The 230,686-nt window shown below is 43.7% G+C and carries 192 protein-coding genes and 1 riboswitch (2 of these 193 cut by a window edge); of the genes, 110 read left to right on the forward strand and 82 right to left on the reverse strand.

Annotated features, from left to right (window positions below; genetic code table 11):
• The 7 genes from R7P72_RS06375 to R7P72_RS06405 all read left to right on the forward strand — a co-directional run.
• On the forward strand, nt 1-188 hold the 3' end of the coding sequence (locus R7P72_RS06375; RefSeq protein ID WP_213907229.1) for an aldehyde dehydrogenase. The gene continues 1,297 nt to the left of window position 1, outside the view; 188 of the gene's 1,485 nt are visible here — the last part of the coding sequence; its start codon lies beyond the left edge, outside the window; the stop codon is at nt 186-188.
• 37 nt (nt 189-225) lie between these two features.
• On the forward strand, nt 226-1,503 hold the full coding sequence (locus tag R7P72_RS06380; RefSeq protein ID WP_182016193.1) for an NAD(P)/FAD-dependent oxidoreductase: 1,278 nt from the start codon (nt 226-228) through the stop codon (nt 1,501-1,503).
• Nucleotides 1,504-1,520: 17 nt separating this feature from the next.
• The gene (gene aguB / locus R7P72_RS06385; protein ID WP_025526999.1) at nt 1,521-2,387 is read left to right on the forward strand and encodes an N-carbamoylputrescine amidase; all 867 of its coding nucleotides are present in this window, start codon (nt 1,521-1,523) and stop codon (nt 2,385-2,387) included.
• Nucleotides 2,388-2,399: 12 nt separating this feature from the next.
• Entirely contained in the window at nt 2,400-3,482 is a 1,083-nt protein-coding gene (gene aguA / locus R7P72_RS06390; RefSeq protein WP_213866572.1) for an agmatine deiminase, read from the forward strand.
• Between the two features lie 54 nt (nt 3,483-3,536).
• Nucleotides 3,537-4,964 (forward strand): NAD-dependent succinate-semialdehyde dehydrogenase, encoded by a 1,428-nt coding sequence (locus R7P72_RS06395; RefSeq protein ID WP_213907230.1) that lies wholly within the window; start codon nt 3,537-3,539, stop codon nt 4,962-4,964.
• A gap of 14 nt (nt 4,965-4,978) precedes the next feature.
• A complete protein-coding gene (gene gabT, locus R7P72_RS06400) occupies nt 4,979-6,250 on the forward strand; it encodes a 4-aminobutyrate--2-oxoglutarate transaminase (RefSeq protein ID WP_206957281.1) in 1,272 nt (423 codons plus the stop codon).
• 519 nt (nt 6,251-6,769) lie between these two features.
• Nucleotides 6,770-8,092, forward strand: coding sequence for an EAL domain-containing protein (locus R7P72_RS06405; protein WP_195723099.1), 1,323 nt, complete (start codon nt 6,770-6,772; stop codon nt 8,090-8,092).
• A gap of 132 nt (nt 8,093-8,224) precedes the next feature.
• Here the strand turns inward: R7P72_RS06405 and R7P72_RS06410 are convergent, their stop codons facing one another.
• Complete coding sequence (locus tag R7P72_RS06410) at nt 8,225-9,112, reverse strand: DMT family transporter (RefSeq protein ID WP_064353868.1); 888 nt, start codon at nt 9,110-9,112, stop codon at nt 8,225-8,227.
• 110 nt (nt 9,113-9,222) lie between these two features.
• On the opposite strand from R7P72_RS06410, the gene R7P72_RS06415 reads away from it, so the two are divergent.
• The 4 genes from R7P72_RS06415 to R7P72_RS06430 all read left to right on the forward strand — a co-directional run bounded on the left by R7P72_RS06415 (nt 9,223) and on the right by R7P72_RS06430 (nt 11,150).
• Nucleotides 9,223-9,705 (forward strand): MarR family winged helix-turn-helix transcriptional regulator, encoded by a 483-nt coding sequence (locus R7P72_RS06415; protein ID WP_053350391.1) that lies wholly within the window; start codon nt 9,223-9,225, stop codon nt 9,703-9,705.
• A gap of 23 nt (nt 9,706-9,728) precedes the next feature.
• Nucleotides 9,729-10,082: an MmcQ/YjbR family DNA-binding protein gene (locus R7P72_RS06420; RefSeq protein WP_017633985.1), complete on the forward strand. Its 354-nt coding sequence runs from the start codon at nt 9,729-9,731 to the stop codon at nt 10,080-10,082.
• A gap of 119 nt (nt 10,083-10,201) precedes the next feature.
• Nucleotides 10,202-10,636: a DUF962 domain-containing protein gene (locus tag R7P72_RS06425; protein WP_005377800.1), complete on the forward strand. Its 435-nt coding sequence runs from the start codon at nt 10,202-10,204 to the stop codon at nt 10,634-10,636.
• Between the two features lie 202 nt (nt 10,637-10,838).
• Nucleotides 10,839-11,150 (forward strand): hypothetical protein, encoded by a 312-nt coding sequence (locus tag R7P72_RS06430; RefSeq protein ID WP_005377799.1) that lies wholly within the window; start codon nt 10,839-10,841, stop codon nt 11,148-11,150.
• 146 nt (nt 11,151-11,296) lie between these two features.
• Here R7P72_RS06430 and R7P72_RS06435 read toward each other — a convergent pair whose 3' ends face one another.
• The 7 genes from R7P72_RS06435 to metA form a co-directional block, all read right to left on the reverse strand.
• Entirely contained in the window at nt 11,297-12,388 is a 1,092-nt protein-coding gene (locus R7P72_RS06435; protein ID WP_005377798.1) for a hypothetical protein, read from the reverse strand.
• Nucleotide 12,389: 1 nt separating this feature from the next.
• Nucleotides 12,390-12,866 (reverse strand): hypothetical protein, encoded by a 477-nt coding sequence (locus R7P72_RS06440; RefSeq protein WP_005377797.1) that lies wholly within the window; start codon nt 12,864-12,866, stop codon nt 12,390-12,392.
• A gap of 9 nt (nt 12,867-12,875) precedes the next feature.
• Nucleotides 12,876-16,052, reverse strand: coding sequence for a response regulator (locus R7P72_RS06445; RefSeq protein ID WP_213907231.1), 3,177 nt, complete (start codon nt 16,050-16,052; stop codon nt 12,876-12,878).
• 156 nt (nt 16,053-16,208) lie between these two features.
• Nucleotides 16,209-18,365 carry a GGDEF domain-containing phosphodiesterase gene (locus tag R7P72_RS06450; RefSeq protein WP_005377795.1) on the reverse strand — a complete coding sequence of 719 codons (2,157 nt, stop codon included), beginning with the start codon at nt 18,363-18,365 and terminating at the stop codon, nt 16,209-16,211.
• Nucleotides 18,365-19,294, reverse strand: a complete 930-nt coding sequence (locus tag R7P72_RS06455; RefSeq protein WP_005377794.1) for a phosphate/phosphite/phosphonate ABC transporter substrate-binding protein — start codon at nt 19,292-19,294, stop codon at nt 18,365-18,367. The genes R7P72_RS06450 and R7P72_RS06455 overlap by 1 nt, the downstream gene beginning before the upstream one ends.
• A gap of 267 nt (nt 19,295-19,561) precedes the next feature.
• Entirely contained in the window at nt 19,562-20,287 is a 726-nt protein-coding gene (pilW, locus tag R7P72_RS06460; RefSeq protein WP_005377793.1) for a type IV pilus biogenesis/stability protein PilW, read from the reverse strand.
• A 179-nt stretch (nt 20,288-20,466) separates the two neighbouring features.
• Nucleotides 20,467-21,408, reverse strand: a complete 942-nt coding sequence (gene metA, locus R7P72_RS06465) for a homoserine O-acetyltransferase MetA (protein WP_005377792.1) — start codon at nt 21,406-21,408, stop codon at nt 20,467-20,469.
• Between the two features lie 340 nt (nt 21,409-21,748).
• Between metA and R7P72_RS06470 the strand changes: the two genes are divergently transcribed.
• The 3 genes from R7P72_RS06470 (at nt 21,749) to R7P72_RS06480 (ending at nt 23,965) form a co-directional block, all read left to right on the forward strand.
• Entirely contained in the window at nt 21,749-22,135 is a 387-nt protein-coding gene (locus R7P72_RS06470) for a DUF6559 family protein (protein WP_005377791.1), read from the forward strand.
• A 123-nt stretch (nt 22,136-22,258) separates the two neighbouring features.
• The gene (locus tag R7P72_RS06475; RefSeq protein ID WP_069593657.1) at nt 22,259-22,594 is read left to right on the forward strand and encodes a DMT family transporter; all 336 of its coding nucleotides are present in this window, start codon (nt 22,259-22,261) and stop codon (nt 22,592-22,594) included.
• A 420-nt stretch (nt 22,595-23,014) separates the two neighbouring features.
• Complete coding sequence (locus tag R7P72_RS06480) at nt 23,015-23,965, forward strand: LpxL/LpxP family Kdo(2)-lipid IV(A) lauroyl/palmitoleoyl acyltransferase (protein WP_031778977.1); 951 nt, start codon at nt 23,015-23,017, stop codon at nt 23,963-23,965.
• Nucleotides 23,966-24,035: 70 nt separating this feature from the next.
• On the opposite strand, the gene R7P72_RS06485 is transcribed toward R7P72_RS06480, so the two are convergent.
• The gene (locus R7P72_RS06485) at nt 24,036-25,508 is read right to left on the reverse strand and encodes a carboxypeptidase M32 (protein ID WP_005377788.1); all 1,473 of its coding nucleotides are present in this window, start codon (nt 25,506-25,508) and stop codon (nt 24,036-24,038) included.
• 223 nt (nt 25,509-25,731) lie between these two features.
• On the opposite strand from R7P72_RS06485, the gene R7P72_RS06490 reads away from it, so the two are divergent.
• Both R7P72_RS06490 and R7P72_RS06495 read left to right on the forward strand, forming a co-directional pair.
• The gene (locus R7P72_RS06490) at nt 25,732-26,367 is read left to right on the forward strand and encodes a LysE family translocator (RefSeq protein ID WP_017820932.1); all 636 of its coding nucleotides are present in this window, start codon (nt 25,732-25,734) and stop codon (nt 26,365-26,367) included.
• On the forward strand, nt 26,367-26,933 hold the full coding sequence (locus R7P72_RS06495) for a hypothetical protein (protein ID WP_005377786.1): 567 nt from the start codon (nt 26,367-26,369) through the stop codon (nt 26,931-26,933). Before R7P72_RS06490 ends, R7P72_RS06495 begins: the two co-directional genes overlap by 1 nt.
• 118 nt (nt 26,934-27,051) lie before the next feature.
• On the opposite strand, the gene R7P72_RS06500 is transcribed toward R7P72_RS06495, so the two are convergent.
• Nucleotides 27,052-28,428: an alanine/glycine:cation symporter family protein gene (locus R7P72_RS06500; RefSeq protein ID WP_005377785.1), complete on the reverse strand. Its 1,377-nt coding sequence runs from the start codon at nt 28,426-28,428 to the stop codon at nt 27,052-27,054.
• Between the two features lie 123 nt (nt 28,429-28,551).
• A riboswitch (glycine riboswitch) is annotated at nt 28,552-28,651 on the reverse strand.
• 526 nt (nt 28,652-29,177) lie between these two features.
• On the opposite strand from R7P72_RS06500, the gene R7P72_RS06505 reads away from it, so the two are divergent.
• Together R7P72_RS06505 and R7P72_RS06510 are read left to right on the forward strand one after the other, a co-directional pair.
• Nucleotides 29,178-29,336, forward strand: a complete 159-nt coding sequence (locus R7P72_RS06505) for a hypothetical protein (RefSeq protein WP_005377784.1) — start codon at nt 29,178-29,180, stop codon at nt 29,334-29,336.
• A gap of 31 nt (nt 29,337-29,367) precedes the next feature.
• Complete coding sequence (locus tag R7P72_RS06510; protein WP_025998562.1) at nt 29,368-30,102, forward strand: chromosome partitioning protein ParA; 735 nt, start codon at nt 29,368-29,370, stop codon at nt 30,100-30,102.
• Nucleotides 30,103-30,191: 89 nt separating this feature from the next.
• Here R7P72_RS06510 and R7P72_RS06515 read toward each other — a convergent pair whose 3' ends face one another.
• The 6 genes from R7P72_RS06515 to proV all read right to left on the reverse strand — a co-directional run bounded on the left by R7P72_RS06515 (nt 30,192) and on the right by proV (nt 36,608).
• The gene (locus tag R7P72_RS06515; protein ID WP_005377782.1) at nt 30,192-30,575 is read right to left on the reverse strand and encodes a hypothetical protein; all 384 of its coding nucleotides are present in this window, start codon (nt 30,573-30,575) and stop codon (nt 30,192-30,194) included.
• Nucleotides 30,576-30,674: 99 nt separating this feature from the next.
• Entirely contained in the window at nt 30,675-31,040 is a 366-nt protein-coding gene (locus tag R7P72_RS06520; protein WP_005377781.1) for a VOC family protein, read from the reverse strand.
• Nucleotides 31,041-31,186: 146 nt separating this feature from the next.
• The gene (locus R7P72_RS06525) at nt 31,187-33,136 is read right to left on the reverse strand and encodes an LTA synthase family protein (RefSeq protein WP_005377780.1); all 1,950 of its coding nucleotides are present in this window, start codon (nt 33,134-33,136) and stop codon (nt 31,187-31,189) included.
• A gap of 194 nt (nt 33,137-33,330) precedes the next feature.
• Nucleotides 33,331-34,338, reverse strand: a complete 1,008-nt coding sequence (gene proX, locus R7P72_RS06530; RefSeq protein ID WP_213907232.1) for a glycine betaine/L-proline ABC transporter substrate-binding protein ProX — start codon at nt 34,336-34,338, stop codon at nt 33,331-33,333.
• Nucleotides 34,331-35,416, reverse strand: a complete 1,086-nt coding sequence (gene proW / locus R7P72_RS06535) for a glycine betaine/L-proline ABC transporter permease ProW (RefSeq protein ID WP_005377778.1) — start codon at nt 35,414-35,416, stop codon at nt 34,331-34,333. Before proW ends, proX begins: the two co-directional genes overlap by 8 nt.
• 4 nt (nt 35,417-35,420) lie before the next feature.
• Entirely contained in the window at nt 35,421-36,608 is a 1,188-nt protein-coding gene (gene proV / locus R7P72_RS06540) for a glycine betaine/L-proline ABC transporter ATP-binding protein ProV (RefSeq protein ID WP_005377777.1), read from the reverse strand.
• Between the two features lie 438 nt (nt 36,609-37,046).
• Here proV and R7P72_RS06545 point away from each other — a divergent pair, with 438 nt between their 5' ends.
• The 7 genes from R7P72_RS06545 to R7P72_RS06575 all read left to right on the forward strand — a co-directional run bounded on the left by R7P72_RS06545 (nt 37,047) and on the right by R7P72_RS06575 (nt 45,581).
• Nucleotides 37,047-38,927, forward strand: coding sequence for a DUF294 nucleotidyltransferase-like domain-containing protein (locus R7P72_RS06545; protein ID WP_005377775.1), 1,881 nt, complete (start codon nt 37,047-37,049; stop codon nt 38,925-38,927).
• The gene (locus tag R7P72_RS06550) at nt 38,927-39,673 is read left to right on the forward strand and encodes a 3'-5' exonuclease (protein ID WP_005377774.1); all 747 of its coding nucleotides are present in this window, start codon (nt 38,927-38,929) and stop codon (nt 39,671-39,673) included. The genes R7P72_RS06545 and R7P72_RS06550 overlap by 1 nt, the downstream gene beginning before the upstream one ends.
• 192 nt (nt 39,674-39,865) lie before the next feature.
• The gene (locus R7P72_RS06555; RefSeq protein WP_005377772.1) at nt 39,866-41,524 is read left to right on the forward strand and encodes a BCCT family transporter; all 1,659 of its coding nucleotides are present in this window, start codon (nt 39,866-39,868) and stop codon (nt 41,522-41,524) included.
• 314 nt (nt 41,525-41,838) lie between these two features.
• A complete protein-coding gene (gene ectA / locus R7P72_RS06560; protein ID WP_005393379.1) occupies nt 41,839-42,372 on the forward strand; it encodes a diaminobutyrate acetyltransferase in 534 nt (177 codons plus the stop codon).
• A 34-nt stretch (nt 42,373-42,406) separates the two neighbouring features.
• The gene (ectB, locus tag R7P72_RS06565; RefSeq protein ID WP_017820939.1) at nt 42,407-43,672 is read left to right on the forward strand and encodes a diaminobutyrate--2-oxoglutarate transaminase; all 1,266 of its coding nucleotides are present in this window, start codon (nt 42,407-42,409) and stop codon (nt 43,670-43,672) included.
• Nucleotides 43,673-43,686: 14 nt separating this feature from the next.
• Complete coding sequence (locus R7P72_RS06570; RefSeq protein WP_005377769.1) at nt 43,687-44,073, forward strand: ectoine synthase; 387 nt, start codon at nt 43,687-43,689, stop codon at nt 44,071-44,073.
• A gap of 86 nt (nt 44,074-44,159) precedes the next feature.
• On the forward strand, nt 44,160-45,581 hold the full coding sequence (locus R7P72_RS06575; protein WP_005377768.1) for an aspartate kinase: 1,422 nt from the start codon (nt 44,160-44,162) through the stop codon (nt 45,579-45,581).
• 188 nt (nt 45,582-45,769) lie between these two features.
• On the opposite strand, the gene R7P72_RS06580 is transcribed toward R7P72_RS06575, so the two are convergent.
• Nucleotides 45,770-47,335 (reverse strand): arylsulfatase, encoded by a 1,566-nt coding sequence (locus tag R7P72_RS06580; RefSeq protein WP_005377767.1) that lies wholly within the window; start codon nt 47,333-47,335, stop codon nt 45,770-45,772.
• Between the two features lie 388 nt (nt 47,336-47,723).
• On the opposite strand from R7P72_RS06580, the gene R7P72_RS06585 reads away from it, so the two are divergent.
• Nucleotides 47,724-50,054, forward strand: a complete 2,331-nt coding sequence (locus R7P72_RS06585; RefSeq protein ID WP_005377766.1) for a tetratricopeptide repeat protein — start codon at nt 47,724-47,726, stop codon at nt 50,052-50,054.
• Between the two features lie 46 nt (nt 50,055-50,100).
• On the opposite strand, the gene R7P72_RS06590 is transcribed toward R7P72_RS06585, so the two are convergent.
• Nucleotides 50,101-50,829, reverse strand: coding sequence for a formylglycine-generating enzyme family protein (locus R7P72_RS06590; RefSeq protein WP_372434443.1), 729 nt, complete (start codon nt 50,827-50,829; stop codon nt 50,101-50,103).
• Nucleotides 50,830-51,067: 238 nt separating this feature from the next.
• On the opposite strand from R7P72_RS06590, the gene R7P72_RS06595 reads away from it, so the two are divergent.
• From R7P72_RS06595 to R7P72_RS06605, 3 genes are all read left to right on the forward strand, one after another.
• A complete protein-coding gene (locus R7P72_RS06595) occupies nt 51,068-52,393 on the forward strand; it encodes an anaerobic sulfatase maturase (protein ID WP_005377764.1) in 1,326 nt (441 codons plus the stop codon).
• 53 nt (nt 52,394-52,446) lie between these two features.
• A complete protein-coding gene (locus R7P72_RS06600; protein WP_005377763.1) occupies nt 52,447-53,544 on the forward strand; it encodes a hypothetical protein in 1,098 nt (365 codons plus the stop codon).
• Nucleotides 53,545-53,706: 162 nt separating this feature from the next.
• Nucleotides 53,707-54,705: an HAD family hydrolase gene (locus R7P72_RS06605; protein WP_005377762.1), complete on the forward strand. Its 999-nt coding sequence runs from the start codon at nt 53,707-53,709 to the stop codon at nt 54,703-54,705.
• A gap of 107 nt (nt 54,706-54,812) precedes the next feature.
• On the opposite strand, the gene R7P72_RS06610 is transcribed toward R7P72_RS06605, so the two are convergent.
• Complete coding sequence (locus tag R7P72_RS06610; RefSeq protein ID WP_005377761.1) at nt 54,813-56,330, reverse strand: arylsulfatase; 1,518 nt, start codon at nt 56,328-56,330, stop codon at nt 54,813-54,815.
• Between the two features lie 247 nt (nt 56,331-56,577).
• Here R7P72_RS06610 and R7P72_RS06615 point away from each other — a divergent pair, with 247 nt between their 5' ends.
• The 11 genes from R7P72_RS06615 to R7P72_RS06665 all read left to right on the forward strand — a co-directional run bounded on the left by R7P72_RS06615 (nt 56,578) and on the right by R7P72_RS06665 (nt 80,793).
• Nucleotides 56,578-58,014: an arylsulfatase gene (locus tag R7P72_RS06615; protein ID WP_225455402.1), complete on the forward strand. Its 1,437-nt coding sequence runs from the start codon at nt 56,578-56,580 to the stop codon at nt 58,012-58,014.
• A gap of 152 nt (nt 58,015-58,166) precedes the next feature.
• Nucleotides 58,167-70,307: an Ig-like domain-containing protein gene (locus R7P72_RS06620; protein WP_318110391.1), complete on the forward strand. Its 12,141-nt coding sequence runs from the start codon at nt 58,167-58,169 to the stop codon at nt 70,305-70,307.
• Nucleotides 70,304-72,475 carry a type I secretion system permease/ATPase gene (locus R7P72_RS06625; RefSeq protein WP_170893815.1) on the forward strand — a complete coding sequence of 724 codons (2,172 nt, stop codon included), beginning with the start codon at nt 70,304-70,306 and terminating at the stop codon, nt 72,473-72,475. The genes R7P72_RS06620 and R7P72_RS06625 overlap by 4 nt, the downstream gene beginning before the upstream one ends.
• Nucleotides 72,472-73,785, forward strand: a complete 1,314-nt coding sequence (locus R7P72_RS06630) for an HlyD family type I secretion periplasmic adaptor subunit (RefSeq protein ID WP_021033865.1) — start codon at nt 72,472-72,474, stop codon at nt 73,783-73,785. The genes R7P72_RS06625 and R7P72_RS06630 overlap by 4 nt, the downstream gene beginning before the upstream one ends.
• A gap of 15 nt (nt 73,786-73,800) precedes the next feature.
• Nucleotides 73,801-75,114, forward strand: a complete 1,314-nt coding sequence (locus tag R7P72_RS06635) for a TolC family outer membrane protein (protein ID WP_203346048.1) — start codon at nt 73,801-73,803, stop codon at nt 75,112-75,114.
• Entirely contained in the window at nt 75,107-75,727 is a 621-nt protein-coding gene (locus tag R7P72_RS06640) for an OmpA family protein (protein ID WP_054574113.1), read from the forward strand. Before R7P72_RS06635 ends, R7P72_RS06640 begins: the two co-directional genes overlap by 8 nt.
• Entirely contained in the window at nt 75,717-76,559 is an 843-nt protein-coding gene (locus R7P72_RS06645) for a phosphate ABC transporter substrate-binding protein (RefSeq protein WP_213907234.1), read from the forward strand. Before R7P72_RS06640 ends, R7P72_RS06645 begins: the two co-directional genes overlap by 11 nt.
• 178 nt (nt 76,560-76,737) lie before the next feature.
• A complete protein-coding gene (locus R7P72_RS06650; RefSeq protein WP_213907235.1) occupies nt 76,738-77,511 on the forward strand; it encodes a DeoR/GlpR family DNA-binding transcription regulator in 774 nt (257 codons plus the stop codon).
• An 11-nt stretch (nt 77,512-77,522) separates the two neighbouring features.
• The gene (locus tag R7P72_RS06655) at nt 77,523-78,563 is read left to right on the forward strand and encodes an oxidoreductase (RefSeq protein WP_213907236.1); all 1,041 of its coding nucleotides are present in this window, start codon (nt 77,523-77,525) and stop codon (nt 78,561-78,563) included.
• Nucleotides 78,560-79,030, forward strand: coding sequence for a heme-degrading domain-containing protein (locus R7P72_RS06660; protein ID WP_213907237.1), 471 nt, complete (start codon nt 78,560-78,562; stop codon nt 79,028-79,030). Before R7P72_RS06655 ends, R7P72_RS06660 begins: the two co-directional genes overlap by 4 nt.
• 185 nt (nt 79,031-79,215) lie before the next feature.
• Nucleotides 79,216-80,793: a sensor domain-containing diguanylate cyclase gene (locus R7P72_RS06665; protein WP_005389121.1), complete on the forward strand. Its 1,578-nt coding sequence runs from the start codon at nt 79,216-79,218 to the stop codon at nt 80,791-80,793.
• A 51-nt stretch (nt 80,794-80,844) separates the two neighbouring features.
• Here R7P72_RS06665 and R7P72_RS06670 read toward each other — a convergent pair whose 3' ends face one another.
• Nucleotides 80,845-81,402, reverse strand: a complete 558-nt coding sequence (locus R7P72_RS06670) for a DUF3750 domain-containing protein (protein ID WP_054574115.1) — start codon at nt 81,400-81,402, stop codon at nt 80,845-80,847.
• 479 nt (nt 81,403-81,881) lie between these two features.
• Between R7P72_RS06670 and R7P72_RS06675 the strand changes: the two genes are divergently transcribed.
• The 5 genes from R7P72_RS06675 to R7P72_RS06695 all read left to right on the forward strand — a co-directional run bounded on the left by R7P72_RS06675 (nt 81,882) and on the right by R7P72_RS06695 (nt 86,215).
• Nucleotides 81,882-82,244 carry a hypothetical protein gene (locus R7P72_RS06675; protein ID WP_017634013.1) on the forward strand — a complete coding sequence of 121 codons (363 nt, stop codon included), beginning with the start codon at nt 81,882-81,884 and terminating at the stop codon, nt 82,242-82,244.
• 35 nt (nt 82,245-82,279) lie between these two features.
• Entirely contained in the window at nt 82,280-82,744 is a 465-nt protein-coding gene (locus R7P72_RS06680; protein ID WP_017820619.1) for a GNAT family N-acetyltransferase, read from the forward strand.
• 248 nt (nt 82,745-82,992) lie between these two features.
• Nucleotides 82,993-84,411: an SLC13 family permease gene (locus tag R7P72_RS06685; RefSeq protein WP_213907238.1), complete on the forward strand. Its 1,419-nt coding sequence runs from the start codon at nt 82,993-82,995 to the stop codon at nt 84,409-84,411.
• A gap of 6 nt (nt 84,412-84,417) precedes the next feature.
• Complete coding sequence (locus R7P72_RS06690; RefSeq protein WP_005389108.1) at nt 84,418-85,755, forward strand: ATP-binding protein; 1,338 nt, start codon at nt 84,418-84,420, stop codon at nt 85,753-85,755.
• On the forward strand, nt 85,742-86,215 hold the full coding sequence (locus tag R7P72_RS06695; protein ID WP_053303110.1) for a response regulator: 474 nt from the start codon (nt 85,742-85,744) through the stop codon (nt 86,213-86,215). Before R7P72_RS06690 ends, R7P72_RS06695 begins: the two co-directional genes overlap by 14 nt.
• A gap of 108 nt (nt 86,216-86,323) precedes the next feature.
• Here R7P72_RS06695 and R7P72_RS06700 read toward each other — a convergent pair whose 3' ends face one another.
• Complete coding sequence (locus R7P72_RS06700; protein ID WP_005377743.1) at nt 86,324-88,027, reverse strand: putative bifunctional diguanylate cyclase/phosphodiesterase; 1,704 nt, start codon at nt 88,025-88,027, stop codon at nt 86,324-86,326.
• A gap of 487 nt (nt 88,028-88,514) precedes the next feature.
• Here R7P72_RS06700 and R7P72_RS06705 point away from each other — a divergent pair, with 487 nt between their 5' ends.
• From R7P72_RS06705 to R7P72_RS06720, 4 genes are all read left to right on the forward strand, one after another.
• Nucleotides 88,515-89,732, forward strand: coding sequence for an HD-GYP domain-containing protein (locus tag R7P72_RS06705; RefSeq protein WP_213907239.1), 1,218 nt, complete (start codon nt 88,515-88,517; stop codon nt 89,730-89,732).
• 202 nt (nt 89,733-89,934) lie between these two features.
• A complete protein-coding gene (locus R7P72_RS06710) occupies nt 89,935-90,558 on the forward strand; it encodes a LysE family translocator (protein ID WP_005377741.1) in 624 nt (207 codons plus the stop codon).
• Between the two features lie 212 nt (nt 90,559-90,770).
• Complete coding sequence (locus tag R7P72_RS06715) at nt 90,771-92,312, forward strand: YjjI family glycine radical enzyme (protein ID WP_005377740.1); 1,542 nt, start codon at nt 90,771-90,773, stop codon at nt 92,310-92,312.
• 22 nt (nt 92,313-92,334) lie between these two features.
• Nucleotides 92,335-93,216: a YjjW family glycine radical enzyme activase gene (locus tag R7P72_RS06720; protein ID WP_054574118.1), complete on the forward strand. Its 882-nt coding sequence runs from the start codon at nt 92,335-92,337 to the stop codon at nt 93,214-93,216.
• 19 nt (nt 93,217-93,235) lie between these two features.
• Here the strand turns inward: R7P72_RS06720 and R7P72_RS06725 are convergent, their stop codons facing one another.
• Nucleotides 93,236-94,174 carry a LysR family transcriptional regulator gene (locus tag R7P72_RS06725; protein WP_005377737.1) on the reverse strand — a complete coding sequence of 313 codons (939 nt, stop codon included), beginning with the start codon at nt 94,172-94,174 and terminating at the stop codon, nt 93,236-93,238.
• A gap of 411 nt (nt 94,175-94,585) precedes the next feature.
• Between R7P72_RS06725 and R7P72_RS06730 the strand changes: the two genes are divergently transcribed.
• The gene (locus tag R7P72_RS06730; RefSeq protein WP_318110392.1) at nt 94,586-95,356 is read left to right on the forward strand and encodes a TerC family protein; all 771 of its coding nucleotides are present in this window, start codon (nt 94,586-94,588) and stop codon (nt 95,354-95,356) included.
• A 160-nt stretch (nt 95,357-95,516) separates the two neighbouring features.
• Nucleotides 95,517-96,119 (forward strand): 2OG-Fe(II) oxygenase, encoded by a 603-nt coding sequence (locus tag R7P72_RS06735; RefSeq protein ID WP_005377733.1) that lies wholly within the window; start codon nt 95,517-95,519, stop codon nt 96,117-96,119.
• Between the two features lie 54 nt (nt 96,120-96,173).
• Here R7P72_RS06735 and R7P72_RS06740 read toward each other — a convergent pair whose 3' ends face one another.
• Nucleotides 96,174-97,439 carry an HD domain-containing phosphohydrolase gene (locus R7P72_RS06740; RefSeq protein ID WP_025766702.1) on the reverse strand — a complete coding sequence of 422 codons (1,266 nt, stop codon included), beginning with the start codon at nt 97,437-97,439 and terminating at the stop codon, nt 96,174-96,176.
• Between the two features lie 629 nt (nt 97,440-98,068).
• Here R7P72_RS06740 and R7P72_RS06745 point away from each other — a divergent pair.
• The 8 genes from R7P72_RS06745 (at nt 98,069) to R7P72_RS06780 (ending at nt 108,715) form a co-directional block, all read left to right on the forward strand.
• On the forward strand, nt 98,069-99,262 hold the full coding sequence (locus R7P72_RS06745) for an iron-containing alcohol dehydrogenase (protein ID WP_005377729.1): 1,194 nt from the start codon (nt 98,069-98,071) through the stop codon (nt 99,260-99,262).
• A gap of 161 nt (nt 99,263-99,423) precedes the next feature.
• Complete coding sequence (locus tag R7P72_RS06750; protein WP_005377727.1) at nt 99,424-100,629, forward strand: aromatic amino acid transport family protein; 1,206 nt, start codon at nt 99,424-99,426, stop codon at nt 100,627-100,629.
• A 274-nt stretch (nt 100,630-100,903) separates the two neighbouring features.
• Nucleotides 100,904-102,028, forward strand: coding sequence for an HD-GYP domain-containing protein (locus R7P72_RS06755; protein ID WP_005377724.1), 1,125 nt, complete (start codon nt 100,904-100,906; stop codon nt 102,026-102,028).
• Between the two features lie 87 nt (nt 102,029-102,115).
• Complete coding sequence (locus tag R7P72_RS06760; RefSeq protein WP_005377723.1) at nt 102,116-102,334, forward strand: hypothetical protein; 219 nt, start codon at nt 102,116-102,118, stop codon at nt 102,332-102,334.
• 324 nt (nt 102,335-102,658) lie between these two features.
• Nucleotides 102,659-103,423, forward strand: a complete 765-nt coding sequence (locus R7P72_RS06765; RefSeq protein ID WP_005377721.1) for an ABC transporter ATP-binding protein — start codon at nt 102,659-102,661, stop codon at nt 103,421-103,423.
• A gap of 11 nt (nt 103,424-103,434) precedes the next feature.
• A complete protein-coding gene (locus R7P72_RS06770) occupies nt 103,435-104,319 on the forward strand; it encodes an iron-siderophore ABC transporter substrate-binding protein (RefSeq protein WP_005377718.1) in 885 nt (294 codons plus the stop codon).
• Nucleotides 104,316-106,292, forward strand: coding sequence for a Fe(3+)-hydroxamate ABC transporter permease FhuB (fhuB, locus tag R7P72_RS06775; RefSeq protein ID WP_318110393.1), 1,977 nt, complete (start codon nt 104,316-104,318; stop codon nt 106,290-106,292). The genes R7P72_RS06770 and fhuB overlap by 4 nt, the downstream gene beginning before the upstream one ends.
• Nucleotides 106,293-106,492: 200 nt before the next feature.
• Nucleotides 106,493-108,715 (forward strand): TonB-dependent siderophore receptor, encoded by a 2,223-nt coding sequence (locus tag R7P72_RS06780; protein ID WP_005377714.1) that lies wholly within the window; start codon nt 106,493-106,495, stop codon nt 108,713-108,715.
• A 42-nt stretch (nt 108,716-108,757) separates the two neighbouring features.
• Here the strand turns inward: R7P72_RS06780 and R7P72_RS06785 are convergent, their stop codons facing one another.
• The 6 genes from R7P72_RS06785 to R7P72_RS06810 form a co-directional block, all read right to left on the reverse strand.
• Nucleotides 108,758-109,306, reverse strand: coding sequence for a hypothetical protein (locus tag R7P72_RS06785; RefSeq protein WP_005377712.1), 549 nt, complete (start codon nt 109,304-109,306; stop codon nt 108,758-108,760).
• A gap of 250 nt (nt 109,307-109,556) precedes the next feature.
• Nucleotides 109,557-111,332, reverse strand: a complete 1,776-nt coding sequence (locus R7P72_RS06790) for an ABC transporter transmembrane domain-containing protein (RefSeq protein WP_005377709.1) — start codon at nt 111,330-111,332, stop codon at nt 109,557-109,559.
• Nucleotides 111,333-111,335: 3 nt separating this feature from the next.
• On the reverse strand, nt 111,336-113,075 hold the full coding sequence (locus R7P72_RS06795; RefSeq protein WP_031778970.1) for an ABC transporter transmembrane domain-containing protein: 1,740 nt from the start codon (nt 113,073-113,075) through the stop codon (nt 111,336-111,338).
• Nucleotides 113,076-113,346: 271 nt separating this feature from the next.
• Complete coding sequence (locus R7P72_RS06800; protein ID WP_005377704.1) at nt 113,347-113,838, reverse strand: type II secretion system protein; 492 nt, start codon at nt 113,836-113,838, stop codon at nt 113,347-113,349.
• Between the two features lie 204 nt (nt 113,839-114,042).
• Nucleotides 114,043-115,386, reverse strand: a complete 1,344-nt coding sequence (locus R7P72_RS06805; RefSeq protein WP_005377703.1) for a sodium/glutamate symporter — start codon at nt 115,384-115,386, stop codon at nt 114,043-114,045.
• Nucleotides 115,387-115,812: 426 nt separating this feature from the next.
• A complete protein-coding gene (locus tag R7P72_RS06810) occupies nt 115,813-116,691 on the reverse strand; it encodes a LysR family transcriptional regulator (protein ID WP_005377700.1) in 879 nt (292 codons plus the stop codon).
• Nucleotides 116,692-116,794: 103 nt separating this feature from the next.
• Here R7P72_RS06810 and R7P72_RS06815 point away from each other — a divergent pair, with 103 nt between their 5' ends.
• Nucleotides 116,795-117,082 (forward strand): putative quinol monooxygenase, encoded by a 288-nt coding sequence (locus R7P72_RS06815; protein ID WP_005377698.1) that lies wholly within the window; start codon nt 116,795-116,797, stop codon nt 117,080-117,082.
• 11 nt (nt 117,083-117,093) lie between these two features.
• Nucleotides 117,094-118,071: a Gfo/Idh/MocA family protein gene (locus R7P72_RS06820; RefSeq protein ID WP_005377696.1), complete on the forward strand. Its 978-nt coding sequence runs from the start codon at nt 117,094-117,096 to the stop codon at nt 118,069-118,071.
• Nucleotides 118,072-118,154: 83 nt separating this feature from the next.
• Here the strand turns inward: R7P72_RS06820 and R7P72_RS06825 are convergent, their stop codons facing one another.
• On the reverse strand, nt 118,155-118,841 hold the full coding sequence (locus R7P72_RS06825; RefSeq protein ID WP_005377694.1) for a DNA-3-methyladenine glycosylase I: 687 nt from the start codon (nt 118,839-118,841) through the stop codon (nt 118,155-118,157).
• A gap of 86 nt (nt 118,842-118,927) precedes the next feature.
• Here R7P72_RS06825 and R7P72_RS06830 point away from each other — a divergent pair, with 86 nt between their 5' ends.
• Complete coding sequence (locus tag R7P72_RS06830; RefSeq protein ID WP_005377692.1) at nt 118,928-119,122, forward strand: hypothetical protein; 195 nt, start codon at nt 118,928-118,930, stop codon at nt 119,120-119,122.
• A gap of 85 nt (nt 119,123-119,207) precedes the next feature.
• Here R7P72_RS06830 and R7P72_RS06835 read toward each other — a convergent pair whose 3' ends face one another.
• From R7P72_RS06835 to R7P72_RS06845, 3 genes are all read right to left on the reverse strand, one after another.
• Nucleotides 119,208-122,018 carry an Hsp70 family protein gene (locus R7P72_RS06835; protein ID WP_005377690.1) on the reverse strand — a complete coding sequence of 937 codons (2,811 nt, stop codon included), beginning with the start codon at nt 122,016-122,018 and terminating at the stop codon, nt 119,208-119,210.
• Nucleotides 122,019-122,079: 61 nt separating this feature from the next.
• Entirely contained in the window at nt 122,080-124,041 is a 1,962-nt protein-coding gene (locus R7P72_RS06840) for an Hsp70 family protein (protein WP_005377689.1), read from the reverse strand.
• Nucleotides 124,041-124,673, reverse strand: coding sequence for a DUF2760 domain-containing protein (locus R7P72_RS06845; RefSeq protein ID WP_017634945.1), 633 nt, complete (start codon nt 124,671-124,673; stop codon nt 124,041-124,043). Before R7P72_RS06845 ends, R7P72_RS06840 begins: the two co-directional genes overlap by 1 nt.
• 291 nt (nt 124,674-124,964) lie before the next feature.
• Here R7P72_RS06845 and R7P72_RS06850 point away from each other — a divergent pair, with 291 nt between their 5' ends.
• Nucleotides 124,965-126,506: a sensor domain-containing diguanylate cyclase gene (locus R7P72_RS06850; RefSeq protein ID WP_213907240.1), complete on the forward strand. Its 1,542-nt coding sequence runs from the start codon at nt 124,965-124,967 to the stop codon at nt 126,504-126,506.
• Between the two features lie 83 nt (nt 126,507-126,589).
• Nucleotides 126,590-127,120 (forward strand): 3'-5' exonuclease, encoded by a 531-nt coding sequence (locus tag R7P72_RS06855; protein WP_005377684.1) that lies wholly within the window; start codon nt 126,590-126,592, stop codon nt 127,118-127,120.
• A 242-nt stretch (nt 127,121-127,362) separates the two neighbouring features.
• On the opposite strand, the gene R7P72_RS06860 is transcribed toward R7P72_RS06855, so the two are convergent.
• The 3 genes from R7P72_RS06860 to R7P72_RS06870 all read right to left on the reverse strand — a co-directional run bounded on the left by R7P72_RS06860 (nt 127,363) and on the right by R7P72_RS06870 (nt 130,293).
• Nucleotides 127,363-127,803: a TerB family tellurite resistance protein gene (locus tag R7P72_RS06860; protein ID WP_017820644.1), complete on the reverse strand. Its 441-nt coding sequence runs from the start codon at nt 127,801-127,803 to the stop codon at nt 127,363-127,365.
• Nucleotides 127,804-127,992: 189 nt separating this feature from the next.
• Nucleotides 127,993-129,933: an alkaline phosphatase D family protein gene (locus R7P72_RS06865; protein ID WP_171344683.1), complete on the reverse strand. Its 1,941-nt coding sequence runs from the start codon at nt 129,931-129,933 to the stop codon at nt 127,993-127,995.
• A gap of 9 nt (nt 129,934-129,942) precedes the next feature.
• Nucleotides 129,943-130,293: a hypothetical protein gene (locus tag R7P72_RS06870; protein ID WP_005377676.1), complete on the reverse strand. Its 351-nt coding sequence runs from the start codon at nt 130,291-130,293 to the stop codon at nt 129,943-129,945.
• Nucleotides 130,294-130,528: 235 nt separating this feature from the next.
• Between R7P72_RS06870 and R7P72_RS06875 the strand changes: the two genes are divergently transcribed.
• Complete coding sequence (locus tag R7P72_RS06875) at nt 130,529-131,833, forward strand: MipA/OmpV family protein (RefSeq protein ID WP_213907241.1); 1,305 nt, start codon at nt 130,529-130,531, stop codon at nt 131,831-131,833.
• Between the two features lie 65 nt (nt 131,834-131,898).
• Complete coding sequence (locus R7P72_RS06880) at nt 131,899-132,285, forward strand: hypothetical protein (RefSeq protein ID WP_017820647.1); 387 nt, start codon at nt 131,899-131,901, stop codon at nt 132,283-132,285.
• Nucleotides 132,286-132,379: 94 nt separating this feature from the next.
• Here R7P72_RS06880 and R7P72_RS06885 read toward each other — a convergent pair whose 3' ends face one another.
• On the reverse strand, nt 132,380-132,964 hold the full coding sequence (locus R7P72_RS06885) for an FMN-dependent NADH-azoreductase (protein WP_017820648.1): 585 nt from the start codon (nt 132,962-132,964) through the stop codon (nt 132,380-132,382).
• A gap of 185 nt (nt 132,965-133,149) precedes the next feature.
• Here R7P72_RS06885 and hrpA point away from each other — a divergent pair, with 185 nt between their 5' ends.
• The 5 genes from hrpA (at nt 133,150) to R7P72_RS06910 (ending at nt 140,972) form a co-directional block, all read left to right on the forward strand.
• Nucleotides 133,150-137,136: an ATP-dependent RNA helicase HrpA gene (gene hrpA / locus R7P72_RS06890; protein WP_318110394.1), complete on the forward strand. Its 3,987-nt coding sequence runs from the start codon at nt 133,150-133,152 to the stop codon at nt 137,134-137,136.
• Between the two features lie 182 nt (nt 137,137-137,318).
• Nucleotides 137,319-137,798, forward strand: a complete 480-nt coding sequence (locus R7P72_RS06895; protein WP_021033871.1) for an outer membrane beta-barrel protein — start codon at nt 137,319-137,321, stop codon at nt 137,796-137,798.
• A 199-nt stretch (nt 137,799-137,997) separates the two neighbouring features.
• Entirely contained in the window at nt 137,998-138,513 is a 516-nt protein-coding gene (locus R7P72_RS06900) for an outer membrane beta-barrel protein (protein ID WP_005377661.1), read from the forward strand.
• Nucleotides 138,514-138,875: 362 nt separating this feature from the next.
• A complete protein-coding gene (locus tag R7P72_RS06905) occupies nt 138,876-140,456 on the forward strand; it encodes a BCCT family transporter (RefSeq protein WP_005377659.1) in 1,581 nt (526 codons plus the stop codon).
• Nucleotides 140,457-140,582: 126 nt separating this feature from the next.
• Entirely contained in the window at nt 140,583-140,972 is a 390-nt protein-coding gene (locus R7P72_RS06910; protein WP_005377656.1) for an ATP-binding protein, read from the forward strand.
• 19 nt (nt 140,973-140,991) lie between these two features.
• Here the strand turns inward: R7P72_RS06910 and R7P72_RS06915 are convergent, their stop codons facing one another.
• From R7P72_RS06915 to R7P72_RS06990, 16 genes are all read right to left on the reverse strand, one after another.
• Nucleotides 140,992-141,630, reverse strand: a complete 639-nt coding sequence (locus R7P72_RS06915) for a sugar transferase (protein ID WP_005377654.1) — start codon at nt 141,628-141,630, stop codon at nt 140,992-140,994.
• Nucleotides 141,631-141,640: 10 nt separating this feature from the next.
• Nucleotides 141,641-142,831 (reverse strand): glycosyltransferase family 2 protein, encoded by a 1,191-nt coding sequence (locus tag R7P72_RS06920; protein ID WP_033905250.1) that lies wholly within the window; start codon nt 142,829-142,831, stop codon nt 141,641-141,643.
• Nucleotides 142,824-143,942, reverse strand: coding sequence for a glycosyltransferase (locus R7P72_RS06925; protein WP_042522926.1), 1,119 nt, complete (start codon nt 143,940-143,942; stop codon nt 142,824-142,826). Before R7P72_RS06925 ends, R7P72_RS06920 begins: the two co-directional genes overlap by 8 nt.
• Nucleotides 143,943-144,163: 221 nt before the next feature.
• Nucleotides 144,164-145,597 carry a GumC family protein gene (locus R7P72_RS06930; RefSeq protein WP_213907242.1) on the reverse strand — a complete coding sequence of 478 codons (1,434 nt, stop codon included), beginning with the start codon at nt 145,595-145,597 and terminating at the stop codon, nt 144,164-144,166.
• Entirely contained in the window at nt 145,594-146,718 is a 1,125-nt protein-coding gene (locus tag R7P72_RS06935) for a glycosyltransferase (RefSeq protein ID WP_042522928.1), read from the reverse strand. Before R7P72_RS06935 ends, R7P72_RS06930 begins: the two co-directional genes overlap by 4 nt.
• A 115-nt stretch (nt 146,719-146,833) precedes the next feature.
• On the reverse strand, nt 146,834-148,198 hold the full coding sequence (locus R7P72_RS06940; protein WP_005377645.1) for an O-antigen ligase family protein: 1,365 nt from the start codon (nt 148,196-148,198) through the stop codon (nt 146,834-146,836).
• The gene (locus R7P72_RS06945) at nt 148,195-149,625 is read right to left on the reverse strand and encodes a lipopolysaccharide biosynthesis protein (protein ID WP_191116133.1); all 1,431 of its coding nucleotides are present in this window, start codon (nt 149,623-149,625) and stop codon (nt 148,195-148,197) included. The genes R7P72_RS06940 and R7P72_RS06945 overlap by 4 nt, the downstream gene beginning before the upstream one ends.
• Nucleotides 149,618-150,790 (reverse strand): glycosyltransferase, encoded by a 1,173-nt coding sequence (locus R7P72_RS06950; protein ID WP_138939127.1) that lies wholly within the window; start codon nt 150,788-150,790, stop codon nt 149,618-149,620. Before R7P72_RS06950 ends, R7P72_RS06945 begins: the two co-directional genes overlap by 8 nt.
• 11 nt (nt 150,791-150,801) lie before the next feature.
• Entirely contained in the window at nt 150,802-151,986 is a 1,185-nt protein-coding gene (locus R7P72_RS06955; protein ID WP_138939126.1) for a glycosyltransferase, read from the reverse strand.
• Nucleotides 151,987-152,130: 144 nt separating this feature from the next.
• On the reverse strand, nt 152,131-153,201 hold the full coding sequence (locus R7P72_RS06960; RefSeq protein WP_191116134.1) for a glycosyltransferase family 4 protein: 1,071 nt from the start codon (nt 153,199-153,201) through the stop codon (nt 152,131-152,133).
• Complete coding sequence (locus R7P72_RS06965) at nt 153,176-154,702, reverse strand: sigma-54-dependent transcriptional regulator (protein WP_031778967.1); 1,527 nt, start codon at nt 154,700-154,702, stop codon at nt 153,176-153,178. The genes R7P72_RS06960 and R7P72_RS06965 overlap by 26 nt, the downstream gene beginning before the upstream one ends.
• 308 nt (nt 154,703-155,010) lie before the next feature.
• Nucleotides 155,011-155,391: an Hpt domain-containing protein gene (locus R7P72_RS06970; protein ID WP_005377636.1), complete on the reverse strand. Its 381-nt coding sequence runs from the start codon at nt 155,389-155,391 to the stop codon at nt 155,011-155,013.
• An 11-nt stretch (nt 155,392-155,402) separates the two neighbouring features.
• On the reverse strand, nt 155,403-156,089 hold the full coding sequence (locus R7P72_RS06975; protein WP_005377635.1) for an AAA family ATPase: 687 nt from the start codon (nt 156,087-156,089) through the stop codon (nt 155,403-155,405).
• Nucleotides 156,089-158,191, reverse strand: a complete 2,103-nt coding sequence (locus R7P72_RS06980) for an SLBB domain-containing protein (RefSeq protein ID WP_005377634.1) — start codon at nt 158,189-158,191, stop codon at nt 156,089-156,091. Before R7P72_RS06980 ends, R7P72_RS06975 begins: the two co-directional genes overlap by 1 nt.
• A complete protein-coding gene (locus tag R7P72_RS06985; protein ID WP_005377631.1) occupies nt 158,188-159,054 on the reverse strand; it encodes an OmpA family protein in 867 nt (288 codons plus the stop codon). Before R7P72_RS06985 ends, R7P72_RS06980 begins: the two co-directional genes overlap by 4 nt.
• Before the next feature lie 26 nt (nt 159,055-159,080).
• Nucleotides 159,081-159,401 carry an STAS domain-containing protein gene (locus R7P72_RS06990; protein ID WP_005377630.1) on the reverse strand — a complete coding sequence of 107 codons (321 nt, stop codon included), beginning with the start codon at nt 159,399-159,401 and terminating at the stop codon, nt 159,081-159,083.
• A gap of 422 nt (nt 159,402-159,823) precedes the next feature.
• Here R7P72_RS06990 and R7P72_RS06995 point away from each other — a divergent pair, with 422 nt between their 5' ends.
• Nucleotides 159,824-160,669 carry a DNA ligase gene (locus R7P72_RS06995; RefSeq protein WP_005377629.1) on the forward strand — a complete coding sequence of 282 codons (846 nt, stop codon included), beginning with the start codon at nt 159,824-159,826 and terminating at the stop codon, nt 160,667-160,669.
• Nucleotides 160,670-160,684: 15 nt separating this feature from the next.
• Here R7P72_RS06995 and R7P72_RS07000 read toward each other — a convergent pair whose 3' ends face one another.
• Nucleotides 160,685-161,683: a DUF3080 domain-containing protein gene (locus tag R7P72_RS07000; RefSeq protein ID WP_031778966.1), complete on the reverse strand. Its 999-nt coding sequence runs from the start codon at nt 161,681-161,683 to the stop codon at nt 160,685-160,687.
• A gap of 134 nt (nt 161,684-161,817) precedes the next feature.
• Nucleotides 161,818-163,188: an MATE family efflux transporter gene (locus R7P72_RS07005; RefSeq protein ID WP_005377626.1), complete on the reverse strand. Its 1,371-nt coding sequence runs from the start codon at nt 163,186-163,188 to the stop codon at nt 161,818-161,820.
• Between the two features lie 392 nt (nt 163,189-163,580).
• Here R7P72_RS07005 and R7P72_RS07010 point away from each other — a divergent pair, with 392 nt between their 5' ends.
• On the forward strand, nt 163,581-164,192 hold the full coding sequence (locus R7P72_RS07010; RefSeq protein ID WP_005377625.1) for a riboflavin synthase: 612 nt from the start codon (nt 163,581-163,583) through the stop codon (nt 164,190-164,192).
• Between the two features lie 75 nt (nt 164,193-164,267).
• Here R7P72_RS07010 and R7P72_RS07015 read toward each other — a convergent pair whose 3' ends face one another.
• Nucleotides 164,268-164,462, reverse strand: coding sequence for a CPXCG motif-containing cysteine-rich protein (locus R7P72_RS07015; protein ID WP_005377624.1), 195 nt, complete (start codon nt 164,460-164,462; stop codon nt 164,268-164,270).
• 253 nt (nt 164,463-164,715) lie between these two features.
• Nucleotides 164,716-165,582 (reverse strand): fructosamine kinase family protein, encoded by an 867-nt coding sequence (locus tag R7P72_RS07020; RefSeq protein WP_005377623.1) that lies wholly within the window; start codon nt 165,580-165,582, stop codon nt 164,716-164,718.
• A 224-nt stretch (nt 165,583-165,806) separates the two neighbouring features.
• On the opposite strand from R7P72_RS07020, the gene R7P72_RS07025 reads away from it, so the two are divergent.
• The 3 genes from R7P72_RS07025 (at nt 165,807) to R7P72_RS07035 (ending at nt 168,278) form a co-directional block, all read left to right on the forward strand.
• Nucleotides 165,807-166,781: a response regulator gene (locus R7P72_RS07025; RefSeq protein WP_213907243.1), complete on the forward strand. Its 975-nt coding sequence runs from the start codon at nt 165,807-165,809 to the stop codon at nt 166,779-166,781.
• Nucleotides 166,781-167,743, forward strand: coding sequence for a GGDEF domain-containing protein (locus R7P72_RS07030; protein ID WP_005377621.1), 963 nt, complete (start codon nt 166,781-166,783; stop codon nt 167,741-167,743). The genes R7P72_RS07025 and R7P72_RS07030 overlap by 1 nt, the downstream gene beginning before the upstream one ends.
• Nucleotides 167,744-167,933: 190 nt before the next feature.
• Nucleotides 167,934-168,278 carry a DUF3802 family protein gene (locus R7P72_RS07035; RefSeq protein WP_005377620.1) on the forward strand — a complete coding sequence of 115 codons (345 nt, stop codon included), beginning with the start codon at nt 167,934-167,936 and terminating at the stop codon, nt 168,276-168,278.
• Nucleotides 168,279-168,322: 44 nt separating this feature from the next.
• Here the strand turns inward: R7P72_RS07035 and R7P72_RS07040 are convergent, their stop codons facing one another.
• Entirely contained in the window at nt 168,323-168,817 is a 495-nt protein-coding gene (locus tag R7P72_RS07040; RefSeq protein ID WP_005377619.1) for an NlpC/P60 family protein, read from the reverse strand.
• Nucleotides 168,818-168,951: 134 nt separating this feature from the next.
• On the opposite strand from R7P72_RS07040, the gene R7P72_RS07045 reads away from it, so the two are divergent.
• The 4 genes from R7P72_RS07045 to R7P72_RS07060 all read left to right on the forward strand — a co-directional run bounded on the left by R7P72_RS07045 (nt 168,952) and on the right by R7P72_RS07060 (nt 172,510).
• On the forward strand, nt 168,952-170,970 hold the full coding sequence (locus R7P72_RS07045) for a methyl-accepting chemotaxis protein (RefSeq protein WP_005377618.1): 2,019 nt from the start codon (nt 168,952-168,954) through the stop codon (nt 170,968-170,970).
• A gap of 280 nt (nt 170,971-171,250) precedes the next feature.
• Nucleotides 171,251-171,664: an NUDIX hydrolase gene (locus R7P72_RS07050; RefSeq protein WP_005377615.1), complete on the forward strand. Its 414-nt coding sequence runs from the start codon at nt 171,251-171,253 to the stop codon at nt 171,662-171,664.
• A gap of 198 nt (nt 171,665-171,862) precedes the next feature.
• Nucleotides 171,863-172,243 carry a hypothetical protein gene (locus tag R7P72_RS07055; protein WP_005377611.1) on the forward strand — a complete coding sequence of 127 codons (381 nt, stop codon included), beginning with the start codon at nt 171,863-171,865 and terminating at the stop codon, nt 172,241-172,243.
• A gap of 48 nt (nt 172,244-172,291) precedes the next feature.
• Complete coding sequence (locus R7P72_RS07060; protein ID WP_005377610.1) at nt 172,292-172,510, forward strand: hypothetical protein; 219 nt, start codon at nt 172,292-172,294, stop codon at nt 172,508-172,510.
• Between the two features lie 103 nt (nt 172,511-172,613).
• Here the strand turns inward: R7P72_RS07060 and R7P72_RS07065 are convergent, their stop codons facing one another.
• Entirely contained in the window at nt 172,614-173,429 is an 816-nt protein-coding gene (locus R7P72_RS07065; protein WP_031778965.1) for a sterol desaturase family protein, read from the reverse strand.
• A 140-nt stretch (nt 173,430-173,569) separates the two neighbouring features.
• On the opposite strand from R7P72_RS07065, the gene R7P72_RS07070 reads away from it, so the two are divergent.
• Nucleotides 173,570-174,319: a tRNA-uridine aminocarboxypropyltransferase gene (locus R7P72_RS07070; RefSeq protein WP_005389532.1), complete on the forward strand. Its 750-nt coding sequence runs from the start codon at nt 173,570-173,572 to the stop codon at nt 174,317-174,319.
• A gap of 175 nt (nt 174,320-174,494) precedes the next feature.
• Complete coding sequence (nagK, locus tag R7P72_RS07075; protein WP_005377586.1) at nt 174,495-175,403, forward strand: N-acetylglucosamine kinase; 909 nt, start codon at nt 174,495-174,497, stop codon at nt 175,401-175,403.
• 219 nt (nt 175,404-175,622) lie between these two features.
• Here the strand turns inward: nagK and R7P72_RS07080 are convergent, their stop codons facing one another.
• The 6 genes from R7P72_RS07080 to R7P72_RS07105 all read right to left on the reverse strand — a co-directional run bounded on the left by R7P72_RS07080 (nt 175,623) and on the right by R7P72_RS07105 (nt 180,597).
• Nucleotides 175,623-175,889 carry a DUF2960 domain-containing protein gene (locus tag R7P72_RS07080; protein WP_005377584.1) on the reverse strand — a complete coding sequence of 89 codons (267 nt, stop codon included), beginning with the start codon at nt 175,887-175,889 and terminating at the stop codon, nt 175,623-175,625.
• A 74-nt stretch (nt 175,890-175,963) separates the two neighbouring features.
• A complete protein-coding gene (locus R7P72_RS07085; protein WP_005377573.1) occupies nt 175,964-177,742 on the reverse strand; it encodes a bifunctional molybdopterin-guanine dinucleotide biosynthesis adaptor protein MobB/molybdopterin molybdotransferase MoeA in 1,779 nt (592 codons plus the stop codon).
• Entirely contained in the window at nt 177,739-178,326 is a 588-nt protein-coding gene (mobA, locus tag R7P72_RS07090) for a molybdenum cofactor guanylyltransferase MobA (RefSeq protein WP_005377572.1), read from the reverse strand. The genes R7P72_RS07085 and mobA overlap by 4 nt, the downstream gene beginning before the upstream one ends.
• On the reverse strand, nt 178,304-179,023 hold the full coding sequence (locus tag R7P72_RS07095; protein WP_005377570.1) for an energy-coupling factor ABC transporter ATP-binding protein: 720 nt from the start codon (nt 179,021-179,023) through the stop codon (nt 178,304-178,306). Before R7P72_RS07095 ends, mobA begins: the two co-directional genes overlap by 23 nt.
• A gap of 50 nt (nt 179,024-179,073) precedes the next feature.
• Nucleotides 179,074-179,772 carry an ABC transporter permease gene (locus R7P72_RS07100; RefSeq protein WP_005377569.1) on the reverse strand — a complete coding sequence of 233 codons (699 nt, stop codon included), beginning with the start codon at nt 179,770-179,772 and terminating at the stop codon, nt 179,074-179,076.
• A gap of 6 nt (nt 179,773-179,778) precedes the next feature.
• On the reverse strand, nt 179,779-180,597 hold the full coding sequence (locus R7P72_RS07105) for a substrate-binding domain-containing protein (protein WP_005389522.1): 819 nt from the start codon (nt 180,595-180,597) through the stop codon (nt 179,779-179,781).
• 334 nt (nt 180,598-180,931) lie between these two features.
• Here R7P72_RS07105 and R7P72_RS07110 point away from each other — a divergent pair, with 334 nt between their 5' ends.
• The 3 genes from R7P72_RS07110 to R7P72_RS07120 all read left to right on the forward strand — a co-directional run bounded on the left by R7P72_RS07110 (nt 180,932) and on the right by R7P72_RS07120 (nt 186,220).
• Nucleotides 180,932-182,383: a sigma-54-dependent transcriptional regulator gene (locus tag R7P72_RS07110; RefSeq protein WP_031778964.1), complete on the forward strand. Its 1,452-nt coding sequence runs from the start codon at nt 180,932-180,934 to the stop codon at nt 182,381-182,383.
• Complete coding sequence (locus tag R7P72_RS07115) at nt 182,373-184,412, forward strand: cache domain-containing protein (RefSeq protein ID WP_005377562.1); 2,040 nt, start codon at nt 182,373-182,375, stop codon at nt 184,410-184,412. Before R7P72_RS07110 ends, R7P72_RS07115 begins: the two co-directional genes overlap by 11 nt.
• Nucleotides 184,413-184,627: 215 nt before the next feature.
• The gene (locus tag R7P72_RS07120; protein WP_017634911.1) at nt 184,628-186,220 is read left to right on the forward strand and encodes an ABC-F family ATPase; all 1,593 of its coding nucleotides are present in this window, start codon (nt 184,628-184,630) and stop codon (nt 186,218-186,220) included.
• Between the two features lie 240 nt (nt 186,221-186,460).
• Here the strand turns inward: R7P72_RS07120 and R7P72_RS07125 are convergent, their stop codons facing one another.
• On the reverse strand, nt 186,461-187,285 hold the full coding sequence (locus R7P72_RS07125) for a formate dehydrogenase accessory sulfurtransferase FdhD (RefSeq protein ID WP_054730068.1): 825 nt from the start codon (nt 187,283-187,285) through the stop codon (nt 186,461-186,463).
• A gap of 323 nt (nt 187,286-187,608) precedes the next feature.
• On the opposite strand from R7P72_RS07125, the gene R7P72_RS07130 reads away from it, so the two are divergent.
• The 12 genes from R7P72_RS07130 (at nt 187,609) to R7P72_RS07185 (ending at nt 203,769) form a co-directional block, all read left to right on the forward strand.
• Nucleotides 187,609-188,073: a DUF3305 domain-containing protein gene (locus tag R7P72_RS07130; RefSeq protein ID WP_005389514.1), complete on the forward strand. Its 465-nt coding sequence runs from the start codon at nt 187,609-187,611 to the stop codon at nt 188,071-188,073.
• A complete protein-coding gene (locus tag R7P72_RS07135) occupies nt 188,063-188,692 on the forward strand; it encodes a DUF3306 domain-containing protein (protein ID WP_054730070.1) in 630 nt (209 codons plus the stop codon). Before R7P72_RS07130 ends, R7P72_RS07135 begins: the two co-directional genes overlap by 11 nt.
• A 308-nt stretch (nt 188,693-189,000) precedes the next feature.
• The gene (locus R7P72_RS07140) at nt 189,001-190,662 is read left to right on the forward strand and encodes a 4Fe-4S dicluster domain-containing protein (protein WP_170893784.1); all 1,662 of its coding nucleotides are present in this window, start codon (nt 189,001-189,003) and stop codon (nt 190,660-190,662) included.
• Nucleotides 190,663-190,671: 9 nt separating this feature from the next.
• A complete protein-coding gene (locus R7P72_RS07145; protein WP_005377544.1) occupies nt 190,672-191,298 on the forward strand; it encodes a molecular chaperone in 627 nt (208 codons plus the stop codon).
• 73 nt (nt 191,299-191,371) lie between these two features.
• On the forward strand, nt 191,372-191,572 hold the full coding sequence (locus R7P72_RS07150) for a twin-arginine translocation signal domain-containing protein (protein WP_005377542.1): 201 nt from the start codon (nt 191,372-191,374) through the stop codon (nt 191,570-191,572).
• 10 nt (nt 191,573-191,582) lie between these two features.
• Entirely contained in the window at nt 191,583-194,438 is a 2,856-nt protein-coding gene (locus R7P72_RS07155; RefSeq protein ID WP_005377539.1) for a formate dehydrogenase subunit alpha, read from the forward strand.
• An 11-nt stretch (nt 194,439-194,449) separates the two neighbouring features.
• Entirely contained in the window at nt 194,450-195,058 is a 609-nt protein-coding gene (gene fdh3B / locus R7P72_RS07160) for a formate dehydrogenase FDH3 subunit beta (RefSeq protein ID WP_005377536.1), read from the forward strand.
• 14 nt (nt 195,059-195,072) lie between these two features.
• Entirely contained in the window at nt 195,073-196,125 is a 1,053-nt protein-coding gene (locus R7P72_RS07165; protein ID WP_005377534.1) for a formate dehydrogenase subunit gamma, read from the forward strand.
• The gene (locus R7P72_RS07170; protein WP_005377532.1) at nt 196,109-196,525 is read left to right on the forward strand and encodes a membrane protein; all 417 of its coding nucleotides are present in this window, start codon (nt 196,109-196,111) and stop codon (nt 196,523-196,525) included. The genes R7P72_RS07165 and R7P72_RS07170 overlap by 17 nt, the downstream gene beginning before the upstream one ends.
• 423 nt (nt 196,526-196,948) lie before the next feature.
• Nucleotides 196,949-201,334, forward strand: coding sequence for an RHS repeat-associated core domain-containing protein (locus R7P72_RS07175; RefSeq protein ID WP_213907244.1), 4,386 nt, complete (start codon nt 196,949-196,951; stop codon nt 201,332-201,334).
• Nucleotides 201,327-202,226 (forward strand): immunity 49 family protein, encoded by a 900-nt coding sequence (locus R7P72_RS07180; protein ID WP_213907245.1) that lies wholly within the window; start codon nt 201,327-201,329, stop codon nt 202,224-202,226. The genes R7P72_RS07175 and R7P72_RS07180 overlap by 8 nt, the downstream gene beginning before the upstream one ends.
• Before the next feature lie 322 nt (nt 202,227-202,548).
• Nucleotides 202,549-203,769, forward strand: coding sequence for an ammonium transporter (locus R7P72_RS07185; protein WP_053307100.1), 1,221 nt, complete (start codon nt 202,549-202,551; stop codon nt 203,767-203,769).
• 32 nt (nt 203,770-203,801) lie between these two features.
• On the opposite strand, the gene R7P72_RS07190 is transcribed toward R7P72_RS07185, so the two are convergent.
• On the reverse strand, nt 203,802-203,975 hold the full coding sequence (locus R7P72_RS07190; RefSeq protein ID WP_169695108.1) for a hypothetical protein: 174 nt from the start codon (nt 203,973-203,975) through the stop codon (nt 203,802-203,804).
• Nucleotides 203,976-204,093: 118 nt separating this feature from the next.
• On the opposite strand from R7P72_RS07190, the gene cobB reads away from it, so the two are divergent.
• Complete coding sequence (gene cobB / locus R7P72_RS07195) at nt 204,094-204,825, forward strand: Sir2 family NAD+-dependent deacetylase (RefSeq protein ID WP_213907246.1); 732 nt, start codon at nt 204,094-204,096, stop codon at nt 204,823-204,825.
• Between the two features lie 88 nt (nt 204,826-204,913).
• Here cobB and R7P72_RS07200 read toward each other — a convergent pair whose 3' ends face one another.
• The 5 genes from R7P72_RS07200 to potA all read right to left on the reverse strand — a co-directional run bounded on the left by R7P72_RS07200 (nt 204,914) and on the right by potA (nt 210,061).
• Nucleotides 204,914-205,951 (reverse strand): extracellular solute-binding protein, encoded by a 1,038-nt coding sequence (locus R7P72_RS07200; protein ID WP_033905298.1) that lies wholly within the window; start codon nt 205,949-205,951, stop codon nt 204,914-204,916.
• Between the two features lie 249 nt (nt 205,952-206,200).
• The gene (locus tag R7P72_RS07205; RefSeq protein WP_042522970.1) at nt 206,201-207,232 is read right to left on the reverse strand and encodes an extracellular solute-binding protein; all 1,032 of its coding nucleotides are present in this window, start codon (nt 207,230-207,232) and stop codon (nt 206,201-206,203) included.
• A gap of 102 nt (nt 207,233-207,334) precedes the next feature.
• On the reverse strand, nt 207,335-208,105 hold the full coding sequence (gene potC / locus R7P72_RS07210) for a spermidine/putrescine ABC transporter permease PotC (RefSeq protein WP_005389180.1): 771 nt from the start codon (nt 208,103-208,105) through the stop codon (nt 207,335-207,337).
• The gene (gene potB / locus R7P72_RS07215; RefSeq protein WP_005377512.1) at nt 208,105-208,965 is read right to left on the reverse strand and encodes a spermidine/putrescine ABC transporter permease PotB; all 861 of its coding nucleotides are present in this window, start codon (nt 208,963-208,965) and stop codon (nt 208,105-208,107) included. The genes potC and potB overlap by 1 nt, the downstream gene beginning before the upstream one ends.
• Nucleotides 208,946-210,061, reverse strand: a complete 1,116-nt coding sequence (gene potA, locus R7P72_RS07220; RefSeq protein WP_047102297.1) for a spermidine/putrescine ABC transporter ATP-binding protein PotA — start codon at nt 210,059-210,061, stop codon at nt 208,946-208,948. Before potA ends, potB begins: the two co-directional genes overlap by 20 nt.
• Before the next feature lie 400 nt (nt 210,062-210,461).
• Here potA and R7P72_RS07225 point away from each other — a divergent pair, with 400 nt between their 5' ends.
• The 4 genes from R7P72_RS07225 to ttcA all read left to right on the forward strand — a co-directional run bounded on the left by R7P72_RS07225 (nt 210,462) and on the right by ttcA (nt 213,857).
• Complete coding sequence (locus R7P72_RS07225) at nt 210,462-211,259, forward strand: hypothetical protein (RefSeq protein ID WP_005389175.1); 798 nt, start codon at nt 210,462-210,464, stop codon at nt 211,257-211,259.
• Nucleotides 211,252-212,088, forward strand: a complete 837-nt coding sequence (locus R7P72_RS07230) for a glucosaminidase domain-containing protein (protein WP_017634900.1) — start codon at nt 211,252-211,254, stop codon at nt 212,086-212,088. The genes R7P72_RS07225 and R7P72_RS07230 overlap by 8 nt, the downstream gene beginning before the upstream one ends.
• 13 nt (nt 212,089-212,101) lie before the next feature.
• Nucleotides 212,102-212,764: a DUF2987 domain-containing protein gene (locus R7P72_RS07235; protein ID WP_025766641.1), complete on the forward strand. Its 663-nt coding sequence runs from the start codon at nt 212,102-212,104 to the stop codon at nt 212,762-212,764.
• A 199-nt stretch (nt 212,765-212,963) separates the two neighbouring features.
• Nucleotides 212,964-213,857 (forward strand): tRNA 2-thiocytidine(32) synthetase TtcA, encoded by an 894-nt coding sequence (ttcA, locus tag R7P72_RS07240; protein WP_005377502.1) that lies wholly within the window; start codon nt 212,964-212,966, stop codon nt 213,855-213,857.
• 140 nt (nt 213,858-213,997) lie between these two features.
• On the opposite strand, the gene uspE is transcribed toward ttcA, so the two are convergent.
• The 10 genes from uspE to ccoN all read right to left on the reverse strand — a co-directional run bounded on the left by uspE (nt 213,998) and on the right by ccoN (nt 222,999).
• The gene (uspE, locus tag R7P72_RS07245) at nt 213,998-214,945 is read right to left on the reverse strand and encodes a universal stress protein UspE (RefSeq protein ID WP_005377500.1); all 948 of its coding nucleotides are present in this window, start codon (nt 214,943-214,945) and stop codon (nt 213,998-214,000) included.
• Nucleotides 214,946-215,125: 180 nt separating this feature from the next.
• Nucleotides 215,126-215,872, reverse strand: a complete 747-nt coding sequence (locus R7P72_RS07250) for an FNR family transcription factor (protein WP_005377497.1) — start codon at nt 215,870-215,872, stop codon at nt 215,126-215,128.
• 90 nt (nt 215,873-215,962) lie between these two features.
• The gene (locus tag R7P72_RS07255) at nt 215,963-216,643 is read right to left on the reverse strand and encodes a sulfite exporter TauE/SafE family protein (protein ID WP_213885302.1); all 681 of its coding nucleotides are present in this window, start codon (nt 216,641-216,643) and stop codon (nt 215,963-215,965) included.
• An 8-nt stretch (nt 216,644-216,651) separates the two neighbouring features.
• A complete protein-coding gene (ccoS, locus tag R7P72_RS07260) occupies nt 216,652-216,816 on the reverse strand; it encodes a cbb3-type cytochrome oxidase assembly protein CcoS (protein ID WP_005377493.1) in 165 nt (54 codons plus the stop codon).
• Nucleotides 216,817-216,831: 15 nt separating this feature from the next.
• Nucleotides 216,832-219,195 (reverse strand): heavy metal translocating P-type ATPase, encoded by a 2,364-nt coding sequence (locus R7P72_RS07265; protein ID WP_213907247.1) that lies wholly within the window; start codon nt 219,193-219,195, stop codon nt 216,832-216,834.
• 4 nt (nt 219,196-219,199) lie between these two features.
• Nucleotides 219,200-219,676, reverse strand: a complete 477-nt coding sequence (locus tag R7P72_RS07270; protein WP_005377489.1) for a FixH family protein — start codon at nt 219,674-219,676, stop codon at nt 219,200-219,202.
• A gap of 105 nt (nt 219,677-219,781) precedes the next feature.
• A complete protein-coding gene (ccoP, locus tag R7P72_RS07275; protein ID WP_005377487.1) occupies nt 219,782-220,756 on the reverse strand; it encodes a cytochrome-c oxidase, cbb3-type subunit III in 975 nt (324 codons plus the stop codon).
• Nucleotides 220,756-220,929 (reverse strand): cbb3-type cytochrome oxidase subunit 3, encoded by a 174-nt coding sequence (locus R7P72_RS07280; RefSeq protein ID WP_005377485.1) that lies wholly within the window; start codon nt 220,927-220,929, stop codon nt 220,756-220,758. The genes ccoP and R7P72_RS07280 overlap by 1 nt, the downstream gene beginning before the upstream one ends.
• 9 nt (nt 220,930-220,938) lie before the next feature.
• Nucleotides 220,939-221,559, reverse strand: a complete 621-nt coding sequence (gene ccoO / locus R7P72_RS07285) for a cytochrome-c oxidase, cbb3-type subunit II (protein WP_005377475.1) — start codon at nt 221,557-221,559, stop codon at nt 220,939-220,941.
• Nucleotides 221,560-221,571: 12 nt separating this feature from the next.
• Nucleotides 221,572-222,999: a cytochrome-c oxidase, cbb3-type subunit I gene (gene ccoN / locus R7P72_RS07290; protein ID WP_005396488.1), complete on the reverse strand. Its 1,428-nt coding sequence runs from the start codon at nt 222,997-222,999 to the stop codon at nt 221,572-221,574.
• A 257-nt stretch (nt 223,000-223,256) separates the two neighbouring features.
• Here ccoN and R7P72_RS07295 point away from each other — a divergent pair, with 257 nt between their 5' ends.
• The 8 genes from R7P72_RS07295 to R7P72_RS07330 all read left to right on the forward strand — a co-directional run.
• Nucleotides 223,257-223,613 carry a hypothetical protein gene (locus R7P72_RS07295; RefSeq protein WP_213907248.1) on the forward strand — a complete coding sequence of 119 codons (357 nt, stop codon included), beginning with the start codon at nt 223,257-223,259 and terminating at the stop codon, nt 223,611-223,613.
• A gap of 113 nt (nt 223,614-223,726) precedes the next feature.
• Complete coding sequence (locus R7P72_RS07300; RefSeq protein WP_005377472.1) at nt 223,727-224,908, forward strand: FIST signal transduction protein; 1,182 nt, start codon at nt 223,727-223,729, stop codon at nt 224,906-224,908.
• Entirely contained in the window at nt 224,898-226,619 is a 1,722-nt protein-coding gene (locus R7P72_RS07305) for an ATP-binding protein (RefSeq protein ID WP_005377471.1), read from the forward strand. The genes R7P72_RS07300 and R7P72_RS07305 overlap by 11 nt, the downstream gene beginning before the upstream one ends.
• 491 nt (nt 226,620-227,110) lie before the next feature.
• Nucleotides 227,111-227,479 carry a hypothetical protein gene (locus R7P72_RS07310; RefSeq protein ID WP_318110395.1) on the forward strand — a complete coding sequence of 123 codons (369 nt, stop codon included), beginning with the start codon at nt 227,111-227,113 and terminating at the stop codon, nt 227,477-227,479.
• Nucleotides 227,480-227,858: 379 nt separating this feature from the next.
• On the forward strand, nt 227,859-228,785 hold the full coding sequence (locus tag R7P72_RS07315; protein WP_318110396.1) for a ComEC/Rec2 family competence protein: 927 nt from the start codon (nt 227,859-227,861) through the stop codon (nt 228,783-228,785).
• The gene (locus tag R7P72_RS07320) at nt 228,773-229,933 is read left to right on the forward strand and encodes a hypothetical protein (protein ID WP_318110397.1); all 1,161 of its coding nucleotides are present in this window, start codon (nt 228,773-228,775) and stop codon (nt 229,931-229,933) included. Before R7P72_RS07315 ends, R7P72_RS07320 begins: the two co-directional genes overlap by 13 nt.
• Entirely contained in the window at nt 229,934-230,380 is a 447-nt protein-coding gene (locus R7P72_RS07325) for a hypothetical protein (protein WP_078607048.1), read from the forward strand.
• Nucleotides 230,381-230,686, forward strand: the 5' portion of a protein-coding gene (locus R7P72_RS07330; protein WP_318110398.1) for a hypothetical protein. It continues 1,740 nt past the right edge of the window; 306 of the gene's 2,046 nt are visible here — the first part of the coding sequence; its start codon is at nt 230,381-230,383; the stop codon falls past the right edge of the window. It begins immediately after the preceding gene.

Here is a 230,686-nt window from a genome sequence, read left to right on the forward strand (position 1 = left end):
TCAACCGCGTTCATCGCGTAGCAAAACGACTGCAAGCTGGCTCGGTTTGGGTCAACAACTACAACGAAGGTGATATGACGGTCCCATTTGGCGGATTCAAAATGAGCGGAAATGGTCGAGACAAGTCTCTCCACGCGATTGCAAAATTCACCGAAACCAAAACCACTTGGATTCGCCTCCATCCTTAAGCCTGCTGACGATTACGATAAATAAAGGAATAGTTCTATGAACAAGCATACGGATTCGTTCTACGCGCACTCTGTGCCAAACATGCCGGAATACCCACAGTTGCAAAACGACATCGAGTGCGATGTGTGTGTAGTCGGTGCGGGATTTTCTGGTCTTTCTTCTGCACTACACCTAGCGGAAAAAGGTTTTAAAGTTGTTGTGTTAGAGAGCGCAAAAGTGGGCTTTGGAGCAACTGGTCGTAACGGTGGCCAAATCGTTAACAGCTACAGCCGAGATGTTGACGTGATTGAAAGCCGTTACGGCCAAAGCCAAGCCAAAGCTCTGTGCGATATGATTTTTGAAGGCGGCGATATCATCCGTGGCCTGATTGACAAATACGACATCAACTGTGATTACAAGCAAGGTGGCTTGTTCACGGCACTGAACAGTAAACAACTCAAAGGGCTAGAAGAACATAAGAAGAACTGGGAGCGTTACGGCAACGACCAACTGACTCTGCTTGATGCAGGAGAGGTAGAACAAGCGGTAGGTACGAAAGTGTACACTGGCGGTTTGCTGGATATGCGCGGTGGTCACATTCACCCGCTTAAACTGGCATTAGGTGAAGCCGCCGCGTTCGTATCTCTAGGTGGTCAAATCTTTGAGCAGTCGGCGGTCGTGTCGATTGACAAAGGGATTAACCCAGTAGTGAAAACGGCGCAAGGCAGCGTGAAGAGCAAGTACGTGGTTTTGGCAGGTAACGCCTACCTTGGTGGTTTGGCACCAAACATCAGCAACAAAGCGATTCCGTGTGGCACGCAAGTGGTGGCGACTCAGCCTTTGAGTGATGAGCAGCTAAAACAAGTGCTGACCAGCGACTACTGCGTTGAAGACTGTAACTACTTGCTTGACTACTTCCGCTTAACTGCCGATAAGCGTTTGTTGTTCGGAGGTGGTGTGGTTTACGGCGCACGTGACCCAGAAAACATCGAAGCACTGATCCGTCCGAAGATGGAAAAAGTCTTCCCACAATTGAAAGGCATTAAGATCGATTACACCTGGACGGGTAACTTCTTGCTGACTTACTCACGCATGCCGCAATTTGGCTCGTTTGCAGACAACATTTACTACCTCCAAGGCTACAGCGGTCACGGTGTAACGTGTACTCATCTAGCAGGCAAGTTGTTGGCAGAAGCATTGACCGGACACGCTGAACGTTTCGATGCGTTTGCTGCACTGAAACATTACTCCTTCCCAGGTGGCCGCCATTTCCAAATTCCGTTTACGGCAATGGGCGCGGCTTACTACAACCTACGTGACAAACTGGCGATTTAAGAGATAAGGAATATCCAATGAGCAAAGTAGTGAAATTTGCAGCCCTTCAACTGACGAAAAGCTGGGATCTGGAAGAAAATCTAGCTAAAGCCAAAAAGGCGATTCGTGAAGCAGCACAAAACGGTGCGAACGTGATTCTTCCTCAAGAGCTGTTCGCTGCACCTTACTTCTGCAAAAAACAAGAAGCGAAGTATTTCGAGCTCGCAGAAGAGACGGCAAATAGCCACCTTATTCAGGAAATGAGCGCACTGGCGAAAGAACTCGGCGTGGTTATTCCTGTTAGCTACTTTGAAAAAGCGGGCAACACGTTTTTTAACTCGCTAGTGATGATAGATGCCGATGGCACGGTACTAGATAACTACCGCAAGTCACACATTCCTGACGGTCCGGGCTACAGCGAGAAATACTACTTTAGCCCTGGCGATACCGGTTTCAAAGTGTGGCAAACCAAGTTCGGTAAGTTCGGTGCTGGCATTTGCTGGGACCAATGGTTTCCAGAGCTTGCGCGCAGCTTGGCTCTGCACGGCGCGGAAGCGATTTTTTACCCAACTGCAATCGGTTCTGAGCCTCAAGATCCAACGTTGGACTCGCGTGATCACTGGCAACGTACAATGCAAGGTCACTCGGCAGCAAACCTCGTTCCAGTGATTGCGTCAAACCGAGTGGGCACTGAGATCGATGATGGTATCGAGACCACGTTCTACGGTTCTTCTTTTATCACTGACCACACTGGTGCAAAAATTGCCGAAGCACCACGTGAAGGTGAAACCATTATTTACGCAGAAATCGATCTCGCTGCGACAGCGAAAGCGCGTCACGCGTGGGGCTTGTTCCGCGACCGTCGTCCAGACCTTTACACCAGCGTTGGCAAACTAGCCGTTTAAAGAGGCGTTAAAATGAAGTTATCGACAACACCAGCGCAGGATGGCTTCTATTTTCCGGCTGAGTTTCAGCCGGTTAGTGAAGTTTGGCTAGCGTGGCCAGAAAGGAAAGACAATTGGCGTGATGACGCATTACCCGCGCAAGAAACCTTCGCCAGAATCGCGAACTTAATCGCGGAAGTGACCAAAGTGTGTGTGGCGGTGTGCTCGCACAACTTTGACCGAGCGCGTCAAATGCTTCACTCAGATGTACGTTTGGTGGAAATCCCATTTAACGATGCGTGGATGCGAGACATCGGGCCGACCGTGCTTGTTAACCAAGCGGGCGAGCGCCGCGGGATTAGTTGGCAATTCAACGCGTGGGGCGGCGAATACAACGGGCTTTACGATAACTGGCAGCAGGACGATCTTGTCGCTGGCTCGGTGTGCGACATCATCGGTATAGATTATTACCGCGCACCGTTTGTACTTGAAGGTGGGGCGATTCACACCGATGGTGAAGGCACCCTTTACACCACAGAAGAGTGCTTGCTTAGTCCGGGGCGAAATCCGCAATTGAGCAAAGCGCAAATCGAAGAGCAGTTAAAGGCGTATCTCGGCATCGAAAAAATCATTTGGTTGCCAAATGGTTTATTCAATGACGAAACAGACGGCCATGTTGACAACCTGATGCACGTTATCGCACCGGGTAAGGTGGTACTAAGTTGGAGCGATGACCCAAGCGATCCGCAATACGCGTTGTCTCGTCAAGCGGAACAAGTACTGAAATCTCAGCACGATGCGAAAGGGCGCGAGATTGAAATTGTCCGTTTGCCATTACCGGGTCCGTTGCATTACAGCGAGCGCGAAGCCAATGGCATTGACGCCAGTTCAGGAATGAGTCGACAAGCTGGCGAACGCCTAAGTGCCTCTTATGCGAACTTTCTTATCGTCAACGAGCATGTGTTCTTGCCGATGCTGGACGAAGAGACCGACGCTATGGCGATCGATATTTTGCAAAACGCGATGCCGGAATACCAAATCATCGCGATACCGTCGAGAGAGGTTCTACTCGGCGGAGGGAACATTCACTGTATTACGCAGCAGATCCCTGCTTAAACATTAGCTCGCCGTAGAATCTGCGGCGATGATGAGTTGTCAAAAGGAATGACCATGCAACAGATACAAAACCAAAGCCTTGTTTCGTTTATGGTAGCGAATCCACAACAGGGCATTGCAGTTACAAACCCGGCGACCGGAGAACTCCTCGGGTACGCACCAGTCTCAACCGAAAACGACATTTTAAATGGCATTGAACGCGCCAATGTGGCGCAGAAAGAATGGGCGGCACTGCCAGCAAAAACGCGCGCTGGCATGCTCAATCGTTGGTTCCAACTTCTGTTAGAAAACAAAGCCGACCTTGGCCGCTTAATGACGTTAGAGCAAGGTAAGCCGCTGGTTGAAGCTCAAGGTGAAGTGCTTTACGGCGCGAGCTTTATCGAATGGTTTGCTGAAGAAGCGAAACGTACCTACGGCGAGACGATTCCAGCACCAAGTGCAGACAAGCGTTTGGTTACCATCAAACAGCCAATTGGTGTTGCCTGTGCGATTACGCCTTGGAACTTCCCAATCGCGATGATCACGCGCAAAGCAGGCCCAGCTTTAGCAGCAGGCTGTAGTTTTGTCGTAAAACCATCTGAATCCACGCCGTTGTCTGCATTTGCGGTGGCAGAACTTGCTTACCAAGCTGGTATCCCTCGCGATGTGCTGCAAGTGGTTCTGGGTGAAAATTCACGTCAGGTAGGCGCTATCTTCACTTCGCATCCGTTGATTCGTAAGTTGTCTTTCACTGGCTCTACCCACGTTGGTAGTGTGTTGATGCAGCAAAGCGCGGCGGACATTAAACGTACCTCAATGGAGCTCGGTGGCAACGCGCCGTTTATCGTATTCGATGATGCGGATATTGATGCAGCCGTGGCGGGTGCGATGGCGTCGAAGTTCCGTAACGCAGGCCAAACGTGTGTTTGTGCGAACCGTTTCTATGTACACAGCAAAGTGTATGACGAATTCGTTGCTAAGTTTGACGCTGCGGTTCAGCAGCTCAAAGTTGGTAACGGATTGGAAGAGGGGGTCAACATTGGTCCAGTGATCAGCGAGTCAGCGAAGCAAGGCATTCAGACGCTTATTGATGGTGCTATCGAGCAAGGCGCGAAGCCGGTTTCAGAGCTTAAAAAGCTCGATGGTCTATTTATGCAGCCAGTGGTTCTCAAAGACGTTACTCACGACATGAAGATTGTTTCCGAGGAAATCTTTGGCCCTGTCGCGCCAGTGATTCGTTTTGACAGCGACGAACAGCTAGTCGAAATGGCGAACGACACCATCTACGGTCTCGCGTCGTACTTCTACAGCCAAAACATTCACCGTGTTTGGAAAATCGCAGAAGCGCTCGAATACGGCATGGTCGGCATTAACGAAGGTATGATCTCTACTGAAGTGGCTCCTTTCGGTGGTGTTAAGCAGTCCGGTATCGGACGTGAAGGAGCAAAACAAGGTATCGATGAATACATGGACGTGAAATATCTCTGCTTTGGCGGCAACTAATTAAGGACAAAACAATGACAAACCAACAACTACACGAAAGAAGAAGCCAAGTTATCGCTCAAGGCATGGGCGCACTGTACCCGCTTTACGTCGAGAAAGCAGAAAACGCTTATGTATGGGATATCGAAGGCAATAAATACATCGACTTTGCAGCAGGCATTGCAGTGACCAATACAGGGCACTCTCATAAGCGCATCAGTGAAGCGGTCAAAGCTCAGTTGGATAACTTTTCGCACACCTGTGCGATGGTTACGCCGTACGCGTCATTCGTTGAGCTGGCTGAAAAGCTGACAGAACTTGCACCAGGTGAGACTAAGAAGAAAGCGATCTTTCTTACTACTGGCGCCGAGGCGGTCGAAAATGCCGTAAAAGTGGCACGCGCTCATACAGGTCGTAGCGGCGTGATAGCGTTTAAAGGCGGCTTTCACGGTCGCACAAACATGACTATGGGGTTAACTGGTAAAGTTGCGCCGTACAAAGCGGGCTTTGGTCCTTTCCCGAACGAAATCTACCACGCGCCTTACCCAAATGCGTTTCACGGCATCAGCGTTGAGCAAAGCTTACAAGCGATCGACGATCTATTTGCTTGCGATATCGAACCTTCACGCGTTGCGGCGATCATCTTCGAGCCAGTGCAAGGTGAGGGCGGCTTCTACAAAGCACCTGAAGCGTTTGCACAAGGCTTGCGTCAGCTGTGTGATAAGCACGGTATTATGCTGATTGCCGATGAAATCCAAACGGGTTTTGCTCGTACCGGTAAAATGTTTGCAACAGAGTACCTAGGCATTGAACCAGACCTAATGACAATGGCGAAAGGCATTGCTGGTGGTTTCCCAATCTCAGCGGTAGTTGGTAAAGCGGATGTAATGGACTCCGCACTGCCTGGTGGTTTAGGTGGCACTTATGCGGGCTCGCCACTTGGTTGTGTTGCTGGTCTTGAAGTGCTGAAAATCATCGAAGAAGAAGATTTGTGTGCTAAAGCGATGGGCATCGGTGAAGTGGTCAATGCACGTATGACCAAACTGCAACAATCTGTGCCTGCTATTGGTGAAATCCGTACTACGGGTGCGATGATGGCGATTGAATTTACTGACCCAGAATCAGGTAAGCCGCTACAAGAGATGACCAAATCGGTGATTTCTAAAGCGCAAGAAAATGGTCTTATCCTGCTTTCTTGTGGGGTAAAAGCGAACGTGATTCGTCTGTTGCCTCCACTGACCATCGAATCTGACGTACTGAACGAAGGCTTAGATAAGTTGGAAAAAGTGATTCTTGAAGTGGCGTAATTCACGCGCTTTTAAATAACAATAACAAATCAAGGAAGCGGTTGGCATCAATCGTTTCCTTTTTGTTTTTTAGCGTATCTGCTGCCTATCTAAAAAGTATTGCTCAAGCTCCAAGTCGTCACTTTTATTACGGATGACTTAACAATTGGGCTCGTTCTTACTTTCCACTTATTCGCTACTCTGTTCCCCTCGAATGTGGTTTGGTGCTCACATTCTAAATCCCGACATCTGAAAGCCACTTGAGCCTATCATTTTATTGAGCGTCATTCCTCACTTTTTGGACTATAAAAATGAGATAGTATTCATATCCCACTTAGGTTGCTTGACAGATTAGCAGGACGAACTTTGATAACAAAGAATACAAGGTATGCCACTTTACTCGGCTTAGTTCCCATCGCCATATTTGTAGTGGCCTTTCATTCGATAACCAACTTTTACGTCAACTCGGTAAAAGCGTCGAAAATAGATGCTTACGTAGATTATTTAAATCAAAGGTCTGCCTATTTGGACGGAGCAATAGTGAAGCAGATTGCTCAGTTAGATTTTACTTGTAGTGATAGTGATGTAAGAACTTTACGCGACCCACGTTTTTATAACCGTTACATTCGTTTTATTGCGATGACCACAGAAGGCGGTAAAAAGTGTTCCACGGTTGGTAGTGAAGTGTCTCGCCCATCTAGTAGTGAACGATTTCAGATGGATGAAAACTTTTTCGCATCACTTATTTTGCCGCAACAGAATGACCAAATAGAGTGGATGGTCATTTATGATAATGAACACGTTGAAGTCTTCTGGGTGCTTGATAACAGTTGGGTTAACGAGGTAATAAAAACGCCTTGCAAAGACTGCCTATTTGTAGAGTTTAAGTATGATGAACCAATATTTGGTGATTTAACGATAAGCCGTGGCAAAGCGAATATTGCAGGAGAAGAAAACGCACTCTCAAAAGAGTTTTTCTTTTCAGGAGAGTCTCAAGCCAACATGCTCATAAAGATATACAGCGGTGAAAAACTTAAAAATTATGCTCAGGAAAGAGTACTTTTGTGGGGCGGTCTTGTAAGTGTGCTTGCTGGTCTTGCGACTGCCTTTGCATACATATCTGGTAAAAGCTTGAGAAAATCCATTACTGGTCTAATTGAAAATGGGATTAGTAATGCAGAATTTATTCCTTACTACCAGGCGATTGTCGATAGTCGCGATGGTAAGACAGTAGGATACGAAGCACTGATTCGATGGTCGCGGCGTGATGGAATGGTGCCACCAAATATGTTTATTGGTGCTGCAGAAGAAAGTGGCCTGATTATCCCGATGACCAATCAGCTTATTCGTAAAATCATACAAGACTTAAGTGACTTACCCGAGCATACGTGGGTCAGCATCAATATTGTTTCCTCCCATTTAGAGTCAGGCGTATTAACGAAGTTGCTGTCGGAGTTAAATTGGCCAATCTCGAATAGAATTCATTTTGAGTTGACCGAGAGAATACCAGTAAAAGACACTGAGGCCGCGAAAAAAGAGATTTTGTATTTAACGAATAAAGGCTACAAGTTCAAAATTGACGATTTTGGTACCGGATATGGTGGCTTTTCTTACCTACAAGATTTGGGCATCCGATGTTTAAAAGTGGATAAGATGTTTATTGATCCAATAGGATCTGACGACCAAAAATTGAAAGTGCTGGACTCAATTGTGTCTGCAGCGAACAAAGCGGAATGTGAGATGATTGCAGAAGGTGTAGAGAGCCAGGCTCAAGTCGAATATCTGGCTCAGCATGCGATTTACCTTATTCAAGGTTATGTTTACGCTAAACCAGAGCCCCTGACTAACCTTGCAAGCGCTTAATAGCCATAACGTCATAACATCCCGCTTTAAAGGTGCCAGTTTCCTAGGTTAGCGCTGATTTCTGCTGGTAGGCTCACACTTGAGGATTCCTAACACTCTCATTACTCCTAGAGTGTTAGGAATTAACGTTACTTAGGAGGAGAGTGCGGCTCTTTTCGTTTTGATTGACGTAATGAGCTGAGGTAGTAATGACATTACGATCATTCCCAGCATTAAGCTGTATTGCAGAGGAGTGAACGTTTCCCCCAATAGCAGTAGGCCCGAAACAATGCCTGCGACTGGGTTTGCAATACCACCAAAGGTAAAATCTACGACCGACATCCGCTGTAATAACCATACATACATGCCATACCCTAATGCGGTGTTCAGAATAATTACCCACAGTAACCCTAGAATATTCGTCATGGATACGTCCTGAACGACTGTAACATATGGCTCTGGATTGTTTATCGCCAGCACACTTGTTGCGATAGACATAATCACGCCACCCAAAATGAGCTGCCATGTTAGCACTGTCCACCAGTGCATTTTTGTACCTAGTGACTTTGTTACGCTACTTCCTATCACGATGCACATAATGGCGGAGATCATCGCAAGTAAGCCCACGGGTTCGAGAGAAATAGAGCTAGGATCAAATAAGAACCAAGCTAAAGCAATCAAAGTTGCGCCGCTTATCGCTTGAATGCCACTAGGCTGACGTTTGTAGACCGCCCAACCAAACAGCATCGCAAAAACGGGGACCGAAACCATACCAACACCAGAGATGGCAGAAGGAAGCGTCAACGCCATGACAAAAATGAGACCAAAGAAGCAAGCGATGTTGATGGTTCCTAAAACAAGCAGCACCTTCCACTCACTTCTTTTTGGAAACGAGGGCTTTATTGCCAGCAACAAAAGACCCGCAGGCAGTGCCCTTAGAGCGCCAAGTAAAACGGGAGGCCAGTCCGGTAGAGTAAACTGAGTAACAGCGTAAGTCGTCCCCCAAAAAAAGGCAGGAATCATCGCAAGTAAAATGTTCATGTTAAATATCTTTATGTAGAGATAATTAAATGTAACGATATCGGCAAGGTGGCTTTTTGTAAAGTATCTTTATGTTAAAATAAAAAACATATGATGTTTGGAGAGAAATAATGGATGCAATTGATAGAGTGGTAGAGCAGTGGGCTAGGGAGAAGCCAGACCTCGACACTGAACCGATGGCAATAATGGGTCGACTAATGCGAATTGCAAAACACATGGAATCTAGGGTCGCCGAGCTACATAAGAAGTACGATCTGAAAATGGGTGAATTTGATGTGTTAGCGACACTGCGTCGAGCTGGTTCACCATATTGTCTTACTCCCTCAGCGTTAATAGAGTCGATGATGCTCACTTCGGGTGCGATGACTAATCGCTTAGATAAACTAGAGAAGAAAGGGTTTATTACCAGAACCCATAGTAAAGAAGACCGACGTAGCGTCACCGTTGAACTAACAGAGCAAGGCTTAACCTTAATTGACAAGCTAATTTTGGAGCATGTAGACGTTCAGCAATCGTTATTGCATGGTTTAGAAGGCAATGAAAAAGCGCAGGTTAACCAGGCGTTAAAATTGCTATTGCCACAATTTGAATGAGAACGCAGAAGGAGGTAGGGGATATGAAAAGCAAAGAACTAGAACAATACTTAAGTACCTTCATGTGTGCAGAAAGCGATTTCCCATTTGGGCCTGAAGCGCTTGTATACAAAATCAAAGGCAAGATGTTTGCCATCATTGCAGAGAGAAACGGTCGGGAGTATGTCAGCGTAAAAGTAAAACCAGAAGATGGAGAAGTCTTAACGTCGCAGTTTACGGATATTATCCCGGGTTATCACTTAAATAAGCGTCATTGGATAACGGTTTATTTTAACGGTGATGTCGAGGATGGGTTGATTCAAGACTTGTGTGAACGCTCTTATGCTCTTGTCGTTGCCAAGCTGCCGAAAGCACAACGAGCGTTGCTTGGTGAGTAATCGGCAACGCACTGGCCTCTGTTGTTTTGTCGCTCGTTGCTCGTAGCCTTTACGGAAAAATTCGCACCTTTTTCATCCTCGGGCTATATAAGAATAAGAAGGTGGAAAAGGGGAATGATATGCGAGCATTATCTGAATGGCTAAAAGAATACGGGGAGAGTCACCAAAACCCTATCAACCAAAAGATTCACACAATCGCAGTTCCAGGTATTTACCTTTCTGTGGTTGGACTTATTTGGTCGATTCCCCAGATTTCATTATTAGGCTTCGAACTTAATTGGGTTTGGGTAGCGGTGATCCCCACTTGGGTTTTCTATTTTCGTTTGTCTCTGAGCGTATTCATGATGATGATCGGCTACACATTAGCGTGCATTGGCCTTATTTGGTCTCTAGAGGTATTGATGTTGCCCGTTCTGCATATTTCTATGCTCTTGTTTGGTGTATTGTGGATATTGCAATTTATCGGTCACAAGATTGAAGGTAAAAAACCGTCGTTTTTTGAGGATTTACAGTTTCTACTCATCGGCCCGATTTGGGTGTTCAGAAAACACTAGCGATAAGCAAAATCAGGCATCATCCGAATGACACAAGACATATAACGTTCAGAGATTATGTAGCTCTTACTACAGAATACCTATCCTTCTTATTGCCACGACAAGCATTCACTTTAGATACGCACTATGATTAAAGAGGTGCCAACGCACTTTACGCTATCGAGATACTTAAACTTACGGCAAGTTTACTTTAGGGGGATGAATGTACGACCGACAATATAAATATGCCTATTGGAGAGAAGAGCGTAAAAAAGGCAAATGGCACTATATATTAAAGTCCTTCTTTATGATTTGTTGTGCATTACTGCTTGGTAAAGTCATCGGTTTGTTCATTTTTGGAGAGCTGCATTCTTTAAGCGACATTTGGGAACAACTCCCTGCGGATGTTTTTATTATGATGCTCGTGGGCTTTCCAATTAGTGTCCTTGGTTGGTACCACGAAGAGTCAAAGTTTTTCCGGGCACTGCGACGCAAAGAAAAGCGGTTAAAAGGCAATCAAAACAAACCGAAATAGAGTAACCTTTGTCTCTGTTTGGATTGCCACTTACCTATCTGAACGATTCTATCCCTTCCAGTCGTTTAGCGTTTAGTTACGTGTTGCAAAAAGCCTTCTTAATACAGCAGCCCCCAGTGTTGTGGAAATTGGTACTGTAAGAAACATTAAAAAACGAAGTTGAGCATTAGCGTATAAAGGCTCGCACTGTCATCCTTTGGGGCTGATGAAAACGCGCCAGAGCTATTATTGTAGGCGTTGAACCTTTGCCATTCTGCGTTCAGGGAAACGTTGTAATCTAGGTCATATCTCAACCCGAGTAAGAAACTGTCTCCACTTTTTTTATCCCGACTATTAAACTGCTGACCGTAAACAATATAAGGAGTTAGCTTGTTTACATTATAACTTGTTGTCGCGTACCAAGATGAGGAAAGATTGCTGGTCTGTCCTTCTGCCATAATCACAATGTTATCGAGCTCGTATCTTAACCCTAGAGAAAACAGATCGATCGTGTTGTTTTTTTCTGCTTCAACTAGACGGTCAATGATTGTGGTTCCGCCACCGGGAGTGGATTGCTCAATGTTAGAGAGCGTCGTTGTTTGATCATAATCGCCGTGGAGGTAGGAAAAATTCCAACGATAACTCTCTCCGCTTAGCGTTAAGTTGATCCCTGCAGTGTTGTTTGACTCAATTTCCAATTCAGTACGTTCATTGATGGTTACGTCACTATTGTCTTTAAACCCGACAAACGGCATGGCGGTAAGTACGACTTGCTCATTGAGGTCATGAATCCAGCGTGCAGATAGGCCGTTATAAGCCGTGATACCTAGAATGCTGTCATATACCTCATTCGGTGGGCGGGCTTGGGTAAAAGCGTGGCCGACATAGTTGTACTCAGACATCAAAAACAGTGGCAGTCTTAAGCGTCCTCCTCGTATTTCTATGTTTTGATAGGTATAAGCCAAATACGCCCACTCGAGCTGAGGCGAGCTCCAATGGTCTTGCGGGCGCTTTACGACTTGTGCGGATGCCCGAAATGCCTTGTGAAAATAATCGAGCTGCATGCCGAAAGTGGTATCGCAATCGAAACAAGATTCATCGCCAATAAAGCGGTTAACTAGTAACGTAGTTGGGTTATCGGATTTTGCCCACGACGTAGAGCCAAAACCACTTAAAGAAAGTTGTTCTGTTAGTTCAATCGTGGCTGAGCTCGGAAAGGTCGCGATACTCAGCGATAACATGGTTAAATATTTTTTCATATCAATTCTCCGAGCTAACCACACATAAAACATGAGCATTACTTGGGACGCTCGATGTTGGGGCATAACCAATTCTATTCGGCTTCTCTTGCATCCATGCTATGAGGTCATCAATGCTGGAGCGTGCAATCACTTTTGGCGGTCTAGCTTTACCTGAAAAAGACAAGCTTGCCCAATGCGCGTTCATTTGCGCTAAATTTTTGTTGAGAAGATAACGATAGAACTCAGCTCTTTCTGTTGATGTCGCAGGCCAGTCAGAGAGTTCAATTCGCTGGCCTTGTAAAAGTTGCGTCTTCCCTCTATACAACTTTCGCACTTTATTGACAGTGAGCGGAGAGAATTCGTCATTAAATGAGAAAACGGCGTAGCTCTCTGCAGCGAGAGCTTGGCAATTTAATGAAAGAAGGGCAATCAGAATAAACAGATAGCGTTTTATGTAACGCAAAGGAAAAGCAACGCGAGAATGATTTCTACTCATAGAATCCACCTACATTGCTTGTTCAATTTGATACAACAGTTTTTCTTTGCGCACAGGCTTTGGTACGTAGGCATCCATTCCTGAATCAAAGCAGCGTTGAATGTCATCATCTACGACGCTTGCTGTTAATGCGATAATGGGCGTCTTAGCTAATCCTTTACTCGCTTCATAAGCTCTAATTTGCCTAGAAGCTTCAAACCCATCCATTATGGGCATCATGCAATCCATCAAAATAACATCAAACTTTCCATCTTTTTGGAACATTTCGACTGCAATTTGTCCGTTTTCTGCGACTTCGAATTGATAGCCTGCTTTAGATAGCAATAGAGAAGCCACTTTCTGGTTCACTCTATTATCTTCGACAAGCAAGATGCGTTCGGAGCGAATAGGCGTTACCGTTGCTTCTGGTTGCTCAGAACTTGCAGGTAGTTCATGAGTTTTATCGGGGGGGGTGTTCTCTTGGTGTGGTTCAGCAGGCTTCGTGTTGGAAACACGTAACCCAATTGCCTTATCTAACTTCTCTTTAAGCAACCCTGCTTTAAACGGTTTGGGCACATAGTCATCCATTCCAACGTCAAAGCATTTTTGTATATCGTCATCGACCACACTTGCCGTTAGAGCAATAATCGGAATTCTGAAAGCGCGTTTTTCTTTTACTTCTATTTGACGAATTATTTGGGTGGCTTCAAATCCATCCATTACGGGCATCATGCAGTCCATTAAAATTAGGCTGTATTGATTCTGTTGAAATTGCTCAACCGCTTCTTGTCCGTTTACAGCGACATCAAAGTCGAAGCCAGCTTTTGTGACGTGTAGCCCCGCGATTTTTTGATTGACCGTATTGTCATCAACGACCAAAATTTTCGGCAAAGATTTAACATGTTGCGCTGAAATGCTCTCTTGTTGTGCGTGCGAGAAATTTGCCGCACAACTTTCAAGTGCTTTAATTAAGCGCTGCCCTAGTAGTGGCTGAGTGACCAAGGCGCTGATACTGCTTCTAAAGTCGAATTGTGGGCTATGAAGGTGCTTGATGAGGCAGACACGAATGTTTCGTTTACAAAGGCTTTCTATCTCATCGATATGCATCGCCGCTGCATTTGGTGATGCTTCTACATGAATAACGATAACGCGCTCGTTATCAATCCACGTTGGCAACGCACTTAAGGTATCTACTGACTGCGTTATATTGATGTTGAAAAAACTTAACTCGTTACGCAGTTTTTGTTCTAGTTGAGTACTGCTGCATACAATCCATATGTCGTTGTGATTCAGAGCGTGATAAGCGTTAAACTCTTGCGTCACAACAGGAGCAGTTAGTTCAAAGAAGAAGCGACTGCCTTTACCTTTCTCGGATTCAAGTTGAATTTCTCCACCCATTAGCTCAACTAATTGCGTGCTAATGGCAAGCCCAAGTCCAGTTCCCCCAAATTGTCGGGTAGTAGAGTTATCCTCTTGGGCAAATGGAGCAAATATTTTCTTTTGCTGCTGGGCATCAATACCAATCCCTGAATCTTTAACAGAGAACTCGATGACCGCTTCACCATTTTTTATTTCGCGGGTGATGACCGATAGCTCTACACTGCCTTGTTCGGTAAATTTTACCGCGTTAGACATGAAGTTCATGACAACTTGGCGTATACGATGGTCATCCAACATTACGTGGTAAGGCGTGTTACGGCTAATGTTGACTTGCACATCGATGCCTTTTTCCTTTGCTTTCGGTGAAATGATAGAAGCAATGTCATAGATAGACTCTCGAACACAAGTTGAATGTGGGCTAATGAGCAACATCCCAGATTCAATTTTTGAGAAGTCTAGAACGTCATTAATTAAACTCAAAAGCAGTTGGGAGGAGGTTTCAATCGTGTCGACGTAATCGCGTTGTGTGGCAGTCAGGGAAGTATCGGATAACACTTCAGAGATGCCAATAACGCCATTTAGCGGCGTGCGGATCTCGTGGGACATGTTGGCCAAAAAGCTACTTTTGGCTTTACTCGCCTTAATTGCATCATCTTTTGCTTGTTCTGCATCTTCTTTAGCTTGTGTGAGCTTTAGTCTGGACAACATCCGCTCATCACTAAGCTTTTTTACCTCTCGAGCAAACTTACTCAGCTCGTCTTTACCCTTTATTAGTTGAGCAAGAGGTGAATTTTCAGTGTTACTTTGTTCATTGCTTTCGTTACTGAGAAATTTGAGGACTAGATTCAAGTTTCCAGTAACTTTTCGCACCAATCTTAGCGTTAAACTTACGACCAACAGCGTTAAAAGGCTCATCATTGCGATAAAGGTAAAGCGGTGCTGTGTCGTCGTGTTGATTGTCTTTGATATATCATCACTCAGCTGTTGTTCCATTTTGTCGTCAACACTTTGTAATAACGATAAGCGTTTGTTGAGTGCAGATAACCCCGCATCAATCTCATCCGGGGTTAATGATTTGAGTTGAGCTGGTTGCAATAAATAAGCACGAAACTCTTGGCTTTTGATAAAGACTTCACCCGTAAACGTCTCAATGAGCAGATCTACTTGTTGTTGATTGGCATTTAGCGTCACAAAACGCTCTAGAAATAGTTGTTGGTTCTGGATTAAAGATTGGATAGAAGCCTGTGTTGTGAGGTCATACTCGTTATTTTCCTCTGAAGATCGAATCAAATATTCGCTTAATCTATGCTCTTCAGTGGACCAAAACATCAACCATTCAAGTTGCATCAAAGAAGAAAGGTGAGTGTTTGTTTCATAACTCACATTTCTAAAATAGACTTTGTCTAAGCTCATGAGGATTTCTTTGAACGTATCAGCTCGCCACTCTGCCGCATCTAACTTTTCTTCTTGATTTTGCGAAGAGAGCATCGAGAGGGTTGCTTCCTCAAAGCTTATCAACTGGTTTAGTATCTCAGCGTTTTCACCGAATACTGGCGCAGCGGTGTCGCGTAACAATTGAGATATCTGCTGAGTTTTTAGTTGCTTATCTATTACATCAGGGTTATTCGGTAGGTGATAAAGCGAAGATACGCGGTCTATGTAGACAGAGAATAACTGTGCTTTTTGTAGTTCCTGAGTTTGGATAGAAAGGCTTTGTACATGTTTACCCGCGAGGACAAGCAACAATAAAATTGGCAGCAAAACCAACCCAAATAGCTTTTGTTTTACCGACAGGTTGTTCCAAGAAAAGATTCCTACCACGCGCATTTCCATATCCAAGAAGTTGATATGAAAAGTGTAGTTTATTTATCTCAGATGTTAGATTTTAAGAGAAAATTCATATTAATGAGGTGGGGGAAGTGTGACCGATATTGCATTACGAGTACTAACGCGCTAAGCGGCAATAGTTAACAAAACGGCGTTCTAAGCAAAGTGATTGACGTTTTGAGCGCCACTCCCTCGTTGGTATTCAAATGCAATCAATTCCTCGGCAGGTACAGGTCTACCTAAGAAAAAACCTTGTACGATGTCACAGTGGAGAGACTCCATTCGTGTGAGTTGAGTTTGAGTTTCTACGCCTTCGGCTACTACTTTCATTCTTAGGTTGTGAGCCATGGATACAATCGCGCGAACTAATGAATCGTCTTGATCGCTTTTTCGGATTTGAGCGATAAATGAACGATCAATCTTGAGCCCGTCAAAAGCCATATGTTGTAGGTAGGCAAGGGCTGAATACCCCGTACCAAAGTCATCTAGCCAAACTTCCACTCCGATACTTTGTAGTTTTTTAAGCACATATTGAGCTTTCTCTGTATCATCAATAAAAAGTGACTCTGTCACTTCAACATGAATGGTTTGAGGGGCGACATCATGTCGTCGTAAATACTTAGAAAATAATTGACTTAAATCTTGGCGATAGATTTGTCTTGGGGACAAGTTTAGTGCGATGTGAAAATCAGTACCGAAATGTTCTGCCCACATTGCCCGCTGAGCAACTGCCGTCTCAATGATATGTTCTCCAAGCTCCAATATTAAATCACTTTGTTCTGCGATCGGGATAAACGATTCTGGACTGATATAACCTTTCTCGGGATGATTCCACCTAACCAATGCTTCGACCCCAATTAGGCGATAGGTTTTTAGATCAAATTGTGGTTGATACCACAGCTCGAATTGAGACAAGTCACGTACTGAACGACGCAGTTCTCGTTCTATGTATAAACGTTGTTTAATCGTTTCATCAAACGTGGAATCGTATATCGTCATAATGTCTTTACCGCGTCTTTTAGATTCCTGCGCCGCAAGAGAGGAAAGCTGTAAAAGAGACTCAGCGTTTGAACCAAATTCTGGATACACGGCAATTCCGAGGCTTGCCGTAATTTGAATATCGTTCTCTTCCAAACTAAAGGGAGAGAGTAGTTGGCGATGAATATCGTTCGCTTTTTCTCTAGCTTCATGATTGTCCGAGCACGGAAAGGCCAGTACAAATTCATCCGCACCTACTCGACTTACGATGGTAGAAAGGCGGTAAAGCGGCTTAAAATAACTCGGCAAACGGCCTTGAAGCTCTGAGGCAAGATGGCCTAGCAATTTATCCCCAATGTTATGTCCATAGTTATCGTTAATGTGCTTAAAGTCATCCAAGTCAATAAACACAACCGCGAGTGAGGGGGATTTGTGGTCAGTTATTTGCGTTTGAATATCAATGAGTAACTTTTCTCGGTTTGGCAGGGAAGTCAGAATATCGTGGTACGCCATGAACTCAACTCGGCTGGTGTATCGGTTCACTTTGTTTGACATTTTGTTGTACGCCGAAATAAGTTCTCCCACTTCATCTTTGCTTTGTATGTCGGTGACTGGCAGCGCTTGGGTATTTGACTCTGAAAATTGATCTTTTAGTTGCTTGAGTGGCTTAGTTAACGACCGCCCCAAAGCATAAGCGATGATGCTACCGAATAGAACGGATATCCCACTGATCGTTAGCAGCAAGTTAAACATCTTCTGTTTATCGTTTGAGGTAATCGCTTGGACTTGTTCAATGTTCTGTTCTTTCTCTTCCAGTAGATGTATCAAGTTAAGCTCAAGATATACCGCCCCAAGAGTAATGTTTGATTGCTGAATCGGCGCTGCGATCTCCAACTGATGCTTGGAAAAGGAAACGAGAGTTCTGGATTCTTCTATTGCTTTCAAAATAAAAGGAGAGCGGTCATGAGGTTGGGCAAACATCCTTAGCTGAGTAGTGCCGTCGTGAAAGATTAGCCCTTCATTGTCAACAACATGTATTTTCGAGACATCTGGCTGGCTCAATGTTGCCTTAATTTGCTCATACGCTTGACTGATATTGTCTGTATAGAGTGGATCAAAAAGCTGTTTTGATAATAGCTCTGCATAAACCAACCCTTTTTGCTTAACGTAAGATTCTGTTTTTTCTTGAGAGTTGTTCGTGATTTGTTGAGTTAAGCTATTTGAATACGCATCGTAACCGTGCATGTATAACGCAAGGTTTATCACCACAACAAACAAGACAACGAACATTGTCGAGCAAATGTATTTGGTTTCGAGTGAGAGCTTTTTAAACATCAATCCACCTTCGGTAACAAGTGAACTGACTTGCGCACTGTACTTAAGGAGGCTCGCATTTCTGGAGTAAGCGCGCTGAATTTTTTGGTGTTCTGAAACTTTTTAAGTGCGAGAGAGCCTTCGTGAGTTGTATCCATATCAAGCAGTATTGACGTGATTTTACGCTGTTGCTCTAGGCTCATGCTTGGAGAAGCGAGAATTAAATCCCTGGGTATTTCAACAGAACGAGAAAAAATCGCTAGTTTGTCTTTCATGTTCTCTGGCAAATCTTTGGGATTGTTCCAGTTGAAGTTACTGAATGCTCCTGCTGCAACTCTCTGTTTATATACCCATACAGATAGGTTGATTTCATTTGACTGAGCGAGTTGCTCATCAAGGAATAAATAACCAATGCTGTCTTTGGCCGGTTTGTCATCAGGAGAGGGAAGGTATTGCAGTTTTTCTCCGTGATTCAGCAATGTAATCGCAGGTAGGTAATAGCTGCTGGTAGACGTGCGCTTTTCGAAAACAAGCGTTTTTCCGCGCAGGTCAGAAAATGACTCAATGCCACTCTCTTTATTAGTAAAGAACACCGTATGATATTTTTGCAGGCCTTTTTTCCATCGTATAGCAAGGATTTGGCTATTAGACTCCTTTTCTAAGGTCATCGCATTAAAGGGGGTCGCCGTTGCAATTTGAACGGTGCCATTTTCAAGCGCAACCGCGAGCTGACGATAATTTTTAAATACCTTTACCGCCCCTTTTGCGTAACCATATTCAGCCATATTTTCAGTTACATACTGAGTAAGGGGCGTCGCTTTTTTGATTTTGCTTTGGGCTTTATTGGACACAATGCCAAACGTGAATGTTTTCTCAATATTTTCTTGTGCACTGACGACAAAAGGTGAACTCAGCAAAGTGAGTAATAACAGAGTGCAGGCAGGTTTCATCCGGCTTCAACTTCCTTCTGGTGCATGTCAGTAATATTTAGCATTTATCAATATGCCGAAATCAATCTTAAAAACAGTATGATGTACAAATTTCGTTGTGTGCGCACTTTTTATAATGTGACTTGGTCACTTATTCCGTTCAAATAGTACCGAATTTGACGTTTATGTACAGGATGAATGTATCACCGTGAGTCTGAATTCACCGGATTCTTGGTCAAGCGCTGTATTGGCTGTGAGCTAATGCGCCTTATGTATCGCTATTTTGTACTAAGAAAATTTTTCCAATTGTTTTTGATACTTTTTCTCGAGAGCTTCATTGCCTGCTGCACGTTCAAGTTGAATCATGAGTTGCAAAGAGGGCTTCTTCACGCCATACATTTGATTGAATCTCATTAATCGAATTCTAGCTTCAGTATAATCACCGCTATCAATTTCTATTTTAGCGAGTTGCAAAATCGATTTTGGTCTATGAGGGTCATGATCGATAGCTCTAGTAAAGTAGTATCTCGCTTTGTCTTTATCTTGTGATTTTAGCGCACAAAAAGCTGCATTCTCATAGCTCGCTGGAATAAGGTAGTAATAAGGCTGCTCAATGGCTCGATTAAACATCTGATCGGCTTTTTCGAAGTCACCTCGCTTGCAAAGAAAAGTACCGTAGTTATTGAGCACATTTCCGTTTTTAGTATGTTGGCGTAGAGAGCGTTTATACATCTGTTCGGCTTTAATATCTTCACCAACCGTTTCGTAGTAGTGAGCCATAGATAATTGCGCGCGATAGTATTGAGGTGCGTGGTTTAAGGCTTGTTGTAAGTTATCATGCGCGCGAATCATGTTACCGCCGTTTAAATAACCTAAGCCAAGTGCGATACGTGATTCTGCCATTGCCACAGGATCGGCTTTAACGACAGGGCTTCCATCTTCTTTCACCGTCACGCAACCCACGAGTGCAAACTGAGACAATAATATTAGTGTACCGAGCTTTGCTGTTTTCATTCTTTATCCCTACATCCTTGAATCTTTTTGCATGATATGAATTACTTAGCAAAAGCCTATTGAGGAAAAAACACTATGCGATCAGGTTTGCAAACTGTTATGAAAAAGCCGCCATATGGCGGCTTGGTTCACATATTACATTTCGGTAATGATGAGTGCTTTGTTTGCTTATTTTGAAGCTAATCGTCTTTAGTGAAAGCATCTTCACTGAAGTGATCGAGGTCGTACGGTGTTTGCTGATAAACACAGTAGTTCAGCCAGTTTAAAAAGAGGAGGTGTCCATGGCTTCTCCAGCTTGCAATTGGTGGGTTATCTGGGTTGTTGTTTGGGTAATAGTTGACAGGAATAGCGGGCTCCATACCTTCGCTTAAATCTCGGATATATTCATTATGTAAGGTGTGAGAATCATACTCAGGGTGTCCTGTGACAAAGACATTGCGTTTGTCTTTTGTGGTGGCCAAGTACACACCTGCGACATCCGATGTCGCTAAAATGTCTAAGTCAGTATGCTCTTCTAGAAAGTGAGGCGAAAAATCTGCGTAACGCGAGTGAGGAGCCAAAAACGTGTCATCAAATCCGCGTAAGATAGGGTGAAACTGATGATGGATTTGATGATGATAAACACCTGAAAGTTTTTCTTTACGCGTTTTTTTAGGTAGATCGTAGAGTAGCTTTAACCCTGCTTGCGCAGCCCAGCAAACATAAAGAGTAGATGTCACATGATCTTTTGCCCACTCCATGATGGTTTTGAGATGATCCCAATAAATGACATCTTCAAATTGCACCAAACCTAATGGAGCTCCAGTAATGATCATGCCATCGAAGTTTTTATCTCTCACCATTTCAAATTGGCGATAAAACGTGTCTAAATGTTCAGTTGGCGTATTTTTACTCGGGCGGTTATCAATGCGCAGTAATTCGACGTTAACCTGTAGTGGGCTGTTTGAGAGTAGACGCAGAAACTGAGTTTCAGTCTCTATTTTTTTTGGCATCAGATTAAGGATCAGCACTCTTAAAGGACGTATTTCCTGACTCGCTGCACGCGTTTCACTCATCACGAAGATGTTTTCTGTCCTTAATACATCGGTAGCTGGTAATTGATCTGGAATTCTAATTGGCACGACTTTCTCTCCCTAAGTATAGTCAATCTAGACGTCTATACTTCTAAAGCTAACTTAATTAAGTTTAGATGTCGATACGAAATCCGACTTTTCAATCTACTCTTTACATTATGGTAAACCGTACTCGGGGTTGTCACACAATTGTGACTAAAGCAGAGTTTCTGATGAGATAGGTTTGAAACGCAGTGTGTACTATTTGCTGGTAATTATGCGATCACGTTAATATGTGAAGGTGACTTCGTAGTAAGGAAGTCTCAAATTAATGAGCCATACTAAAAACAATCAGCTCACCATTTTGCATTAATGTGCATATTTGGAAACATCGTCAGTGGAGGACATTATGTTCGGTATTTTCAAGAGAAAGACAAAGATTCAGAGCATAGCTCAAGAAGTTCCTTGCGTGCTACTGCATTCGTTTGGTGATAAAGACATTTATACGCCGGAAGAGATTGATCAAGCTCTTCAAAAGCTGGGTTATGATAAGAGCAAGGATATCAGTCATTATCAGTATGCGTATGGAATGTTTGCCGATGAAGCCTCTTACGAGCTCCTAGAACTAACGGATGAGCTAGGTAATTATGGTCATTTCCAACGTGAAGTAGGTAAGATGCTACTCAATACACCTGAGCCGATTGATATGCATATCTACTTTGAAATTTCTCGTCAGCACCAAAACGTCAGCCTTTCACCTGGTCATCAAAAAGTAAGCGAAAGTGATGGTGTGTAAACATCGTTAGTGGTATTCCATCGTGAGATGAGTTGGGTATAATGCGCGGCCTAATTATCCGGACATGTTGTCGGTTACATTTCTGTTGAGCGTTAATGCCTTATGTTCAAAATGCTTGTCTCTATGCCACCAATGTTGGCGCTGTCGATAGCGATTGTATGTGAAGTGATTGCCACTTCTTATATTCCCAAAACAGAGCAATTTACGAAAGTAATGCCGAGCACAGTCGTTTTGATTGGTTACGGCATCGCTTTCTTCTTGCTTTCCGTCACAGTGCAAACAATGCCTGTCGGGGTTGTTTATGCCATATGGAGTGGTGCTGGGATCGTTTTGGTTGCGACGGTTGGTTACTTTGTTTACGGACAGCGTCTAGACTTACCAGCCCTAGTTGGTATTGGGTTTATCATCGCTGGTGTGTTGATCGTAAATTTATTATCCAAAACAGTAGGGCACGAATAACGCCACTCTACTTGTTAAGTGAATAAGAAGCCGCAGCGAGAAATTGCTGCGGCTTTTTAGTACAAATTCAATCGCTAATGGCGAGTATTGATATGACGTCTTATTGTTGTATTCATCACGGTCGCATTATGTGATTGAAAAACAGGCATTATTTAGCGCATTGAAAATACAAAGTTATGTTTCTTCAAACTTTAGGAAAGGGCAGTAGATAAATCACTCCGATAGATGTTAACGTGGCGACTCATCTTTACTGCTTTTTCATTCCCTACATATTTCTGCAAAGTTCTTATTGTGTAGTGTGTCGAAGAACCATAGAATCCGCGCGCTTTAATTTATGTTATTAGCGTTATCAATGATAAAAGTGCAGTCCATTATCATTGTTTTTATCACTTATAGATGGGCACATCTGACAATACTTACATGAACAAATACAAAAAGCCTGCATTCAAGGCCGAATTTCTTTTGCCTCGTTACTGGGGAACGTTAATTATCATTAGCGTGATGTACTTACTTAGCCTCCTTCCTTTTAAAGTTCAACTAGCTTTGGGACGCAACATTGGTCGTTTAGCTATGCGAATCATGAGAAAACGTCAAGTTACTATCAGACGCAATCTTGAGCTTTGCTTCCCTCATATGGAAGAATGCCAACGCGAAGCAATTCTAAAAGACAACATCGACAATACTGGCATCGCACTTTTTGAGACCGCAATGGCATGGTTTTGGTCAGATAAACGGGTAAACAAACACGTCACGATAAAAGGCATGGAGCATCTAGAGGCTTTAGAGAAGTCAGGCAAAGGTGCATTAATGTTGGCCGTACACTCAATGAATCTAGAGTTAGGTGCTCGAGCTTTTGGCATTAAAAAGTCTGGAACCGGTGTTTATCGCCCAAACAATAATCCGTGCTTTGATTATTTTCAGTATAAGGGACGCTCTCGCTCTAATCGTACACTGATTGATCGTAAAAACGTCAAAGCCATGCTTGAATCACTTAAAACGGGTGAGCGGGTTTGGTATGCACCGGACCACGATTATGGTAACCGACGCTCGACATTTGCACCGTTATTTGCCGTTAAAAATGCTTGTACTACGACAGGTACAAGTTTGTTGGTTGATTCTACAGATTGCGCCATTGTGCCTTTTACGATGGTAAGAGGAAAAGACGGACACTATACCCTAACCATTAGTGCGCCCGTCGACGGTTTCCCGAAAGAGGATCATCAACGCGCCGCCGCATTCGTGAATCAAATAGTTGAAACATCAATCATGGCAAGTCCGAGCCAGTATATGTGGCTTCATCGTCGGTTTAAAACTAGACCAGAGGGTGAGGACTGTTTGTACAAGCCTAGGCTCATCCCTAGCTTGGCATAACACATAGATAGCCTACAAAAAGCCCAAGGAACATACGAACCTTGGGCTTTTACTTTCTATTCTTTTCGCTTTATAAGTAGCGATCTTTTAGGTGAGCTTGAAAGTGTTTAGCATTCAGTGTTTCACCCGTGGCTTGTTTTACCAACTCATCAGTGGTGAATAAGCTACCTTTACTCCAGATGTTTTCCGAGAGCCAATTGAATATCGGAGCTAAGTCGCCAGAACGAATAACCGCATCTACATCGACGGTTTGTTTCATTGCTGCCATAAATTGTGCAGCGTACATCGCACCGAGCGTGTAGGACGGGAAATAGCCAAAACTTCCGTCTGTCCAATGGATATCTTGCATACAGCCATTTTTGAAGTTTCCTTCGGTTGATAGCCCCAAGTACGCTTTCATCTTTTCGTTCCAGAGTTCTGGTACATCTGTATGTTTGATGACGCCGTTCATGAGATCTCGCTCAATTTCATATCGAAGAATAACGTGAGCAGGATATGTAAGTTCGTCAGCATCTACGCGAATAAAGCCTTTTTCTACGCGAGTGTAAATTTTGGCTAAATTGTCTTTTTCGAATTCACTACCAGAAAAATGGTTAGAAGCCAGTCGAGCGAGGTGATCGATAAACGCGCTGCTTCGTCCTATTTGCATTTCAAAGAAGAGTGATTGTGATTCATGAATACCCATAGAGCGAGCTTCTCCCGCGGGTGTTCCTGATAAATCTTTTGGTAGCCCTTGCTCGTATCGAGCATGGCCAGTTTCGTGGACAATCCCCATCAATGATTGGACAAACTCGTTTTCATTATAACGTGTCGTAATACGTACATCTGTCGGTACACCGCCACAAAATGGGTGGGTACTCTCATCAAGTCGACCGTGTTCAAAATCGAATTGAAGTAGCTTCATGACTTCCAAACCGAGCGCTTTTTGCTTTTCCGCAGGGTAGTGTGCAGTTGGCAATAAGATGTTGTCTGATTGTTGTTTTTCAAGCGCTTCATCGATCAAAGTAGGAAGCCAGGTTTTCACGTCAGCAAAAAGAATGTCTAACGACGCAGACGTTGTGCCAGGTTCATAAACATCGAGCATGGCATCATAAGGAGTCGTGCCATTTGCTTCGGCTCTAATTTGCGCTTCTTCCTGCGATAGCTTTACTACTTCAGCCCAGTTCTTTTCAAAACCAGCCCAGTCATTTTCTCCACGTTGTGTACGCCATGCATGTTCACATTTGGAGCCAGCAAGAGATTGAGCTTGAACTAATGATTCTGGTAGTAAGTTAGCTTGCTGCCACCCACGCTTCATTTCTCTTAGGATAGATTTTTCTTTTGTAGACAGCGTCTCTTCTTCTGCCTGAGCGAAAAGCTCTCCCAAGTGCGGTTGAGTCATTAAAGAATGGATATGTACATCAAGCTCTGCCGTGGCATTCGAGCGTGCTTCAGCGCCACCAGGTGGCATGACCGCTGCTTGATCCCAATCTATGATGGCAGATAGATGCTCAAAATTTGCCACTTTTTTGGAATGTTCAACGAGTTTTGTAAATGCGTTCATGTGACTACTCTTATTCTTTTGTTCTTTCCCTAAACACCCGATAACGGGTCCTTCATATGGTGTTGCACTAAGCAACCTGCGTTAATTTACTAATAATTAACAATTAACTCCAACCCATTGTCCATAAACTCACCCAGTTGTATAGCTCTCTTAAAAAAGAAGCTTGCGAATCTTGTGGATTGGCGGTATTGATGAAGGATTGACAATTAATTATCACGATAATATGGATATTTTGAATTTCGAGGCATTTATTATTGCCATTACGATTTTAACGTTAACGCCAGGTTTAGATACTGCACTTGTTATCCGTAACACTAGCCGCTCGGGCCTAAAAGATGGATGTACAACCAGTCTAGGGATTTGCTTTGGCTTATTCGTACATGCTTTTTTTTCTGCGGTTGGTATCTCGGCGATTCTTGCGCAATCAGCAGAGTTGTTCCAAATCGTAAAAATGATTGGCGCAGCTTATCTTATCTGGCTTGGTTTGAGCAGTTTAAAAGCGCTAATGTCGTCGAAAGATGGATTGACCGTGACCGAGCAGATTCACGAAGTGTTTAATGGTAAGCGCTCTTTTAGAGAGGGCTTTCTTTCTAACGTCTTGAACCCGAAAACGGCGGTCTTCTATTTGGCTTTCTTGCCACAGTTTGTGAATCCAGAAGGTTCACCCTTGCTTCAATCAATGATGATGGCATCTGTACACTTTGCTATTGCGATGGTTTGGCAGTGTGGTTTAGCTGGCGCGCTTAACTCGGCTAAAAATCTACTAAAGAATGCAAGCTTTATGAAGTGGATGGAAGGCGCGACGGGCGCAGTATTAGTCGCACTTGGTGTGAAGTTATTAATTGAAAAACCCGTTTAATGCGTAATATTTATCGATTGTTGATACTACTCGCTGTATTTATTGTGGGGATAGGTGCCGCTGTTGCTTGGCATACGTGGCCACAAGTACAGTTTGCGCAACGCGGCATGATCTGGTCTTGGCACTGGGGCTACTTCGAGCCTTTTGCTAATGGAATACAACAAACGCGAACTCAAGACACTAAACAGTTATTGCTCAGGCGTGTGTATTTGCATGACGCTATTGTCGTTTTTGTTTCGACAACTATGGACAATAAATTTGAGGTCGACGTTGTAAAAGAGCAAACCTGTGAACCTAAAACGACGACTTGGGCTTCGGTCTCTGTCAATCATCAACGTGTCAGGCATGTACCTATGGTGTGCGATGCGTTTGGGCAAGGCTACTTTTATCGCTACATCGGGAAACATCTGGAATCGATTGAGGTTGGTGTCGGCGACTCGTTTGTAACAGAAGCATTTTTAGACTGGCCGCTATCAGAGTTGAAAGCGGATCAATTCAAGAAAAAAAATGCGAAGTTTTTTGAAGAACGTGGAGAAAACGTTGAGCATCAATGGTTGAGAGATTAACCATTTAACCGAAGATAAATAAAGCCCGCTAAATAATAGCGGGCTTTATGTTTTTACCATTTCTAATGTGCTTTGCTCTCCGTTACTGGTAGTTTGTGACCGAACAGCTGTCGTTTCACTAAGCTTTCACTGCTTCAACTTCACCTGATTGCGATGTTGAGCTAAAGAACAGTTTGGTTTCTGCCAGTACGACGTGACGCAGTGCGATCAAACCAATCAGGTTAGGAATTGCCATCAGACCGTTTACGATATCAGCCAGTAGCCAAATCATATCGAGGTGAAGGAATGCACCAGATGCCACCAAGCCAACGAAAATCAGTTTGTATGGAAGCACAGCTTTAGTTCCGAACAGGAACACAACGCAACGCTCACCGTAGTAGTTCCAACCAAGAATGGTGGTAAAAGCGAAGAACATCAAACCGATTGAGACGAGCATAGGGCCAAATGTATCTGCATTTAAACCCACCGCAAAAGCATGAGTCGTCATCGCGGCGCCTGCTAGGTCACTTTGCCATGCACCGGTCAGGATTAGAGCAAGGCCTGTCATGGTACAAATAATGATGGTATCGAAAAAGGTACCCGTCATTGAAATTAGGCCTTGTTTAACACAAGAGTCTGTCTTCGCTGCTGCTGCTGCCATAGGCGCGCTACCCAAACCTGATTCATTTGAGAACACACCGCGAGCGATACCTGATTGGATTGCCAGCATGATGCTTGCACCTAAAAAACCACCAGTCGCTGCTGTTGATGTAAAGGCTGAAACCAGCACTAATTCAACGGCATTGAACAATTGGTCTGCATTCATGATGATCACGCTTAAACACGCCAACACATAAAATACAGCCATGGTAGGAACCACTTTTCCTGCAACGTTAGCAATGGATTTGATGCCACCCAAAGTTACGAAAGCAACCAAAAGAGTTAGTACAAAGGCAGATAGCTCACGGTTAACACCAAGAGATATCTCACTTGCATCCAGAATCGCGTTTACTTGTGGAAACGTACCGATACCAAAACAAGCAACACCCAAAGCAAACACTGCAAACATGATCGCGAGAGCTTTTGAGCCAACACCGTATTGCAAGTAATACATTGGGCCACCAATCATTTGGCCTTTATCATCGACTCTTCGGTACTTAACCGCCAACAAACATTCGGCGTATTTAGTCGCCATTCCGAAAAGGGCAGCGAGCCACATCCAGAATAGAGCGCCTGGTCCACCGAGTTTGATTGCTGTGGCAACACCAACAATGTTACCAGTACCAATTGTTGCTGAGAGCGCAGTACAAAGAGCTGCAAAGCTAGAAACGTCACCTTGAGTATTAGATGACTTATCTTTACTGAATACCATCGCTAGCGCTGTTGGGAGGTGTTTAAACTGGATCAAGCCAAGGCTAAAAGTGAAGTAAACACCTGTACCTACTAGCAAAATAAGCAGCGGTGGACCCCAGACAAAATTATCGATGGTTTGTAGTAAAGATTGTAGGTTGTTCATGATTTCCCCTTAATAAAACAACTAATAAGGAGAAGAGGGAAAGGACGAGATCAACGATCTCTAAAAGAACTAAGCTATTGGTTGTAGGCGGGAAGGCCAAGCCAAAATAGTTAGGTTGTAACTTTCCACTCCTCTGTCCTTTTGCCTGAGAGTTTCACCTTGCGTGAGTGCAAGACTTGCTCCTTCGGCGACCGATTTAACGGTTCTCTCCAGAGGTTCCTCCAACTACAGTCCCCGCTACCTAGGTAGCACCTGAAATAGTTAATTCTTCGGCGAGTTATGCTAATCAAATGTTAAAATTTGATTAATAACCACTCTCCTGCAGTCTTCATCGGAACAATTACTCAATTAAATGAGTAAAGGTTAGTTAATGATGCTGGTCATCATTAACGTGTGAACTCTATCATGTTTTTGGTCCATTTCAACACCCTATGTCAATTTATTTTCAATGAAATAACCTCATCAATTTTCATGAAGGTATGTTTGCCAATCTTTTTGTGCGAGTCACGGCATAAATAAAATTTATTGGGTTAGGGAATGGAACCCAAAACACTTCAGAACGATAAATGTGTTTCGATCGTTACGACATAAGTTATTCAATTAAGGACACAAAATTGATTAAAATCGGAGCACTTATTTTAAAATCTACGCTAAGTTGACCTTATGGTACGTATAAATGGGTTACAATGAATCTTTGTGAAACAGTCTACGGACCTAGGCAGTTTTTCATGAGTGGACAAGGAGGCGGTATGACCAGGTTATTAGCCATTGCGGTGTTGATTGCAGTAGCATTTGTGTTGTTTCGTTATCGAACCAATGAAAAAGTCCAAAAAGCGACCGTTATAACATTAATTGGCGCATTTCTGATTTATACAGCATCAATTATGTTTGCGGAATTGATCCGCTAGCAAAGTAAAAGAGTCCTTGGAGTAGTATACGGTGAGTTCTCAGAACAAAATGGAAGAGCAAGACGACGTAGTTGTCATTGAAGAGCGTGACAAACGTACGCATATCTATATCGCAATCGCTGCGGTGTTAGGCTTGGCATTTGGTGGCCTTGTTGGATCGGTTGTCACTGCGAACAAGTGGGAATCGACTTACCACGTATTAGAAGAAAAGTATCAAGCACTAACGCAAGATAAAACCCAGTTGGCATCTCAAGTAAAAGTGCGTGAAGAGGCGATCGACCAAGAAATACAAAACCAAGTTAGTGAGTTACTCGCCGCGAAAGATGAAGCTCATCAGAAAGCACTTAAGAAGTTGCAAAAGCAGTTGACTGAGGTCGAGAAGGTCAACTTGTCACTAGAGTCTCAATTGAAGCAGCAGGCAGATAAGATCAACACGACGAAGTCAGAAAATGAGAAGTTGAGTCGTCAAGCGGATATGCAAGCGACTATGTTTGAGCGGTCCCGCGAAGTATTCCAGAAAGAGCTAAAAATTTCGCAAGAATTAGAGTCTCTCGAGAAAGAACGGTCGAAATTATTACCTAAGATTGAGAAACTCAAGAAAGAGTGTGACGTATTTTTAGAAGGCAAATCTTGGGACGTGAAGTCGGACGCGTGTGATAAACATGATGAAGCTAATTCACGACTAAGTCAGGTCGATCAAATGATTGAAGTCTATAAAATGGACCTCAAACAAATCAAAGCAATAACGGAAGATATCGGCCTTTAAGTCTTTTGTATCCGGTTTTGAAAAGCAAAAGGAGCTCTTTAAGAGCTCCTTTTTCGTTGTTAGCTATGACTTTTAGCCTGTCGCGTATATTAGATTCGTGAGGCGTCATAGCCTGAGGCGAGCAGGAGCTCTCGTTCGTGTTTAATCAGCTGAGCTCGATCTTCAATTAGTTCATTGAGTGCTTGAGATGGCTTACCTGCTAATGCTTTGAACGAAGCAAAAGATTCCGCGGTGTCGATTTTATCAATCATCTGACTGATGACATTACGAGCCTCACACGGGTTACTCGTCGTTGTAAAGTATTCTACTTGCTTTGCTGCCGATTTCATCTCAGTTAATAGCTCAAGCGGGCTACTTTCTTTGGCTACTGCCATGTAGTTATCCAGCACGCGCTTTGCATAAAGCAGTTCTTTGAGGGGGATATCTCTTCCGCTCTCGATTAGGGATTCGCTAAGGATCATACTTGAGCTCATGGGCATTCCTTCTTATTACTACGCCGCTTTTGATGTTTCCTTGAGTCTAATTTATTGAAGTCACATTGGGAATGGGTAAAAAGCATTTTTAACGCATTTTTATTCATTTATGAAAACACGAATGCGATGCTTATCTGGATCGATAGCCATAAAATTTAACCCATACACTGATGTCGCTGGTGGTTGAACAAACTCAACACCTAGGTCTTTCCAGCGCTTGTAAATGCGCTCTAGCATATGACTATTGGGCACCGATAAAGACAACTCGGTGCCACCACCTCTAATTCCGCTGTAGGGTGAAAGATTATCTCTTTGCTTGAGTGTCAACGTTAAGCCTTCGGTCAGTGGAATAGCGGCGAAGGTTGGAGACAACTGCGTGACTTTGCGTTCGAACAGTTTCGAATAAAAAACTTGGCTTATGTGGATGTCCTCAACGTAGAGAACGAATGAATTGATAGTCAGCATGGTTTGTTCCTTAATCAATTAGAAATAGTAGGGGCAATCTAACGGAAAGGAACGACAGGAGTTGTCAGTAGAACATTCTCGAAGGTAAGTGACAGAATAAGAAAAAGGAGCCGTTTAGCTCCTTTTTATCAGCGGAATCATTGGTATTAATGAGTGTGTTTGGAAGAATACCAGTTGTTTTGATACGCTTTAGATGCAAATAATGCGTTTGCTTTTGCACGCTCGATAATAGACTCGTCCACCTCTAGCGGCTTCATGGTTTGGTCTTTAAAGTCGTACGCCAGGGTCGATATCTTTTCACCAGGGGAAAGCACAACGAGATTGTCGCGCGTTAAATAACCAAAGTTTTTGTCGTATTGCATCATTGCGCGTTCATCTTCGCGAGCCAGTGGCTTCGTTAAATCACGACCAATCATCGGTGTTTTAGCATCTACCCCAATCAGAGATAACAGTGTAGGCGGCATGTCTATGTTGTTTGCTATGCGGTCATCTTTACGTGGTTGAATGCCTTTACCAAGGATCAATGCTGGAATGTGAAAGTGCTTAACTGGAACAAGGTTAGCGCCAGAAACACGTGCATCATGATCTGCAATTACAATGAAAATGGTATCATCCCAATAAGATGACTTTTTCGCCTTTTCAAAGAAAGTACCCAAAGCGTAATCGGAATATTTAACGGCGTTCTTACGCGTCATATATTCTGAATCGTATGGCTCAATTTTGCCTTTTGGATACTCATAAGGGCTATGATTACTTGACGTAAAAACTAAGCTAAAAAAAGGTTTGTCGCTTTTTGAAAGGCGTTCAAACTCTTCGTTTGCTTTGTTATATAGATCTTCATCACTAACACCCCAAGAGCCAACAAAGCTTGGGTTGTTATAATCGTCTTCTTCTACTATTTGATCAAAACCGTTACCAAAGAAGAAAGTTTTCATGTTGTCAAAGTTGGCTTCACCGCCGTAAATAAATTGCGTGTGATAGCCTTGAGCTTTCAGTAAGTCCGCGATGGTAAAGAAACCCGTTTGGCTTTTACTCAGCTTCACTACCGCGCGAGACGGAGATGGAGGAAAGCCCGTGGTTACGGCTTCAATTCCACGAACAGAACGAGTACCAGTGGCGTACATTTGTGTGAACTGCCAACCTTCCTTCATGAGTTCATCAAGGTTTGGTGTTAGAGGTAAACCACCCAAAGCACCGACAAATTGGGCGCCTAAGCTTTCTTGTAGCAAAATCACTAAGTTTTTATGTTTACCCTGGTAAGTCGCGGGGTTACTGTTCATGGTTGGGAGTAATGAAGGGGTGAAGTCGGACTTTGTTGATGAAGTGCGAACTAATTCCAACATCTTTTGAGTGTCCATTTTTCCGTAGAACTGCTCAGCACTCTTTTCTGACTTCATGCTATTAACCGCAAACAACAATGAGTAAGATGAGTTCAGTGCTAAGTCGTTAAGCAGTGGATCGTTAGAAAAGGCGACCATAGCAGGATTTAGCGGGCGGTGCCCTAAAGATGAGCGAGCACCTGCAACCCCAAAAAGAACAACGAAAAGTGCCAATAGTGGTCGCCATTTCCAGTTGACCTGCTGCGCCTTATCGGTCAGTTTCTTACTCCACTTCCAACCTAAAGTGATGGTTAAAACTGTACCTAACGCACCAATAAACAGTTCTAATTTGTAGCCAGTCCAGAGCATACTCAAGACTTCTTTTGGGTAGATTAAGTATTCCACAAACAGGCGGTTTGGACGTAGGTCGTATTCCTGAATGAATGGCGCTGTTGCTAGCTCCATGTATACAAGCACCCAAAGCCCTAAAACCATCCATATGCGTAATATTCGCTTCCAACACTCTCCCATCTTACCGGTTAATGGCATGAAGGTTGAAAACAGTGCTGGAAGAATAAATAACCAGCAAAGCGTTGCAATATCTACGCGCAAACCTTGACCTAGGATGTAAATTAAGTCGTTTAGAGAGTCAATACGGTCAATCTGCCAAAAAGCTAGCAAAACTCTTGAGATAGACAGAAATAGAAGCGAAAACAAAGAAAAGGCAGCAATTGGCTGCAAAGGCCCCCACACAGAGCTCTTTGATAAGTTTTTCATATTTATTCGAATAGTTTAATTGTTATGTTGTGTTGTTTTTAGCAAAGCAAGCGTGAAATAAACGTGAATTATAATGTGGGTTTATGGTCGAGTAGTGTAAGTGTTGGTATGTCTATGTAAGGGGGAGGGGCGTTTGTGTAAAAAAAGAGCCAGTTGATAACACCAACTGGCTCTAGAGGTTGATAAAGGCATGATTACATTGCGGCTTTCTTCGCTTCTTCGACCCATGCGTCGAACTTTTTCTGGTTCGCTTTGATCCAACCATTTACATGAGACTCGATGTCCGCTGAGCTGTTCTTACCTTGGCTCATCATCATATTCTGAGCACTAACATCATTGATATTTAGTTTGATGATTTCAAATAGCTTCGCAGCAGCAGGGTTTTTTTCCGTAAACTCTTTATTGGCAACGATGCGCATAGAGTTCATCTCGAAGCCGTAGTTCTTACCGTTCTCTAGTGTCGTATCAATGTCCTTACGCTCACCAGGAAGTGAAGAGAATGGCACTTCTAACCACACAACATCTTTCCCTGGAACTAAAACGCCACTTACCCAGTACGGTGTCCAAGTGTAGTAAAGAATCGGATCGCCTTTTTTGTAACGTGAGATCGTATCAGCGATAATCGCCGCGTAGTTACCTTGGTTGTGTGTTACTGTGCCACGAAGTTTGAAAGCATCCAACTGATGCTCAACAACCATTTCACACCCCCAACCTGGGTTACAACCAGTTAAGTCCGCTTTGCCATCGCCGTTTGCATCGAATAGCTTCGCCAATTTTGGATCTTTTAACTGACCAATGTTAGTGATGTTATATTTTTCCGCGGTTTTCTTATCGATCAAATAACCTTGCGCAGCACCACTTATGTATTGGCCTTTACGGAAGAACTTATCATCACCGCCCGACATCGTGTACTTATCGGCGTGAAGAGGGAACCAACCAACCGCTAAGAAAGTAGCATCACCTTTAGCAATAGAGGTGTAGCCTACGTTGTAGTCCACTTCTTTGGTCGGTTTAACATCGTAACCAAGCTCTTCAAGTGCGCGGTTTACGATCAACGTTTGAAATGTTTCTTCTGCAACGGTTGATTGAACAGGCTGAACAGTGACACCTTCACCCGGTAGTTCACTTGCAACACCATAAGTTGAAAATGCGATAGTACTTAGAGCTCCAACAGAGAGCGCTTTCTTCCATGAATTATTCATTGATGTTTCTCCTAAGTTTTAGATCGTCTTGGTTCGTCTTTGTTTTCAGTTTTAATAGGTATGAAACAGGACCTGTGTGATACCAGCGAAGTTTAGTGTTGCCCGCATTAACCCCTAACACCTGGGTGATACGGTCTAACAAAATCGCAAGAATAACGATGCCTAAGCCACCAACGGCAGCAAGACCCATATCAAGTCGGCCAATACCACGAAGTACCATTTGGCCTAAGCCGCCAACAGCAATCATTGAAGCAATCACTACCATAGAAAGTGACAGCATTAAGGTTTGGTTTACACCTGCCATGATAGTTGGTAACGCCAACGGTAACTGGATGCGATAAAGCATCTGTTTTTTGTTTGCCCCGAAAGAGTGGCCAGCTTCGATAAGCTCTTCAGGTACTTGCTGAATACCTAAAATAGTCAGGCGCACAACGGGAGGCAGGGCGAAAATGATCGTTACTACTACGCCAGGAACGTTACCAATACCAAACAACATAACAATTGGCACAAGGTAAACGAACGCGGGAGTCGTTTGCATTGCATCTAATATTGGCCTAACAAATTTGGCAGCGGTTTGGCTCCTTGCCAACCATATCCCCATTGGTAGCCCTATAAGCAAACAGAAGAAAACGGCGGTTAACACCAGTGCTAGCGTTGTCATCGCTTGTGACCACGCACCAATTAGGCCGATGAAAACAAGGGATACAAGAGTAGAAAAACCAAGTTTTACATTGGAAAACTGCCACGCTAGCAAAAATAAAATGAGTACCATTATAGGCGCAGGTGTAGACACCAAAGCAGTTTCAAACGACGTTAGAATAAAGTCGATTGGAACTCGTATTGCTTGGAAAACAGGTCGACCATGTTCCACCAGCCAGTTCAAACCGGATTCTACCCAGCTATCGAGGGGTAAAACCGCATCTTGGAATGGGTTCATAATATCGAATGGCGCTTGCTCTACAGTTTCTGAGTTGAGCCAATCATTACTTGGCGCGGCCTCTGTACCTTGCGACCAAGGATCATCTTGCGCAGGAGCAGTATTTGACCAGGGATCATTGTTAGTTTGCTCTGAAGACATCGTGTTAATCCTTATCTAGTGTTTGTAGAAGACGTGATTTAGTCACGACACCAAAGTAAGTTCCTTTCTCATCTACGACAGGCACGGCATAAGGAACACCAGCAACCAGACCCAAAATGTCATTAATTGACTGATCAGGCTGAAGAGTAACTTCATCCGGTAATTGAGCACTGGCTAACGAACGGTTTTCTTTATGAGCCAAACGTAGTGAATCAAGAGATACGATGCCGGAATATCGGCTAGATTTATCGACGACAATGCCGTAATCACGGTCGTGATCCATCAGAATCTGCATCGCAGAGCCTGGACCGTCATTTTCCGATTTCTTAAAAACAGCCGCTGGCTTCTTGCGCGCGATATCTTTTGCTGTCAAGACACTTGCGATGTTTACGCCGCGGAAAAACGCTTCGACATAATCATTTGCTGGACTGTGTAATATTTCATCAGGTGTACCAACCTGAACAACTTCACCGTTTTGCATGATGGCGATGCGGTCGCCAATGCGCATTGCTTCATCCAAATCATGAGAAATGAAGACAATTGTGCGTTTGTCATCGTTCTGTAGACGAATAAGCTCATCTTGCATCTCAGAACGGATCAATGGGTCTAAAGCGGAAAACGCCTCGTCCATTAATAGGATGTCAGGATCACAGGCTAACGCTCTCGCTAAACCAACGCGCTGTTTCATACCACCGGATAATTCGTCAGGGAAAGATTCTGCATAAGGGTCTAAACCCACTCTTTCTAAGGCGGAAAGGGCACTTTTCTGACGCTCATTAACATCGATGCCGGCAAGTTCTAAACCAAAGGCGGCATTTTCAATCACCGTCATGTGTGGCATGAGTGCGAAACTTTGAAACACCATTGAGATATTATTACGACGAACTTCTCGAAGTTCATTCTCGGAGATGTGGGCGATATCTCTTCCTTTGAGATAAACACTACCTTTAGTCGGCTCAATGAGCCGGTTAAGAAGTCGAACAAGGGTGGATTTCCCGGAGCCAGAAAGGCCCATGATTACGAAAATTTCCCCTTCATTTATGGTGAGAGATACATCGTTTACGCCGACTGTTAAACCTGTCTGTTCAAAAATACCGTCTTTATCGACGCCTTTGTCGATAAGCGAGAAGGCTCTCTCTGGGTCTTCTCCAAACACTTTATACAGTCCCTTAACTTCCAGTATGGGATCCATGTTATCTGTCCTTTTTCGTGTGTTTATAACTGTTTAACGATTTGTACTCTAATTAATTTTAGTTCAACTTTCAACGAAAGGGGGGTGGTTAACTAGTTCTGCCGTGCATAGAGAATTCGTTGAGCAAGGTATGTTCAATTCTTATTTTTTATATTTAAAACAATTGCTTGTGATGTGTTTTTATCCGCCATAACGTTGCCCTGACGTAGGGTTGAATTTATTTTGAATTTTTTTGTACATTTCAACTCAACTCGCTTGCATAGATATAAGCTGTGATAGCTTAGAACTCTACATATAAAAAGGTTAGAGCTCTAATTTTTGGTTAAGGCTTGGTCCTGTGAAATCGGTTAGGTACTGTTATCCTTAGATTTATTTATTGCTTGATTTCACTCAGGGTGATATTTATCGCTGTAGTTTAGGCAACGTATGGAATAAAAAATGGAAGCCGAACAGTTAGAAGTGCTCAATTTCATTAGCCAGTACCCACCTTTTGATGACCTACCTGAAGAGCAGCTTAGAAAAATTGCTCTCAATGCCGAGGTTGCATACTTTCGGCAAGGAACAAAAATCCTTAACTTCGGAGATACGATCCGCGACTTGTATATGGTGAGAAGTGGGGCGGTAGAGATTTATCGACGTAAAGGTGAACTTTACAACAGGATTGATGCTGGTGGACTGTTTGGTCAGATGGGGTTGTTGATGAACAACCGCGTACGTATGCCAGCCAAAGCGATAGAAGACACTCTCGTTTACTGTATTCCGGAAAACATCTTCAATGAACTTTGTGATGAGTTTGAAAACTTTGCGGACTACATGGAACTGGAAGATAGCGCGCGTTTGCGAAGCGCAATATCTAGCCGCTCCGAAAGCAATGACTTTACCACCGCTAAGGCACGTAAAATCTTAGCAAGAGATCCAGTAACTCTGGAGGCAACGGCTTCAATTCAGGAAGCTGCGATACTAATGGCAGAGGAAAATGTCACCTCTCTGCTCATTATTCGCCCGACAGAGGAGCTCACAGAAGAAGATGATGAACAGCTGCTTGGAATATTGACTGATCGCGATCTTTGCATTCGCGTACTAGCTCAAGGTATTGATACCAATATTCCAGTGAGTGAGGTCATGAGTTATGACGTGGTTTCATTGGATTATAACGCCTATGTGTTTGAGGCCATGTTAACCATGTTGCGTTACAACGTGCATCATTTACCAATTTTAAAAGATAAAAAGCCGATAGGAATTATTGGCATGACGGACATCGTTCGTTACGAATCTCAGAACAGCCTATTGCTAGTGAGCTCTATTTTTCAGCAAACCAGTGTCGAGGATCTCAAGCAGGTTTCTGAACAAGTAAAAGACTGTTTCGTAAGGATGGTCAATGAAGATGCCAACGCGCACATGATTGGTCGAGCCATGTCGGTTATAGGCAGTAGTTTCAAACAACGCCTCGCTGAATTAGCTGAGCAAGAGTTCGGCCCAGCGCCCATTCCTTATTGTTTAGTCGCAATGGGTTCAATGGCGAGGGATGAGCAGCTAATTGTAACGGATCAAGATAACGCCCTTATTCTCGATAACAGTTATGACGTTGAGATTCACGGAGAGTACTTTGAAAAGTTTGCTAAATTTGTTTGTGATGGTTTAGCGGCATGCGGCTATGCTTATTGTACTGGAGACATTATGGCTACCAACCCAGAATGGCGAAAAACTCGTGCAGAATGGGAAGAATGCTTTGGAAACTGGATAGACAATCCAACTCCTGAGAGATTGTTAAATAGTAATATCTTTTTTGATCTCCTCGGTGTGCATGGGCGAGTGAAATGGGCGGAGCAATTAAGCAGCTTTATTGTGAGACGAGCGAAAAGAAATAACCGCTTTCTTGCTTGTATGGCGTATAACGCAATACGTAGGACGCCTCCACTGGGCTTTTTCAAAGACTTTGTGATGGAGAAAGATGGTCGTCATCGCAACTCGATTAACTTGAAGCGAAGGGGGACGGCTCCGTTGGCCGATTTAATACGGGTGCATTCTCTGGCAATCGGTTCGCGATCGCAAAACTCTTTCGACCGTTTAGATGACATTAATGATGCTGGCATTTTACCGAAAGGTCGAGGTTTGGATTTAAGGGATGCGATGGAGCTAATCTACATGGTTCGAATTCGTCACCAAGCCCTTGATATAGAAAATGGAGAAGAGCCAGACAACAATATTGAGCCGGAGAACATGTCTGAATTTGAACGTCGAAACTTAAAAGCAGCATTTCAAATTCTAAGTAACGCTCAGAACTTCATTAAGTTTCGATACCAGAGAAGTAGCAAATAATGTGGTTCTCAAAAAAAGTAGAAAAAGAACAGCCGTTGTTGGATACATCCCAGACGCCAGAGTGGTCAATGTTGTTCAAACAACTCGCTAAAGAAGCGAAAGACCAGAGGCTCAAACGCTATTATTCGACACCAATGGTTAATGGGGAAACACCAATTGAACAAGTGCCATTTGTCTCGGTAGACTTTGAGACAACAGGATTGAACTCGGAAGAGGATGTCATTCTCACGATCGGACTTGTGCCGTTTACTATTGATCGTGTTCAATGTAATGGCTCTGCTCATTGGGTCGTTAACCCAAACAGAGAGTTAAACCACGAGTCTGTCATTATTCACGGTATCACTGACTCTGAGGTTAAAAACGCGCCGCAGCTGTCTCAGATCTTGGGTGAAATATTGGATGCGTTGTCAGGCAAAGTGGTACTTGTTCACTACAAGAACATTGAAAGGCAGTTCTTTAATAACGCCTTGCTAAATAGCATCGGAGAGGGGATACAGTTTCCTGTTGTTGATACGTTAGATATTGAGTATGCGATACAACGCCGTGAATGCAGAGGTTTTATCAATAAGTTGAAAGGCAAGAAACCCGGTTCTGTACGATTAGGGCACGCTCGTGAAAGATATGGCCTCCCTGCTTATCAACCTCACCATGCCCTGACGGATGCGTTAGCAACTGCGGAGCTGTTTCAAGCACAACTGCAGTATCACTTTAATCGAAACATGCCAATATCTTCGGTTTGGCAATAGGCGTTATTTATGGTGAAAACAATAAAATGCAATGAGAGATAGGGGGCTTTAAGATTATGATGGCGGATTGAGTAACCGCTTATAAGAACAATGTTTTATGAACATGTGCTTGGTAGTGATGAAGACGTTTCATTACTCGAACTCCGACGAAAGTAATTTAAACTTGGTCACGTATTTTTAAGGAGATTATCCGTGAGCACCGATAATAACGGTGGCATTCAACGCCCCGATGGAAAAGTAAACGCAATAGATACTGACTATCAAATTGGTCAGGATAACGTTGCGCTAAAGGTAGGCCCATTTGGCCTTGATATTCACAACCGTGTTTTTGCAATTTCTGGCTTAGCAATCGTCATGTTTGTTGTGATAACACTATTATTCCGAGAACAGGTAGAGCCGTTTTTTGCAGACCTACGAGCGGGTTTGTTACACAATTTAGACTGGTTTTTTCTCGCTTCAGGTAATATTTTTGTCATTGTCTGTGTCGGATTGATCTTCACACCATTGGGCCGTGTGCGAATCGGTGGTACTGAAGCAACACCGGATTACTCCTATGCCGGATGGTTGGCAATGCTATTTGCTGCAGGTATGGGCATTGGTCTCGTATTCTTCGGTGTATCAGAACCGATGTCCCATTTTAGTTCTGCGATTGGTGGCGTGAGCGTTGAGAATGGTGTACGTACTGACTGGGCACCGCTAGGTGGTGCAGAGGGCGATGCAACTGCAGCTTCGGCATTAGGGATGGCTGCGACGATTTACCACTGGGCACTTCATCCGTGGTCAATATACGCGCTCTTGGCTCTTGGACTGGCTATCTTTTCATTTAACAAAGGTTTGCCACTCACCATGCGCTCAATTTTTTACCCTTTGTTTGGTGAGCGTGTATGGGGTTGGACTGGTCATATTATCGATATTCTTGCAGTGGTAGCGACGGTTTTTGGTTTAGCAACATCGCTAGGCTACGGTGCGTCTCAAGCCGCAACGGGTTTGAACTTCCTGTTTGATGTCCCAATGACCAATACCACGCAGGTTATATTGATTATTGGTATTACTGCGCTCGCTTTAATCTCTGTTGTGGCTGGACTCGATAAGGGCGTGAAAATCTTATCTGAAATCAACATGGGTCTTGCAGCGCTGCTATTGCTATTTGTTATTGTTGTTGGCCCGACGATTGCGATTTTAACTGGTTTCTTCGAGAACATCGTTTCCTATGTGGCTAATATCCCTGCCTTATCTATGCCATTTGGACGAGAGGATGTGAATTACTCTCAAGGCTGGACGGCGTTTTACTGGGCGTGGTGGATTTCTTGGTCACCATTTGTGGGTATGTTCATCGCACGTGTGTCTCGCGGTCGTTCAGTTCGTGAGTTTATTATTTGCGTTATTCTTATCCCATCTTCAGTTTGTGTGTTATGGATGACGGCTTTTGGCGGTAACGCAATTAGCCAATACGTTAATGATGGCTACGAGGCGGTGTTTAACGCAGAACTACCTTTAAAACTTTTTGCCATGTTAGATGTTATGCCATTGGCTGAGATAACATCTTTTGTCGGCATTATCTTAGTCGTGGTGTTCTTCATTACCTCTTCTGACTCAGGATCACTGGTTATTGATACTATTGCTGCGGGCGGTAAGGTCGATGCACCAACGCCACAACGCGTGTTCTGGTGTACGTTTGAAGGTTTGGTTGCGATTGCATTGATGTTGGGTGGTGGTCTAGCTGCTGCTCAAGCAATGGCGGTGACGACTGGTTTACCGTTTACTATTGTTTTACTTGTTGCAACGGTATCTTTGATAAAAGGTTTGATGGATGAACCTCGTCCAAAGGCGGTTTCTAAGAAATCAAAATAACTAGTATCAGCAGTTAAATTATTGATAAAAGCGGTATGCGAAAGCATGCCGCTTTTTTTTGGATTTCTATTTTTCTCTGAGAAATGAACAGCATGGAAAATGGTCTTATTCTGGTTGTTTTTTGTACTGTGCATTTAGGTGACTATTTAATAAATTAGACCTCGAACTATTTTAACTTTTGGTTAATAGGTTTATTTTTGTGATCGATATCACAAAAATACCGATAAAAAGGCGGATTATTTGATTTTTAGTCGCGAGGGATGCCCATAATAAAAAGGAAATTTAATTAGACCTCAAAGGATATGTATTTTCACATGATCACATCAGCACCTTGGGTCCTTTATCCAGAGATTGGAGAAGACTCAAGTAAAAAATGGATTTTTCGTGAGCCTAAAATCTCTGATGGTGACGACATTTACAGCTTGATTGCAGACTGTCCTCCATTGGACATGAACTCATCTTATTGCAATTTCCTACAGTCTACGCATTTCAGCAAAACCAGTATTTTGGTTGAGCAAAAAGGCGAAATCGCAGGTTTCATTTCCGGTTATCAGAAACCAGACGAGCAAGACGTTTTATTTGTCTGGCAAGTTGCAGTCTCACCTCGCTTTAGAGGTCATGGTTTAGCATTCCGCATGTTGAAAGAACTTCTCACCCGAGAGGAATTAGGCGGTGTTAAATCGGTAGAAACTACCATCACGGAAGATAATAAAGCCTCTTGGGCACTGTTCAAAAAGTTAGATGCGATGAACGGCAATTCTGGCCAAGTAAGCACATTTTTGGATGAAGAAGCCCACTTTAAAGGCAAACACGATACAGAATATTTGTATCGCATTCCTCTCAAATAATCCTCAAACAATAGGAATTAAAAACGGTCTCATCATGGATATTTTCAAAAAGCAGGAATCCAACGTACGCTCATATTCAAACAATTTCCCGGTCGTTTTTCGTAAAGCGAAAGGCTGCTGGCTAGAAACAGAACAAGGTGAACGATACTTAGACTTCCTTGCTGGAGCGGGATCTCTAAATTACGGCCATAACAATCCAGTACTAAAACAAGCGTTGCTTGAGTACATTGAAATGGACGGTATTACTCACGGTTTGGATATGCACTCAGAAGCGAAAGCATCGTTTCTGGAAGCGTTGGATACTTACATCCTTAAACCAAGAAACTTGGATTACAAGGTTCAGTTTACGGGCCCAACAGGTACTAACGCTGTTGAGGCGGCATTGAAGCTGGCTAAAAAAGTAAAAGGCCGCGACAGCGTCGTTGCGTTTACTAACGGTTTCCATGGTTGTACTGCTGGCGCACTGGCTGCAACGGGTAACCAGCATCACAGACAAGGTAACGGTTCTAGTCTAAGTAACGTCACTCGTATTCCATTTGAAGGTTACGCTGGCGTAGATGGTCTCGCGCTGTTCGAAACCATGCTAAATGATAACTCTGCAGGTATGGATAAACCAGCCGCTGTACTTCTTGAAACTGTGCAGGGTGAAGGTGGTTTAAATGCTGCTTCAAACGAGTGGTTACAACGTTTGAGCAAAATCTGTAAAGCCAATGACATTCTTGTGATTGTCGATGACATTCAAGCAGGTTGCGGACGTACTGGTACTTTCTTTAGTTTCGAGCCGTCTGGTATCCAACCGGATATCGTGACGCTATCGAAGTCGATCGGTGGTTACGGTTTGCCGATGGCTGTCGTATTACTTAAGCCTGAGCTTGACCAGTGGAAGCCAGGCGAGCATAACGGTACGTTCCGTGGCAATAATCACGCCTTTATTACTGCTGCAAAAGCACTAGAAATTTACTGGGCAAACGATGATTTTGAAACACACATCAAGCAGTGTTCAGACAAGGTAAGTGCAGTGATTGACCGTTGTGTTCGTCGCTTTCCTCAAATGTTTGTGCAGAAAAAAGGCCGCGGCATGATGGTTGGTATTGAATGTATCAATGGTGATATGGCATCTGAAATTGCGAAAAACTGTTTCGAGAATGGAATGGTGATAGAGACAGCGGGTCCAGACGATGAAGTTGTGAAGTTCTTCTGTCCACTAACCATCAGCGAATCAGAGCTAGATCAAGGACTAAGCATCTTTGAAAATGCAGTAGAGACTATCGCTGCGAAACATTTCAAACAAGCATCTTAATAAGGATTTTAATTATGATCGTCAGAACTCTAGATGAATGCCGCAACAGCGAACGACGTGTTGTTTCAGATAACTGGGAAAGTGTCCGCATGTTGTTGAAAGACGACAACATGGGTTTCTCTTTCCACATCACAACGATTTATGAAGATACAGAAACTCATATTCACTATCAAAACCACCTTGAATCGGTGTTTTGTATGAGTGGTGAAGGTGAGATTGAAGTTGTAGGTGGAGAAACGTACCCAATCAAACCAGGTACATTATACATCCTTGATAAACACGATGAGCACTACTTGAGAGCTTATAAGAATAAAGAAATGGTAATGGCGTGTGTGTTTAACCCACCGATTACTGGCGCTGAAGTGCACGATGAAAACGGTGTTTATCCTCTCGTTGACTAAAAGATGATGGTGGGGTGCTTTGCCACCCCACACTTTACTATCTCTTCTTTTTTCTTTTTAAAGTTACCAATCAAAAAAGGCTTATCATGACATTTACCGTAGAAAAAATCGGCGGTACATCAATGACAGCATTTGATGCTGTTCTCGACAATATTATTCTTCGTCCCAAAACGCCATACAATCGTATTTTTGTCGTATCTGCATACGGTGGTATGACCGATGCGCTGCTCGAGTGTAAAAAAACCAGTAAACCAGGCGTTTATCAGCTTATCGCGAAACGTGACGACAAATGGGAAGAAGCGTTAGCGTACGTTGAAAGCCGTATGTTGCTGACCAATGAAAATATTTTTGCGGACCCAATGAATCGTATCCGTGCGGATAAATTCATTCGCTCCCGCATTGCTGAAGCGAAAAACTGTATCGCGAATATTTTAGAAACCTGTCAGTACGGTCAATTTTCGTTGCGCCAGTACTTGCCTCAAATTCGAGAGTTTCTCTCGTCTATCGGTGAGGCACATAGTGCTTACAACACAGCACTAAAACTAAAAAATATGGGTATTAACGCTAAGTTCGTTGACCTGTCTGGTTGGGATAATCAAGCGCCAAGAAGCCTTGATGAGTCGATCAGTGACGCGTTTGCTGATATCGATGTATCAAAAGAACTGCCAATCGTGACAGGTTATGCTTACTGTAAAGAGGGCCTAATGCACACTTATGACCGAGGTTATAGTGAGATGACATTTAGCCGAATTGCAGCAATAACAAAAGCGGATTTAGCAGTAATTCACAAAGAGTACCACTTGAGCTCAGCGGACCCACGCGTTGTTGGCCCTGAAAAAGTATTACCAATTGGTAGTACAAACTATGACGTAGCAGACCAACTTGCCAACCTTGGCATGGAAGCGATTCACCCAAATGCCGCTGCGGGTTTGCGTGAAAGTGGTATTGAGCTACAGATTAAAAATACATTCGAACCTGAACACGAAGGTACTTTGATCTCTTCAAGCTACCGCCCAGAAGAAGACAAAGTCGAGATCATCGCAGGTAAAGAGAAAGTATTTGCACTGCATTTGTTTGACCAAGCAATGGTAGGAAAAGCCGATAACGTTAGTTACGAATTGATGGAAATCATCTCCGATGCTCGTGTAAGTTTGGTTGGTAAAGAGATGAACGCTAACTCTATTACTTACTATCTAGGTGGCAGTACAGATAGCTTAAACAAAGTATTGTATAAAGCCGAGAAACGTTATCCGAATGCCTCGATTAAAGGTCGTATGGTCGCGCTTATCTCAGCCATCGGTTCTCAAATTGATACCAACAAGACGTTGGCGAAAGGTGTGCTTGCATTGATGAATAATGGCGTTACGCCAGTTGCACTGCACTCATCATTGAGAAATGTAAATGTTCAATTTGTTGTCGGTGATAAGGAATACCAGCACGCGATTTGCGCATTGCATGATGAGTTTTTCCAAAGTAGCAGTTTAGCTAAATCGGTTAATGTGGCTTAGTTTATCCACGGTTAAAATACAAAGGAGAGCAGGTTAGCTCTCCTTTTTTGTTTTTCAGTTTGTACTCACAATGCCCGCTTTGTATAGGCTAAACAGGCGATTTAAGTAAGTTCCTATGTGGCGATACACATAAGCCAGCAGAATGGTCTGCTGGCTTAATGTTACTGATTAACTAACGTTAACTTAGTTTACTTAAACTTGCTGATTTCTTGTTCAACTTTGTCTAGTTGCTGCAGCTTCTCTTGCATTTTTAGAGAGTCGTAGTTTAGTGAAGCAGGGTTCATCGCTGTGCCACGTTGCATTGGGTATTCTGGAAGTGTTTTAAAGAACTCTCCCACAACGTCTTGAACAGGTACAAATAGCCACATGTTGTCAGCCATCCAACGCAAGTACATTTGTGATTCGCTTGGGCCTTTTTCGAATGGGTCAGCGCGTAGGTGGATGATTTTAGGCCAGTTCGGAGCAAAACGAACTGCGTTACTTAGGTTCCCTTCAAGCGTTGCAAAGTGAAGTTTCCAGTCATTCCAGCGGACAGCGTTTAATTCACCATTAGACGTAAAGTAAAGCAGCGACTCACGAGGGCCTTTTTCTTCCTTACCTTCAAAGTATGGCATGAAGTTATAACCATCTAAATGTACACGCCACTCTTTGCCATTTGCTTTGTAGCCTTCTGCCAGTTTTTCTTTTACATCAGGTACGCCAGCAGCTGCCAATAATGTAGGCAACCAGTCTTGGTGTGCCATCATTTCATTGATCTTGGTTCCTGGCTTAATGACGCCTGGCCAACGAACCAGTTGAGGAACACGCATACCGCCTTCCCAAGTTGTACCTTTTTCACCATGGAATGGTGTTGCGCCACCATCTGGCCAAGTCATGGTTTCTGCGCCGTTGTCCGTTGAGTAGATAACGATAGTGTTGTCTGCAACACCTAGCTCATCCAGCTTGTCGAGTAAAACACCTACATGATCATCATGTTCCAGCATACCATCGGCATAAATGCTTACACCTGATTTACCTTGGTATTTTTCCTGCAAGCGAGTCCAAACGTGCATACGAGTGGCGTTATGCCAAATAAAGAAGGGTTTATCCGCCTTAACTGCTTTTTCCATAAATGCCAAAGAGCTCTCTAGGAACTCTTCATCTGCGTGCTCCATACGTTTTCGTGTCATCGGGCCAGTGTCTTCAATCTTACCGTCGGCATAAGACTTAATGACACCACGAGGGCCATAGTTTTTACGAAACTCTGGGTCTTTAGGGTAGTAATAAGTTTCAGGCTCTTCTTCTGCGTTTAGGTGATATAAGTTACCGAAGAATTCGTCAAAGCCGTGTTTGGTCGGTAAGTGCTTATCTTGGTCACCTAAGTGGTTTTTACCAAATTGACCCGTCATGTAACCTTGTTCTTTTAACAGATCTGCAATGGTTGGCGCCCAATCAGGTATACCGTGGTCAGAGCCTGGCATACCAATTGTTAACAAACCCGTACGAAATGGCTCTTCACCTGTAATAAAGGCCGCGCGACCAGCAGTACAAGACTGTTGTCCGTAGTGATCTGTGAACAACGCGCCTTCATTCGCTATACGGTCGATGTTTGGCGTTTTGTAACTCATCATACCTTGGTTGTATGCGCTGATATTCCAGTAGCCGATATCGTCACCAAAAATTGCCAGAATATTCGGTTTGTCGGCTGCCATAGCGGCACTGGACGCCGCTAACAGTCCTGCGCCTACAGCGATTTTGCTCAATTGATTTGCCATAAAAACTCCAGATTGTTGAGAGTAAAGATAAGCACAAGTGAGCCTTATGCTTAGTTGCTGCATAAGTTAATGATGTATATAGAAAAATCCTCTTATACTCGATATAACCATAAGTTATTGCTAGGTTGTAACCATTTGTTAATTAAAAAGAAATAGGATTGTTCTGTTAGTTTGTAGAGATTCGTAAAGTAGATTTAGATCACTTAAGAGCCTTATTTTTATTGCGTAGTAGAAGAGGGGATGGAAATGAAAAACAATAGGATGCTCGCTTGTTTTACGGTCCTAAAGCAATACTAAAGTCGTTATGTATTGCTTGTAATTATTTGTATAACCAGTGATTTAGTGTCTATATTGATTTAGGTTGTACATTATAAATATAAGGATATCTATGAGTCAGTGGGCAGGCCGGTTTCGCATTTTATTGCTGGTCAACGTTGTTGTCAGTTTTATGGCTTTTTCTCAAGAGTTATTAACAGAGAAACCAAATATTCCTTCAGGCTTAAATCCAGAATATGCTGGCACACAAGCTTGTATAGATTGCCACCAAAACGAGGTGGAGGCCTGGAAAGGGTCACATCACGATATGGCCATGAAGCATGCAAGTACAACCTCTGTGCGTGGTGATTTTGATAACCATGTTGTAACGCACAAAGGAATGCCTAATCGTTTTTTTAAAAAAGGCGACGAATTTTGGGTCAATATTCAAGGTGCTGACGGGCAATGGCGTGACTATAAGATCAGCTATACATTTGGCTGGGAGCCATTACAGCAGTACATGGTCGAGTTTGAAGATGGCCGCGTGCAGCTTATTCCTTTTGCTTGGGACACAAGAGCTAAAGTTGAAGGGGGACAGCGTTGGTTTCATCTTTATCCAGAAACGACAACAACGGATGAATTCTATTGGACCAATACCGGGCAAAATTGGAACTTCATGTGTGCTGATTGCCATTCAACGAACCTAAAGAAGAATTACGACGCTGACAAAAACACTTACAACAGCTCATGGTCAGAGATTAATGTGGGATGCGAAGCATGCCATGGTCCCGCTAGTCAGCACATAGAACTGGCCAAGAAATACAAAAATGCTGGCACTTCTTTTGAGCATGACAGCCATTATGGCTTTGATCGAAATTTGTCTAAAGCAGTGTCGGATTGGGTGTTTGAGGAAGGCCATAGTACGTTACAGCCGAAATCAATTGAAGCAACCAATCAAGTGCAAACATGCGCTCAATGCCATAGTCGCCGAACCCAGTTAAATGAAACAGGTGATCATGTTAAAGGTTCTTTTTTTGATAAATATCGCTTAAGTCTTATAACACCTGAACTCTACTATCATGATGGACAGATTTACGACGAAGATTATGTTTATGGTTCGTTTCTTCAATCTGAAATGGCAGAGAAGGGGGTCACGTGCACTAATTGCCATGATCCACACACGGCAGAGTTAACGATCCCAGAAGAGGCAGTATGTTCGCAATGCCATATTGCATCGGAATATACACCTGAAAAGCATACCTTTCATAAGGCTGGATCTGAAGCATCGCAATGTACGACTTGTCACATGCCAGAAACGACTTACATGCAAGTCGATCCTCGTAGAGACCACAGTTGGCATATTCCACGACCGGATTTGAGCAAACACATTGGAACGCCCAATGTTTGCATGTCATGCCATGAAGATAAAAGCAATCAATGGGCCGATGAACAGATAGCAGAATGGTACCCGAATTCGAAGTATCGTAATCAACAACATTTTGCTGTCGCATTTTATGCGGATTCAATTGGTCATCAAGGAGCAGCAAATGCGTTGGCATACTCTGCTCAGGATTCGTCTTTAAAAGACATTATTCGCGCCTCAGCCCTGGAGAGAATGGGGGGCAACACTGACCAAAATACAACAGTATCTTTGGCTAGGGCCGTTAAGAATGAGAATGAAATGGTTCGATTAGGGGCAATTTCAGGCTCGTCTGGTTATGAATTTCATGATCGGTGGCGGATTCTAGAGCCATTGCTTGGTGACCCGGTGCTTTCAGTGAGAGCGGAAGCTGCCTCGGTGCTGGTAGCGAACTACGCACAAATGACCCCTTTACAAAAAGATATCATTAAATCACCTTTAGAAGAGTACATGGAAATTCAAGAGTTTAATGCCGATCGTGGTTTCGGAAGAACCAATTTGGCGAATGTGTACCGCAGCTTAGGTGAAATCGACAAAGCGGCCGAGCTGTATAAACAAGCGATCAGCATCGAACCCTATTTCGAAAATAGCTACGTTAACCTAGCAGATTTGTATCGTCACCTAGGTAAAGAAGAAGCTGCGCTCACGGTGCTACAACAAGGGATGAAAGCTCAACCTAAATCCAGCACGTTACCATACAGCGCAGGTCTTTCTTTGTTGCGTCAAGGCAAAGCTGATGATGCGAAAAAGCTACTTAGACGCGCCGCAGAAATTGGTGAAACTAATGCTCATTATTGGTACGTGTACGGTCTAGCCCTAGAAAAAAGCGATGTTCTAGAAGCCAGTAAAGCGTTGCAAACAGCATTTGAAGTCGGTGGCAATCCACAGCACTTGTATGCTCAATGCGAGGTTCTAGCGAGAAATCATAAAAAAGGTGCTGTCGCTTTTGCTTTCGATAGGTGCATACAAGAGCTTAGTCACTATGCACCTAAACAAGCTATTGATCAGCTTAAAGCCTCTATTGTCGGGGTCAATAGGAGCTAATTACCAAAAGTGGAGCTTTTATCGCTCCACTTTTTTCTTGCTTAGTTTAATCAGCGTCTTTCGCTAATCTCAGCCCCATGTCGGACATGATGACTGACTGGCTAGCAAAATCGCGACGATAGTTTTCGGATTCGTCAGCATCATAGGCAAAGCTACCACCTCGTACAGACTTGTGTGCAAGGCTTTCTTTTTCATCTTTTGCGTTTACCGGATTATCACTTGGTGCTGATTTGTAATAACCTTCATCAAACGCATCAATAACAAACTCACCAACATTACCCGTCATATCGTATAAGCCAAGCTCATTCGGTTTTTTCTGACCTACCTTGTGTGCCTTATTGTTTGAGTTACTGGCATACCAGGCAACGTCGTTAATATCATCAGCTCCCGCGTAAGTGAATCCTTGACTTAGATTCCCCCCTTTCGCTGCAAACTCCCATTCTGCTTCTGTGGGTAAACGATAGTGCTCTCCCGTTTTTTCATTCAATTTCTTTATAAAATAATTGGCTTGTTGCCAGCTAATGTTATTCACGGGCGTATTTGGATTTCTAAAATAACTCAGAGAAGAGCCTGTAACCGATTCGAATAACTCTTGGGTTACCTCAAATTTTGCCAAATAGAAATCTTCCACGCGAACGGTGCGAGCCGGGCGCTCGGATTTATTTGCTGACGGATTATCCGAGCCCATCGTAAATTGTCCACCTTCAATAAGAACCATATCTTGATCGATTTTTTGGGCAAGAGGGCTAGGTTGTGTTGTTGCACATCCAGTCATAATTAGCGAAATCGAAATAGCGGCACCAAGGTAAAGAGTATTACTTTTGGAATGCTTCATAGGGGAGCTCCATCAACATTTATGATCAAAGAATTTTATCAGGCAAGTCTATGAAAAACAGTTATACACACTATAACAAGCGCCACGAATAATTGAACATTATCATCACACTAGGCGATTAACTTAATGATTAGTCTTAGCGCCGTTGGGCACAGGCTAGCAACTAAGAAGGTGATGAATGCACATAACTCAAGGTCCGCAGTTCAATGGAAAAGCATCCAAGCGATTACATGTCATGGCGAAACCTATCGGTGCAGTGTGCAATATCGATTGCACCTATTGTTACTACCTAAGCAAACAAGATTTACTTGAGTACAAGCCAGGCTGCTCACCAGTCATGGATGAGGAAACGCTCGAGACCTATATCCGTCAATATATAGCGGGACAAAATAGACCTGAAATTATTTTCTCTTGGCAGGGTGGTGAGCCGACAATGCTAGGTTTGGATTATTTCAAGACAATTGTTGAGCTACAGAATAAATACCGTCCCGATGGCATTACGATCTCCAATGACCTCCAGACTAATGGCACACTGCTTAACGATGAATGGTGTGAGTTTTTAAAGGCGAACAACTTTCTCGTCGGTTTAAGCATTGATGGCCCAGAAATGATGCACAACGCTTACCGAACAAACCGAGCTGGTAGAGGCACATTCCGGCAAGTTATGAATGCGGTTGAATTATTACATAAGCACGAAGTAAAGTTTGCTACGCTCACTTGTGTTAACAACTTGACCGGCCGTAACCCACTTGAAGTGTACCGATTCTTGCGAGATGAAGTACGCTCCCCTCAAATGCAGTTTATTCCAATAGTTGAGCAGAAAACATTCAGAACAACCGCCCCTCAAACTTGGGAGCCAAACGAGCAACTAAAGCAAGGAGATAAACGGTTGATCCCAGGTCATAAAGATGCCGTTGTTGAGCCTTTTTGCGTTGCGGATGAAGCATGGGGAAATTTTCTGATCGCGATTTTCAATGAATGGGTTTTACACGATATCGGCAACGTGTTTGTGCAGTACTTTGAAGCCAGTATCGAAACCTGGATGGGCAGAAAAAACCCACTGTGTACGTTAGGTGAAATCTGCGGGAAGGGCTTAGCAATGGAGCCTAATGGTGATGTGTTTGCGTGTGATCATTACGTGTACCCAGAATATAAGGTTGGAAACTTTCATCACGAAAAGCTCGATACGCTCGCTTATAGCTCTGAACAGCAGAAATTTGGGTTTGCTAAAAGTCGTACGCTGCCCCAACAGTGCCTTCAATGTGATTATCAATTTGCATGTTTTGGAGAATGTCCCAAAAACCGTTTTATCCGTACTAGGCAAGGTGAGCCTGGTCTTAATTATCTCTGCGCGGGTTGGAAGAAGTTTTTTACCCATGTTGATCAGTCGATGGCGTACATCTTACGAGCGACAGGTAACCCAGTGGTTCACGGTAAATACAGTGACCAGATTCTACGCCAGCAAGCTACTCAAACACAGACTGTGTTTGAAACGAAGTTTTAAGATAGTCACTACGCCTGCTACAGGCCCGGAAATGAAAGAATATAGGTTATTGAATGCAAAAAATTAAGCTGCTCTCTAAATCATTACTCGTGATCTCGATCGGCATTGCTGCGAGTCAAACAGCAGTGGCACAAGAAACAACATTGCTAGACCCAGACCAGGTATCGCCGACAACGGTTGTCACTCCACAAGAAGCTCAAATGACACCGGCGCAACGAGTCGAAAAGCTGTCTTATGATGCGCAAAATAAAAAGTTGTCTTCAGAAAAACGTATTGATGCTTTACGTGAGTTAGCCAACTATCCAAGCCAAAATGCATTGGTTGCAGTTGCGCGTGGGTTGCAGGATGAAGATGCAGGTATTCGCGAAGCTGCGATCGTGGGAGCACAGCCATATATGATTGAGCACCGTTGGCGTTTGATTTCACCATTATTGAGTGATGACGCCGCCATGGTGCGAATTACAGCAGCGATTAACCTCGTTCGAGATTACGCCAATTTGAGTTCGGAGCAACAGCAGTCACTTGAGGGGCCTGTTTCAGAGCTGACAGCACACTTGTCCAGTAAGAACGATAATGTTTCCAAGTTATTACTTGCAGACGTTTACCGTTGGCATCGTGATTGGGATAAAGCGGCGCTGATATACCCAGAGTTAACTAAGCTTGAGCCAAACAACCCTCAAGTTTGGTTAAGCTATGCAGACAACTTCCGAGCGCAACAGCTAGACCAAAAAGCTATCAACGTGCTTGACGAGGGTATCAAGCTAAATTCAGAAGATGCCTCGCTGCATTATTCTAAATCTCTCGCTTTGGTTAGATTAGACAAAAAGAAAGAAGCGGCGTTTGAAATAGACAAAGCTGCGACGATGGCAAAGACGAACAGTTACTTTTGGTATTTAAATGGTGTTCTGCAAGAAGAGTTAGACTTGAAGAAGTCTGTCAACGCTTTTGAGCAAGCGTATTTGATATCCGGTGCTCCAGAACAATTGTATGCCGTGTGTGACATCTATGTCAGATACGGCAACCCTAAAACGGATGACTGTTTAACAGAGCTAACGAAGGTCGCTCCCGACTATGTTATTGAAGAGCTCAATCAGAAAAAGGGACGTAAAAGTGCCTCTACATCAGTTGAAGCCAATGAATTTAAACTCTAATCGGTAAATTCCATGTTCCTATTTCAATAAAATAGTGAACCAATTTAGTGACGGCGTCACTCTTTGGTGGCCGTTGGATATGTCAGTTCAATATGCGCCTGTTTCAATTGAACTATACTTTTGATTGGATTCGCACCTAGCACCTCAATATAAGGAATTAAGATGGCTATAAAGTTAAAGACGATTGTCTTAGCAACAGGTTTTGCTCTGTCTAGTTATGCTGTTGCTGCTGATATGCAAGATCCACTTCCGTCATGGAACAACACTGACGCTAAGCAAGCTATTGTGGCGTTTGTTACGAAAACAACGACCCAAGGTTCGGATTCCTATGTGCCTGAAAGCCAACGAATCGCGACGTTTGATAATGATGGAACACTTTGGGCAGAAAAGCCTGTTTATCTACAGTTGTTTTTTGCGATCGATAGAGTAAAAGAAATGGCCTCTGAGCATCCTGATTGGAAGACAACCGAACCCTTTGCTTCCGCATTAAAAGGTGACATGGAGGGGATTGGTAAACAAGGACTCGAAGGTGTAATGAAGCTTGTTATGGCAACCCATTCTGGAATGTCTACTGAACAGTTTCATCAAGAAGTTAAGGAATGGTTGAAAACGGCTGTCCATCCAACAACGGGTAGACCATACACTGAAATGGTCTATCAACCTATGCTCGAACTGCTCGACTATTTAAGAGCGAACGACTATCAGACCTACATCGTTTCTGGAGGCGGAATTGAATTTATGCGCGTTTGGGCGCCGGAAGTATACGGCATTCCAACGCAAAACATCGTGGGAACGACGTTAAAGGCGGAATATCAAAGTGTTGATGGAAAACCTACCATCCAACGCATGCCGGAAATAGACTTTGTCAATGACAAAGCAGTAAAGCCTGTGACGATTCAAAACTTCATTGGCAAACGTCCGGTAATGGCGTTTGGTAATTCTGATGGTGATTTACAGATGTTAGAGTGGACGAAAGCAGGTTCAGGTCCAAGATTTTCTGCGATTATCCATCACACGGATGACAAGCGTGAATGGGCGTATGATAAAGATTCTCATGTTGGTAAGTTAGATAAATCGTTTAAAGTAGGTGAAGAGCAAGGTTGGCTATTTGTCGATATGAAACAAGATTGGAATCAAGTGTTTAAAGAGAGCACTAAATGATAATCTTTGTTTGACCATAACTTGCTGCAACCAAACAATTGCAACGAAATAAAAGGCCTCACAATTGAGGCCTTAGTTAATTCCACAATAGCTTCGATACCTAGGGTCTAGTTTCTAGGTTGCTGTGTCATTGTTTCTACCACTTTTTCAATACTTAACGAGCTACCTTTCGTTGCAGGGAACTCCTTAAATGTCTCTAGGAACTTACGCACGATAGCTTGAGCAGGAACGAACATCCACATTTGATCAGCGTAAAAATGTCTGACGTAAAGTGCTGCATCTGGACCGACCTCAAATGGATCCATACGAAGGTTTACAATCAAAGGCCAACTAGGTGTTTTGCGGTATGCCTCATTAATGGCACCCTCCATAATACTGAAGTGGATCTTCCAGTCTTTATAACGAACGGCGTTTAAATTACCACCAGCATCGAAGTAAAAGATTTCTTTGCGTGCGCCTTCATCAGCTTTACCAGTCAGCAGATCAAGTTGGTTGTAGCCATCTAAATGTGCTTTAAAGGTTTTGCCCGCTGCTTTATGACCCTTCAATAGTTTTTCTTTCACATCAGGTTCGCCCACAGCTGCGAGTAGAGTTGGCATCCAGTCTTCTTGTGAAAAGATATCGTTGATAACCGTTCCTGGTTTAATGTTTCCAGGCCAGCGTACCATCATCGGAACGCGGAATCCGCCTTCCCAAGTCGTACCTTTTTCGCCCTTGAACGGTGTAGTACCACCATCTGGCCAGGTAAATTTCTCAGCGCCATTATCGGTACTAAAAACAACAATGGTGTTATCTGCTACGCCTAGCTCTTCAAGTTTATCAAGCATGACACCTACTTGATCATCTAGGTCCATCATGCCATCGGCGTATAAGCCGTAACCTGACTTCCCTTGATATTCTTCACTCAAATGTGTCCAGACGTGCATACGGGTTGAGTTATGCCAAATAAAGAATGGTTTGTCTTCTTTTACTGCTTTTTCCATAAAGGCCAAGCTAGCATCCATGAACTCTCGGTCTACGTTTTCCATACGCTTACGAGTAAGGGGACCTGTGTCCTCGATTTTGCCATCCGCAGTCGCCTTCAACACGCCTCGAGGTCCGAATTTTTTACGAAACTCTGGATCTTTTGGATAAAACTCAGACTCAGGCTCTTCTTCCGCGTTTAAATGGTATAGGTTACCAAAGAACTCATCAAACCCATGGTTAGTTGGTAGGTGCTCATCTTGATCACCAAGGTGGTTTTTACCAAACTGACCAGACACATAGCCGTGATTTTTAAGTAACTCTGCGATAGTAGGATCTTTCGATTGAATACCCTCTTTTGCGCCGGGCATACCAATAGTCAATAGACCGGTACGAAACGGATGTTGACCCAGAATAAATGAGGCTCGTCCGGCAGTACAACTCTGTTGTGCGTAAGCGTCTGTGAAAATGGCACCTTCATTGGCGATTTTATCAATGTTAGGAGTCTTCCCTCCCATCATACCATTGTGATACGCACTAATGTTGTATACACCTACATCGTCACCCCAGAACACAAGGATGTTGGGCTTATCGGCAGCAAAGGCTGTGGACGCAGCTAATGTACCGACCAATGCCATTACCTTTTTAATCGAGTTTCGCATGAAAATCCTCCGCGATAAATGAATCCATTATCGTTATATAACGTTACTAATTGTGTTCATCATGGCGAAGTCGAGTGAGATGACACCAAATGAGACAATGTAGTCAGTTGAATATAGTAGAGGTTTTTTGTTGCTTCCAAGTAATCCCTGTTTTTCAAAAATGTTAACTAACATGGACTAGACTTTAGTGTGTTTTAAGTGTGATAAGACGCACTTACAGGATTGAATTTCAATGAAAGGCGACACTATGAAAAATAAACTAGCAACTATCCTGTTTCTATGTATCCCGTTAGAAGTGGTTGCGGAAGAGACACCAAATGTCGTGGTAATGTTGGTTGATAACCTTGGGTGGGGGGAACTAAGTTCCTATGGGAGTACCAGAGGTGTTGAAACTAAAAACTTAGATCAACTTGCTAGAGAAGGTGTACGCCTTACTAATTTTAATGTGGAACCGCAATGCACGCCAACTCGCTCCTCATTCATGACGGGGAGGCGAGCGCTTAGATCTGGGACAGATAAGGTTGTTTGGGGAGTGCCTTACGGTATGGTGAACTGGGAGATAACCATTGCAGAGAAGTTTAAGGAACAAGGATATAACACGAGCCTTTACGGGAAATGGCATTTGGGAGACCAAAAAGGGCGCTTTCCAACGGATCAAGGCTTTGATGAATGGTATGGCATTGCAAATACGACGGATGAGTCCGAATATAGCTCTCAACCCGGTTATAAAGCTATATTACCTAAACCTCAAATCCTTTCAGCTAGAGCAGGGCAGGATCCTAAAGGGGTCAAAGAATATAATTTGGACTCACGTAGAACGATTGACAGTGAGCTAGTTGAACATGCCACAGATTTTATAAATCGAAATGTGAAAGAGAATAAGCCATTTTTCTCTGTAATTACTTTTACTCAACCACATTTACCGACGCTACCTCATCCTGATTTTATTGGTAAAACAGGCAAAGGAAATTACTCAGATGTGTTAGCTGAGATAGATTTTCGAGCTGGGCAAGTTATTGGTGCAATAGAAAAAGCAGGAATTAAAGACAATACACTAGTGATTTGGTTTTCTGACAACGGTCCAGAGTGGCATATGCCATACCAAGGCTCTAGCGGACCATGGCGTGGTGCGTACTTTACGGCTCTTGAAGGCTCTCTCCGAACACCATTTATTGCCTCTTGGCCTAACCACATCAAACCGGGCAGAGTGAGTGATGAAATTATCCATGTTGTGGATCTATTTGCCTCACTTTCTCATGTCGGTGGATACAAATTACCAAGCGATAGAACAATAGATAGTATTGATCAGTGGGCCTTTTTAAAGGGAGATAGTGAAAAGTCTAATCGAGATGGTTTTATCGTTAACAATGGCTCTGAAACCTACGCTTATAAGTGGGAAAATTACAAGATGCACTTTATTGATCAAGATATCATGCCGGAGAAAGGGCGCCCATTACAGATCCCTGAAATATACAATTTGATTGATGACCCTAAAGAGGAGTTTGATTTAAGAAATAATGCCACATGGTTATTTCCTATCATGATAGGAAAGAGAGTAAAGTTTGAATCTTCCGTTGCAACAAGCTGCGATACGATTCCTTTCCCTGCTCCATTTGGATATAAGCCCGATTGTAGCAAGGGGAATTTCAATCAATTTCCAGTGGATGGGTTACGCCAGAAGTAGTTTACCCCAATGGCTCTTTCTCGCATACATGAGGTATGTTTTTGGTTCAATATCTCATTAGAGCCATTTAGGGCCATGTTTTTTCTAGTTTCATTTGAACAGTCACATTCGTCGACCATACTTAAAGTTCGTTGTTTCATATGGGGCGAATTATGCAGCCAATACTCTACATTCAAGTCGGTAATGTTCTTTGGGCGGTTTTAAGTGACGGTTCTTGGATCCAAATGTTGCCTAACGAACAATTAGTTCCAGAAGTAGAGGTGGTTGTTCTTAATACTGACATTCTCGATATTGCATTTAATGAAGATATAACAAGTGAGGATGAATCGAGTTCGAATGATCTTTTAATTGCTTCTCAAAACGGTATTGAATCCACTTTTAATCAGAGCGTTCGAGATTTTAGTGAGTCTTCTGGTGGGTTAAGTTTTGTTGCCTATATTCGCGCTGTTTTACCTGAGCAACTCGTTTCTAATGGCTATGTTACTAGGCCAGCAGTGCAAGAAAGAGAAAACCCAACTTCTGAGACTCAGGCTCCTGAGCGGTTGAATCCCGATGCTATATTAACGGTGGATATTCTTGATGGCGGCGATGGATACGAAAACCAGTTTGAAGTTCCTAGTGTCACGATTCAAGGTGACGCACTCAAGATAAGCGATGAGTGGCTTGTTACTATCACCATTACCGACAGCCTCAATAATTCCATTACTGTTACAACGACCGTAGAGAATGAGGCTTATACCCTATCAGGCGTTGATCTGTCTTCTCTTGCTGAAGGGCCGCTTACGGTGACTTCTGTGGTTTCTGACATTTATGGCAATAACCTGAACGCCGTCGATACGACCATTAAAGATACGCTTGCAACGGTGAACGTCAATTTTGATGGTGGAGGGGATGAGTATTTAAATCAGTACGAAATCGCGACTACTCGCCTCGAAGGGACGATTGAAAACATTGAAGATGGCCAGCGTATCCAAGTTACGGTAACCGACTCGTTAGGAGCGGTCATAAACTTAGAAACGGTGGTGACTGGTGGAAGTTGGTCTCTGGACGACGTTGACCTTTCTGGATTGTCTGAAGGTACGCTCACAGTTGTTGCTGAGAGTATAGATATAGCGGGCAACCCTGCAACCAGTGAAAACACCATCATCAAAGATACGCTTGCAAGTGTGACGGTGGACGTTGACGATGGCGGAGACGGCTATTTAAACATTGAAGAGCGCCAATCTGTCACTTTGTCAGGGCAAGTCAGTGATGTTGAAAATGGTCAGACGGTTTCTGTCACGGTTCAAGACAGCTCAGGGGTGATGCTCTCGTTCAATGCCGTTGTCGTTGATGGTATGTGGCAAGTCGAAGGGGCGAACTTATCCACGTTAGCCGATGGGGCGTTAACCGTATCTGCCTCCGTGAATGATGTAGCGGGCAACCAAGCGAAAGCAATGGATGAGGCTACGACCATAGATGCCACAGCTCCCACCATTGATATAGATACGGATTTTTATATTAGCGGTGGTCTTGCCATTGATGATTTCCGTGAGGGTATAGTCACGGAAATGAGAGGGACAACCAATGGTGTAGAGCAAGGTCTGGCAGTGACGATTCGGGTAAGTGACGGAGACAGCACGCTGAATTTTACTGGCCTTGTTGATGCATCAGGTTCGTGGACAGTAACCGGAATTGACGTAAACACTCTCAATCTAAACAACACGTGGACCATTGAAGCAGAAGTGTTGGATGCCGCCGGCAACCACGCGGTAGATACCATGCCGACAATAGTGCTACCCGGTTCAACGGTATTTTCTGAAAATATCGTTGGATTTTTTGGTGAGCAAAGCAGCTCGGCAGCCATCAACATAGAAAATGGTGTGCCAGCACTGCATGCAGAGCAGCCAAGTTTGAGCGCGCTTACATCGGTCGGTCAATCTATTAACGTTGTTGTTGCAGAAGATGGGTTGAGCTTACAAGGAACATCGACTGACGACCGATTAGTTTTCTCAGCAGAAGTCAATGATGATGGTACGGTTCAAATTACTTTTTATGAAGCGATTGATCATGGTGTAGGTCAAGATGAGCTGGTGACTAACTTATTGGTTGAGAGCATTCAAAGTGATGCTGACGGTACACAAGAGACGGTTGTGGCCCCCCTAGAAATCGTCATCAGTGATGCCGACCCAGTGATCGCAAATGAGTCATATAGTGTAACCGAAGGCCAAGTCATTTCTGGCAATGTACTGGAGAATGACATTGATATTGATGGTGACTTGTACATTCGATATGTCAGAGCCGGAGGAGAGATCCAGTCTGTCCCTGATGGTGGCTCAGTAAGTTTTAGTCTAGAGAAGGGTGAATTAACCGTATTTTCAGATGGCTCTTGGCAGTTGAATGCCAGTCGCAACTTAGATCACACGGTTGAGCAAAGTCTCGTTTTTGATTATCTCGCAGCCGATGATTCAAAAGATTACGGTGTAGCAACCGCAACTATCGACATTATAGATGGCCAAGCGGGTTATGTAGGCAGTGCTACTATAAACGCAGCAGAAGTACCTCTGGGAGAGGCATTATTAACCACCGAAGGCAGTGTTAATGTGATTGCTGGCTCTGATAACCCTGATCCGACTAGTTTGTATTTTGGTGGGGCATCCATTACTAAGTTAGAGGCATTAGGGCTTACAAGCTCAGTCTCTGATAATGAGCTTAGCTACACGTTTAGTCCCAGTGGAAAGCAAATCACAGCATTTGCGAATGGTGTCACTGTATTTACGTTAACATTGAGTGGCATTGAGTCGGGTAACGATGTACTAGCTTCAATCTCGCTTACTCTTGCTCATCCTATCGATCAATTCAATAGTAGTGATACGGTCACTTTCCCGCTGACCATTGGAGGGACAGATCTAGACTCCACACCGCTTGTAGAGAATGAAATTGATTTCGTGTTGAAAGATGGTGTTGATCCTACGTTGAGCAACTTGACTGTTGTTGCAATGGAGGAGATTAATCTAGAAAGTGGGACAATCTTTAAGACTGGGAGCCTTCAACTCGATATCGGGAGTGATTATGTTGACTCTCTTCGATTTAGCGAATTAAACCAGCCCACATTAGTGAGTAGTGAAAGTGAGTTGCTTTACCGTCTGTCTGATGACGGTACGACAATTACTGGCTATATCTTAGAAGGTGGGGTGGAAGTAAATATTTTTCAATCGAAACTATTATCCACATTACCTTTAGAGTCGACTAGTGAAATAGAGTATTCCTTTGAATTATATCGCTCTTTCGATCTGTCAAAAGATCAAATCCTGGATATACCATTGTTAGTTAATGCAACAGATTCAGACGGTGACACCACCTCCGTAACATTGGATATTACCTTAGAGGCAATTGAAGGTTTGAACGATGATGCCTCTTTAACAGTAGATATTCTTGATGGCGGTGATGGATACGAAAACCAGTTTGAAGTTCCTAGTGTCACGATTCAAGGTGACGCACTCAAGATAAGCGATGAGTGGCTTGTTACTATCACCATTACCGACAGCCTCAATAATTCCATTACTGTTACAACGACCGTAGAGAATGAGGCTTATACCCTATCAGGCGTTGATCTGTCTTCTCTTGCTGAAGGGCCGCTTACGGTGACTTCTGTGGTTTCTGACATTTATGGCAATAACCTGAACGCCGTCGATACGACCATTAAAGATACGCTTGCAACGGTGAACGTCAATTTTGATGGTGGAGGGGATGAGTATTTAAATCAGTACGAAATCGCGACTACTCGCCTCGAAGGGACGATTGAAAACATTGAAGATGGCCAGCGTATCCAAGTTACGGTAACCGACTCGTTAGGAGCGGTCATAAACTTAGAAACGGTGGTGACTGGTGGAAGTTGGTCTCTGGACGACGTTGACCTTTCTGGATTGTCTGAAGGTACGCTCACAGTTGTTGCTGAGAGTATAGATATAGCGGGCAACCCTGCAACCAGTGAAAACACCATCATCAAAGATACGCTTGCAAGTGTGACGGTGGACGTTGACGATGGCGGAGACGGCTATTTAAACATTGAAGAGCGCCAATCTGTCACTTTGTCAGGGCAAGTCAGTGATGTTGAAAATGGTCAGACGGTTTCTGTCACGGTTCAAGACAGCTCAGGGGTGATGCTCTCGTTCAATGCCGTTGTCGTTGATGGTATGTGGCAAGTCGAAGGGGCGAACTTATCCACGTTAGCCGATGGGGCGTTAACCGTATCTGCCTCCGTGAATGATGTAGCGGGCAACCAAGCGAAAGCAATGGATGAGGCTACGACCATAGATGCCACAGCTCCCACCATTGATATAGATACGGATTTTTATATTAGCGGTGGTCTTGCCATTGATGATTTCCGTGAGGGTATAGTCACGGAAATGAGAGGGACAACCAATGGTGTAGAGCAAGGTCTGGCAGTGACGATTCGGGTAAGTGACGGAGACAGCACGCTGAATTTTACTGGCCTTGTTGATGCATCAGGTTCGTGGACAGTAACCGGAATTGACGTAAACACTCTCAATCTAAACAACACGTGGACCATTGAAGCAGAAGTGTTGGATGCCGCCGGCAACCACGCGGTAGATACCATGCCGACAATAGTGCTACCCGGTTCAACGGTATTTTCTGAAAATATCGTTGGATTTTTTGGTGAGCAAAGCAGCTCGGCAGCCATCAACATAGAAAATGGTGTGCCAGCACTGCATGCAGAGCAGCCAAGTTTGAGCGCGCTTACATCGGTCGGTCAATCTATTAACGTTGTTGTTGCAGAAGATGGGTTGAGCTTACAAGGAACATCGACTGACGACCGATTAGTTTTCTCAGCAGAAGTCAATGATGATGGTACGGTTCAAATTACTTTTTATGAAGCGATTGATCATGGTGTAGGTCAAGATGAGCTGGTGACTAACGTATTGGTTGAAAGCATTCAAAGTGATGCTGACGGTACACAAGAGACGGTTGTGGCACCGTTAACGATTACTATTTATGACTCTGATCCGGTGATTAGAGATGACACATACTCAGTCTTAGAAGATCAAACAATTACGGGCAATCTACTTGAAAATGATATTGATCTTGATGGAACACTTTATGTGAAATTTGTAGAGGCTGGCGGGGAGCAGAAGTCAATTCTAGAGGGGGGATCCGTAAGTTTTAGTTTAGAAAAAGGCGAATTAACCGTATTTTCTGATGGCTCTTGGCAGTTTGATGCAGGTCGAAACCTAGATCATTCGGTCGAGCAAAGTGTTTCTTTCAGCTATTTAGCTGCAGATGACTCCCAAGACTATGGCTTGGCTAACGCGACGATTGATATTAGTGATGGACAAGCAGGTTACGTAGGCAATGCGACTATAGACGTAACAGAAGTCCCTTTGGATGGCCCGATATTGAACTCTGAAGGAACTGTCAATATTGTCGCGGGATCTGACAACCCGGATCCGAGTAGTTTGTATTTTGGTGGGTCATCTATTACTAAGTTAGAAACATTAGGGCTTACAAGCTCAGTCTCTGATAATGAGCTTAGCTACACGTTAAGTTCCAGTGGAAAGCAAATTACAGCATTTGCGAATGGTGTCACTGTATTTACGTTAACATTGAGTGGCGTTGAATCGGGTAACGATGTATTAGCTTCAATTTCGCTTACTGTTGAGCACCCTATCGATCAATTCAATAGCAGTGATACGGTCACTTTCCCGTTGACCATTGGTGGCGTAGATTTAGATGCCACACCGCTTGTAGAGAATGAAATTGACTATGTTCTAAAGGATGGCGCAGACCCAACTTTAAATAATTTGAATGGGGTAGAAGTAAAAGAATCTGATCTCTCAAATGGAAGTGTGTTGAGCTCAGGGAATTTTCAAGTTGAGGTTGGCAGTGATTACCTCGAATCTTTGTCGTTCATCGTCTCTGAACAACCCTTGTTGACGAGTGGTGAACAAGTTGTGCTTTATCAAGTCTCTGCGGATGGCAAAACACTTGATGGTTATATTCTTGACGAAGATAGGCAAACTCAGATTCCCATCTTTCAAGCTACCCTCAATGCTTCATTACCTATTGATGCAAATAGCGACATTACCTACTCCTTTGAGCTTTTTCAGGCTCTCGACCAACAAGAAAATACTGATCCAAACGTACCTCTCGTTGTTACTGCAATGGACTCAGACCAAGATAACACGTCGGTCGTTTTAGACATTAATGTGATAGATAACGACAATGGACAAGCGCTAATCAATAGTGGCAATGTCGAGTTAACCGAAACACCTGTCGATACAAACATTGCTCCTGATGGGGTTTCAGCCATAGCGAATACGGATGTGATAGTTACGTCATCATTCGATCCGATTGTGTATCTGGGTGTTGACATACATGATGGAGATACTGTCAAAACTACGCTTGGTGATGCTGTTACTTATAACGGAGAGGCTGTCACTTGGTACGATAACAATGATGGAAGCTTTGACGCAATTTCAGACACTGGAGACGTTGTATTTAGGGTCACGTTACCTAGTGACTTCTCTTTGCCATCAAATGATACGTCTACTGTTAATGTAACTGTAGAGCTTTATCACTCGCTTGACCATGTTTTAGGTGATGGGACGCAATTGTCGATCTCTATGCCCATCGTGGCGAGAGATTCTGATGGAAGCGAGATCTCTACGGAGTCCAACATACTGGTCTATGATGGCTTGTTTCCGGAACTAGTAATTACAGAGGGAATCACAGTCAATGAAAGCGGGTTGAATGATGATTCGCTTGATTCTGGCATCGAGGGCTCGTCACCATCCATTACGCTATTACAAGGTTCAGACTCTATCGCCAGTGTGAGCGTGAATATCGATATGTTCAATGCGCTCGGCTATAAAACAAGTAGTGGTAGCCTGGTTTCGCTTGATTCACCGGACTCGAATGGTTGGTTATATGCAAGAGATGAAAGCGAGCAAGACGTCTTTAGAATTAGATTTAATACCGATGGGACTGTCGAGTTTGATCTATACCGTGCACTTGAACACGATGAACCTGACGGTGTTCCAGCGGACGAGAACACATTAGAACTCAGTTTTTCAATTTATGCCGTTGATAAGGATGGCGACCAGTCTGAAGCTGAGACATATACCGTTAGTGTAGTGGATGATATCCCTGAAGACACAAGCTCACCAATAGAAATTGAACTTACCGAGGGGGATGAGTTTTCGGGAAACTGGTTTAGCAATAATGCCGACTTAATCAGTTCAGATGGCACGTTGATTTCAAGTTTGACCTATGCAGGTGAAACATACGATACGGCGAGTTCGGTATTTAGCAATGATGCTTGGACCATCGATTTAATCAATAGTAGTGATGGTAACTTAAAATATGGAACGCTGACTATTGCTCAAGATGGGACATTTACGCTAACTACCGAGCTTATTGTTAATACGCCTGTAGGTGGTTTGCTTGATGATCTAACGATAACTGTGACGGATGCAGACGGTGACCAAGCAAGCAGTGAAGCTCAATTAATTCTTGATGATGCCAGGGGCTTTATTCGAACCGTTAATGTAGATACGTTAGAAGATAATGGCGCGAATAACAGTGGAGACCCTACGCCAGTCGCGTTACCGATTAGAGTTTCTCCTGGGGATACGGAGAATAATGAGCGTGTTGAAGCGATAAGGATCTCTGTTGAATCTCTACAAGGAGAGGCTCTGTTTTTAGACGGAGCGCGCCTTGAAGATGATGATAATGACGGATTTATTAGTCTTTCTGGTACAGAGCTAATGGGGGTGGGTATATTCACTGTTCCAAATGGTGATCTCACTTATCAACCAGCACTAAACCTGTCGGGCAACACTATCAAAGTTTCGTTAGCAGTGTCTGCATTAATCGTATCTGATGTCGAACCGGATGGTTTTGTATTACAAGGCAATAATACGTTAAATGTTAACGTTTTACCGGTTGCAGATTTGCCAGAGTGGTCTAATGATTCGGACTTTTCTTATCAAAGTGTTGAAGATTCCGCTGAATCACTTTCACTCAATATTGTCGCTGAAAAGTTTGACCAAGACGGTTCTGAAACGCTCCACTACCAAATTTCGAATATTCCAGATGGACTTATATTAACACTTAACGGAAGTGCTATTGAGGAAGGGAAAGCGTATAGCCAATCCGAGTTAGATCAAATTGAAATCACATCTAACGAAAACTTAGCCGGAAGATTTACTTTTGATGTAACGGCAGTAACGACTGAGTCGGGTAGTGTGTTTGCCGATGAGCAAGATAAAACAGCGGAGATTACTGAGCAAGTTGTTATCGATATATCTCCAGATGCCGATGTGCCTACGCTGACCGTTAAAAACATTCAGGGGCTTGAAGACCAAGCGATTGACTTAAAAGAGTACATCTTAGGGCGGCTCACTGACACAGATGGCTCGGAGTCTCTGTCTTATCGCATAGAAGTTCAAGATGGTTGGACATTGCCTGTCGGAGCTGGGATTACGCTTATCGGTATTAATACCTACCTAGTGACCTCCAATGCTCTAGCCAATTCGGAGGCGTTACTTCAACCAAAATCGGATATCAGCTCATTTACTGAATCTCTATCCCTTCAAGTAACCGCCATTTCAACAGAGTCGACTATTGATGGCTTAGCACCTCTTAATGAAACCGCCGAGAGCCAATCTGCAACCATTGACATTAAGCTAAAAGGCGTGGTCGATGAACCAATTGTCCTAGATGGTGGACAGGGGAATTGGCAATATGATCAAGCGACTAAAGTAATTAGTAATCTCTCTACGTTAGACGAAGATAACCTGATACAACTGGATTTTATCATCCAGACATCAGACGACGATCTATCAGAAGAAATTAATATCTTGCTTCAGAACATCCCTTTGGGAACACAACTGACAGATGTAAATGGTGACCCTATTGTTCTTCCAGTTGCTTACGTGGACCCAATAACGGGGCCAGTTTATCAGGTCTCAAACGCTGTTCTTGAAAACACTTACCTCAAAACAGAGCAAGATTTTAGTGGAACACTGAGCATGGATGTTATCGTCGTTTCAACAGAGCCGGATGGTGATTCTGCTGAAACCCCTCTTAAAGTGGAAATGGAAATCTCACCTATTGTTGATCAAACTGACGGTCAAGAATTACAAAGCAATGGTATTGAGGACAATTTCATCACACTAAATCTTGAGCCTGTCGTTAATCAAGATATAGATTCTAGTGAGTCCTTGACAGGATACACCATTGTATCCATTCCAGATGGCTTAACGCTTTACTTTGATGGTAATGCAGTAGAGGAAAGTAACTTACCGTTAGAACTCAATGAACTACTTGATGGTAGCTCGGCAACATTATCTGAGTTGTTAAACAGTGGACGAATCACTGTAAAAGCTAATGAAGACCTAAGTGGGACATTTAGCCTGGAAGTTCAGTACGAAGTGACAGACACGTCTCCGACGATGGAGACTGATGTAAAGGCAATCAATGGCTCTTTGAGCGTCGTGGTTTCTGGCAAAGTGGATATTGGTAATGAAGATATTGACAAAACACGTTTAGAAGGCGCGACTGAAGTATTCACAAGTACGGATGGGTCTGCTGTCGACGTGAGTGGAGGCATTACATTTACAGAAGCGGATATTGATGGTTCAGAGTATCTCGATTACATCGTTTTACAGATACCGCAGGGTCAAGACCTCATTGTTACTCATCCGAATGGTGCTTCTCAAGATGCCGATGGGAACTGGCTGATTCCAATGGAAGGAATCACAAGTGATAGCGTGTTGGAAACCGCTCAAGATTTGCTTGCTAGCGCATCGATTTATAGCCCATCTAATACAGAGATACTTGATGTGAATGTGTTAGCGTATGTTCGAGATGGAACGGATGCTCAATACATCACAGGTCAGTTCCAAATTCAAATTACTGGCCATGAAGGAGATGGAGACCAGTGTGCTGATCCTGGTGAACCAGGAAGCGTTCAAAGTGGGGATATTGTAGGTAAAGAAGGTGAAGATGTCTCAATTGGGGCGTTTTTAAACCCTGATGTAGCGAGTAGTGATGGTAACTTAGTTTCCTTCTTTGTCGCCGCAGATTCTTTACCTGAAGGAGTCGAGCTTACTGGCGAAGGTGTGATACCTGCTTATGATAATGCGGGCAATCTGTTGGGTTATTCAATTTCTAGCGCTGGATTGTCTTCCTTGACGCTTACTGGCGTGGATGAGGACTTTGCTGGTTGCATTACTTTCAATTTAGAAGTGACAGAAACGGCCCCATGCGATGGTGACTCGAAAACAACCTCTCAGACCATTACGGTACAAATCTCTCCTGTTGTCGATGATATCGCGATAGCACCAAGCCAAGTTACGGTTCAAGAAGATACTATAACCAACCTGAATCTTGCTCTTGTATTGGGCGATAGTGAAGGGCCAATGCAGTCCATTACTGGAGAAGGTGACGCAGCGACTGGCCTTGAAAGTGTCAATTGGGTTTCTTTATCGGTGTCTGACGAGAATGCGCGGTTTACTGCCGTGGACCCGAGCCTACTCATTGACAACGGTGATGGAACATGGGTAGTGACAGATGTTACGCGTCTAAACGAAATTCAGCTAATCCCACCTGAAAACTACAGTGGAGAGCTTGTTATTTCCGTTGACGCAAACATTACTGATGAAGTCACGGGAAGTTGTTTAAGTACTGACAGTGCGAAAGATACTCAAACTAAATCAACAGAAGTTACCGTTACCGTTGCCCCAGTGGTTGATAAAGCGGTTCTGGAAACAGAAGACGTAGTTGGTGATGAAGATAATTATATTTATTTAGGAAACTTATCTGCATCATTAATCGATCAAGATGGTTCTGAGTCGATGTCTTTGGTCATGACAGGAGTGCCAGACGGAGCCGTGTTGGTTTGGGACAATAATGGGACGTTCGAATTACTCCCTGATAACGGTTCAACGGATGGTGAGAGCAAGGAGTGGCAGCTAACTCAAGCACAACTTGATAAGGTTTACTTTCTACCGCTACTAGATTTTAGTGGGGATATTTCACTAACACTGCAAGCTATTACCCAAGAGTCTGGATCAAACGACTATAACTATACCACTTCTCAGTTCAACGTCGGCGTAAAACCGATTGGCGATGATGTATCGTTGAATACAACCTCTAACACGTTCACTGGAGATGAAGGTGATTCCATTTCGATTGACTTTTTAGCGAGCGGTTTTGAAACAAATAGCAACGAATATATAGAAGTGTCGATGTTGATCAAAGCAAGCTCTGAACCCTCTGCATTGGAAGGCTTAGGTAGGATTCGTATTGGAACTCAATTCTCATCCTTTACCTTCGATGACGCGGGCAATGCCGTGGCGACGGTATTAGTGCGAGCAAATGAAGTGTCAGGTTTGGAGTTCGTTCCGAAGGATGCATTTGGAACGATGGATGTTGCTCTCAATGTTAGAACGTTTGATCAAGCGATAGTGTCAGGGACACTCGAAACCGATTTTGGAGATGTGCAAACCACCGATCTAACCATTGTTGTTACCCCTGAAGCTGATGAGCCAACACTAACGGCCGATTATCAGTCTATTGTGTCTGAAGCGTCTGGGAGTATTCCTTTAGGGTTGAGCATGAATTTAGTCAACCCTGCACCCGAAGAGTTTGGAAGTGTGGAGATTCGCGGATTACCAACAGATCTAGAGTTGAGTCATGGTGAAAGATTGAACGGCATTTATGCTGTTGATCAAGAGGATGTCGCTGATCTTTCCATCGTTGGCGGGTTTAGCGGTGCAAGTGATTTTACGTTGTCGATAAAACCGATTGCAACACTGGGCGCCACTGTCGCAGAAGGTTCTGCTCAGGTAGTCAATGTTGCCTTAGTGGAAGAGGGGGGCCAAACATTACTTGCGACAGATGCTAATGATTTGCTTATTGGAGGAAGTGGCAGCGATGTATTCCAGTTTGACAGTTCAGGGCTCGGTAACGAGTTAAAGCCCTCGTACGATGTGATCAACGATTTCCAAATATCCGTTATTGGTGATGATAATGACACAATTGACATCGCCTCGATAATCACCGCTACCTCGATAACAGAAGTCGATAATAAGCTCGATTTAACAGAGAATGATGATGGCGTAACGCTTCACATAAAACCAGAAGAGACGGGGACAAAACAACAGATTCTTATGCAGGGCGTCACTCTCGATCAGCTTTACAAAGGTGACTCGACTGGCGTAGCCGAAGAAAATGTCTTACAGAAGATGATTGATGACAACAACTTGCTAGTAGGTGGTATGTCATGAAGCATCACTCATCCTCATTAAGTGAGCTAACTAACGATCCTTGGGGGCAATCGTTAACTTGGTTGATGCGTTATTTTGAGGTTAGACACCATACAAAAAAGGTGCTTTCTGGATTACCTCTTGTTGAGGGTAGATTGGATAGTGACTTATTCATCAGAGCCGCTGAGCGAGCCGATCTTGAACTCACATTAATCGATTTAAAATCCACCGCAATGTTGAGCTTTCCATTGGTGGTAATCAATAGGAAGACGTTACAACCCGCTATTATATCTGAGCGACATAACAGCGATTATCAAGTCACGTTATTTAGTGAAGATCAAGGTGAAACGCAATACGTCACGAGCGAGGAACTGCATAATCAATTCCAGCCTCAAGCATGGCAAGTTTCTATGCGTCCAGAGCTGGACAAACGGATAAGTTCTATTCAAGCGGATTATAATGAACATTGGCTTTTCGCCGTAGTGAAAGAAATGTCTCCGTGGTATCGAGATCTTTTGATTGCCTCTTTCCTTATCAATACGCTAGCGCTAGTTATTCCGCTTTTCACTATGAACGTTTACGATCGTGTAGTGCCTAATCAAGCTTTCAGTACATTATGGGTTTTGGTCGCTGGTGTCTCCGTCATCATTATTTTTGATTGGCTATTGCGTAAAGCAAGGGGAGTTGTCACTGATACCGCGGGTAAGTACATCGATAACAAGCTTTCTTCGATACTTTTTTCTAAAGTTATGGGGATGAAACTTGAACACCGTCCTGCATCAGTCGGTGCATTCGCTCGACAACTACAAGATTTTGATAGTGTTCGCGATTTTTTTACTTCTGCATCTCTTGTGACCTTAGTTGATCTCCCATTTACGTTGTTATTTTTAGTCTTAATTGGTTGGCTAGGTGGGGCAATGATGTTCATACCTATTGCCGTCATGTTTACCCTGCTGATCCTTGGCTTTGCGGTAAAAGCAAAAATAGAACAATCACATACGGAAAGTGCTGCACTATCCATGAAGCGACAAGCTCACTTGTTTGATTCATTGTCCTCTTTAAAAGAGATTAAGCAAAATAACGCTACGGGAGAAGCACAAAAGCGTTGGGAGCAAACGGTATCCATGCTTTCTGATTGGCAAAATCAATCGCGAAACTATTCGAATATCGTTGCTTACTCCATTCAATCTAGCCAGCAGATAATTACCGTAATGTTACTTGTAACAGGCGTGTACAGAATTTCTGAGGGATTGCTCAGCATGGGGGGGCTCATTGCTATTGTCATGCTTAGCGGTCGTGCTGCAGGGGCGATTAACCAGTTAGCTATGCTGTTACTTCGCTATCAACAGACAAAAACAGCGGTTGAAGGCTTAAATTCTATCATGTCTTTACCTCAGGAGGCGCAACGCAGTCAGGTCATTACGTCTGCCGAATTTACAGGGAATATACGTTTAGAAAACGTGAGCTTCCAATACCCAGATGTTGATATGCCATGTTTGAGAGATATTAATCTTACTATCAAGCAAGGCGAACGCGTTGGCGTTATTGGTAGTGCAGGAGCAGGAAAGTCTACACTCCTTTCTATTATTACCAATCAACTCAGTGCCTTACAGGGTAGCGTTTATTTTGATGACATTGACAGTCAGCTTTGGCCCGCCGAATTGATAAGAGAGAAAACGGGTTGGGTTAGCCAAGATTCGCATCTTATATACGGCAGCATTATGGAAAACATAGTATTAGGACATCATGTTATTGATCAAGAACGATTACGCCGTGCGATAGAATTATCGGGTTTGAACCAGTACATGAGTCGCCTTCCTCATGGTCTAGAAACGCAAGTCGGAGAAGGAGGGCGTTATTTGTCGGGGGGGCAAAGGCAAGCTGTAGCGATTTCAAGAGCTTTTTATCGAAACCCAGCAGCATTAATTTTAGACGAGCCAACCAGTTCCTTAGACCAGCCAGCTGAGAATGCGTTGTTTAATGCTCTTAAATCGTTGCCGCACTCGACGACGATGATTATTAGCTCTCATAAACATTCCTTATTATCGCTTTGTGATCGAATTGTTGTGCTTGATAAAGGCGCAATTTTGAGGGAAGGAGCGCCCCAAGAAATTTTTGCTAAACAACAGTCTAACGCGAAGACGAACAGAGTACGCGCAGTATCAATTGTACGCGAAGGAGGTCAATGATGAGCACAGTTCGTTGGAGTAATGCTCATTTAGCAAACCGTTCGAGAACGTTGATTTGGTTGTCTGCCGCGTTAGTGCTGAGTGTGATTATTTGGGCCTCGTGGGCGAGGTTAGACGAAGTGGTTGTCGGCGAAGGAAAAGTTGTTCCTACTTTGTCTGTTCAGACGATTCAGAGCTTAGAGGGCGGCATTCTAAAGGAGTTACTTGTCATGCCTGGTGAAAGCGTCACTAAGGGGCAAACCATCGCCATTCTGGATGATACAAGGTTTAAGTCGACCTATTCGGAGACCTCTGAACAAGTTGAATCTTTGCTCGCCAGAAAGCAGAGGCTTCAAATTGAATTAGAAACGGTAAAAGTGAATAGCCTCCAACTGGATTGGAAACAACAAGTGAGTATCGAGCCTCAGCCATTTGATATTTCGATGACCGGCCACTCTGCCTATCTGAATGCCAAAGCAAACTATCTTGAGCGGTTGAGCCAACTGGAGTCTGAGCTGGAGGAGGCTAAATTGCGAATTGAGCAACAATCGCAAGCTTATCTAGATACCTTGAATACCATTCAAACACTAAAAAGCAGTCTGGTTATTGTCTCGAAAGAGCGAGATATGTTGAGAGAGGTGGTTTCTAGTGGCGCGGTGGCTGAAGTGGAATTATTAAAACTGAATAGAGACGTTATAAAGCTCAAAGGAGACATCGCGAGTTCACAAGCTGCTGCCCAAAAGCAAAGGGCTGTGTATTCTGAATCCATCGCAGATTATCGTGGTACTGCGCTTGCTTTTAGGGCAGAGGCACAAGGGCAGCTCAATGAAGTTGTGACGCAACTAGCGCAGCTCAATGAAAGTCGTCAGGCGATTGCGGATCAGTTGAATCGAACGCAGTTACTTTCTCCGGTCGATGGAACCATCAAAGATGTTTTTGTCAGAACCATCGGAGGTGTGGTTAAGCCGGGTGAGCCTATTTTAGAAATAGTCCCTCGTAATAGCACGTTAATCGTTGAAGCGAGAATTTCTCCTCAGAATATCGCCTTCATAAGGCCTGGCCTGCCGGCAACGGTAAAGTTGTCTGCCTATGACTTTGTCATTTACGGAGGCCTAGAAGGAGAAGTGACCTACGTAAGCGCCGATGCACTTCAAAATGAAGAGGGCAATGCCTACTACCGTGCCAACGTTACTTTCAAGGTTGATGATAAGTTTACGATCATCCCGGGAATGCAGGTTGTGGTAGACATTCTTACAGGAGAAAAAACAGTACTGAATTATTGGTTAAAACCTATATTACGTGCGAAAGAGAATTCGCTCAGAGAAAGATAGACATAAGGATATAAGATGCGGCTTAAATCAACGTTATTGGTCTTGTTTGCAGTATCATCGTCGCCAAACGCTTTGACTTTAGAAGAGTCAGTTACGTTATCTCTCGATAGCTCCCCCAGTTTGCTTGCTCGCTATTCTCGCTATGAGTCGATGGTACGAGACCGAAATGCCATAAATGGTTCATTTCTTCCTCAGGTTAATTTGTATGCAGCAGCAGGGTACGAAGGTACTCGATATAACAACGGAAACTACATCGACAGTGAAGATAGAACATTAGAAAGAACGGAGATGGGCGTAAGAATCTCCCAACTGTTATTTGATGGATTTAAAACAAGTGCTGATGTTGATCGCCTATCTTACGAGGCTGAAGCTGAACGCTTGGACTTATTGGCATCTGCGGAAAATGTTGCATTAGATACTGTCAGAGCGTATGTGGATGTTTTACATGCCCGAGAGTTGATGAAACTGACAGAAAGAAACCTAAATGAACACCAAGAGATCTACCGTTTCATTCTAGATAAAAAAGAAAAAGGTTTAACCAGCAACTCCGACTTAGCGCAGGTTTCTTCGCGTGTCGCGACAACACAGTCCTCATTGATTGCCGCCCAAAACAATCTTTCCGATGCTAGAACAAGATTTGTACGTTTAGTTGGTCGAGTGCCGCAAAACTTAGTTGAGCCTGTTTACCCGCAGGAATTGCTTCCGAATAAGCTTGACGAAGCACTCAAACAAGCGGTTAGGTTGCACCCATCCATACAGTCGGCGATGAAAGATTTAGAGGCGGCTCGACATGAAGTAAAAAGAGAAAAGGGGGATTACTACCCAGAGCTCAAGCTTGAGCTGTCAGCCAACAAAACAGACAACGTGGATAATATTGAAGGCATTAACGAAGATGCAAAGGTTATGCTGACGGTCAACTACGATCTTTTTAACGGCTTTTCTACAGACTCCCGAGTGGAGTCATCTGCCTGGCGAGTAGAGGAGGCGAGGGCTATTCGAGCAAATGCAGAACTAGATGCGAATGAAGGTGTAAGGCTGGCATGGGACGCACATACATTGCTTCAACAGCAAATGGAGTTTTTAAAAGTCAACGTTGATGCGGCGAAAGTAACTGAATTAGGGTACATCCAGCAGTTCAATGTAGGGCGACGCAGTTTGTTAGATGTATTAGATGCCAAAGTTGAAACGTTTGTTGCGAGACGGAACTATACCCGAACAAAGTACGATCATTTGGTTGCCACTTACCGTTTATTCAACTCGATGGGGATTCTGACTTATGCGTTGCGAGTTGAGTATCCAGAGAACTGGAAGGAGAACAATAATGGATAAATTCGCAGTGACGAGTCTTCTAGTTTTTATGTTAGCAGGCTGTGCTGAATCACCGAATACGACGTTGACCACTTACCAGTACAACGACCTTAAAGACAATGATAGTGATGGCGTGATAAACCAACGAGATAACTGCGCAGATACGCCAAAAGGTGTCGTTGTTGACAGTGAAGGCTGTGCGAATTGGGTCAACGACTCGCAGACACACCTGATCAGTTTTTTCTTTGCGATGGATGAGCATCAGGTAACGTCATCTCATGATATGCCGCTAAGCGAGTTGAAAGCATTGCTTCAGAGTAACCCAAATGCGCAAGTCATACTGATAGGAGACACAAGCCCTGAAGCGTCACTCGAATACAACAAAGCGTTGGCAAAGAAAAGAACGGCAGCTATACGAGAATTGCTAGTGAGAAACGGCATTCAAGACAATCGAATTGAAGAGCAAGAGTTTTATCAGAATACGGCATTGACGGTACAACTAAAAAAACGGGAAAGGCGCACAATTGCTGTTGTAAACACGAAAGCTGAAAGTACTGAACAAGCGTGGACTATATTTAGTTCGGACAGCGAGTTGACACCTAATTCGAAGTTGGAGCTGAATTATGAAAATTAAAGTCTTGCCTTTCCTTGCTCTAACTTCATGTTTGATTTCACCGCTGGCATTTGCTGACTCTGAGGCTCGAACATCGATTTTTGTCGAACCAGAGATACTAGAAACGATAGAAACATTGATAGATGAGCCAAGTGTAAATGTAGCGCTTGCATCTCAGTCTGGTGGTTTTAACGACATGCTAAATGACGGAGCCTCTATTGCGATCACATCTAAGAAATGGTCAGATGAAAACATCTCCCGATTTCAACGAGAAAGAGGCCACAGGCCTACACGTTTGTTTTTAATGGCAAACGCTATTGTCGTAATCAATAGTCAAAAGAGTACGGTAGATAGTGTTTCCGTTAGTGAATTGAAACGCTGTGATGCAAATACGTATGCTTTCGGGGAGATGCGTTTAAGTAACCCAGATGTGAGCTCTAATGGTTGTCAATCATCGATTCAAATGCTTGATGAAGACCGATTGAAACGCGCTTTAAGTGACGACTTTTCAGCCAAAGCTTATATGCAATACTCCGATTTTAAATACTCAGAACAGTGGTCGAGCTACAAGGCTCTCTCTGTTCATCATAACGATGACTCATGCTCTTTGAGCACAGATTGCATCTATTCTCTTCGCTATCCATTTTCCGTGGTCTATTACGTTTATATAAATAAACAATTCGACACCAATCAGAAAATCACAAAATCAAAACTATTTGAACTCCTTACAACCGACAACAATACACAACAGGTACGAAATGCTGGGTTTATTCCACTACCAAAAGCGTTTATTAAAAGAAATAGAGTGAAGTTAGGGCTAGATGAGCCAGTTGTTTTAAACGGGTATAAATAAACTTCATAAGCCTAACTATGTGGGCTTGAGTGAACGTACCGTCCTAGGAAGTTTTGCCTTGCTGCTCATTTATCTTTGGTTAACTTTTGGTCAATTGAGTTGGTTATAAGTGGTTTTGTTGGTAATTTTTCTATCATTGTGGCAAGTTTGCTTAAAATCGCTTAAGTGAATTTAAGTTATGACACAAGAAGAAAGACTCGTAGCGCTCAGAGCGAAGCTGGATCAGCAAAATAAAGTAACGTTGTCTGAAGTTTGTGAGTACTTTGGTATCTCGCGAGATTCAGCTCGCCGAGACTTAGTTAAGTTGAGTCAGCAGCCTGGGTTACAAAGAATACGAGGTGGTGTCATGCTTGCGCCGATCTCTTCCCATACCGAGGCATACGCGAGTCGACCCGTGAGTGACGTTAAACATCGACTGGCTCAAGCTGCCGCAGCGTTGTTGGATGAGCGCGACCATCTTGTTATTGATACCAGCACCATTTTGTCTCTGCTCCCACTCTATGCAGGAAAAGCGCATTGTGGAGAAAACAAGCTCAACGTCGTTACTAACAGCATTGATGTGCTGACCGCTGCTGAGACAAACGACACAATGGACGTTTATTTCTTAGGCGGACACTTTGACCCTTATGCCAGAGCAGTTTTAGGGGCGCAAGCAGAGCAGCAAATGCAGCATTATCACGTGAACAAAGCGTTCATTGGCGTGTGTGCATTGTCATCCCGAGGGCTGACAACAAATAGTTTGTTAGAAGCAACATTGAAACAAGCGATGATTGCTCAAGCTCAGCAGGTCATCGTCGTTTGTGAATCCCGAAAAATTGGTAGCGACAATTTCCACCACGTATGTGATTTGTCAAAGATCGACATCATTATTACCGATCATCCCCCTCAATCAGATTTTCAACAACTCCTCGATCACAATGATATTGAATGTATTGTTGTGTCACCGAAATAAGGAATCTTAGAATGGCTTACGATCCCGTAAAAACCGCTGTGATTGGTTACGGATATTCAGCAAAAACGTTTCATTTACCCTTCATTAAAGCGCTACCAAATTTAACGCTGAGCGCGATAAGCTCGCGTCAACAGGAGGCGGTTCAAAATGATTGGCCAGATGCTAAGTGGTTTTCTGATGCGAATACTTTACTCGATGATAGTGATGTAGAGCTCGTAATCATTACTGCGCCAAATGACGTACATTACGAACTTGCAAAGCGTGCGTTGAACAATGGGAAACACGTCATCGTCGAGAAACCGTTTGTTACTCGTATAGAAGACGGTAATGAACTTATCGCCTTGGCGGAAGAGAAAGGTCTGGTGCTGAGCGTTTTTCACAATAGACGTTGGGATGGAGATTTTCTCACGGTTAAATCTCTTATCGAACAAGGTAAGTTAGGTGATATAAAGCTATTCGAGTCACACTTTGACCGTTACCGCCCTGAAGTTCGTCAACGCTGGCGAGAGCTAGCCCAAGATGGTGGTGGTATTCTATTCGACCTTGCTCCTCATCTTCTCGATCAAGCATTGGTGTTGTTTGGCTTGCCAGATGCGATAGACGCACAATGTCGAATGATGCGCCCGGGTGCGACAACGATTGATTATTACAACTTGATACTTTATTACCCTGAGCATATTGTGCACTTGCATTCAAACTTGTATAGCCCAGAGCCGAATCTCCGCTACAAAGTATTGGGCACGGAAGCTAAATATGAAAAGTTTGGATTAGATCCTCAAGAGGGCTACTTAAAAGAAGGCCGTTTGCCGGAAAACGATGCTTGGTCGGAAGAAGATGAGGCGTTATACGGCGTCCGTTACGACGAAGACGGTGCGCAAACTATCAAAACGGAGAGAGGCGCGTACCAAGCTTACTTTGTTGGTGTGGCAGACGCCATTCGTTTGGGCACTGATAACCCGGTTCCTGCCGCTCAAGCAGTACAGAATATCGCTCTGATTGAGATGGCATTGGAAAGCAGTAAAACGGGTAAAACGATTCAGGTGAAACCATGAGTTTGACGCTTGAACTCGTGGCCCAGCAAGAGCATGAACTTCAGTTGGCGGAATTTAATCACCATATTGCGTGGTCTATCGGCCTTGCTCTAAAAGAAGAGGCTGAAGCTCGCGGCGCGGCTGTTGCTATTGAGGTTTACGGCTTTGGACAAACGCTATTTCAATACGCGATGGCAGGAACCTGTGCTGATCATGTAGATTGGGTCCGTAGGAAGCGAAACTCAGTATTAAGGTATGGCCACAGCTCTTATTATCTTTCTCTGTACAACAAGCAAAAGCAACGTGATTTCGAAAATCAGCCTCATCTCGATGCTCGTGAGTACTGTGCTCATGGTGGCGCGTTCCCAATTCGGCTTTCTGGGTCTGGTTTGGTTGGGGTTGTGACGGTATCGGGTTTACCGCAGTTAGATGATCATCAGCTAGTTGTGGAGATATTAAAAACGATGACAGAGACAAAACCCTCTTAAACGCCAAATATGAAAGTAGCACGGTTTCTTTATCGTGCTACTGAATTCTCTTTTTAGCTCATAAAGTGTTCTTTAATGTGAGCAAATATTAACATTGATCCCAACTTACTACCTGAAAATCAAATCAATTTCATATAACCTATACGCTCATTCATATAGAAAGCCTTCAAAGTTGGCCATTGGCAATGTCTTTTAGAAGAAAAGAAAAACTCAATCTTAGAAATCTTATTGTCACCCTATGTGTGTTCAGTGTGCTTGTCACTTTGATCAACGCATTCTACTCGATTTATCGTGTTCAAAGGGATCTCATCATCAATAACACGTTAGAATCAAACCGTGTTTACGCCCAAAAAATGTCTGAAATGACAGACTCTTTCATAGAAAGCTCAATGTCGCAGCTAAAATACAGTGCGAACGTGCTAAAAGACAAGATGCATGACGCTCAACTTCTTGATAAAGAGGCTGAGAGATTAAGAACGCAAACCAAATCATTTAACTCTGTGGTTGTCGTTAATGCAAAAGGGGTTATTATTTCTGTATCCCCTGAAACACTTCAGGTTAAAGGTGTAAGGTTAGTGGGTGAAAGAAAACGCCAGTCTTTAAACGCTCAAGCACCGGTTGTTACTGAACCATTTATATCGCCAGCTGGAAATTACTTGTTAACCATCTCATACCCTATATTTTCTCAATCTAATGAATATTTAGGTTATATCGGCGGCACTATTTATCTAGAAAAAGAAAATATTCTCGCAGAGTTACTCAGCCAGCACGCATACAAAGATGGTTCTTTCCTTTACGTTGTCGATGAGAGTAACACTCTGATTTATCACCCAGATCAATCGAGGGTTGGTGAAGTAATCGACGATAATGAAGCAATCAAAGCGGTGACGATGGGGCAGAGCGGCAACAAAGAAATTGTTAACTCTCGCGGCGTCGAAATGCTTGCTGGTTATGCGCCAGTAAAGTCATCAGGATGGGGAATTGTTGCTCAGCGCCCGAAATCGATGACGTTATCTGTGCTAGATGAACAGATGTGGAATGTTTTCCTTAAGTCGATTCCAATTGGTTTATTAACTTTGTTGCTAATTTGGTTCTTGTCCCTTCTTATTTCTAGACCACTTTGGCAGTTAGCGGGTGCTGTGCGAGGTGTCGAAGAACATTCATCCTCTATCGATGATCTCAAACTGGTTAAGTCTTGGTATTTTGAGGTCTCACATTTGAAGCTTAGCTTTCTTAAAGCATTTGGTATCGTGTCAAAAACCATTGATAAGCTGCAACTGGATACATTAACAGATTCGATGACTGGATTATTGAATCGACGTGGATTAGATAAAGTTCTTGGTTTGTTTAAGCAGGAAAATACCGCGTTCTCTGTTTTGGCGCTAGATATTGACCACTTTAAGAGCGTAAACGATAACTATGGCCATGACGTGGGTGACAACTTACTTAGAGAGTTTGCGCAGTTAATGAAAGACCAAGCTCGCTCTAATGATCACCTGTGTCGTTCTGGCGGTGAAGAGTTTATGATGTTTTTGGAAAAAACAGACGTAAACCACGCTATGGATGTTGCAGAGCGTATTAGACACAACGTGGAACAACATGACTTTCAGGTGGTTGGTAAGGTCACGGTTTCGTTGGGCGTTTCTCACTGGAAAGGCAATGACACACCAATTGAAGCGGTAATGAAAGACGCCGATAATGCACTGTATAAAGCGAAACATAATGGAAGAAATAGAACGGAGTTGGGTGACGACGCACAATAGATATTGCGCTTTATGCTGAACATAAAACGAGCCAGTGACTAACCTTTGCTGTTAATCGCTGGCGTAACCGCTACCAATTGCGCGAAACGGCAAGTTTAGCTCTAACTCTGGAATTTGTTTACCCACCCAAGCCGGAAATGTATTGCTATTTGGCCCTGGAAACAGCGTATATTCTTCAGCCCAAGGGTATTGGTTAATAACACTTTGTATTTTAGGGATAAGCTGGCGGGCCTTTTCACCTTGTATGGAGAGGATCTTTTCTGGTTTTGCACCATACCAATATCGATCTGGCGTCCCAGTTTGGTACTGATATAGAGCGGGTTGTCCGCGATTCACTCTCCAGCCGACTACTTCATACACTGTATATTCGTTCGCATTTTCAGGCTTTATTGCAAACCATGTATGAACAGCAAACCAGCCTCGCCAACCAAACGCATCTGCGGCGTAAAACTCAATCACAGCATGCTTAACATTAGAAGGGTCGGGTGCGATACCCGCAGGTTCTCTGCTAGCAGTACGCCAATCTCCTTGAGTGCATCCACCCAGCATAACCGCGATTGACATGAACCCAATTTTTACAAGGTGAGTAAAGTTGAGAAGGTCTTTCATTTATTGCTCCTAGACCAACCGATGTTGGTAACGCTCTACTGATTTTAGCTATAAAAACGTGGCAAGCCTGATTGTTGAAATCCTCTCCTTATTAAAAGAGAGAGGGAAGTTAGTGCCATAATTCCAGTTCATACGTAATAATAAGGTAAGCCGATTTGTAACATGTGGCATAGACGATGCCGTATTTCTCGAACGATTCGTCTAGTTGCGTATGAAAAAGTAAGAGGTTGTATGTATTCCTTACACGACCACATGAATTAAAAGCATTAAAAAACATAGCTTTACAGTGAGTTTTGACTGATTGAGTGAGTTTGGGACCCTCACATTGTCTCACATTTGCTTGTTTTGGGCGGAATTTTCATCGCTCATCTTTTTGCGCGTTTAGAGTCAGCGTTCAGCTATGGCACAATAGGCGCTCACAGAACAAGTGCTGTTTGGTCATGCAAATAGCAGAAAAATAACTAGAAATAGAATAATTAATGTTTAAATCAAAAAGTATACTCGCATTAAGCATGTTCGCATTTGGCTGTTTTGCCAATCAAGATAGCGAACCAACGTCCGTTGTACTGAACTATGGTGACTCCTCCATCAGTACTGATATTCAAGCCAATCGAAAATTTCATGTTGTCCGAGACAATGAAAGTGAGCACGTAGAATTTTCCGGCGGAATCACAAAGGAGTATTCCGATTATATTGTGAATATTCATATCATAAGAAAAAGCAATATACGCAGATCAAGCCGTGAGCTGAATACTACCGTATTGATGAACAGTGATCAGATTGGGAAGCCTTTAGTGATTGGCATTGAAAATGATGAGTTCACTAGTATCACTTTGCGTTAATGCTTAGTATTTATTGAATAGGAATGAGGAAATTGATGCTCTCAATACGCTGTTATCGCACCGAGGATGCCCCAACACTGTGGGCACTCTTTTACCATACTGTGCGAATCATTAATCGTCGCGATTATACGGAATCACAAGTTTCCGCTTGGGCACCATCAGATTTTGACCTCGATGTGTGGCAACGAAAAATGGACGATATTCAACCATACGTCGCGGAGATAGAAGGGCAGGTCGTTGGCTATTGTGATTTGCAAGGTGACGGCTTGATTGATCATTTCTTTTGCCATCATGAATACCAAGGACAAGGTGTTGGTCGTGATTTGATGTCTTTTCTTTTTTCACAGGCGAAAGTACAGGGGATAAAACGACTGTATTCTGAAGTGAGTATTACCGCCCGACCTTTTTACGAGAAAATGGGTTTCACAGTTAAGTCTCGACAACGTGTTGAGGTTAGGGGAGAAACCTTAACTAACTTTATGATGGAAAAGTATATTTAACTTAAATAGTGAGCATTTAGTGAGCTTGAACACAGATATAAAATGTTTTCCAATGTGAAAACGAGTTCATTGATCTCGCACCAACGTTTTGTTTGAAAACAGTGTGCATAATCTTCTCTGGAACGCCATTACCGCATTTCGTCTCTGAAGGCTTAAAAACAGTCTGAAAGTTTTGGTTTTGCGGCGGGTAATAGCGTTCCAAACGCCAAATGTGTCTGGCTAACCATCTCAGGAAGAGAAGTAGTACTATGCGCCCTTATCTCAAATACGTTGTTCCAACATTGATACCATTGCTTGTTTGGTTGATGCCTCTCTCTGCGTTCCCATTTGATGGCATTACTATCGTCCAGCAAAGAGTGATTGCAATCTTCTTGCTTGCCGCACTTTGCTGGGTATTCGAGCCAATTCCAATCTACGCCACTTCGGTTGTGATCATTGTCCTAGAGCTATTGCTTGTATCAAATAAAGGTATTGTGCTCTTTCGTTTTCAAGAAGGGCAGCCACATTTTGGTGAGCTATTACAATACAACGAGATAATGGCGACCTTCGCTAGTCCGATTATCATGCTCTTCCTCGGCGGTTTCTTTTTGGCTATGGCGGCGACAAAGTACAGGTTAGATGTCAACTTAGCCCGAGTGTTACTCAAACCATTTGGACAAAAACCAAAGTTCGTTATGCTGGGGTTGATGCTGATCACCGCTGTTTTTTCCATGTTTATGTCAAACACCGCAACAACAGCGATGATGTTGTCCATTTTAACCCCTGTGATAGCAGTTTTCGGGCCTAAAGACCCAGGTCGAATTGCATTCGCTTTGTGTATTCCTGTTGCGGCCAACATTGGTGGCATTGGTACTCCAATCGGCACGCCACCGAATGCCATCGCCCTAAAATATTTGGTTGGTGACAACTTAATTACGTTTGGTGAATGGATGGTATTTGGTGTGCCATTCGTTATTGTGATGATGGCGTTAGCCTGGTTTCTGATTGGCTTTTTGTATAAAGCCGAACAAACCACCATCGATCTGAACATTAAAAGCAAGTTTTTGAAAACACCCAAAGCAATAATGGTTTACGTCACCTTTGCCGGCACGATTATTCTTTGGTTGATGGGTTCTGCACATGGAATGAATTCTTACACAGTAGCATTAATTCCGGTCGCAGTGTTCTCATTGACGGGCATCATCAACAAAGAAGACTTGAAGAAAATCTCTTGGGATGTGCTTTGGTTGGTGTCAGGCGGTATTGCTCTGGGCCTTGCTCTAGATAAAACCGGGCTTGCGAAGCTGGTGGTACACAGCATTCCGTTTGATCAGTTCTCGCCATATGTTGTCTTGTTTGGTGCGGCTTTCTTGTGCCTGTTAATGGCAAACTTTATGTCGCATACAGCCACCGCAAACTTGCTGATGCCGATAATGGCTGCGCTGGGTACTTCTATGGCTTCGCTAACGCCTCTCGGCGGTGAAGTTACTCTGATCTTGGTCGTGACATTTGCCGCTTCACTCGGTATGTCGTTACCAATCAGTACGCCACCAAACGCGTTAGCTCATGCAACAGGGCATGTCGAGAGCGGCCAAATGGCTCGTATCGGTGCCGTGCTAGGCGTGATTGGCGTATTACTCAGCTTTGTGATGGTGTGGATTTTACATACTGTTGGGCATATTGGATAACCCACCATGTACGAAACGAAGTTAGACGCGTTAGTACAACGCTACTTTAATCACCTTGAACGCCGATTAACAGTTTTATCCGGGTCGGTGCTTATTGAGCAAGCTGGCTACAACGATCGCTTGTACTATGTGCTGTCGGGAGAACTGGCAGGCTATTACGCGGAAGATGACAAGAAACCGATTCAGGTATTTTCTGCGTCTCAAGGTGCGTTTATTGGCGTACATAGTTTCTTTTCTGGTACGTGGACTGCCTCTTCGACAGTGATTGCTCAAACCGATGTTGAATTGGCTTGGATACAGCGCGATACGCCCGCCGTGGAAGAGGCGACATACGGACCATTGACGACACAATTTATGCCTGTGATGGTTAACGAATTATCTCGTCGTCAACGGCGCGCAATGCAAGAGGCATTGGCTAAAGAAAAAGCACTACAAAAGCTTCATACCGCAGAGCAAATGACAACGTTGGGGCAGCTTGCAGCGGGTATTGCTCATGAGTTGAACAATGCGATAGGCGTTGTAAGCAGTAAATCAGAACGGCTAGAGACAGTTATCATGGAACTGCTTGAAGAAGTTCATCCGGAAGCGAGTCAATTTTTTGATTTTGGTTTAATGCAAGGGCAGAAAGTCTCTTCTAGCGAAGCGAGAAAGCGGGGGCGCCACTTCGAAAAATACTACGGTTTAACCAAGGAGGTTGCTCGTGATCTTGCACGTGCCGTTCCAAATAACTTCCTTTCAGAACATTGGCTAAAAAGACCAGAAGAAGCGATACGTTTCTGGCAAATGGGGCGAGATCTGCATGACTTACGCATCGCTTCTAAACATACCGTTGGCATTGTGCGATCCGTAAAACAATTGGGGCGCACGGATATCGACTTGGATGAAGCGATTAACATCAATGATTCAATCAATCGCGCCTTGGCTCTATTGCAAAGTGACTTAAGACGAGTGAGTGTTCGTTTTAGCCCTGCGGATTTACCTGCTTTTATTGGTTCTCAAACCGAACTCGTCCAAGTTTGGGTAAATATCTTAAAGAATGCGTGCGATGCACTTGGTGAAACGGAGAAACCCGGTATCGAAATACATACTCGGGAGAGTAAGGGTAAAATTTTGGTCACGATTGCTAACAACGGACCAGAAATTGATGAAGCGACACGTAGAAAAATTTTCCGGCCAAACTTCACCACTAAAAAGGGGGGATTGTCGTTTGGTTTAGGGTTAGGTCTGTCGATTGTGAAGCGCATTATCGCCGGATATAACGGCTCTATTGTGGTAAAGAGCGACAGTGAAAAAACGATTTTTAGAATCAAGTTACCAGTAGAGGGTGAACATGGAGAAGCTTAATGTAATTTGCGTTGATGACCAACGAGAGGTACTAAGCGCGGTTCTACAAGATTTAGAGCCGTTAAATCAGTGGTTGAATATCGAAGACTGCGAATCAGCAGGTGAGGCTCTAGAACTGATGGATGAATTTGATGCAGAAGGCGAGATGATCGCATTGATTATTTCCGATCATGTGATGCCAGGTAAAACGGGAGTAGAGCTGCTGACCGATGTATCAAAAGACGGTCGTTTTGGCTTTACGAGGAAAGTGCTTCTTACCGGGCAAGCGACGCACACCGATACGATTAATGCGATCAACTCCGCAGGCATTGACCGCTACTTTGAAAAACCATGGCAAGCAAGCCAATTAATAGAGTGCGTTAGAAACCTGGTGACCCAATATATCTTTGATGTGGGCTTAGATTACACTCAGTATCACGAACATTTAGATCAGAGTGTGGTGTTTGAACGTCTACGTTAATCGGGGGACATTAAGCTTGTTTTCGTCACGGCCAGTTAGTGTCTGAAATCTATAGTGAATAGTTCAGCATGTTTAACGTGGCCGTGCGGAATATTGCTCTAGTATGGCTTAACTTAACGAATAGCGGCTTGCACTGGCAACAGAAAGTGGCTTAGAGAACCAATAACCTTGCAGATAATCGACGCCCATTTCGGTAAAAAATTCACACATTTTGGCGTCTTCAATTCCCTCAATCACTACTTCAATATTATTTTCCTGGCACATAGTGATAAGAAACTTCAGATATTCTTGTGAAGAGCGGTTGGTTAGTGTTTTCCACGCCATCGACCTATCAATTTTGATTTGTGTCATCGGGAGGTCGAAGAAGCTATTTAATGAACTGTAACCAGATCCAAAGTCATCCAGAGAGAGTGCAAATCCTAGTTCCCTGAGGGTATTCAGAGGGGCAATGGCTGTCTGATTATTATCCAAAATAAACGTTTCTGTTAGTTCCAATACAATAGACTCAGGATCGACACCAACCTCATCCGCCATGGCTTTAATTCGCGCAGGGAATTCACTATTCATTAACTGAAGTACAGAAACATTCACGTTTACACGAACTTGGTTTTGGTAACGCTCACGGTAGTTTTTGATAAATTCACACGCTTTGGCAAAGACTTGATATCCGAGTTCGACAATCAAACCTTTGTTCTCTGCGACGGGGATGAATTCGTCTGGATAAATTTCGCCAAACTCTTTGCTACGCCAGCGAACCAGAGATTCGAAGCTCACTACTTTAGAGCTTTTGGCGTCAATAATTGGCTGAAACTTAACGCTTAATGTCTGTTTTTCAAGTGCACTTTTTAGACCTTGCTCAATAAAGAAATAACGGTCTACGGCATGCTGAGTTTTCTCACTGTAAACCGCAACACGGTCTTTATTCTGCTCGCTTGCGTACTGACAAGTTCGTGCTGCTTTACGTAATATTTCCTCTGCTGAGTGACTTGGATCTATGCAAGGATACAAACCAATACTAATGTTACTTCCTAAGTATTGGCCCTCTTCAATCACTGCCTCGTGGTAGGTTTCCTTTAAACTTTCGGCGTAACTTTGCAGCGTTTCTACCGAGCATTCATCGTGAATCAAAATCGCAAAGTCATCATCATGTACGCGATATACAGAACTATTTGGAGAAGGTAGGTGACTGAGAGTTTGTAGCAATTTTTCCACTAACCCATCGACCAACTCGCTGCCATATTGATTTAAGTAAGATTTAATCTCTTCTATCTGAATGTAACAGATAGATGCACAAGAATCAGTGGCTCGCACACTATCTTCAATATCCAGCAAGAGATGGGCGCGATTAGCCATACCTGACGCATTGTCATGAAATGCGACTTGATGAATGTAGCTTTCCATCAGCTTGCGTTCAGAAATATCACGGTGGCTACCAACCATATAATGACCATGTTCTGTTTCTTTGGTCATGGCTACGCCTTCAATCCAGACGTACTGTCCATTGGGTTTACGCACGCGGTAGGTCGTTGTGACCCTCGTGTTGTTGGTAATGATGTGAGCATCGACCCGAGTGGAGAGTCTTTCTCGATCGAGAGGGTGAACAAGGTCTAACCATTGCTCTAAGCTGATTCGACCAGCGTTGATACCAAGCTGCTCATAAAAGCCCTTGTTATAAAATACCATGGTGCCAAACTCATCCATGTAAAAGAGGCCTTCGTTAAATACATCGAAGATATGAATGAATCGTTCTTCGACGATTTTTAGGAACTCTCGGTCACTATCTGAGACTTGTTGGTCAAATATGGTGGTCAAGATATTTCCTCCTCGAGCCTTTTAGCATCAGAGATGAGTGTTGGGGTTGATAACATAGAGTTGATCTGCTGGCGTACATTACAATCACAAAAGTGTCAGTTCAAATTGTTTGGCTATCATTTTATGCGCTACTAGGTTAATAACATACTAAGATTAGGCGGCTAATCATCGACATTTATAAAAAATAGTCAACAGTAAAAATCATTTATAAAATACAGTTATTGATGCCGTCCGCAATCTATAAATATTTATGAATAATTATCCTAAAGTTATTTTCAGTTGTGTCGGTATCAATGTGTTGTTTTCTAACGTCATTTGTATATATGTTATCTTGGATAAAACCATAATAACAAAAAGGACTTAATGAGCGCGACCGATTATTAATTGACAGGATGCTCATTAATTGTAATCAATTCAAATTTATTATCACGCCAAGTAATCAAATCTCTTATAATGCGGACGTTAATATCGAGTAAGCCTTCTTTATATGCAGTACGATCCGAAAAATTCAATCAAAATTGCGCTCGCTGATATCGGCGTTGGTATGTTTGTTACCGCGATAGAGCACAACAAGCGCGTCAATTTAGCCAATGCAGGGCGGATATCTAGCCCTGAAGGCATTAAGAATCTTGCTACAAGTGGCGTAAAGTATGTTTGGGTAGATCAAACATTATCTTCGCAGCAGTGTGTCTTCAAGCCTGTAGATGAATCAACTGATGCCACTAAAGAGACGCGAGAGCAGAAACACTCAGATTTTAAGAGGGGTCAACGAACTTATCGTTCGAGAGACATCCAACACAAGCGAGCCAAAAAGCTGATCGCCGAAGCAAAAGATTTGGCGCAAAAACTATTGAATCAAACTTTTGAAGGAAAAATCATAGAAGTTGATGAAGTAGAAGCTTGGGCTGACGATGTCATTGAAAGTGTTTTGATTGACTCAGATGCGTTGCAGTGTGTCTCTGCACTCCGAAAAAAAGACTCTTACTTATTGGAACACTCCGTCAATGTCGCTTGTCTTTTAGTGTCATTCGGTAAGTACTTGGGCTTGGATAAGCCAACGCTAAAACAGCTTGCTGTAGGTGGCATTATTCATGATGTAGGTAAAATTAAAGTCGATGATAAGATCTTGCACAAGCCAGCGAAGCTAACGCCTGAAGAATTTGAACATATGAAGCTACATCAAGTGTTCGCAGGTGAGATAATCCTTCACGTAAAAGGACTTAGTGACGTAAGCCGTGATGTTTGTTTGATGCACCACGAGAAGTTAGATGGCAATGGTTATCCTAGAGGCTTGAAGGGGGATGAGATTCCAATTCACGGCCGTATGAGCTGTATTGTAGATATCTACGATGCGCTAACGGCTGATCGCTGTTACAAAAAAGGCATGAGTTCTGCGGAAGCGTTTAAAATCTTGTTGAGTCTAACGCCATTTCATTTAGACGCCGACTTAGTTTACAAATTCATTAATTGCATTGGGATGTACCCCGTAGGCTCCATTGTTGAGTTGAACGATGGGCGTGTTGGTATTGTTTGGTCTTCAAATGAATCTCAAGCATTAAAGCCAGAAGTGAAATGTTTCTACTCCCGCAAGTATAAACGATACATTGATGTCACGATGGTGGACTTAAAAACGAGTGCGTACAAAATTGAAAGAGCGATAGCGCCTTCATCGTTAGAGATCGATCCTAAGCCTTTTTATGATTAAGAGAAATAGATAAGCTTATACAACAGGCTTTACATCCTTGCATGTAGATCGTATTTTATTTGCATAACTATCTATTAATTTTTTCTAAGTTATTTAGATGCAAGATGGTTATTAAGACCTCGGCTTCATGGATAGAAACCGGGCGATAAAATAGTTCTATACACAATGGGCTATAAACCTCATTTTGCTGGAAGGGATGCCAATGCAAATAGATACATGGATTTTTTACACTCTTGCCATTCTCGTGCTCACAGCTTCACCAGGACCAAGCTCACTGTTGTGTTTAAGTAAAGGAGTGAGTAGTGGGTTTCGTATTGCTTTCATGACTGCACTTGGCAGTTTGTCTGCGATTACGATCATCCTTACGCTCTCATTTACCGGGCTGGGAGTTGTCATTGCTTCATCTGAGTTAGTTTTTAATATTATCAAATGGTGTGGTGCCGCTTATTTAATCTGGTTAGGTATTCAAGCGTTGCGCTCATCTCAGACAGATTTTAATAAAACGGCAACGACTCAAAGTTCCGCGACAGCGTTCAGCGCGTTCACTAGTGGTTTCATTGTTGGCGCTAGTAACCCCAAAGCGATAGTCTTTTTCACCGCTTTGTTTCCTCAATTCATTGAACCTTCCGCACCGCTACTGGCTCAATACGCGATTTTCGCGTCTACATTTGTGGTTTTTGAGCTTAGCTGGCTAACATTTTATGCATTGTTAGGGGTAAAAGCCTCTGATTGGTTGTTTGTCGCTGGAAGAGCGAAGTTGTTCAATCGTTTGACTGGTGGAGTATTTATTGGTGCTGGCGTGATGTTGTCGACGGCAAACCGATAAATAAGACAGACTTCGGTACGCAGTTAGGTTTTCCCATATAGTAAGTTGGAATGCGCTAATTTAGCTTTGTCTTATTTCCAGAATGGAAATAGACGTTTTGTTTATTTTCATTAGTGGCAACAGCCAAGCAGGAGTAAAATCACGTTACTCTTTAGGGGTAGAGCTCGTATTTTGTCTTGTGGGCTTGTGGTTACTTTGTAGGAATATCTTAGATGACAAGCCTTTCTAAACTACAACAACGTTTTCTAGATATCGCGACCGACGTCCGTCTTTCTCCAAAACAGAAGTCGAGTTTTTTAGCTTTAGAAGCGGAAGCGTGCATTCCTTACATGACCGTATCTCCATCACTGAGACAAGCAATGGATGAAGGCATCATCTGCGATATGTTTGAAGGTCATGCACCGTTTAAACCTCGCTATGTGTTGCCTGATTACGCTAAATTTCTATCGCAAGGCTCAGACTATTTAGAGTTGTCTCCGGCTGATGATTTCGATGATGCGTTGAACATGCTGACCATCATTTACCATCATGTTCCTTCGGTAACGAACATTCCGGTTTACTTAGGCCAGTTAGATGATGTCTTGTTGCCTTACATAGGCGACCTAACAGAGAGCCAGATTTACAAAAAGTTAAAACATTTTTGGATCATGCTGGATCGCACATTGCCAGATGCGTTTATGCATGTGAATGTCGGACCGACAGACAACATTATTTGTCGCACTGTTTTAAAAGTAGATGCGGAGCTCAAGCAGATCGCACCGAATCTCACCTTTATGTACGACGAGACAGTTACACCTGATGATTTACTTCGTCAAGCGACACAGAACATTTGTGAATGCAGTAAACCGCATATCGCCAATTACCCAATGCACGCGAAAGCCTACAACGGCTCACGCTTTGGTATTGTAAGTTGCTACAACTCGCTTCCATTAGCAGGTGGCTCGAACACATTGGTGCGAATGAATTTAAAAGAAGTTGCAAAACGAGCATCAGACTGTAACGACTTCTTAAATGCGTTGCCTTCTTACCATCGATTAATGGTCGAGCTCATAAACGCAAGAAGCACGCACTTGCATGAAAAATCGAACTTCTTTCAAGGCTTTTTGACGCAAGAAGGGTTGATAAAAGAGTCCTATTTCGCGCCAATGTATGGCGTTTACGGCATGGCCGAAGCGGTAAACCTTCTATTTGAAAAAGAAGGGCAAATAGGGCGATACGGAAAAAATGATCGAGCAAATACTTTTGCTCATGATGTTTCAGCAACACTGGCTAAACTGGTGGACTCAACCCCGGTGAAATATGGTTTAGATGGCAAAGCGCTCTTACATGCACAAGGCGGCATTAGCTTAGATCATGATGTTACGCCAGGTGTACGTCTGCCTTATGGTGCAGAGCTAGACCCTGTCACTTATGTACAAGCAACGGCGAAGCATCATCAGCATTATCGTGCGGGTATCAGCGATATTTTGACGATTGATGAAACGGTGAAATCTAACCCAGAAGCGATGTTCAATTTATGTAAAGGGGCACTAAATGCTGGTTATCGTGAGTTTACCGCGAATGTCACTTCAAATGACTTAATTCGCGTGACAGGCTACATGATCAAACTTTCAGACGTCGCGAAATATGATGAAGAAGGTTCGAGAACCAACACGACGTTTCTAGGTGCAGAAGCAGCAAAAAATACCAAAATTTTAGAACGCTCACCACGTGTGGTGAGTCATGAAGTAACACCGACTTACACGCAGGCATAAGTTCGGTTTAGGAAAGAACAAGATGTCTAGACGAAGTGGAAGCCTTTTGGCAAAAGTCACTCGTATCCTTCCTTTCTCTTGTGTTGATGGGCCAGGAAATCGTCTAGTCATCTTTCTACAGGGTTGTAACTATCAGTGTTTGAACTGCCACAATCCTCACACGATAAACCATTGTAATCATTGTGGTGAGTGTGTGAGTGAATGTTCAGCAGGCGCATTGAAGTTCGACGAAAACAACAACGTTGTTTGGCTTAAAGAGGAGTGCACCCACTGCGATCATTGTATAGAGATATGTCAGAACCAATCTAATCCAAAAATTACTGACTACTCTGTAGTAACAATGCTCGATTTGATACGCAAACATCGCTTTTTCATCAGTGGTGTTACAGTATCCGGTGGGGAATCTACCTTACAACTTCCTTTCATTATTGAGCTGTTTAAAGGGATAAAACAAGATCCTGAATTACGGCACCTCTCTTGTTTCATCGACAGTAACGGCTCTTTAGCGGTTGCTGGTTGGCAGCGTATTCTACCTTTTCTGGATGGCGCAATGATCGATTTGAAAGCGTGGCAGACGGAGACGCATCAGTGGCTAACTGGGCGTGATAATCATCGTGTATTTAAAACCCTTCAATACCTAGTTGAACACGAAAAATTGTACGAGGTCCGCTTACTGCATATTCCCCAAAAAAGTGATTTAGATATAGAAATCGTAGCAATTGGACGTTACTTGAGTACTCTTCCTGAATCGGTGCTTATCCGTTTAAATGCCTTTCAGCATCATGGAGTAGTGGGGGAGGCGTTAACTTGGGATATGTGCTCTCATCATGATATCAAACGCTTAAAATCAGAGCTTCGATGCTACGTGAGTAACCCTATCACAGTGCCGACAGTACTCACGTAGTACCGTTGTTTATCTATGCTTACGCATCACAGGCATCTAACATGGCGCAAGCGTCGAGTAATTGTTGCTGTAACCATTTTAAAGCGGGATCGTTTAAGCTCGCTTTGTTCCAAACGAGGCTGTAGGCTACTTGCCCGTAATCGAATGGAAGAGCTTGCTCAACCAAACCTTTTGCTTGCATTGCCGCTCTTGCCCAAAGCTTGGAGCATGTGAACAAGTAATCCGAGTGCTGACACATCACCGCAGCTGAACCAAAGTCGGCTACACGCATGGCCAAGTTTCGTTTTGAATGCCTTTGGGTGAGATTTTGCTCAAAATAAGGTTGTGACAGATCTTTATCATGAATACCGATGTGTCTTGCACAAAGGTAACTTTCAACAGATAAGGGTTGCTCAGCGAGTGGGTTCGATGCTCTCATTAAGCAAACCATTTCGTCTTTCAAAATGGTTTTCCAGACCAAGTCTTTATTTTGTGTGGGTGGTTGGCTGAGATCGTGAGGAAGCAACAAAAAATCTACTTGACCTCTTGCTAATGCATCGAAGCTCATTTCTTCTTTCGCATGGACATTCAAGTGCGCGTGATTGCTCAGTTGTTGGGACAAGTGCTGTAGAACTGGCGCAAAGAGCTCAAACGAACTTTCACGCATTGCTAATGAAAAACTACCTTGATAGTAAGCCGGATTAAAAGAGCCTTGATGTAATAACCCATTCATACTGGAGAGTATGCCATGGATTGACGGGCCTATATGCAGCGCAAATGCTGTCGGCACTAAGCGAGTGCCATCACGGTAAAAAAGGTCATCCTTTAGCGTTTCGCGCAACTGTCCGAGCGTTTTACTGACGCTCGATGGTGTTACACACAAGCGTTCTGCCGCAAGTGTGACGCTGTGAGTGGTTAACAACATATGTAAAACAGTTAGATGTTTAAGGCTTATACGCGAAAGAGCAATGTAGTCCATAAATAGCATGGTTTCTTATGATTTTTGGCAGTATATCAGCATGAAACAAATTTTTACTATTGTTTATCTCGGAAATACGCCTGTTTCTCTTTGAGCTCAATGCATTTAATGGGTTGCATAAGGATTGATGGTGCTTATAAGTCTAGAAATTTATCTTATTTTTGTTGGACTTTAATGCTTTCATTTATTCAATTCTAAAGCTTCTATGTAATTTTAATCAATTTGGAGGAGTTGATTGATTTGTACACGAATTAAACTTGTTCCTTGTTAATTAAAATAGATATTGTTTTGTTGATTGTTTGGTGATTTACTCATGCTCCCTCAGTAACAAAGGTATAAATAATTAATGGACGACCCCTTTAGTCGACAAAACCCTTCACCATATGTCTTCTTATTATTGGAGACATGCTCATGCTAGAACTTTTTATGCAACCAGAAGCTTGGGCTATTTTCGCCACTTTGTTTGCGCTTGAAGTTGTCTTAGGCGTTGATAACGTCGTTTTTATCTCTGTCTTATGTGAAAGACTGCCGCTGCACCAACGTAAACTGGCAAGAAACCTTGGTATTGGTCTTGCTGTTATTGCTCGTATTGGTTTAGTGTTTTCAATCTCTTGGATCATGCAATTGACTCAACCGCTATTTTCTTTGGCGAACCAAGCGTTTACCGGAAGAGACGTCATCATGATTGCGGGTGGTGCATTCCTCTTGGCTAAAAGCCTGAAAGAGTTGTGGAGTTGGTTAAATCACAACGAGTCTGCTCACTCAACTCACGCCCGTACTGGTTTAGCGGTAGCTCTGTTGCAGATTGTTGCCGTGGATGCTGTATTCTCGATGGACTCGGTGATAACCGCCGTTGGTTTGACAAGTGATGTCCCACTTATGGTCGCAGCGATTGTTTCTTCTGCTATCGTGATGGTCATGACAGCAGAAAAAATCAATAACCTGGTGTCGTGTTACCCTGGTTTTAAGACACTTGCTTTGTTATTCCTCGTTTTGTTAGGTGGTTTATTGATGGCAGAAGGCTTCGAAATTCATATCAACAAAGGTTATGTGTATTTTGCGATGGCATTCGGCTTAATTCTGGAACTTTGTCATATCCAGTTAAAAAACAAACAACGCCCGACTATTAAACGTCTTAGTCCGTTGCGAGTTCATCCAACCAGATTAGAAGCTCGTCAATAATAAAAGATATTGCCGCTCATATGAGCGGCATTTTTATATTCGTCATCACCTATTTTTACTCTCTTTTTATTTTGTTGTCGTTTCGACAAAAAATCGCATTTGTTGTGAGGTTGAAGATTTTTTATATAGACCGCCCAACTAATATGAGTGAACGACAATAATGGATAAAATGATCGATGCGTTAGCAACCCATGGCTACTACATCTGGGATGATTTTCTTTCTGAACAAGAAGTGGCTCAATTACGAGACTGCATTCCAAGTAACTGGAAAAAAGCGCGTATTGGTCGTAATGACGATGTGACTCGTATTGAGTCAATTCGAAGTGACAAAATTCAATGGTTATCGCCCAATATGGGGCACGCGGTTACTTCTTACTTAGATAAGATGGAAGAAATACGCCAAGAAGTGAACCGTCACTTGTTTCTGGGGCTTTTTGAGTATGAAGCTCACTTTGCCAAGTACGAGGAAGGGGATTTCTACCAAAAGCATCTAGATTGTTTTAAGGGCAATGAAAACCGTCGATTGACAACCGTTTTTTACATGAACGAATCTTGGACGGAAAAGGATGCAGGTGAATTGGTGGTTTACGATCTAAATGATAATAAGATAGCAACCATCCCTCCTCAATCGGGACGCTTACTTTTATTCTTATCTGAGCAATTCCCGCATGAGGTTTTACCGACCAATGCTGAGCGTTTCAGTATTGCAGGTTGGTTCAGAATCAATGGTGTGCGAGACAATGTACTTGATATTGCAAAATGATTGGTTTGCAACCAGCATAAAATCAGCAAAGGGCGTAGATACGCCCTTTATCGATTAAACATTAGTTGATAGCTCGTAACACTCGGTCATGTTTCGCTCTAGCACTGCATAGACGTCAGAACAAAGTTCTTGTTTAGCGACTTGCTCACCCATAATCGCGGCGATTTGTGCTTGAGCCATTCGTCCTCGGTAGGGCCGGTCCTGAGACAGAGCTTGAAAAACATCGGCAACCGCGACAATACGCGATGGTACATCGAGTTCGTCTCCTGTTTTATGATAAGGATAGCCAGAACCGTCCAAACGCTCGTGATGATTAGAGGCCCACTCCGCTATTTTAGCGTTGGGAAACACTTTGTGTAATGCGAGCTGAGTATCAATTGTATGGCGTTTAATACGCGTATACTCTTGTTTATTAAGAGAGCCTTCTTTATGAAGAATCTCATCTGGTGTTTTTAACTTTCCGATATCATGCACCAACCCAGCAATAAATAACATCTCTTGGTCGTGCTCACAAAACCCAAGCTTGATGGCTAGATACCGAGATAACTCCGCCACTTTTTGCGAATGTTGATAAGTAAATGGGCTTTTTGCGTCAACAATTCGAGCGATAAACATTCCCAAACTATTCATATCTTGGATGGTGAGCTGTTTTTGAAGCCAATCAATGCTTTTAAAGTTTAATCCGATGGTTTCTATATTTTCAGACTCCATCGCGAACCAAAATGCGTCGGTCATAACGAGCTTAACCATTGCCTTAGCCATGTCTGGATTAAACAAAGTTCCAGCGTTTGCCATGATGCATTCTGCAATTAGCTCTTCATGAAGTGTGACAATGTCACAGTGGCAGTTCATGACGTATTTGGAACGCATAAAATCGAGACGATCGGCTAAATAGAGTAGGGCAGCGACCTCTTTTTCAAAAGGCGGTAAATCAAGATATTTTAATTCACTCCAATGTGTATGGTGGTAAAGAACAGGTGTAGCAAACTGACGCAACAAACGACACTGCTTGAGGCTTCGGTATCCTCTTAAGCAATGTGTTTTTACATCTTGTGGCACCAACTCCTCAAGTAACATTTTATGTTCTTGTGTTTCGGAGACCCCACAATCGTGGATCATCCCTGCGAAGTAGCAAAACTCCGCTTTTTCTGGTTCCCAGTTCATGACCCGAGCACATTGGTAAGCGATGTAAGCGACACGATGGCTATGGTGCGTATCATCAACACCGACATAGTCGAGTGCTCGAGCAACCCAGATAAGTGCTTGTTTCAGATCGACTTCAAAGCCCATGTCCGTATGGGAATGGCAAGAATGATTCATGGTTTATACCGACATTGCTAATTAGCCCACGCTAAACCCAAATCAGAAGGTGATAGGAAAAATTGGGTACGACAGCGAATAGACCCCAAAAAGGTGGGCGTTTAGACATAGTTTTGATTATGGGCGGGATAATAATCCTAGTTGCATAATAATATCACCTGAAGCTCATGGTTAAGAGTCAGATATTTGAACTAAGTATAAGTTTTGAAAGATTATTGTTGCTCTTGTTGACTTATTTGAAAACGACAATAAATCATGATGTAACGCATTCTTATTTTTATTTTTGTAGATCGTGTTCGGGCTCAACCAGAGACACACGGTATTGATGTCTGATTAACAGAATTCATATTGTTGCTTTTGAAGGCAAAAAATAAGAAGACTTCTTCGAGGCTTGCTCTGTAACTAACAGAGTAATAGGGAAAGCAGCTTGTTAACTACATGACAATAGAGCGTCGTTGAAAACATTTTCTCTGTAGCTCATGTCGTTGAGGGAAGATAATAAAATGGTACGGTTTCCCAGCGATGCTAGCCCTTTTAGTGAGATAAGTTTATTGAAAATGTGTGATTGCAAAGTAAGCATAGGTAGTAAAAGTAGCTAGAATTATAGCTCTAAATGAAAAGGATTTCGTATGTTGAAGCATCGTTTATATCGGACTTACACCGCAGGGTTAAAAATAGCAGCCCTTATCCTTCCTATGCCGAGACCAACCTTGTTTTCCGGCCCTGGTTCGATGAATGAGCTATTAGAATCGATGACCGAGCTGGGATTTAAACGCGTTTTGTTAGTTACCGACGAAGGGTTAGTCCAAGTCGGTATTGTAGATAAGGTGCTTGAGGCTGCAGCACAACTCGATTTACAGTTAGATGTTTTCTCGCAAGTTAAGCCCGATCCTACCTATGATCAGGTAGAGAGCGGTCTAGAGGCTTATCATCGTTTTCATTGTGAGGGCATATTAGCTTTGGGTGGCGGCTCTGCAATGGATTGTGCAAAAGTCATCGCTGCGAAAGTTACCAATAAACGGCCAATAAAAAAATTAGCTGGACTATTGAAGGTATGGCGAATGCCAGCGCCGCTTTTTGCTATTCCAACAACGGCTGGAACCGGAAGTGAAGTTACTATCGCTGCGGTCGTGTCAGATCCCTCCTCACACATTAAAACCCCTTTAATGGATCCAAAGTTGGTGCCACTAATGGCAGCTTTAGATGCGAATTTAATGATTGGTTTACCTCCTAAGATCACGGCTGATACTGGCGTTGATGCATTAACCCACGCTATTGAGGCCTATGTATCGAAAAACGCTACTCAAGAAACGATGGCTTATTCGGTTGCCGCTATTAAACTCATTTTTAAATATCTTCCTAGGGCTGTGATGCAAGGGGATGATGTCGAAGCTCGTCATAAAATGGCTATGGCATCCTATTACGCGGGTTTAGCATTTACCAAAGCGAGTTTGGGTTATGTTCATGCCTTTGCTCACACATTCGGTGCGAGATATGGAATACCTCATGGTATGGCAAACGGATTAGCCTTGTTGCCTGTGCTGCGCTTTTCATTATCAGAGATTGAGCCTCAACTAAGAAAGCTCGATGAGTTGACGGCCGAGGGGCAGTTAGGTAACGCAAGTGCTCAGCATTTTTTGGCGAATCTGGAGTCCTTGTTTTCAACTATTGATATTGAGCAAACCAGTGCGCTCATTCAACGTGAAGATGCTGATGCGCTTGTTGATTTAATTCTGAAAGAGGCGCACTGGAATTACCCTGTTCCCAAGTTCATGAACAGGGAAGAATGCACACAGTTATTGTTAAATATCAGCAAGGCGTAAATTATAGTTTACATGTGTGGTTTTTTATCCTTACACTTTGCTTGATCTTCTGCTAAAGATCCTACAATATCGACGGCAATACAAATATGGTGTTGGTTTCGGTCCGCCGTTGCCCGATCTAATACTGATAATTTATAATAAAGTGTAAAGATTAATATACAATGAGTCGTTCTAAAGTATTCGGTAGTACGCTAATTATTGCGGGCACTACAATAGGCGCTGGTATGCTAGCGCTTCCACTTGCCTCTGCCGGCATTGGTTTTTCAACTTCTATTATCATCATGCTAGGCTTATGGGCTCTGATGGCTTTCACTGCCTTGCTTATGCTTGAGCTTCATCAACATGCGGAGAGTAGTGCTACACTTCATACTTTGGCGAAACAGATCCTAGGTCAAAAAGGCAAGTGGGTGGCAAGTTTTGCGATGTTGTTTCTTTTCTACTCATTATGTGCAGCGTATATCGCTGGCGGTGGTGCTCAGTTCGGAGACCGCCTTGCACAATGGTTTGACCTCGATATTTCAGGGCCTACATCAACGATAATCTTTACCTTGATTGTGACTTTAGTTGTGACAGTGGGTACCGGTACGGTCGATAAAGTAAACCGAGTTCTGTTCGCGATGAAGCTCATTGCGATGGTTGCGGTGCTTTCTTTTCTTGCTCCAAACGTTACGGAATCTTACTTGTTAAGTATGCCAATCGAACAAGGCCTTGTTGTAGCGGCGATTCCGGTTATCTTTACTTCGTTTGGTTTCCACGGAAGTATTCCTGCAATTGTGAATTACTTAGACGGTGACACCTCTTCTTTACGCAAAGCCGTTATTATTGGTTCGACGATTCCACTCGTTATTTATATCTTTTGGCAAATCGTGACGTTGGGTGTGGTTAGCCAAAGTACTCTTATTGAAAACGGTGGGTTGAGCGCGCTTATTGGTCAACTATCGCAGACGGTGCACCAATCAAACTTAGGCAACATTGTCGGTGTATTTGCTGATTTGGCACTGTTAACGTCATTTCTTGGTGTGAGTTTAGGTCTATTCGAGTTTTTGGGTGATACCATCAAAGGAACTAACGATAAGCCTAATCGTTTGATTGCGGCACTAGTGACGTTTACCCCACCGCTAGGCTTCGCACTTTTCTATCCTCAAGGCTTTATTATGGCTTTGGGCTATGCAGCGATTGCCTTAGCGATTTTAGCCATCTTTTTGCCTTTGGTTATGGTGATCAAGGTTCGTAAATCGGATGATTTTACTGGGGAGTACCGCGTCGCAGGTGGTCAAGGTGCGTTAGTGATAACGGGCATCGCTGGCACTGGCATCGTATTCGCTCAGGTGTTAATTACGCTGGGTGTGCTTCCTGCTCTAGGCTAGTTGTTTAGAACGTTCTTTGAATAACTTCTAGTTACTGAATCCATCGTAATCAATCAGTATTGTTAGGCCAACGAGTTTCGCTCGTTGGCTTTTTTAATCTGGATCAAATTACCGTAAGATATCCGGTGAAAAAATTGGTAGAAATGTGCTTTTATTTCGTACACTTAAGTTGTGGTATATCGATAATTTAAGTGGAGAAAACCGCTCAAAATACCATTGAATTTGCAACACAATGAGCTTTTCTTGTTTCTCTGCTTTGGTGTGGAGGTGAAGCATGGCGCACCGGAGTTTTTACCCGTTTGCAAAACCGCTTAACGAGCAACTGCAAACGCTAAAAGGCAGGATGCAGGCGCACTTGCCATGTATTGATAGGGTGTCATTTGCAAAATATCACCCAGACCAAGATGTGCTCAAATCATTTGCAGAAAGTGAGTTCGACACTTGGTGTTTAGCCCATCACGAATCAGCATTCCGTAAACTCCACCACCTCAATATTGCCTCTAAAAACGCGGTTCCTCGTATCGTCGAAGACCTTCATGATATTAAGCACTGTCCTCGGGTTCAAATTTTACTCAAACACGGATATCAGTCGTCGGCTGCTATTCCTTGTTATGACAATAAAGCTTTTACTGGTTTTGTATTTTTGAACTCCACTCAACGTGATGCGTTTAGTTTAGAAGCGCTGAATGGTCTTAAACCTTATTTCGAAATGATTCGATTTGCGGTTGAATCAGAAACTCAAGTAGTCAATGCGATAGAAACGCTAGCGAACCGAATGCAATGTATGATGCCAGGCTATTCACCTGAGTATTACGCGCATACCAAACGCATGAAGTACTACAGTCAAATTATCGCAACGCAGTTAGCGGATCGTTATCACCTGAATGACGAAATGGTCGAAGATATTGGTATTTTTGCTCAGTTCCATGCGCTCGGTGATAGTCAGCTGCCAGTTGAAATTGCTAGCCGCCGAACAAATTACTCTCAAGAACAAGAGGCGATATTGATTCAACATATTGAGCGTTGTATCGATTCAGCGGATGGCATGGTTGCCCGTATCGGAAATCCGGTTCACCCGAGTGTGACTTTGTTTTTGCAGATGGTTACTTATCAGTACGAAAACTTAAATGGCACTGGTTATCCTTATGGTTTAACCAATGATGATATACCAATCGCCGCGCAAATTACGGCTGTCGCGAATGCCTTTGATTTTATGACGACGCACCATCCGTACAGACAAGCGTGGTCCATCCCATACGCATTGTTAGAACTTGAAAAATGGGTATATCAGGGATGGTTATCTCGAGAATGTGTTGATGCTCTGCGAGAGCATCAAGGTTATATAAAGCAAATCATCCACAAATATCCCGAGCACTATACAGGCTTGGGGTTAATGTGAAGAGCAGTAACAAAGTTGAAATGTTGACGAGGAGGAATATTTAAACAATACTGTTTTTATATACAGTAATAAGTTTGGAGGTGAAGTATGTTGTGGGAAACCCTTGAAAGAGTAAACCGCTTACGCCAACAAGCACTTGCAAATCCTGAGTTTGTTGAGTCAGCAAAAGAGCACGAACAAGCACTTCAGGAGCAAGAATACCATTATCAAACTAAGAAAAAGCGTTCAGCCAAAGACAAACAAGGTAAAAAGTCGCTGGCCGATATCTATAAAGAAGTAGAGTTTGGCGCTGACGCTCGTCATTAATGTATTCACTGCGGCATTTTTCATTTCTTCATACGCTGCAGTATTCGTTCAAATTTATGCGAGAGCAGTGGGAGACCGCTGCTCTCGTTGACCTGCCTATAATTTACTAATGAAGTTCAGCAGAGCAAATTATCACTAACACTTAGCAATTCTCTCAATGATCTTGTTGATGTAATGATAATGACAACGGTTTGCATTTGTATCTTTGTTGTTATATAAAACCTCCCTTATTAATCGTTCTGTTGAATAAGAACGGCAAACGTGATCAACGAATGAGAGCTCTGAATAACTGTTATTCGTAAATGGCTATTAGGTGAAGTAGGGATGTTGGAAGCTAAAGCACTCCAGTTTGAGATTGAAGGCAAGTCATTGCTAAAAGCGTTTGATGTGACATTTGAACCCGGAAAAACATACGCTCTTGTTGGACACAATGGTTCAGGAAAATCCACATTGTTAAAGTTGCTGGCACAGCAACAGCCATACACCGCTGGTGACGTGGTTCTGCATGGAACGAGCATTAACGATCTCTCAGCGAAAAAGTTTGCCCAACACATTGCCTACTTGCCTCAGCATCTTCCAGTGACCGACAGTATTTTAGGTCGAGATTTAGTCGGTTTTGGTCGTTATCCATGGCATGGTTTACTTGGACGTTTGAGTAAGAAAGATCACGACATTGTTGAAGAAGCAATGGCGATGACAGGCACACTAAAATACGCAGATCGCTTAGTGGACACGTTATCTGGAGGAGAGCGTCAACGTGTGTGGCTAGCTATGCTGTTAGCCCAAAAAACCGAGTATTTGCTTCTTGATGAGCCTTTGTCTGCGCTAGATATCAGCCATCAAGTCGATATGTTGAAGCTTATCTCTAAACTCAGTCAAGAACTGGGTTTGGGCGTTATTATCGTATTACACGACATCAACTTGGCTGCACGATTTTGCGACTACATCGTTGCATTACATCAAGGTGATTTGATTGCACAAGGCAATGTTGAACAGGTGTTTACTGAACCTAAGTTGAGGGACATATATGGGATAGAGATGATGATCTCTGACCACCCCGCGGGTTATCCGGTGGCGATGCCAAGCTAAAGGTTGGAATAATGAGCAGTACAAACACTCGACTTAAACATTTCTCTTTCGCTCTCTCACTTAGTGCGCTTTTGGTCAGTTCTTTTCAAGCACTAGCTGACGCATCACCTCGGGTGATGTCGGTTGATTGGACACAAACTGAAACGATGTTGGCTTTAGGGGTCGTACCTGTAGGCGTTGCTCAAGGGCAAGATTACGATGCTTGGGTAAAATCGCCACCGTTACCACCTCAAACTAAGGATGTAGGGTTAAGAACTCAACCCAATATAGAGCGTATTTACGAGCTCAGACCTGACCGTATTTTTATTGCCCCGTACTTCTCCTCAATGAAGCATCGCTTAGTCGATATTGCCCCCGTTACCACGATTGACTTATATGAAAGCGGGATTACGGATTGGTCGGTACTTACCAGTTTCACTCGGAGGTTTGGTGAAGAGCTGGGAAGAGAGGCGGAAGCAGAGGCGCTTATCCAACAATATGAAAAACGTTTGTCTTTATTAAAACAGCGTATAAATAAAGGCCAGCCGCCACTTCTAATGATTCAGTTTATGGATACAAAGCACGTACGTGTTTTTGGTCAAAATAGTCTTTACTCCCAGGCTATCGAAAAGATTGGGCTGAGTAATGCATGGAATGAAAAGACGAATAGCTGGGGCTTCAGCCTAGTTGGCATCGACAAGTTAGCTGGCATAAAAGCTCAAATCGTTATCGTAGAGCCATTACCTTATGGTGGAGCGGAGCAGCTCTCTCAAGACCCATTTTGGCAATATGTTGTTCAACAATCTGGTGAAAAGGTCATGCAAGTCGCGCCCGTTTGGAGTTTTGGTTCTATGCCTTCAGCCCTCCGTTTCGCAGAGTTAGTTACGGCGAGTAAGGTCGAGGAGTTAACACAATGAAAACGATGCCTTTAAGCTTTGTGGTGTTACTTTCGGCATTTACCTTTTCTATTGGTGCTTTCCAATTGTACCAAGTAAGCTCATTTTCGTTGGCTCTAAGCAGTTTATGGGAGCCTAACTTTCAATCTATCGATTCTGTTTTACTTCACTTTAGCTGGTGGCCTCGAGTCTTCACCACGATTATATCTGGTGCTGGATTAGCGGTTGCTGGGGTATTGATGCAGCAAGTGCTGCGTAACCCTCTCGCTTCACCCACGACACTTGGTGTGGCGAGCGGTTCAAGTTTTGCTTTGATGTTAGCTACGCTATTCGCACCTTGGATGTTGGATATCGCGCCTAATTTGGTTGCTCTCATCGGCGGTGTGATATCGATGGGGTTGGTGATGCTGTTGTCATGGCGACGAGCGTTATCTCCAACGGTTGTCGTCGTTTCTGGGTTAGTGATAAACCTGTACTTTGCATCATTAAGTACGGTTATTCTGATGATGAATACCGAAAAGCTGAATGGGTTAATGATATGGGGAGCCGGTTCGCTTGTTCAGAGTGGATGGGGAGATTTCTCGTATCTTGCCCCTCGAATCGCACTTGCTACGGTCGTTGCATTTGTGATTGCAAAGCCGTTAAGTCTGTTGGAACTCTCCGAGCAAGGTGCCAAGAGTTTAGGTGTCTCGCTAGCTAAGTTGCGTTTTGTCTGTCTTGGGCTTGCGGTGTTAATCACTTCTTGGGTGGTTTCTGCCGTAGGAATCATCGGTTTCATCGGGTTAGCGGCGCCAGCGATTACTCGATTGATAGGTATCAATAAAATCCAGCATAAGCTTTGGGTATCAATGCTGATTGGTGCCATGTTATTGACTTTAACCGATTTGGTTATTCAGCAACTGCCGGGGCTAATGGCGAGTTTTATACCAACGGGAGCAGCAACCGCTGCACTGGGCGCTCCGCTACTGTTATGGCTGTTACCTCGCTTATCACAAAAGACGCAGGGCCATACTCAAACAGTGTTAACTCGACATCGTGAACATGTTTACAAGCTAAACCCTAAAGCGATCTCATTGGCGTTGATCAGCACGTTAATTTCTGTTGTTCTTTTTGCCACGGTTGCTGTGCAAAATGAAGGGTGGGCAAACTTATTTGCTAGCCAAAATTGGATTTTTTTGGAGTGGCGCGCACCTAGATTATTTGCAGCAGCAATTGCGGGGGCAATGTTAGCGATTGCTGGAACCATGATTCAACGCCTAAGTGGAAACCCAATGGCAAGTCCTGAAGTGATCGGTATCAGTTCAGGGACAGCGATGGGATTGATCATCGCGATGTTTACTGGGTTTGGTTCGTCAATTTTCACTCTTTCTCTAGGCGGGCTCGTAGGCGCATTAGCGACGGTATTAGTCATTGTGCTGCTAAACCGTAAGTCAGGCTTTCAGCCGGAGCGTATTTTGTTGACTGGTATTGCGATAACCGCACTGATGAATGCAATACAGAGCTTTATTCTAGCCACTGGTGACCCAAGAAGTTATCAAGCATTGGCTTGGTTGTCTGGGTCTACCTACTATGTCTCGGTTGAAACGTTACTCCCATTGTCTTTATCTGCGCTTGTCTTTATAGGGTTGAGTTTTCTCTGCGTAAGATGGCTAGATATTCTTCCTGTCGGTGCCGCTTCCTCTAAAGCACTTGGAATTCGAGTTGATCGTTCACGCGCAATACTGCTTCTTTTAGTTGCTTGTCTCACGGTCAGTGCGACATTGGTTGTTGGCCCGATTAGCTTTGTTGGGTTGTTGGCTCCGCATTTAGCTCGCTTATTTGGTTTTAACAAAGCGTCACAACACATGTTATGCGCCGCGATACTGGGGGCAGGGGTGATGTTGTTGGCTGATTGGTTGGGACGACAGGTCCTTTACCCGCAAGAAATACCAACAGGGCTTATGGCGTCTCTCATTGGCGGTTTGTATTTAATGTGGGGTTTACGCCGTTTATAGAGATGAGTTAAGCCTCAACCAAGAAAGTACTTATACAAATAAGCACTCGTAGTGGCATTCGTAACCTATGCGAGTGCTTTATGCAAAACCTCTGGTTTGTCTTTTACGGAAACAACTGGCGATGCCGTAACTCGCTTTTCTTTCAGCGGTCGCTGAAGTCATGAAGGGTTGGTTTGGCTGCCGACAAAAAGGAGAAGAATATGACTCGGCAGTTTATGCTGACACCAACGTCGATGGCGGTTGTATTAGCTTTATCAACGCCAAATGTCTTGGCTCAGGAAGATGAAAATATAGTTGTGATTGGACAGCAGCAAGACAGTGCAGTTGGTCCAGATTTTAGTTATCTCGGAGCGAAGAGTCGGGCAGCGACGAAAACTGATATTGCTATCAATGAGACTCCAAGAGCGGTGTCTGTTGTTACGCGAGAGCAAATGGATGATCGTGCCTCTATTAGCATTTCTGACGCACTACAGTACACACCAAGCATTCAAACTAATTATTTCGGCGAAGATAACAAGCAAGATTGGTTTATTATTCGTGGTTTTAAACAAGCGAACAGCGGGTTGTATCAAGATGGTACCCGTTTATATTCTTCTGGCTTCTATAGTTGGCAAATAGATCCGTTTGCGTTAGAGAGGGTTGAAGTTTTACGTGGTGCAGCGTCTGTTCTTTATGGGCAAAACCCTCCAGGTGGGGTTATCAATGTTGTCAGTAAGCGACCTCAATTTGATGGGGGATCAGGACTTGTATCTTTGGAGTACGGTTCTGAAGACCGTAAACAACTTTCTCTTGACGTAAACTCTGAGGTGAGTGAGCAGCTAGCTTTCCGCTTTCAAGGGTTAGCGAGAAAAAATGGGACGAGAATTAGTGGGGTAGAAGCAGAGCGCATTCTTCTCTCTCCATCGATGACGTACAAATTTAATGAGACGTCTGAAATTACCTTTCTAACGAGCTATCAAAAAGACGACTCAGATCCTTATCTGCAATTTTTGCCAGTTGAAGGAACGTTAACGCCAAACAAAAATGGAAAGATCAGTGATAGTTTAGCGATAGGCAATCCTAACTGGGAGACGTTTGAGCGTGAGCAGGTGTCTTTAGGCTATGAGTTTTCTCATGCATTTAATGATACCACTTCATTTGTTCAAGCAGCTCGTTACAGCGAAATGGATGTTAAGCTAAGACAAATGTATTCGTACGTTTACTCGGCTGACGTGCCTGCGTTGGGGCCGGCTTTGGACCCATCAAATGAACGCAAAACCATACTTAGGGGTGCTTCAACAGAAGATGGGTCATCTGATGCTTTTAATATCGATAATCGTTTGATGCACCAAGTAAATTGGGGAAGTGTTGAGCATAACTTGATGTTGGGCATAGATTTTCAAATGATCAGTATCGATGGTAAAGATTTTGCCAATGACCCTATAGTTGCTAATGGTAATGCATTATTAAACACACCAATGGGAGCTTTGCCCGATCCTAGGTTTAATGTATTTAATCCTACTTATTCGGATAACATAATGTTACTCGATCCGAATACGCTACAACCATTGAGCGAAACCGATAAGCAAAGAACGAAAATCGATAATCAGCAGCTCGGCGTCTACTTTCAAGATCATATGCTGATCAACGATAAATGGGCGATGTTATTGGGGGCACGTTACGACGATACAAGTAATGAAGTACATAATGTTACCACTGGTGCTCGCACGAAAGTCGATAATGGAGAGTGGACGTTTAGCGTGGGAACGGCTTATATTTCTGATTCTGGCTTCACGCCATACTTTAGTTACTCTCAGTACTTTGATCCAATTATTCAAGAAGACAGCAATGGTAAGTCAGCGAAGCCTGAAAGCGGTGATCAATTTGAAATCGGTATGAAATACCAACCGGATTCATTTGATGGTTATTTCAATATTGCAACGTATCGGGCAACAAAAGAAAACTTGGCTCGTATCTACTTGAGTGAATTAACGCAAATAGGAAAAATAGAAAATAACGGCGTTGAGTTTGAAGCTGTAGCTAATGTGACACCATCCTTAACATTGATCGGGAACATTGCGTACGTTGATGCAGAGATAAAACAAGACATCAATAAGGCATGGGTTGGCAAAACGCCTTCCCAAGTGGCGAATACCGTATCATCAGCTTGGGCACATTATCGTTTCTTTGATGGACCTCTTGATGGCTTTGCTGTTGGCTTAGGCGCGCGCTATACAGGTGAGTCATACGGAGACAATGAAGAGAGACTAAAAGTACCAAGTTATTTCTTAATGGATGCGACGGTCAGTTATCGAATCGGCGATTACAAGTTACAAGTCGCAGCTAAAAACATCGCGGATAAAAAGTACATAGCGACATGTGATGGCTTTTGTTGGTATGGCGACCGACAAAATGTTATTGCAAGTTTAACTTACGACTGGTGAGTTAACGTATAAATAAACACCCCTAACTTTAGGGGTGTTTATTTAGAAATCGGCTTTACGGACAAAGTGCGGGTTTTTGTACTTTTTCTGCGGACCAAACGATGATACGACAAGTTTGTTCCATAATGTTTTGTCAAACTCACCCTTTGGAATCGAAGGGTAGAGGGTTTCCTCTTCTTCTCTTGCAAAGTTCATATATTGTTTCTTTTTAATTTGATTGTACTTTTTGGCGATCTGGTTATGTTTTCTTACCCACTCCAGCTTGTAATTGTGGAGCACTTTTTCACCATCTTCGAGACTCATTCGAGATAGGAACAGTCGCTTGTATGAGACCTTTCTGTCCAGCATTGTGCGCATAACGGTTTGGATATATTTACCGTGATGCGTAATGGTAATGTCGTTTTCATCAATAGGAGTGACACACCAGCCTTTAGGTAAAAAGTCTGGCTTCTTAAATTGCTTATTACGCTCCATTAGCGCCTGATGTAAAACTAAATCAGAGGTGCCGCGGAACGTCTTTTGCCATTTACCGATACGAATTTGAATCGAACCAGGCAAGCGATAGATGTTAGTAAACTTATCTTTGTCCATGGACTTGTGTCATGAGATTAATGTGCATAATTAGAAAGCGGAATTCAGTCCAATGCCACAGGCAGTAGACTTAAGTACCGTACGATTTTACAACGACCTTGCGCGATATAGCGAGGGGTTATGTCAATAATAGGTAAGAAATAGAAAATTAGTTCACATTATGAAGAAATTGGAAGCTAACAGGTTAAATTTTGAAGTTACACCAATTATGCCCATGCCGACTAAATAAAAAGAAGGCACGGGCATAAAATCACACCGCTTCTTCGAGTTGCTTGGTGTCTTCTTCAATCTGTTGTAGATGTCGGTTTGCTTGCTGTAACTGATACATTTGGGCATAGCGACCATTTTGCGTTAAGAGTGCTTTGTGTGTGCCTTTCTCGACTAACTCCCCATGATGAAGAACAATGATTTGGTCTGCATCTAGGATAGTTGAAAGCCGATGAGCAATAACAACGAGCGTCATGTCTTGTCTGAGTACCGCCAAGCTCTTTTGGATTAAAGCCTCTGTTCCTGAGTCAATATTTGCGGTTGCTTCATCCAATATCAATATCTTAGGTTTTACCACAAGCACACGTGCTAACGCCAAAAGCTGTTTCTGACCCGCAGATAAATTAGTTTCGCCTTGACCTAACTGCGTGTCTAGCCCGTTAGGGTAACGATGAATTTGTTCTGCCAAACCAACCTTGTCTAACGCATCCCATATTTGATTGTCATCAACTGCCCGACTGAGAGAGATGTTTTCTCTGACTGAAGCAGGGAGAATATGTGGATCTTGTTGAACCATTGCCACATCTTTGCGAAGTACGTCTTTCCCTAATGTTTTAAGTGGACGACTATCTATGAGCAGTTCACCACATTGCGTTGGATAAAAGCCCATTAACAGTGACGCTAATGTGCTTTTACCGCTTCCTGTATGCCCGACAAGCGCGATAAAGTCTTGGTGGTTGGCCTTCAACGAAATGTCTTTTAGGACGTCCTGTTTACCATCGTAGCTAAATGTGAGGTCTTTAAGTTCGATAGCACCTGACCTTAATGGTTGATGATCGTCCCCGTAAGTTTGTTCTTTCGCGTCAATCAATTCAAAAACACGTTCGCTTGACACTAACGCCTGCTGAAGTAGAGCAAGTTGCTGAGTCATCTCAATTAGTGGTTCAGTAACTCGCGCAAGATAACTGATAAATGCATACAGTACCCCCACACCAATCAACTCAATACCATTAAAACCAAAGATCGCAACCAAGCAAAGCAACGCAAGACCAGCGAGTAAGTCCATTAATGGTCTTAGCAGATAGCCGTTTAGCCGAATCACTCGTTTAGATGCCACCAGATGCTCTGCGGTTAGCTCGTTGAACTGTTTATTAAAACGCTCTTCTTGTTGCATTAATTGAATGACACTCATCCCTTGAATGGATTCACTCAGATTCGCATTTATATCGGTCAATAGGTCACGCATCTTTCGGTAGCTTTCTGTACTTAGCTGCTTAAACAAGTACATAAAGCCGATGACGATCGGCAGCAATACAAGCACAACGAGTGTGAGCTTCCAGCTCATGAAAAACATAACGCCAAGCATTACGACAATCATGACCACGTTTTTCACCACGGTCGCGATCAAAAGCTCATAAAATTGCTGTAAAGATTCCGTATCGTTGGTGATTCGCGACACCAATTTTCCAGCAGGAGTGTAATCAAACGCAGATAACGGCTGCTTAATCACGCCAGAAAATACTTGCTTACGAATCGCTTTGATCGTGTTAGCCGCGACAATGCTAAATTGCAATGACTGAAAATACTGGAATGTTGCCGATACGATCTGAAGAGCGATGTAACCTACTGCTAGCGAAATCAGAACACTTTGTGAATAGTCACCTTTAGCGATGTGCTCATCAATGAAATATTGAATCAACCAAGGGCCGCCGGCGCTAGCTAACGCTGCAATAAACAGCAAGGCGAGTCCTTTAATCATTGGCTTTGGTTGAGATAATGGGTAAGACATTAACCGTTTAAACGTGCTGGTCTGGTTCATTCATTATTCCTCCATCGCCTGCTCTAGTTTCTGATACTCGAACATCTCGGCGTACCAGCCTTTATGCGCTAATAACGCGCTATGTTGCCCACGTTCAGTAATGTGTCCGTGATTCAATACAATGATCTCGTCTGCTGCTTCCAAAGCGGTGAGGCGGTGCGCAATAACGATTAGGGCCTGATTACGGTAGTATGTTTCCAAATTCTTAAGGATTTGATGTTCGGTCCGTCCATCAACAGCGGAAAGTGCATCGTCCAAAACCAACACTTGAGCATTCAGCAGCATAGCGCGTGCTATCGCAATACGTTGTTTTTGCCCGCCGGAGAGTGTAATGCCTTTTTCACCAACTTCTGTTTGATAGCCTTCAGGAAACTTTTCAATATCGTCATGTATACAGGCTAACTTTGCTGCTCTATAGACTTCTTCTTTCTCTGCATTAGGGTTGCCTAAGGCAATATTTTCGAAGATAGATTTGGAGAATAGAAACGGACTTTGGTTAACGACAGCAAAACGGTTGCGCCACTGCGGTAGTAGGGCATCCTTGATCTCGACATCCCCGAATTTAATTGAGCCGTTTTCTAAATCATGTTGACGCAAAAGTAGTGTTAACAGGGTCGATTTTCCGCTTCCTACAGGCCCTGCAACTCCCAACATTTTTCCGGGTTCAAGTTCGATGTTTACTTCCGTCAAAGCGGGCGGTAAATCACTAGACCAGTGGAAATCGTCGATATCAATTTTTAACGGAAGTGGTTTATTTTCTATTGGCTTATTACCACTGATAATTTCTGGCTTTTCATCAAAGATCTCTTGTAGTCGGTTCCATGCGGCAGAGCCTCTTTCTAAAATGTTAAATAGGAATGCGAATGCCAGCATCGGCCATATCATCAACCCTAAATACATCGTAAATGCGGTCAGATCACCAAGCGTGATCTCACCTTTATCAACAAGGTAAGCACCAGCAGCGACACTAAGAAGGAAAGAAAGACCGATGGTTAACTGAATTGCCGGGTCAAATCTAGCATCGACTCTTGCGACAGCGATGTTCTTCTCGCCAGTATCATCCACAACCTCTTCAAAACGTTGCTGCTCTTGGTTTTCTAATCCGAAAGCACGCAGCATTCGCACGCCATTAAGTGACTCTTGTGTCATGTCTGACATGGTAGAAAAGGCTTCCTGAGCGACACGAAAGCGTTGATGTAGGATACGCACAATAAAGAAGATGATGATGGCAAGAAATGGCATTGGAAGAAGCGCCATTACGGTGAGCTTCCAGCTTACTTGCGTTAGCATAATGATTAAAACCGCAATACCAGTGATCAAAGAGTCTGCGGCGGTTAAAACCCCTTCGCCGGCTGTCATAACGATATTACGCACATCATTAGTGCCACGAGCCATCAGATCCCCCGTCTTGTAACGTTCAAAAAAACGAGGTGGCTGTGTCGATAAATGCCTATATAGACGGTTACGTAGAATGGTCCCGAGCTCCCAGCTTGCGCCGAAAAGCCAAATTCGCCATAAGATGCGACACCCATAAATAGTAAAGATCAGTACAGTTAACCCTGAGAGCCATAGAATCAGCGTATTTGTATCTAAAGTGTTGTCTACGACGCCATCAACGATGATGCCAACTGCTTTGGGCGGAACAAGCTGTAGTGCTGATATCACAGCGAAAAGCAGAATGGATCCGACATAGTGCCTCCACTTTTGTTGGAAATACCAACGTAGCTGCCAGAATATTCTCATTACGCCTCCCGCTTTAAATTATTGAATTTGTTATAGAACTATTATTGAGCGAAATGATGAGTTTACAAGCACAAGTTATAGGCGGGTTTAAAAACGATAGATTGTTTCAATTATAGCCATGTGTCGGCGCAAATTACTGGTTTTATCTCTATGAGCTAACTGTGCGACGACATTATGTGAAATAGTTGTTAATGGTTGTTTTGGAGCCATTACCTTGCAATAACGATGAAGACACCAAAAGTAAAAGTGTTACTGCCACTCTATATGGGAATTAGCAATCGTCAGTTTGTATTTTGTATTTCACTTGGCCACCAGGAGTTTCTGGGTAGTAAACTTCGACATAACACATATGTTCTGGACCAACAGGCTTGTTTGCAAAACCAATAAGGAAGTAGGGCTCGTCTGGGCTGTCTACCCCATACCAAGTGTTGATAGTGAGTTGCGGATCAAAGCCTGCTAGCTCTTTTGCTGGAATAACATTTTTGATAAATCCAAAGTAACCAATTAGGTCGTTATGGCCGTCATTATCTAGATCAATGTTATATTGTATGCCGCCATCTACTGTCTCTTGAGATTGAATCACTGCTTTGGTGTAGACAAAGTTGTTGGCGGTCATGAGTGCTTCTCTGGCTCCATATAGAACCGCCACTCTGGCATCTTTTTGTAAGCCAAGAAATTTAGGAAATGCAACGACGCTTACAATACCAAGAATGATGATGCACACAATGAGTTCAATAAGAGTAAATCCTTGAGAGCGACGCACAGCCTTTCTCCATGTTTTAGAAACGAATAGGCGGCTATTCTGATATAGAAACGTTCAGGTCAAGTATTAAAAAAGAATGATAATAAGAGATCGGGATTGCAAATCTCAAATATAAAACAAGTTGCTTATTTTCGAGATGAGGAGTGATTTTGATAAAAACCAAGGAATGAACTCGAGAGGATAAAATCCTCCCGAGTATAGCGACTAAGATTCGTGTGTCAGAGCACTGCTGTTACGTTTAAAAATGAATCGCCAAATAAATAAGACAATTGCGATGTAACCTAATCCTACACCAAGCGCTTGCCAGTGCATGCCGTTATACATCGCGATTGGCATCAAAGAGATGATGAAGATGTCAGTGATTGAGCCAGGGACATAAGCGATGGCGTAATCATCAAGCACCTTGCTACGCATTTTTGGATCAACAATACGAAGCAACGCAATACCCATGGCAACTGTACCGGTTAACCAACCCCAAGAGAAAATGCCTTTCTCGAACCAATCTTCTCCCATGATACGTGGGGCAACCCAGAAGATTAGCCATAGTGTGAAGGCGATACCGCCGATTGCAAGCACTACCATCGGCATTAAATACTGGGCTAGGACGGTAATCTTGATGGCTGAGATACCAAAGATAATCAAATAATCGGTACTGATGCCCGCAGCGTGTTTGAATGCACCGTCACAAAGATAGCGTGAAGCTTTCGTTTGTTTCGCGACGATTCGCACGAGCATGCCGCCAAGGAAGCCAGTTACAAACGTCGGGATCTGCACCTTATCGTGGAAAGAAGACAAGTAGTTGGCGGCGACATAAGAGAAAGCGGTTACGACAACCACTAACGCAGCGTGAATCGCGAAAGAATCAACCGACAGGGAAGACATGGTGTCTTTCATTACCGGTTCTTGATCATCAGGCTTAACAAGGCCTTTGCGTTCGTGTTCGTCCATGCTGTCGAAGGTCGTAAAGCTACGAATCCAACCCATCTTCAATGCGAATTGCAGCATGAGCATGCCGACAGAAATCGAGATGAAAATACCCACGGTTGCGAACGTTAAGCCAAGTGTGAAGCCATCTTCCCAGCCAAGCCCCGTGAAGATTTCACCAACAACAGATGCAGAGCCATGTCCGCCCATAAAGCCCGCAGACATTGTCACACCAAAGCCAGGATTAATCTCTGGCCAGAAGAAGGTTGTGAGAACTAGACCAAACATTGCTGCAAACAACCACTGAGAAACAGAAGCGATTTGGTTAAACGCCCACAATGAGCCAGCACGCTGTGCGACGGTTTTAGGTGATGGAACATCCGTTGCCAGACCTAACGCAGAAAAAAGTGCAGCAGTTAATAGGCTTGCGTTAGCGGTAAACGTATCGGTCCAAGGCAGTACGTCTAACAGGGCTGGTCCAAAAAATAGACCGAATAATCCTGCGAGAACCGCCGATGGAATGTACATACGCTGTAGTAATGGCGCGTGAACGCGAATGACTTTTGCCAAAATCAATAGTAAGCCAGCGATGGCTAAGTCAGTCAGCATTAGACCTTTAGGCATCTTATCCTCCAGTAAATGCAGTCAAGGGGTAGCGTCCTTGTGACCTACCTTGAATAAAAATCTCTCTCAAGCCAAAAAGTCACATACGTGACTAAAAGCGTTGAGAAATCAATGTCGTTTTCATAAGCAAAGGAATGTGCTTATGCAATTTGAAATGAGTGTAAATGTTGTGATTGCACACGAACAGGAAGAGAAATTAGATTAAATTTCTCGATATTTTTTTGATAGTTCACTCAGGAAAGGCGGCAATCCTAGTCACTTTGTCAGAGCAATGCAATTGGTGTGAATCAATAAATTATGCCTAGTTAATGGGTGTCTCTGACTAACAACATGAAAAATAAAGACAATTAACAAGCAATAATATTTGTCATATCGACAATAAAAGTTAATTAAATGGTTAAATTGTCGCCGCTTTATGGGGTGACGTTATGGATTCACATGAGAAAGAATAAAATCGACCAAGGTACGGTTTTTAAGGGAAAGCTGTTTTGAACGGTAAAGCAGGTGGATCGGTTTTGGCTTGGGAGCATGTTGCTGGAGAATTTCTACCAAGGCACCAGATTGGATTTCCTGCTCAACTAAGATCTTTGGTTGCATAAGAACACCAGAGCTTTTTAACGCGGCGAACTTAAGTACATCGCCATTGTTAGACGTTAATCGGGTGTTGCTGTTTCCAAAGGTATTAGATGGCATGTTCACCACTTGTTGGCTTTCTCCTTGGTGATACTGAAACCCCAAACAATGATGGTGTGCTAAGTCATCAAGTGATTGGATAGGGGCATGTTGCTCAAGGTAAGAGGGTGAGGCGCAGTAAGTCATGTGGTATTCACCCAATTTTCTCGCGACTAACGACGAATCGACCAACTCACCGATTCGAATAATCACGTCAGCTTCGCTTCGATATGGGTCAATCAAATTGTTGTCCAACATTAGCTCAACGTTCAAATCGGGAAATTCAGCTAAGAAGTCAGCCACGATAGGAGCAATGACCTTTTTGCCATACGTGACAGGGCAGTTAACTTTTACAGTTCCGGTTGGACGGTTGATCAGCGTCTGGATCAGGTTCTCTGCGTTGGTGATGTCTTCAATAATGCGGTGGCACTCTTGATAGTAGAGTCTGCCAGCTTCGGTCAGGGACTGTTTGCGCGTGGTGCGATGAATTAGCTGTGTACCTAAGCTTTGCTCAAGAAAGCTCACGTGCTTGCCAACCATGGTCGGTGAAATATCAAAGTGGTGTGCTGCATTACGAAAGCTGCCGTGTTCGACCACGTAAGCGAAAACCTTCATGCTTGTTAATTTATCCATTACACACCCAGAGTTGATAAAGAAATAACTAAAGCAGAGTTTATCAATCAAATGAGGTTAATTACAGTGGACGTATGATTAAGAATGGAGAAAGAGAGCCATCATGAGCGAGACGATTTTTGTTACCGCCGAACTGAAAATGAATGCCGATAAGCCAAGACAACAAGTGGTTGAAGCCATTGAACAATTTTGCCTTGATATGCAAAGCGAAGCGGGGTGCTTGCAAGCGAATGCGACCTACGATTCTACAGAACCACAACGTGTGATTCTTTGGGAGCGATATGAAAACCGCACCGCGATTGAAGCGCATTTTGCTATGCCGCATACACAAGCGTTTATTGCTGCTGAAGTGGCAGAGTTAGTCCAAGCATTCGAAACCCAAGCTCAATAGGAGAGGCGAACATGAAATGGGGCATTTTAGGCACAAGCTTTATCTCAGGTGTCATGGCTGAAGCAATCCAAGGCGATGACAAGAGTGAACTGTACGCGGTTGCTGGGCGTTCGGAGCAGAACTTAAAGACATTCGCTGAGCAATATGGCATCGAGAATACGTTCACCGATTACGATGCGTTGATTGCTGATGAGCAAGTCGGCATTATTTACATCGCACTGCCAAATCACCTTCATCATGACTTTATCGTCAAAGCGGCAGAGCAGGGGAAAGCGATCCTGTGTGAAAAGTCACTGTCGGTAGATATGGAAAAAACCGAGTTGGCACTAAAAGCAGTCGAAACGCACAAGGTATTCTTTGCTGAAGGTTTGATGTACTTGCATCACCCGTTGATCAGCGAGTTGGTTTCTGTGCTTAAATCAGGAGAGATTGGTGAACTTCGCTCGATTCATACTTCTTATATAGCGTCGATTGCGCAGTTTGTGAATCCAGACAGTAAAGGTGCTTTGTATAACTTAGGTTGCTACCCAATATCATTAGTGCATTTGGTGGTGAAAACCATGTTGGGTGAACAAGCCTTTGGAAACCGCTTTATGACGGCGATTGGCCGAAGAGGCCATGACGGTAATATCTGTGAATCGAGCTTAATGATGCAATTTGGTGAGCAACAAACGGCGATCGTACACACTGCCGAAGATCACGGATTGAAACACCAATTCACCATTCTGGGTAGCAAAGGCTGTATTACGTTAGATTCAAACCCATGGCTACCAACGCAAGAAAACCAGTTTAGTGTGGAAATTTACGAGACGTCGAAGCGCGAGGTGTCTGTATCGGCAGCTGGAGACGCTTTCTTCTATCAAGTGCGCAATATTCGCCAAGCGGTTGAAGCAGGGCGTACATCGTTAGAGAACCCTTGTGCAACATGGGAAGACTCTCACCGTATTATGCAGCTACTGACTGAGTGGGAATCACTGGCTTCAAAGTAAGTCTGTACTTGAACCAATGAACATAAAAACGGCGCACTAAATCCAATATTTGGTGCGCCGTTTTGTTTTGGGTTCAGTCTCTGTTAAATGCGATTATCGCCGGTGCTGAACGCAATGATTTGGCTGATCTCAGACAGGCTTCTACCACTTTCTTGCTGCCATTGAACAAACGCTTTGTTGGTTGCATCGAGCGATTTTTTCGTATCTTTGCCACCTTCAATGATCTTGCAATTACGCAGGTAAGCTTCCACGTCGCTAGACAAGATAAAGGTATCAACGCCCATTTGACGAAGTGTGTAAGGGCCAGTATTTCCGCCTAGGCGATTGCCGCGTTTCTTCAAATACGCCCATAGGTCGGTGATTTTCTCTTGCGGCCAATCAGCAACCATTTTGCCAAACGAGCCATATTCGATTTTTGCTTCGTGGATCATACGAGCGTTGGCAGGAATCGACATGACTTTAGTGAGGTGGCGAATGATGCGTTTGTCGGTTGCTTTGGTTTCCCATTGCTCATCTGACAGCATCAATAGCGGCTCAATCTTAAACCCAAAGAACACTTCTTCGAAGTTCGGCCACTTGTTGCGAACCACGCTCCACGAAATCCCACTTTGGAATACCTTCATCGAAAAAGCGGCTAGCCAACGGTCGTCGGGAATCGCTGCCAATTCTTCTTTGCTTAGTGGATGAGACAAAAGCGCTTCAAGTTGATCTTCACCACCTTTACGCTCGGCAGCGCGCTGATAAATCGCGTCAAATTTTTCGATACTCATAAAAGAAGTTAGTCCTAGTTTATGTCGATATTTGTGAAACATACTACGCTTAAGTGGCTGAATCGTAAATTGATGGAGTGTCACAAATGAAGAAGGTCACATTAACGTTTGTCGGGGAAGGTTCGGATCGTATTGCAGAAAAATTCTATGCGTGGATGACGGACGGTGGGTTAGAAGACAGCATGATTGAGAATTTATCTGACCGTGAAATCTCAGTTGTCGGCATTAGTGACATGGATAATGAAACGCGTGATGTGGTGATCAATACGGAAATGAACTAACGAGTCGTTTTTCGTCAGCTATTAGAATCAGATAAAACAAAGCCCTTCACGAGAAGGGCTTTGTTGCGTTTATAAGCGTGAGAGCCTAGTTATTTACCAGCGTCAGACCGCTTGGCAGTGCATCACCGAAGATACGTTTTGATTCGCTCTCAGATAACTCTTTGACTTCTTCAACCAATGATACCCAAGATTCAGGTACCTTGCTTTGCTTCAACTTAGCCAATACCTGTTCACGGTAGTCGTCTGAGATATCAAATAGGCGGTCACCCGTCTTACGACAAATCATTACGGCTGCAAACGCGATCATTGGCTCTTTCTGCCAGTTCTGCTCTAACAGCTTAGGCAACCACTGTTCCGCTTGTTCACGAGGAACGACGTTATGCTGACTGCCATATAAAGGCGTACGTGATGCCAAGCGACCCATTGCCCACCAGTGTGCTTGTTCGAACTGGTTATGGTTGATGGCTTTGCTCAAGAACCACGTTGCCAATAGAACCTTGTCTTCGACTTCTAGATGCTCCAGAGAGGCTGACAAACGTACCATTGATTCGTAACCTATATCTTGTGCCGCTTTAGCGGATTGTGGGTTTTTCATCGCACCAGGGTGGAGATATTTCGCGATGTCCGCCAAGATGGTTTCTTGTTGCTCTTGGCTTAAACCACCTGCGATACGACGCCAGAATACCCACCAGTCAGTCCAACCTTGATGGTTCTTAAACTGAATGTTTTGCTGGTAGAGACCCCAAACTTGCTCAATGCGCCATGAGTCGGTTGGATCGCCAAAGCCCGGACGCAGTGCAAAGCCCGCCAAACGAAGCCAGTTTTTCTCGTGTTGTTCAGAACGACGGCGACGCTTACGACCTTGTGCAAAGGTATCAAACAGTTGACGTAGGGTAGTGAAATCCCACTCGTCCCGTTTGCCAAGTTTCTTCTCAAGATCTTTGGCTAAGGTTTTGATCTCTTTGCTTTCCGCGCTTTTCTTATTACCGCTGTAAAGGCGAGCGATCAGCTCCTTACATTCGTTCAGTTTAGGGTGAAGCTTAACTTGCTCGCTGTCGTCGGTTTGCTTGTTACGAACTTCGAACTCCAGTTCCCAACGTTTGCTGTCATCTTCTGCGCTGACACATTCCATCTTAAGTGTGCCGACTTCAGTCAACTGACATGCCAGTTGTACTTCTACGCGCTCTTTTTGGTTGGCTTGCAGTTCGGCACCTTCACCTTCAAGGGTGGTGATATAAGGCGGAAGAGGGGCAAATAAGTCAGGATCAACGTCCACCATCACACCGTTTTGAATAGCGATGTTATTGGTTAAGGTGTCGTGGGTAGACGTCAGCAGGTTAAAGCGAACGGGTTCACCTAGGGTAAGCGAGAAACGACGACCACTTAAGCGGATCTCATGACCTTCTTCTGTACCTTTTGCAAGCAAACAGAGCGCTTTGCCCATCTTGTTCTTCTCTTGAAGGTGCAAGAAGTAAGAACGCGCTGCACCACCACCAATTTTTAGCTGTGCACCACGACGTGCTTTACCAAACGCAACAGCACCTAGTGCAACAGACCAATCTGGATGTGGGTTATCTAATACCGTAACCGGAGCGCCGCGCCAATCGGAAAGGAGGGTAGTGACTCGCTCAGTCACAAGTTCACTGTTGAACACACCACCGTTAAGAAGCAAACCGACTGGAATTGCATTTTGTTTGTCGTCTTCAATGCCGAGAGCGGCACGAGCAACTTGTTGGTGCTGAGTTAAGAACTCAGCAACGTGTTTGCTCACTGCTGGGTCAGCAACGTATGGAAGACCAAACTCGACAACGGCGCTGCGGCGCTTGTCTGGTACTTCACTGAAATCAGAAAGCGGGAAGAAGCCATCCAAAGCGATTTGGTGCACTTCTTGTTTGCTCAGCCCAATACTCTTTGTTCCGCCAAGAAGTTTCGAGCCGCTGCCTAGCATGGTGATTTTTACTTCTTCAGGTGCACTCGCTGAAAGTAGGTTCTCTTTCGCCTTGCGAGTTTGCTGAATCAGCTTAGTTAGGCTTGCTGCAGTGAGCTTCTTACTTTGGTTGAAGCGGCTCTCTGCAAGATGTGCTAATGCTAAGTCGAGGTTGTCACCACCAAGCATCAAGTGCTCGCCAACACCAATACGATCAAGGGCTAGTTCATCTTGAGAAGAGAAACTTGCTTCAATCAAGCTCAAGTCGGTGGTACCACCACCCACATCGCAAACAAGGATTAGTGGCAGATCTTTTAATTCGTTAGCCGCGGTTTGCTGGTGGCGTGCGTACCAGTCGTAACACACCGCCTGTGGCTCTTCAAGCAAGACGATTTTTTTCAAGCCAGCAAGCTCGGCGGCTTCAAGTGTCAGTTTACGTGCGGTTTCATCAAATGATGCCGGAACGGTGACAACTACGTCTTGGTCTTCGAGTTTGTTACTTGGATGACGGTAGTTCCATGCTTGACGAATATGATTGAGGTAACTTGCGCTGGCAATAACTGGCGAGACTTTATCCACGTCTTGCGCACCAGCCCAAGGAAGAATATCTGAGTTACGATCAACCGCTTGGTGTGAGAGCCAGCTTTTCGCGCTGGATACCTGACGACCTTCTACTTTCGCGCCTAATTCGCGAGCCCATTCACCAACGATGACATTGTTAATGTCGCCAGCAACAGGTTCGTTGTCCCAAGGAAGAGTGAGGTCAGAAGGGGAGATTTGACCTACAGCTGGATGATAGCGGAAAGAGGGCAGAAGTGGTTTACGAACGACTTCGCCCGGACCAATCAGTTGGTCAATGTCAAATAGGGATACTTCGGATTGTTCAAGGTTGTCGGTTATTTCACAGTAGGCCACCACAGTGTTTGTGGTGCCAAGGTCAATACCAACAAGAAAACGAGGAGATGCCATACAAAACCAAACCTTCGTGTATTTAAAAACGGCACCCGATTGGATGCCGTTTGACTTCTAATTATTGTTCTTCGTTTGAGTCACTTTTCGCGTCTTCGCGCACATCGAACTCAACATGCCATTTTTGCCCGTTATCTGCGGCGATGGCTTCTAAGTAAAGCGTGCCAAGCTCTGTGACGCGAGAAGCAAGAGTTACTGGAACCACTTCACCTTCACGACGACCTTCAGATACAGGCAGCGTTACTTGGATTTCTGGTAGCTCTTCAAGCTCTTCTGGTGCCCAGTAGTCAAGGTGAGTACCTGCTAGGTCATCACGACGAACGGTTGAGCCGAAGAATTGGAAGTTAACTGGCTGACCGATGATCAAACCAAACTCTTGGCTTGGTACGTCAACGCTTGAGCCTTCTTCCATGCCAAATGGTGCGACACAAAGTGCTTCCATTGGAGGCGCCATGCCCGGAATCGCTGGCATTGCACTTTCGATACCCACGTAGTACGCCGAAGCAATACCACCGCGGATACGCACACCTTGACCACGACGCACAGAGCCGTAGTAAGCCGCACCGCTAGCAACCGCAAGGTCTAGATCCACACCTGTTAGGCGTTTTGCCATTTCTGCATCTGCTTCTAGTAGCCATTCGTTGATCGTGTCTTCTAGACGAGTTGCTAGAAGTTTCGATTTCAGAACACCACCGTTGAATAGGATTGCGGTTGGCTTGATGAAGTCAGCTGATTGGGCTGCATCCGCACCTGGCATACCAGGCATGTTAGCGAATGGGTTGAAATCTTGAGCTGCTTCGCCGCCATATCCTGAAGCGGAAAGGGCATTAGCTTGCTTAGACAAGAACGCTGCAATGTGACGAGTAATGCCCGCATCTTGTGCGTAAGGCAGACCCATTTGCGTTAGTGCACCACGGCTACGTTGAACAGGGTGGTCCGTAATCGCAACTTGAGGGAAGAAGCCGTCAACCAGTGTTTGTTGTACTTCTTCTTGAGTCAGTTCTGTTTTTAGCGTTGCGCCAAGCAGTTTAGAACCACGGCTTGGTACCACGATTGGCACTGACTGAAGCTCGCTGTCGTTCAATAGCGCTTCTTTAGCGTCACGACATGCGTGCGTCATTGTCTGAACTTGCCATGGCTGTAGCTCTTTGCCTTCTTGCGCTAGCTTCATCTTCAAGCGGTACGCAAGTGCAAGGTCCATGTTGTCACCGCCAAGTAGGATGTGTTCACCTACCGCAATACGGTTCAGAGTTAGGTTGCCGTCGTCTTCAGTTACTTCAACCAAAGAAAGGTCGGTTGTGCCACCACCGATATCGACTACAAGCACGATGTCGCCAACTTCAACTTCGTCGCGCCATTTGTCGTTACTGTTATCGATCCAGTTGTAAAGCGCAGCTTGTGGCTCTTCTAGAAGCGTTAGGTGCACAAAACCAACGTTGCGTGCTGCTTCTGCAGTTAGATCGCGAGCAGCAGGATCAAAGGAAGCAGGAACCGTAATAGTCACGTCTTGATCGGCAAGGTTGTGATTTGGATTGGTGTGATTCCAAGCGTCTTTTAGGTGCTCTAGGTAAAGCTCTGTCGCACGAAGAGGGGATACTTTTTCCACTTCTTCTGGGCTACCTGCTGGTAGGAAGGCATCACGACGGTTCACACCTGCGTGGCAAAGCCAAGATTTCGCACTTGCCACAAGGCGAATTGGTGTTTTTGAACCTAGGTTACGTGCAATTGCACCAACCAGCGCTTTTGGCTCGCTCGACCACGGAAGAACGCGTGATTGCGGGTTCATTTCGTGCTCGTGTGGTTGGTAAAGGAAAGAGCCTAACTGGCTACGAGTCTCTACCGTACCCGGCGCAGTCAACTGCGGGATTGGCATCACTTCAACGCGAGCGTCTTCGTTGTGTGTATCAACAAAAGACATAACACAGTGTGTTGTACCTAAGTCGATACCAACACTGAATTTAGGCGTCTGTTGAGTTTCAACAGACGCTTCTTGAGAATGGTTTTCTTGGTTCATGTGTTCCATTACAGCTCAACCTCAGCTGGAGCGATCACAGATGCATCGTAGTTCTCAGCAAGTTTAGGCAACGTCATTGATGTTGCTTTCCAGCCTTTGTGAACTAGCGTGCCGTTGAATGGCGCGCTGCCTGTTACGTTGCCAGTTAGGCGGATTTCTTGTGGGTTGAAGCCTTCTTCAACCGTAATGCGAGTTTCTTCGTCTTCGTTACGAACGTGCGCTAGCGTCACGTAGTCGTTCAGTACTTTCTGACCGCCAGTGTGGATTACGCGAGCAGCTGCGCCTACTTCTTCATCAGAGAATGACGTTAGGTCTTCTTTTAGGAAGTCAATCAGACGAGCTTCTTGTTGCATGATAGAAAGCAGCTGCATTGCAGAGTCCGTTGATGCGGTTGCAAGTTTTGATTCAACTTCTACAACACGCTCTACGACTTTCTCTACTTCCACTACTTTTTCTACTTCAACGATCTTCTCAACTGGTTTCTCAACCTCGACGATTTTCTCGACTGGTTTTTCTACCACTTTCTCGACCACTTTTGATTTGCGCGACACTGCAACTAGAAGAAGCAAAACGCTCGATGCGGTTAGGCCTGCGTGAAGCATATCGAACGTTTGAGGAATTAGGTTCAAATCAATGTTCATGACGTTTTTTCTCTTTCTATTGATTTATTGGTGCTCAGTATTGGCTCATATTTGTTCACTAAAACGATCGTCTTTGCGATCTTGCACCAAGTTTAGACATTAAAATGATGACGGATGATAGCATATTCGAGGCTTAAGGCTGTAATAATTCGTGACTATACCGTACGAACAGAGTGAAAAATCGACGATCAGACTCCCCAATATAGGTTGTTGCTTGATGTTTGTGCATTGCTAACGCAGTATTTCAATAGATCCCGAAGTTTAACTTACGGAAGTATCAAAAATTACGATATGACACAAAGCACCGCTCATAAGAGCTTTATAAAACGACATTCAGACTCTATTTTAGCTTTTTTGGCGACTTTATGTGTCACTGCTGGTGTAGTCGGTGCTGCTTATACAATGCAGCAACGGTATACACAGACGACGTTTGATACTTTAGCCGACCGACAAGCAGAATCACTTAAAGCAAACGTCGAGAATGATCTAAAGTTCATTGGTGCGGGCGCAAACTTTTTCCATTCGATTGAGCGAAGCTATTGGCCATCGTTTCCCATGTATGCGGAACAAGTGATTAATAGCTCGCGAAGTCTCATTGGACTTCAATGGATGCAAAAGGTCGAATTTGAAGATCTTGATGAACATATTTTAAAGACCCGTCAAAAATTTCCAAACTTCCAACCGTTTACCGTTCCTAAAGATGGTCCCAAAACCTACGGGTACATTTTTGAACACAATGAGCCAATTTTCATCGCGTCGGATATCTACCCAAGAACACCGGAAAACCTTTCTCTATTGGGTTTCTATTTTTCGCGCAAACGCTTCGATTTAATCTTGGATGATATTTCCGAAAATGGGCGAGCGAATGTCTCGGATAAAGTTCGCTTACTGCAAGATGGTTATGACAAGTCCATACCTAAGACTGGGTTGCTGGTGTTCCATCCAGTGTTCGACTTCGAGAACAAATATTTATTAGGAGTAGTGACCGGCGTTATCCGAAGTACGGTTTACTTTGAGGATTTGATTACGAAAACCGCGACGGAGCTCGATATGTCGGTGCGCGTAGAAGACTTGGGATTCGACGCAGCAGATGACCCTGTTCTCTTTCAAAGTGCTAGCTGGGATAACATTCGAGGAACCGTTATAAGCCGAACCATTCAACTGCCTAACCGTGAATGGCGTATTGACTTTAAGCTTTCTGACGCAGTCTCAGCTTGGGAGCGTTCTATTTTAGCGGGCACGACGCTAGCCGGATTGGTAATCGCCTTTTTGATCAGTTGGATTGTGAATTTACAGTCTCGAGAAAAAGAGCGCTTAGCGGTCATGTTGGAGCTCAAAACCGTTGAATTAAAAAGAATGGCAGAGCGAGACCCTCTAACTCAACTACTGAATCGCCGAGCATTCAACGATCATTTGCTTAATCAGGTAAACAAAGGTGTTAACTTCGCCTTGGTTGGTTTTGATATCGACCACTTCAAAGTGATTAATGACAAACACGGCCATTTAGGTGGAGATGAAGCGTTACAACATGTCACTAAGCTGGTCAGTGCTAATTTAAAACCGGGAGATAAGTTTTACCGAGCTGGTGGTGACGAGTTTTGTATTATTTCTAAAGTCATTGATAGAGCAGTGCTAGAAGCTTACCTAGAAAAATTACGGAGTGTTGTGGCAAGTACGGCTTTTGATTATGGTGATGCGTCAATCATCTGTACGTTGAGTATCGGTGCGGTTATCCATAAAGAAGAAGATCCTGAGAGCTTGTATCACAAAATGGATAGTCAACTCTATTTGAGTAAAAAAAACGGCCGTAATAATGTGTCGATCGGCGATTAAATGGGCGCACAAATTCGAGTTTTACGCCGTGTTACGATAGAATCGCACGCTTTAAATTTTTATGTTAGGAACCAAGGCAAACTATGAACCATAACCGTATTGTATGCTTCGATTTAGAAATGTGTTGCTGGAACGAAAATGGCGTCGGCAGCACGGGTGAAATTATCGAAGTGGGGTTAGCTGAAATAGATTTGTCTAAAGGTGAGATAGTCAAGCGTGCTCAATACTACGTGAAACCAGAACACGATGAAGTGTCTCTGTTCTGCGCTGAGTTAACGGGCATCACACCACGTAAGATTGAAAAACAAGGACGCCCACTAGAAGAAGTGCTTAAATCCATGGTTAAGAACTTCGGTGGTCGCAACAAAATCTTTGCATCTTGGGGGCGAGATGACCTCATTCTTCTAGAAGAGTGTAAGCAAAAAGGTATTGAAGCACCGTTCACAGAGTTCATCAACTTAGCGACACTCTACCGTATTCAAAATCGTCTTAAAGATAAACGTATAGGCCATCGAGCCGCTCAAGAAGCAAAAGGAATAGACTGGGAAGGGCGTCAACACTCTGGCTATGTAGATGCATACAACTTAGCTAAGCTTGCTTTGACCATGTTTTAGTTATTCGAACCTAGCTAGCTTGTAATTAAATTATCATCCAACCATTGTTGTTTTGTCATGCAGTCTGTTTAGTGTGGAAAGAGCTAAACACATACCTTGACCAGTACTTTAAATAACAATGTCGTTGGCTTATTGAAAAACGCGCAGAGAGCGCGTTTTTTTATGGCTACAGAAGCGATATCTGTTGTCATTCTAGGGGTAGCTTAGAGTTAGCCAGCGACTTATATACTCATCTCGTTACTTTACTGAGACTGTAACTTCGCTCGAATGAACTCGCTGTGATCAACATAGAGTAGCTCTGCTGTTTTACGGATCACCGCGTCTTCTAGCGGGTCAATTTCGCCGTCTGCGTAAGCGACTTCCCACATGCTTTTGATTAAGTTGTAACGAGTTTCTTGAGTCAGTTCTCTTAGTTGAGAGGTAAAGTCGTACAGCGAAGCGGAATCTTTTATTTTCTGTTGCGCTTGCTCTAACAAAGTATTTGATTCTTCTTCATTTAACGAAAGCAGTTTCATCAATAAAGAGCGCTTTGTTTCTTGTTCTCTATCATCGACACTATGGTCTGCGCCAGAAACTTCACAAAGCAAACACGCGATAGCCATGTTAGGGGAAAGTGTGTTGGTTTGGCTTAAATCAGAGCCATCAATGAGTTGTTTAAATAATGATGTGAGAGAATTAAACATAATGAACACCGAGCTATTGTTTATTTGGTTAACATGGTAATAAATACGGAAGATCTCAAGGTGCGATACCAAATTTAGCACGCCGTTGACATTTAAGAACGGCCACTTTCTCCCCAAAAAACCTAAACTCCTGAGTTAGTTCAAGGTGACTTGCCTCTTACAAAGGGCAAGTCATTTTGGGATTGATACTCAGCTTTCAGCACGTGTCGGTGGAAAATGAACTTCGTCACCATCACTCGTCAGAATACTAATTTGACTTGGTTTGCCTTCATCATCAAGGCGTAGCTCACCAATGGCACTATGGTTAACCAAGCGATAAAAGTTGTGCGTACTTGGTGCGCGTTTGTAAATCTTGAGTCGTTTACGTTTTGTGAACCAGTTTAAAGGTGAGCGAGGGCTGTATAGCAGTCTATCTAGGCCATCACAAATATTGAGCAGTTGTGTAGGGAACTGATTTTTAATTCCACTACAGGTGATTTGATAGATATTCGGACTGTTTTTTCGATAGCGGAGCTTAATATCGTATGCAAAAGAGTAGTGTACGTCGCCAGAGAGAATAACAAAGTTAGTTGGTGTCTTTGTGTGTGTGAAAATACTAATAAGAGTATTCGCACTTCCGGGGTGAGCCATCCAGTTTTCAGCATCAACCATCAATGGTTTACCAAGCATGGTCACCACACGTTGTAGTGCTTCGATAAATTTCACACCAAACATTGGCGCGGCAGAAACAATAACAACCTTGTCTTGATGCACGAGCTCCTGATGGAACTCAATCATCGCTTCCCAGTCCATTAAGCCAGAAGGTTTGTTCATTTTAGACTCAGAACGCCAGCGTCTGGTTCGTGTATCTAGCACGACAACTTTTGGTGTCGTAGGAATGGTGTAGTGCCAATTCTCAAAGCGATACAAATATTGAATAAATGCATCTTGGGTTTGCGAGGTTCGCTCATCGATAAAGCGTTGAGCGAGGCTCATAAATTCATCATTGAATTTTTCTGGCGCATTTCCCCAACCTTGGCAAAGCCAGTAAGCAATCAAGCTATTACCGATAATGCGTTTTGCAAACGTGTTGCTGTATGCGGCTTGTTCCCAGCCTATGGTGAGATTCCAATCGTCGGTGACATCGTGATCATCAAAAATCATATAGGTTGGAATGTGAGCGAGTAAGCGTTGAACCTTGTCCAGACCTGCGACGAATTTATCAATTTGTTTTTTTTCTTCGCGCCATTGCTGCTGCCATTTGGGTTCAAGAACTTCTCCGCCGACAGTAAATTCGTTTTCTAACAAACGATCCGTTCGAACAAGCTTCCACAAGGTCGGAGACCAAACCAATAAGTACATTGCAAAGCACTCAGCAAAGCTTATTAGGTGATTCTCACACTCTTTGGCGCTGAATATTGGTGTCCCTCGGTGTGGAAAAAACTTACTTAGTAAACTGTCATCACTCACATAATGAGGCAACAATTTATCTCGACCATAATAGCAAGCAGGGTGTTGGTAGAGCTCATTGGTATTTTTTATCGGAGCTTGATCGAATTCTTCGCCTGGCAAACCCAATAAAGCTATGACTTGCTCAATGGCATCGAGAGTGGGGCCTGCAACATGGTCTGCATAGATTTGATCACCACTCATGATGAGCATATCCGGTCTTTCTTCAATGGATTGAGACGCGATTTTATGATCCGCAGCGACCAATGTATCATCACTGAAGTGATGGGGATTACGGCAAGAGCCATGTAGGAGATAATCCGCTTTTTCACTAACGAGGAACTCAACACCCAAGTTTGGCGTATTATCTCGCTCATAAGTTAGGTGAGGGAGCAGTTCCGTCACTAATCCATATTGCGTTTTTATTTGATAGCGTAACGCTTGATGGGTTGGAAACTCGCCTTCTAATTTAAGTAAGCAACACCACGCATTGAGGCCGATTTGAAGCTGTTCTTTTTGTTCACTTAAAGGGGCTTGATAAAGGATGGAGGCATTTTCATCCGTAATTTGCACCATACCCTCCAAGCGTTGGGTGGTGACTAGCCAAATATTGATTTCAGTTGCGGTCACTTTACGTAGGATCGGACCTGCAACGACAAGAGGAAGTGAAGAAATTTCAGTCGTGTTCATCAATGCTGGCAAAACGGCTCCTTATGTGTCAGCTTCTTCTTCTAATATTTCGATAACTTGCGAGCTACTAAGTTCATGTCCCATAAGGAACAAACCAAGCATCGCATCGGCTTTTGACGCGTTATCACTGTCTTCATCCAAAATTTGCTGAAGCCGAGTTCTAATTAGGTCGATTTCGTGTTCGACGAAGCCACGCCCTTCTTCGTCACCTTGACCATCTTCTGGTGCATTATCAAAGTGCAAAAACAACATGTCACCATCGAGTTGAGTCCCTATCAACCTCTCTGGCAGCCATGCTTCTCCCATCACAATGTCTGGGTCTGTATCTGCGGGTAAATGATTCAAGGTAGAGATGAGTTCTGATGCTTTCACTTTTTACTTCATTATGTTTGATTTAGAACTAAGCTAGAGTTTAAGCGCTTGTTGTAATGGTAAAATATTCGCAAACAAGCTCACCTAGTCGTGCAATATTAATATGATCTTGGGACTCAAACTGTCACGAGGATGACAACATTTGCCATTGTAACGGCTATCATCAGCAGAACATAAGCTTTTAATGGCAAATCATTGATGTTTGCCTGCTTCTCAACCAACATTTTTCGAACTCATGAAGAGATTAATTCTAACAACACTCGCTTTACCTTTAGCTGCGGCAGTTTCTTCTGCGCATGGTGCAGACGAACAAACGTGGGGGATTGCTGCGATGTATCGCACAGCATCGATTCCGTTTTACACCGCCGATAATGACTCTACGGTGAGTACATTTGTACCAATGATGTTCTTTGAAAACGAACATGTGTATATCAATGGCATTGAAGGTGGCGCTTTTTTGTATAACGAGAGTTATTCCGACTGGCGCGCGAGCGCACTCATGCGATTGAGATTTGTCGATATTCCCATGTCGCTACAAAATGCTAATGAAGGGGACAGAGTCGATTTCGGTGGGCAAGTGCGTTATAGCATTAACGACACTTGGCGCGCAGAAGTAGAGTTGATGACGGACGACGAACTCCAGTTTCACTCTAATTACCGCCTTGCTGCCAATTATGTATTTGGTGATTGGGAATTAGAGCCATCGATTACGATTCGATACAAAGACGCTGATTTCAATAGTGAATATTATTCCTTTAAGGATATTACTGGCGAGAGAATTGGAGCTGGACTTGACACCAATCTTGGTATTAAAGCTCGTTACCATGTAACTTCAAATTTGTATTTATTGGGTGAGACGAGTGTTACTCGCTTAGATGATAACGCCTACAACAGTCAGCTTGTAGAAGATCGATATCAGGGAGAAGTGTTTGTCGGTTTTGGCTTTTTCAACGATAAAAGCAAAGCTCCGAAACCAACACTGAGCAATAAAGCATACCTACGTATTGCGCATGGTTGGGCGACGCCTTCGAACATCGGTGAAATATTTAGCTTTGAGAGAGAAAAAGACCCATACGACAATCAACTTACTTCATTGTTTTATGGGCATCCATTAACGGATGAGCTGTTTGGTTTTCCTCTTGATATTTATTTAACTCCAGGGTTGGTTCATCACTGGTCGTCCAGTGTTCAGTCTGCGAGCACAGAATACGTCATGGCGATTAAGGCTTATTATACGGTTAATTGGCCTACGACTTGGCGATTTGGTGTAGCGGAAGGTGTGTCATACATTGATAGCATTACCTATATTGAAGGCACAGAAATGGAAGACAAGGGTTATACACCAAGCAAGTTGCTCAACTACCTAGATTTCTCGTTTGATGTCAATGTAGGCGATCTCTTCAACCAAAAGAGCTGGAACAATATGTGGGTGGGCTATTCATTGCATCACCGCTCGGCGATTTTTGAAAGCGCTTCCCAGTTTGGGCGAATTAAAGGTGGGAGCAACTACAATACTATTTATTTCCAGTTCGAGTTTTAGCGCATCGCGAGATGCATATAGGTCGGATTTGCAACTGACTTATTTATCGCCCATTATGAGTAAAGATGAATAATACTATGCTGCTTTCAACGAGAAATTTCGTATATCGTGCCAGAGTTAAGGCTGTTTGTGATGCATCTGATGAATCGGATGGCATGAGCACCATGAGTATCGACTCCTCATTCAATATTCAAATTGAAGCGATAAATTGTACTAACTATGAATTTGCTAAACGCTTTTTTGCCATTCACGGAGAAGGGCATTTGGAGGGAGATGAATGGTTGGTGTTGTACGTCAACTCTCTTGACGTTAAGGCGGGAGACAATATAGAAATCCGTAGCGATGTCGCGTTTAATGCGATGATCGAGAATATGATAAGCGAAGCTGAGCGGTCTTTAGAAAAAGTCTACCTCGATGCAATACGCAACTTGGAGAAAGTGAATCGTCTTTGACGATGTAAGAGACCCTATAAATACGTTCAAGGCATCAGGATCCAAAAAGGGATTGGCGCGAACCAATCCCTTTTGTATTCTGGTTTATTCTAACTTACGCCATTGTTGCAAGTTGGCTTTGCGCTTCTGAAATGCCTTTTGCAGCCGCATCTTCACCCATGTTTAGCGCTTCTGCGTAAACAAATTCTACATCAGTGATTCCTACAAAACCCAGTACAGTGCGTAGGTATGGCGTAACGTTGTCAGTTGGTGAATCTTTATGAATACCACCACGAGTCGTTACTACAATCGCCTTTTTACCTTCAATCAAACCTTGAACGCCGTTTTCTGTGTATTTGAATGTCACGCCTGCACGAGCAATCAAATCAATCCAGTTTTTAAGCTGAGTCGGGATGGTGAAGTTGTACATTGGAGCGGCAATAACCAAAGTGTCTGCGGCCTTTACTTCTTCAATAAGGGTGTCAGACAAGTCGACCACCGCTTGCTGTTCTTGTGAAAGATCTTCCGTAGCGCGCAGTGCAGTCGCAACGGCGAAGTCCAAAACAGGTAGAGGGTTTGCAGCCAAATCACGAACAGTAAGCTTGTCTTGGTCTACATTTTTGATGAAGTTTTCAACCAATTTGTTTGATTGAGAGTAATCGCCAAGGATGCTTGATTTTAGAGCTAGTACACGAGACATAATGGTTATTCCTTAAATAAGTGCTTTCGACTATGGGAGCTATTATAAGCAACGTAAGTGAGTTCAAAAGCCTAGCGATTCGCTGAACATGTTCGAAAAAATTGAATGAGCTTTCGGTTATCTTGTTACAGATCTTGTGTGATACAATCCGCGCAGTTTTTGTAATGAAAAGAATAGGAAACGCTTTGACTTCGTCACAGCCCCCAAAAAAGAATCTAGCTGAAGAGCAAGCGACACCGTCAAATGGTGCGCAAAAAGCGACAGCGAAACAAGCTCAAACACCTCAGGCTCAAGTGAATAGTGCTGCATCTCTGCGTAAAGCGCTGAATCAGTGCATGATGCGCGACCGTTTCCGCTTGAGTAAACGTATTTCTGGTGCAAGCAAAATTAAGAAGGACGCAGCGCGTAATGCTGTGTTCGACGAAATCGCATTAGACATCGCCCAATCCATGATGGTTGTGGAGCAACGTAGTAGCTACAAACCAACGATTGAATACCCTGAAATTCTTCCAGTCAGCCAAAAACGCGACGATATTGCGAAAGCGATCGAAGAAAACCAAGTGGTTATCGTCGCGGGTGAAACCGGTTCAGGTAAAACCACTCAGCTACCCAAAATCTGTGCTGAGCTTGGTCGCGGTAAATTTGGTCTGATTGGTCATACTCAGCCTCGTCGTCTTGCAGCGCGTTCGGTTGCTAACCGTATTGCCGAAGAGATGGAAACCAAGCTTGGTGAGTTTGTTGGTTACAAGGTTCGATTCAACGATCAGATCTCTGAAAATACCCAAATCAAATTGATGACGGACGGTATCTTGCTAGCTGAAATTCAGCATGACCGTTTCTTGAATCAATACGACACCATCATTATCGATGAAGCGCACGAGCGCAGCCTCAACATCGATTTCATCTTGGGTTACTTGAAAGAGTTGCTGCCACGTCGTCCTGATTTGAAAGTGATCATCACGTCGGCAACCATCGACCCAGAACGCTTCTCAAAACACTTCAACAATGCACCAATCATTGAAGTATCGGGTCGTACTTACCCAGTAGAAACACGTTACCGCCCACTAAGCGGTGATGACGACAATGATCGTGACCAGCTTGAAGGCATCTTCGAAGCGGTAGATGAACTGTGCGATGAAGGTTTAGGTGACATCCTGATTTTCATGAACGGTGAACGTGAAATCCGTGATACCGCAGATGCATTGTCCAAACGTAATCTGAAGAGCACGGAAATTGTGCCGCTTTACGCGCGTTTGTCGGCAGGTGAGCAGAATAAGATTTTCCAACCTCACACTGGTCGCCGAATTGTACTGGCAACCAACGTGGCAGAAACCTCGCTAACTGTTCCGGGCATTAAATACGTTATCGACCCGGGTACGGCGCGTATCAGTCGATACAGTTACCGTACTAAGGTTCAGCGTCTTCCAATCGAGCCAGTTTCTCAGGCGAGTGCGAACCAGCGTAAAGGTCGTTGTGGTCGTGTGGAAGAGGGTATCTGTATTCGTCTGTACTCAGAGGAAGATTTTGAGTCGCGCCCAGAGTTTACTGATCCTGAAATCCTGCGTACCAACCTAGCGTCGGTTATCTTGCAAATGACGGCACTTGGTTTGGGTGATATTCAAGCGTTTCCATTTGTGGAAGCACCGGATAAACGTAACATCCAAGACGGCGTACGTTTGCTGGAAGAGCTTGGTGCGATTAACTCTGAGGTAAAAGACCCGAAAAAACGCCTGACTTCCATTGGTCGCCAATTAGCGCGTTTGCCAATCGATCCGCGCTTGGCGCGTATGGTATTGGAAGCACCAAAATATGGTGCGCTTAAAGAAGTGATGATCATTGCAGCGGCCTTGTCGATTCAAGATCCACGCGAGCGTCCTTCCGACAAACAACAATCGTCAGACGATAAACATCGTCGCTTCTTCCATGAAGAGTCGGACTTCCTGACATTTGTGAATTTGTGGGAATACATCCAAAAGCAGCAAAAAGCCTTGTCTAGCAATCAGTTCCGCAAACAGTGTAAGCAAGACTATTTGAACTACTTGCGCGTTCGCGAGTGGCAAGACGTGTACTTCCAAATTCATCAGTCGATGCGTGAGATGGAGTTCAAGCTTAACGATGAGCCCGCTTCTTACCATGGCGTACACAGTGCCATTTTGGTTGGTTTGCTGTCGCACATCGGCATGAAAGACCAAGAAAAGAATGAATATCAAGGCGCGCGTAATGCTCGTTTCCATATCTTCCCTGCATCAGGTCTATTCAAGAAACAGCCTAAGTGGATCATGTCTGCTGAGTTGGTGGAAACCTCAAAACTTTGGGGTCGTATCATCGCAAAGATTCAGCCAGAATGGATTGAACCGTTAGCTAAACACCTTATTAAACGTAGTTACAGCGAACCACATTGGTCGAAGAAACGCGCTGCGGTGATGGCGCACGAAAAAGTGATGCTTTACGGCGTACCAATCGTACCGAAACGCTTGGTCAACTACGGCAGTATCGATTCGACCGTAAGTCGCGAAATCTTCATTCGTAGTGCATTGGTTGAGGGGGAATGGGAAACCAAACACGCGTTCTTTAAGCAAAACCGTAAGCTTCTGCAAGAAGTGGAAGAGCTTGAGCATAAATCTCGTCGTCGTGACATCTTGGTGGATGATGATGAGCTGTTTGATTTCTATGACCAACGTGTTGGTACTGAAGTCGTTTCTGGCAAACACTTCGATACGTGGTGGAAAAAGGCATCTAAAGAAAATCCGGAACTGCTGAACTTTGAAAAAGAGATGCTGTTCAAGGGTGATGCTAGCCATGTGACCGATTTGGATTACCCGAACTTCTGGCATCAAAATGGTTTGAAGCTCAAATTGAGTTACCAATTTGAACCAGGCGATGATAGTGACGGTGTCACAGTGCATTTGCCGTTGCCGATTTTAAACCAAGTTGAACCAGCGGGTTTTGATTGGCAGATCCCAGGTTTACGCCATGAGCTTGTGGTTAGCTTGATTAAATCGTTGCCAAAGACAATTCGTAAGAACTTTGTGCCTGCGCCAAACTATGCCGATGCATTCTTAGCACGTGTCACGCCAATGGAAGCTCCGCTGCTAGATTCATTAGAGAAAGAGTTGCGACGCATGACGGGCGTAGAGGTACTGCGTGAAGACTGGAACTTGGAACAAGTACCTGAGCACTTGAAAGTCACGTTCCGCGCGGTTGATCATCGAAATCGTAAACTGAAGGAACATAAAGACCTTCATGAACTGAAAGAAAGTTTGAAAGACAAAGTTCAAGAAACGCTTTCCAAAGTTGCGGATGACGATATCGAACAGCAAGGTCTGCATACGTGGAGTTTTGGCGAATTGCCGAAAGTGTATCAACAAAAACGTGGCGGCTACGATGTAAAAGCGTATCCGGCGCTTGTTGATAGCAAAGACAGCGTTGAAATCAAACTCTACGAAACCGAATTTGAGCAGATCACCGCAATGCGCGCTGGCCAGCGTCGTTTGATTTTGTTGAATGTACCGTCTCCAATTAAATATTTGCACGCTAACTTACCGAACAAATCGAAGTTGGGGTTGTATTTTAACCCTTACGGCAAGGTGCTTGATCTGATAGATGACTGCATTGCCTGCGGTGTCGATAAGCTTATTGAAGAGCAGGGTGGTTTAGTTTGGGAGCCAGAGAAGTTCGAAGCGTTGAAAGAACACGTTCGTGCTGAATTGGGTGACACCGTTGTAGAGATCGCTCAACAGGTTGAGACTATTCTGACCACGGCGTTTAGCATCAATAAGAAGCTAAAAGGCAAGATCGACTTCACAATGGCGTTTGCTCTGTCCGATATCAAAGCACAAATTGAAGGCTTGATCTTCAAAGGCTTTGCAACGGAATGTGGCTGGAAGCGCTTGCTGGATATTCTTCGCTACATGCGCGCGATAGAGCGCCGTATGGAGAAGTTGCCAATCGATCCAAACAAAGATCGTTTACATATGCTGAAGATTGAATCTGTGACTCAAGACTATAAAGAGTTGCTGAACAAGATCCCGAAAGGTGTGGCCATTCCTGAAAATGTAAAAGAAGTGCGTTGGATGATTGAAGAACTTCGCGTGAGTTACTTTGCTCAACAATTAGGCACTCCTTATCCTGTTTCTGATAAACGAGTCAAAAACGCGATTGATGCTTGCTAATCAACCAGTAAAATAGTGTCAGATTTGTAATTATCGCTTAAGAAGTTGCTGGTACACTAATTGCTAGTAACTCAATAAGCATTATTTTTTAGTTCCGGGAGGCAATAGTTCGCCTCCCTTTATTTGTAGTACCAACGACTGAGTTATGCAGACGTGGGAATAATAAAGAGTAAAGGTAGATGATGAAAAAAACTCTATTAGCAGTGGCGCTACTTGGCGCATCTTCTGCGGCAATGGCGGATTCTTGGATTTACGGTGGTGCAACAGTAGGTCAGTCTGACTACAAAGGTGAAACGGACACATCATACTCTGTTCACGTTGGTACAGGCATTCTACCTATCATTGGTGTTGAAGCTGGTGTAACACAACACGGTGAGTTCAACGTAAATGGTCAAGACACTAAGCTAACTTCTTACTACGCAGCACTTAAGCCAAGCATCGACTTCGGTCCGCTACACGTGTACGCAAAAGGTGGTTTCCATCAGTGGGACAAAAAAGTGAAAGGCGGCAAAGACGATGACGATTTGGACCTAATGTACGGTGTGGGTGCTGAGTACTTCATTTTTGGCCCAATGTCTGTTGGTGCTAGCTACATGAACTACACTGCTGGTAAAGACGATATCAGCACGTTCTCTGTTAACGCAACACTACATTTCCTATAAGCGTCAAGCTTTCTAACACCATATGAAACACACCGGCTTTATGTCGGTGTTTTTTTGTCTGGAAGTCACAAAACAAAAGTTGAACATAAATTATTCACTTTTAGAGTCTTAAAATGCCTATGCTTTCCAATATATAGTGGCGATTAAATGCGCATATTTGCGTAATGTTTCGCTTAGGAATCGATCAGGAAGGGATAGTATGAAAAAAACACTCTCGTTATTCGCTCTAACGTTGTGCTCAACGTCAGCAATGGCTGACTCTTGGATTTACGCTGGTGGTCAAATTGGTCAGTCCGATATCGACAGCGAAAATGATACAACTTATGGTATTCATGTCGGTACTGGTATTTTGCCATTCATTGGCATTGAAGCAGGCTACTTTAACCACGGCAAAGTGGATTTATCTTTGAGTGGCAGCAGGGGTAGTGCTGATTTTGATTCATTCTATTTAGCGGCGAAACCTAGTATCGACTTCGGCCCGTTACACGTTTACGCAAAAGGCGGCATCAATGCATTCAACGTTGATTATGACGGCGGACTGAGAAATTTAGACAAAGATGATGGCGTCTCTTACATGTATGGTGTTGGTGCCGAATACTTCTTGCTTGACAATGTGTCTGTGGGCGCGAGTTATCAAGCGTTTGGCGTGGATATTGAAGGCGATAGCGATACCGTTAGCAGCGTAACAGGGAACATCACCTTCCATTTCTTATAACGCTCGCTGGATGAAAGGTTTGCTGATTTGGTTTCGTCGTTAATTGTGAAACCAAATCAGCGCAGGTCTTCTCTATTTGCGCTGTGACTGGCTATGAACTTAAGTCTTTCTTGTGTCTTTTCTAGTCTACAACCTACGACAAAATCAATCGTTAGACCTCATAATTTTTGTGTTGATATTATTTCCCCTTCATCTGTCTCGAATTGAGCTTAAAATGCAATAAATCACGACTTTTTGCAAAAATATGTGATTGCTGCTAAAATTTGTCCCGCTTTAAAACTTTAGAGTTCAAATTAATGGAGGGCGGTATTGGAGTTCTTCTCACCTGAGGGGCGTTTCAAATTCACGTTAAATTTGTATTTATGGATAATGCATTTAAAAAATATAGTATTGATACAACCGATTATCAGGTTGGACAGGATAACGTTCAAAAGTGGGGATTCGATATACATAACCCGGTTTTTGGCATTAGTGCGGGGCTCGTTGTTTTCTGTCTGATTTCACTTCTTCTTGTTGAGCCAACCACTGCTCGTGACGTATTAAACGGTCTAAAAAACGGAATTATCGAACAGTTTGATGCGTTTTTTATGTGGTCGACAAACTTCTTCTTATTGTTCGCCGTTGCTCTTCTTTTTTCTCCGCTAGGTAAAATCCGCTTAGGTGGCAAAGAAGCAACGCCGGATCACTCAACCGTTTCTTGGTTGTCGATGCTTTTCGCCGCGGGTATGGGTATTGGTCTTCTGTTCTGGAGTGTGGCTGAGCCGACCGCGTATTTCACTGATTGGTGGGGAATGCCACTTAACGCAGTACCATACACCGAAGAAGCAAAATCCCTTGCGATGGGTGCCACTATGTTCCACTGGGGTGTGCATGGTTGGAGTATTTACGCACTCGTTGCACTAGCATTAGCGTTTTTTGCCTTTAACAAAGGTTTACCACTTTCATTGCGCGCGGCGTTCTATCCAATTTTTGGTGACCGTGCATGGGGTTGGTTAGGTCACGTTATTGATATCCTTGCCGTTTTGTCGACGCTATTTGGTCTTGCAACGTCGCTAGGTCTAGGTGCTCAGCAGGCGACCAGTGGTATTAACCATGTCTTTGGTCTAGAAGGCGGCATTGGTACACAAATGATTGTGATCACCTTCGTTACCTTTATCGCGGTGTTATCAGTGATTCGTGGCATTGATGGTGGTGTTAAGCTACTGAGTAACGTCAATATGGTGGTTGCGTTTGCGCTGCTTATTTTCATTACCTTCATCACGTTTGATACGGCGTGGAGCTCGCTACGCGACACAACAATGGCTTACATTGAAAATATTATTCCATTGAGTAACCCTCACGGTCGTGAAGATGAAACTTGGATGCACGGCTGGACGGTATTCTACTGGGCTTGGTGGGTATCTTGGTCACCGTTTGTTGGTATGTTTATCGCGCGTGTGTCTAAAGGTCGTACGGTTCGAGAATTCTTATTCGCAGTCATCGTTATTCCTACAGTTGTTACTTTGATTTGGATGTCTGTGTTTGGTGGTATCGCGCTTGACCAAGTGGTGAATAAAGTTGGTGAGCTAGGTGCAAATGGCCTAACTGATATTTCATTGACTCTGTTCCATGTTTACGATGCGCTTCCGTACAGCTCAGTGATTTCAATGCTTTCTATCGTGCTGATTCTGGTATTCTTTATTACATCGTCAGACTCTGGCTCGCTGGTTATCGATAGTATTACCGCCGGTGGTAAGATTGATGCACCAGTACCGCAACGCATTTTCTGGGCGTGTATTGAAGGTGCAATTGCAGCCGTAATGCTTTGGGTTGGTGGTAAAGAAGCCCTGCAAGCATTGCAATCAGGCGTTGTTGCAACAGGATTACCGTTTACTTTTGTTCTGCTGTTGATGTGTGTCAGTTTGGTGAAAGGGTTAAGAACTGAACTGCCAGCTTACAAATAAATACAACGCGATCCATGATTGAGTTTAAATGCCGAGCCTAATGTGCTCGGCATTTTTTATTTCTACTTTTCTTTTCCAATAATTTCGTTACAGTTTAGGCTTATTTCCACCTCATTAAACTGCATTATGTCACTGGCTAAACTCATTCTTATTCGTGGACTTCCGGGTTCAGGTAAAACAACCTTAGCAAAACAACTGGCAATAGAGCTTGGTGCTAAGCATTTTGAAGCTGACATGTATTTTGAAAATGATGAAGGTGATTATCACTTTGAACCGGTTCAATTACCTCAAGCGCATGAGTGGTGTTTTCAGCAAACTAGAAAGTGGTTGAACAAAGGGAGAGTCGTGATTGTGAGCAATACGTTTGTTCGACATTGGGAGATGAAGCGTTACATGGACTACTGCATGAAGAAGCGCATCGAGGTGGAAATTAAAGTGTGTCACGGAGCGTATCAAAGCATTCATGACGTGCCACCAGCGACGATAGAAAAGATGCGCCGCCAGTGGCAAGAGTGACCGTTACCAGAACCGGAAGTTATTGACCTCGTCCGTCAATCATCACAACGAATGTTTTGCTCATGATTGAAAGGTCCATTGAAATCCAAGAGTAAAACGAACCTAAGCTTAGTGCGTAACTGTGGTCAAACCCAACTTTGCGTCTTACATCTTCAATGCATGCATCATAGCCTTGGTTAACCTGAGCTAAGCCTGTGATACCCGGTAACACGCCATATGTGCGCTCTACAAAATAGGGGATTTCATCTTCTAATTTCTGGTAGAAAGCTGGGCGTTCTGGGCGCGGCCCAATCATCGACATTTCACCTCTCAACACATTAAACAGTTGAGGTAGTTCATCTAAACGCGTTTTGCGTAAAAAGCGTCCTACTGGCGTGATGCGGGGATCATTTTCAGTTGCCCATACTGCGCCAGAGCGTTGCTCTGCATCAATATACATGGTGCGAAACTTCATGATTTGAAAAAGATCCATTTTTTCTGGTGTGCAGCGTCCTACTCGCAATTGGCGATAAATCACAGGGCCTTTCGATGTGGTTTTGATCGCTAGCGCGATAAATGGGAATAGTGGTGCAGTGACGACCAAAATAAGCATTGCAACCAGTACATCAAACGTTCTTTTTGCGTGGCATACATTTGAATCGTAGCGTGAGTTTTTCATGATGCTTTCCTTATTGGTTGACGCGTTTCCAACGTCCATTTTCCATTCCGAGCAAATACTTCATACCGCCGATAAAGTTGGCGAGATGACCAATGACGATGTAGCTAATCAGCTTAAAAGGTTTAATAGTGTTAAGTGCTGGCATTAAGTAAGTAATAAGCGCGATGCTGTAAATACCAACTTGTGCGAACAGCATTACTTGAAACAGCGGATTGTGTGCCAGTAGTAGTGAGCAAATAAAGCAAACAATCATCAAATAGGGTGTTGCTAAGCGCAGAACCTTTCCCGATAGAAATGCAAAGGCAGTGCCACGATAACGAGGTAGCAGTAATTTCTTTAATTGCATGAGCTGCTGCATGTTACCCGCTGAAATTCTTAGGCGTCGTTTGAAATCTGCGTCGTCTGAGCTTTGTTCGAGCTCAAGAGCCAGCATGTTTGGCTCGTAAATAGCGCTATAGCCTCGCAAAACGATTCTCATAGGGAGAATAAAGTCGTCATTAATGGTGCTAACTTCCAGTGGTTCAAATAAGTGAGTTCTGAAAGTGTAAAACGCACCGTGGGAACCAATCGTTGAACCTAACAAAGATTCTTGGTGCTTTACTCGAGACTGGTATTGCCAATACGCCGCTTCACCTTGGTTATCAGTGCTCATTATTTGATATGTTGCGTTAACCACTCCAACGTTCTCATTTTGATAATGCTGACTAGCTAGCAATAGAGAATCGCAAGAAATCAATGCCGACGTGTCACTCAGTGCGGTAATGTCCGAGCTAACATGACGCATTTCTTCGTTGAGTAGGGCAACTTTACCGCGATTGACTTGGTGATCATTAATAATGAACAGAGTATCAGAGCAGATTGCTTCTTGAATTGTCGCTTGAGCAATCTCGGCTGTGTTATCTGTGCAGCCATCACATGCGATCACTACTCTTAATTTATCCCTCGGGTAGTCTAGGCTCGCAAGGTTACGGATCTTCTCTGCTATCCATTGTTCTTCATTGTAGGCGGGCACGATGACAGTAATAGAGGGTAGCTGGCTGTCTGTTTTGGAGGCTTTGTAAGCTCGCTCTACAAATGGTGCTTTGGTTTCGTCTTGCTGTTTTAAAGGAAGCCACTTAAGGAGCAGTGGGTACCCAACGTGATGATAGACAATCAAAAACGCGGATAAACCAAACCCTATAATCCAAAGTAAATCATTCATAGCTAGCCTCCTTGGCCAAACGTGAGTAGCGACTCACCATGTCTATGATATCAAAGTGTTTGAGAATAAAAGTTCGAGGAGAGCGGTGTGATGATTCCAGTTGCTGTGATAACGCTTCGGCCAACGAAAACACGCGATTTGCTTCAACCAGTGTGCTGTTGTTCGGACAGAGCGTCTCTTTCACGCCGCCAACATCCGTCGCGACGCAAGGAATGTCACATGCTTGAGCCTCGAGGGTTGAGAGAGGAAATCCCTCTTGAAGTGATGGTAAGCAAAACAAGTCTAGGCTTTGGTAAAAGCTGGGCATATCGTCGACCAAGCCTAAAAAGGTTACTCGATCTTCAAGTTTTAACGTTCTAACTTGTGCTTCCAATTGAGCTCGCTGAGAACCATCTCCAGCAATGGCTAGGTGTGTGTTTGGCGTAAGATGAGAGAATGCTTCGATAAGCACTTTATGGCCTTTAACTGCTTCTAGACGCCCGGCAACGCCAATCACGATTTTGTCGGTTGGAAGTTCAAACAAGTGTCTTGTTGCCGTTTGGTCACCGCTTTTAAACTTCTGACAGTCAATCCCGTTATGGATAGTACAAACTTTGCGATACTTTAACTTAGTCTGTATTTGATGGGCGACAAAGTTAGCATCGGCAACTACTTGCGGGCGAATCATTTTTAGCAGTAGGGACTGCAGTCGAGCTGATTTTTTGTTATTAAGGTGCCATGCGTCGTGCTCGGTATGAATCACTACAGGTACGTGCGCTAAACGTGCAGCAATACCACCATACAGAAGTGGGCCGATATGATGGGTGTGGACCACGTCAGGCTTAAGTCCTTTGAGCATGGAAGTCAGCGTACTGATGGTTTTTCCGCTGAATCCAGGTTTCTTATTAAGAAAGTGCAGTTGGCCTTGGTAGGGCAATAGTTTTTGCCAGCCTTGTAGTGCATGTTCTTTGCTTCCTTCTAAGCTCACGACAAAAACGGAATGGTTTGGCTGCGCAAAACGAAGCATTTCTAGTACGAGCGTTTCTAAACCACCAGGAGCTAAGTGTTGCACGACGTGTAATATCACTTTTTTGCTGTGCTTAGTGTTATTGTGTTTTTGTCTGAATTCCATTTTCAAACCCTCGTTGAGTTCTTTGTTTATTTAGGAGTTGCAGACTGCGTGCCAAAAAATTAATCATTTAAAAACAATAAGTTAATATTGATGCTTGTGAGACTTTATGTTTATTCTCAATTTGAGATTCATATTAGTGGACATGTTATGAGGCTGTATAAGGCAGTAGTAAAAGAAAAGCACTCGCAGACCGAGTGCTTGTAAATGAGTTCTTATGGCGGTTAGTTTCCGTACACTACGTTAGGTAAAGTGGTGATGACAGGAACACCAAGGTGTTTTTCTAATGCTCTTTTAGAGCGGATAGAGTTATCGGCTAACTCAAGTATCGTCGCTAATCCAATGCCTAAACCAGCGCCACCAATAAATCCTAAAATGACAAATACAAAACTAGGTAAGTTAGTTGGAATCGTTGGCGTGAACGGTTCATCAATGATTTTTACGCGCTTATTCTCTTCAAACTCTCCCAAAGAGCCTGTTAGTTGGGCCATCTCATAGCGTTCGACGAGTTCGTCATACATTTCTCTCTTCACTGCGACGTCACGAGCTAAGCGGTTGATTTCTGTTGCCGTGCTCCCAAATTGGTGCGCATTTCGCTCTAATTCTTGGATCATGTCTCGCAAGCTGTTGGTTTCTTCCGTAAGTGCTTCAAAACGTCCGCGCATCATTTGTAATTGATGTAGTTGGGAGACAAGTAGAGGCTGTGCTTCGCCAAGACTGTTTACTGTGGTATTGCTCGCGATATCCCATAGTTGAGCACTGTTTAGTTCTGGTTGTTTAGAGTTCAAGAGTACCGAGCGTTCCTGCTCCAACCGGTTTAATTCTCGCAACTTACCTTGCACTAAACTATGCGCCTCTGTGTATTTAGCGCGAAGCAGGGTAAGTTCACTACGAATGTCGATGATTTGCTCTTCCAGTTTACCGATAACCGGGTTCGTTTTGGATAGTTGTTGATCCAAACTGCCTAGACTTCGTGAAACACCAGCAAGCTCCGCCTCCTTTTCGGCTAGCGTTTGTTTGAGGCTAGCAAGGCGAGTAAGGCTTTGAGCTTGCATTTCGGGCGTCGCGTCTGAGTAAGTATTTTTATACTCTGCAAAGGCTTGCTCTGCCTTGTCTAGTTCTTCCCTGCGTTTGTTGATATGGATAGTCAAAAAATGGCTCGAATCTTTAATCGAAGAACGCTCAGGAGCCAAAAGCTGTTCGACAAAATGCTCTCTGACAGACAGCAGCATCGACTCCATTCTTTCTGATTTACCACTTTGCAATTGAATTTGAATGAAGTCTTTACCGAGTGGCTGAACAGACAGGCGCGACGCGAGATCTTTTATGATGAACTCTTGCTCTTTTGCACTCATCTCATCATTGATCAACGATTGTTCTTTTGCGACAGAATACAAAACGTGTCGGCTTTTTAGCAGAGTACTGAGTGCGCTCAATCGGTCTTTAAGCATTGTTGAGACGGCAAGGTCTTGAAGGAACGGGTTCATTTTCGCTGTCTCTTGAATAAGCATGCTGGTATGAGCAACATAAGTCGTCGGAACCAGCTTACTTACGATGAAGCCCAGCACCGGCAAGACAAGCATAGGGATAACGATCATGTAACGACGTCGCCAAGCGCCATGTAGTAATACACTAAGGTTCTCTCTCAAATCGTTCATAGCGTCCTCACTAATTTCTCAACTTGGTTGGCTCTTGCTTCCCAGCTTTGCTGTTGAACAAATGACTTTGAATCTGTCGGTGGCGGTAGGAGGTGATCGAGACTGGCACGCACGTCTTCGACATCTTGAACCACATGAAGCATATGTTTGTAGGGCATTAATGCAGGAAACGGTGTGCTGATAACAGGGGTTCCTGTTGCCAAGTACTCAAGAAGTTTAAGCGGATTACATGCCTTGATTTGAGCGTTATCAACAAAGGGCAACCAACTGGCATCCCAGTGTTGGGAGTAACGTGGCAGAGTGTGATGCGCTCTCGGGCCCAGGTAGTATACGTTGCATCTTTGTGGAAGTGGATTATCACTGAACTCGTTAGGGCCGATGAACACGAGATCCCAGTCAGGCGCTTGGTCTGCGACTTGGGCAATTAAGTCGTAGTCTAACCATTCCGACAAACTGCCATAAAAGCCCAGCACTTTGCGACCATTATTAGGAAAATCTTCAGCCTTAGGTGCTGGCTCAGAAAACAGACTAAAGTTGACACCGTGAGGCAAAGTGACGGTTTTACCAGATGGAAATTTGGTGGAGAGTGTTTCGCTTGCCGTAAAGATAACGCTGGCCGCATTAACAAGAGTACGTTCGTGCTTGGCCACCGTGTCGTGGTCAACACCAGCTAAAGCGCTAAAGTCATCGCCACAATAGTAAATCAGTCCACGTGGGTTCATTTCTGCACAAAGATCGGCAGCAGTCGGGAGCGACGTCCAAAATACAGGCTTATCAAAACCAAGAGCTTGTAATTGTTTATTGAGTTGGTGTTTCATCATCTTAGCGGCCACTTTTCTTGCTAATGCAGAGCTAGGGGCAGGAATGGTGAGCAAGTTGATGATGTGAATGTTTGGGCTTGTTTCAGAGTCCAATGTTGGCTTGTGTGAGCCTACGTTATGAAATACACGAGTGAGTTTGTTTAACGCACGCTGTATGTCTTTAGAATCCAGCTTAGGTTGACGAAGGCCAATGGAGTTAACCCAAAGGATGCGATGGTTCGCTGCTAGTCGCTTGACAATATGCTGAGTGGAAGAGGGTAACCCACCAAAATCTTCTCCAAATACTACGATGTCTGTCATGTGGCTCTCCTTGAGTCTTGGTTATTTGATTACTAATTAAGTGAGTAATCACAATGCGTGCCAAGGAATTAGCCATTTTAAAACAGTGAGTTATGGGTTTTGTTTATGTTTGAAACTAGGATTTCTCATTTTGACAGTCACTTTGAACAATTCGGCTAACGACAACTGTTAATGCCGCTAGAATGTAAATTGGCCAAGTGAAACCTTGAGTCAGAAAAGTGCCTGATACGATGGTACCGATAAGCCCACTTAACACGGCGTTTGCTCCAACAGAGAGGGTGTAATCTGATTTTGGTGTCAACAATGAGATGGAATGCAAAGAGGTGCGGATCAATGACACAATTAAAGTAATGAACACCGCGAGCCCGACAAAACCCGTTTCTGCTAACACGCCAAACCAAGTGCTATGGACGGCGTGGTTGATACCATCCCAGTGTGGGCTGTAGAAATAGTAATTAAAGTAGAAGTTATCTAGACCTACGCCAGTCAACGGGTGATGCAGCGCCATTTTAAATGCCGCTTCCCACGCATAAAGTCGCCCCATCGCAGAGGCATCTATACCATCCTCAGCGGCTCCCCCCGATTCTCGTCCTGAAATACCAGCGAATGCGTAGAGTACGATCGCTGCGATAGCGCCTAATACCAAGACTAATGTTTTGCTTTTGATATGTTTAAAAGCAAAGTAGGCAAATACAGACAGTGAACCTAGTAACCCCCCGCGGCTCTGCGTCTCAATGATCGCAAAGAACAAAACCAAACAGGTGATAAGGGCAAAGAGCCTGAGATGCTTGGGGGAATGCTTCTCCATCAATTGACTAACGGTAAAGGCAAGGGGAAACATCAGCACTAGTGCCAAATCGTTAGGATCGCCAAGTACTGAACCTATGGAGCGTCCTATCGACACGCGCGTCCCTTCGACTAAATCAATGCCATTCGCTGCGTTTTGTAATGCCACTAAGCCAATCAATAATCCGGCGAAAATAATTGCTTTTGACATCTGTGCGAGCTGTGAAGGTTTAGTAATAAGCCAGGTGATGGCCAACGTCATAATGATGATTTTCCAATAGGTGTTTTTGAACACCGTTATTGCGATATCACGACTGGAAGCGAATATGATTCCGATGATCACCAGACCCCAAAATATACACAGCCACTTTAATGAAGGGTGCCAAAAAGCTGTAATCTGGCGGCTTATAAGAAGGTGAAAAGCGAGTGCGGCGAGTGCCCCCAGTGATAACAGTAATGGGATCTTGAAGTTATAGATAACAGGAAAGGCTTCGTGAATACGAAAGAATGAAAAAATAACGAACAGTGTGACAAGCCAAAACGTTTGATTGAGAACAAACAGTAACGCGAGTGGTGCGAAACACAACGCGACAATCAAAATGGGATGAGGCATAACAATCCAAAGCAGGCCGATACAGACAGTGATCGTCAGTGCTGCGATGGACTGTTTTGTTCTCACCTTGGTTTCATTCATAACGAGTATCTCTTCACCTGTCCACGCCGTTTCACTATGTATCGAGTGAGAGCATTGAGCGTCTCTTTACTCATGTAGCGAGTGGCTATCCCTGCCAGCAAACTGCATGTCAAAATGCAAATTGCGATGGCGATGCCTATTGATTGTGAAGAGTGAAGCAGGAACAGTGCCACACCGGATATAATCTGTAATAAAACCATCAGACTGAGGTGAAAAGGCAACGTCATACATTGTTGGCCTACTACATAAGTCAGGCCCAGCTTACACAGTTGTGCGTAATAAAGCGCAATGAACACCCCATAAATACCCAGAGAAGATAAGCCAAACAGCAAAGCAATCGCAACGCACGCAGAGACGACATTTATACCCAGTAGCCAGCGAGTACGACGCTTGTACAAAATGGAGATGTTAATCAACTCACTCCATTCTTTTAACATGGCGATAGGTAGCAAGAATAAGCTGAATAGTACCGCCTCATGATAGGTTTCTGGCAGTAAGTAGGTGATCATCACCATTGCTAATGTGCCGACCACTACACTCAAACCTGTAATGTAAATCATACCTAAGTGTGTGATGCGCACTGCTTCAGTGTTCTTGCGCCCTTCTAAGTAGTTAAATCGACGCGGCATCCACCACATGCCAAACGGCTGCACTAAAATACACATGCCCACTGCAAATTTTACCGCTATCGCGTAAATCCCTAACGTCGCAAGAGAAGTGTTGGCACCAATGAACCAGCGCTCAGCGCCATTGAGACAAAATGCTACTAAACCGGCCATCATCATTGGTAGGCAGTAGTTTAGGTATTGTTTTGCCAATGTCAGCTTAGGAAGAGTGACGTTGTAATGGTTAGCGATGTGCAGCCAAACAAATTGAGTAATAGCAGCCAACAAGCCCCCCCACAAAACAGAAATAACATGGGGATGAACAGACAGCGCCGCGACGATAAAAATGACCTGAAAAATGGTGGTAGTGACCATGACGTTAAGCAGTGTTCTTGCTTTGTCGTCTTGTGTTCTTAACCAGGCAGTGCCGATTGCAATACTGCCTTCTAGAACGATGGCAAACATAACAATAGCAAATTCGACTCGCGTAAAAGGCGCGGGAATGGGGGCGATTAAAATGATAGTGAGCAAGCTAAGAGCGACGACGCCAGCGATGAGTAAAGCAAGTGAGTACAGCTGGTTTAGTAGGCTTGTGCGCGTATTTTTATCCTTTTCAACGCCGACGAATCGATAAAGCGCTTCATGCAAAGCGAAACTGACAAACAAGGTCGTAACAACACCAAAGGTTGTTAGAAGCTCAAGCTTGCCCATTTGTTCTGGTGAGAGAAAGTGGGGCAATACAGGCAGCATGATTAGGCTGATGCTTTTATTGATCACTAAGGCGATAGCAAATAGCGTCATGTTGGTCATTGCTTTAGACATGATCATATCCTTTGATGTCTCGCGGTGTCTTGAGTGTGCAATCATTGTTGGTAGCAATTTCGGCAGCAAGGTGCTGGGCGATTGGCAAATAACAACGTTCGGCTGTGTATAGTTGAGAAACATTGAGTGCTTCGATACCCATCGTTACTTTCATCCACGGCGATTCATTCAAAAGGCGAATTGCGTTGTGTAACGAAGCCACATTGTTAGGCGTGTATTTAATACAATTTCGGCCGTGAGTTAACACGCGGTCCCAATAACTATCATCATGTGGAATGACGACACACATACCTGCAGCGAGCGCTTCCAAAATAGATAACCCAAAAGGTTCGTTGAGACTGGTGGAAATAAACACACCACACTGTGAACGCAATTCATCTAAGTTGTTTGGGCACTCATGCCATTCAACACCTTGTGTGTTGAAGTCCGGTGTTGAATATTCCACACCTGCCACGTTAGGTTTGATGTAACACACGGTGGATTTGATCTTTTTCGACTCATCAAGTGTTAAAGCATCAAGCAAAAGATCGATGTTCTTCCATTTTAGTAAGCTAGCTGCCCAGAAAACGCGGCTTGAAATCGGATTCGCTTGTTTTGGCCAGCGATCTTTCGATAATCCATTAACAAACGTAGATGTATTCAAACCACACCAATAGCGTTCGGTGGCTGGCTTCTCTGTTTTGAGGTAGGCCTGTAATGCTTCTACCATTGATTCGCGGGTGTTTGCCAAGTAGTAAATTGCCGATGCTTTTACTAAGCAGTAGCCAGCAGATCTCGATCGTCCAATAGGGCCATGAACCATCTGTACCACAGGCTTTTTGCTAATTAATCGTAGTAAGTACAAAGGCATATCATTACTTGGGCAAGATAGGCCCAAAAAGCTATCTATTTTTGGCAGCTTCATGCACGCGTAGAGAAGTTGGAGAAAGTAGTAAGCGTTCATCAACCAGTAGGTCAGTCCATGAGTCGAGTTAAATGGTGATGGTTTTATTTTTATAACTTGCACACGCGGTGTATCACTAAGCAGTGACGCCCAATGCTCTGGATTTGTAGTGAGTAGATAACCAATCACGTTCAGCTTATCGCACTGCTTAAGGAGCTCTGCATTCGCGATTTTGGATCCACCTTGCATTGGGATGGCGTCGAACATCAATACACGTTTCATGACCGGGCTCCTCAATTGATGCTCAACCAGCGTGAAAGCGGCTTCATGCAGTGAGTCATTGGCATTGGTGTAATGGCGTTGTTATTAAGTTCACCTTCGTAAATACGTTCAATAGCGTTGATAGATGCAGTCGTCGTTAAGTGCTGGCTAGCATGTAGGTAAGCGTTTTCCGCCAGCTTGTTTCTTAATGCCGCGTCTTGCATGACTTGTTGAATCGCGTTTAACAGGCTCGCCATTCCACTGTTCTGGTACAGCAATGCAGAGTGATTATGCTCGAACAACTCAGGAATGCCTCCTGTTTTAGGAGCCACGATAGGCAGTTGAGCTAAAGCCGCTTCTCCGAGCACGAGACCAAAGGCCTCTTCATAGGCGCCGCTAATAAAAGCGTCTGCATTACCACACATCCACGCTCCGGCATTGTGTTGTTCTCCGACAAAGTGCACTCGTTCTTGGATACCAAGATCCGATGCAAGCTGTTGCAATGCTTCTCTTTCTTCGCCGTCACCAACAATGACAAGGTGAGGGTTGTTGTGGTGGTAGTTGTGCATGCGCATTGCGCGAATAAGGCGGTCGAACCCTTTGCGCTTAATCAGCGAACCCACCGACAGAAAGGTAAAGGCCTGTGATGGGATTCCGAGGCGATCTTTAATGTCGATGGGTGTATCCACGCCTTGAAGTGACACGCCGTTGTGTACGACATGAAGTTGGTTTTGTGGGTAGCCGTCCTGAAGAATTTCGCGTCCAACATCTTTGCTAACGCAAATCAATTTTGGAGAGAGGTGAAGTCCGAGAGAGAAGCGATCGCGCAATGTATAATGGCAATGAAGTTGCGTGACAAGTGGTATATGATTCATGCGAGCAGCCAAACACATCCATTGACAAGGGCCGCCGCTATTGACGTGTACCAAGTCGATGTTGTGCTTTTCGATTAATGCTGAGCCTTGTTTGATAAGGCTATTCCACCCGCTAATATCCCAGCGCGGAGCGCTCCAACCACCCACCAAATTGAAGGCTGAATGTTCCGCTTCAATTCCGAGCGATTGGCACTTATCGATTAATGGTTGGCAGTTGGACCATACGAATGGCTCAAACTTATCGCGGTCGATTCCTGAAATGAGAGCCAGAAGCACCACTTCACTGCCGCGAATCCAATTATCACCATAATGAACATATAGAATGCGTTTTGGCGTAGTCATAAGTCACCTCTGTCTCATCATTAATCTGCGTTAACTGCTGAGCTGCAATAGAGATGCCAAAATATGCCATTAGTTTATGTGATTGAATCTTATATGATATTTATGTTTGGAACTCATCATTCTCATATTGAGAACCAATATGGATTAGTGATCCGTTTCAATTTGATATTTTTGTAGCAATACGGGAATCACACTTTGTGTTGAGAAATCATCAATGATGGTTTGTCGAGCATTCTCGCGAATGAGTGATTGTTGCGCTTCACCAATCGACATCCAGTCATGAAGACATTTAGCAAGAGAGGGAATGTCTTCGACGATAAAACCATTTTTACCCGTTTGGATAATATCTGGAAGACGACCTACACGTAAGCTCATCACGGCAATGCCTCTCGACATGGCTTCAAGCGCCGCCATTGGAAGACCCTCATAACGAGAAGAAATGATAAGTACACTGATATTTTCCCAAACACCTTCCATATCGGTTTGATGGCCGAAGAAAGTCACATTTGGAGGGGCAGTTTGATTAAGCGATTCTTTTTCTGGGCCATCACCGTACACACTAAACTGTAATGTTGGACAGACCCTCGCTACCTCAATAAATTGATCGGCGCCTTTTTCCTGACTCAATCGGCCGACAAAAGCGATTTCCTGATAGTTGAGTTGACTGTTGGGAATCGAAACAAAGTTATTCAGCAGTTCTGAAGAACAAAAAACTTTGCGCTGAATACTTGGACTGACAGCAAAGCAATGGTCAGATAGGCTGCCTGAGCTTCTATCAAGCCAATCGTATAGCCATAGCTTCCCTGAGGACGATTCACCAGCATGATAAGTTGAAATCAAACGAGGAAACGTTCGGGTGAGCAGTTTGGCGCAGCGCGACAAAATCGACGCTTTATAACCATGGGAGTGAACCACTGAGGGTTGGTGATTGGCGACGGCGCTTGTTAGGTGCTTAATTTTTAAAGCTTTATTGGGCTCGCCAGACAAATAGTTTAAGTAACTCACAGGGATCGCGGCTTCTTTTGCCTTCTGTACAATCTGAGCGGCTGGCGAATACTCAGTGGTTAGCACAACTCGAGCTTTGTTTCCAAAGGCGATTAATCCCCGAGCTAGCTCGATAACGTGACTTTCAATGCCGCCGAATAGACGGCTATCAAGCAAGATCCAAATTTCACCAATGGCAGGTTTATCAAGATTGTTCGAGATTAATTTCATCCGCTTCCCACGCTTGTTTTTTTCGGTAAACCGTAGATGGGCTTAACTCCAGCATGACAGCGGCGTTGAGGACGTTGCCATCACAGTACGCGATTGCGTTTTGAATTGCTTCACGCTCTACTTGCCACATAGGACGAATGGTTCCATCAGCGTTAAAGTACGGTGAGGTAGCAGCAGAGGACGGTGTACCAGGCAGCTCCGCTGCGGTAATCGACGGTTCGACCGCAGAAGGTGAAGGTTCCTCAGTATAAACAGGTGGTGGTGTGATTGGTGCAATGTTTGCTGACTCTTGAGCAACATGCGCAGGCGTCGTTGTTTTCGTCACTTTAGACTTTTTAGTAAGTTGAGCGGGTAGGTGGCTCACCGTGACTTTTTCGTCGTTATTAAGCACCACAATGTTACGTATGATGTTTTGTAGTTGCCTTACATTACCCGGCCATTCGTAATGCTTGATGATATGTTGAGCTTCGCTGTCGATTGTTGAGAATTTCTTTTTGTCCTGTTTGGCGTAAGTGGTCAAGAAGTGCTTGGCAAGCGTGACGATGTCACTTCCTCGTTCACGTAATGGGGGCATATCGATAGGTATAACGTGCACACGGTAGTATAAGTCTTCACGAAAACGACCTTCTTCTACTTCTGTTAATGGATCTCGGTTAGTGGCACAAATGATTCTCACATCTACTTTCATTTCTCGAGTGCCACCAAGAGGGGTGTAAGTGCCCGTTTGTAGAAAACGGAGCAACTTCTTTTGCATCTCAAGTTCCATTTCACACAGCTCATCAAGAAAAAGCGTACCACCATGTGCCAGCGTCGCCGCACCTTTTCGATCTGTTGTTGCTCCAGTAAAGGCCCCTTTAACGTGACCAAAAATCTCACTTTCCATCAAATCTCGTGGAATAGCCCCACAGTTAATTGCAATAAAAGGCTTGTCTTTACGGTCGCTCTGGCGGTGGACGGCTTCAGCACAAACTTCTTTACCTGTGCCGCTTTCTCCCACAATAAACACACTGGCAGAAGTTGGCGCAACAGCATCAATGGTCTTGTATACCGCCTGCATCGGGAGGCTTGAACCGATGAATCCGTGATAGTTGTGGCGATCAAACTTGGACTGAATATTTTCCACCAAATCTTCCAATTTGGCGCGTTTGAGGTGCAATGCGACTGATGTTTTTAGGCGATCAGCGTTTATGGGCTTTTCTAAGAAATCTTCCGCACCTTTTTGAATTAGATTAACGGCTAAGTCGACGCTGCCGTGTGCCGTAGCAATAATAACGGACGTAGGAATGTCATTCTGGTTGATCCAATCCAACACGTCTTCGCCAGACATGTCGGGCAGTTTCAAATCGAGAATGATGAGCTGAGGTTTGCTTCTTTCAATAAATTGAATCGCTTCGCGACCTGTCTCGACATGAAAAATGTCATAAGGTTCGTCTTTCACATACTGCTTATAAAGTATGGCTAGTGAAGTAGAGTCCTCTACCAGTAACACCCTTGGTCTCATAGTCCCATCCCAACGTAGTTTGTTTCATTTTTTATGATTTTTGTCAGCACTACTATTTGGCATTATGAGTGGTTTATAGCTCTCTAGTGCTGAAAATTCTCAATTTGAGAAAAGCGTTATTTAAGTATTAGCACAAGGTAGGAAATTTGCGAAAAATCCATACTTTTTAATTGATTAAGTTATACCCAAATAATTTCAAGGTATGTGGCTTGGAGAGGGTGACTGAATTTGGAGCCTAAATTTCTGAGATGATGTCGGCATCGCGCTTTATCAAACGCGATGCTTCGCTAGGGAGTAAGACACTAATACTACTCAAACCCTTGAGCTTTTCGCTTTTCTAACGCATCAAACGATTCATTGGCGAGTTGCGGAAGTGTTTCACAAAGCTCCAATGCTTTTGGTATTTTTCCTTCGACACAGTACTTCTCAATCATTCTTGCTTGTCTTGAAAGCGTTCGATTGCCTAAAGCGAGAGCAGAACTGCCCAGTGTGTGAACCTCGAACTCTAATGTTTGAAGGTCTTTTGTGCTTAATGCTTGCTCTATTTTCTCCATGCGATCGCGTGACTCTTCGACATAGTGATCAATCAAGGTAGGGATGATTTCGGCGCACGTATCTTTGATCATTTGCTGAAGAATATGCTCATCCACTAATTCTTGCTCGATAGTCAATGTATTATTTATCGTCATAATAGCGCTCCCTATAACATAAACAGTTCGCTTTTTTTAATTTGCTGAGACAGTTTTTCTTTCCACTTTTTTGGTAAGAAACGCAGCTTGGAAACTTGGCGGATTAACTCATCTTTCAGGCTTGGAGTGTGCTTCATGTTCAGTACAGAACCAATCAAGTTCGCATCGCTAGCATCGAGTAGCTTTTTGGCTTGCTCGAGCTGGGTTGCAGTCGTAGAGCCATAATGCGCTACTAACAAAGTAGCATCACATACGCCAGCAATCACTTGAGGCGCAATATTGCTTCGGTTGACACTAAGAAGTGGTGATGTATCTATCACGACGCGCTCGTACTGCGTTAACCATTGTGCAATGTTTTGTTTCAGCGTTGTTGGGTCTCGGTACGCTAACTGAGTACTGGCGAGAGACGGAGCAGGGAGGCCGACTAAAGTTTGGTGTGTATTCTCTCGTGTGATCAAATGGCCAACCTTCTCGTCATCATCAAATTCGTGAACAGTGTGATAAGCGGGTTTGAATAAGTTAAGGTCTACATACAAAGTATTGTGGCCTGCTAAAACCAAGCGCTCTGCAAGAGATGAAGCCACGGAAGTGACACCATCTTCAGATTTACAACCCACAACACAAATCGTTTTGTGGCCTTTCTGTTCACTCTGAAGATAAATTTGCTCAATCTCAGCGTGAGTTGCAGGAATAGTCATTACAACGCTCCTATTAACACGATGGTTGTGGTGATTTGTAAAATATCTCTTAATCCGGCCCTCGCTTTTTCAACAAAGCTTTCGTCTTTATGGGGAATGTAAATCGTGTCGCCTGCGCGAATGACTGGCAGCTCATAAATGTTGGCTGTTTTACTAAAGTTCACCAAATCAAATGTTCGGGCTTGGCCCTGGCAGCAAGACATATTGACCACACTGATCTTTTCAAGGTAGGCATTGTCAGTTGGTCCTCCTGCTTCCGCTAACAGATCAAGCACAGTCATGTTGTCATTGAATACGTATCGCCCTGGGTCTCTTACTTCACCTAATACGCGTACCGTGGACTCTTTTGAACGATCTAACCAGTTTTTGTTTTTTTCTGGAATGTAAATGGTATCACCAGGACGAACGTGGGGCAGAATTGATTCATCACCTGTTTCAAAGTACATCGATAAATTCAATTTACTCACTTTGGCATAACCTAGGCCTCGGTGTGTGACACGGATGTTGTGAATATCTGCATCCATTGTCGGTCCATCGGCGGCAGACAAAATATCCAGAAAATGCATATCTTCAGTGAAACGATAGCGCCCAGGTGCATTGATTTGCCCGAAAACGTATATCGATGCGTCAGAGCTTTGGCTTACCCATTGCGATTTATTATCGGATGGGTCGTCAGGCAATGCATGTACCCTTACGACTGTACCAGCGGAAACTTGAGGTAGGCTTGATGTTGGTGAGCCATCCAGAATGTATTGGTCTAAGTCAAATTGTGTCATTTGACCGTTATTGGCGACTTCAATTTTGGTGGTATCAGCTCGTCGAGTTGGGCCTCCAACGTGTGCAAGCAGATCAATCAAATCCATTTCGTCTGACCACTCGATGCGTCCAGGGCGAACAACTTCTCCCATCACTGCGACCGCTCGACTAGGTGCTACTTTTAACCAAGACTTCTCATTGAAATCGGTTTTCTCCGGTACGAAAATCGCGTCTCCTGGTCCAACATTTGGTGGTCTGGCTGAAGATAGTCCTTCTGTATGCGCGGTAAGATCGAATTTGATGACTTTGCCATCGGATTTTATAACGCGAATTTGGCGAGATTCTGCGTAGCGAGTGGGCCCGCCAGCGTTGGCGAGGATATCCATGAAGCTAGCGCCTTGCTTGCCTTCGTATGCCCCAGGATGGGCGACTTCACCCATCACGTAAACCACATTTGCACCTGCTTTGATTTCTTCTTCCTGTTTTGGGACAAAGATGGTGGCACCTGGCAGGATCTCTGGCAGTAGGCTTTGGTCTCCAGTATCAAGGTACTTTTTCAGGTTAAACATGGTTGGGTTATTGTTTGTTATCACGCGAATTTGCTCAACACTGGCATATCGTGTCACGCCGCCAGCTCGCATTACGACATCAACTAGCGTGGTGTTTGGCTTGTATGAGAACGAGCCAGGTGCGTTGACTTCACCAAAGACTTTGATTGCACGAGCGGAATCTGCGCTGTCACCTGAATTCGCGAGTTTTGCTGCATCAAACTCTTGCTCAATATTCCCTACGAGTGGGGAAGCGGGGACAAATAAGACATCCAGTGATTCTAGTTTTGGCAGCTGGCTATTGTCACCCGTATCAAGGAAGCGTTTGTAGTCAAATTCAATGTTTTTATTTCCACGTTTCACTATCATTTTATCGAGCTGAGCCCCTGCGCGCAGGCCGCCAGCTTCGTACACAAACATTTGAATGTTGGACCCAGAAGGTAAGGTATATTCACCGGGTTTGACCACGTAGCCTTGAACGGACACTAACAACTGTTGCTGTTTAATAAAAACTCGAGCGTTGTTAACGTCACGATACACGGTCTTTAGCCTGTCGATAATCACGTCTTGTAGTTGTTGTTCATTGTAGCCGGCCACTAATACAGGGCCGACTTCTGGTAAATTAATTCGTCCACGACGATCAACCTGAAACCCTTGGTTTAACGACGCCTCTCCGGGTAAGTTAATCTGTATTAAATCACCGACCTTAACAATATTGCTCTCATCCGCTATGGAAGATGGTACCCACGCAACCAGACACAACAACATTAAGAGGATAAATGGTTTCATCGTGTTCATAGCGCGCCTCCTGCCGTTGGGTTGCGGTTTATTGAGGTATCGCTATCTGAATTAGGGCTAATAACCTCGATGCTTACTCGACGATTAGTTAAACGCACGGCGGATGTTTCACCTTCATAGAGTGGCAGGTTATCTCCGACAGATTTGGTAGTGACTCTCTCTGAAGTGATACCAAATACGGTTAGGTAACGCTTTACTTGTTCCGCACGCGCTTGAGCAAGTTTCTGGTTGTAATCGGGTGTTCCAGTTGCATCCGCATGCCCCGTTACTACAAGAGATAGGTTGGGGTGGTCACGTAAAATGTAGGCTGCTTCTGCCAAATGTCCCATGTACTTCGGGTTGATTTCTGCTGAATCGACAGCAAACTGGTTGTCGATATTAAGTAGTGCATAGATATCCGAGACTATGTTTAGGTCGCTACGTAGTGCTTCAATATCATCGGGCGGTGTGCAAGTGGTTTGGCTCAGTACGTAGTCGAGTTGTTGTTCGAGCTGGTTTAAGCGTCGACGCTGAATCACAAGGTCGTTGGCAGCGTCGAGTAAAAGCCCACCTTCTAACTCGCGCGCAATTCTATTTTGTTTTTCAAGGGCCTGAACAACTGCCGCAGGAAAACACCAGCGCGCTCCCTCTTGGATTAGTGCGTCTAGATGTAACTTGGTCAGTTGCCAATCAAACCTTAACCCATGTTCTGGACCTAAAGGCTCGTCAGGCATCACAGGGGAAAACTGATAATTCTCGATCGAGATATCTTGATAGCTTTCCGCCAAGCCACCTTTTCCGTGTTCTGGGTAGTCAAACGACGAACAACCAAACATGCCGACAACAAGACCGCTTACTGCATATCGTCGTATAAGATTTACCATGCCAACCTCCGTTTAAACCGGTATTTTTAGTGTCTTTTTGAGTTAACGGGAATGGCATGGTTGATACGAAGCAAGCTCATGATTTCTAAAGGTTGGCCTGATACGTTTTCAATACTCATGCTTCTTTCACGTTCAACTAGACGCTTATATAAGTAAACAATGGCACCAATCCCTGAAGAATCAAGAAATTGGACGTGCTGTAGGTTAATTTCGACTTCTTTGTGATGATTGTTGTGAATTACTTCATCAATGTGATGTTGTGCTTGTCGACAGCCACTTGCGTCTAAGTCACCAAAAAACTCAATGGCTAACTTGTCTTGATTGATTTCTAGTTTGCGTAATTCCATGACTCTGTCTCCGTTTGTTTTTCTAATTGGATATAGAGCAGGTAACGTGCCAATTTGAAATTAATGAAAAATCAAACAGTTAAATATTGTTAATGATATTGTTCAATTTGAGAAAGGACTGATTCTCAAATTGAGAATCAAAAATGCACAGAGAAATGGTTTGCTTATAAGAGGTGTTGAACCTAAAGAAGTCATTAGAGCGGGGGATCTCGTCATGATTAGATTCCAACTCGATTGACGAACCATCCGCCTTAAGTGAACAACGTGTAACGACTAAATGCAAAACCTGTCTAAAGTTTATGATTATCTTTGCAAATTATTACTAATGTTGATTGTTATGAGTCGAAGAACAACTAGTAATAAATAGGTCATCGAGAGGACTTACGTTTCAATAAAGACGATTTTTTGTACAAGGTCTTCTTATGCCATTAAAAATGACATTAATTGCGCTGGCTGTTATGGCAGCGTCTTCACAGCTTCAAGCGGATACTTCTCTCGCACCACCAGTTTCTCTTGCACAAAGCTATCAGGATGGTATTGATGTGTCTGAATATTGGTATAGCGAAAAACTTGATGGTGTTCGCGCTTATTGGACTGGGCAACATCTCGTGACGAGAAATGGTAATCGAATCTACGCTCCAGATTGGTTTACAGGACCTTTACCTGATTATCCGTTGGACGGTGAACTTTGGGCTGGGAGAGGTAATTTCCATCTTGTTCAGCAAACGGTGTTAGATAAAACTCCTGTAGAGTCTGCTTGGCGACATATCGACTTTATGATCTTTGATATGCCATATTCCGCTGGTGATTATCGGAAGCGTTATTACAACATCAAAGACTTAGTGCTTGAAGTCGACCAGCCTCATATCAAATATGTCGAGCACCGAGCGATTCAAAATGAAGCTCATCTGTTTACACAGTTGGATAAAATTTCAATATCCGACGGTGAAGGGGTGATGTTGCGGAAGGTATCAAGCCGCTATCAGGCTGGACGCGGTAGTGATTTGCTTAAACTAAAACGATACTCAGATGATGAAGCGTTAGTTGTGGGTTATAAGCCAGGAACAGGGCGCTTGTTAGGTATGATGGGAGCAATGTTAGTTCGCTTACCAAATGGCATTGAGTTTTACATCGGTAGCGGATTTACCGATGAAGTACGTCGCCAGCCTCCGAAAATTGGTTCAACCATTACATTTAGATATAACGGTTTTACACATACTGGTAAACCACGTTTTGCTCGATTCTTGCGTGAAAGATTGAAGGAATAGAACGCTCTGCACTTACTAGTTGCCAACGGTTACGCCACATCGTTTGAAGAGACCCTGCCAAAACTGAACGTGGTTTAGGGTTTCTTGCCTAAATGTCCTATGTGCCTCAATGATGCCATACTGGTGACCATGGAGTTGCATACGGTTCTCCACCAAAGTGGCACCATCATTAAGTTGTTGATAGGTACTGTCTAAATAAGCCAAATAAGGTTGCACTTCTTCAACGTAAATGGATTGAAAGACATTTCTTAAGTAGCGGAACTGAGTGGTGTCTCTGTTCGGCCCGCACAATACATTGCTCTGGTTCTGCTCAAGTAGTTGAGTTGTCGCTTTTAACCAAAGGGATGTGTTTACCATTGAATAGTAAAGTCGTCCGAGTAAACGAGATTTCTCTAACTCTTCTTGATATTGCGTAACTTCCACATCGGGTAGACGTGAGACCGCGCGGTGGGGTAAATCATACATTTCGCTGAAAATACGATAGACATCGTTAATGCGTGCAATATCATTCGTCGTATTTTGAGATAGCCAATCAGAGGCAGTTAGTTGCTTTTGCATGGCGTCACTTACGAGTAGTAAGTTGTCGAGATGAATGTCTAAATGTTGCCACTTGGTTGAGTAAAGCTCTGTCAATGTCGCGCGTTCTTCATCGCTAAGTGGAAATTCGGATAAACATCGATGCATGACTCTTAAAAGGGTAGTTTGATAATCAAAATCATGAAAGGCATCCTGCACCTTTCCAAGTTGCGAGTTTTTCTCAGCAAGTAAATTGAAGAGTCCGCACTGTCGTAATTGATAGCTCTCTAGCAGGCCAATAGATAGCCTTGGCAATGGCTCGAACAAAACGCGTTTCGCAGGAATCGTTACCGTAGACTGTAATGTTATTGGAATAGCAGGAACGTCCAATACATTGGCTACACGTTGATGATACTTATCAAACATGGCGTTCTCTGGATTGAACCAGTTATCACAACCATTAAGAATCAAGATTAAGAACAATAAAATAGACCGCACAAATATCCTTTTTTATAACTTCGTATCCGTTGTCTAGAGAGCAAAATCAACCGCTTCGTAATCTTGTTATAAGTATACTCAACCGTGTGATTATTCGATCAAAAAAGCCAGCGGATGCTGGCTTTTTTTACTTTTTATTGAACTGAAAAGTTCAATTGCACTTCTGGCTCTTGGCGATGCATCCAACGCATTCTGACGCCTAACATAAAGGCCGCAGAAGATAGGCCGATGATAAAACCAAGCCAGAAGCCTTGTGCTCCCATTGGCTCAACAATCCAGTCTGTACGGCCAAGGACGTAACCAATTGGCAAGCCAAGAATCCAATAAGCAATAAAAGTACGGTTGAAGATGGCTCGCATGTCTTTATAGCCGCGTAATGCACCAGCTGCGATCACTTGAACCGCATCCGTACATTGATAAACAGCGGCAAACACGAGCAGGTGCATCGCCAGAGTGATGACCTCTGGGTTGCTAGTATAAAGCTCGGCGATCCACTCGCGAGACAAGACGGTTAAAATCGCTGTGAGAACGGACAAAGCTAGACCAACCATAATGCCGACTCGTGACGCTACGCGCGCGCCATCTACGTTTTCTTCACCAAGTCGATGGCCGACACGAATGCTTACTGCTGCACCAATACTCATTGGTAGCATAAATACCAACGAGGAGAAGTTAATCGCGACTTGATGCGCTGCCACAATGATAGGACCCAGTGGTGAAACGAGCAGTGCAACAACAGCAAACAGTGTCACTTCAAAAAACAGCGCTGCTGCAACAGGAAAGCCGAGCTTGAATAGACGAACTTGCGCTTTCCATTGTGGGCGATGCCATTCTCCAAATAGGTTGATGCTTTTCAATCGCTCTGATGTCATCACATACAGCAATAGCATGGCAAACATGACCCAGTAAACAATCGTGGTTGCTACACCACAGCCAACACCGCCTAATTCAGGTGCACCAAACTTGCCGTACACGAAAATCCAGTTTAGAGGAATGTTGAGCAGCAAACCGATAAAGCCAATAACCATTGCCGGTTTCGTCAATGACATACCATCCGTAAAGCTTCTAAGCGTTTGGAAAAGTAAAAAAGCGGGTACTGCTAATATAACGGCATGAATGTATCCCACCGTTTTTTCAGCCATCAGTGCTTCAACATCCATCAGCCCGAGAATAAACTGGGTTTGAAGCAGGACTGCAATTATCGGCACACTGATCAGCAATGCCAAAACGACGCCTTGCTGAATTTCAAACGGGATTTTCACTCGACGACCAGAGCCATTTAACTGTGCGACAACAGGGACCAATGCCATTAATAAACCCACCCCAAACAAAATGGATGGTAGCCAAATACTTGAAGCGACAGAAACCGCAGCCATGTCGGTGGCGCTAACGCCTCCAGCCATTACGGTATCAACAAACCCCATACCAGTTTGAGCGACAGATGCGATCAATACCGGGGTCGCCAATTTGATAAGACTTGATGCTTCTTCTTTATAGCGATGCACGAAAAATACTCCAGAGCGGAACAATAAGTTGAAAGAATGAGAGTACTCGAGGGCAAAAGATGTGGTGAACGGATCTGATGGTTGATTTTAGTCACGATAAGGTGAAAAAATGCCTCGGAGAAACTCCGCGCAAATGATAAACAATTGTATGTTTATATTCCATAGCTAGGTAGCGAATAGTCGATAACACTGACTGGACGCTCTCCACGCTAAGGATACGCTTTTACTGAGAACAGCAGCGAATCATGGTAATGTTGAAGCATGCATGAGAACAAACCAGTGTTCATTAAGCCATGGCTTTATCGTCTGCGGTCTTTATTTCCGACCTGTAGCGCAGTGTTTAGAGCTTAGTCTTCGACTACAGTTGGTATTAAATCAATAGGTAAAAAGAAATGTTTACAGGAATAGTTCAGGGTACGGCGAAGGTCGTTAAAATTGATAAAAAAGAACGCTTTCAAACGCACGTTGTCGAGTTAAGCGATGAACTTTGTAAAGGGTTAGAAATTGGTGCATCCGTTGCACACAACGGATGTTGTCTAACTGTGACTAAGATCGAAGGCAACCTTATCAGTTTTGATTTAATGCAAGCGACATTGGCTCTTACTAATTTAGGTCGGCTGGTGGAAGGGGATAGCGTAAACATTGAGCGCGCGGCTAAGTTTGGTGACGAAATAGGCGGGCATAGCATGTCTGGTCATATTAGTTTGACGGCAGATATTGTCGATATCATCGATACGCCCAATAACCGCACGATTTGGTTTCAACTGCCGCAAGAATCAATGAAATATGTATTAGCGAAAGGTTACATTGGTTTAGATGGCTGCTCGCTAACTATTGGTGAAGTTGAAGCGTGTCGTTTTTCGGTACACCTAATTCCAGAAACCTTGCAGCGAACGCTTTTCGGAGTGAGACAAGTAGGGGAGCGTGTTAATATTGAGTTTGATCCTCAGACTCAAGCAATTGTTGATACTGTTGAGCGCGTTCTTGCAGCAAAACAGCTTTAGAATGAGAAAAAGGAGCATAATGCTCCTTTTTCATTTAAGCGTTTTTATATTTCTGATGTTCACATGCTCGAGCTGTTATTCGTAATTGTCATCGATAATTAGTTCGACCTTATCTTGTAACTCATCCACTCGCATATTTAGGTGGATAGCGTGGCAACAAGCTGGGCAATCATCATAAAACTCTTGGTCACCATTACTTGCATCCAATGTAATGCCGATAGAGTGTCCGCAATGCGGGCACTTTACATACCTTTCGGTATAATTTTTCATACAACAACTCCTAATCTCGCAGGGCTTTTAAACACACTATTCATCAAGGAAGTACAGCCCTTTACTTACTTTGCCTACAAGGAAAATAGGCACAATCCAAAGTTAAGTCTCCTTTGATATTAGGTCGAGTTGTTGCTAATTGAGTCGAAATAAGTACAAAACTTGACCCCAAACTCAACCTTGAGCTTAGGGTGATCTTCTGTAGTGATGTGCCTCGAGATTTTACATATTGAAATATGCAGTGGCTTCCAAATTAATAAGAAATGATTTTATTAATAACCAGTTGAGCCTGTTCCAAGTAATGGCCGCCAAACAAATTACAATGGTTGAGAACATGGTAAAGGTTATAGATATCTTTACGCTCTTCATAGCTTGAAGAAAGTGGCATAACCGATTCGTAGCCTTGATAAAATTCTGGTTGAAATCCACCAAAAAGCTCCGTCATCGCAATATCACACTCCCTGTCCCCCCAATAGCACGCAGGATCGTAACAGATAGGACCGAATGCAGTGAGTGCCGCATTTCCATTCCATAAATCGCCATGCAACAAAGAAGGTTCCGGAGCATGGTTTGCTAGCCGCTGTTTTACGACATCGATAAAGTCATCGATATCAACCAAGGTGACGCCTTTTTCTTTAAGGAGCTGTAATTGCCATCCTATACGTTGCTCAGCAAAGAATACACACCATTTCTTGTGCCATTTGTTGGGCTGTAGAGTCGAACCGAGATAGTTGTCGGTATCAAAACCAAACTCTTTTTGCTCGCCCCACTGGTGTAGGTGAGCTAATTGTTGCCCAAATTTAAAGCTGTTGGGACCATCTTCTAATGGTTTCGTTGGAAGGTAGTTAAGAATTAGGAATGAGGCATTTTTGGTTTTACCAACCAATACCACCTCAGGTACAAATAGGGTGGATGTTTCACGCAAAAGATGCAGGCTTTCAGCTTCTACCTCAAATTTAGACAAAAACTCGCGATCGTTAATTTTCACAAAATAACGTTGCTCGCCATCATTGATCATGTAGCTTTCACTGATATCCCCACCAGACAGTCTTACTTTTTCCGTGATCTGGTAATCGAACAATAAAGTATCAGAAAGCTGTTGCGATATTGCTTGCCACATACAAAACCTCGCGAATCTATTTGACCACCAATAGTTTAGGATAAATAGCAGGGAGTTGGCGCTATGTTGAGCATACTTAGTAAAGAAACCTTCCTCTTAGTGTAGTCAATTTGTATAAATGTGAATCAAATCGCTTATAAGCCTCTGATTTGTTGGCTTAGCATATGGAGATGAACGTTTACAACAGGTATTATGATTTTTTTGACGTTAGTTCCATTGGTGGCATGAAAATACTGATATGTGATGACTCAGCTGTTGCAAGAAAGCTTATTGCGCGTTCTATCGTACAAGATACATCATTGCATCTTATTGAAGCGCAAGATGGTTATGAGGCGCTTAATATTCTTGCTGAGCAAAATATCGATATTTTGTTTCTCGATTTAACGATGCCCATAATGGATGGTTTTGAGGTCCTCGAATCATTACCTGTTAGTCAGTACCCGACCAAAATCGTCATTATTTCTGGAGATGTTCAACAAGAGGCAAAACAGCGCTGTCTCGATCTTGGTGCTCAAGCTTTTATCGCTAAGCCTCTGACAGAAGAGCAGGTGCTCCCACTATACGAACAATTAGGGCTGCATTATGCGTTCAAACCTAGTCATGCGGTTGATTCTAAAAACCAGGGTTGCGAAGAGCTTTCCTTACTAGCCAAATTCCGTGAAATTGCGAACATTGCCCTTGGTAAAGGGGCTGCGATTATGGCCGACCATTTACATGAGTTCATCCAACTTCCTGTTCCTCATGTTGGACCTTTGTCCTACGGCGAGCTTCATATGACACTGGTTGATGTGGTTGGGCGTGACAGTTCCGTTGCGGTAGCGCAGAGGTTTGTCGGTGGTGGTATTCACGGAGAGGCACTGGTGTGCTTACGTGGTAGGGATATCAATCAGATTGGGGAAAAATTAGGTTACCTCCTTGAGTTTACGCCTCATAATGAAATCATCTTGAATATCTCTAACCTACTGGTTTCGTCATTTCTCACGTCGTTAGGCGATCAACTCGACAAGCAGTTCTCACTTCGTCAGCCAGGCATTGTGGATACCTTAACACCTTATTGTGAAGAGCAAGGCGAGTTGGGTGAGCTCTTTACTATCGAATACACCTACATGGCAGAAGCGCTCGATTTCGAGTGCGAGGTACTGTTTTTAATTGATAAGCCATCCGTAGAAATAATCTATGAAATCATGGAGCTAATCTAATGTCCGATATCACGCTGGACATAGCAGACTTTCATTGGGTCACACAAATTCTCGATACGATGGATTCAGGGCTTATTGTTTTGGATCAAGAGTATAAAGTGTGTGTGTGGAACAGTTTTATGCAGTCATACAGTGGCATTCTATCACAAGAAATTCTTGGTGAATGTTTATTTGAGCATTTTGAAGAGCTGCCAAGAACTTGGCTAGAAACCAAGATAAAAGCTGCCGCCGATCTGGAAACTCGTTCTTTTTCTAGCTGGGAAAACCGACCGTATCTTTTTAAGTTCAACAATTTTTCTCCGGTTTCAAACAGCAGTGATTTTATGTATCAAGATATCGTGATCACGCCGTTAATTGGGCTCTCAGGAGAGGTCAGCCACATAGCGATTCAAGTCAATGATGTTTCTGAAACTGCGAGAAATCGCATTCATTTGAAAGAAACAAATCAACATTTGTCGGAAATCAGTCGCAAAGATGGTTTAACAGGTTTATTTAATCGCGCTTATTGGGAGCAATCATTGAAAGATGAATTTGCTCACTTAAAAGTTATCGACGGACCATGCTCATTAGTAATATTCGATATCGACCACTTTAAGAAGGTGAATGATACTTATGGTCACCCGACAGGGGACGAAGTCATTCGTCGAACCTCTGCCTTGTTGAGAAAAACAGCAAGAAGCAGTGACATCTGCGGTCGTTTTGGTGGTGAAGAGTTTACCGTACTACTTCCTCACACAAACCAGGAGCAAGCTTGCTATTTCGCAGAGCGTTTGCGCAAAAGAATTGAGCAAGAGATCGTGAAAGTGGAAGATTTTTTGATTAATTACACGATAAGTATTGGTGTTTGCGAGTATAAGCCTTATTTTGAAACTCACACTCAATGGTTAAAGAGTGCCGATGCTGCGCTGTATCGTGCAAAAGAAAATGGTCGTAACCAAACCTGTTTGCATGAAAATGGCTGAAATATAAAAAGGTTTGAAGAAACCCTGTATCCGAATTCAGTGAAGCAAAGCTCAATTGTTTGAAAATCATCCAGTTGGTTCGTGAATGTTTGTTAATATGAAATAAGTTAATGAAATTTTCTCGGCATGTCTTACTATTGAAACTATTCTGCTTTCAGCTTCGAAGGCTTGCAATAAACGGAGAAAAACAGTGGTTTTAGAAACCGATGGATATCTCGCTCTTATCGAGCACCTGTCTCTAAATCTAGATATTTTTACGACCGAAATTGGCGACACTGGATCCGAAAGCATCGAAGATGTTGTCACCGATATGGTGGCTTCAAACATCATGGCGATTTTTGAGCAAAATCCAGAACTTCACTCGAGCGTACGTTTCAAATTGTTGAAAGAGGCTGATGCAGTTGTTGAAGATCTTGGTGAGATATTGGCTGGGGTATGGCATAAAAAAGCGACCAATGAACAGATCACGTTCCTTGATGAATACATCGCTCTGGTCAAAAATCTGTTCGATAATGCTGTTGCGACTTACGACTGATATTGTTTTAACTTACAGCAATGTCCGGTTAAGAGTAAGAAGAGTTACATTGTAACTCTTCTTATTTGCCAAAACTTAGATGCCCAGTATGGGTTGTCGATTCTTGAAATAATCACACCTCTAGACGTCGATGCATGCATGAACTGCTTGTTACCCAAGTAAATTCCGACATGATAAGTTGTACGTCTTGTTTTAAAAAACACTAGATCCCCTTGCTTGGCATCCGTCCAACTTAACTCCACACCTTGCGTTGATTGCTGCCTCGTTGTCCTTGGTAACGAGAGCTGATAAGCCTCAATAAACGCTTTTTGTACAAATGCTGAGCAATCAATTCCAGATTTCTGTGTCCCGCCTAAGCGATAAGGCGTGCCGTGCCACTCTGTGTAAAACTCGAACAAGTCGGGGTTGTCCGACAATAGCTGATTTGTAGGTGCTGTCACTTGAGCTTGCTCACTAGGCTCAGGCCCAGAAGAGCAGGCGCTTAGTAGCACACTGATTATCAAAGGAAAATATACTCGACGCAAATCACCACCTGTCATCTCTATGACTCACAACTGAAATATTAGTGTCATAACCAATCCATAGTATGGGCTGCAAATCACGGTTTTGTCTCACAAATGTGACGGAATCACTGCAGAACCGATTCAACCTTAAGAAAGAATAAAAATTGATTATGGCAAAGCGAAAACGCTCACGCACATCACTTTCACTGATTCAGGCTGTCAGTGCAACATTTTTAACTATCATTGCTCTTGTTATAGCCCTTTCTGTCTCAAGTTTCAAAGGAATGGAACAGGTAGGGGAACAATTTGAAGACTTGTCGCAAAAAGCATTACCAATCGCGATGGCAAACGCAAAGTTAACCAGGAATGTATTGGAGATGGTTAAGCTACTCAACCATGGTATGCAGATTACTGAGCCGAAAGAGTTGCCTCTCATAAAAGAGCAAATCGACTCTCTTGCAACTCAAAGCACAACTTTGGTTGTGAAAGCGTCTGGTGTAGCTCAGCAACTCTCGGAGGAGTTAGACACCAAACTAGCGCGTTTACATAACATCACGCAGTCCATTTTGTTGAAGCAATCTTCGGTGATACAAATTCAAATGGATATTGATGCCGCTGTTGGTGGTTTTCGCTATGGGCTTAGCTCTATCGGCCCGGAAATGAATCGAATCAGTTCGTTCCTTAGTGCTGATAATCCTGAGTCGAGCGATGCCGCTAACCGTTTCATTGCTTCTGCAAGCTCAATGGAAAGTACGTTCTTAGTCATGATGATGCACTCAGAATTAAACAAAGCCGAAAAAGAATACCGAGAAATGCGAAATCGCATAGCAGGTATTAAACTCGCCTATGAAGACTTCCAATCTTTCCATCCTGAAGTAAGTGAATATGCAAGCTTAACCGCACCATATGAGATGGTGAAACAAGGCTTTAGTGAAAAGGGCGTGCTGCGTTTGATCCTCGCCAAACTAGAACAAGGGGAATTGCAACGTTCAGAGTTTAAACAGGCTTCGATGCTTGCGGATGAAACCATGCGGTTACTTGATCAAATCTCCCAAACCGCTGGTCAGTTGATCGATGAAAAGGAGCGGGTGGTCAACGAGACCATTGAATCGGTGAGCGTTGTGCTCGTGTTTGCGGCGTGTGTGATTTCTTTTATTATTCTGGTTACTTGGTTTAGTCTCAAGTCATGGACAAACCGAGGGTTAAGGAATGTACTAACGCGTCTTTCAGCACTTACCGAACATGATTTTCGTGACAAGGCAGAAGAAGTTGGCCCCTATGAGCTGAAAGAAGTAGCACGAAAGTTGAATCAAGTAATCGATTCCACACATGACTCCATTCAAACGGTGACGCGCAATTGTGAAACGCTTTATCAGACGGCAGAAGTAAGTCACAGTGCAGCCGAACAAACAAGTGATGGGTTGGCAACACAAAATGAAGCGTTGTCGAGTATGATCACGACCATAACGCAGCTTGAAGCCTCTATTCGTGAAATAGCAATGGTGACAAATGCATCTTCACAGGACTCGCTCCTTGCAACCCAACACACTGAAAAAGGGGTTCAAGTCGTGGAACAAAACCGCGAACGTTTGGAGTCATTAGAAAGCTCTTTGGATGTAAATGAACAGTCAATGTTAGAGCTAGACCAGCGTGTTAAACAGATTCGTGAAATGGTGGATATGATCAGTGGGATCGCGGACAACACCAACTTACTTGCTCTCAACGCGGCAATAGAGGCTGCCCGTGCTGGTGAGCAAGGGCGTGGATTTGCGGTTGTCGCTGATGAAGTTCGCAAACTTGCAAGTGATACCTCTCAACAAACTACGAACATCCGAGAAATGATGAGCGAGCTTATTACTGCCGCAGAGCGCTCGCGCCAAGCAGTTAATGATTCAAGAGAAGAAATGACCCACGCGCTACAGTCCAGCAATGAAGTGAAATCGACATTCTCTGATATCAACCTCGCGGTTAAGCACATTCAAGAACGTGTTGAGCAAATCTCAGTTGCTACAGAAGAACAAGAACGAGCGACGGCAGATGTATCTCAATCCATCACACATATTTCTGACCTTGGCGAACGCACAAAGCTGCAGCTTGAGTCTATGGTTGAGAGTTCTGAGCAAGTGGCGGAAATTGCTGGGCACCAGCAAGCAATGCTGCACAAGTATGAGCTTCATCAGACCAAGTAAATGAGATGTTTCCACCGACTAAAAGCAGAACCTCGGTTCTGCTTTTTTGTTACGGCTACTCATTTAATGGCTCCTATTTGCATCGCAAAAGTGAGTTACATCTCATCTCGTTCATTTCTAAAGGGTTTAGTTATCACAACGTGATGTTAATGCTTTGTTCGAGGGACTCGTTGACTAGAATGTCGCCAGAATTCAAAGGAATGAATCATGCAGCTTCATGCGATTTCTTTATATCCAGAGAAAGCTAAAGCCTTTTGCTTGAACCATAAGGAGTGGTTTTGTGATCGATAAAGTTTGCCCCGTCGTTCTACGTAATCAAAATCAAGAGATCCTACTTTTTAAACATCCGTTGGCGGGTGTTCAGCTCGTCAAGGGCACTGTTGAAGTGTTTGATGAAAGTTACATCATAGCGGCCAAGCGGGAGCTCGCTGAGGAGTCTGGTATCACACATGTTCGTTCCGCACGATATTTATGCTCATGGGACAGTGGCTTTCAAAATCAAGTATGGCATTTTGTTTTGTGTGAGTGTACTGACCTTGCTAATTCATGGCTGTTTCATACGCAAGACGATGGTGGACATGATTTCGCGTTCTTCTGGCACGATGTCGAGAGCGGCCTTCCCGCGAATGCACATACTGTGTTTCAGCGCGGGCTGGAAAAGGTACGAGAGTTGATAAACCAAGGCGTGATTTAAAGGAGGATTCTGTCGTTGCATTGGCGGATTTGGGACAATGACAAAGCAAACACTATGCTAAATAAAGAAGGTAGAGCAGCCGTTACTGTTCTCATCGTGTTGATAATGGCACTGTCGATCTCAAAAATGGCGATGGGATTACAAATGTTTAAGTGACTTCTATATGCTTTGCTCATTCATTCAGATAAGGAAACGGTAATGGATAAATTCGTCGTGTTTCTCTTATGCCTTTTTATGACAGTTGGCGGAGTGGTTCATCTTTATGACAACATTGTTGGTGGCTTTTTACCTTACGATTTTGCGCCACGCTGGTTGAATATGTATTGGAGCGCTTTGGGACTATTGGACTTATTAGCAGCGTATCTATTGGTCAAGCATCGCCGCTCTGGCCTAGTCGTTATGTTATTGATTCTTATAACCAATGTTATCTTTAGTTCCCACGCTCACTATACATTAGAAATATTAGATAACAACGTCGCCCTACAAATGAAGACACTGTTTTTAGGGTTCTCATTTGGGGTATCTATCTGGTTATGGAATGCGCGAAAACATAGTCAATCGCGCCAAATATTTCGTTAATTATTATTTTCACAACACTCGATTAAGGATTGTAAACAGGGACTCGTTATGAACGATTTTAAAGACTTGGCCAGTTTTGCTGGTTTCAGCGTACTGACAGGTTTGAGCTTTGTCACCACTTTCTTCAGCCTTGCTTTTCTATACAGCTCAATAGAGGCACAGCAAGTAATGAACACCAATGCTTTGGCATGTGCAGTGCTTGGTGTTGTTGGTTTATTTGTTGGTATTACTCAGTTAAACAAAAAGCGTCAGCTAGCAGAAAACTAATCTGTTCTTACACATCATGAGGATGAAGTAGTGTTTAACAGGGGTTTAGGCTTGGTCTATTCGTTTTGTTGACATACTTCATCCAACAATATTTTTTCAACCATTACTTCTTCTCTTTATTGTAGCGAAAGGGCTGCGTTAAAAGCTTATCTAATCTTTGCTCTTCTTCGTCTCTAATTTCCGGCACACCAATAACAACATCATCATGACCCAACTTAGGCTGAGCTCGGTATGTCCCAAAAAAGCGGTCCCAAACTGAAAGGAAAAAACCAAAGTTTGAGTGGGTCTCTTTTACTATCACTGAATGGTGCACGCGATGCATGTCTGGTGTAACGATGACGTTTCGCAGTTTTTGGTCTATGGATAAAGCCAGTTTTGCATTACTGTGATTAAACATCGCGCTCGCATTAAGCACAATTTCAAATACCACAATTCCGATAGGTGAAACACCTAAGATAAGCACGGCTGCAATTTTTACTCCCATTGAAATGATTATTTCGAAGGGATGAAAGCGTGCGCCTGTAGTGACGTCTATGTCGAGATCGGCGTGATGCATTCGGTGAATCTTCCACAGCGGCTTTACATGATGAAAGACAACATGCTGAGCGTAAATGACGAAATCAAGCAAAATGACGGTTAGAAAAATATTTAACCAAGCGGGGAGGGACAGAATATTGAGCAGCCCCCACTGTTGCTCCTGAGCTATGACCGCAGCTTGAAAGGCGGCGATAGGCATGATTAAAGCAATAACTAGGCTGTTAAAAGCGACCAATGACAAGTTATTGACCCAGCGAAACCTGCGCGAAGCGGTCAGTGTTTTTCTAGGCAATTTGTTTTCCCAAATGGCACAAAGCAATAATACGCCAAGGAAAAAGCCTAATCTGAGCCATGAGGGTTCTTGAAATGTCGTTTCTGTCACTGTCATTCCCTTATTTATTTCTTTATCTATGACCGAGATAAGAGTGAAATTATTTCAACACACTGCTGATGGGCTTATCTTGAGGCGAAACCATAATATCAGTAGAATCGCGCTCTACTTTTTACTTGGCATTACTTACCATGAGAATTCACGCTTTCCACCGTTTATATCAGTACCGACAATCTATCTCAACCAAGCCTTTCAACGCGCGTGGATGTAAAGTGGTTCGTTGCCAATATTGCCAGGTTTCTGAGCAACACTGTTTGTGCGACCTTCAGCCAAACATCAAGGCCAATATTGCATGTATGTTGATTGTTTCTGAAAACGAAGTGTTTAAGCCAAGTAATACCGGTCGTCTAATCGCTGATACGATTCAAGAGACTTACGTGTATCAATGGAACCGAACAGAACCGTCTGAAGAGATGCTAGCGCTACTACAGGATGACAGTTACCAACCGGTGATTGTATTTCCTGCAGACTATGTGGATGATCCCTCTCGTTTAATTGAAGATCTAGAGCCAGGGCGATTGGTAAAAGAAGATGTCGAGAACAAAAAATGGTTGCTGATCTTTATTGATGGTAGCTGGCGTGAGGCGCGAAAGATATTCCGTCGTTCTGATTTTCTTAAATCTTTGCCTGTGCTTTCCATTGAGCCGGAATCTCTGTCTGAATACATCATGCGCCGCTCCGAGAATGATCAGCATCTTTCAACCGCCGAAGTCGCGACATTAGTTTTAAAACAAGCTGGTGAGCCTAAAGCTGCGGAATGCCTTCAATTGTGGTTTGAAGCCTTCAGAGAAACTTACATGCTGAGCAAGACTCGAGTCAAAAGCGACCCTAACCAGCCACACTTGAAACGTTTCAAAGAGTGGATGAAAACCGAGAGCTGACTCTAAGGAATGAGCTTTTGTTGATGGTATGTTGTTCAACTGGCTTCGGTGAGGGGATAAATCTGCATTCGGTCACGGTTTGCAGGCGTACAGATATGGATAATGCCATCAGTTTATACTTTTGACTCTAGCCATTTTTGAGAGTCGTTTGAAGCATTTTTTAGGAGAGAAATACATGTATTACGGCTTTGATGTCGGTGGCACTAAAATTGAATTTGGTGCATTTAACGAGAAGCTTGAGCGTGTAGCGACGGAACGTGTACCTACACCAACAGACAACTACGAGCTGCTGGTTGATACCATTGCGGAATTGGTGAATAAATACGATACAGAGTTTGGCTGCGAAGGTACGATTGGTCTTGGCCTACCAGGTATGGAAGACGCCGATGATGCAACGGTACTAACAGTTAACGTTCCTGCGGCAAAAGGCAAACCACTTCGTGCTGATCTAGAAGCTAAAATCGGTCGCAGCGTAAAAATTGAAAACGATGCAAACTGTTTCGCGCTTTCTGAAGCCTGGGATGAAGATCTTCAAGATGAACCATCTGTACTAGGTTTGATCCTTGGTACTGGTTTTGGTGGCGGCTTTATCTACGAAGGCAAAGTATTCTCTGGCCGCAACCACGTAGCGGGTGAGGTGGGTCACACACGTCTTCCTATCGACGCATGGTTCCACCTGGGCGAAAACGCACCATTACTTGGCTGTGGCTGTGGCAACAAAGGCTGTTTAGATAGTTACCTATCTGGTCGTGGTTTCGAGCTTCTTTACGCGCATTACTACGGCGAAGAGAAGAAAGCGATCGACATTATTAAAGCGCACGCAGAGGGTGAAGAGAAAGCAGTAGAGCACGTCGAGCGCTTTATGGAGCTGCTAGCGATCTGCTTTGCAAACCTGTTTACTGCAACAGACCCACACACCGTTGTACTTGGTGGCGGCTTATCTAACTTCGAATTGATTTACGAAGAGATGCCAAAACGCATCCCTAAACACTTATTGTCTGTGGCTAAGTGTCCTAAGATCATCAAAGCAAAACACGGTGATTCAGGTGGTGTACGCGGCGCTGCGTTCTTAAACATCAAGTAATGACTTAAACCTTACTCGATACAAAGTAAGAAGAAATTTAAAGCCCCGTTTAGACTTTCAAGGTTAAACGGGGCTTTTACTTATATACCGAAGTAACTTGTATACCCAAGTAACTCATATACCTAAGTAATTTCGGTATGCTCGGGTATGGATCATGAACAAAAGTAGCATGCATAAAAAACTCACGACGAATCGTGAGTTTTCTGTTTGCAGCTAAGCTTATTTGTTCTTTTTGCCTACGCCCAGGTTTTCTTTTTGAGCTAGGGTGATTTTGCTAAAGCCTAATTTTCTGAAGTAGTTGTCGCGGTAGTTTCGCACCGCTTTAGTGTCAGACACTGCTTCGATTTGTTGCTCCATCTTTAGGAACTCAGTGATATCGATACCTTCGGCTTCTGCAACTGCTTCTTGAATGTTGCGGTGCTGCTGGTATGAGAACGTCAGTTCTTTGTCTTGGTCTTTGTAAGTGTAAAGAATGGTGCGAGCCATAGCTGTCTCTCTGAAAAGGTTTCTGTATTAAACAAAAAGGCCAGACTCGCTGACCTTTGAATTTCTAGTTTGAGCTAGATTCTGCCTTGAAGTGGGATAATTGTCACGCTTTCTCCCGCTTTTACTGTATCAATAGCTGGGGAGATTTCGATCAAACAGTTCGCCTCACTCATTGAGCGTAAAATACCAGAGCCTTGCTTGCCTGTTGTACGAACGGTTAAACGGCCAGTTTCATCCAGCTCATAGACGCCACGGCTAAACTCGGTACGACCTTGGCGAGAGCGAAGATTCTCAGTCGCGATGGCATTCACTTTCAGAGGCTTCCAGCCTTGTTCGCCTTGCATCTTACGCAGTGCAGGCTCAACAAAGTTGATGAATGAAACCATCACTGCCACAGGGTTGCCCGGCAGACCAAAGAACGGCTTGTTGTTGATTTGACCAAACGCTAATGGACGTCCCGGACGCATGTTGATTCGCCAAAAATCTATTTGACCAAGTTTATCCAAGGCAAGTTTGATGTAATCCGCATCACCAACAGATACGCCACCAGAAGTCATAACCACGTCCGCTTGCGCCGATGCGTTTTCCAACGCTTCAATCATTAACTTTTCGTTGTCTTCCAGAATACCGAAGTCCAAGATCTCGCAGCCGAGCTTTTCAAGCATGCCCATGATGGTAAAACGGTTGGAATCGTAGATAGAATTCGCTTTTTGCTCTGTTCCCGGCGCTTGTACTTCGTCACCGGTGGAGAACACGGCAACTTTCACTTTGCGGAACACATTCGCTTCACCAAAACCAAGCGAAGCGATCATGCCCATTTCTGGAGAGGCTAGGCGAGTGCCTGCGGTAAAGACGTCACTGCCGATAGCGAGATCTTCACCTGCTTGACGAACGTTTTGGCCTGCTTTGATATTCGCACCGTTAAAGGTGACCTTGTCACCTTCTTGAGAGGCTTGCTCACGCATGACCACTGTGTCGCCGTTACGTGGTGTTGGTGCGCCAGTCATGATCTTCACCGCTTGACCAACGTCCAGAGGTTGATCGTAAGCATGGCCCGCCATCACTTCAACAACCACTTGGTAGCTATCACGGTCAACATCATCACTGCGGATGGCATAACCGTCCATCGCGGAGTTGGTGTATTGCGGCACATTTACTGGTGAAACGATATGTTCCGCAAGAACGCGGCCATAGGCGTTTTCAATCTTGCATGCTTCTATTTCCGAAACCGTGTTCACCAAAGAAAGGATTTTCTCTTGGCCTTGAACCACAGAAAGGAAAGCAGGAGAAAGTGTGTCGCAACATGCGGCTTCTTTCTCTTTGTTTTTTGGTGCTTTCGCTTCTTGAACATACTGAATAACGAACTGAGCAATCGCTTCAAGATCATTGATGTTCATTTGTGGCAGTTCAGAGTCCAACTCGCCGCCGTCTGAAGCGATAGCGATGATGTTTTCATCGTTTGGATAAAGCCAAGGCTTGCCGACTTCTTCACGGTGCAATTCGATTTTAGGAAACGCGATGTTTTTGCAGCCTTCGACCAAAACCACATCAAGCATGTCTTCATCAAAACGTGTTAATAGGAATTCAAACTCCGCTTCGGCTTCTGGCGTTTCTGTCATTAACGCAAAACGGTTGCGAGAAGCAATCAGCATTTGAGATGCGCCAGCTTTGCGTAAACGGTAGCTGTCTTTACCCGGCTTATCGACATCGAAGTTGTGGTGCGCATGTTTTAGCATGCCAATGCGTAAACCTGCTTCGGTCAGCTTTGGCAATAGGGCTTCAAGTAGCGTGGTTTTGCCTGTGCCTGAATAAGCTGCAAAACCAAGAATAGGAATGTTTAGCGTGTGTTTCATGATTCTAATTGTCCAAATTGCGCCAGTTCTTCCGGAGTGTTCAAGTTGACGAAACAGTTTGGTGAGTCGCTAAAGTCAACGTAACTGGTATTGCACTCTTTGTAGAGTAGAATGATTTTGCGGTCGCCACGTTCTAAAAATGCGGTGAGTTTTGGCAGTACGCGCTTGTGGTAGAGCGTAAAAACAGGTTGCTGATGGTCACCATCATGCGCGACCAAAATATCGCTGTCTTCTTTGACGAACTGGCAGAAACGCTCGACAAGGTCGGTGTTGATTTGTGGGCTATCGCAAGGTACAAATCCGACCCAGTCAGTTTCAGCATGCATCAAACCCGCGTGAATACCGCCCATAGGCCCAGGGAAATCTTTGAATTGATCACTAAATACGAAACCAAATTTGCTGTACGCATCTTGGTTTCGGTTGGCATTAATTAAAATGCGTGGAGTTTGTGGAGATAAACGCTCAATAACGTGTTCGATGAGTGGCTTCTGATTTAACTCAATCAGACCTTTATCTTTTCCACCCATACGGCTGGCTTGGCCACCAGCCAAAATGACCCAACTAGTTTGTGTTGGTTGAAGCATATGCATTCTCTTGGGATGTTTCTTTTGGTATGACATACAACAGAGGAGACTCTATCAAAGTCTTGTCTTTAATCCACCACTGTTTTTTACATAAGTCGGTCAGTGCGTTGGCCTGATGGCTTGTCACCACGATACTGGAACCACGATCCAAAAGATCTTTCGCCATCATTACCAATCGTTCAATGGATTCTTGGTCTAAAGACGCACTTGGCTCATCCATCAATAAAATCGACGGTTTTAAAATCCAAGCCCTTGCCATGGCAACGCGCTGTTTTTCACCGCCGGACAACACGGAAATATGTTCGTCCGCTAAGGTTTCTAAACCTACCATGCGCAGCGCGTGAATAACTTGAGCTCGCTTATCTTTTTGCGTGTCTTGTTGATATTTCACTCCATAGACTACGTTTTCATATACAGTGCCGTCAAAAAGGTAAGGGGATTGATGGAGATAAATCACATCGACACGACCATTGCGACACGTCAGTCTTTTCAGCCACGTATCTTTTGGCGCAACAACATCGCCAGTAGAGGGTTTGAGCAAGCCAGCAAGGATTTTGAGTAGGGTAGTTTTGCCCACACCATTGTCACCCTTGAGATAAATGGCATCATTTGGGCCGATGGCTAACTCAGGGATGTGGAAAAGCACACGCTCTTTAAAGCGCATGGATAACTGTTCGGCGGTGATTTTTATAGTCATAATTCGCCTCGACATGGGGTTAATGGTGAGTCGTTTGTTTGCTTCATGTTCTATGTTCTGAGGTAGCCTTTGCCTCTCATGCTTGATAAGAAGAAGTTTAGAGCCAACGCTAAAGATAGTAATACAATTCCTAATGCAACTCCTTGCGCAAAAGCACCTTTACTGCTTTCCATTGCGATAGCCGTGGGAATATTTCGCGTCACGCCCATAATGTTCCCACCAACCATCATTGAGCAGCCCACCTCGGTCACGATACGTGAAAACCCTGCAATGATAGCCGCAAGTAGAGGAAAGCGGGTTTCCCAAATCATCGTAGCTGCCAAGCGCGGAATGGAGACGCCCAGCGTGATGGCAGTTTCCACTGCACGACGGTCGCTAGATTGTAATGCACCATGCATCATCGATACCAAAACAGGGAAGCAGATCACCATTTGGCCGAAGATCATTGCCTTCTGAGTGAACAGCATTTGCCAGTCTCCCCAAGGGCCAGCACGCGACAGCAACATGTACAGCAACAGGCCAATCACCACGGTAGGGACCGCTTGCAGCGTATTTACGATCGACAACAAAAACCATTTACCGCGAAAGTCGGTATACGCCAGTACAAAGGACATCAAAATAGCCGGCAATACCACTAGGGATATTGCCTTAATAGAAACACTAAAGGAGACCGCAACGATCTCCCATAGGTCTGCATCAAAATTCACCAGTAAGCGAAGCGCTTCCAGTGTTGTATCAGCAAGATTCATATTGCGTTATTTGCTCTCAGCATTCGCAACAAACAGTTGTTTACCGTTTAGGCGGAAACCATTGATAAGTTCCTGTCCGCGAGGGTTTACCAACCAATCACTGAATGCCTTCGCACCTTGGTAGTTGATCGTTGGGTAACGCTCAGGGTTAACAAGAATAACTTGGTACGGGTTAAACAGTTTTTCATCGCCTTGGAACAGAATTTCTAGATCCAATTTGTTTTGGTAAGCCAGCCATGTGCCGCGGTCCGTCATGGTGTAGCCTTGCATTTCAGACGCCATGTTTAGAGTTGGGCCCATACCTTGACCTACGCTACGGTAGCCACCAAAGTTCGGTTCGATTTTAGTTTGAGCCCAGAAGCCCATTTCTTTTTTGTGCGTACCAGAATCATCGCCGCGAGAGATGAACGTTGCGTTTTTGTTTGCGATCTCTTTGAATACATCTAACACGCCTTCGTCATTTTTGATTGTTGCTGGGTCAGCTTTCGGGCCTACAATCACAAAGTCGTTGTACATTAGCTTGCGAGGTAAAACGCCGTAGCCTTTCTCAACAAATGCGCCTTCAGCTTTTGGTGCATGTGTCATCACCAAATCTACGTCACCGTTTTCGCCCATTTTTAAGGCTTTACCCGTACCTGCAGCAATAACATCGACTTTGTAGCCCGTGTCTTTTTCAAATTGTGGAAGCAGGTAATCAAGTAAACCTGAATGGTAAGTACTGGTTGTGGTTGCAAGGCGAACATGTTCTCCGTCTTGAGCAGAAAACGCAGAGTAACTTACAAGCGTGATAGACGTTGCAGCCAGAGTTAGCGCAATTTTTTTCATTTTTATGTGTTCCTTTCCAATGATTCTTTGGAATCTCTCCAGGTTTTAGGGAGAAGCCTTTTTGGACGAGAGCGATTAGCGTAATACGCAAGTTGTCTTAGGGTGTTGGAATAAGCAAACATCAACATCCTGAGATCACTTAAATGCGCTCCGTATCCACCTTATAGCAAACAAGATGCCAACCTTTTACAAGCTTAAAGTGCTTGGTTTATGCACTAAATCATGGGGTTATTTGCATAAAAGTTTGCGTTGGTACAAAATGTCGCACTTTTTGTAGGGTATCTCTGTTTAAACTTGGTACACTCTGTCCCATCGAAATCCATCTGGGGTAAATATGTCTACTCAATCCCATCTTAGTACAAACCAACAATATAGCGCCTTTTCCGTACTGGTCGTCGATGATGAATTAGGCATGCAAGCCATCTTGAAAAAGGCATTGGGTAAGCTTTTTTCACATGTCGATACAGCTGGTAGCATCGAAGAAGCAGAACTACTGCGTAATTCTCGACATTATGATCTGATCTTACTGGATATTAATCTGCCAGGGCGTTCTGGAATTGAGTGGGAAGAAGCGTTTGAAGATGATGACAAACGTGCCGATGTGATTTTTATGACGGGTTATGCGGATTTAGAAATTGCCATTCGAGCGCTACAGCTCGGTGCTTCCGACTTTATCCTCAAACCATTCAACCTTGAGCAGATGTTAAAAGCGGTCAGTCGCTGTATGGATCGCCGTTTGAACGAACGCATGCAGTACGCCATGACACGCGATTACCAACGTCACAATACCTCAGAGATCATCGGCGGCTCAGAAAAAACGCGTCTGCTTAAGCAACTTATTAACCAATTTGCACCATCACGCGCTTCTGTTTTGGTGGAAGGTGAGTCGGGTACGGGTAAAGAACTAGTTGCACGAGGTATCCACCAGGCGAGTGGGAGAACGGGCCCGTTTGTGCCAATCAACTGCGGTGCGATTGCACCAGAGCTTTTAGAAAGTGAGTTGTTTGGTCATACATCGGGCGCGTTTACCGGTGCAAAAAAATCGCGTGAAGGTTTGTTCCGTGTTGCTAACGGTGGCACCTTATTTCTTGACGAAATCGGGGAGATGCCACTTGCAATGCAGGCATCATTATTACGTGTGTTAGAGCAGCGTACGATTCGCCCTGTCGGTTCAGAAAGAGAGATCAGTATTGATGTCCGTATCGTAGCGGCAACCAACCGAAACCTGCAAGAAGAGGTCAATCAAGGTAATTTCCGCAGTGACCTCTATTACCGTTTAAACGTTCTGAAAATTGAAGTGTGTCCGCTGCGAGAGCGCAAAACCGACTTATTTGAGTTGGTGCCATTTTTCAGCAACATGCTGACGCGCGAGCTAGGTATGCCCGCGCCCAAATGGGCGCACGAGGACATGGAAGCCATGAGTGAGTACGATTGGCCGGGAAACATTCGTGAGCTGAAAAACTTGATTGAGCGTTGTATCTTGCTTGGCAAACCACCTGCACACTATTGGCGAGAGCTGAATGGCGGGCATTCACTGCCTAATGTATCGATTACTGTTTCTCACTCAGCTGAGTTACCAACCTTTAAAGAAGGCAAAGAATTTACTGGCGAGGGCTATCCAAACAGCTGGACGTTAAAAGAAGTCGAGAAAGCACATATTAAACAAGTCGTTAACTTGCACGAAGGCAACAAATCAGCCGCTGCTCGCGACTTGGGCGTAGCTCGCAAGACCTTAGAACGTAAATACAAAGAATGGGATTCTGAGGATGAGGAATATGCCGACTAACGGCCCACAGCACAAAGGATTGTCAAAATGGACGCACCGTTTTAAAACCATGGTGCGTTATCGTTTGTTATTCTTAACCTCTGCGCCGATTTTCCTCACGTTGTTAGCTCTGATCGGCATTACCATTTATTGGTCTATTCATTACACGTGGCAAAATGCGCTGCTTGATGTCTCGGAGCGTCTTGGTGTTGCAAATAACAGCGTAACGTTGTTACAGCAAAAGCAAGCCAATTACGTGCGGGCGTTTGCCGATTCGTACGATTTCCGTATTCGCATTAATCAAGGAACGCCACAAGGTGACCTGCAAAAGTGGGTCACAGAGCAGAAGAAAAGATATGCTTTAGATTTTCTCTCTTTCCAACGCGTTAATTCCATGGAAAACAAATTCCGCTTTATGGATCTCACCAAGCGCGAATCGTTTTTTGATGTACTCAATAAAGAAGAACTCGAACGCCTCGATCCTGAACTCGCCAAACGAGCAGAAGTGCCTATTCTTGCTGATGGTGACAGGGAGGCGCGTGGGTTAGTCAGTCGAACCGTGATTCCGGTATACAGCCAAGCGAACGATTTGATCGGCTTTCTTGATGGTGGTTTGCTCCTTAACAACAGTACAGTGTTGGTGGATCAAATCCGCGATCTCATTTACTTAAGTGATAATGACCGCCTTCGCCCTGTGGGTACGTTGACTGTGTTTCTCGATGATTTGCGTGTGAGCACCAACGTTCCTCTAGACAGCGATCATAGGCTAGGGCGCGCCATAGGCACTCGCGTGAGTGCAGAAGTGTATAACCAAGTACTTTCGAAGGGTGAACAGTGGGTTGATCGCGCTTATGTGTATGACGCTTGGTATATTACGGCGTATCAACCAATCAAAGACCAATACGACAATGTTATTGGTATGCTTTATACCGGTTACCTCATGTGGCCATTCGTTAAAGCCTACATGACGAACATTGCCGAAATCAGCTTGATTACGGTTATGTTATTGCTGGTTTCCGGCGTGATGGTATATCGCGGTTCTTATGATCTGTTTCGACCGATCGAACGCATTCATAAAGTGGTGAAGCAGGTCCAACAAGGTAAAGAAAAACGGATTGGCCCGTTAGGATTAGATGCCGATCATGAACTTGCGCAGTTAGCCAGACAGTTTGATGATATGTTAGACGCGCTAGAAGAGCGCAAAATTGAACTGAAAAACTCCGCAGCTCAACTTGAATGCAAAGTTCAAGAGCGTACGGCAAGCCTGAGAGAAAAAACCCAAGATCTTGAACTGCATATTCAATTGCTCAACCAAACCCGCGACAAACTCGTTGTTCATGAAAAACTGGCAGCGCTGGGAGAGCTCACCGCGGGGATTGCTCACGAAATTAATAACCCAACCGCCGTGATTCTTGGCAACGTAGAATTGATCCATTTTGAATTGGGTGACGATGCAAGTCGAGTACAAGAAGAAATTGATGCGATTCACGCGCAAATTGATCGTATCCGCAATATCACACGCAGTTTATTGCAATACAGTCGCCAAGGCGGTGTTCAAGATGAAATCACTTGGCAACATGTCAATCCTATCATTGATGAAAGCATCACCTTGGTTAAAACTGGCACCAAGAAACGCGACGTTGAATTTGTGACTGACCTACAAGCGCATACGTCCGTTGAGATAAACCGTCACCACTTGCTACAAATCTTAGTTAATTTGCAAATGAACGCCATTCACGCAATGAGCGGTAAAGGAACTTTAACAGTAGTCAGTGAAGACTGGATTGAAGAGGGCGAAGTGAAAGGAGCCGCGATTCATGTTATCGATGAGGGCTGCGGTATTAAACCAGAAAACTTGAGTCGAATCTTCTCGCCATTTTACACAACGAAACGAGAAGGCACAGGGTTAGGGCTATCGGTCTCTCAAAGTATTCTCAGCCAAACGGGTGGTGAGTTAAAAGCAGAGTCTGAATGGGGAAAAGGCAGTAAATTCAGTATTTATTTACCTAAAAAAGCCGAACTGATCCTAGAGGTGACGAACATCGCATAGTCACTTTTTTGAAGTATTAATGGAAAAGAGCCACTGACGATAGTGGCTCTTTTTTGTATTTAATGACGCATTTATGTTTGCGCTTTTGCTTCTTAGAAACCTTACAATTATTTCACTTGGAGTGAATTAATAAAAACAACACTTGCAGTATGTAGCATGAACAAGTACCGTTGCCCGGTTTTTCTAAATACACCCCAATTGCTAAGGTAAAGGTTTTGATCTCCACAGCGAATATTACTCAACAATTCGGCGCTAAGCCGCTATTCGAAAACATTTCAGTTAAGTTCGGCGAAGGCAATCGCTACGGCTTAATTGGAGCTAACGGTTGTGGTAAATCAACCTTTATGAAGATCCTCAGCGGCGAGCTTGAGCAAACCAGTGGTAACGTAAGCTACGATCCAAACGAGCGCGTTGCAAAACTGAACCAGGACCAGTTCGCTTACGAAGAATTTACGGTAATCGATACCGTCATCATGGGTCATAAAGAGCTATGGGAAGTGAAGAAAGAGCGTGACCGTATCTACTCACTTGCTGAGATGAGCGAAGAAGACGGCATGAAAGTGGCTGACTTAGAAGTTCAGTTTGCTGAAATGGACGGCTACATGGCAGAAGCCAAAGCGGGCGAGCTTCTTCTTGCTGTAGGTATCCCAATGGAGCAACACTTCGGTCTAATGAGTGAAGTAGCACCAGGCTGGAAACTTCGTGTGCTTCTAGCGCAGGTTCTATTCGCAGACCCAGATGTGATGCTTCTTGACGAACCTACCAACAACTTGGACATGGACACAATTCGTTGGTTGGAAGATACGCTAAACGCGCGTAACTGCACAATGATCATCATTTCGCACGACCGTCACTTCCTAAACTCAGTATGTACACACATGGCTGACTTGGACTACGGTGAACTACGCGTTTACCCTGGTAACTACGACGAGTACATGACGGCGGCTTCTCAAGCTCGCGAACGTCTACTAAACGACAACGCGAAGAAGAAAGCACAAATCGCTGAGCTACAAACGTTCGTTGCTCGTTTCTCTGCAAACGCATCGAAAGCAAAACAAGCGACATCTCGTGCTAAGCAAATCGACAAGATCAAACTGGATGAAGTTAAAGCGTCTAGCCGTCAAAACCCATTCATTCGTTTCGAACAGTCGAAAGAGCTGTTCCGTAACGCTCTGATTGTTGAAAACCTAAGCCAAGGATTCGAAGAGGACTTGTTCTCAGACTTCAATGCAATTTTTGAAGTGGGTGAGCGCGTTGCGATCATCGGTGAGAACGGTGTGGGTAAAACAACACTTCTAAACACGCTTGCTGGTGTGCTTGAACCGCGTGCGGGTGAGTACAAATGGTCTGAAAACTCAAACATCGGTTACTACGCGCAAGACCACGCGCATGACTTTGCAGAAGACATGAACCTAACGGATTGGATGGGTCAATGGCGTCAAGAAGGTGATGACGAGCAAGTCGTTCGTGGTTTCCTTGGTCGTATGCTGTTTGGTCAAGACGACATTAAAAAGTCAGTAAAAGTACTGTCTGGTGGTGAGCAAGGTCGTATGCTGCTTGGTAAGCTAATGATGCACAAGCCAAACATGCTGCTAATGGACGAACCTACTAACCACATGGATATGGAATCGATTGAATCTTTGAACACCGCGCTTGAGCAATACAAAGGCACGTTGTTCTTCGTCTCTCACGACCGTGTATTCGTAGACTCACTAGCAACGCGTATTATCGAAATCCGCGATGGTAAAATCACAGACTTTAAAGGCACTTACTCTGAGTTCCTAAAATCTCGTGGTGTTGACGCGTAATTACTCGCAAAGCGTTTAAAAAGCAAAAGCCTCGCTATTTAGCGAGGCTTTTTTGATATTTGGCCTTAATCCTTAAACTGACCTGTTATATACGCATAGAGCCCGACCACGCCAAAGGTAATAATCATAGAAAGCATGATACCGCTGGGCGTAAGCAGAAAATTCCACAATTGGTCATTATTCATAGTCCACATCCTCTGTGAATCCGCATTATTGGTTTTAGTTTACACTGAAAAGGTGTTATTGGTTGCCTTTTACATCAAATTCAACCTTGTCGGCTCCTGTAAAGACTTGGAAGCGCAAACCTTTCGCACGCGCAATGGTCGTAATACCAAATTGCTTCGCTAGATCTAACCCCATTTGAGTAACGCCAGAGCGAGAAAGCAGAACAGGAATGCTCATTTGAGCCACTTTAATCACCATCTCTGATGTAAGGCGACCAGTTGTGTAGAAAATTTTATCTTCACCTGTTTCTTCTTTGAGCCACATCTCACCTGCAAGTGTATCCACTGCGTTGTGACGGCCGACATCTTCCACAAATGACAACACTTCATTACCTTTGCAAACCGCACAGCCGTGTACTGCGCCCGCTTTTTTGTAGGTGTCGTTGTAATGAGTTAACGCTTCCAGCGCAGAATAAATTTCTGACTGCTTAAGAGAAACTTGAGGCACTTGATAATTTTCAAGCTGCTTCATCACGTTGCCATACATAGTGCCTTGGCCACAACCTGAGGTGACGGTTTTCTTTTTCAGGGCGCCTTCTAAGTGTTCAGTGTTTTCTTTAGTAATCACCGCTGCGGAATGCGTTTCCCAGTCAATAATAACGGATTCAATCGCGGCTGGATCGGACAGGAAGCTTTGGTTTTTTAAATAACCCAGTACTAGTGCTTCTGGACGCGAACCTAGCGTCATGAGCGTGACCACTTCTTTCCAGTTCAGCATGACCGTAAGAGGACGCTCGCAAGCGATTTGCTTCGTGAGCTTTTCGCCGTACTCGTCGTACACATCGACTTCAATGGTTTGCAGGGGATTTTCACTGGTTTTAATAATATTTGGTTTCAGCACAGTCGTGTCCTAGTGATTAAGAGCGTTAGGTTGCTACGCATTTTAGCTTTTTAAGTGGCTAGCAAATCTCATTCCAAAATAGCGGTTCCCACAGAAATTGCGAGGTTTTATGTCAACAATGCATTAAAACTGCGAGTTCGCAGTAATGACACATCAATACATTTGAGTTTCGTCTAGTTTGGTACTTATAGCCTGAGGGAGTATATAGACTAAGTTATATCAGCTTGGCGCGTTTATTGCTTCGAAGACAATAAAAATGGTCGAAAACGGGGGCAAAATGTCCTGTGTGTTTTCAGACCAAAAATAGAAAGACTGGGTGAGTTATGTCGGATAAGAAAGATTTCGAAAAAAATTACGAAAAGACTGAGGATACATGGCCAATCGGCGTAGAGCTTGTTGAGCATGAGATCAGTACAGGGATTTGGGTGACAACCCAATGGCAGTTGACAGGATTTGCGCTGAATCCGACGGAAGAGACTCCAGATGTTTGTCTGTTGCAATTACATAAAGACGAGCGTACAGACTACCGTTTTAACTTAAGCTCTCAGCAACCTAAACTCTTTTTAGTGATGGATAACGTCGAGTCTGGTGAAAAACCAGCGATACAGCTACTGACGGCTTCACAATCTGTCGCGGCGCAATATATGGATGGTGATAACCTTGTACTATCTAACGATATGCCGTTAGCCGTTCAGGCTTGGATGGAAGCCTTTATCGGTCGCCACGGTGAGTTGTTAGAAGTAAGACGCAAGAAACGCAAAGGAGCAGGCAGAGCAAATGGCAACTAGTTTTTTAAGCCGTTGGTCGAAACGTAAACTAGAAGAATCTTCCCAACATGCTGAAGAGATCACGCCGATAGCAGAGACGGAGCAATCCGAAGATAATGTCACAGCGCTTTCAAACGCTGACGAAAGCTCTGATGCTTTGAACGTCAATGAGGATAGTCAGGCTCCAGACATTACCGCGACTTTAGAGGTTGAAAAAACCGAAGAAATGTCTGTGGCGCAACTGCTGGTTTCTGAAGCTTCAGAAAGCGTTAAGAAAGCTGCGCTGCGCAAAATGTTCTTGTCCGAAGAATTTAACGTGCGTGACGGCCTAGACGATTACGATGATGATTACAGTAACTTAAAGTCACTTTCTCAAGACGTCGCTGAGACGCTGCGTGATTGGGTTAAAGACAAAGTGGAAGACGAACCAAACGCTGAAACTGCGCAAGGGTCTGAGCTTAACGCTAACGATATCGCATCTGAGGTAGTTGAAGACGCAGAGTCAAACACCGACAAAAATGCCCAAATTACTCAAGATGAAAATGAACTGTATATAAATACAGTGTCTAGTGAAAGTGATACTTTTGCTGAAGAATCACAGCCTAACGAGGTGAGACAAAATATACCACACAAAGAATAGGTACATTTTGACTAAACACTCAATGAGCCGGCTGAGACAAAATGTCTCAACCGGTTTTTTTATCCCTACTATTTGTCAGTAAAATTGATAACCTGTTGATTTTTAGTTGATATTTTATTGGCATGACACTTGCTATTTGTTGCTAAATACCAATCTGGTTGAAGTTAGTACGGACGCACTGCGTAGTATTCATCGCCTATAGACGGTGGAATAAGAATGCTCATTGATAAGTTAATCAGCAGAATCTCCGGCGCTAACTACACTAAGAGATGGAAAAGACTATCCATGTTTATAAATGGAATTGAGCAATGCTGAAACAATTATTAGAACAAGCAACTTCCAATAACGGTAAAGCGAGGCTGTACGCTTTCGAAAATACCGTAGAGTTGACCAATCTTATTCCACCAACCGTAAGCTATGAAAGCGGCGGTAATACTTTGATTGTGGGCCCAACGGCAATCATCGAAAGTGCGGCAGCGCAATTGTCGCAAATGAACAGCCTAACTCTGCTTTCTACCGATGGCGAAAAGGGCACAAATCCCGAGCTTTATTACGCCAATTCGGTTCAGGTTTCAGGGTTCTTAGGTACGTTTGAAGTTCTGATTGAAAATCATGGTTTGACCAACAACCTTGCCAAGGTCGCGATCAATAGCGATTGTTTCGATATCGTACTCGATCTTTGCCTTAACAGCTGCATGTCGGAAGAAGTCCCAGTACCGGGCTACTACCCAGTAGGTCGTGGCTATCCGAAACTGGCTGAAGCGTTGGAAGAGATTCCAACCTTAATGGGGACGTTCGATAAACCGAAATTCTTCCGTTTAGATACCGATTTATGTGCACACAGCTCTCGTGGCGTAAAAGGTTGCGAACGGTGTGTGGATGCTTGTCCGGCAGGGGCACTATCGAGTGAAGGCAGCGACAGAACGGGCCATCGCATCGAGATCAACCCATACCTATGTCAAGGCGTGGGTACTTGTGCTACAGCGTGTCCGACAGAAGCGATTCATTACGCACTGCCAAACCCTGAAGATACGCAAAAGTTTATTGAACGTACGCTCGCCAACTATGAGCAAGCGGGTGGTTTAGATCCTATCGTATTGATTTGTAGTTCTCGCCACGAGAGCTACAACGTGATGGCACTAAAAGCACTGCCAGATAATGTGATTCCAATTGTGGTGGAAGAACTGCCTTCGGTTGGTATTGATACTTGGTTCGCCGCGCTTGTGAATGGTGCTACTCAGGTGCTGTTTGCGGCTTCACGTTTTATGCCTCAAACCATTATTCGTGTGCTTAATAGCGAAGTAGGTATTGCTCAAGAGCTGCTCGGTCAGCTTGGTATCGCCAAAGAAACCATCGACATTCTGTATCTAGAGTCACTACGTGAAGGTGCTCCGACACTTTGTACTGAGTCTTTTGATTTGGCATTAGGTGATTTGCAAGGTAACAAACGTCAGCGTCTATTTACGGCGTTGGATGCGTTGTCCGCATCACGTATTCCAGTTGAGAACATTGTTGAACTTCCAGCGAACGCACCTTACGGCACAGTCTCTTGTGAAAGTAAAGGTTGTACGTTGTGTATGAGCTGTGTGGCGGTGTGTCCAACACGTGCATTGCATACGGACGGTCGATCTCCGTCGCTTAAATTCGTCGAGCAAGACTGCATTCAATGTGGGCTGTGCGAGAAAGCGTGTCCAGAGAAAGTGCTGACGCTTACTCCTCGTATGAACTGGGTGAAAGAAGAACGCCAGAAAGCGGTTGTGATTCATGAAGAAAAGGCAGCCGAGTGCATTCGTTGTCACAAGCCTTTTGCTCCGCAATCGATGATCGACATGCTACAAAACAAGTTACGCGGTCACTCTCATTTCTCTGATGAAGCGGCAATCAATCGTATCGCGATGTGTGAAGACTGCCGTGTGATCGACATGTTTGAGTCGATGGCAGAAGACCCAATGAAACAACTGAAATACTAGGAGCTCGCAGTGGACACACAACAAGAACAAACACTGAGAACAGACATTTATCTCGTACTATCTGCACTTTTTCGTAGTGCGCCTAGTGATGAAATGCTGGCGTTCCTGAAGTCGCTAGAAATTGAACCGTCTGAGAGCGCGATGCAAAAAGCTTGGCTCGCACTGCAACAAGCCGCGAACGAAACGCAGCGAGAAGCGTTAGAAGAAGAATATCAAGATCTGTTTATTGGCATTGGACGTGGTGAAGTTGTGCCATTCGGATCTTGGCATCGCACTGGCTCGATGATGGAAAAACCGTTAGCGGAAATTCGTCGCGATTTGGATCTTTTAGGCATCGAACGAGAAGAGAACGTGAAAGAGCCTGAAGACCATATTTCTGCACTGTGCGAAGTGATGGCAATGCTGACAGGTGAAGAGGAAGAACTTCAACAAGCGGTGTTTAACAAACACATCGCCCCTTGGTTCCAATCTTTTACGCGCCAACTAGAGAGCGCAGAAAGCGTGAACTTCTACAAGCCAGCTGCACAGCTTTGCGATGCGTTTTTAACGTTAGAGCAAGTGCGCTTTAGCGTGAACACCAAAAGCAGTAAGAACAAATTAAAAATTGATGTGAAAAACGTCACTGATTACGAGTAATCGAGCAGTACTTGGTCATATCGATAGAGAGGCATGAGTCTCCAAAGATCTACCGTAAGGTAAGGAAGCAATGATGAAAGATAATAAAGAAATAAACACAAGCCGTAGGGATCTCCTAAAAGGCTTCACAACCGCTGCCGTTGCCGGTGCTGTTGTTGCGGGAACCACGAAAGTGGCCGTTGCTTCAGAAACGGTTGAGCCTTCTGAAAACGACGTGAAGAAGAAAGGGTATCGTGAAACTCAACACATTCGCGATTACTACGACACACTTTAGGAGATAACGGATGAAACTTGTCAAACGCTCCGACAGTGTGAGCAAAGAAACGAACCAGCTTGGCGTATCTCGTCGTGCATTCATGAAAAACACTTCGCTTGCCGCTGGTGGCGCAGTGGTTGGTGCTAGTCTATTCGCACCGGGAATGATGAAAAAAGCGCAAGCAAAATCAGTCGATCCAGAAGCGAAAACAGAAGTAAAACGTACTATCTGTTCTCACTGTTCAGTGGGTTGTGGTATTTACGCAGAAGTTCAAAATGGTGTTTGGACGGGTCAAGAGCCTGCATTCGACCACCCATTTAACGCCGGTGGTCACTGTGCAAAAGGCGCAGCACTGCGTGAACATGGTCACGGTGAGCGCCGTCTTAAATACCCAATGAAGCTTGAAAACGGTAAGTGGAAAAAGCTTTCTTGGGATCAAGCGATCGAAGAAATCGGTAACAAGGTGATGGACATCCGCAAAGAGTCTGGCCCTGATTCGGTTTACTTCTTGGGAAGCGCAAAGCACAGCAACGAACAAGCGTACTTGTTCCGCAAAATGGCATCACTTTGGGGCACTAACAACGTTGACCACCAAGCGCGTATTTGTCACTCAACAACCGTGGCGGGTGTAGCAAACACTTGGGGTTACGGTGCGATGACCAACTCTTTCAATGACATGCACAACTGTAAGTCGATGCTGTTCATTGGTTCAAACCCAGCTGAAGCACACCCAGTGGCGATGCAGCACATTCTGATCGCGAAAGAGAAGAACAACTGTAAGATCGTCGTAGCGGATCCTCGTCGTACACGTACGGCAGCAAAATCGGATCACTATGTATCACTTCGTCCAGGTTCTGACGTAGCATTTATTTGGGGTGTGTTGTGGCACATCTTCGAAAACCAATGGGAAGATAAAGAGTTCATCCGTCAACGAGTATTCGGTATGGATGAAATCCGTGCTGAAGTAGCGAAGTGGACGCCAGCAGAAGTAGAGCGCGTAACAGGCGTAAGTGAAGAAGACGTTTACCAAACAGCAAAACTGCTTTCTGAAAATCGCCCAGGCTGTATTGTTTGGTGTATGGGTGGTACTCAGCATACTACTGGTAACAACAACACACGTGCTTACTGTGTGCTTGAGCTAGCGCTTGGTAACATTGGTAAATCAGGCGGCGGCGCAAACATCTTCCGTGGTCACGATAACGTACAAGGCGCAACCGACCTTGGCGTACTTTCTGACACGCTACCGGGCTACTACGGCCTTTCTGAAGGCGCTTGGCGTCATTGGTCAAAAGTGTGGGAAATCGATTACGAATGGATCAAAGGTCGTTTCGATGACAACGCTTATAGCGGTCAGAAACCAATGCACAGTGCAGGTATTCCTGTATCTCGTTGGGTTGATGGTGTACTGGAAAACAAAGACAACATTCGTCAACGCGAAAACATCCGTGCAATGTTCTACTGGGGACACGCAGTTAACTCTCAAACACGTGGTGTTGAGATGAAAAAAGCGATGCAGAAGTTGGACATGATGGTGATTGTGGACCCTTACCCAACGGTTGCTGCGGTAATGAACGACCGTACCGACGGCGTTTACCTGCTTCCTGCAACAACACAGTTTGAAACACACGGCAGCGTTACCGCATCTAACCGCTCTCTACAATGGCGTGATCAGGTGATTGAACCTTTGTTTGAATCAAAACCAGACCACGAAATCATGTACCTGCTTTCGAAGAAACTGGGCTATTCAGATCTTCTGTTCAAAAACATCCGTGTTGAAAACAACCAGCCGGTGATTGAAGACCTGACGCGTGAATTCAACAAAGGCATGTGGACGATTGGTTACACAGGCCAAAGCCCAGAGCGTTTGAAAGCGCACCAACAAAACTGGCATACGTTCCACAAAACCACATTGGAAGCGGAAGGTGGCCCTGTCAACGGTGAAACCTATGGTCTACCTTGGCCATGCTGGGGCACACCAGAAATGAAACACCCAGGTACACACATTCTGTACGATACGTCTAAGACGGTTGCAGAAGGTGGCGGTAACTTCCGTACGCGCTTTGGTGTGGAATTTGAAGGCAAGAGCCTTCTTGCAGAAGACAGTTATTCGAAAGGCTGTGAAATCAAAGACGGTTACCCAGAGTTCACTGACAAGTTGTTGAAACAACTTGGTTGGTGGGACGACCTAACTGCTGAAGAGAAAGTGGCAGCAGAGGGTAAAAACTGGAAGACTGACCTTTCTGGCGGTATTCAGCGTGTCGCGATCAAGCACGGTTGTATTCCATTTGGTAACGCGAAAGCGCGTGCGATTGTTTGGACGTTCCCAGACCGTGTGCCACTGCATCGTGAACCACTTTACACACCACGTCGTGACCTTGTAACGGACTACCCAACTTGGGAAGACAAAGATGCAATCTTCCGTGTTCCTACGTTGTATAAATCCATTCAAGAGCAAGACAAATCGGGCGAGTACCCAATCGTTCTGACTTCTGGCCGTCTGGTTGAATACGAAGGTGGTGGTGAAGAGACGCGTTCAAACCCTTGGCTTGCCGAGCTTCAACAAGAAATGTTTGTTGAAGTGAACCCGAAAGACGCGAACGATCTTGGCTTTAGAGATGGTGATGATGTTTGGGTTGAAGGTGCAGAGAAAGGACGAATCAAGGTGAAAGCGATGGTAACACGTCGTGTGAAACCTGGTTTGGCGTTCATTCCGTTTCACTTTGGCGGTAAGTTCGAAGGTGAAGACCTACGTCCTAAATACCCAGAAGGTACACAGCCTTACGTTGTTGGCGAATCGGCTAACACGGCAACCACTTACGGTTACGACCCGGTTACCTTGATGCAGGAAACCAAAGTAACCCTATGTAACATTCGTAAAGCGTAAGGAGTCTGACAATGGCACGAATGAAATTTCTATGTGACACCAAACGCTGTATCGAGTGTAACGGCTGTGTTACTGCATGTAAGAACGAAAACGACGATGCGCTTGAATGGGGCATTCAACGTCGCCGCGTGGTAACACTAAACGACGGTGAAGCTGGTGAAAACTCTATCTCTGTTGCTTGTATGCACTGTACCGATGCGCCTTGTATGGCAGTTTGTCCAGCTGATTGTTTCGAGCATACCGAAGACGGCATCGTTCTTCACAATAAAGATCTGTGTATCGGTTGTGGTTACTGTCTGTTTGCTTGTCCGTTTGGCGCACCTCAGTTCCCTAAACAAGAAGCGTTTGGCGAACGTGGCAAAATGGATAAATGTACTTTCTGTGCAGGCGGCCCAGAAACAGAGCCTGGCTCTGAGGAAGAGCGCCAAAAATACGGTGCGAACCGTATCGCAGAAGGCAAGTTACCGATGTGTGCATCGCTTTGTTCAACCAAAGCGCTGCTTGCGGGTGACGCAGAGAAAGTCTCTGACATTTTCCGTCAACGTGTGGTAGAACGCGGCGCGAAAAACGCAGGTTGGACAGACGGAAACGATCTTTCTTACGATGCGACGAAAAGCTAAGTAAGGAGAGGCACATGTTAAACACGCTTAAACGTGCATCTCTAGCAATGCTGTCAATGATGACGGCATTGCTGCTGACTTTCGCAATGCCTGCTTCAGCAGAGGAACAATCTTCTAAAGTTATTCAACAGGAGATCACGCAACTCGCCGGGGCAGACTATTGGCGCGAAGTCAGAGAGGGGCAAGAAGGCTACACCACGTCTCAATCGCCAGAACATGGCGTATTGATCAGTAAACCTGGTGAGACTTGGTACATTCTAAAAGAGAAATGGATGTCTCCAGCGGGTGCTGTCGCGATTTTCGGCAGTATTGCAATGGTAATCATGGCTTACGTATTCGTTGGTCCTTTGATGCTTAGCAAGCCGCGTACTGGTAAAAAAATGAAGCGTTGGTCTCGTTTAGACCGCGCGCTTCACTGGAGTATGGCGTTTACATTCTTAACGCTGGCATTCAGTGGTTTGATGCTGGTTTACGGTAAGCACTTCTTAAAACCGTACGTTCCTACTGAGTTCTGGGGCTTTATCGTCATGTTGGCGAAGCAGTACCACAATTACATGGGACCATTGTTCTTCATTTTACTGATGCTCGTGCTCTTTAAATGGTGGCGCAAGTCGATTCCAAACATGACTGATGTTCGTTGGTTCATGAAAATGGGCGGTATGGTTGGTAAACACAAAGGCACACATCCGTCTGCTGGTTTCTCAAACGGTGGCGAGAAGGCAATCTATTGGTTGTTGATCTTCTTTGGTGCTATCGCGGCAGTGAGTGGCTTAGTTCTGGACTTTCCTATCTTTGGCCAAACTCGCCGTGACATGGAGCTTTCTAACTTAGTTCATGCGATTTCGGCACTGATTCTAATCTGTGGCTTTATCTTCCACATCTATATTGGTCTATTCGGTATGGAAGGTGCGTTAGAAGGCATGGTGACTGGTGAAGTTGACGAGACATGGGCGAAAGAACACCACGATCTTTGGTATGAGGAAGTGAAGTCCAAAGAAGCAATGGGCGAAACAGATACGGCACAAACGGAAGTAAAAGGAGCGAAAGCGAATGAACAAACCTCATAACGGGATTTGGGTTGCGTACATCCTGAGCTGTCTGACCCCGTTTACGTTTCTGATCTCAGGCGTTATCGCAATTATCTATGCGGGTTACCGATTAGATAAGGGAGAAGACAGCGACGTAGTGATTTCTCATTACTACGGTTTAATTCGCACCTTCTTTCTCTACCTGACGTTTTTTGTTGTGTTGATCGTCACCGTCGCGACTTCTAACGGTGTACTCGTTGGCGTGAGTGATTATTGGTTGCATAGTACTTTGCTTGAAACCATCGCTTACTTTATTCCTTGGGTAGGGATGGTGTTTGCTGCATTAGCCATCTTGGTGTGGTTTATGCGAATGTTTCAAGGGATGCAGCAACTGCTCAATAACCAACCACACAGACCATCGACAGGTCCAAACCTTTAATCAGTATTCTTTAAGCAAAACCGCCGTAATAGGCGGTTTTTTTGTTGCTGTTTTGTCTCAAATATGAAGCGTTGAGTCGCAGTGGTGATACTTGATGCAACTTATTGAGTGAATTTACGTAACTGGGCAGAAAATCATAGTTAAGTAAGAAACATGTAAAAAAATCGCGTCACGATGAGACATTAGTCTCACTCACGCTATTGTTCATTTACTCAGGATTCATCGTCCCGTTAAAGTACGCTGCGCTCAGAAATTCAAAGAGTTGCATACGTGAAAATTGCCATCAATACATTCAGTCTACGCATACAGAGGAATCTCTATCGGAGGATGTTTGATTAAGGCATCTTGCTCTCACAAATAAAAAGAGCGAAACGAGCATTAAATGATGCGGCAAGGTAAGAAAAGGACAAACACGTTACGGCTATGATCCCTCAATTCGTCATTCCTATCACGAATCGCTTTGGCGAAAGTTATCACTTCTCTGGTCAGTTACTTACTAGCGGCGAACCTAAAACATTCGTGACCAAACAAGAGGCAATAGAGTTTCTTGAGAGCTTTGGTGAGCTTGACCTTCGCTCTGTCGAGGACTTGTTCTATGCGATTGGTCAATTCAAGCCAAACATACCTGACGGTGAGCTTACTTCCCAACACTATAATTCAACGTTTGCCAATGCTTTGGTGAACGGTGATTTGCATGTCGCTCGAATTGTACCTACCGGCGAAAACTACGCACTCTCGTCAGCGGTTACGCCTCCACCGACTCAAAATACCGTCAATGCAAAACCATCGAAGGGAAAGGGGAAGTCGAATAAAAAGAGTGGCAGAAGTGCCGCATCCGCCAAGCCTCAGCAACAAAGCAGCGAAAAACATGAGAAAGCCGGTGATCCTGTATCACTTGTGACGGGTGAAGAAATTCTCGAACTCTATGATATCGAGCTACAACAAGGTACTACTTGGCAGCGTACTTACCGCTCTTCGCAGTCGGATGTAAATCATGGAATGGGCTTTGGTTGGCGACATGCATTTCAGTTTGAATTACGCGAAAAGACGGACGAGAAAGACAATGTTATCGCTTGGGAGTTTGTTGACGATAAGGCCGATATCACAGAATTTGAGCCAGTAAATATTGGAGCAACAAGTTATCAAATATACGCTGGTGCGAGCTGTTACTTCCTGAGCTCAACAACTCGGATTGTAACGCTCGCTAATGGGCATCAATATCGGTTTGAGCAAAAAGATGATCGCTGGCTTGTTAAACAAGTTAGAAATGGCACGTTTTCAACGTTTCAATTGCAGTATTCTCGAAACCATCGATTGATCGAGATCGCATATAACAAGCGTCCGGTTCTTGAATGTCAATATGATAAGCAAGGACGCCTTGTAGAACTGCTTAATGCAAAGTCCCAAAAAGTTCTGACAACTTATACCTATGATGAGCACGATGATTTGGTCAGTGCAACTAATCATTTGGGCTTGAAGGAACAGTATCAATACCGCGGCCATTTAATTGTTAAGCGTGTACGACCAACTGGCTTTACTCATTATTTTGAATGGGATGGCGAAGGTGCTAACGCGAACTGTATCAGGAACGTTGGGGACGCAGGAATTTATGACTATCGCTTCCATTATCAGGGAAATCATTCTTCTTATTCTGACTCGTTAGATCATCAATGGTCTTTCTTGCATGACGAGCAGGGTAATTTACTCGAGAAAATAAGCCCCACAGGTAAAACTTGGCGATGGCAATATGATGAATTAGGACGAAAAGCACAAGCTATCTATCCTGATCAGTCAACGGTCAATTATCAATATAATCAGCATGGTCAATTAGTCTCTAAGTTTCATTCCTCTGGAAAAGAAATTCAATATGGTTATGACGGCTTAGGTAAGTTAGTTAAAACGGTTTCACCTGATGGGGATATCGAGAAGGCTTACTACAATAGCCTCGGTCAAAGAGTTTGGGATACCGATCAGTTCGGCTGTGTCACGGAATATGATTACGATAAACACGGTCAAGTCGTCAAAAAAGAGTCTGAAGATGGTAAGAAAAGTCAATGGTGGTGGGATGAACAACAAAGACTTATCGCGAATGAAATAGACGGTACATTACTTCGTTACAGCTACAACGAAGAAGATCTGGTGAATGGCGTTGCTTATCCCGATGGGTGTATTGCTCAACTCGCTTATGATCAATTTGGCAGGCGTACATCAGTTCGTTATTTTAACGACGAAGACAAAGTCGGTTATAGCGAAGAATATTCTTACGATGAGCACAGCCGTGTTGCTCAGATTCGAACGCCAGCAGGCATTACCTCGTATCAATGGGGATCACTCGCGCAACAAGAAGCAGTCATCTTTCCCGATGGCAGCCATATTTCTTACGAATACGATCAACAACGTAACCTGACTAAATTAGTTCGGAGTGACGGCTTAGAGTTCGAATTCCTGTATGACGATGAAGGCCAGCTGTCAGGAACTATCGGGTTTGATAATCTACAAAGCCAATTTGATTATGACGATATGGGGCGGATCCATCGTAAGCAAGTCGCCGATAGGACCGTGCTGTACCGCTATGACGCTGCGGGTTATCTCAAGCACGTCAAAGCAGGAAATGCTAGCGGTATTGTAGAGCACCACTTTAATTATACGCTTGGTGGGCGACTTACGTTCGCCTCCAATCGCCATCAAACATTGCAATACCAATACTCTTCATTCGGGCATTTAACAAAGCGCATTCAAGGTCAGTTTGAGATAGCGCAGGAGTTTAACAGAGTTGGCCAACGCGTATCTCAGGTACTGCCAGATAATACGGAGCTGAACTTCTCTTATGATCGATATGGGCGTTTTTCAGCGATTCGGTTTGGAAACCTAGATTTACCTCAAATCAAATTTCATTACGATGAAATGGGACGAGTTTCCCAAATTGAAACGGCACATTTTAATGAGCGCATCATTTATGATGGTGTTGGTCGTTTGGTTGAACAACATTGGCCAGATAGAGAGAAAAAGTACGTTTACAATGCGCAAAACCGTATTTCATCAATCATTGATAATACGGCAGGAGCAACGCACTATCAGTACGATGCCTTAGGGCAACTGAAACGAGTCAATGCTTCCGGAGAAGTGACTAAGTTTGAATACGATAGTTTTGGCAATCCTACTTTGCCATCTTCAGAGGTATTCGCTGATCGTATTGAAGTACACGATGGTGTCCGGTTCAAATATGACGCGCAAGGAAACCAGACAAAACGTGAGGGGCAAGGACATGTTCAGACTCGCGTATTTGATGCGTTAAATCAGCTCATTGAAGTTCACACCGACGATGGCATCAGTCAATATGAATATGATGCATTAGGGCGCAGGACGAAGAAAATTACACAACAAGGCGTTACGGAGTTCTTGTGGGAAGGGGAACGTTTAATTGGTGAACGCTCTTCATGCGCTTTCCGCTGGTACCTATATCAACCAGAAACCTACACGCCAGTGGCACTGCTAGAAAATGACGTTATTTATTGGTACCAGTGCGATCAAGTTGGTAAACCAGAGCGACTGATCGATTGCGAGGGGAATGTTGTATGGAGTGCCAGCTACGATGCTCATGGCTTTGCTCATGTACATATTGAAAAAGTAGTAAATCCACTGCGTTTTCAAGGGCAGTACTTCGATCAAGAAACCGACTTACACTACAACCTCGCTCGGTATTACGATCCTAAGCTAGGACGCTTTATCCAACAAGATCCGATATCTATTGCTGGTGGCATTAACCATTACCAATATGCAGTCAATCCTATCCAGTGGATTGATCCAACAGGTTTCCTTTGTGAAGAAGGGTTAAAACGCTTGGGTCAAATGTTGGCAGCGTATCAGGCGCAAAGCGATGTCCCCCAAGAGGTTTGCGATCAGATTTTAGAGGCAGCAAAAGAATCATCCGTCGGAGAAGATGGCGTTCGCTCGCAAGTCAAAATCCGAAAACCCAAAGGTAAAAATCATATTCGATATGAATACGATTTAGACCATATTGATTGCGAGAAAAATGAAATTACTTTTTATCGTCATATCAATCATTCAGATGGCAGCAGGCACGAAGTTCAGTATGTTGTTGGGATTGAGGAATTTGTAAATGCGCATGTTTTTGACTCAGAGAAAGTTGGCGGGGAAGAAGGTTGCACGATCTTTACTGAAGATCTTGTGCTGAATAAAGCAGAGTATAAAGAAAACTCTGAACTCAATACGAGTGATTATGAGCTAACAGAAAGAAACAAAGAAAAAATTGACGAATGCTTAAAAGAGCGTCAAGAGGCAATCGACGCTCGAGCTGGCGAAGAGGGATATAACGCTCAAATTGGTAATATTAACCAACAGTCTGCAAAAATAGGTGAGTTGGCCGCGGATGACTTTGTCCGGAGTAAACGTCCTAATGCTAAGCTGCTTCATCCCAAAGATATTGGAACCTCAATTTCGAAGCCGGGCGACTTTGATATGGTTTACGAGGTGGAAGAGCCGCCACCAGGTGAAATTATAATTGTTGAGGCTAAAGGAGGGAGCAGCCCGCTGGGCAGCCGCAAGATTGGAAATATGGCATATCAGCAAGGGACAACTGAATATGCGACAGAAATAGTATCTTTGATGGACAGTAAGAAATATGGGACTACAGAAAAGGCAGCTGCTAATAGCATTAACTCTGCTATTCAAGATGGTATACCAATACGTTATGTACATACGCAAGCAGAAATATCTTCTAGTGGTAAGGTTTCCAAGTTCATAGCAAAAGAGTTTGATATAGATATAGGAGAGTTCAGAAATGGTTGATAACTCAAAGGTAAAAAAGGTTGAACGAGTAGCTCATGTTGAACTAAGTGATTTTGAAAGAGAAGCTTATCGAGAAGAGATAAAAGAGAGCTTAGACAAAAGGAAAAGGCGCATATCTATAAAACGAGAAAACTTGGTTTACTTGAGCGATGGTATTTCTTATCAGCTCCGTTTGTATACATGGTTACCTCCATTAGATGATGATGAGAGAATCGGCACGCTATGCCTATATGAATCATCATTGATGCGTGCTTTTTACCATCAACTTGCCATCAAACCAAGCGAGCCTCAAAGCATTAAATTACCTGATTATCCAGAAGTGACCTGGAAAGGTGAAGGTATTTTGAAAACTGGATGCTTACACCCTAATCGATGGTTAGATGCCTATTTTACCTCTGTCATCGTCCGTGACAAAGCTAGCATGGATGTGTTGGCGAACTTTCCGATTTCTTTGATGAGACAGAGCTCTACCAAAGCGGGTGAGCTGTCTTATATGCTAGTAGACGTCATTCAGTCGTTCCACAATCGCACATCAGATTATCCTGATAAGCTGGTTTCAGCAATGGACGCGGCGGTAGCTCAAGGAGATAACTGGGCGTTGGAAATTGCGATGGGGATCCTAGAAACCTTCGCAGCGCTCACTACTAATATTGGTTATGATTTTGAGGAAGCGCTCGTTAAAAACCTACAGTTCCAAGAGAAATATCATCTTAGAGAATTAGGACCAGATAGGATAGGCATCAGAACTTTTATCAACTTCCCTCTGCTTGGCATGGCTTGCATGTGGTACGACAAAGGCAACCGTCTATCTGTTGAAACTGGTTGGCTTCCTCCCTATCTTGTCGAAGGACGTTGGTTAGAAGATGTAAAAGCAGGGAAGATCACTCGATAAACCCCTTTAGTTAGCAATTCAGTATATAAGCCACCTCTCATGAGGTGGCTTTTACGTTTTGTTGAGCTATATGGTGCGCATTATGTTGGTGCACTAAAACCATATTGGTGCACTTATTAGCGTGTTAAGCACCATTTCAAGAATGCGTAGTTTTATTAAAGTTCATACAAAACAATAAATTAAAGTGTAAGTGTTAGAAATGTAAATTGTGGAATGAGAATTGCTCTGTTAGACGCTCTATAAATTAAGTTCACCAAATTGGTGATGAGCCTAACTTTGATGCACAGGATAAGTGCGCTACAGATCAACGGAGACAATCATAATGAGTGTAACTGCCAATCAGGTACACGGCGCTGTACAAACTCTCACGCAAAGTTCCGACACACTTTTCTTACTACTTGGCGCAATCATGGTTTTTTTGATGCATGCTGGTTTTGCTTTTCTTGAAGTAGGAACCGTGCGCCAAAAGAACCAAGTTAATGCTTTAGTTAAAATCTTGGCCGATTTCGGTATTTCCGCCATTGCGTATTTTTTCATTGGATACTGGGTCGCTTATGGCGGCACCTTCTTTGCCGATGCAGAGACGTTATCTCAAGGCAATGGTTACGAGTTGGTGAAGTTCTTTTTCTTGCTGACTTTCGCTGCAGCGATTCCTGCTATTGTTTCTGGTGGTATTGCAGAACGAGCTCGTTTTTATCCGATTCTAATCGCAACATTTTTCACTGTCGGCATCGTATACCCGTTATTTGAGGGAATGATCTGGAACGGAAACTTTGGTGTTCAAGCTTGGTTTGAAAATACCTTTGGTTATGGCTTCCACGATTTTGCAGGTTCAGTCGTTGTGCATGGTGTTGGCGGCTGGATAGCGCTTGTTGCCGTCGTGTTTTTGGGCATGAGAAAAGGCAGAGTTCGAGCAGGAAAGCACACCAACTTTGCACCTTCGAATATTCCATTTTTGGCCTTGGGAGCTTGGATCTTATGTGTGGGGTGGTTTGGCTTCAACGTCATGTCAGCTCAAACTGTGTCAGGCATAAGTGGCTTGGTGGCTATGAACTCATTGATGGCAATGGTCGGAGGCATTGTCGCGTCATTGTTGGCTGGTAAGAATGACCCTGGCTTTATTCATAATGGCCCACTGGCTGGCTTGGTTGCTGTATGTGCGGGCTCAGACTTAATGCATCCTATCGGTGCTTTAGTGACAGGTGCGATTGCTGGCGTGCTATTTGTTTATCTTTTTACCCACCTACAAAACAAAACCAAGATTGATGATGTGCTGGGTGTCTGGCCTTTACACGGTGTATGTGGCGCTTGGGGTGGTATTGCCGCTGGGATTTTTGGTCAAAGCGCATTGGGTGGGCTAGGTGGCGTGAGCATTATCGTTCAGCTTCTAGGAACGCTTTTGGGCCTTTCCATCGCAGCGCTTGGTGCACTTGTAGTCTACGGTGCGATTAATACCAGTATGGGACTGAGGCTTTCAGAAGAAGACGAATTCAATGGCGCTGACCTAGCCATTCATAAAATATCTTCGACCAACGAGGATTGAGGCCAATATGGGAGCGGCATAAAGCCGCTCTTTTAGCAATTGTCTTTCTTGGCTTGGCCCGGAGGACAGAAATTACCATTACCTCGATGGTCATCATCATTGGTGCTGACTCTTACCTTTACATCATCGACTTCGCCTTCAACATTGGTAAGTTGACAGCCTGCCAAAGTCATAAGCAATATAAACGCTAGAGATACTTGTCTCATTGCTGTTCCTCTTAAATTGTAATTCTAATAGTGACCATTACGACTATGGTCTAATCCATATTACTACTGTTGCTATTCTTTCAGTGTTAAGCTAATGAAAAAACAGCAAGGATGAGTTATGAATTTCCCTTATAGAAATATTGTAGTACTTACTGGTGCAGGTATCTCGGCCGAATCTGGTATTCAAACATTTCGTGCGCAAGATGGCCTATGGGAGAATCACCGTATCGAAGATGTAGCAACGCCTGAAGGGTTTGCTCGCGATCCGGACCTTGTTCAAGATTTTTACAACCAACGCCGCAAGAAACTTCAAGATAATGCGATAAAGCCTAATGCAGCGCATGAAGCATTGGGTCGTTTAGAGGCTGAGTTAGAAGGTAAAGTGACGGTCATCACTCAAAATATAGACAACCTTCACGAAAGAGGAGGCAGTCAGAATGTGATTCACATGCATGGTGAGTTGCTCAAGGCCCGCTGTAGTGAATCTAGCCAAGTAGTAGAGCACAATGAGGACATTAAGACCGGCGAGCTTTGTCATTGTTGTCAGATCCCTTCACAAATGCGACCACATATTGTTTGGTTTGGTGAAATGCCACTGCGAATGGGTGATATCTACGCGTCATTAGAAGAAGCAGATTTGTTTATTTCGATTGGGACTTCTGGCGTTGTGTATCCCGCAGCAGGTTTTGTTCATGATGCAAAAATGCACGGCGCACATACCATTGAAATTAACCTAGAACCTAGTGCGGTAGAAAGTGAATTTGAGGAAAAACGCTACGGAAAAGCAAGCGTTGAGGTTCCAAAATTAGTTGACGAGATACTGGCTCTAGAAGGAAAAGAAAGAGCGTAATAACTTCAACAGGAAGAGTTTTTGTCTTGTCATTAAGAGCAAAAAAGCGGCTCATGAGCCGCTTTTTCATATCTTTAAAACTAACGAATTAGTTGTTCACTTTTAGCTTTTGGAAGTACTCATCGTACATTACGCTCGCTTCGCCAACTTCATCTTGCCAAGTACCGCTGTCCATCACTTCTTGTGGTGGGAAGATGCTTGGATCATTAGCAAATTCTTTCGGTAGCAGATCGTGTGCCGTTTTAACTGGAGTAGGGTAACCAATCTCTAGTGCGATTTTAGCTGCATTCTCAGGACGTAGTAGGAAATCGATCATCTTATGAGCGGCGTCAACGTTCTTTGCGCCAGTTGGAATTGCTAGGCTGTCCATCCAGAAGATAGTGCCTTTTTCTGGCCAGATGATGTCGATGTTCGCGCCTTCTTGACGAGCCATGTATGCAGAACCGTTCCAAAGCATGCCTAGTGAAACTTCACCCGCAAGGTAAGGGTTTGCAGGAAAGTCTGAGTTAAATACTAATACGTTTGGCATTAGCTTTTTCAGTTCTTCGTAAGCGGCTTTGATTTCTTCTGGGTTAGTCGTGTTTGGTGAGTAACCAAGCTTAGTCAATGCAATGTGGAATACTTCGCGAGAATCATCCATCAGCATTAGTTGACCTTCCCACTTGCTATCCCAGAAATCATCCCATTTAGAAACCGATGACTTGTCTAGCATGTCAGCATTGATACCAATACCGGTCGCCCCCCAAATGTATGGGATAGAGTAGTTGTTGTTCGGATCGAACGGTTTGTTTAGGAAGTTAGTATCAAGATCGGCAAAATGAGATAATTTCTCTTTGTCGATCTGTTGTAGCATGCCTTCTTTACGCATTTTAGAGACGAAATAGGTAGACGGTACTACCAAGTCGTAACCAGAACCTTGAGTTTTTAGTTTTGCATACATACTCTCGTTAGATTCGTATGTAGAGTAAATAACTTTGATTCCAGTTTCTTTTGTAAAGTCTTCAAGAACTTCGTTTGGAATGTATTCCGACCAGTTGTAGAAATACAGTTCTTGATCAGCAGCCATTGCAGGGGTAGCGATGAGCGTCGCTGCACATAGAGCGCTTGCGTAGAATTTACTTTTCATTTGTTTTCCGTTTTGTTTCGCGATTGGACAAGTCAATACTAGTTGGAGTTATCAATTTGAGCCAAATCGCAGTAAGCACAAATATGTTCATTTAGCTTGAATATCGTTGTCTCCTTGTTATGAGACGATAAATCTATGATACCAAGACAAATAAACCTAGCAACGCGCGATTATATCAGCCTAAGACAAAAATAGGCAGCGTATTGCTGCCTATTTTCCTATGGTTGATGACTTGTTACACAAGCTAGATTATTGTCCCGCTTTCAGCTTGAGGAAATAATCTTCGTACTTAACGGTTAGATCACCAACCGCATCTTGCCATTCAACGCGGTCAAGGTCTTCTTGAGAAGGGAACAGTGGGGCAACGTCTTTAAACTTAGCATTCGATTCTTCCACCGCCGTTAGGTAGCCAGTATCACGAGAGATTTGCTCTGCGATTTCTGGGCGCAGTAGGAAGTCAATCATCTTGTGAGCGGCTTCTACGTTCTTCGCACCGGAAGAGATAGCGAAGTTATCAACCCAGCCGATACCGCCTTCTTTAGGAAAAACGAGTTTAAGGTTCAGGCCTTCACTTTGTGCCGCTGCGGCGCTACCGTTCCAAAGCATACCAATGCCCACTTCACCAGACATGTAAGGTGCGCCAGGGTTGTCAGAGTTGAAAACTAAAACGTTAGGCATCAACTTTTGTAGCTCAGCGTACGCTTCATCGATTTGCTTAGGGTCTTTTGAGTTACCTGAGTAGCCAAGTTTACGCAGAGCGATATGGAACACTTCACGAGTGTCGTCCATCAACATTACTTGACCTTCAAGCTCAGGCTTCCATAGGTCAGCCCAGCTTTGGAAGTCGTTTGGATCGTACATATCTGCGTTAACCGCTAGGCCTGTAATCGCAACAACGTGTGGGATAGAGTAGTCGTTACTTGGATCGTAAGGCTTGTCTAGGTAGTTTTTATCTAGGTTGCCGAAGTTTTTCAGCTTAGTCTTATCGATCTTTTGTAGCATGCCTTCGTCACGCATCTTCGCCACGAAGTACGTTGAAGGTACTACTAGGTCATAACCTTGGTTATGGGTTTTTAGCTTTGCATACAAAGTTTCGTTCGACTCGTAAGTCGAGTAGATCACTTTGATGCCAGTTTCTTTAGTAAATTGCTCTAGGATATTACTGTTGATGTAAGGACCCCAGTTCATAAATACTAGTTCTTTATCATCCGCTGTCGCTGTACCAGAGAACAGAGAAAGCGCACATGCACTACCAGCTAATAGAGTAGCCCATTTTTTCATTGACGTTAGCTCCAAACCAAACGTTGTCCAATTTTGGACGATAGATAGAAAAACAGAATGGCATGTAACCATTCTGTTTCGTGATGTTAACAGGTGCGGATTCTACTTCACTTTTTCTCTTGCTAGCAACTGAGAAATTACTACCAAGACCAAAGAAACAATCAACATCACCGTTGCTAGGGCGTTCACTTCCGGTGAAATGCCCACCTTAACCATGGAGTAAATCTTCAATGGCAAGATTTCGTATGTTGGACCCGTTACAAACGAGCTGATGATCACATCGTCCAAAGACAGGGTAAAGCTCAATAACCAACCTGCGGCAACCGCTGGTTTAGCGAGAGGAAGGATGATCTGTTTCAAGATAACCCACTCGCTTGCACCAAGGTCTTTTGCTGCTTCCAACATTTTCACATCAAAGCCATTTAAGCGGCTGTATACAGTTACCACAACGAATGGTAGACAAAAGGTGATGTGAGCAATCAATAGTGTAAAGAAGCCAAGCTGTGCGCCTAATACTAGGAACAGAGCAAGTAATGAAATCGCCATTACAATATCGGGAGACATCATCACGACAAACAGCATGCCGTTTACCGCACCTTTACCTTTGAACGAGTAACGGAATAGGGCAACGGCCGTTAAGCTACCAATGATGGTTGCTGCTGTCGCTGAGAATACCGCTACGTTCAATGAATGCCATGCAGCTTGCATTAGGCTGTCGTTATTTACTAAGGTTTCGTACCATTTCGTGGTGAAACCACCCCATTTCATACCAAATTTGTTGGCATTAAATGAGTTAACAATTAAGACGATGATTGGCAGATACAAAAATGCATACACCAGCGCCATAAAGCTAAATCTAACTGTGCGTCCCATTAGTCTAGCTCCACTTTCTTATTCAATAGTTTGCCTGCTCTGTAGTAAGCGTAAAGCATCACAGCCATTGCGAAGGTGAGGGCGATACTGGTCGCAGCACCAAATGGCCAGTCACGAGCGTTCAATACTTGGCTCTTAATAACGTTACCAATCAGTAGGTTCTTCGCACCACCAAGAAGGTCAGAGATGTAGAACATACCTAGTGCTGGTAGCAGAACCAACAAACAACCACCGATAATGCCAGGCATTGTCAGAGGTAGAATCACTTTCGTAATGGTTTGGAACTTGTTCGCACCAAGATCTTTCGCCGCCTCGATATAAGTGTTGTCCAACTTCTCGATTGCCGAGTAAAGCGGCAGAATCATAAATGGAAGCAGGATGTACACAAGACCAATCATTACTGCTGTTTCGGTGTACATAATACGTAATGGCTTATCGATGATTTCCATCGCCATTAATGATTTGTTCAAAATACCTTGTGTACCCAGAACAATCTTCAGGCCGTAAGTACGGATAAGAGAGTTTGTCCAAAAAGGTACGATAACTAAGAACAACATAAATGGGCGCCATTTCTCTGGCATTTTCGCTATGATGTAAGCAAATGGGTAACCAATTACTAAACACAACAACGTCGCCACGATCGCCATGTAGAACGAGTGCATCAGCACTTTCGCATACAAGGGGTCGAGTAGACGTAAGTAGTTGTCGAAAGTAAATGTCATTTCGATTAAGTTTGCTTCATCACGCGTTAAGAAACTCGTACCGATAATCATCACATTTGGTACCAACACGAAAAGTGTTAACCAACCGACGATTAAGGTAATGATCGCGTTTTGAAGATTAATCTTCTTGCTTATCATTGAGGACTACCTCCCAGCTCTCAACCCAAGTGATAGCGACTTTCTGGCCAAGTGAGTGGTCCACATCAGGATCATCTTCGTTAAAGAATTCGCTAACCATTACACGCATGCCCGAATCCAATTGGATAACTGAATCAAGCGTCATACCTTTATAGGTACGCTCTGTTACGTGACCTACGATGCCTTTTTCTTCAGACTCTTTGATCTCTTCGATACGTAAGTCTTCTGGGCGAAGTAGTACTTGCAGTTTTTCACCTGCTTGCGCTTCCTGATCGTAGTAAACAACAGATTCGACACCTTCGATTTCTGCACGGATACGTTTCTCGTCGATACGCTCTAGCATGGTTGCGTTGAATACGTTGATCTCACCGATAAAGCGAGCAACAAATAGGTTCTTCGGCTCTTCGTAAATCTCACGTGGAGAACCATCCTGCTCGATAACACCATCGCGCATTACAATAATGCGGTCAGACATCGATAGGGCTTCTTCCTGATCGTGCGTAACGAAGATAAAGGTAATACCAAGCTGACGCTGAAGCTGTTTAAGCTCGATTTGCATTTGCTTACGCAGTTTGTAATCAAGTGCAGATAGAGATTCATCTAGCAGCAGTACTTTTGGCTTGTTCACAACCGCACGCGCAATGGCGATACGTTGTTGTTGACCACCAGAAAGTTGGTGAGGCTTACGCTGTGCCATTTTTTCTAGGCGAACCATGCGAAGCGCATCCATAACTCGTGGCTCGATCTCTGCTGCAGGTGTTTTCTGCATGCGAAGACCAAAAGCAACGTTTTCAAATACGGTCATATGAGGGAAGAGTGCATAACTCTGAAATACCGTGTTGACGTGCCTTTGCTCTGCAGGAACCTGTGTTACATCCTGGTCATCCAAAATAATTTGACCGTTATCTGCCGTTTCAAAACCTGCAATCATGCGTAAAACTGTTGTCTTACCACAACCAGAAGGCCCGAGAATCGTCAGAAATTCACCATGATTAACATCCAGATTTAAATTACCGATGATTTCCTTACCATCGAAACTTTTACTAATACCAGATAAACGAATAACTGGCTTTCCTGCTTGCGGTTTTGCGTTCAACGTCTGTATTTCCCCCACGTTCAAGCCGGGATTATCCCAGCTGATGTGACACTAACCATTCACTTTTGAGGCGCGCATCATAATCACCAAAAGTGTGAAATTAAAGCATTTTCTTATCTTGAAACAGAAATAATTTTGCAGGAAAAAGCCATCATTCCTTACCATACTGTTTTTATGAGATTAATTGGCATCTAGACACAGTTTGATAGCACTAAACTTTGTTCAACAATTGTTTCAATTTCATGACCTTGAAAGTGGTCAATTATCAACCATACAGTTGAGATTGCAAGGATTGTAGGTGAGTTGTGATGTTAGATGTGGAAAGATTTCTTTATAATGACGATTACATTAATTGACTGGAATTCCAGTCAAAATTTTACAAGTTAGTCTTGGATAAACTATGAACGACGATTTTGAGAAAGATTTCAATCTTGGGGGGAGTGTAGAGCGAGCTTTGTCTGGCAACTACGAGCTTAAAGCTGGCGCGGTTTTTAACGAAGCTTGGCGAGCAACCATCCAGCACTTTTTATCATTTTCTCCTGCCATTATTGTATTGCTTTTTGTCCAGTTAGGTATTTTCTATATTGCATTAAAACTGCAGTTGGGCGATTTGAGCGTTATTCTTGATGCATTTGAGAACCCAGAGTCGTTCACAAACGATATTGTGTCTTCTATTTATGTCGCGAATTTCAGTTATGAGGTGATTAGCGCACCAATTTATGCGGGGATCAGCTTGATGGCTATGAGCCATGTCGCCGGCCTGAAGACTAAGTTGCGCCATGTTGGAAAGGGGTTGCAGTTCACCATTCCTGTTATTCTAGCAACGCTCATGAGCTTAATGCTACAAGGTGTGGTTGGTATGATTTTTCCTTTACTGTCGCTGTATCTTTCCTTGGCATTTAGTCACTCTATTTTGTTGATTTGTGAGAAAAGGGTGCCACCAATGCAAGCGTTGCTGTTATCACTTCGCGCAATCAACAAGAAGATTTTTGTAGTCGCGGGGCTTTACTTAGGCGTGATGTTAATGTTTATTATTGCAGCAATGTTCTACGGTATTGGCTTGATTTTTGTGCTGCCATTCTTCTTCCATTTGAAAGGCATACTCTACCGCGAAATGTTTGGAATTAAGCTTAAGATCGTTACAACACAGAAAAACGATAATGATCACGATGGTAACTCACAGGTGTTTGATGCCTAATTCTTTGAAATCAATAAGTTTACGAGTGGCGGCAACCTGTATAGCCGCCACTTTCATTTCTATAGGCCCATATTTACACTACGAGAAACAGTTTAAATATGTGGAAAATCCTGACGTACTCTCTGGCAAGATTAAGCATGTCGATTTATCACACTTGCCATACATCGGTGATATCCCAGACTTCAATTCAATAAAAGATACGAAAGAGAAAAAAGCTGCTTTTTTTGATTTTTTAAGGCCTAAAATTGCTCTTGAGAATCAACGAATTCGTCATGAGCGGGCCTTTCTTACCTCTTTAAAGGTGGGACAAGTGACGCAAGAACAACAAGAGTATGCTCAGCGGTTATCATCTCTGTATTCGTTGCCCTTGAGTAACGATAAGATTGATCAAGCATGGCTAGACGAGATGCTTGTGAGAGTGAACGTCTTACCAGAAGCGTTGGTTCTAACTCAAGCGGCAAATGAATCTGCGTGGGGCACTTCTCGTTTTGCTACTCAAGCAAACAACTTGTTCGGCCAATGGTGTTATAAAAAGGGCTGTGGAATTGTTCCAGCGCAACGTGGCGCTAACAAAGTTCATGAAGTTGAAAAATTCGATTCTGTACAACAGTCTGTTCATGGCTACTTTATGAATGTTAATCGAAACCCAGCGTATGCAGACCTGCGTGAAATCAGAACATCTCTGGCTGAAAAGAACAAGGGCTTGTTAACGGTCGCAACCGCGTCAGAGTTAACGCATGGGTTGCTAGCCTATTCTGAACGTGGCATCGCCTATGTACACGATCTTCGCGCTATGATTCGTCATAACAACGCCTACTGGACGCAATAAAATAACGGATAAAATGAAAAAGTTAAGCCTAAGTCTGTTGGGAAGTGCGGCGCTAATTCTTGCATCGCCGATAACCCAAGCTCAAGAGTACATGTTCACGTACTCAAAGTTATATACTCAACTAAAAAACAACAATAAAGAAGGGCATGACGATGTGAAAGTTGGTGTCTTTTTTGTGGACGCAAAAACTAAACAAATTTGTATGATAGAAAAAGCTTGGATGGAAAAAGAAGAGCACTATGAAGAGTTTGTTATCCCTGCTTCACAAGAGTTGCCTTTACCTGTTGATAAAAACTTAAAGTCAGCTAATCCGTTGGTTTTTGTCGATACCCCAAAAGATACACGTTGCGATTACTCACTTGTTGTGATGACCAAAGAACCATTACAGGGTAACGTTTCTTACGACCAACTTAAGCCTCTTCTACCTCAAATGCAGACGATGCTGGAAGATTTAGGCGGTATGTTTGCGGGTTGGTTTACACCGGAGGTTCAAGGTGTGACGATGGAGTTTGCAAATCAACTGAATGATAAAGTGATTTTCTCAAACGGAACCGAAAAGCCAATTGTCAATGGCAAGATACAAGTCGCACTAAGTGAAATAGGGCAAGGTGGCACAATGACACTACCAGAACCGACGATGCGAGTGCTACCTTATCTGCCTAACGCAAAGAAGTGAACACTGAGAGTTTAGAAAGGGCTGCAATTGCGGCTCTTTTTTCAGTTGTGACCGTAACTAAAGTATCTTTCACACTCTTTTCTTAAAGACTCAATAAGACAAGCATTTAATCCTGCGTAAAAAGCTCGTATAATCCACGCCCCAAAGAAACCCATGTTAGGAAGTCCTAGTCGATTTATCGGCGATGTGAGAGCCCGCAATGAACCAAATAGATACAAGAAAAGAAACCCTAGAATTCAACAAGCTTCAGAAACGCCTGAGAAGACATGTTGGAAATGCCATTACTGATTACAACATGATCGAAGAAGGCGATGTTGTGATGGCATGTATTAGCGGTGGTAAAGATTCATTCGCGATGCTTGATATCCTGCTGAATCTTCAAAAAGCCGCACCGATCAAATTTGAAGTGGTTGCGGTAAACCTAGACCAAAAACAACCGGGCTTCCCTGAGCACATTCTGCCAGAGTATTTCGAAACACTGAATATCCCTTACTATATTGTCGATAAGGACACTTATTCCGTCGTAAAAGAGAAGGTACCAGAAGGCAAAACCACTTGTGGTCTGTGTTCACGCCTGCGACGTGGTACGCTGTATTCATTTGCAGAGAAGATTGGTGCAACTAAGCTTGCGCTAGGTCATCACATGGATGACATCGTCGAAACAATGTTCTTGAATATGTTCCACGGCTCTCGCCTTAAAGCGATGCCACCAAAGCTACGCTCTGATGATGGTCGTAACGTGGTCATTCGTCCATTGACTTACTGTCGTGAAAAAGATCTGATCAAATACGCTGAGCACAAGGATTTCCCAATTATTCCGTGTAACCTTTGTGGCTCTCAAGAGAATCTTCAGCGTCAATCTATAAAAGCAATGTTGATTGAATGGGATAAGAAGACGCCAGGGCGTGTGGAAGCGATTTTTAAATCAATTCAAAACGTAAGCCCAAGCCAACTAGCAGACCGCGAATTGTTCGACTTTGTTAACTTACCGCTAGATCGTGAAGGTAACCGCGAAGAGTATGAATTTAATGAGGCTGTCGTTTCTTCGACGAATATTGATGAATCAATGTTCATCGATGTTACGAACATCTAACTCGTAAAAAAGGAGGTCAATTAGACCTCCTTTTTTGTACCCAACGCTTTAACTGTTCCCAAACAAAAATCCCCCTGTATTGGGGGGATTTATTAGCGCTTATTTGAAAGCGCTCAATACATAGCAATACTAAGGAGAGATTAGGTTGCTGTATTTGGGTCGAGAGGGCTAATGTAGCCTTTTGGTTTTAGAGCCAACACATCGCAATTTATTTTATCAATTACGTGCTCCGCTGTATTACCAATAAAGACAGCAGAAAGCCCAGTTCGCCCTGTAGTACCTAAAATAACCATTGCAGCATTCAAGCGCTCTGCAGCTGCCGGAATGACATCTTCAGGTAAACCTTGCTCAACTATCGTTTGTTCTTCATCAAGACCATGTTTTTGGCGTAGTGCTTTCATAGCCGTTAAATGATGACCTCGCACTGCATCGGTATAAGTCGTTGGGTCAAATTCAGGAAGTTCAATCGTAATGTTCGCCGGTGTAACGGGGTAGGCGTTAACAAGATATGGCTTGGCCTCAAGCCGAGTGGTGATTTCTTTTAATCGCTCGACCATCGTATCGTTGAGATCAATATGAGTCGGGTTTTCTGAGCCCACATGTACTGAGGCAAGGATACTTGCTTGTTCCGGCCAAGCAGCATTCTTAATAAGAAGCACTGGAATAGGGCATTTTCGCAACAAGTGCCAATCTGTCGGTGTAAAAATGACAGACTCTAAAACATCATGCTTACGTGTGCCTTTGATGACTAGGTCATGATTGCCTGCATAGACTTCAGCAATAATCGCCTCATAAGGACGGTTGTGCCAGACAACACAAACATCAAAGTCGAAGCCATCGTTTAGGTATGGTTGAGCAATTTTACGCATCCACTGCTCACGCTGATGAATGACACCTCGACGCATAGCATCTCTTTCATCCACTGATAGCATTGACGTCATGTCATACGAGAAATCGTAAATGGATAAAAAGAAAGTGATTCGGCTTCTAGATACACTTTTCTGAGCTAATTGAACAGCTCTTGCAAGTGCGGGCTGCTCATCATTATTGATGTCAGCTACAACAAGGATCTTACTGTATATACTCATAACTAAGCCCACTTCTATTGCAAAACCAGATTCTGAATGTAAATTAAATCAGTATTTTGGAGTACTCACCGTACATTTTTACTGTAGCTTAGTTTGGAGAACTTTTTGAGGACTTTCGAAAGGAATTTATGAGAAATATGATGTAGCTCATTTTCGAGCTACATCAATAATTAGGGTGTATTATTCTTTAGTTACACCAGCAAGTTCCATCAATGCATCGTGGTCTAAGATAGTGATATATTTACCTTTTACGCTTAGGATCTCAGATTTCTGGAAACGACCTAACAAACGACTGATCGTTTCGACTGTAAGACCAAGGTAGTTGCCAATATCACCACGAGTCATAGTTAAACGAAACTCTCTAGGGCTGAAGCCACGCTGAGAAAAACGCGTTGATAGGTTGTAAAGGAAAGCAGCTAGTCGCTCTTCTGCGTTCTTTTTAGAAAGAAGCAAAATCATTTCCTGATCACCTTTAATTTCGTTACTCATCAAACGCATGATTTGCTGGCGAAGCTTAGGCATTTTACCCGATAGATCGTCTAAAATTTCGTATGGGATTTCACATACCATCGACGTTTCGAGTGCTTGAGCAAAGCTAGGGTGGGAGTCACCAGTGATAGCATCGAAACCGACTAAGTCTCCAGCTAAGTGAAACGCTGTGATTTGCTCATCACCTTGCTCTGTGATCGTATAGCTCTTGATGGTACCAGAGCGGATAGCGTATAGCGATTTTAGCTCATCACCGGCCTTAAAAAGCTCTTGTCCTTTTTGAATAGGCTTCTTACGTTCGATGATTTGGTCAAGCTGGTCAAGTTCTGCCTCATTTAGAGTGAACGGGATACACAGTTGACTAATGCTACAATCTTGGCAATGAATGGCGCAACCGCCTGATTGGATACGCTTTGTTGCAGGTTTTTCAGAAATCATAACAACCTTTCACTATTTGATATACATCAATATTTTAGCATCGCTTAATCCTAAAGGGTAGCAAAAATGTCACCTCAATAGAGTTTAACGTTATATGAAACCGAGTAATGCTAAGGCTCCTACAGCGGTATACGTACCATAGCCAATAAGGATTAATGCTGAAATATTTCTAAATATTAATGATTTTTGTAATTTCTGAAAATGATTGGCACCGTATCCAATAATAAGCATTGCAGGTAGCGTTCCGAGCCCAAACGCAAGCATAATTAGGCCGCCGTTCATCGCACTACCAGAAACCGCCGACCAAGTAAGCGCTGAATAAACTAAACCACATGGTAACCAACCCCAAATAAAGCCAAATGGCAACGCGTGAAGAGGATGCTTTAATGGCAACAAACTCTTCCCTGCCGGCGAGATAAAGCACCAGAGATACTGCCCTAGCTTTTCTATTAAAAGTAAGCCTTGCCACCATTTAGCAATATACAGCGCGACCAGAATCATGAATAACGCAGCAATCAGCCTTAACCAAGCAAGAGAATGCGTTAACCCACTAAGCTCAGATAAACCTGATATAGCACCACCCACTAATGCTCCTATTAAGGTATAACTGATCAATCGTCCGAGGTTGTAGAAGAGGGGGATAAGAGGGGTGGTTTTATTTTTAGCAGAAGAGCCCATGGTAAGCAGAGACGCGATACCACCACACATACCCATACAATGACCGGCTCCTACTAAGCCGATCATCAACGCACCGATAAAATCAGGAGTCATAAAGGTCGCTACTTTTTATCACTATTAGATTGGTCTTCTTCGTCGAGAAGAATGTTGTGCCCTTGCCGTTCAAGATCTTCAAACTGATCGCTTCTTACCGCCCAAAGAAAAACGGCGACAGCAACACAAACGAGAACGATAGCGATGGGAATCAATATATAAAGACTTTCCATGTTTGCTTTCTCTACTTATTTCTCTTTGAGCAGGCGCAAAGAGTTAGATACAACGATAATTGAGCTTGCAGACATGCCAACTACTGCAATGTAGGGAGCCACTAAACCTGCGACCGCCAAAGGCAAAATTAACAGGTTGTAACCCAAAGACCAAGCCAAGTTTTCTCGAATAATCTTTCTTGTACGCAGTGCAAGCAAACGTGCTTCTAGTAGCTTTTCGAGATTATCCCCAAGTAACGTCATATCTGCAGAAGCTTTAGCGACATCTGTACCACCGCCCATTGCGACAGAAAGGTGAGCTCCGGCGAGAGTCGGCGCGTCATTGATTCCATCACCAACCATCATAGTGATACTGTTTTCGTCCAAGCTCTTAAGGTATGCAAGCTTATCTTCTGGCTTTGCTGACGCGACGATGTGATCGATACCAATTTCATTCGCCACTGGTTGGGCGTTTGAGAGAGAATCACCAGTTAGCAGGGTTGTCTTAATTCCAGCGTCAGCAAAACGTTGAATAAAGGCTTTGCTTTCTTTTCGGATAGGGTCGCGGTAGTAAAAGCTAGCGACATGCTTGCCATCAACCGACAGATAGACCGCCTGGCTTTCACCACTTTCTTTGCCTTGAACAAAAGCCGCACTGCCTATCTTAACGATTTTGCCATTCCATATCCCTTCAATCCCTGACCCAATCACGTTTTGCACATCAGACACGATAAAGTCATCATTGGCGTAACTTGCAAAAGAGCGAGCGATAGGATGGTTTGCATGAGCTTCTAATGCTGCGGCTAGAGAGAGACAATCTTCTTTTGGAAGATCACTCAACACTTTTGTATCACAGATCTCAATATCACCTTTCGTTAGAGTGCCTGTTTTATCTACAACTAAGTGGTTGATCTTACATAATGTCTCAAACACATGGCCTTTACGAAGTAAAATGCCAAAATTACCCATTCTAGAGGTAGCACAAGTGAGTGCGGTCGGTGTGGCCAGAGATAGCGCACATGGACACGTAGCGACTAGCACAGACAGCATGATCCAAAACGCATCATCTGGTTTTGTTTGATGCCAGTAAAACCAAGTACCAGCAGAGATAATAAGAATCACACCAACAAAGTAACGGGCGACAATGTCTGCAATTTCCGCAATTTTAGGTTTGGAGTGTTGAGCTTCGTCTTGTAAACGCACGATGTTAGAAATCATTGAATCGGCCTTTGAGCTTACTACCTCAAGTTCAAATGATTCGTCTCCGTTTAGCGTTCCCGCATAAACAATATCGCCTTCTCGTTTCACAACATGCACTGACTCACCCGTTAGCATGGATTCATCAATATGAATACGGCCTGAAATAACTTTACCGTCAGCGGGGATATGTTCACCAGGTAGAACGCGAATACGATCGCCAACTTTTAGCGTCTTCACGGGTATCTGATCACCGTCCAGCGTTGTAGCAATTGCCGGAATCAACTTAAGAAGGTTACCACTCGCTGCAGCAGCTTTGCGACGAGCGCGCATCTCTAAGAATCGACCTACTAACAAAAAGAAGGTAAACATCGAGATAGATTCAAAGAAGACTTCGCCTTGTTCAGTTACTGTTGCAACTAAACTTGCAACATAGGCAAAGATCAACGCAATAGAAACCGGGACATCCATACCAAGGGTTCGGCCTTTGATACTGCGCCATGCGTTTAAGTAAAATGGAAGAGCGGAATAAAGCAAAACAGGAGTAGCAAAAATCAAACTTACCCAACGAAAGTAACTTTTAAACTCTGGCTCTAAATCACCAAAGACTTCGAGATACAGTGCAACGGCGAGCATCATGACCTGCATGGTTGCTAAACCTGCAATACCTAGCCGATATAGATATTGCTTCATCATTCGATGGTAAGAGGCTTCTTGCTTATCTGCTTCAAAAGGTGCAGCTTTGTAACCAAGTTTATGAATAACGGAAAGGAGCTCGCTTAACCGTACCTGAGTTTTATCCCAGGCTAGTAACGCTCGATTGGTGGTTGTATTAACACGGATAGATACCAACCCGGCCGTATTAGAAACTTGCTTTTCGATTAACCACGCACAAGCGGCACATGAAACGCCTTCCAAAGAAAGGGTTACTTCAGAAACATTTTCGCGATTTCGTACGAATTCAGATTGTACATCCGCATTGTCATAATGAATTAAAGCTTGGAGTTGCTCTGGTACTAGGTCTGCCTTTTCTGCAGGCGCAGTGCGGTATTGGTAATATGATACAAGACCACTATCGACAATAGTCTGCGCCACAGTTTCGCAGCCCGGACAACACATGTCGCGAATTTCACCCAATATTTCTACTTTGAAATCCGTGTTGGCTGGTACATCTTCACCGCAGTGATAACAGGATTTACACATATGCTTACTTCATTAACGGTGTTGAAGAGGCAGGAAACTCAACTTTACCTTGGATCATCCATTGCTTGTCGTGTGGTTGTAGTTCAACAAACCATGGTCCTTGAATAGATTCCTCAGCTTTTAGTCGGTAATTACCAGATGCATCCGCTGTTACAAGCTTTGTGAAGTCACGATCAGGAAGAGTACGATGAGTGAAAGTGGCCGTTAGAGCAGGGTAATGAGGTAGCTTCCCTTTAGCGAAAACAATCACAACATTGTTATTTTCAGAGGAAATCTCAGCGTTAAGACCTAGGTCACGAGCGACATTCATTTTACTAATGTCGATATTAATGCCTTTGCCTTTTTTATAGTAATCCTCGGCGACTAAAGAAACAGAGTTGTTCGAGAAAACGACCACAGTAATCACAGTCCAAACTACGACAGTAAGAGGAAGGATGATTAGGAACCACGGCCAAAATTGTTTATACCAAGGCTTTACCATAAAAAAGTTCTCAACAGCTAAATGAAAAAATGTAAGGCGTTAAATTTAAAGGAAAGACAGCCCCTATGAAAGGGGCTGTTATTGCTATGTTACGTAATATCTCAGTTACTTACTCTCTGAGTTACTTAAACTCCAGACATATGAGGCAACGAGCTGAACTTTATCTTCACCCAAAATGTCTTTCCACGCAGGCATTACGCCTGAGCGTCCGTTCATTACGGTTTCTGTTACAGCTGCACGAGAGTCACCAAATAACCAGTCTTGGTCTGTAAGGTCAGGCGCACCGACTGCAGGGTTACCCTTACCATCGGTACCATGACAAGCTGCACACACTACGAAGCGTGCTTTACCTGCCGCGGCTTCACGAGCATTTACTTTACGACCAGATAGACTAAGTGTGTAACTTACAACTTCTTGAACACCTTGCTCACCAAGGGCATCTTTCCATGCTGGCATTTGACCAATACGGCCGTGCATGATGGTTGTAACGATCGCTGCTGGCTCGCCACCATATAGCCATGCATCATCAGTCAGGTTAGGGAAGCCTTTCTGACCACGTGCATCAGAGCCATGGCATTGAGAACAGTTTTGCAAAAACAAACGCTGACCAACTTTTAATGCTTCAGGATCTTGCGCAATTTCAGGAATTGGGCGTAGACCACTGTCATTGTGCGCAAGTTTACGGAATGCTTCGCCGAAGTAAGCGTCGGCATCATCCAGTTCTTTTGCATATTGGTTTAGTTGCTTGTTCTCTTGTGCTGCAGCGATGGCTTCTTTTGACTCTTCTAGTGAGCGAACGGTTTGAGCCGAACTCTGCCAGTTTAAAAAGCCCTTGAAGCTACCTAGACCTGGGAATAGGGCAAGGTAAACTGCTGCGAACACAAATGTGCTTACAAACAGGTAAGTCCACCACTTTGGTAGAGGGTTGTTTAGCTCGCGAATACCATCGTACTCGTGGCCCATGTCTTCCCCTTCCTCGACGCCCATTTTATCTTTAGCGCACCAAGTCAGGAGAATCGCACAGCCTACTAGCGTACCGACAGTAATCACGATAATCCAGAGACTCCAGAATGTAGTCATTACTTCTTCACTCCTTGGTTATTAGGGGTCTTTTGTTCTTCGTCAGCAAACACCAAGTTGGCATCTTCTTCAAAGCGTGCTTTACGCTTTTTACTAAATGCCCACCATACGATGCCAATAAAACTAGCGAAGAGTACAACGGTATAAATACTATGAATTGTACCGAAATCCATATGATCCCCTTACTTCATTGCATGACCAAGAGACTGAAGGTAAGCGATGATTGCATCCATCTCTGTTTTACCTTCTACTTCTTTAGCCGAATTCGCGATCTCTTCATCAGTGTATGGAACGCCGAACTGATCACGAAATAGCTCAAGTTTCTTCTGAGTTAGCTTACCGTCTAAAACGTTTTCAGCTAGCCACGGGAAACCTGGCATGTTTGACTCAGGTACAAGCTCACGAGGATCTAACAGGTGAACACGGTGCCATTCGTCAGAATAACGACCACCAACACGAGCTAAATCCGGGCCTGTACGCTTAGAGCCCCAAAGGAATGGGTGTTCCCAAACACTCTCACCAGCAACAGAGTAGTGACCGTAACGTTCAGTCTCTGAGCGGAAAGGACGAACCATCTGGCTGTGACAGACGTTACAACCTTCACGGATGTAGATATCACGGCCTTCCATCTCCAAAGGAGTGTAAGCGCGCAGATTTTCTACAGGTTCAGTCGTTTGCTTTTGGAAAATCAGAGGAGTGATCTCTACAAGAGCACCCCAACTGATAGCAAACACGATAAAAATAGCCAACAAACCGACATTACGTTCTAAGATTTCATGGCGATTATTAGAATTATTACTCATTCTTAAATCTCCTTATGCCGGATGTGGGATAGCTTTTAGGCTTTCTTTAGGTGCACTTACCGTTTTGTACGTGTTGTATGCCATTAGGAACATACCTGATAGGAAGATAAATCCGCCTAGGAAACGTACAAAGTAGAACGGATAAGACGCTTCTACAGACTCAACAAAGCTGTAAGTTAGCGTACCGTCAGAGTTAACCGCGCGCCACATAAGACCTTGCATTACACCAGAGATCCACATCGCAACGATGTAAAGAACGGTACCGATTGTTGCTAGCCAGAAATGCACATTAACTAGACCAACAGAGTACATACGCTCTTGGCCAAATAGGCGAGGTACCAAGTGATATACAGAGCCGATAGAGACCATCGCAACCCAACCTAACGCACCAGAGTGAACGTGACCAATGGTCCAGTCTGTGTAGTGAGAAAGTGCGTTAACCGTCTTAATCGACATCATCGGGCCTTCAAAGGTAGACATGCCGTAGAACGACAGTGAAACGATTAGGAAACGTAGGATAGGGTCATAACGAAGCTTATGCCATGCACCAGATAACGTCATAATACCGTTGATCATACCACCCCAAGAAGGAGCAAATAGAACCAGCGACATAACCATACCTAGAGACTGAGTCCAGTCTGGTAGCGCTGTATAATGAAGGTGGTGAGGGCCTGCCCAAATATATAGAGAAATAAGTGCCCAGAAGTGAACGATAGATAGACGGTAAGAATAAACAGGACGTTCAGCTTGTTTAGGAACGAAGTAGTACATCATACCTAGGAAACCAGCGGTCAGTAGGAAACCTACCGCATTGTGTCCATACCACCACTGAACCATCGCATCCACTGCGCCCGAGTAAATCGAGTAAGATTTACCAAGTGACACAGGAATAGCCATGCTGTTCACGATGTGAAGTACTGCTACTGTGATAATAAAGGCACCGAAGAACCAGTTTGCCACATAAATATGTGACGTGTTTCGCTTCACTAGTGTGCCGAAGAACACCACCGCATATGATACCCATACTAGCGCAATTGCGATATCAATAGGCCATTCTAGCTCAGCATACTCTTTACCCGATGTTAAACCGAGAGGCAAAGTAATGGCTGCTGCCAGGATGATTGCTTGCCAACCCCAAAAGGTGAAGGCAACGAGTGGGCCACCAAAAAGACGTGTTTGACATGTGCGCTGTACAACATAATAAGACGTTGCGAACAGAGCACTGGTACCAAACGCAAAAATTACCGCATTAGTATGCAGTGGACGTAAGCGACTGTACGTCAACCACGGCGTATCAAAGTTTAGCTGTGGCCAAACTAATTGAGCGGCAATCAAAACACCAACAGCCATACCAACTATGCCCCATAAAATGGTCACAAGGGTAAATTGGCGAACGACTGTATAGTTGTAGTTTTGTTCAAGCTGCTTTACTTGGCTCATTTGCATGCTTCCAATTTCTAATTAACTACACTTTTACTTCCAACACGACTTGCGTCGTAACACCACCCAAGTAAACTCTAGAATTCAAGTGTTATCATCACCTTATTTCCATTGCTGACTTTAATAAAAAGTGGCATTTTCAGCGTGACACTATACTTGAATTAACAATTCAATGACAGGGTAGTAACCTTACTGGACCTCTGGAAATCATTTTTTATTTAAAAAGTTTGAAGTTTGTAACAAGGATATTAGTAATTATGCCTGCACAAAAGTTAACAAAGGCGCGACTTGCACAAATCTTAATCATGCTCAGTGTTTTAATAAGCGCATTTTTCTGGCGTACCTTTACACACGAGAGTGTTAATAGCGTTGACTGTTCACAAAAAGAACGATGCGATGTAACAATTGAAGGAGAAATAATCACGATTAATCGTGACTCAATGGGAATTTCGCTCGAAACGACAGAAAGTAGCACTCTAAAAATTGATCTAAATCAATCTGGTAATTTTATCAATCTCAACGAAAAGCATAAGTCAGTAGAATGGGACATCATGCCTGAATCGAAAAAAATCACCTTTAAAAAAGGTGAAAACATTGTTGTAGTTCAATTATAAATACGATCTATCACGAGATAATCGTAACTTATTAATGAAATTAACACCTTCTTACCTAGAGAAAATTGGTTGGAATGGTATAACAGCAGAGTGATATCCAATTATAAAATCGTATGCATTGCCAATCAGTTTTTACTCATATTAAAGATGAAGACTCAGCGATAAAAACGCTCAGGTCCGAATTGACACAACAGAACTTGTCTTACGTGATGTGTTACTACACGGAAGAATACAATTTCGAGTTGATTCGAGAAGCGTTTCTTGCGCATTTTCCTGGTGTGCCTTTTCATGGCGCCAGTTCATGTCAAGCCGTAATGACAGATCAGGGCTTTCATACAGGCCCAGTAATTGCGGCACTTGCTGTTTATGATACAGGTCCTCATGCTTATGGTACTGGTATTTCTAATCACAACTCAGGTGACAGCGTCACCAAGGCTTTGGATATGGCCCTTGAGAACGCAAACCGTGTAGGAGAGGTACCAAACTTAATTCTACTTCATGCTACACCAGGGCAAGAGGAATCAATCATTGCGTCTATAGATGAAAGATTTGGAACTCTAATTCCAATTATTGGTGGTTCGGCCGCTGATAATAACATCGCTGGGAAATGGTCTGTGATAACCGCCCAAGGTTCTCAAACTTCAGGTTTAAGCTTAACTCTCTTTTACTCCTCTCAACCTGTTGATATCGCTTTTAGCGCTGGACATACACCAACTAATATCAAAGGTGTTGCAACCAAGACCAACGATAGATGCTTACTTGAAATTGATAACGAACCTGCGCTCAATGTTTATAGAAGGTGGACAAATCACCAGGATAACCAAGTAGGTAAAGATAATATGCTGTTTACAAACTCGAGTGCTTATCCATTAGGGCGGATCGCAGGTCATCTCTATGATCGCCCATATTACAAGTTATCCCATCCGATCCGTGAGACGCAAGATGGTGGAATCGAGTTGTTTACACGAATAGAAGAGGGTGACGAGCTCACATTAATGAAAGGAAGTCGTGAGCATCTCGTTGCGCGCGCTGCAAAAGTCGTCAATGCCGCTTTTAACCAAAAATTAGAAGAGTCTCGAAAAATTGGAGTGATAAATATCTTTTGCGCAGGTCCCATGTTGCACTTAATGCAAGACATGAATAGCGTTTGTGAACAAATTAACCAAGAACTAGAACATTTGCCTTTTATTTGCCCTTTTACTTTCGGCGAGCAAGGTAGATTTATTGGTGGTGAGAATGGACATGGAAACCTGATGATTTCATCGGCTATATTCCATAAACCTTATGAAAGATAAATACTTAGACATATATCAACAGGAAGCGCTTCAAGAAGCGTTAGTTGAGCTAAAGCAGGCTAGACAAAGAGAACGACTACTCGCCGATGAAAACAAGGCCATTCTTTCCGCGATATCTGCGATGAGTGAGGCAAAGAATCGGCATGAGATATTTACGGGATTAAACAATGTCCTCAAAAAGTACATCAACTTCGATGATTTTATTGTACTGACTCGTGATGGTGAACGATATCCCTTCAAGACATTGATATCAACTAATAGCGTATTTGATAATGTATCCTGGTTACACGGTAACACCTATCAAAGAGCTCTCAATGGTGAATGCATTCTACTGTTCGAGCCAGATAAACTCGCTGAGTTTGTTAACTTAAACAGCTTTATAAAAAGCCATGTAAACTCGGTCGTTTTAACTGGTATACGTTCAGAAGTAACGCAAACCGTAATCCTACTTATTGGAGCTCAGAAAGGGCACTTTAGCATAGAGAATAAGGAAACCTTGAGGCGGTTTCGTCCCTTAATTGAAAGGGCGGTCATTGATATCGAGACCAAAGAGAAGTTACAACGTATCGTTGAAGTAAGAACAACTCAGCTCGCTAAAGCAAGAGAAGAAGCAGAGCTTGCGAACCGGTCTAAGTCGGAGTTCTTAGCGATGATGAGTCATGAAATAAGAACCCCTTTAAATTCCGTTCTTGGAATGCTAGATATACTGAAGCAATCAACCTTGTCAGAAGAACAAATTGATGCTTTGAGCCAAATGGAGTGCTCTGCAGAGTTACTTCTCGCGATAATCAGTGACATTCTTGATCTTTCTAAAATCGAGTCAGGTCGCTTTCAGCTCAATGAACAATGGATTAACTTAAGAGACACTGTCACTTTTGTTATTTCTCAGCAAAAACAAATAGCTAAGAAGAAAAATCTTAAATTCAAGCTCAACTGTACTGTCACTAATGACAAACAATTTTGGATTGACTCCACGCGGTTATCTCAAATTCTGTTTAATCTAATAGGGAATGCAATAAAGTTTACAGACGAAGGTGAAGTAAAAGTTTCTGTATCTGAGCAAGATGCTGAACTTGTGATCTCAATATCTGACACTGGAATTGGTATATCTAAAGCAAAGCAAGAGCATTTGTTTACGGCATTTCATCAAGGAGACCGTTCCATCACGAGACGCTTCGGTGGTACAGGACTGGGGCTCGCAATAACCAAGCATTTAGTCGAAATGATGCGTGGAAAGATTGCCGTTAAAAGTGATGAGCATGTTGGTTCAACCTTTACGATTTCGATTCCAGTTTTGACTCGTTGTAATCAAAATCGTCCAGTTAGAATCGAAACCAATCAACCGACAAAAGCAATGGAACTTCTCGTCGTAGAAGATACCGAATCGAATCAGTTCGTAATAAAGCTTATCTTAAATAAGCTTGGCCATAATGTTCATATCGCAAGCCATGGAGCAGAGGCATTAACATTTTTAGAAGAGAATGAGGATTTAATCGATTTGATTCTCATGGATGTCTCGATGCCAGTGATGGATGGAATTACCGCAACAAGACTTATTCGAGATAAAGGTCTCAGGACCCCAATTATAGCGTTAACTGCACATGCGCTAGAAAGCGATAGAGATAAATGCCTGGATGCCGGTATGGACGGATTCATTTCCAAGCCAGTTAGAAGACAAGATATCTTTGAAGCTATACAGTCATTTCAATAAGTAAAAAGGCGTTAATATAGATCTTAACAATCGATAGATTATTAAGATCTATATTAAGTATTTTATGGTAAATAACCATTATGTTTAATGCTAAAGCCCTTAAATTTAAAATCTGCAAGGGAATAGGAGCATACTCAGATAATATTTAGCGTACGGCGATATATAATTTAACTATTCTGGGTTTTCATTCAATTCATAACCCACAATCTTCGTTAACTTCTTGTCTACACTGCTTTTAGAGTTGCTCAATACGCAATTTTCAGCTCATGAACCAAGTTTAACTTCATAAATACACGCTTTTCAGTATAAGAAATAACCTGATTCATATGTTAGGTTCATGTAGTAGGTGTCAGCATCAAGCGATACTCGGCTCTCATTTCTCAGAAACATAAAGTTGGTTCAAACCAGTTACTTTAAATTTGCCTTTAGTCTCTGTAACAAACGTTTGCTTGGGTGATTTGGAGCCAATGAATAAACACTAATAAGAACAGGTGATTTACACAATTCATAAAAATATTGAACTATCAAGAGCGCAAGATGAACTAGCGGTGAACCCAACAGACGAGGCCTTGAAAGATAGAGTTAGAGTCTGGACTAGCGTAGTCAATGACTATTCAGCAGAAACGGGAAGAATGTGCTTAGTTGCTTCTCTGTTGGTTGGATGTAGCCTCTCGTCCGTCGGTGCGGTGAGAGTACTCGGTGGTCTCGAAGACTCTAGTCAGTTTGCGAGCCCAATACATATAATGCTGTTTGATAGTATCGACGTCGTATTAACTGGTTGGATTATTTCTGGTGGGTCTGAAGGCTGGACAAATTTTCTATACAACGTGAAGTCAATGATTCCTGTTCATGATAAATAAGTACAGTTTCAGCGATGCTAGACACACTTCCACACTACAATCCATCAACGATGTTGGAAGTTCAAGCAATTGATACGGAGTTGTGTGTTCTATGTAAACTATTCCTAGTAGATTGCTATTAAGTTAACCACAATGATAGCTTACAATTTAGAGAGTCGTTTAGATGGATAAGTAGATGAACTTGTCATCTTGATTATACTCTATTACCCCTATACCTTCACAGGCAGAAATCCTGATGTCTATCTCACAAAATGAAAATAACAGCCACTAGTAATCAATTTTGATTTGCCTTTCTTGTGTGGCAGAAGTATTCCGCTTTTCGATTAAACATGCTAGATTATCAGTAATTTAGCATTGTTGCATATTTATAAAGTCCCGCATGAAATTTAAAGCTCTCAAAGCATATAGAGGTGATGCATTTGTAATTACTCACCAAAACTACGCACTTCTTATCGATGGAGGTATGCCTTCCACTTCTGGAGATATCAAACGAGAAGTTGAAGGGCTAGAGATTAGCGCTGTAATCGTGACTCATGTTGATAATGACCACATTGGAGGAATCGCACAATTTCTCAAGTCGACAAAGCATAGCTTAGCAGATACAGATTTCTATATGAATCACCCAGATCTGGCATCCAGATATAGTGGCACCAAGGTTGCGTACCACCACGGAGACAGTTTTAAAAAAATCATTGAAAAACACTCCCGGAGTATGAATCCCTTAGCACAAGGTCAACGCTTTAAAATTCGCGACATCGAAATAGAAGTATTGTCACCTATGGAAGAAGATATCGGTGAGCTTCATAAAAATTGGAATGCTAGTAAAATAATCGAAGATGACAAGTTGACATATTCAAAAAGACAGAAAAACAATGGAGATATCATTAATCGTAGTTCTATATCGGTTATATGCAGCCATGAAGAGTTTAAATTACTTCTGTTAGGCGACTCACACCCGGATGTAATTGAAAATTATCTTATAAATGGTGGCTATTCAAAAGATAACCGTCTTGATATAGATCTTGTAAAGCTATCTCACCATGGAAGCAAGCACAATACTACGGAGTCTCTATTAAAAATTTTGAATTGCTCAAGCTTTTATATATCTACGAATGGTGGAGTTTACAACCATCCCGATGATGAAACTTTAGATATGCTTGACCGACGCGCCCAAGAGTTAGGTTTGAATTTTGATATATATTTTAACTATGACATCATAAGAAAGTTGGAAAAGAGAAGTAGTAAAAAATTTAGCAATTTGAATTTTATATTGAAACAAGAGATTTCGAAAACATGTTTGAAATAGACGTCCATTCAAATGTTTTATCTTCTAATATATTTATAGATGAAGAATTCGTAGGAAGTGGTGTTCCATTCTTACATGAAGGTAAGAACTACATTATAACTAGTGGACATGTTGTTTACGGAGTAGATTTTGATCGAAATCTAGATAAAGAAACAATCATAGAAGTGGTTATAGATAATAAAAAATTCGTTGTGAAGGATGTAATCGGTGATATAAAAACTTCAAAAGAATGTGAGGTTTCGATACTAGTTCTTGAAAGTAAGTCAATAGAAGATATTAACCTAATCGACATCAAATTTTGCGATAGGATTTCCAATGAGTTACTCATAGAAAACTGCCGCCTCGTGGTTAAGCCTATTCAGGATGATCAAGAATCAGTTATTGTTCACAAGTTAAACGATAAGCCGCTCAATGACTATGGTTATTATATTCGGGTAGAAAAGGACACTTTTCATGATATCAAAAATGGTGACGTAGGGGCCTCAGCTTACGCTGGCGTATCTGGTTCTGGGCTTTTTTATTGTGCTAAAGATAAACTTTATCTTGCAGGTATAATAGATTCGATTCCAAACGTTAGCCTCTCTGACGGACTAGTCCAAATTACAAACACGAAGCACCTCCATAGATTTTTAAATGATGTAGAAGTGACGTCTTGTTTAGAGTTAAGTCAAGACACTAATGCCCTAAAGGAAATACTTGATAAGTGTACAAATCAAGTAAACGATGCCACTATAGATAGTTGGATTGCATCAAACTCTAACGAGAGGGAAGTTAAGCAATTAAATAAAAAAACAAGCTATTTGTTTCCCGAAGATTTTGTAGACAACGAGCGCAGGAAAATTGTCTGGAATTATCTTAGTGGTAATTTATTAAAGGAATACTGGTCGATAGCTAGATTAGATTTGAGTAGTGCCTATCAATGCGCTTATAAGGTTGCTTCAAACGACTCTATGATTGAATATTTTAATACTCGAAAAGAAGCATCAGAAAAATATAAAAGCATTTGTAATAGACATAAATCAACGATGTCATCCACATTGGTTAAAAAAGGTGCGTCTGTTGTCGAATCAAATTTAGTAAGTAATAGAGATATTGCTCAATGGCTGCTTATATGTGATTTAGCATTTATCGATGAGGCAAACAACTAAATGGATCAAATAGATAAACAAATAGTTCAACTCTCAGAAAGAAGCACGATATTATCTAGCGCTAACTCATTTGAAATACAGATATATTTACTACTCATTATCATTTACGAGTGTACTGAAAAACAAGCTAACGCTCCGTATAATAAACTGTCGTTTGTATTCTCTGCTTATATCAACGATCTTCCTAGTGATTTTGGACACAAAACAAAAGACTTAATACCAAGTTGGCCGATATATGACCTAAAAAAGCACATCATTTACGGTGATGCAAATAAATTATGGGAAGTCAAAGTTAATAAAGGAAAAGTGCTGATTAGCAAGACAAAATTTACAAATGAGATGTACGTTAATATTGTCGAAAATAAAATATTCAACGATGCTGTGAGCAAAATCAGAAATTTATGCAAAACACCAGTATCAAAAATAGATAGGCAACGGTTAGTTTAGATGATTAAGATTAAAAACGTTAGTTGTGAGATAAGAACAAAAAACAGCCTTGAAAAATATGGGTTCAGTCATGATTTTGACGATAACCTTAATGTGATTCTAGGGGATAACTCAAGTGGTAAAAGTACGATTTTATCATGCATTTATTATTGTCTTGGTATGGAGCAGTTATTAGGTGGGAATAAATCCGATATACTAGATAAGTGCCTCTGGAAACAGTTTGACATCCTAGAGAATACATACTATGTCTCTGAGTCTTACGCTTTTCTAACAATTCAAAACTCTCTTGGTAATATTGCAAAAATT

Origin of the sequence: Vibrio sp. Vb0888 (genome assembly GCF_033338835.1) — a bacterium.
Lineage (GTDB): Bacteria > Pseudomonadota > Gammaproteobacteria > Enterobacterales > Vibrionaceae > Vibrio > Vibrio alginolyticus.

Excerpts from the sequence above, each read along its gene's own strand:
- R7P72_RS06580 (WP_005377767.1), bottom strand. The coding sequence starts at position 47,335 with ATGGCAAATCAATTGAGCAAAATCGCTGTAGGCGCAGGACTGTTAGCG.
- R7P72_RS07080 (WP_005377584.1), bottom strand. The coding sequence starts at position 175,889 with ATGGCTCGCACCATTCTTTACACTTACAAAGACCAAGACAAAGAACTG.
- R7P72_RS06680 (WP_017820619.1), top strand. The coding sequence starts at position 82,280 with ATGCTCTCAATACGCTGTTATCGCACCGAGGATGCCCCAACACTGTGG.
- R7P72_RS06845 (WP_017634945.1), bottom strand. The coding sequence starts at position 124,673 with ATGAACATTGATTTGAACCTAATTCCTCAAACGTTCGATATGCTTCAC.
- R7P72_RS06665 (WP_005389121.1), top strand. The coding sequence starts at position 79,216 with ATGTCTTTTAGAAGAAAAGAAAAACTCAATCTTAGAAATCTTATTGTC.
- R7P72_RS07015 (WP_005377624.1), bottom strand. The coding sequence starts at position 164,462 with ATGAAAAATTATACCGAAAGGTATGTAAAGTGCCCGCATTGCGGACAC.
- R7P72_RS06705 (WP_213907239.1), top strand. The coding sequence starts at position 88,515 with ATGCAGTACGATCCGAAAAATTCAATCAAAATTGCGCTCGCTGATATC.
- R7P72_RS07295 (WP_213907248.1), top strand. The coding sequence starts at position 223,257 with ATGCCTGCACAAAAGTTAACAAAGGCGCGACTTGCACAAATCTTAATC.
- R7P72_RS06610 (WP_005377761.1), bottom strand. The coding sequence starts at position 56,330 with ATGCGAAACTCGATTAAAAAGGTAATGGCATTGGTCGGTACATTAGCT.
- R7P72_RS07115 (WP_005377562.1), top strand. The coding sequence starts at position 182,373 with ATGCCGACTAACGGCCCACAGCACAAAGGATTGTCAAAATGGACGCAC.
- R7P72_RS06955 (WP_138939126.1), bottom strand. The coding sequence starts at position 151,986 with ATGACTACGCCAAAACGCATTCTATATGTTCATTATGGTGATAATTGG.
- R7P72_RS06785 (WP_005377712.1), bottom strand. The coding sequence starts at position 109,306 with ATGGACAAAGATAAGTTTACTAACATCTATCGCTTGCCTGGTTCGATT.
- R7P72_RS06520 (WP_005377781.1), bottom strand. The coding sequence starts at position 31,040 with ATGCTGACTATCAATTCATTCGTTCTCTACGTTGAGGACATCCACATA.
- R7P72_RS06715 (WP_005377740.1), top strand. The coding sequence starts at position 90,771 with ATGACAAGCCTTTCTAAACTACAACAACGTTTTCTAGATATCGCGACC.
- R7P72_RS07180 (WP_213907245.1), top strand. The coding sequence starts at position 201,327 with ATGGTTGATAACTCAAAGGTAAAAAAGGTTGAACGAGTAGCTCATGTT.
- R7P72_RS06395 (WP_213907230.1), top strand. The coding sequence starts at position 3,537 with ATGCAACAGATACAAAACCAAAGCCTTGTTTCGTTTATGGTAGCGAAT.
- R7P72_RS07200 (WP_033905298.1), bottom strand. The coding sequence starts at position 205,951 with ATGAAAAGTAAATTCTACGCAAGCGCTCTATGTGCAGCGACGCTCATC.
- R7P72_RS06660 (WP_213907237.1), top strand. The coding sequence starts at position 78,560 with ATGAGTTTGACGCTTGAACTCGTGGCCCAGCAAGAGCATGAACTTCAG.
- R7P72_RS07070 (WP_005389532.1), top strand. The coding sequence starts at position 173,570 with ATGAGAATTCACGCTTTCCACCGTTTATATCAGTACCGACAATCTATC.
- R7P72_RS06630 (WP_021033865.1), top strand. The coding sequence starts at position 72,472 with ATGATGAGCACAGTTCGTTGGAGTAATGCTCATTTAGCAAACCGTTCG.
- R7P72_RS06595 (WP_005377764.1), top strand. The coding sequence starts at position 51,068 with ATGCACATAACTCAAGGTCCGCAGTTCAATGGAAAAGCATCCAAGCGA.
- R7P72_RS06420 (WP_017633985.1), top strand. The coding sequence starts at position 9,729 with ATGAAAAGCAAAGAACTAGAACAATACTTAAGTACCTTCATGTGTGCA.
- R7P72_RS06805 (WP_005377703.1), bottom strand. The coding sequence starts at position 115,386 with ATGCCTAAAGGTCTAATGCTGACTGACTTAGCCATCGCTGGCTTACTA.
- R7P72_RS06830 (WP_005377692.1), top strand. The coding sequence starts at position 118,928 with ATGAAGAAGGTCACATTAACGTTTGTCGGGGAAGGTTCGGATCGTATT.
- R7P72_RS06760 (WP_005377723.1), top strand. The coding sequence starts at position 102,116 with ATGTTGTGGGAAACCCTTGAAAGAGTAAACCGCTTACGCCAACAAGCA.
- R7P72_RS06740 (WP_025766702.1), bottom strand. The coding sequence starts at position 97,439 with ATGAATCATTCTTGCCATTCCCATACGGACATGGGCTTTGAAGTCGAT.
- R7P72_RS07135 (WP_054730070.1), top strand. The coding sequence starts at position 188,063 with ATGGCAACTAGTTTTTTAAGCCGTTGGTCGAAACGTAAACTAGAAGAA.
- R7P72_RS06600 (WP_005377763.1), top strand. The coding sequence starts at position 52,447 with ATGCAAAAAATTAAGCTGCTCTCTAAATCATTACTCGTGATCTCGATC.
- R7P72_RS06425 (WP_005377800.1), top strand. The coding sequence starts at position 10,202 with ATGCGAGCATTATCTGAATGGCTAAAAGAATACGGGGAGAGTCACCAA.
- R7P72_RS06970 (WP_005377636.1), bottom strand. The coding sequence starts at position 155,391 with ATGACGATAAATAATACATTGACTATCGAGCAAGAATTAGTGGATGAG.
- R7P72_RS06480 (WP_031778977.1), top strand. The coding sequence starts at position 23,015 with ATGAACAAATACAAAAAGCCTGCATTCAAGGCCGAATTTCTTTTGCCT.
- R7P72_RS06585 (WP_005377766.1), top strand. The coding sequence starts at position 47,724 with ATGAGTCAGTGGGCAGGCCGGTTTCGCATTTTATTGCTGGTCAACGTT.
- R7P72_RS07110 (WP_031778964.1), top strand. The coding sequence starts at position 180,932 with ATGTCTACTCAATCCCATCTTAGTACAAACCAACAATATAGCGCCTTT.
- R7P72_RS06835 (WP_005377690.1), bottom strand. The coding sequence starts at position 122,018 with ATGGCATCTCCTCGTTTTCTTGTTGGTATTGACCTTGGCACCACAAAC.
- R7P72_RS06725 (WP_005377737.1), bottom strand. The coding sequence starts at position 94,174 with ATGGACTACATTGCTCTTTCGCGTATAAGCCTTAAACATCTAACTGTT.
- R7P72_RS06925 (WP_042522926.1), bottom strand. The coding sequence starts at position 143,942 with ATGGAATTCAGACAAAAACACAATAACACTAAGCACAGCAAAAAAGTG.
- ccoP (WP_005377487.1), bottom strand. The coding sequence starts at position 220,756 with ATGACTACATTCTGGAGTCTCTGGATTATCGTGATTACTGTCGGTACG.
- R7P72_RS06745 (WP_005377729.1), top strand. The coding sequence starts at position 98,069 with ATGTTGAAGCATCGTTTATATCGGACTTACACCGCAGGGTTAAAAATA.
- R7P72_RS06780 (WP_005377714.1), top strand. The coding sequence starts at position 106,493 with ATGACTCGGCAGTTTATGCTGACACCAACGTCGATGGCGGTTGTATTA.
- gabT (WP_206957281.1), top strand. The coding sequence starts at position 4,979 with ATGACAAACCAACAACTACACGAAAGAAGAAGCCAAGTTATCGCTCAA.
- proV (WP_005377777.1), bottom strand. The coding sequence starts at position 36,608 with ATGGATCCCATACTGGAAGTTAAGGGACTGTATAAAGTGTTTGGAGAA.
- R7P72_RS06790 (WP_005377709.1), bottom strand. The coding sequence starts at position 111,332 with ATGAACCAGACCAGCACGTTTAAACGGTTAATGTCTTACCCATTATCT.
- R7P72_RS06765 (WP_005377721.1), top strand. The coding sequence starts at position 102,659 with ATGTTGGAAGCTAAAGCACTCCAGTTTGAGATTGAAGGCAAGTCATTG.
- ectB (WP_017820939.1), top strand. The coding sequence starts at position 42,407 with ATGGATATTTTCAAAAAGCAGGAATCCAACGTACGCTCATATTCAAAC.
- cobB (WP_213907246.1), top strand. The coding sequence starts at position 204,094 with ATGAATTTCCCTTATAGAAATATTGTAGTACTTACTGGTGCAGGTATC.
- R7P72_RS06635 (WP_203346048.1), top strand. The coding sequence starts at position 73,801 with ATGCGGCTTAAATCAACGTTATTGGTCTTGTTTGCAGTATCATCGTCG.
- R7P72_RS06850 (WP_213907240.1), top strand. The coding sequence starts at position 124,965 with ATGACACAAAGCACCGCTCATAAGAGCTTTATAAAACGACATTCAGAC.
- R7P72_RS06500 (WP_005377785.1), bottom strand. The coding sequence starts at position 28,428 with ATGAACAACCTACAATCTTTACTACAAACCATCGATAATTTTGTCTGG.
- R7P72_RS06640 (WP_054574113.1), top strand. The coding sequence starts at position 75,107 with ATGGATAAATTCGCAGTGACGAGTCTTCTAGTTTTTATGTTAGCAGGC.
- R7P72_RS06570 (WP_005377769.1), top strand. The coding sequence starts at position 43,687 with ATGATCGTCAGAACTCTAGATGAATGCCGCAACAGCGAACGACGTGTT.
- R7P72_RS06690 (WP_005389108.1), top strand. The coding sequence starts at position 84,418 with ATGTACGAAACGAAGTTAGACGCGTTAGTACAACGCTACTTTAATCAC.
- R7P72_RS06935 (WP_042522928.1), bottom strand. The coding sequence starts at position 146,718 with ATGACAGACATCGTAGTATTTGGAGAAGATTTTGGTGGGTTACCCTCT.
- nagK (WP_005377586.1), top strand. The coding sequence starts at position 174,495 with ATGTATTACGGCTTTGATGTCGGTGGCACTAAAATTGAATTTGGTGCA.
- R7P72_RS06625 (WP_170893815.1), top strand. The coding sequence starts at position 70,304 with ATGAAGCATCACTCATCCTCATTAAGTGAGCTAACTAACGATCCTTGG.
- R7P72_RS07100 (WP_005377569.1), bottom strand. The coding sequence starts at position 179,772 with ATGAATCTTGCTGATACAACACTGGAAGCGCTTCGCTTACTGGTGAAT.
- potB (WP_005377512.1), bottom strand. The coding sequence starts at position 208,965 with ATGATAAGCAAGAAGATTAATCTTCAAAACGCGATCATTACCTTAATC.
- R7P72_RS07320 (WP_318110397.1), top strand. The coding sequence starts at position 228,773 with ATGTTTGAAATAGACGTCCATTCAAATGTTTTATCTTCTAATATATTT.
- R7P72_RS07165 (WP_005377534.1), top strand. The coding sequence starts at position 195,073 with ATGTTAAACACGCTTAAACGTGCATCTCTAGCAATGCTGTCAATGATG.
- R7P72_RS06435 (WP_005377798.1), bottom strand. The coding sequence starts at position 12,388 with ATGAAAAAATATTTAACCATGTTATCGCTGAGTATCGCGACCTTTCCG.
- R7P72_RS07315 (WP_318110396.1), top strand. The coding sequence starts at position 227,859 with ATGAAATTTAAAGCTCTCAAAGCATATAGAGGTGATGCATTTGTAATT.
- R7P72_RS07055 (WP_005377611.1), top strand. The coding sequence starts at position 171,863 with ATGGATAAATTCGTCGTGTTTCTCTTATGCCTTTTTATGACAGTTGGC.
- R7P72_RS07095 (WP_005377570.1), bottom strand. The coding sequence starts at position 179,023 with ATGACTATAAAAATCACCGCCGAACAGTTATCCATGCGCTTTAAAGAG.
- R7P72_RS06495 (WP_005377786.1), top strand. The coding sequence starts at position 26,367 with ATGCGTAATATTTATCGATTGTTGATACTACTCGCTGTATTTATTGTG.
- R7P72_RS06525 (WP_005377780.1), bottom strand. The coding sequence starts at position 33,136 with ATGAAAAACTTATCAAAGAGCTCTGTGTGGGGGCCTTTGCAGCCAATT.
- R7P72_RS06930 (WP_213907242.1), bottom strand. The coding sequence starts at position 145,597 with ATGAACGATTTGAGAGAGAACCTTAGTGTATTACTACATGGCGCTTGG.
- R7P72_RS07205 (WP_042522970.1), bottom strand. The coding sequence starts at position 207,232 with ATGAAAAAATGGGCTACTCTATTAGCTGGTAGTGCATGTGCGCTTTCT.
- R7P72_RS06490 (WP_017820932.1), top strand. The coding sequence starts at position 25,732 with ATGGATATTTTGAATTTCGAGGCATTTATTATTGCCATTACGATTTTA.
- R7P72_RS06990 (WP_005377630.1), bottom strand. The coding sequence starts at position 159,401 with ATGGAATTACGCAAACTAGAAATCAATCAAGACAAGTTAGCCATTGAG.
- R7P72_RS06550 (WP_005377774.1), top strand. The coding sequence starts at position 38,927 with ATGTGGTTCTCAAAAAAAGTAGAAAAAGAACAGCCGTTGTTGGATACA.
- R7P72_RS06820 (WP_005377696.1), top strand. The coding sequence starts at position 117,094 with ATGAAATGGGGCATTTTAGGCACAAGCTTTATCTCAGGTGTCATGGCT.
- R7P72_RS07130 (WP_005389514.1), top strand. The coding sequence starts at position 187,609 with ATGTCGGATAAGAAAGATTTCGAAAAAAATTACGAAAAGACTGAGGAT.
- R7P72_RS06810 (WP_005377700.1), bottom strand. The coding sequence starts at position 116,691 with ATGGATAAATTAACAAGCATGAAGGTTTTCGCTTACGTGGTCGAACAC.
- R7P72_RS07270 (WP_005377489.1), bottom strand. The coding sequence starts at position 219,676 with ATGGTAAAGCCTTGGTATAAACAATTTTGGCCGTGGTTCCTAATCATC.
- R7P72_RS06960 (WP_191116134.1), bottom strand. The coding sequence starts at position 153,201 with ATGAAATTAATCTCGAACAATCTTGATAAACCTGCCATTGGTGAAATT.
- R7P72_RS07010 (WP_005377625.1), top strand. The coding sequence starts at position 163,581 with ATGTTTACAGGAATAGTTCAGGGTACGGCGAAGGTCGTTAAAATTGAT.
- R7P72_RS06815 (WP_005377698.1), top strand. The coding sequence starts at position 116,795 with ATGAGCGAGACGATTTTTGTTACCGCCGAACTGAAAATGAATGCCGAT.
- uspE (WP_005377500.1), bottom strand. The coding sequence starts at position 214,945 with ATGAGTATATACAGTAAGATCCTTGTTGTAGCTGACATCAATAATGAT.
- ccoN (WP_005396488.1), bottom strand. The coding sequence starts at position 222,999 with ATGAGCCAAGTAAAGCAGCTTGAACAAAACTACAACTATACAGTCGTT.
- R7P72_RS06620 (WP_318110391.1), top strand. The coding sequence starts at position 58,167 with ATGCAGCCAATACTCTACATTCAAGTCGGTAATGTTCTTTGGGCGGTT.
- R7P72_RS06795 (WP_031778970.1), bottom strand. The coding sequence starts at position 113,075 with ATGAGAATATTCTGGCAGCTACGTTGGTATTTCCAACAAAAGTGGAGG.
- R7P72_RS06945 (WP_191116133.1), bottom strand. The coding sequence starts at position 149,625 with ATGTCTAAAGCAATGACCAACATGACGCTATTTGCTATCGCCTTAGTG.
- R7P72_RS07190 (WP_169695108.1), bottom strand. The coding sequence starts at position 203,975 with ATGAGACAAGTATCTCTAGCGTTTATATTGCTTATGACTTTGGCAGGC.
- R7P72_RS06855 (WP_005377684.1), top strand. The coding sequence starts at position 126,590 with ATGAACCATAACCGTATTGTATGCTTCGATTTAGAAATGTGTTGCTGG.
- R7P72_RS06895 (WP_021033871.1), top strand. The coding sequence starts at position 137,319 with ATGAAAAAAACTCTATTAGCAGTGGCGCTACTTGGCGCATCTTCTGCG.
- potC (WP_005389180.1), bottom strand. The coding sequence starts at position 208,105 with ATGGGACGCACAGTTAGATTTAGCTTTATGGCGCTGGTGTATGCATTT.
- R7P72_RS06415 (WP_053350391.1), top strand. The coding sequence starts at position 9,223 with ATGGATGCAATTGATAGAGTGGTAGAGCAGTGGGCTAGGGAGAAGCCA.
- R7P72_RS06755 (WP_005377724.1), top strand. The coding sequence starts at position 100,904 with ATGGCGCACCGGAGTTTTTACCCGTTTGCAAAACCGCTTAACGAGCAA.
- R7P72_RS06440 (WP_005377797.1), bottom strand. The coding sequence starts at position 12,866 with ATGAGTAGAAATCATTCTCGCGTTGCTTTTCCTTTGCGTTACATAAAA.
- R7P72_RS06920 (WP_033905250.1), bottom strand. The coding sequence starts at position 142,831 with ATGAATGATTTACTTTGGATTATAGGGTTTGGTTTATCCGCGTTTTTG.
- ccoS (WP_005377493.1), bottom strand. The coding sequence starts at position 216,816 with ATGGAAAGTCTTTATATATTGATTCCCATCGCTATCGTTCTCGTTTGT.
- R7P72_RS07045 (WP_005377618.1), top strand. The coding sequence starts at position 168,952 with ATGGCAAAGCGAAAACGCTCACGCACATCACTTTCACTGATTCAGGCT.
- R7P72_RS06670 (WP_054574115.1), bottom strand. The coding sequence starts at position 81,402 with ATGAAAGACCTTCTCAACTTTACTCACCTTGTAAAAATTGGGTTCATG.
- R7P72_RS06750 (WP_005377727.1), top strand. The coding sequence starts at position 99,424 with ATGAGTCGTTCTAAAGTATTCGGTAGTACGCTAATTATTGCGGGCACT.
- R7P72_RS06505 (WP_005377784.1), top strand. The coding sequence starts at position 29,178 with ATGACCAGGTTATTAGCCATTGCGGTGTTGATTGCAGTAGCATTTGTG.
- R7P72_RS06445 (WP_213907231.1), bottom strand. The coding sequence starts at position 16,052 with ATGCGCGTGGTAGGAATCTTTTCTTGGAACAACCTGTCGGTAAAACAA.
- proW (WP_005377778.1), bottom strand. The coding sequence starts at position 35,416 with ATGTCTTCAGAGCAAACTAACAATGATCCCTGGTCAAATACTGCTCCT.
- R7P72_RS07305 (WP_005377471.1), top strand. The coding sequence starts at position 224,898 with ATGAAAGATAAATACTTAGACATATATCAACAGGAAGCGCTTCAAGAA.
- ectA (WP_005393379.1), top strand. The coding sequence starts at position 41,839 with ATGATCACATCAGCACCTTGGGTCCTTTATCCAGAGATTGGAGAAGAC.
- R7P72_RS06410 (WP_064353868.1), bottom strand. The coding sequence starts at position 9,112 with ATGAACATTTTACTTGCGATGATTCCTGCCTTTTTTTGGGGGACGACT.
- R7P72_RS07230 (WP_017634900.1), top strand. The coding sequence starts at position 211,252 with ATGCCTAATTCTTTGAAATCAATAAGTTTACGAGTGGCGGCAACCTGT.
- R7P72_RS07030 (WP_005377621.1), top strand. The coding sequence starts at position 166,781 with ATGTCCGATATCACGCTGGACATAGCAGACTTTCATTGGGTCACACAA.
- proX (WP_213907232.1), bottom strand. The coding sequence starts at position 34,338 with ATGAATAATTCATGGAAGAAAGCGCTCTCTGTTGGAGCTCTAAGTACT.
- R7P72_RS06575 (WP_005377768.1), top strand. The coding sequence starts at position 44,160 with ATGACATTTACCGTAGAAAAAATCGGCGGTACATCAATGACAGCATTT.
- R7P72_RS06645 (WP_213907234.1), top strand. The coding sequence starts at position 75,717 with ATGAAAATTAAAGTCTTGCCTTTCCTTGCTCTAACTTCATGTTTGATT.
- R7P72_RS06950 (WP_138939127.1), bottom strand. The coding sequence starts at position 150,790 with ATGAAACGTGTATTGATGTTCGACGCCATCCCAATGCAAGGTGGATCC.
- fdh3B (WP_005377536.1), top strand. The coding sequence starts at position 194,450 with ATGGCACGAATGAAATTTCTATGTGACACCAAACGCTGTATCGAGTGT.
- R7P72_RS06860 (WP_017820644.1), bottom strand. The coding sequence starts at position 127,803 with ATGTTTAATTCTCTCACATCATTATTTAAACAACTCATTGATGGCTCT.
- R7P72_RS06980 (WP_005377634.1), bottom strand. The coding sequence starts at position 158,191 with ATGAACACGATGAAACCATTTATCCTCTTAATGTTGTTGTGTCTGGTT.
- R7P72_RS06985 (WP_005377631.1), bottom strand. The coding sequence starts at position 159,054 with ATGGTAAATCTTATACGACGATATGCAGTAAGCGGTCTTGTTGTCGGC.
- R7P72_RS06485 (WP_005377788.1), bottom strand. The coding sequence starts at position 25,508 with ATGAACGCATTTACAAAACTCGTTGAACATTCCAAAAAAGTGGCAAAT.
- aguB (WP_025526999.1), top strand. The coding sequence starts at position 1,521 with ATGAGCAAAGTAGTGAAATTTGCAGCCCTTCAACTGACGAAAAGCTGG.
- mobA (WP_005377572.1), bottom strand. The coding sequence starts at position 178,326 with ATGCTTCAACCAACACAAACTAGTTGGGTCATTTTGGCTGGTGGCCAA.
- R7P72_RS06910 (WP_005377656.1), top strand. The coding sequence starts at position 140,583 with ATGTCACTGGCTAAACTCATTCTTATTCGTGGACTTCCGGGTTCAGGT.
- R7P72_RS06515 (WP_005377782.1), bottom strand. The coding sequence starts at position 30,575 with ATGAGCTCAAGTATGATCCTTAGCGAATCCCTAATCGAGAGCGGAAGA.
- R7P72_RS06545 (WP_005377775.1), top strand. The coding sequence starts at position 37,047 with ATGGAAGCCGAACAGTTAGAAGTGCTCAATTTCATTAGCCAGTACCCA.
- R7P72_RS07225 (WP_005389175.1), top strand. The coding sequence starts at position 210,462 with ATGAACGACGATTTTGAGAAAGATTTCAATCTTGGGGGGAGTGTAGAG.
- ttcA (WP_005377502.1), top strand. The coding sequence starts at position 212,964 with ATGAACCAAATAGATACAAGAAAAGAAACCCTAGAATTCAACAAGCTT.
- R7P72_RS06475 (WP_069593657.1), top strand. The coding sequence starts at position 22,259 with ATGCCACCAATGTTGGCGCTGTCGATAGCGATTGTATGTGAAGTGATT.
- R7P72_RS07185 (WP_053307100.1), top strand. The coding sequence starts at position 202,549 with ATGAGTGTAACTGCCAATCAGGTACACGGCGCTGTACAAACTCTCACG.
- R7P72_RS07150 (WP_005377542.1), top strand. The coding sequence starts at position 191,372 with ATGAAAGATAATAAAGAAATAAACACAAGCCGTAGGGATCTCCTAAAA.
- R7P72_RS06825 (WP_005377694.1), bottom strand. The coding sequence starts at position 118,841 with ATGAGTATCGAAAAATTTGACGCGATTTATCAGCGCGCTGCCGAGCGT.
- ccoO (WP_005377475.1), bottom strand. The coding sequence starts at position 221,559 with ATGAGTAATAATTCTAATAATCGCCATGAAATCTTAGAACGTAATGTC.
- R7P72_RS07300 (WP_005377472.1), top strand. The coding sequence starts at position 223,727 with ATGCATTGCCAATCAGTTTTTACTCATATTAAAGATGAAGACTCAGCG.
- R7P72_RS07265 (WP_213907247.1), bottom strand. The coding sequence starts at position 219,195 with ATGTGTAAATCCTGTTATCACTGCGGTGAAGATGTACCAGCCAACACG.
- R7P72_RS07105 (WP_005389522.1), bottom strand. The coding sequence starts at position 180,597 with ATGAAAAAAATTGCGCTAACTCTGGCTGCAACGTCTATCACGCTTGTA.
- R7P72_RS06995 (WP_005377629.1), top strand. The coding sequence starts at position 159,824 with ATGCCATTAAAAATGACATTAATTGCGCTGGCTGTTATGGCAGCGTCT.
- R7P72_RS06875 (WP_213907241.1), top strand. The coding sequence starts at position 130,529 with ATGAAGAGATTAATTCTAACAACACTCGCTTTACCTTTAGCTGCGGCA.
- R7P72_RS06840 (WP_005377689.1), bottom strand. The coding sequence starts at position 124,041 with ATGGAACACATGAACCAAGAAAACCATTCTCAAGAAGCGTCTGTTGAA.
- R7P72_RS06470 (WP_005377791.1), top strand. The coding sequence starts at position 21,749 with ATGTTCGGTATTTTCAAGAGAAAGACAAAGATTCAGAGCATAGCTCAA.
- R7P72_RS06940 (WP_005377645.1), bottom strand. The coding sequence starts at position 148,198 with ATGAATGAAACCAAGGTGAGAACAAAACAGTCCATCGCAGCACTGACG.
- fhuB (WP_318110393.1), top strand. The coding sequence starts at position 104,316 with ATGAAAACGATGCCTTTAAGCTTTGTGGTGTTACTTTCGGCATTTACC.
- R7P72_RS06965 (WP_031778967.1), bottom strand. The coding sequence starts at position 154,702 with ATGAGACCAAGGGTGTTACTGGTAGAGGACTCTACTTCACTAGCCATA.
- R7P72_RS06880 (WP_017820647.1), top strand. The coding sequence starts at position 131,899 with ATGAATAATACTATGCTGCTTTCAACGAGAAATTTCGTATATCGTGCC.
- R7P72_RS06710 (WP_005377741.1), top strand. The coding sequence starts at position 89,935 with ATGCAAATAGATACATGGATTTTTTACACTCTTGCCATTCTCGTGCTC.
- R7P72_RS06885 (WP_017820648.1), bottom strand. The coding sequence starts at position 132,964 with ATGTCTCGTGTACTAGCTCTAAAATCAAGCATCCTTGGCGATTACTCT.
- R7P72_RS06450 (WP_005377795.1), bottom strand. The coding sequence starts at position 18,365 with ATGTTTAAAAAGCTCTCACTCGAAACCAAATACATTTGCTCGACAATG.
- R7P72_RS06975 (WP_005377635.1), bottom strand. The coding sequence starts at position 156,089 with ATGACTATTCCTGCAACTCACGCTGAGATTGAGCAAATTTATCTTCAG.
- R7P72_RS06650 (WP_213907235.1), top strand. The coding sequence starts at position 76,738 with ATGACACAAGAAGAAAGACTCGTAGCGCTCAGAGCGAAGCTGGATCAG.
- R7P72_RS06695 (WP_053303110.1), top strand. The coding sequence starts at position 85,742 with ATGGAGAAGCTTAATGTAATTTGCGTTGATGACCAACGAGAGGTACTA.
- R7P72_RS06455 (WP_005377794.1), bottom strand. The coding sequence starts at position 19,294 with ATGAAACCTGCCTGCACTCTGTTATTACTCACTTTGCTGAGTTCACCT.
- R7P72_RS06615 (WP_225455402.1), top strand. The coding sequence starts at position 56,578 with ATGAAAAATAAACTAGCAACTATCCTGTTTCTATGTATCCCGTTAGAA.
- R7P72_RS07140 (WP_170893784.1), top strand. The coding sequence starts at position 189,001 with ATGCTGAAACAATTATTAGAACAAGCAACTTCCAATAACGGTAAAGCG.
- R7P72_RS07255 (WP_213885302.1), bottom strand. The coding sequence starts at position 216,643 with ATGACTCCTGATTTTATCGGTGCGTTGATGATCGGCTTAGTAGGAGCC.
- R7P72_RS06770 (WP_005377718.1), top strand. The coding sequence starts at position 103,435 with ATGAGCAGTACAAACACTCGACTTAAACATTTCTCTTTCGCTCTCTCA.
- R7P72_RS07235 (WP_025766641.1), top strand. The coding sequence starts at position 212,102 with ATGAAAAAGTTAAGCCTAAGTCTGTTGGGAAGTGCGGCGCTAATTCTT.
- R7P72_RS07325 (WP_078607048.1), top strand. The coding sequence starts at position 229,934 with ATGGATCAAATAGATAAACAAATAGTTCAACTCTCAGAAAGAAGCACG.
- R7P72_RS07175 (WP_213907244.1), top strand. The coding sequence starts at position 196,949 with ATGATCCCTCAATTCGTCATTCCTATCACGAATCGCTTTGGCGAAAGT.
- R7P72_RS07280 (WP_005377485.1), bottom strand. The coding sequence starts at position 220,929 with ATGGATTTCGGTACAATTCATAGTATTTATACCGTTGTACTCTTCGCT.
- R7P72_RS06915 (WP_005377654.1), bottom strand. The coding sequence starts at position 141,630 with ATGAAAAACTCACGCTACGATTCAAATGTATGCCACGCAAAAAGAACG.
- R7P72_RS06720 (WP_054574118.1), top strand. The coding sequence starts at position 92,335 with ATGTCTAGACGAAGTGGAAGCCTTTTGGCAAAAGTCACTCGTATCCTT.
- R7P72_RS06900 (WP_005377661.1), top strand. The coding sequence starts at position 137,998 with ATGAAAAAAACACTCTCGTTATTCGCTCTAACGTTGTGCTCAACGTCA.
- R7P72_RS06655 (WP_213907236.1), top strand. The coding sequence starts at position 77,523 with ATGGCTTACGATCCCGTAAAAACCGCTGTGATTGGTTACGGATATTCA.
- pilW (WP_005377793.1), bottom strand. The coding sequence starts at position 20,287 with ATGAAAACAGCAAAGCTCGGTACACTAATATTATTGTCTCAGTTTGCA.
- R7P72_RS06730 (WP_318110392.1), top strand. The coding sequence starts at position 94,586 with ATGCTAGAACTTTTTATGCAACCAGAAGCTTGGGCTATTTTCGCCACT.
- R7P72_RS07020 (WP_005377623.1), bottom strand. The coding sequence starts at position 165,582 with ATGTGGCAAGCAATATCGCAACAGCTTTCTGATACTTTATTGTTCGAT.
- R7P72_RS06605 (WP_005377762.1), top strand. The coding sequence starts at position 53,707 with ATGGCTATAAAGTTAAAGACGATTGTCTTAGCAACAGGTTTTGCTCTG.
- R7P72_RS06905 (WP_005377659.1), top strand. The coding sequence starts at position 138,876 with ATGGATAATGCATTTAAAAAATATAGTATTGATACAACCGATTATCAG.
- R7P72_RS06430 (WP_005377799.1), top strand. The coding sequence starts at position 10,839 with ATGTACGACCGACAATATAAATATGCCTATTGGAGAGAAGAGCGTAAA.
- R7P72_RS07085 (WP_005377573.1), bottom strand. The coding sequence starts at position 177,742 with ATGAAACACACGCTAAACATTCCTATTCTTGGTTTTGCAGCTTATTCA.
- R7P72_RS07170 (WP_005377532.1), top strand. The coding sequence starts at position 196,109 with ATGAACAAACCTCATAACGGGATTTGGGTTGCGTACATCCTGAGCTGT.
- R7P72_RS07060 (WP_005377610.1), top strand. The coding sequence starts at position 172,292 with ATGAACGATTTTAAAGACTTGGCCAGTTTTGCTGGTTTCAGCGTACTG.
- aguA (WP_213866572.1), top strand. The coding sequence starts at position 2,400 with ATGAAGTTATCGACAACACCAGCGCAGGATGGCTTCTATTTTCCGGCT.
- R7P72_RS07025 (WP_213907243.1), top strand. The coding sequence starts at position 165,807 with ATGAAAATACTGATATGTGATGACTCAGCTGTTGCAAGAAAGCTTATT.
- R7P72_RS07250 (WP_005377497.1), bottom strand. The coding sequence starts at position 215,872 with ATGATTTCTGAAAAACCTGCAACAAAGCGTATCCAATCAGGCGGTTGC.
- R7P72_RS06590 (WP_372434443.1), bottom strand. The coding sequence starts at position 50,829 with ATGACTGGATGTGCAACAACACAACCTAGCCCTCTTGCCCAAAAAATC.
- R7P72_RS06685 (WP_213907238.1), top strand. The coding sequence starts at position 82,993 with ATGCGCCCTTATCTCAAATACGTTGTTCCAACATTGATACCATTGCTT.
- R7P72_RS07040 (WP_005377619.1), bottom strand. The coding sequence starts at position 168,817 with ATGACAGGTGGTGATTTGCGTCGAGTATATTTTCCTTTGATAATCAGT.
- R7P72_RS06380 (WP_182016193.1), top strand. The coding sequence starts at position 226 with ATGAACAAGCATACGGATTCGTTCTACGCGCACTCTGTGCCAAACATG.
- R7P72_RS06735 (WP_005377733.1), top strand. The coding sequence starts at position 95,517 with ATGGATAAAATGATCGATGCGTTAGCAACCCATGGCTACTACATCTGG.
- R7P72_RS07155 (WP_005377539.1), top strand. The coding sequence starts at position 191,583 with ATGAAACTTGTCAAACGCTCCGACAGTGTGAGCAAAGAAACGAACCAG.
- R7P72_RS06675 (WP_017634013.1), top strand. The coding sequence starts at position 81,882 with ATGTTTAAATCAAAAAGTATACTCGCATTAAGCATGTTCGCATTTGGC.